The following is a 230,686-nucleotide window of genomic DNA, read 5'->3' as shown; positions in this document are numbered from 1 at the left end:
CGCCGTGGGGCCAAGCCGTGGCGCTCGCGCCGCCGTGGAGACCAGGCCGCCGGAGCCCGGCTCCGAGGGGCCGGCCCCTGCGGCTCATCCGGTCGTCGTGCGCCACTTCTCGTCGAGAACGACGGTCTTCATCTGCTCGATGGTCAGGACCGGCTCGGCGCGGCTGGCGTCCTGGCCCTGCCCCGGCGCGTTGAAGGCCATCATCACGACCCGGAAGCCGTCGGGCCGCAGGGTGTCGACCGTCCAGCCCACCGTGCCCGCGCCGCCCTTCTGGTCGGGGTCGTTCTCCTTCTTCACCATGACCTTGGTGCCGTCCGGCAGGGTCGTGACATCGCCGGTGAAGACCGCTGCGAGGTCCTGCATGCCGGACTGCGCGTTGACCTGGATGAAGCCGGCGCCCTTGCCGTCGTCGGCGACGACGAATCCGTAACCGGGGTCGCCCTGCTTGTCGAGGACCTTCAGCCCTTTGGGCAGCAGCGAGGTGAGGATCTTGTCCACCGAGGTTCCGGCGGCGCCGGGCAGCGGTGTCTCCTCGTCGGGCTCGCCCAGTTGCGCGCCGATCGACTGCCACACGTCGTCCGTGACGAGCGTCTTCAGCTGCGGGCCCGTCAGGGGCGGGGCCGGCCGGCTGACCGGCGCGCCCTTCTCGGCGGGCGCGTTCCATTCGCCGGCATCGACCTGCACGCCCTTGGGCGTGATCAGGACGGCCCGCCACAGTCGGGTGTCCACACGCCGGTCGGGATACTCGTAGCCCTGGAACAGCATGTAGCGGGAGCCGTCGGGCAGCGTCTCGGCCTTGCATGTGTCGTGCTGCACCAGTGCCTTGGACGGGCACGTGACGGACTGGTCGGCGCGCTGTCCGGCCGGATCGACGGTGCTCACGCCGAGGCTGATCGCCGCCGCTCCCTGTCCGTCGTCGAATACGACTGAGGCGTACGGGCCGGTCTTCCCGCCCTTGACGTCCTCGGTGATACCCCGACCGGCCTCGCGGGTGATCTTCCCTTCGGGCAGGAGGGCCTTGAAGGCCTCGATCATCTTCTCCTTGGTGACCCCGCCCGCCGGGGGCGAGCTCGGAGCACCGGGCGTGGCCTGCCCCGCGACGGCGGTGGGCGTGGCCGGTGCCGCGGCCGAGGCCTGGCCGTCGCCGGAGCCGAGTGCGCCGGTCGTATAGCCGCCGGCGACGCCGACCACGGCGAGCGCCAGGACACTGCCGGTCACGGCGGCGGCTCTGCGACGGGCCAGCCGGCGGCGGCCGCGGGTCAGGCCGGCGTCCACCAGACCCGGCCGGTCCGAGGGCCGGAACGTGTCACCGGTACGGCGGATCGCATCACCGAGTTCGTCCTCGAAAGGCATGGGGAACCACACTCCCTGGTCGCGTCACATGAATGAAGTGGTGGGGCCCCGCGGGGCTGCCCGCGGAGAGAGCCCGTCGTCGCGGTGCCGCGCCTCAGCGGGCGGCGAACTCCACGAGACTGCCGCCGAGTTGCTCACGGAGCTTGGCCAGCGCCCGCACCGTTCTGCTGCGCACGGCGGCGGAGCTGACGTTCATCGCGTCGGCGGTCTCCTCGATGCTGCGGTCCTCCCAGTACCGCAGCACCACCACCGCCCGGTCCTTCGGTGAGAGCCGGCCGAGCGCACCGAGAAGTGCGAGGCGCAGCTCGGGGTCGTCACCGCAGAGCAGGGCGGAGTCGGGCAGTTCGCCGACAGGGCGTTCCGAAGCGGAGCGCCGGCGCCTGTGAGTGAGGAACGAGCGGACGAGAACCGTCTGTGCGTATCCCGCCGGATTCTCGATCCGGGAGACGCGCCCCCACAGCACGTACATCCGGCCGAGCGTCTCCTGCACCAGATCCTCTGCGAGGTGCGTGTCCCCGCTGGTCAGGAGGCAGGCGGAGCGGTAGAGGTGCGCGGCGCGATTCGCCGCGAACTCTCTGTACTCCTCCGTGCGGGACGCTCTCATCCCCTGCTCACACTCCCCCCGTCGTGCGCCGGCGACCCCTTCACCTCATTGACGCGGCGGCGTCCCCGTAATGTTTCAACCTTTTTCCAGGACCCGTGCCGGTGCGCGGGTCAGGCCCCGACGTACTCCCGCAGATGGTGCGCGGTGAGGGTGTCCCCGTGGGCGACCAGGTCCTTGGGCGTCCCCTCGAAGACGATGCGGCCGCCGTCGTGTCCGGCGCCGGGGCCGAGATCGATGAGCCAGTCTGCATGTGCCATGACCGCCTGGTGGTGCTCGATGACGATCACGGTGTTGCCGGCGTCCACCAGCCGGTCGAGCAGCGCCAGCAGCTGGTCCACGTCGGCCATGTGCAGACCGGTGGTCGGCTCGTCCAGTACGTACGTCGCCGCCTTCTCCGCCATGTGGATGGCCAGCTTGAGGCGCTGCCGCTCCCCGCCGGAGAGGGTGTTGAGCGGCTGTCCGAGCCGGAGGTAGCCGAGCCCGACGTCCCGCAGCCGCCCGAGGATGGTGTGGGCCTGACCCGAGGTGAAGAAGTCGTGGGCCTCGGCCACCGACATCCCGAGCACCTCGCTGATGTTCTTGCCGCGCAGGGTGTACGTGAGCACCTCTGGCGTGAACCTCTTGCCCTCGCACTCCTCGCACACCGAGGCCACGCCGGCCATCATGGCGAGGTCGGTGTAGACGAGCCCCAGACCGTTGCACTTGGGGCAGGCACCCTCCGAATTGGCGCTGAACAGCGCTGCCTTGACTCCGTTGGCCTTGGCGAAGGCGGTACGGATCGGGTTCAGCAGACCGGTGTACGTCGCCGGGTTCGAGCGGCGGGAACCGCGGATGGGCGACTGGTCGGCGACCACCACTTGGTCACGGGCGGGCAGGCTGCCGTGGATGAGCGAGCTCTTGCCGGATCCGGCGACGCCGGTGACCACGGTCAGGACCCCGAGCGGTATGTCGACGCTCACGTCCCGCAGGTTGTGCAGGTCGGCGCCCTTGATGGCCAGCTGCCCGCGCGGCTCGCGCACCTTCTCCCGCAGCCCGGCCCGGTGCTCCAGGTGCCGCCCCGTCAGCGTCCCGGAGGCCCGCAGTCCGGGCACATCGCCGCTGAAGCAGATCTGTCCGCCTTCCGTGCCGGCCCCGGGACCGAGGTCGACGACATGATCGGCGATCGCGATCACCTCGGGCTTGTGCTCGACGACGAGCACCGTGTTCCCCTTGTCGCGCAGCCGCAGCAGCAGGTCGTTCATCCGCCGGATGTCGTGCGGGTGGAGACCGACGGTCGGCTCGTCGAAGACGTAGGTCACGTCGGTGAGGCTGGAACCGAGGTGCCGCACCATCTTCACGCGCTGCGCCTCACCGCCGGACAGAGTGCCGGCGGGACGGTCCAGGCTGAGATAGCCGAGGCCGATCTCCACCAGCGAGTCGAGCAGGTCCCGCAGCCCGGCGAGCAGGGGAGCCACACCCGGATCGTCGATCCGGCGCACGAACTTCGCGAGATCGCTGATCTGCATCGCGGAGCACTCCGCGATGTTCACCCCGTCGATCTTCGAGGAGAGGGCGGCGGCCGTCAGCCGTGTGCCCCCGCAGTCGGGACATTCGCGGAAGACCACGGCCCGGTCGACGAAGGCCCGGATGTGGGACTGCATCGCCTCGCGGTCCTTGGTCAGCATCGTCCGCTGCACCTTCAGCAGCAGGCCCTCGTACGTGAAGTTGTTGCTGCCGACCTTCACCTTGACCTGCGGTTTGTGGAGGAAGTCCGCCCACTCCTGCTCGGTGAAGTCCCTGAGCTTCTTGTCCGGGTCGTAGAAACCGGAGTTGGCCATGATCTGCCAGTACCACGAGTCCACCGCGAAGTTCGGCACGGTGATCGCACCCTCGTTCAGCGACTTGTCGCGGTCGACCAGCTGGTCGATGTCGATGTCCGACACCTGGCCGACGCCTTCGCAGCGCGGGCACATGCCTTCCGGCAGGTTGAAGCTGAAGGCTCCGGACGTGCCGATGTGCGGCGTGCCGAGACGGGAGAAGACGATCCGCAGCATGGTGTACGCGTCGGTCGCGGTGCCCACGGTGGAGCGGGAGTTGGCTCCCATCCGCTCCTGGTCGACCACGATGGCGGCGCTCAGGTTGTGCAGCGCGTCGACGTCGGGCCGGCCGAGGCTCGGCATGAACGACTGGATGAAGGCGGTGTACGTCTCGTTGATGAGGCGCTGGGACTCGGCGGCGATCGTCCCGAAGACGAGGGACGACTTCCCCGAGCCGGACACGCCGGTGAAGACGGTGAGGCGCCGCTTGGGGATGTCGAGCGAAATGTCGGCCAGGTTGTTCTCGCGCGCGCCGCGCACCTGGATCACATGGTGGTTGTCGGCCGGGATCGTCATTCGGCCGACGTTAGCCGACCCCACTGACAAGGGGGCCAGGTACGTGCGTCCCGCCCGTTGACAGCGGTGGGACAGCGTTGTTTCGTCGTCTGGCAAGCGCTTTCCGGCCGAACCTTGGAGCGTTCAGGTGGAGTTCTCGCGTCGTTCCGTGCTGTCCGTGATCCCGGCGGCAACGCTGCTTGCCGTGGCCCAGCCCCTGCGCGCCCGAGCCGCGCCCCGCGTCCGCCCCTCCGCCTCCGCCTCCGCCTCCGGGCAGGCAGCCGATCACGAGACCCTGCTCCGCAACACGGTGGCAGTCTTCGCCGGCACGGCGGAGGCCAACGCCCGGGCGGAGGTCGCCCCGAAACTCGCGGCCATCGCCTCCGCGGCGCGGTCGCGGCTCGCCGCGATGGACGACGCCGGACCGGGCGAGCTCTTCGCGGGGGTCCCGCTCGGGACCAGCGATCCCAACCTGAGCAGGACGTTCCAGTACCTGTACGAGATCGCCCTGGCCACCCGCACCCCGGGCGCCTCCCGTCTGTTCGACGGCACGGCGGTCCGGCGCAGGGTCGCCGACGGTCTGGTCCGTCTCCACGACGAGTACTACGGCGACCAGTCGAAGGGCTACTACGGCAATTGGTTCAACTGGGAGATCGGCATCCCCGGCCACGCGACCAAGACCCTCGTCCTCCTCGGGGACGAGCTCGCGGCGTACCGGTCGGACCTCCCCGCGACCTACGTCGCCTCCATGGACGCGTACCTGCGCAACGGCAAGGACGGCGACGTCGACCTCGACTCGCGCTTCCACACCGGAGCCAACCTCGCCGACATCACGACCAACCGGATCCTCCAGGGAGCGGTCCTCGGCGACGACGCCCGTGTCAGCAAGGCCGTCGCCGACCAGCTCACCGTCTTCGCCCGGATCGACCCGTACGACCTGCGGCACGGCGTGACCGACGGCTTCTACGCGGACGGCTCCTTCGTCCAGCACGCGTCCGTCGCCTACACCGGCTCCTACGGCAAGGGCCTGCTCACCCGGATCGTCCAGAGCGTCAAGATCCTCGACGGGACGGCCTACGTTCCTGCCGAGGACCTGGTCGGCGTCGTGCAGGGCTGGGTCGCGGAAGGCTTCGCCCCGGTGATCTTCGAAGGCTGGATGATGGAGATCGTCAAGGGCCGCGCCGTGTCACGCACCGGCACGGGCTACGCGGACGTCGCCGCCGTCGTGGAGGCCGTGGTCGACCTCTCCGGATACAGCGCCGGCGGCGACACCGAGGCGCTCGAGGGCTACGTCAAGTACGTCCGGCAGACGTCCAGGACGAACCTGGACCCGGCCTCCTTCGTCTCCCCCGTCAGCATCGCCCGCTACGCCGACATCCTGAAGTCCCCGGCCCCGGCGGAGGACCTGGTGCCCGCCGCCTCCCACACCGCGTTCAATGCCATGGACAGAACCGTCCACCGGCGCCCCGGCTACGCGTTCGCCCTGGCCCGCAGCTCGGACCGCATCAGCAAGTACGAGTACATGAGTGGCGAGAACCTGATGCCCTGGTTCCAGGGCGACGGGGCCCACTACCTCTATCTCTCCGGCCAGGACCAGCGGCAGGCGTTCGGGATCGACTACTTCACCACCGTCTCCCCTTACCGTCTGGCGGGGGTGACCGCCCCGGTGGAGGACCGCCGTAGCGTGCCGGAGCTGTACGGAACGCTCTGGTACGACAACCCCGAGCGGGGTTTCACCTCGTCCTCCGAGTCCCAGAACACGTACGTCTACTTCCCGCGCGGCAGCCACCCGCACTCCGGAGGCGCCCGCCTCGGCGTGTACGGCGCCACCGCGCTCGTCCTGTCCGACGACGTCGCGTACGCGGCGAAGGAGGCGGGCGAACTGCCCGACGACTTCGTCGCCTACCAGGGCGCCCGTGGCACCAGGTCCTGGTTCATGCTCGACGACGAGATCGTCGTCCTCGCGGCCGGTGTCACGGGCCACGCGGACCGCGCGGTGACCACGACCGTCGACACCCGCATGGCTTCCGCGACCGCCACGGTCACCCTGACCGGTGAACTCCACGACGGGACGCGGTGGCAGGGCACCGGTACCGCGCCGCTCGCCTGGCTGCGGTACGACGATCCCGGGCAGCGGACCGCCGTCGGATACGTCTTCCTGTCCGGACCCGACCCGGCCGTCGCGCTCGACACGGTCACCCGCAGCCTGCGCCGTGTCCGTCTGTCCAACCCGGACACCACCGTGACCAGGCAGGTCTTCACGGTCTCCTACGACCGGCCCGCCGGGGCCGCGCCCACCGCGACGGCACACGCGATCGTCCCGAACGCCTCCGAGCGTCAGTTGGCCTCCTACTCGGGCGGGCCGCTCTCCGTCCTCGCCAACACCGTCCGCGCCCAGGCGGTCAAGCACACCGGGCTGGGCATCCTGGCCGTCAACACCTTCACCCCGGGCACCCACCGCGTCGAGCGCCTCTCCGTCGACGGCCCCGCGTCGGTGATCCTGCGCCGGTCCGCCGACGGCACGTGCTCGATCGCCGTGTCCGACCCGACCACGGAACGCCGCACGGTCAGGGTCACCCTCCACGGTCGCGCCCTGCGCCCGGTCTCTGCCGACGACGAGGTCCGCACCACTCACGTCCCGGGCGGCACCCGCCTCGATGTCACAACGCACCACGCCTACGGCCGCAGCTTCACGGCGACGCTGCGGTAGGGGTGCTCGTCCCGACCGGCCGGCCGCCGGCGGGTCCGCTCGTACGGGCCGGCCGGGGCATCCTGGCGCGTCCCGTACGCCGGCCCCGGCGGCCGGACGCGCTCGCGCCACCGGGATCAGGGCCGGCGCGCGTACTCCTCGGAGAGGAACTTGATCGTCTGGTCGACGAACACCCGCATCTCGCGTGAGAGGGTCTTCCCGCGCCGCCAGGCGATCTGGGTGTGGACCTCGAACGGGACGGTCCAGGGCAGGGGTACGAGGGTGCCGCTCTCGAGGCTGTCGGCCACGGTGACGCTCGGCAGCAGGCTGATACCGAGTCCGGCGGCGACACCGCGCTTGATCGACTCTATGGTGCCGAACTCCAGGAAGGGCAGGGATTCGCCGGTGCCGTCGTTGAGTTCCGCCTCGAACAGCTCCCGGTAGGCGCAGCCCGCTTCCGCGGAGATGACCTGGGTGGCGCGCAGGTCGTCCGTCGTCACCTTCTCGGCGCGGGTGAGGGGATGGCCCGGGGCCGCGACGACCGTGAGCGGCTCGGAGCCGAGCACTTCCGTCTGCACTCCGGGGTGCTGGGTCTCCGCCTCCATCAGGAAGCCCATGTCGAACATGCCCTGGCGCAGGGCGTGGCAGGTCTCGGCGCACAGACTGGGGCGCAGCACGATCTGCAGTGCCGGGTGACGGTGGTGGAAGAACTCCAGCAGCGGCGGCATCCGATAGGAGGTGATGCTCTCCATGGAACCGACGGTGAGCACCCCTGCCGGCTCCTCGGAACCCAGCGCCGCACCGCGCGCTTCTCCGGCCAGGGCGAGCATCTGCTCGGCATAGGGGAGAAGTCGTCGCCCCGCCTCGGTGAGTTCGACCCGGCCGCCGAGACGGTCGAAGAGATTCACCTCGAGCGATTCCTCAAGGGCTTTGATGTGCGCGGTGACACTGGATTGCGCGTACTTCAGTTCCGCCGCCGCGCGGGTGAAACTGAGCAGCGTCGCCACCTTGTGAAATGTCGCCAACTGCCGAATGTCCATGTCCCCTCCGTGGTCCGGTTGTCGCCGAACTCGTGGCGCATGAACCAGGAAATCAGCCGGGGAATGGGGACACCAGAACAGCGGCCTGTCCGATCGGGGACAATGACCGTCAGGAATCTGCCACTTCGGCCCTGTCCTGATTGGCGGGCACAGCGCTCGCATCAGGGATCAAGCCCTGCTGAGCGAGGAGGAGTCCGGCCTGGAAGCGGCTGGTGGCGCCGACTTCCTCCATGATGGCGGAGATGTGGCGACGGCAGGTGCGGGTCGCCATACCGAGCCGGCGCGCGATGCCCTCGTCCTTGAGGCCCTTCGCCATGAGCCGGGTGATCGACACCCGCAGATCTTCGGTGATCTGCTGGTATTCGGCGGTCCGGCCCATTTCGAACGGCTGGCTCGCCTGCCAGATGGACTCGAAGGAACGGCAGAGATAGGCCACGACCGTGGGGTCGGTGACGAGCGCCGCGCCCGGCGGCTCCTTGCCGGTGCGTTCCTTGGGAATGAAAGCGAACTTGCGGTCGTAGATGATCAGCCGCTCCGACAGCTCTTCCGCTGTCCGGACCTCCGCGCCCTGTGCGCAGATCTGGCGTACATAGGTGCGCGTGGCGAGGCTCGCGCGGGCGGTGTTCTGATAGAGCGTGCGGATGCGGATACCGCGTTTTCTCATCTCGAGCGTCTGCAGCAGGTCCTGCTCCAGCAATTCCGCGCTGCGGCCGCCGCCGGGCTGGAGGCTGATGCGCTCCTCCGTGCAGCGCCGGCGGGCGAGGTCGATCTCGCGCCGGACGTCCTCGAAGTCGTCGAGCACCCGGATCGGCACATCGTCCGACGTGGACCGGGCCCGGGAGCGGTAGACCTCCGACAGGACCCGCAACTCCTGGTGTATACCGGCGATCTCGCGGCGGCGCTGGGCGATGGACAGCTCGAGCGGGGTGACCAGTTCGGCCTCGGCGATGTCCGGATCGAGCGCGGCCACGACACGGCCGTTCGCCGATACGGCGAGCAGCCGAAGCTCCTGCAGCACCTCGCGGGCCTCACTGATCATCCGGACATCGACGCCCAGGCGACCTGCGATCTCCTCGTCCTTGAACGTTCCGTTACGCAATGCGTATTCATAGACCTCGACTGCGACGCCGCCCAGCAGTTGATGCTCCCCCATAGGTCACCAACCCCAGCCAATTGCCCGATTTGTCGCTATCCACTTGCTGCCGCTCCATCATAGGACACTCCATGCCACTCGAACTCGATCTTCACTAGTGCCACCTTGTTCTTGCGGCCGGAGACGGCACGCATCGGATGAACAACGAGGGGGAAATACACGATGGCGAAGGCACACCGTTTCCTGGCTCATGGAATCTCGGTGACCGTGCTGGCGCTCGCGGTGATCCATTCCATGGCAGGGGTGACCACGTCCGTTCCCGAAGGCAACTCGTTATCCGGGGTGATTCTCGCGGACGACAAGTGGGACTCCCCGATGCCGGGCGAGGGATCCACCGCGGCCGAGCGTGATCAGTACTGACCCAGTGGTGCAGGCCAAAGGAGTATTGATGTCGGGGAATATGCCAATGGCCGGACGGCTCCGGGCGGTCGGAGCCGAATACGGCACTCTCCACTGGCCGCGGCACTGCCGTTAGCCTCGAGGCTCCGTGACGGCCCGTCGTTCGCGTCGACGGGCCGTCACGGCCGTCCGGTCCCGGTCCCGGGCCCGGGACCGGAGCCGGGGACGCCGGCGCCGGGCGGTCAGAAGTGGACGCGCCGGTTCTCCGGCGTCACGCGGTACCGGATGTCCCACAGGCTGCGCCGGACATAGGTGCGCTGCAGCCACCGGTCCCGACCGTCGTGGCGTGCGCCGAACCGCGACCTCGCGTGCACGCCCTTGCGGTTGTTGACCAGGAGCGCCTGCCCCGGCTCCAGCCGCACGGCGTGCGCCACCTCGCGGCACGTCTCCTGGAGTCCCTCGAAAGCGGCCGCCGCCTCCCCGCTCAGCGGGCGTACGCCGTTGGCCGACACGGCGATCTCCGGAAAGTCCTCGGCACCGCTGATGATCGGGGCCGGATCGGACAGCACCTCCGCCCCGCCCGCGGCACTGCGGGTGTAACTGCCCGGCGCGTTGAGCCGGAACAGCGGACTGCGCAGCAGGCGGAGCTGGTCGTCCGGCAGCCGGCCGCAGATGTCGCGGGCGTCGGCGTAATAGGTGACCGCGGCGCCGAAAGGGTCGCCACGCAGGCAGTTGAGCACCAGGAAGTCCGGATTGGCGACGTCGTACCGGCCCGTCCGGTCGTAGGTGATGTCGCTGTGGAAGTTCAGGAAGACCGCCGAACTCTGGTTGGTCTGGGTCCGCTCGCCGCCGGCCACCGGCACGATGTCGTGGATCAGCCGACCGTCCTTCTCGGTGAGCACCCCCAGGGGTTCACCGAGCAGTCCCGTCAGCCCCAGCAGCACCCCCTCGGAGACAAAGCCGCGTTTGGCCCGGCTCGGTCCGCCGTCGTCGGGTGTCGGCGGCAGCACGTCGTCGACCGGGAGGTTCCGCACCAGGGCGACACCGGCCGTGTCGATGTGCCGGCCGAAGTCCATGACCGCCTGGAGCAGTTCGGTGGGAAGGGCCGCGAAGACCTGGTGACATCGCGCGGTGGCCCGGTCGAAGTCCTCACTCGGATCGGGCAGCCGGGAGAGGCCACTGTGGAGCGTGTCCCGCACCGCGTCCGGGAGCACCAGGTCCAGACGGGTCGCGGCGCCGGGCCCCTTTGGCCCGCCGTACCGGCCGGGGGGCTCCCCGTGGACCGGGAATGCCGTCACCACGTCCTCACACCCCTGCCAGCGCGACCGTGTCCCTCGGCTGCGGGAAGTCCATCCCGTCGTGCAGCCGCTGCGCCAGGTGGAGCGCGTCCTCGCCGCTGTCCGCGAGGTGCATCGTGACCTTGCTGCCCCGCACCTCGGCGACGGGCACGCCCATCGGACGGCCCGGCTCGATCCCGGCACGGCGCTGGACGGCCTCCACGTCGACGTAGCCGCCGACCACCGCGACCCCGGGCCGTCCCGTGAGCCGCACCGTGTCGATGCCGGCGCCGTGGAAGGCGTTGTGTGCCGCGTCGGCATGGGCGTCGTCGGGATATCCGAGCACCACGGAACGCTGGTTGAAGACCACCGCGGACGTCTGGGTGCCCTCCGCGCTGATGGTCGTCCCGGCGGAGAACGGGGCGCGGTTGTAGCGGAGCACGATCTCGATACGGTGCCGCAGAGCGAGCTGCACGGCGCGGCGGTGCAGGACCTTGGCCCCGTACAGCGACATCAGTGCCGCCATGTTGTACGAGACCCGGGGCAGGACGCGGGCGCCGGCGATCAGATGCGGGTCGGAGGTGTAGATGCCGTCGACGTCCGAATGGATCTCGCAGGCGGTGCTGCCGACGGCCCGGGCGACCGCCAGGGCCGACAGGTCGGAACTGTTCTTGCCGAGCCAGGTCGGCCGTCCTTCCGCGTCGACGGCCTGTCCCCCGGGCACCACGACGACCTCGTGCTCCGACATCGCCCGGCGCAGCGGGGCGGGATCGGTCCTGACGACGCGCGCCCACAGGAAGGAGTTGTCGGTGGTCAGACCAAGCTGGTGGCCGGCGAGCACCGTGGCCGTGCGGCCCCTGCGGTGCAGCGCGGCGGCCAGCAGATGGGCGCTGACGAGATCGCCGGTCGCCAGCATCCCGGCGGAGGTGGCGTCCTCGGGCCGGGGGTTGACCTCGTGCAGCCGGCCCCGCAGCCCCTCGGTCTCGCCCTGCATCGCACTGACCACGACTGCCATCGGGCGTCCCCCGACGCAAAGGCGATCCTCGAGCCCGGCAGCGAGTTCGTCGTAGGCGGCGTGCGTACGGAAGGTGGAGCCGCCGAATTTCAGTACCACCGGGCCGTTCAACGGGTGCCTCCCGCCATGAATCCTTGCCGCAGGACGTACTCGGCCACCTGGATGGCGTTGAGCGCGGCGCCGACGCGGAGGTTGTCCGACACCAGCCAGAGCCAGAAGCCGCGCGGGTTGTCCGGGGTCACCCGGATCCTGCCGACGTGCACATGATCGGGGTGCCCGGCCCGCAGCGGGGTCGGGAAGGCCGCCGGATTCTCCGCGTCGTGCACGGTCACCTCCGGCAGCCCGGCGAGCAGGGCGACGAGCTCCGCCCGGTCGACCGGAGCACCCGCCTCCACCCAGACGGCTTCGGAGTGGGAGTTGACCACGGGCACGCGTACGCAGGTGGCGGTGAGGTCCAGATGGGGTTGGTCGAGGATCTTCCGCGACTCCTGCAGCATCTTCTGCTCCTCCAGGGTGAACCCGGTGTCCAGGAGCCGGTCGATGGAAGGGACCACGTTGAAGGCGAGCGGCGGCTTGAACCGCTCGGCGGGCAGCTCGGCATCCGGGTCGCGCAGCGCCAGCTCGGTGCCCTCCAGCAGTTCCTCGATGCCTTGATGGCCCTGGCCCGAGGCGGCCTGGTAGGTGCTGACCACCACCTGGCGGATGCCCCAGCGGCGTTCGACGGGCTGCAGCACGCGCACCAGCGGGATGGTGGAGCAGTTGGGGTTGGCGACGATGCCGCTGTCGGGGCGCCGCTCCAGCACGTGGGCATTGACCTGCGGGACCACCAAGGGGGTGTCCGGGTCCATGCGGAAGGCGTTGGTGTTGTCGATCACGAGTGTGCCCTTGGCCGCGGCGACGGGCACCCATTCGGTGCTGATCAAAGTGCCCGCGGAGAAGAAGGCGATATCGGCCCTGCCGAAGTCGAAGTCCTCCAGGTCCTGGACGGCGTACGGCCGGCCGTCCACCATGAGCTCCCGGCCGGCGCTGCGGGCCGAGGCCACCAGATGCATCTCGCGGTAGGGCAGCGACCTCTCCTCGATCAGCTCGATGAGGGTGTTGCCCACCACTCCGGTCGCACCGACGATGGCGATGCGCGGGGCTGCTGGGTCGGTGACGAGCGTCATCAGACTTCTCCGATCTGTACGGGTCCGGCTGCGGGTGCCAGAGCTGCTCGTACGGCTTCCAGGACGAAACCTGTGGGGCCGCACACCCGTGACGGCGGCGTCATCGACGCACCGCCTCGGCCTTCGGCGGGGCGGTGGGCGCGGGCTTCCCGGCCGTCCGGCGGCGCCCGCCGGGCAGCAGGGGCAGCCGGCCGAGGTTCACTGCGAGGGCCGCCGCGGCGATCAGCGCGACACCGAGGGCCTGGAGGGCATCGATGCGATGTCCGTAGACGGTGAGGTCCACGAGGATCGCCACCGCCGGGTACACGAAGGACAGCACCGCGATCCGGTCGGTGGCCAGCTTCTGGTACGAGGAGTACAGAAGGATGTACATCACACAGGTGTGGATCACTCCGAGGCCCACGAGCCAGCCCCAGCGGGCGTCGAGACCGGCGGTGTCACCGAGCCGGGTGAACGGCAGCAACAGCGGAATGCCGACCAGCACCTGCACGAGAGCGGTGACTTCGGGGCGCAGCGTGGTCAGCCGCTTGGCGATGACCGTGGCGAAGGCGTAGAAGAGCGCCGCCACGAGAGCCTCGCCGACGCCCAGCAGATAACCGTCGCTGCCGCCGAGGTCGGCGCCCGGCAGATCCGCCACCAGCACCACACCGGCGAAGGCGGCGAGGATCCAGCCGGCCCGGTACCTGTCGAGGCGCTCCTTGAAGAGGATCACCCCCAGCAGCACCACGTAGAAGGGCTGGGTGTGGTAGACGACGGTGGCCACGGATATCGACGTACGGCTGTACGCGTCGAACAGCAGCACCCAGTTGAAGACGATGAACACGCCGCCGAGGGCGGCGAGCGCGAGGGTGCCCCGGGTCAGCCGGGTGTTCCTCAGATAGCCGCGGAACAGGCAGTACGCGGCCAGGGCCAGGGCGCCGAAGACGCACCGGAAGAACACCACGTTGAAGGAGGAGGCGCCGGACTCCAGGACGAACACACCCAGGGTCCCCGACAGCCCCATGGCCGCGATGAGCTGGACGGCGCCTCTGCGCTGCCGGTCGGCCGGTACGGCCTCGTTGGTCATACGCCTCGACTCCCTCTCGGTGACGTTCGGATCGGTGCGGGCGGATCGGTACGTTCGGATCGGTGCGGGCGGATCGGTACGTTCGGATCGGTGCGGGCGGATCGGTACGTTCGGGGTCAGTGCAGCGGGACTGCGTAGTGCAGGCCGCCCGCGGTCCACAGCTCGTTCACCCCCCGGGGCACGTCGAGGCCCGACGCGGCGCCCAGGTTCCGTTCGTAGACGTCCGCGTAGGTACCGACCGCGGACAGGACCCTGTCGGCCCACTTCTCGTCCAGCCCCGCCGACGGCCCGTGTGGCCCTGCCATCCCGGCCGCGTCCTCGGGGCCCTCGTGCTCGGCGGCCACCAGCAACTGGAGCACCCACCGGACCAGCCGGAACCAGTGCGGATCGGCCTCGTGGACCGCCGCCGCCATGGGCTCGCGGGAGATCGACACCGGAAGGATCCGGTGGTCCTGCGGCCGTGGCAGGCACGCCCTGGCGCCGGCCAGCGCCGTGCGGTCCAGGACATAGGCGGCGCAGTCGCCGCTCGCGTAGGCGGCGAGCGCCTCGGCCGGGTCGTCGAAGCCGACGGGCTCGACGTCAAGGCCTCGTGGGCCGTACCACGACTCGAGATTGACCACGGTGGTGCAGCCGTTGTGGACGGCGAGACGCCGGCCGGCGAGGTCCGCAGGATCGCCTGCGCCGTCGGCCGCACGCACGAGGAACCCCTCGCCGTCGTAGCAGGTGATGCCGGCGAAGAGCACCGCGCCCGCCGCCTCACGGCCCATCGTCCAGGTCAGGTTGCACACCGTGAGATCCGCCCGGCCCGACTCCAGGGTGCGCAGCCGGTCGGTGGCGCGTACCGGGACCCAGTCGACCGCCTCCGCGTCCCCGAGGGCGGCCGCGGCCACGGCGCGGGCGATGTCGGTGTCGAGCCCCCTCCACAGCCCGGCCGGCGTCCGCAGCGACAGGCCGCGGACGCCCTGGGACACGGCGACGCGCACGGCCCCGCGGACCTTGGCGGCCCGGAGCGTGGCGGTGGTGGCCGGGCGGCTCATGACAGGCTCCCGAGCGGTTCGCGTTCCGGCCGGTCGAAGCGGCGCCGGTTGAAGGTGAGCAGTTCGGTGAGGCGCCTCGCGGTGAGCGGACCGCTCTCCCGGGCGGCCGTCACCGGCATGCCGCCCGCGTCGCTCCAACTGAGCACGGACCGTGCGTCGATGGTGGCCCGTGCGCGGTTGGCGTTGTCGGGGTGCAGGCAGAACGGCACGTCGAGGATGCCCCGGGCGAAGGCTACGACCAGGCACCGGCCGATGCTGCCGCCGAGTTCGAGGGTGGCGTCGACGAGGGCCCTCGCCTCTTCGTACAGGCCCGTGGACGTGGGTGCGGGGCCGCCGTTGACGTCGGTGGCGTCGGCCACGGAGCGGGCGAACGCGATCGCCGCCGCGTTCTCCTCGATCGTAGGAATGCGATGCGCCTCGGCCGGGGTCTTGACGATCAGCCGGTCGGCGCCGCCCTGCACGGCGAGCGGGACGCTCTCCGCGAGCAGCCGGCGGCTTCCGTCCCCGGTGCGGGGGAAGACGCCCATGAAGGTGTAGAGGACGATGTGGTGGTCATCGCCGGCCAGCCGCTCGTCGGCGAGACGCCGTAACGCGGCGAGGGCCTCCCGGTCCTGTCCCGGGTGGATCTGCTGGGCGTAGCTGAGCGACACGCCCGTCAGCCCGTGCTCCTGGAAGAACATCGCTTCCAGCACTCCGAGGGCGACCAGCAGCGACGGCGGGCACAACTGGCCCAGCATGCAGCCGCCGAACGTCTCCATGTGCATCGGTACGGGCTGCGCCGCGAGCAGTTCGCAGCCGGCGCTCCATTCGCGTACCGCCTGTCCGAGCGGCACCCGGCTGTAGGGCAGGCAGTACGAGACGGGCCCGCCCTCCGTGGCGTCGGCGCCGGCCCGGACCATGGCGTCGAGCACGCGTAACGGGCGGGGGGTGCCGTGCCGGACCTGGACCGGGAAGGCGGGTGAGGACGTCTCCTCCAGCAGGGCCCGCACCGCGGGCACACCGTGGGCGACGAGCGGGAAGCCGTTGAGGCTCCCGGGGTGCTCGCGCAGGGCGCGGCGCGCGGCGGTGAAGTCGTGGCAGCGGGTGTAGCTGTCGAGGGTGACGGTGCCGGCCGTGAAGGGGCCGGCGTCCCGCACGGCGCGCAGCCCGGCGCGCATGCGGTCGAGTTCACCGAAGCCCATGCGGGCCTGGATGACGAGATGTCCCGCGCGGCGGGCGTCGCGCACCATGCCGGTGAACCGGTCGGTCGCCATCACGCCGCTCCCGCCGGGACGGCGAGCCGCGGTGCCGGGAAGGCCGTGGCGGGGCCGGCCCCGGGACGGGTCACCGAGTGACCAGCGGCGGGGCCGGGACGGCGAAGGGCGGCGAGGGCGACAAGGAAGTCGTCGAAGCGCGCCAGGGCCGCGTCGGGGCCGCCTTCGTCCGCGTCGTCGAACACCGCGTCGTAACCGGCGGCGGTCAGCTGCGCGGTGGCCTCCGCGTGGTCGCGGTCGTCCACTCCGAGCTTCCCGCCGATGACGACGGGCAGGGCGGCGAGTTCGGACGTGGCACGCAGGGCGCGGACGAGGCGCAGCCCGTCCAGCCGGCCGTGCCCGTTGACGCTGCTGATGACGAGCAGGTCCGGCCGCAGACCGCGGCATGCGCCGATGATCGTCGCGTCGGGCGTCACATTGCCCAGGTTCGAGACGTCATGGCCGCGTTCCTCCAGCAGCAGCTGAAGGAAGACCAGGTTCCACTGATGGGCGTCGGAGGACAGACCGGAAACGACGACTCTCAGTCTCGGAGCAGAAGCTGTGCCGTTCATTCGTTCCCCCGGGGAGAAAGGAGTTACGTCATGGAAACTATCCATGGGCCGTGCCGCCCGGTCCAGCGGCATCGGACGGCATTCCTGATCGGACGGATCAGGAATTCCTATCCCTCGGCGTCCGGCTCCCGGCCGTCACCCGCAAGGCCAAGTCGGGCTGCTGCCATGCCCAGTTGGAACCGGGTCTCCACCTGGAGCTTTTCGCACATTCCGGCCAGGTACCGGCTCAGTGTGCGCGTCGAGATACCCAGCCTTCGCGACATGAACTCGTCGGATCTTCCCCGTTCCAGATGCCGGATGATTTCCAGTTCCACATCTTCGAAGACCGCGTCGTCGTGACTTCCGCCGCCGACCGGTCTGGCGTGTTCCCAGATGTGGTCGAAAATCAACGACAGAAAGCCGACCGCCACCGGATCGCGGAGCAGTGCGGCACCGCCCGAAGCTGTGGACACGAACGCGAAGGCGTCGTCGAGCAGAATCATCCTGCCGGGTATCACGGCGGCGGTGCGCACCTGTGCCCCCAGTTCGCCGAGGCGCCTGACATGTTGCAGCGCCTCGTACTGCCGGCGAGCGGTGTGCGGCACCACCGTCCGGTACCGCACACCGCGGTCGAGGAGCCCTCGGTCGAGATCCAGGGCGGCGCGCAGCGTCTGTGGACTGCCCAGTGTGGGGTGCGCCGTCAGCACGCTGTGCCGCACCTGGGCGGACAGATCGGTGAGGCGGTGCCGTACGGCGTCCCCGTCGGCGAACAGCTCGGTGGTGGTGCCGTCGAGCTCCTGCCGCCGGTGCGCCTCGTACGCCGAGCCCAGCGGCCCCAGTTCACGACGGGTGGTGTCGATCAGCCGCACCAGCTCGTGGACCCGCGTGTGGCAGGCGGCGGTCAGCGCGGCGGCGGCGACGGCCGGGGAGAGGGCCTCGTGACGGCCGGGGCCGCCGGGTCGGAGCAGCCGGCGGGCCGTCAGTCTCTTCACGGACTCGGCGACCTGCTCGCTGGAGAGCCCGAGCCGCCGGGCGGTCTCCTCCGCGTCGGGGGACGTCTCGAGCAACTGCCGGTAGACGCCGATGTCCTGGGCGGTGAGCTCGTCCGACGGCATGGCTGCTCCCCGTTCCGGCGTGTGCTTCCTTTCGTCCGGTGTGCCGCTCACAGCGCGAAGTGACGCCCGAGGAAGTCCGTCGCGATGTCTCCTCCGCGGAATTCGGGGTGGCGGAGGATCTCCTGGTGCATCGGCACGGTGGTGTGCACACCGGGTCCGCGGACGTCGAACTCCGACAGCGCGCGCAGGGCGCGGTGGATACAGGTGTCGCGGTCCGGCCCCCACACGATGAGCTTCCCGATCATGGAGTCGTAGTAGGGACTCACCCGCGATCCGGCCACGTAGTCGGTGTCGACGCGGACCCACGGGCCGCCCGGGACCCGGTACTCCTCCAGCAGACCCGGCGTCGGGACGAATCCCCGTGCGGGGTCCTCGGCGTTGATACGGCACTCGATGGCATGACCGCGGATCTCGATGTCCTCCTGCTTGAAGGACAGCGGGCTGCCGGACGCCACACGCAGCTGCTCGGACACCAGGTCGACGCCGGTGACGAGTTCGGTGACCGGGTGCTCGACCTGGATACGGGCGTTCATCTCCATGAACCAGAACGCCTCGTCCCCGGCCTCAAGCAGGAACTCCACGGTGCCGGCGCCCCGGTAGCCCACCGCACGGGCGCCCGCCACGGCCGCCTCGCCCAGCCGGTTCCGCAGCTCGGGAGAGACCATCGCGGAGGGTGACTCCTCGATGAGCTTCTGGTGTCTGCGCTGCACCGAGCAGTCGCGTTCGCCGAGGTGGACCGCGCCGCCGAAGTCGTCGCAGACCACCTGGACCTCGATGTGCCGGGTCTTTTGCAGGTAGCGCTCCATGTAGACGGCGCTGTTCTTGAAGACGGCCTGGGCGCTCGCCCGGGTGGCGGTGTAGGCGTCGCGCAGGTCCTTGGGGTCGTGCACGACGGTGATGCCGCGTCCTCCGCCGCCGGCCACCGCCTTGATGATGACCGGATAGCCGATCTCCGCCGCGACGGCCACGGCCGCGTCCACCGAGTCCACCGGCTCGACCGTGCCCGGCAGCAGCGGAAGGCCGGCCGAGGTCATCAGCCGTCGCGCGGTCGCCTTGTCGCCGACGTTCTCCATCACGTCCGGCGGCGGCCCGATGAACGTGATGCCGTCGTCGGCGCAGATCTCGGCGAAGTACGGGTCCTCGGAGAGGAACCCGTATCCGGGGTGGATGGCCTCCGCGCCGGTACGGACGGCCGCGCCGATGATGTTGGGGATGTTGAGGTAGCTGCGGGCGGGGGCGCCCGGGCCGATGTGGACGGCCTCGTCCGCGGCCTTGACGAACGGGGCGTCGGCATCGGGCGTGGAGTAGACCGCCACCGTACGCACGCCCAGATCGCGACAGGAGCGGATGATCCGCAGCGCGATCTCACCGCGGTTGGCGATGAGTACCTTGTCGAACACGTCTCGGTCCTCCCGTGTGTGTGGCGCCGGCGGGTCAGTCGACCGGGACGAGATCGATGAGCGGCTGCGCGTACTCGACCACCTCGCCGTCCTGGGCGTGGATGGCGTGCACCCGGCCGCGGACGTCGGCGGTGATGGAATTGAGCAGCTTCATCGCCTCGACGACGGCCAGCTGGGCTCCGGGCTCGACGATGTCGCCGACCTTGACGAACGGCTCCGCTCCGGGTGACGGCGCCTGGTAGTAGGTGCCGACCAGCGGCGCGGTGACCTGGACGAGGCCCGCGGGCGCCGTGTCCTCGGCGGGCGCGGCGGCGGTCGGCACGACAGCGGCCGGTGCGGCGGCCGCCGCGGGGGCGGGAAGCACGGCGACGGGGGCGGCAGCGGCCGGGGCCGTCTCCCACTCGACATCGACGCTGATCCCGCCGGCCCGCAGCGTGATCCGGCGCAGGGTGCCCGGCAGTTCACCGGCCAGCAGCCGGGTCTGTGCCCTGAGCTCTTCGACCGTCATGGTGGCGGCGGCGGTCGGCGCCTCGGACGCCTCAGTGGTCATCACGCTTCTCCCAGTCGACGATGGGCTGACGTTCGGGGTGCCCGAACCGGTCGAAACGCTCCCGGCGCAGCTCGACGAGCCGGTCCCCCGGTAGGTCGAGCAGCGGACCGAGGGTCCGCACCAGAGCGGTCTTCACATTGAGTGCCGTCGGATACGGCGCCGTGTGCGCCCCGTCCGGCGGTTCGGGCACGATCGCGTCGACCACGCCGAGGCGCAGCAGGTCCGGCGCGGTCAGCCGGAGCGCGTCGGCCGCCTGGCCCGCGCGATCCGCGGTGCCGAACAGGATCGTGGAGCAGCCCTCCGGGCTGATCACCGAGTAGTACGCGTTCTCCAGCATCAACACCGAGTTGGCGACGCCCAGCGCCAGTGCGCCGCCGCTGCCGCCCTCGCCGGTGACCACCGAGACCACCGGGACGCGCAGCCGGGAGAGCTCCAGGATGCATTCCGCGATGGCAAGGCTCTGCCCCCGTTCCTCCGCGCCGATGCCGGGGAAGGCGCCCGGGGTGTCGACGAACGCCACGACGGGCAGGCCGAAGCGGTCCGCCAGCCGCATCAGCCGCAGCGCCTTGCGATAGCCCTCGGGATTGGGCATACCGAAGTTGCTGCGGACCAGCGCCGCGGTGTCGTGGCCCTTCTGGTGGCCGAGCACGACGACGCTCCGGCCGCCGAGCCGGGCGACGCCGCCCGTCAGCGCCTGGTCGTCGCCGTGGACCCGATCGCCGTGCAGGCTCACGAAGTCGTCGAAGACGTAGCCGATGTACTCCTGCGTGGTGGGACGCCCGATGTCGCGGGCCAGCGCGACGGTGTCGCGCGTGCCACGGACGGCCGGGGGCGGTGCGGTGAGCGGCTCCGCGCCGTTCACCTCGGGCAGTTCGGGCACGGAGGGGCCGAGCAGGGTCAGCAGCCGGGCGAGGTGTTCGCGCTGGTTCTCCCGGGGGACCACCGCGTCGATCATGCCGTGTTCCAGCAGGAATTCGGCGCTCTGGAAGCCGGCGGGCAGTTCCTGGCGGATGGTGTTGCGGATGACCTGGGGGCCGGCGAAACCGATCAGGCTGCCCGGTTCGGCGAGGATGACGTCGCCGAGCATGGCGAAGGAGGCGCTGACGCCGCCGAAGGTCGGATCGGTGTTGAGGTTGATCACCGGCAGCCGGGCCTCGCGCAGCCGGGCGACCCACTGGGCCGTCTTGGCCATCTGCATCAGTGACAGGGCGCCCTCCTGCATCCGTGCGCCGCCCGAGGCGGCGATCAGCAGCAGGGGCAGCCTCCGGGACAGTGCGCGGCGGGCCGCGGCGGCGATGCCCTCGCCGACGACGGCGCCCATGCTGCCGCCCATGAAGCTGAAGTCGATGGCGGCCACGACCAGCGGGCGTCCCTCGATCGTCAGCTCACCGGCGACCAGGGCGTCATGGCGGCCGGTCCTGGCCTGAGCGTCGCGCAGCCGGTCGGGGTAGGGCTTGCTGTCCGTGAACTCCAGCAGGTCACGGGGACGGTAGTCGTCGGGGAACGGCCGGAAGCTGTCGGCGTCCGCGAGCTGCTCGATCCGGGTGTGCGGGGGGATGCGGAAGTGGAACTGGCACTCCGGACAGACCTTCCGATTGCGGTCCAGCCGTTTGACGTAGACGAAGGCGCCGCACGCTCCGCATCTGCGCCACTGCACCTCCTGGTCGGCCCTCACCGGGCCCTGTTGCGGGCTCACGGCCGATCACGCCCGCTCCGGGCCGGTGCTGCCCGGTACCGGCGGCCGGACGCGCTGCGGGACGGATTCGGTGGCGGCGGCGATCCCGAAGACGGGGATGTTCCGGTAGACGGTGTGCATCCGCGCCGGATCGACGATGTACGCCTCGTGGAAGATGCCCACGGCACCGTCGTTGCGCACCGCCCGGTTGAACCAGGCCCACATGGAGCGGTGCTTGCCCTCCGTGTTGTGCGAGTAACGCATCAGATCGTCCATGCTGCGCCAGTACTGGAGCATGATCACGGTCCGGTTGAACCAGGCCCTCGAGTAGAGGAAGCCGTGGTCCTTGTTCTTCTTCAGCTCGATCAGCATGGGGATCATCGAGGCGATGACGGGCAGCCAGCGGTGCACCATCCAGAACTTGTTGATGCGGGTGCCGATCAGCAGCACCACGGTGCCCTCGGGCGGCGCGGCTATGCGTGGCTCGGTGACGACCTTGAGGTCCATCGGGAGCTCCTCTCAGAACGGGTAGGCGCGGGCGGGGCTGCTGGTGGTGAGGGTGTGCCAGCGGGTGAACGCGTCGAGCGCGGCCCGGCCGCCGAATCCGGAGGCGTTGCCGGAGGCCCCGATGCCGCCGAACGGCAGCGCCGGGTCGTGGTTGACGGTCTGGTCGCCGACATGGACGACGCCGCAGCGCAGGCGGGGCGCGAGGGCCCGCCCCCGGTCGGCGTCGGACGTGTAAACGGCGGCGGTGAGCCCGTAGTCGGAGGTGTTGGCGAGCGCGACCGCCTCGTCGTCGTCGGCGAAGGCCGTGATCGTGGCGACCGGCCCGAAGACCTCTTTGTGGAAGACGGCCATTTTCGGCGTGACGTCGGCGAGCACCGTCGGCGGGAAGAACGGGCCCTGCATCCGTCCGCCGGTGACCAGTCGGGCCCCCTGGGCGACGGCTTCCTCGACGGCGGCCGCGATCCGGGTGAGCGCCCCGTGTTCGATGACCGGCCCGATCTGGGCGTCCGTGCGGTAGGGGTCGCCGATACGGAGCGCGGCGGCACGGCGGGCAAGGGTCTCGGTGTAGGCCTCCACCACGTCCTGGTGGACCAGATGTCGGCGGGCCGCCATACAGATCTGACCCTGGTGCAGGAACGATCCCCAGGAGCCGGCGGACGCCGCCTGCTCGATGTCGGCGTCCGGCAGGACGACGAAGGCGTTCTGCCCGCCGAGTTCCAGGACGACCCGCTTGAGCAGCCGGCCGGCCGTGGCGCCGATCTCGCGGCCCACCTCGGTGGAACCGGTGAACGACACCATCGCCACGTCGGGCGCCTGGACCAGGGCGGCTCCGGCGTCCGCGTCGCCGTGGACCACCTCCAGCACGCCCTCGGGCAGCCCGGCGTCGGCGAGCACCTCGGCGAAGAGGCGTCCGCCGGACAGCGGCGTGTGGGGATCCGGCTTCAGCAGCACCGTGTTGCCCAGGGCGAGCGCGGGGGCCACCGAGCGCATGCCGAGCAGCAGTGGGAAGTTCCACGGCACGATGACCCCGACGACGCCGAGCGGTACCCGGCTCACCTCGGTCTCCCGTCCGGGCTCGGAACCGGGGCCGTGCGGACTGTCGGGGCCGGTGGCGAGCGCGGCGGCGTGCCGCAGCTCGGCGGCCCCCGCGTGCACCTCGTAGAACGCCTTCCCGGTGATCGAGCCGCCCTCGCGGACCAGCAGGTCCATGGCCTCCTGGTCGCGCTCCAGCAGCAGATCGGCGGCCCGGGACAGGATCGCGGCGCGTTCGGCGGCGGGCCGCGCCGCCCAGGCAGGAGCCGCGGCGGCGGCACGGCGGGCGGCCGCGGCCACGGCGCCCGGGGTGGCGAGCGGGACGCTGCCCAGTTCCTCACCGGTGATGATCTCCCGGCTCGTCAGGAGCGCGGCTTCGGTGGCAGTGGTCACCTGCATACCTCTGTTTCTTCGTGGGAGGGACGTGCCGGACCGCCGCCGCGCGTCAGGACCGCGTGGGCGGTGACCCGGCCGGCGCCGGTGGTGACGGAGAGGGAGATGTCGCCGCGCAGAACCGTCTCTGCGAAGCGGGCGACCTCGCCCCGGAAGACCAGGGTGTAGGGGCCGTCGTCGGTGCCCAGCAGTTGGACGTCCCGCCATCGGCCGGCCACCCGCGGCGGGGCGGCCAGGGCCCGCAGCGTCGCCTGGCGCAGTGCCCACCGGACGGCGCAACCGCGCCCCGCGGGCAGCTTCACCGCCGTGACGCCGTGCCGGGCGATCAGCCTGTCGAGCGAGTCGACCGCGACGCCGTAGCTGCCGATCCGAAGAACGCTCTGCCCGTGCTCAGGCATGGGCGGCCTGCCCCTCGGCGAGCAGACCCTCGACCATGGAGATCAGGTTTCCGACCGTCATCCGGTCGAGCATCCGGTCGAGGGTGAGCCGCCCTTCCCATTCCGCCGGGTCGAGCTGCGGCATGACGGTGCGCAGTTGGGCGAGGCCGCGGGGGCTGATGATTCCACCGGCGTCGCAGAATTCCGCGTCGGCAACGTCGCCCTGCAGATATCGGCCGCAGCGCTCCACCGAGAGAACCACCGGCGCGCTGCATTCGATACGGAAGAAGATGTCCAGCAGATCCAGCGATTCCAGGCCGAGATCGGCGCTGAGAACGAGATCGGTGCGGTAGACGGCGGCGTCGATCCCGAGCGTGTCGATGACGATGGAACGAACGAGTTCCCTCACGTCGTATTGAGACATGCACATCACTCCTGTCCGGCCTGCCCGGCCTCGAAGACCCCTGCTTCGCGGCCTCTTCTCACCAGAGCCGCCGGACGGCGCGGACCGGACACGTCGGCGGGGTCCGGCGCGGCCGGGCAGCTGACGCAGCCGGCCGCCGCGGGGACGCGCTCCCCCGCCTCGACGGCGGCGAGCACCCGACGGAGACGGCGCAGGCAGCGCGTACGTATGGGGCCGACCGAGCCGACGGACATGGACAGGGCGGCGGAGATCTCCTCGTACGAGGCGGGCGGGTCGTCCAGGGCGAGGAGCAGCACACCCCGGCACTGCTCGGAGAGCGTGCCGATGGCCCGCAGCACCTCTTCCCCGCTCTGGGCCCGTAACGTGATCTGCTCCGGGCTTTCACCGTGCCCGGAAAGGCCGTCGAGTGTTTCGCTGTCGCCGACCATGACGAGACGTTTCCCCCGGGTGACGACTTTGAGGGATTCACGTCGCGCGACGGTGGCGAGCCAGTCGCCGACACGGTCGGGATCGCGAATCCGGTCCACGTTCTGCACGAGCCGGAACCAGGTGAGTTGGCGCACGTCCTCGGCGTCCACGTCGTTCATCCGGTGGCTGCGCACGACGGAGGACACGAGCCTGCCGTACCGCTCCACGATCTCGTCCCAGGACTCCTGTTCGCCGCGTGCGCATCCGGCCAGAAGTTCCGCATTCCCTTTACGGGTCATTGGAATTCCCTCGTAGCAAAACAACAGTGCCGACGGCGGGGGGTACCTCTCATGCAAGCCGCCGTCGGCCAAGGCGGGCAAGCACATCGGCTGGCAGCTAGCGGACCGGCCACAGGTGGACACCGGGGCGGCCCGTCCCGGCCCGGCCGGGTCACGGGCCGGCCTCGCGGGGAAGGAGTTCCGCCATGGCCGAGCGCAGCCTGACCGGCAGCGGACCCGTGTCCTCGCTCCCGGCACGGATGGCCACGCCGAGCGCGAACCTGTCCCACACCTGCAACACCTGCACCTGCCACAGTTCACGCTCCTGTTCGGGGATCTCGTCGTCCACGACGGCCAGGCCCCCGTCACGCAGCCGGTGCACGGAGAAGGCGTCGAACCCGCGGCACATGCCCATGCCGGTGGCCTTGGTGTACGCCTCCTTCGCCACCCAGGAGTCGGCGAAGGCGTGGCCGCGCTGGTCCTCCCGGTTGCGCCGGAGCACCTCGGTCTCCAGCGGGGTGAAGACCTTCGGCGCGAACTGCATCGCCTCTGACCGGGCGGGGGTGACCTCGGCGTCCACCCCGGCGGTCCGGCCCCGGACGACGATGGCCGCGATCAGTCCGTTGGTGTGGGTGATGTTGAAGTCCAGCCCCCAGGCCGTGCCCTCGACCTCCGGGCGGCCGTACTTACCGGTGCGGAACCGCCAGGAGCCGGGCGGAACGTCCGCGTAGCGTGACAGGACCTGGCGGGAGAGCAGCCTGGCGCCGAGGAACCGGCGCCGGGCGGCGGGGAACAGCAGCCGGTCGTGCCGGGCCCTTTCCTCGCCGGTGAGCAGCGCGGCACCACCGGTGGCCTCGGCGAACCGGTCGACGTCCTCCTCGGCGAGCAGCCAGACCTCGGCGGTGTCCGCGAGGGGGTCGTCGGGCCGGGCCTCCGGCGGATCGGCGACCGGGTCGGCGAGCCGTGCCCCGATGTCCATGTGTGTTCCTCCCTTCCTGAGTTCACCGGTTGACGGGAAAAGACCGGAAGGAGAAGAGCCGGCCTTCGCTGTACGCCGACGACAGTGCCGCGGCGACCTCGCCGATCTCCTGGGGTCCGGTGATCCGCCGGGTCGGGTGGAACCGCTTGAGCAGCCGTTCCAGACACACCAGGAGCACCGCCGGGGACCGCAGCGCCGGGTCCATGCAGTGGCCACCGTTGAGGTGGAGGTGCACGACGGAGGCCGCGGCGGACACGGTGGTGTACTGCTTGGCGAGGTCGTACAGCTCCGCCGAGGAGGCGGCGTCCTTGCCCAGGTCCGAGAGGAGTTTGCGGTGCTCCTCCGCGATCCGGTCCAGTTCGCCCGCGATGGCGCCGGCGGCGTCGGCGGCGGCGGCGAGCTGTGCGGCGTCGCGGCCGGTGGCGGCACCGGCGGACCAGCGCAGCTCGTCGACGGCGGAGCGCAGGGCGAGCACCGGGTCGTCGACGCCCCGGCTGAACAGCTGTTGCTCCGCGGGCCGGTAGGGCTCCATGGGGTAGGAGGGGTCGAACAGCGGACCGGTCCTCGCCACCGCGCCGGCCACTGCCCCGGGGTCCTGGGCGGTGGCGTTGGCGAGCAGCTTCTCGAGCTGGAGGGCGATGTTCTTGAGGTTCACGACGGTGTTGCCGTCGGCGAAGTTGGAGATGGCGAAGTCCCGCAGGACCTTCTGGAAGATCCCGTGCCGGGGATGGGAGCGCAGGTAGTAGCGCGCACCCAGCACGGTGCTCAGCCGTCCGAGCGTCTCCTCCAGGAAGGTGGGGACGAAGTACTTCACCACCGACGACCAGATGCTCGCCTGGTCCGGGCTCAGCTGAAGGCTGCGCACCGCTCCGGTGGTAAGCGCGTCTGTGATCAGCAGGTCCGCGAAGCACTCGACGAGTTGGCGCCGCGAGTAGGGGACCTCGAAGACCGGCCCGCCGAAGATGGTGCGCCGGACGGCGAAGTCGAGCGTGGTGCGCAGTGCGGTGTCCACACAGCTCATCGCGATGCTGGCGATGGCCACCCGGGCCAACTGGCTGCTCTTGAGCGCCGTTTCGAGGCCCTGGCCGGCCCGTCCGACGAGGGCTGAGTCCGGTACGAAGCAGTTCCGCAGCCGCACCCCGCTCATGTCCAGCCCGCGCAGGCCGTGCAACGGCTCGTCCGGCAGGTGTTCGAGCTGGTCGGCGGGTACGCCTGCCTTCTCGACGGCGAACACGGAGTATCCGCCCGGGCCGCCCCGATCCGAGGTACGGGCGAAGACCATGACGGCATCGGCGACGGTGGCGTTGCCGATCGTCCACTTCTCCCCGTCGAGCAGCCAGCCGCCCTCGGTCCTGCGGGCGGTGGTGTCGTTGGCGAGGATGTCGCTGCCGTGCCGGCGTTCCGACAGCCCCCACGCCAGCTTCCCGCCGCTCCTGATCACATCGGCGAAGTGCTGGCGCTGCCCGGGGGTCCCGGCGATCCACACCGGCATGTAACTGAGGCTGGTGAGGACCATGGCCGTGGCGGACGTGGGGTCCCGCCGCGCGACGAGCCGGTAGAGGTTGAAGCCGTCCTGGACGTCGACGGCCCTGCCGCCGTTCTCGGCGGGGACGATCCAGTCGTACAGCCCCCAGGAGGCGAGGTGGTCGACGAACTCGTGGGGATACTCCTCCCGTTCGTCCAGGGCGAGGATGCGGGAGAACGGCATGGGCCCGGCCGGGTCCTGCGGATCGCCCAGGTGACGCTCGAGGTCGGCCATCAGGGCCGGCAGATCGGTCATCGCTTCTCGTCCTCCACGTCGTCCGGGCCGGCCCGGTGTGCGGTGCCGTCACTGAGCCGTACCGGCAGAGCCGTGAACAGCCGGTGTGCGGCGTCGAGTTCGGTGATCAGTCGCGCGGCCGGGGCGGCGTCGTGGCCCGCCGAGCGGGGCTCGCGGCCGTCCACGAGCGTGGTCAGCAGACCAAGGACGGCGGTGAGCCACCCGGTGGCTCCGGGCGACGCCTCGCCGTAAAGTCCGGCGCGGTCGCGGTGGAACCACCACGTCAGGGCGGCCGTCGCCGCCGCGTAGAGCAGGCACAGCCGGTCGGCGAGGTCCAGCAGCTCCGGGGACGCCTTCAGCGAGCGGGTCCGGTCACGCTGGGCGGCCGCCGCCTCCCGTACGACGCCGCCGAGCGCCCGGCGGACACCCGTCACCAGGGCGGCGGCACGAGTGTCGCCCCTGCGGTCGAGTTCGGCGGCGATCGCGTCCGCGTGCCCGGCGAAACCGAGCAGGATGTCATCCTTCGGGCGTACGCCCAGGTCGAGCGCGGCCGGTTCGACGCCGGGGAGGACGTCGACGTCGCCGAGGGCGAAGACGGCGGTCAGCCGGCGCTCGCGGTCCGCCGCGGCAGTCCCGTCCGACCGCGCCGCCCCGCCCGGTTCCTGGTCGTAGGCGGCCGCGTACGCGGGCAGGTGCATCGCGATGGCCCGCAGGTTGCCGAGCACGCTGGTGTCGATGACAGCGACCATGGCGTTGTCGCGGACCGCCTTGTCCAGGACCGCGCCCCGCCCCTCACGGAGCACCCCGCGGGCACCCACCAGAGCACGGGACCGGGTGGCGCACGCGGCGGTGAGCCGGGTGGCCACGTGTTTGACGACCGAGGAGCAGAGGCCGAACGACGCCGGTGCGACATGGACGAGCCGCGCGGCGGCGAGCACGGTCACGTCGGTCGCGATCAGTTCGGCGGCGGCCAGGGCCAGTTCACGGGATCCGTACGGGGTGTCCGCGACGCGGTCGCCCCCTGTGCGGTGCCCACGGGCGAAGCGCAGCGCCGTACGCAGCGCCGTGTCGGCGGTGGCCAGGCAGCCCGCGGTGCTCATCAGCCGGACGATCTGCTGGGCCCGCAGCGCCCCGGCGAGGCCGCTGCCGGTGTCCCCGACGACGGCGCCGGGCGGCACGGGGAGGCCGTCGAACTCCAAGTCCGCGAAGTCGATGCCGCGCATCCCGGTGGTGGGCCGCGCCGGAAGCCGCCGTACGCGGTCGTCCGCCAGCTCCCCGGGTCCGAGCAGCAGGGCGGTGAACGCGGCGGGGCCGCGCTCGGCGGTACGGGCCACGACGACGGCCGCGTCCGCCGAAGCCCCCCGGCCGACCAGCCATTTGACCCCGGTCAGCCTGCCGTCGTCGGCCAGCCGGCAGGCGTTGGCGAGGACGTCGCTGCCTGCCTGCTCCTCGGACAGCCCGAAGGCGATGGTGCGGCCGTCCCGCAGCCATGCGGCGACCGTGCGGTGCTGCTCTGCCGTACCGGCGGCGAGGACGGTCGTGACGGCCGAGATGCTGAACATCGTGGCGGGCATGACGTTCACGTCGCGTCGGGCACAGACGCGAACCAGGACGTGGGTGTCCTCGAAGGAGCGCAGCGTGCCGCCCAGTGACTCGGGGAGATGGCAGAGGTGGAAGCCCTCCGCGCGCAGCCGCCTCTCGGCCGCCCCCGGGTACGTCCCCTCGGCGTCGCGGGCCGCACCGGCCGCGAAACCGTACGGGTTGTCCGGCAGCCACGGGTCCCCCAGCGCCGCGTCCAGCGCCTCGGCGCGGGCGAACGGCGCGGCGGCCGGTCCAGGGGCCGGGGCGGGCGCGGTCGCCGTGCGTGCGCCTGTCACCGCCCCACCCCCACGGTGGGATCGCAGGAGGCGGAGTCCTCCGGCGACGGACGGGTCGCGAAGCCCGCGGGGAAGGCGACGCCCGCGGCCCGCAGAACGGCCAGCCGCTGGTGGAACGCCGCCCCGGCCATGATCTGCCGGGCCACGTCGGCCACCCGGCGGTGCTCGGGCGCCGCCAGATAGGTGCCGCGCACCCAGGCGTTGAAGCTGCCCATCGCCGGCCCGCACCAGATCTGGAAGTCGACGGCGCGGTCGGCCTCCCCTGTCTTCGCCCACCGCGAGGCCATGCCGAGGTACCAGCGGAAGATGAGGGCCGCGCGCCGCTTGGGGTTCCCCTCGGCACGGGCGAGCTGGCCCGGGTCGCGGCGCCGGAAGTACTCGGCGGTCTCCTCCCACACGTCGTCCAGCGGCCGCCGGAAGATCTGCTCCTCGACCCGGGTGCGTACGTCCGCCGGAATCGCCTCGATGCCGTCGTACGCGCGGTACAGCTCGTACAGCTGCTTCGCTCGCATCGGGAAGAACGTGCCGCGCCGAAGCACCTGGAGCTCGACGCCCATCTCGAACATGTCGGCGGCGGGGGCCATGTCGCAGTCGGCGATGCCCGCCTGGCTGAGCATCTCCTTGACCCGTGCGGACGTCCCGGCCTCGAGGCAGGACTGGTTGACGGAACCGGTGACGATGTAGTCGGCCCCCATGGCGAAGGCGGCGGCCGCCGCCTCGGGGGTGCCGATCCCGCCCGCCGCGCCGATCCGGATACGCACGGGGCAGCCGGTCTCCTGCGCGACGGCGTCGCGCTGGCGCATGATGACGGGCAGCAGGGCGGGCAGCGGCCGGCGGTCGGTGTGTCCGCCGGAGTCGGCCTCGACGGTGATGTCGTCGGCGAGGGGGACCAGCGCGGCGAGACGGGCCTGCTCCTCGGTGACCAGTCCCTCCTCGACGAGCGCCCGCACCATCGCCTCGGGAGCGGGCCTCAGGAAGAGGTCCGCGATCTCCGGCCGGGACACCTTGGCGATGATCTTGTTGGTGGCGGTGACGCCGGACGGCCCGCCCGCGGTGAGCCCGGCCACCCGGTATCGGACCAGATGCGGGGTGAGCCGGAGGAAGGCCGACGCCTCGACGCGCCGGACCCCGTACTTGAGGAACAGGTCGACCGAGGTGCGTTCGAGCCGCTCCTCGCTGGGGCTGTGGATCAGATTGCAGGCGTACGCGAGCCCGGGGATCTCGTCGCGGAAGCGCACCAGCGCCTTCTCGACCGCCTCCGGCAGCAGGCCGGCCGCTCCGTAGGAGCCGAGGAAACCGGCCCGTGCCATGGCGATGACCATGTCGGCCGACGCGATGCCGTTGGCCATGGCGCCGCTCATGTACGCCTGACGCACTCCGTGGTCGGCGAGGAACGCGGCGCTGCCGAGCCGTTCGGGGCCGAGGGGCGGCGCGGCGGCGACGATCTCGTGGTCACCGTCGGCGGTCACCGTGCCGCCGCTCGCGGCCCCCAGGCCGTACGGCCCGCGCAGGATGTACACGGGCTCGTCGAGCCGGGTCAGGGCCTGGTGGATCCCGGTGTCGCCGACCGCGGGCTGCCCGGGGCCGCTCCAGCGCGGCCGGTACACGTCGGTGGTCATGCTGAGTCTCCTGTAGGTCTCACGCCGGATCAGGCCTGGTCGTGGTGGATCTCGATGCCGATGCCACCCAGCTGGTAGATCCGCAGGGCGGACTTCCAGACGTTCGCGTCACCGAGCAGCTGGATCCGGCCCGGTTCGCGGCGCACCTCCTTGATGTGCACGTCGAACTCCATGTCCGGGTCGGTGCGCAGGATCTGGCCGCGGTACGTCCAGCTCGTCTCGCTGCCGGACAGCAGCGCGAAACGCGGATTGACCAGCCCGTCCGTGAGTCCGGTCTCGACCGCGTAGACCTGAAGGCCCTGGAGCAGCGCCTCGACGCCGAGCGAGCCGGGCATCACCGGGTCGCGGTGGAAGTGGCAGGAGAAGTACCAGTCGTCCGGGCGGATCGTGCGGTGGCCGCGCAGATAGCCGCGGCCGTGATCGCCGCCGCCCGGCAGGACGTCGACCCACTCGACGAGATCGAGGTGGCCGCCCGCCAGTCGCGGGCCGCCGCGGGCCGGCTCCCCGGCGCGGTACGCCGGCAGCTCGATGCGGCGGACCCCCGCCGGACGGTCGGGCTGCCGGTCCAGCCAGGGCAGTACGTGCTTGCCCTTGTCGAGGCCGACCTGGTTCTCCAGGGCCTTGGCGTTGAAGTATCCGAAGAGGGACTCTCCGGTGTAGAAGACCTCGCCGTCGGCGGAGAGTTCATAGCGGTAGTTCTGCAGGACGGAACCGGGCATCCGATCGCTGGACAGCAGCGTGGAGCGGTGCTGGACGGTCTTGCCTCGCAGGTCGATGTCCTTCACCAGGGTGGCTCGGCCGTCGAGGTTGCGGATGCTGAACTGCTCGTCGGGTTCCGGGAGGGTTGCTCCCAGGTAGTAGCCGAGCAGGATGGCGGCCTGCAGACTCGACTCCATGTAGACGCAGTTGGGCATGTGAGGGTGCCCGTTGTGGCGGTAGTACCAGGCGTCGTCGGGCGAGTCGTACTCGGTGACCATGACGGCCCCCCGCTTGAGGACACCCCGGGTGCCCTCGAGCTCCATCACCCGGTCGACGAAGAGGAAGTCCCCGTTGGGGATGTACGGGGCCCTGCTGTCGGCGTAGATCTCGAACTCCGGCCCCATGGCGGTGGCCAGGTCGCCCTTCGCGGCGTGCGCCATGTGGAACTCGCTGAGCATCGCGGGCTTCCCCGTGGCGGGGCTGAGCCGGCCGAGGAAGTGCGGCACCTTGCCGCCTGCCTCCGGCCGGAACGGGGCGCCGGGCTTCTCCACCAGGCGGATACCGAGACCGCTGACGCTGATCGACGGCTTCCCGTCGCGCAGCACGACCACATCCGCCGTGATCGCGGGCCGCGGCAGCAGGGTGAGTCCGGTGATGTCGATGCGGTACTCGATGCGCTCGGTGTCCGGGGTGATCTGCCCCCGGACCTTGACCTCGGTCTGCAGACCGGGGACGGGCTGGAAACGGGCGTCGGGGAACGACAGGTGCAGGCCGAGGGAGAGGGCGTACACCTCCAGGAGCTGGACCGCGCCCTCCGCGACGAGCGAGCCGGCGAGCACCGGGTCGTCCGGGAAGTGGCTCGTGAAGTACCAGCCGTCCGGGACGAGCCGCTTCACCGCCTCGATGCGCCCGAGGCCCGCCGGGCCGCCCGAGCGGTCGAGGAGTGTCACCTCGTCGGCCATGCGGAGGCGTTCCGTGGGCAGCCTGAGCGAGGTGTTGCAGCCTGCGGGCTGGCGGTGCCCCGGCCCGAACACCTCGGCGATCCGGCCGTCGGCGAGCAGCGCCAGGTCCGCCGAGGTGAGCGAGGTGCGCTCGGTACGGGCCAGCGGCTTGAACGAGCTCGCCCCCGAGAACGTGCCGTCGCCCTTGGGCGGAACGGCCTTGCCCTGGATGATGCCGAGGGAGCTGTCGAGCTCCTCGTCGGTGAAGAACCCGGCGCAGGCGTTGTTGAGCTTCAGGATCAGCTCGCCGTCGGCGTAGCAGTCGTAGTGGAAGAAGAACAGCAGCGTGTCGCCCTGGCGCACGAACTGGTCGATCCAGATGTCGTAGCGGAGGGTCTGCCCGACGCGGGGCAGGTCACCGACGAAGCTGAGGCTGCTGTCCAGGAGGCGGTAGACGCGGTCCCCGCGGTTGGTGAAGTCGGCGCCCAGATAGCTGATCAGAAGCAGGTCGCACTGGCCCGCCTCGATGGTGACGGCCGGCGGGACCTGCCCGTCGACGGCGTACCAGGCGTCCATCGGGATGTCGTACTCGGTCCGGATGAACGAGGGCTTGAACTCGCCCGGTTCGGCGTCCAGTGCGGTGACGCGTGTGGCGAAGTGGTACGGCGGCGCGGGCAGCCGGACCCGGCGGCGGTAGCCGTCGATCTCCGCGAAGCGGGGGCCGAAGACGTTGCCGATCCTGCCGGTCGCGAACTCGAGGAGATCGTGCTCGTCCCACACGACGCCCTCGGGCTTCGGCGGCCGGGGCGCGGTGGGCGGTGCGGGCACGGCGGGCGGTGACGCCGGCGTCGTGGGCAGGGAGGAGAGCTCGGGTGCGGTGGGCACCGTGGACGTGGGCGGCGCGGGCGGTGACGCGGGGGTCGTGGGCAGCGCGGTGGGCGGTGCGGGCACGGCGGGCGTCGTGCGCGCCGCGGGCGGCGCGGCGGGGCCGCCGCCGGGCGAGAGCAGCGCGACGAGTTCGTCACGCAGCTCGTGCTGGGCCTTGAGCACCTCTCGGTGCGCCTCCAGCATGTCGCCGCGCAGGCCACGGACGAGGACGGCGGTGGTCTCGTCGGCCGTGACCAACCCGTTCCGCGCGGGCTGCGGGGACCCATCAGGCCGGTCAGGGCCGGCGGGCGGTACCGGCAAAGGCGCTCCGAAGATCGCCGGGCCGGGCGGCGGGTCCGCCTCCGCCCGCGCCTCGGCGGGTCCGGACGGCAACACGACGGCTCCCGCCGGGATCATCGTGATGGGCTCCCGTTCCAGCACCAGGGCCGGCGCCTTCGGCTGCGCGGAGGGGCGGTTCGGCATTGCGGTGTCCCATTCCGTCGGAGTGTCTGAGCCCCTGGCGTGCGCCGGGGCAGGGATGAGGGGGCCACCGGCCCCCGGTACGGGCGCCGGTGGCCGAGCTCCGTCGCCGGAGCACGGCGTCGCGGGAGCGTCGGCCGACTCGGTTCGTACGGCGGCCGTTTCGGCCGCCACGGTCGATGCGAGAGGCGTAGCGGCACTCGGCCCTGTCGGGCTGGTGAGCCCGGTGGGCCCCGCCGACGGGAAGGCACTCGGCCCCGTCGCCCCGAGCGGCGTGGCAACGCCCGAACCGGTCGGCACGCTCACCGCCGGCGCCCCGGCCGCACTCGCCACCGCCGCCACCGCCTGCGCAGGCCGCTCGACCGCACTCGCCACCGCCGCCACAGGCGACCCGGCCGCACGCGGGGCCACCGCCGCACGCGGCAGGTGCGGTACGAGTGGGGCCGTCGCCTGTGTCACCAGGCGTGGGACCGGGATGCCGCCCGTCGGGAAGCTGCGCACGCCCACCGCCCTGCGGGGCCTGCGGGCCGGGGCGAAGGCGCCGAGGTCCACGGGGATGCCGTGGCCCGCGAGGCGGGCGGCGAGCCGCGCGACATCGCTCGCCCCCCGCGCCCCGCGGCGGTCGACGGAGACCGCGAGATGCGAGGCGCCGGCCAGGGTCTCCTGGATCCAGCGCGCGCAGGTGCTGCTGGGTCCGACCTCGATGAAGCAGCGGTAACCGTCGTCGTACGCGCGCCGCACCAGCCGTGGGAAGTCCACCGTCTCGCGCAGCGTCACGGCGATGTTCCCCGCCACGGCGTCCGCGTCGAAGTCCGTCACGGGCGCGTAGTGGCGGCTGCTGTAGAGGACCAGGTCCCCCACGTCGCCCGTCGGATAGCGGTTCAGATCCGCCAGGTCGGTCAGGACACCGTCCACCACGGGGCAGTGCATCACATGGTTCGCGGGGGAACGGGCGCTGCGGCAGTCGAGTTCGGCGATGAGCTCCCGGCACTGACGGGGGTCGCCGGCGATCACCGACTCCTGTGGGGTGTTGACGTGCGTGAGGTACACCCGGTCGTGGCGGGCGACGGCCGCCCGTACCTCCTCGGCCGGCGCGAGCACCACATGCGTCGCCCAGACGTCCCCGTCCGCGACCTCGTCGCCGAGGCCCCACAGCGCGCGCACCGTGCGCTTGGGCCCGCGCAGCATGTCGTCGAAGAGCGGCGAGGCGCTGATCTTCTCGTCCCCGCGCGCGCTCTTGATCCAGCCGCCTGTCGCGAAGAGCATGCTGCTCTCGCCGAGGCTGTAGCCGAAGGCGCCGTGCACGTCGATGCCCAGCACTTCCCGCACGAGGTCCGTCGACAGCAGGGCGTAGCTGGTGCCGGCCGCCAGCATCAGCGGGATGTCCTCGACCAGTTCCCCCTCCCGGCGCATCAGCTCGCGGCGGTCCAGCGGGCCGCGCGCCCTCGGATAGAGGGCGGCGCTTCGCAGCAGTTCGGCGGGGAGTTCCGCCTGGTCCTCGAAGCGGGGCAGCAGGCCGGGGAACGCACGGAACAGCGACCGGCCCAGCCCCAGGTAGGAGTTGAAGGCGCCCGGGAAGACCAGGGCGACCTTCGCACCGGGGCCCACGGGCCGCGCGGTGAAGAAGCTGCCCGACGGCGACGACCACTCGCCGCGCGACCGCCACACGCCGGGAAGGTCCTTGAGCGCCTGGTCGATCTGCCGGACGAGGCCCGCCGCGTCGTCGGCGACCAGTACGGCCTTGAGCGCGGCCGGCCGGTCCTCGAACACCTCGGCGTCGGCGTCCCCGTCGAGCGCCGACCGTACCTCCGCGAGCCGCCGGAGCAGGCCCTCGAAGTCGTCGGCGCCGACCGGCACGACCAGTGCCCCGCCGGACCGCGCCCAGTCGGTCGCTGCGAGTTCACCGCGGACGGTGGCGCCCGTGAGCACCAGGTGGGCGTGGCTGCCGGCCGTTCCGGTGACACTGACGGAAGCGGCACGCCGCCCGTCGCGCCGTGTCCGCAGCCAGGGACGGGAGTCGCCGGCGAGGAAGAAGGCGGAGCCGTCGAGCCGTTCGGCGCCGATCCCGTCCGGAGCCACCGGGAAGTAGGCGTGGTGCAGGCAGAGTGCCGCGCGGATGACGCCGGCGAGCCCGGAGGCGCAGCCGGTGTCGCCGACGGCGCCCCGTACCCCGGTCAGGGCGGTGCGCAGCTCCCCGCCGGCCCGTGCGCCGGTCCACACCCGCGCCAGCCCTTCGACCTCTGCGGTGTCCGCGCGGCCGGCCTCGACCAGTTCGACGTCCCGCGGGGTCAGCCCGGCGGCTGCGAGAGCGTCCTCGGCGGCCCGTTCGACCAGCTCGGGGCGCACGGCGGGCGTGACGTCCGGCGCATGGTGCACGGAGAGGGACCGGACCGTGGCGTAGACGGTGCGGCCCTTGGCCACGGCGTCGGACCGGGTGACGACGACAGCCCCGGCGCCCTCGCCGAGGACACGGATCCCGTCGCGGACGGCGCCGGGTTCGAGCAGCTCGCGGGCGAGGGTGTTCTCCGGGCCCGCGGCGAGATCGACCGCGCCGACGAGGACGGCCTCGACGGTGGGGTCGAGCAGCAGCAGCCGGGCCACGTCGAGGGCTTCGACGCCGACCGCGCTGTCGGAGGAGAGCGTGAAGGAGGGGCCGGTGAAGTTCCACAGGGAGGCGACCCGGCCGGCCATGATGTTGCCGATGTAGCTGAGGACCTCGTTGGGTTCGATGGAGTCGTGGATGCCGTCGCGTGCGGCCCGGGTGAGTTCCGCCAGCTGCTGCGGCGAGGGCTCGACGCCCGCCGCCGCGCACCATTCGGTCAGCCGGCGGCCCAGCTCGTAGCGTGCGCCGTGTCCGTGCGCGCTGGGCTCCATCTCCATGCCGATGACGACACCCACGCGGCGGGGCCCGCTGGCGACGTCGCCGCCGGGACGGGGGCGTTCGTATCCGGCGTCCCGCAGGGCCTCTTCCGCGACGCGCATCATCAGCAGCTGCTGCTGGTTGAAGTGGTCGAGGTCCTTGGGTGGTATCCGGTACGACGTGGTGTCGACCTCGAAGTCCTCGATGTACGCGCCGCGCGGGGCCGACGGGCCCGCGAGCCCGGCCTGCTCCAGGGGGCCGCCCGGCACGGTCTCGAAGCCGCGCCAGCGCTGCTCCGGCAGGTCCCGTACGGCATCGTGCCCTTCGTAGCCGGCCCGTTCGAACTCGTCGAGCGTGCTGAAGGAGCCGAAGTGGGCCCCCATGCCGATCACGGCCAGCGACGGGGTCTCGGCACCGGGTCCGGCTTCGGCCTCGGCCGGTGTTCCGTCCGGCGCCGACAGCACCACATGCGCGTTGGTGCCGCCGAAACCGAACGCCGAGACACCGGCCCGCCGTGGTGAGCCGGGAGCCGGCTCCGGCCACGGGACCGCCTCGCGCACCACTCGGTCGGCGACCGTTCCGGGAAGGGGGCGGTCGACGCCGATGGTCGGCGGGATCACACCGTGCGACAGGGACAGGACGACCTTGAGGAGGCTGGACATGCCCGCGACGGTCAGCAGGTGGCCGACGTTGGCCTTGACTGAACCGAGGAGCGGGCCACGTCCGAAGAAGTCCTCGACGCCGCCGAGCTCGGTGCCGTCCCCGATCGGAGTGCCGGTGGCGTGGCATTCGACGTACTGGACGGCGGAAGGATCGACGCCGGCCTCCCCGTAGGCCAGTTCGTACGCCGCGAGCTGCCCGGTCACGTTCGGTACCAGCATGTGTTTGCCGGGCCCGTCGTTGGTGAGCGCGAGCGCGTCGATGACGGCGTGCACGCGGTCGCCGTCGCGCCTGGCGTCGGCCAGCCGCTTCACGGCGATCATCGCCGCGCCCTGGCCGGTGACGATGCCGCGCGAGCGCTCGTCGAAAGGCTGGCTGAAGCCGTCCGGCGGGTAGGCCCGCAGGTCGGAGAAGGACAGGTGGATCACGGTCGGGTCGGGTGCGCACACACCGCCGGCCAGCATGAGATCGGCACGCCCGGTCTCCAGATGGGCGCAGGCCAGCTTCAACGCGTACAGCGCGGACGAGCAGGCCGCGTCGAGGGTGAACCTCGGCCCCTCCAGGCCCAGGGCCGCGGCCACCACCTTGGCGGGCATACCGCCCGCCCAGAGGTTGTGCGCTGCGGCCGTGGGGTGGGAGCCGTGGCCGGGTCCGGCCACGGCGTGAGGCGGTACGCGCAGAGCGGCGTCCGCCAGCCCGTGGGCCACTGCGGAGTCCCACAGGTCACCGGTGAACCGGCCGGAGGCCGGGGTGGGGAACGGATAGTTCCCGAACACCACCCCGGTCCTCCGCCGGCTCGGACCGCCCGCGGTAGGGGGATGTCCCGCGTCGGCCAGTGCGTCCCCGGCCACCCGGAGCGCCCAGTGGAACGAGCGGTCCAGGCCGGCCAGGTAGTCGGACGGGAGAAGATATCCGTTCGGTTCGAAGGCCGTGCTCTCGTCGTACTCGCCGAGGAAGCCTCCCCGGGTGCAGTAGATGCGGTGCCTGTCCTCCGGGTCGGTCTCCCGGGCCTGTGGGGAGTGCCCGAAGATCCGGTCGTTCCCGTCGGTGCGTGAGTCCACGCCGCCGATCAGGTTGCGCCAGTAGTCGTCGGGTGTCCCCGCCCCCGGGAAAAGGCAGGCCAGGCCGACGATCGCGTACTTGCCCATGGTTGGGTCAGCCTCCGAGTTGTCCGAATGTCCGCTCGGGAAAGTGGTCGGCGATCGGGCGTCAGACCGTCACGGTCGCCGCGCCGGTCCGTTCGGCCGGCCCGAACTTCCCTTCGAGCTGCGGGTCCTCGACGACCGACACCCCCTCCATGACCTGGAGGACACCGCCCTCGCGGTCGAGCGCGGTGACCGAGCAGGTGATGCCGGCCGGTCCCGCCACGATGTTCTCCACGGCGATCAGGAACTCCTGGTCCGTGGGGAGCTCGGCGAAGTAGCGGGCGCGGGCGATCTCCATCGGCAGGCACGCCCGGTTGCGGAAGCGCCTGACCCAGACCAGCGCGGCCTGGAGCATCAGATCGGCGAGCACCGGGCTGTGGAACCGCCCGTGGTACGCACCGCGCGCCGGACGCGTGTCGCCGAGCCGTGCGCCGATCAGCAGCAGCCGCTCGTCGGCCGCGAGGATTCCGCGGATGCCCCGCAGCGTGGGCCCGTGGAAGAGGGTCCCGTCGCGGTACAGGTGGGCGGCGTCGGTCCGGTCCGCCTCACGGGCGGCGCGGGCGAGGTCCGGCCGGCCGGCAGGACGGCCGGCGGCCGGGTCCGTGACGAGGACGCCGCCGTACGCGGGCCTGCTGCGCCCGGCGTCGTCCACCGCGGAGGCCAGCACGTCGACCGAACCGGGGCGGGTGGCCTGGCCGGGCTCCATGAACAGCCGCAACCGGCCCGCGCCTTGGGCCTGCCCGCCGTTGTCGGCGAGGTGGCCGTTGCTGTCGCCGTCGCCGTCCAGGACGACGCCCTTGAAGACCTTGAACCCGCTCACCTCGGTGACCGGCTTCCCTGTGGCCGTCTCGGCGGTGTTGACCAGCGCGCCCAGCGCGGCGGTGGCGGGCAGTACCCGCCTGCCGTCGATCGCGTGGTCGGCGAGGACCGTCTCCGTCGCGATGTCCGCCAGCGTGCGGTCCACGAGCAGGGACGCCCGGGGTGCCGCGTCGTCGGCCGGCGCCGCGGACAACGGCTTCAGCGGTCCGGCGACGATGACGGTGTCATGACCGCGGGCCGCGGTGAACTGCTCGGCGAAGATCCCCGCGCCTGTCTCCACCGGAACGAGCTCCACACCGCGCGAGGCGAACATCCGGCGCAGATCGTCGGTGACCATGCCGCCGTCCCACGCACCCCAGTTGACGGAGGTGACGCGCGCGGAGGGCAGTTCGTGCTTGAGCCGCACGGCGAGCCGGTTGAGCGCTTCGTTGGCGACGGCGTAGTCCGACTGGCCCCGGTTGCCGAAGAATCCGGCGACCGAGGAGAAGAAGACCAGGTGACGCAGTGCCGCCGTGCCGCGCAGCGCGTCCAGCACATTGCCCAGACCCACGATCTTCGTCCGGAGGACCCTGGCGACCTCCTCCTGCGTCTTGTCCGCGATCAGCCGGTCGGCGAGCACTCCCGCACCGTGCACGACCCCGGTGACGCGTGCGGCGTACGGCGCGAGCGCACGGCTCACGGCCTCGGCGTCGGTGATGTCGACGGTGACGTACTCGACGGTGGCGCCGGTCGCGCGCAGCCTGCCCAGGTTGGCCTGGATCTCCCGGCTGCCGGTCACCTCCCGGTAGACCGCCTCGACCCCGCGAGGTGTCGGCTTCTCCCCCGTGGCGGCGATCCGCTTCGCGATGGTGCCCTTGAGGGCCGCGCCCTCCAGACCCAGCGCCCACCCGGGATCGGCAGCCGCCGCACTGCGGCCGAGAAGCAGCAGACCGGCCGGACGTGCGGCGACCAGTGCGTGCAGGCAGTCGGCGGTGATACCTCTGGCACCGCCCGTCACGACGAGCAGGTCCCGCGTGCTGATCTCCGGTACGGCCGTCACATGCACGGCCGGCGCCTCGGCCGACGGCACGACGGTGCGCCGTCCGTCCGCGTCGTGCGCCACATCCGCGATACCGGTCGCCAGGTCCTGGATCTCGCCCAGGAAGCGGGCGGCGACCGTTCGGGTGTCCATGCCCGGCGCGAAGTCGACCGTACGGGCGAAGATCTCCGGCGTCTCGATCGCCAGCGTCTTCACCAGGCCGCTCACCCCGCCGAGCAGGGCCGACCCGATGCCGCCGCCGCGGTAGCCGCTCGCGCCGTCCAGCTGGGTCACCGCCACGAAGGCCGCTCTGCCGCCGGCCGCGGCAGCGGCCTTCAGCGCGGGCTGCGTCTGCTTCGCCACCAGGACGGCGTGTCCCAGTCGCCGGGCCGCGTCGGCCCATTCCTGACCGGCCGCCGCCGCCATCTGCACCACGAGGTCGAGACGCCCGGCCGTGACGACACGGGCCAGCTCCTCGGCCTCCCAGGTACCCAGCGAGCGCACGGAGTCCGCCTCGACGGAGGTCGCGATACCGTCCGGCAGCGCGACGACCTCGACCCGCCAGCCGTCGGCACGCAGCGCGGCCACGAGAGGCTGCGTCAGCGTGGACCCGTCGTCCATGACGAGCGCGGTCCGCTGCTCGGCGTAGGCCCCGACAACGGTTGAGGGAACGGGCAGTTCCCGTATGCCGGCGAAGGTCCGCCCGACCCCGTCCGCCGCCGGGTACGTCACGGCGAGCGGAGTGTCGGCGACGGGAGCGGCCTCGACCACAGACACCACCGGAGACGCGGACGCGGACGCGGACGACGCCAGGAAACCCGCCACATCACCCAACGTGCGCAACTCACCCAGACGCTCAGGATCCACATCACCCGACACCGGGAACCGATCCTGCAACGCACCCATGATCTGAACCCGCTTGATCGAATCGATCCCCAGATCCGCCTCAAGATCCATACCCGGCTCCAACATCTCCGCCGGATAACCCGTCTTCTCCGCCACCACCTCCACCAACGCACCCAACACCGCACCACCAACAACAGGCGCAGGCACAGCAACCGGACCAGACACGGCAGCCGCAACGGACCCGACAACAGCAGCGGCAACGGGAGCGGCCTCGACCACGGACACCACCGGAGACGCGGACGCGGACGACGCCAGGAAACCCGCCACATCACCCAACGTGCGCAACTCACCCAGACGCTCAGGATCCACATCACCCGACACCGGGAACCGATCCTGCAACGCACCCATGATCTGAACCCGCTTGATCGAATCGATCCCCAGATCCGCCTCAAGATCCATACCCGGCTCCAACATCTCCGCCGGATAACCCGTCTTCTCCGCCACCACCTCCACCAACGCACCCAACACCGCACCACCAACAACAGGCGCAGGCACAGCAACCGGACCAGACACGGCAGCCGCAACGGACCCGACAACAGCAGCGGCAACGGGAGCGGCCTCGACCACGGACACCACCGGAGACGCGGACGCGGACGACGCCAGGAAACCCGCCACATCACCCAACGTGCGCAACTCACCCAGACGCTCAGGATCCACATCACCCGACACCGGGAACCGATCCTGCAACGCACCCATGATCTGAACCCGCTTGATCGAATCGATCCCCAGATCCGCCTCAAGATCCATACCCGGCTCCAACATCTCCGCCGGATAACCCGTCTTCTCCGCCACCACCTCCACCAACGCACCCAACACCGCACCATCAACAACAGGCGCAGGCACAGCAACCGGACCAGACACGGCAGCCGCAACGGACCCGACAACAGCAGCGGCAACGGGAGCGGCCTCGACCACGGACACCACCGGAGACGCGGACGCGGACGACGCCAGGAAACCCGCCACATCACCCAACGTGCGCAACTCACCCAGACGCTCAGGATCCACATCACCCGACACCGGGAACCGATCCTGCAACGCACCCATGATCTGAACCCGCTTGATCGAATCGATCCCCAGATCCGCCTCAAGATCCATACCCGGCTCCAACATCTCCGCCGGATAACCCGTCTTCTCCGCCACCACCTCCACCAACGCACCCAACACCGCACCATCAACAACAGGCGCAGGCACAGCAACCGGACCAGACACGGCAGCCGCAACGGACCCGACAACGGGCAAAGCCGCCGGCACCGTCACCGGCAGGGCCGCCGGCTCCACCGCCGGCGTCGTCTCCGCCGTCGGCCTCCCCTCCCGCAGCGCCTCGATCAGCAGTCGCGTCGCCCGCTCGTGCCCTGCCGTGATCGAGGTGCTGTGCTGTTCGATCAGGCGCAGCGCTGCATCCGCGTCCGCGGCGGTGCCGGATCGGACGGAGTCCTCCAGCGAGCGGACCGTCCGGCGGACGGTCTCCAGGTGGGTGTCGAGGATCTCGGCCTGGAGGCCGAGCCCTTCGCGCACGACGTCGTCCAGGCCGGTCGGCGCCTCCGCGGCCGCCGGAACCCCTCCCGCGGGAACGCCTGCCACCGGCTCGGCCAGTGCCTCCGCGTAGGCGGAACGCCGGGCGTCGCTCACGTAGTTGACGCCGCGCAGGGGAATCGCCATGCCCTTGCGCGCCGGTTCGGCCGGCACCGGTGCCGTGCGGTCGTCGATGCCGGCGACCGGCAGGCCGAGGATCGTCAGCTCGAGCGCGGCACGCTTGGCGGCGATCTCGCCGTCCTTGGCGGGGCCGCCGTCGACGGCGACGGTCACGACGTCCTCGCGGCCTTCGAGGATGCGGTCGACGAGGTCCGACAGCACCCGCTTGGGGCCGAACTCGACGAAGACGCGGTAGCCGTCGGCGTACATCTCCTCGATGCGCGCGGCGAAGTCGACCGGCTGGAGCAGCTGTTCGACGAGGGTGCGGCGGTTGGCGGCGATGTCGTTCCCGTAGGACGCGCCCGGTGCGTCGGCGTACACGGGGATGCGGGGCGCGGCCATGTCGACGCGTTCGACGGCCTCGCGGAACGCGTCGGCGGCGTGGGCGACGAAGCGGGTGTGGAACGCCGCGGAGACCGGGAGCCGCTTCGCGGGGAGGGTGCCGCCGGCCTGATCGGCCACGAGCCGGTCGATCTCGGCGGTGGGGCCGCCCACGACGATCTGGCCCGGAGCGTTGATGTTGCAGACGGTCACGTCACGGTAGTGCGTGAGCGCGGCTGTCACCGCGTCGAGTTCGCCGCGGACCGCGGCCATCGCACCGGCGTCGTGGCCGGTGCCCGCGCGGTCCGCCGGCGGGGCCATGGCCAGTCCACGGGCGCGGGCGAGCTCCGAGAAGGCAGCGTCGTCCAGGGCCCCGGCCGCCCACAGGGCGGTCAGTTCGCCGAAGGAGTGGCCGATCGCGCCCTCGGGGCTGAAGCCGAGCTCGCGGAACCAGGCGAACTGGCCTGCCGACAGCGCTCCGATCGCGGGCTGCGCGAACTGTGTCCGCCGCAGTGCCGCGTCCTGGGCCGTGCGGGTCGCGTCGTCGAAGGCGGGCGGGGGGAACACGACCCGGCCGAGGGTCTCCGTACCGTCGCTGAGCCGGTTGGCCCTGTCGTACGCGGTGAGCACGGGCGGCAGTGCTAGCGCCGCGCGACGGCCCATGCCGACGTACTGGCTGCCCTGGCCTGCGAACACGGCCGCGGTCTTCGTTCCCGCGGGCAGCGCGGAGCGGCGGTAGGTGATCCCCTTGGGGTGCTGCCACGAGGAGGCGTCCGGCTTGGCGCGGAGCAACTGCGCCGCGGTGGCGCGCAGTTCCTCGAACTCGGCGTCCGAGCGGGCCACGATTCCGAGCCGGGCGTCGCCCGACGGCATCCAGCCGGCGGGGTCCGGGGCGGCGCCCTCCTCCAGACGGCGGGCGAGCGAGACGGGGTCGGCGGCGTGCCATATGCCGGTACGGGCGACGGGTCCGAGGACGGCGGACACGTCGGTCCCGTGCTCCTCGAGGACCATGTGGAAGTTGGTGCCGCCGAAGCCGAAGGAAGAGACCGCGGCGCGGCGCTTGTCCCGGCCGGGGTCGGCGACCCAGGGGCGGGCCTCGCCGCTGACGTAGAAGGGGGTGCTCGCCGGGTCGACGGCCTCGCTGGGCTCCTCGACGTTGATGGTGGGCGGCAGGACCTTCTGGTGCAGGGCGAGCGACAGCTTGATGAGGCCGGCCGCGCCGGCGGCGGCCTTGGTGTGCCCGATCTGGGACTTGACGCTGCCGATGGCGGCATAGCCGCGCTCGTCCTGCCCCTCCATGACGAAGGAGCCGAGTGCGGACAGTTCGGTGTGGTCGCCGACGGCGGTGCCGGTGCCGTGCGCCTCGAAGAGCTCCACGGAGCCGGGCGTGACGGCGGCGTCCTCGTAGGCCCGGCGCAGAGCGAGTTGCTGGCCCTCGGCACGCGGGGCGTAGATGCTCTTGAAGCGGCCGTCGCTGGAGGTGCCGATGCCGCGGAGCACGGAGTAGATGCGGTCCCCGTCGCGTTCGGCGTCGGCCAGCCGCTTGAGGGCCAGCATGCCGATGCCCTCGCCGATCAGCGTCCCGTCGGCGGAGCGGTCGAAGGGCCGGATGACCTGGCTCTTGGAGAACGCCGGGGTCTTGCTGAAGCACATGTACATGAGGATCGTATTCTCGGCGTCGCAGCCGCCGGTGATCATCATGTCGGCGCGGCCCTCGATCAGCTCGCTGACGGCCAACTTGACCGCGGCGAGGGAGCTGGCGCAGGCGGCGTCCACGGTGCAGTTGGTGCCGCCGAGATCGAAGCGGTTGGCTATGCGCCCGGCGACGACGTTCCCCAGCATGCCGGGGAAGGAGTTCTCCTCCCAGGGGATGTACGCCTTCTTGAAGCGGGCGGCGACCTCATCGGCCTGGGCCTCGCTGAGCCCGACGCTGCGCACGACCTCTTTGAGGACCGGGGTCTGCAGGCGCGCGGAGAGCGGCTGGGTGAGCGAGTTGGCTCCGGTGACGCCGAGGATGACTCCGGTGCGCGTGGGGTCGTACCAGGTGGAGCCCTCGGTGCCGGCGTCGCGCAGCACGTCGCGGGCGACGGTCAGCGACAGCAGCTGCAGGATGTCGGTGACCTCGAGGGTGTTCGGCGGGAGGCCGAACTCCATGGGGTTGAAGGCGATCTCCGGGAGGAACCCGCCGCGCCGGGCGTAGGTCCTGTCCTCGGCGGCGGGGTCGGGATCGTAGTAGTCGTCGGTGTTCCAGTGGCTCGACGGGACGTCCTCTATGCAGTCCTTGGCGTCCACGATGTTGCGCCAGAATTCGCGCAGGTCGCGCGACTGGGGGAACAGGCCGGCCAACCCGACGATGGCGATGGGTGTGTCGGCCAGACGTGAGTGATGCACGACGGTCCTCTCGGTCTTGTGCGCCGGGTGTGCAGGGCACGGATCACGGTGTGTTCAAGCGACGGCCGAGCCGGCCAGGAGGCCGGAGAGCACGCCGACGGCCTCGGGGTCCCGAAGCATCGTGTAGTGGTCGCCGGGGACGTCCACCTGTCGTACGGGCCGCGCGCCGAGCCCGCTCCAGCCGAGGTCGCCACTGGTGGGCAGCAGGGATCCGGCCGGTTTGACGAGGGTCAGGGCCCGGTCGAGGGGCGCCGGTTCGTAGGGGGCGGTGCTCCGGTTGTTGCGGGAGAGGCCGCCCTGGTAGGCGGCGTACAGCTTGCGCAGTCCGGCGAGCTCGGTGCCGGCCGGCAGAACCCCCTGGGCGACGGCCGACTCGAGCACCTGGGGCAGACCCTCCTCGGGTGCGGCGAGGAGCCGGCGCTCGTCCGCGGTGAGGCCGAGGGTGAGGGGGCGGCCGCGTTTGGCGGCGAGGTACATCGCGAACCAGTCGAGCAGCATCGCCGGTTCCATGAGCTCGTCGGTGCGCTTGAAGGCGGGGACGGGGGCGATGCTGTCGAGCAGGACGAGGTCCCGCACGACCCCGCCGTTCCCGGCTGCGTCCAGTCGGGCCGCCATCTCGAAGGCGACGACGCCGCCGAACGACCAGCCGACCAGGGTGAACGGCTCCGCGACAGCGCCCGCCGCGGCGAGTTCGTCCAGGCAGCGTGCCGCCAGCTCGGTGACCGGGACGACCGGTGCCCGGGCGTCGAGGGCCGCGGCGAGGAACTCGGGCACATTGCCGAGGTCCAGGAGGTCGAAGGCGGTGTCCTCGGGGAGCCGACCGGCGACGGCCGCCCACTCCCCGGACGCGAGCGCGCCCGGATGCACGGCGCAGACCCGGTGGGCCGCCGGGCCGTCCGGTGCGCGCAACGTGCGCAGGACCGGACGCGGCGCGCCCGGGTCAGGCCGCGGTGGCATGGCGGGCGTTCTCCTCCGCGATGTGCTCCGACAGCGCGGCGATCGTCGGGTGGTACCAGAGCGCGGTCGCCTCGAGTTCGAAGCCGAGCCACTTCTCGAGCTCGCCGGCGAGGATCAGGGCCTCGGTGGAATCGAGGTCGAACTCGTCGAAGTAGCGGTCGACGTCGATCTCGGACGGTTCGACCTCGAGCCGGATCGCGAGCTTCTCGACCAGCCAGGACTGTGCCTCTTCAGCGGTGACACGCTGCATGGGAGTACCTCTTCTCACTTCTTGATGTCGCGGGCGATGGACTCGGCGGCCTTGAGCCCGGAGACGTATCCGGCCTCGTGGGAGCCGATCAGGTCGTGGCCGATCTTCGGGGAGTGGAAGTACGAGCCGGCGAGCTTGACCCGGCCGCCGTCGTTGACGGCGTAGATCCCGCGCTGCATGGCCCGTACGTCCAGGTCGATGACGGGGTGGGTGAAGGGCAGCTCGCGGATGACGAGTTCGTCGCGCGGGACGATCGGGGAGTCGAGCGTGACGAAGTAGTCGTTGCGCGCGGTGAAGCCCTGGAGGGAGTTCATGTAGTACGCCACCCAGGTACGGGTGCGGCCGTCGACCGTCTTGAGCCCGTAGTTCCAGCTCTGCCAGCGGGAGCGGTCCGGCGGCATGCTGGAGGGGTCGGTGTGCAGTACGGCGCTGGTGGAGCTGTACCGGACCTTGCCCAGGATGTCGGCCTGGAGGGCGGACGGGGCTTCGAGCACGGACAGCGTCTGGTCAGCGTGCGAGGCGAGCACGGCGTAGTCGTAGCGTTCCTCGCCGTCGGCGGTCCCGATGACGACCGCGTCCGCCTCCTCACGGACGCGGGTGACCGGACTGGAGGTGCGCACCTTGCCGTTGACGGCGGTCACGAGACGGCGTACGTACTCGATGCTGCCGCCGGCGACGGTCTTCCAGGCGACGGAACGCCCGCCGAGGCCGCCCGGGTCGTGCGACATGAAGAAAGCGATGACCGTGGTGGCGGGCATCTCCCAGATGAGCTCGGCCGGAACCGACCAGACCGCCGTGGCCAGGAGCACCACGTAGCCGTATTTGAAGGCGTCGGAGTACCCGCCGCGCTCCAGGTACTCGCCCAGCGCCATGTCGGTGCGCTTTCGCAGGAAGTCGCGGGGCGCCTCCCGGTGGAAACGCTCGGCGTCCCGCCACAGCGTCAGGAAGTCGGCCGGGTAGGACCGGGCTATCTCCTCCTCCGTGAGTTCGAACTCGGCGGTTCCGTAGTCGAGGCCCCGGTCGAGGTCGAAGAAGTCGAAGCCGCCCGTGTGGTCGAGGGCGGTGACGCCCAGCTCCTGGAAGAAGGCGGTCAGCTGGGGATACGTGCGGCTGTTGAAGACGACGAAGGCGGTGTCGATGCCCAGCGTGCGGCCGTCCTCGTCGACTTCGACGGTCAGCGCGTGGCCGCCGGGCCGGTCCTCCTTCTCGTACACGGTGACTTCGACGTCGTCGGGCAGGTGGTATGCGGCGGAGAGTCCGGAGATGCCGGCACCGACGACAGCGACTCGGGTGGTCATGGCGGGAAGCCCTTCGGCTCGAGCGGTACGCGAAGAACCGGTCGCGTTGCGCGACAGCGGCTGGAACGCAGAGGGCTGGCACCTCTGAAGGCGTGAATTCGCTCACCGACCCGTGCGAACGGCGGTGTCGGGTCGGGCGTGGAAGGACCGTAGGGCGGTGGTCGGAGGAGGGTCAATCACCGCATCACGGATGCTCCTCTCCCCATCGGGATGGCCGATGGGGCCGGTGACCGGTGTCCGGATCCGTACGGTCGGGGGCTCGCAGGCACGATCAGGCCAACCCTTCCCGTTCCCGGAAGTTCACGCGCGCAGGTTGTCCGGAAGAACTCTCCGGGGGACTCATGTGGATGAGACGGGCTCCGTCTGCCGTCCCCGCCTGTTCCATGTCGAAGAGGAGAAGCCTCCATGCCCACCATTCCCTGGATGCCCGGGGCCGCCGCCGACAGGCCCGCAGACTCGGGCGAGGCAGTGGTTATGGCGTCCAAGCTCCAAGTGAAGTCCCTGCTCAGCGTCCCCCGCTTCTTCCTGCTGTCGCTGGTGGTGTGGAAGCAGGTGCGGTCGGCGCCGGGTGTGGTCGGCGCCTCGCTGCGCGCCGAGCCGCTGAAGAAGACCTTCTGGACGCTCTCGGCGTGGGACAGCCAGGAGTCGCTGGACACCTTCTCCCGTTCCGACCCGCACGCCCGGATCGTCGCCGGGCTGCGCAAGGTGATGGACCACTCGGTGTTCGTCTTCTACCCGGCCGGCCGGAACAGCCTGCCCGCGGACTGGGACGACGCCGTCGCCCGGCTGACCCGCAAGGAGGCCGCCAAATGAGCACGCCGACGGACGCGTTGTCGTCCGCCGCGCCACCGAAGCCGGTCATCGAGCACGGCAGGCTCGTGCTGGCGGCCGCCTGCCTCGGCCTGTTCATGTCGTTCATCGAGGTGACGGCGGCGATCTCGACCCTGCGCGCCCTGCAGGTGGACATGCAGGTCGCCCCGGCCGACCTGAGCTGGGTGTCCAGCATGTACACCCTGGTCGTGGCGGCCTGCGTGCTGTCCGGCGGTGCGCTCGGTGAGCGTTTCGGCAGGCGTCGCGTGTTCGTCATCGGTGTGGTGGCCCTGGCGGCCGGTTCCCTGGTGGTGGCGAGCGCGAGCGGCTACCCGCAGGTCCTCGTCGGGCGCGCGATCAGCGGCGTCGGCGGCGCCCTGGTGCTGCCGACGTCGCTGGCCATCATCACCACGACGTTCTTCGTCGACCTGCCGCGCATGTTGCGCTACATCACGATCTGGGTGTCGGTGTCCGGGATCGGGCTGGCCGTCGGCCCGCTGCTGGGCGGGGCGCTGCTGAACGTCTTCGACTGGCCCGCGGTCTACCTGGTGAACACGCCGGTCGCCGTGGTCACCGTGGCCGTCACGCTGTACGCGGTGAAGGAGACCTCCGTGCCGAACCGGCCGCTGGACCTCCGGGGCCAGTGCCTGTCCGTGGTGGGCCTCGGCACCCTCGTGTACGGGATCGCGGTCGGCGGCCGGACGGGGTACGACGACCCGTTGGTGGTGGCCGCCCTGGTGGTCGCCGTGGCGTCGCTGACCGCGCTGGTACTGGTGGAACGGCGCGCGGCCATGCCCATGCTGGACGTGCGGATGATGGGCTCCCTGCGAGTGTCGGCGACGCTGGTGGTGGCGGCGAGCGCGCTGTTCACCTTCGTCGGCGTCGTCTTCCTCGAAGTGCTGTTCCTCCAGCGGGTCCAAGGGTCCGAGCCGCTGGAAACCGGTGTGCAGCTGCTGCCCGCCATGGTCTCGTTCGTCCTGGCCACACTGGTGGCGCAGCGCATCGCCGCGAAGGTCGGCCCGGGACGGCTGCTGGCCGCCGGTTCGCTGGTGGCCGGTGTGGCCGCGGTCGTCCTCGTCGCACAGCAGCCCGACAGCACGTACGGGGTCACGGCTCTCGGCCTGACGCTGCTGGGCCTCGGCAGCGGACTGGTGGTGGCGCCCTCGACGGCCGCCGCGTTCGCCGTCGTCGAGCCGGCGCAGATGGGCTCGGCGTCCAACGCCGTGACCGCGTTCCGGCAGGTCGGCTCGGTCCTGGCGACGTCCGTGCTCGGCGCCGTACTGGCCGTGCGCTTCGTCGGTACTCTCCCGGACGAGCTGGCGGCGGCCCAGGTGCCGCCCGGGACGGCCGCCGCGGTCGTCGAGGTCGCGCGCAGCGGCGGCAACGGCGACGGCCGGTCCACGGCCGAGGTGACCGAGGCCGTCAACGCGTCGTTCACCGTGGGCATCCATACAGGGCTTTGGGTCGTCGCAGGAGTGTCGTTCGTGGCCCTGCTGCTGTCCCTCGCCTTCCTCACCCGTACGACTCAGGGAAACAAGTAACGCTTCTTCAGGCAGGACGGCCTGCCGTCAGGAAGGGGCCGTTCACCAGCAGCCGCGCCCGGTGCCCATCGCACCGGGCGCGCTGCTGGTTCGGGGTGCTGCCTCGAGCCGTGCCGGTTCGGGACGCCTTGAGGGCTCAGGCGGCGAGCAGTTCCCGCAGACGGCGGCGGGCGAACTCGACGAACGGGACGCTCGGCAGCAGCCGGCACTCGGCCGCACCGATCGTCCGCCTCCGCACCCCGTCGCCGGGCCGCCCTTCGTGCAGGTCCTCGTACGCGGCGCCGACGGCCGGGAAGAAGCGGCCGTTGTCGTCCCCGACGTCCTCGGTCTGCACCCACACCCGCTCCCCGTCCACGAGGTACGGGAAACGGCGTCGCTTGCGGCGGTGCCCGGGGACCAGGCCCTCGGCGTGGTGGAGGAAGGAGTTGCGGTTGTGCCCCACTCCCAGCAGCAGGATCCGGGCATCGAGCGCCAGGAGCGCCGCGAACGGGGACGACCCGCCCACCGCGTGGCCCAGCGTCTGCACTGCCGTGATGCGCTCCGCGTCCGGTCCGATCGCGGCGACGGACACCTGCGGGTGCGCGCTGCGCTGTCGCCCCGGAAGTGCCAGCACGGCGTTCGGGATCGCCCCCATCTCCGTCGGCATGCCGGGACGGAACAGCGGAACCCGTTCACGGGCCGCTGCCGCCTCGGCGTCGAGGTCCGCGGCGTCGGGGCACGGGTCGGCGACGGACGGCGTGAACGCCGGTACGGCGAGCGTCCCTTCGGGGCCGAGCGCCGATCTCAGCGCCGCGACCACGGTCGGCGCCCCGCCCTCGACATGCCCGAGCCGGGACAGCGACGCATGGACGACGACCACCATGCCGCGCCGCATGCCGAGTGCCCGGAACTCGTCCACGAGCAGGCGTTCATCGAGGTTCCGCATCGCGCGGGCTCCTTCACTGAGCAGTGGCCACCGGGTCCGCGTCCTGCCGCGCGGACATACCGGCGCCCGGTGCCGGGACCTCCGGTGAGCCTTCGGCCGCCGGGGCGGCCGACGCCGTGCGGCGCGTTCCCGGCCTGGGCAGCACGAACCCGGCCATCCCGGTGGTCACGACGGCCATGCAGACCATCATCGTGAACATCCGGGTGTCGAGTATGCCCATGCTGAGCCCGGCGTTGAGGATGATCAGCTCGGTCAGCCCACGGGTGTTCATGAGGAACCCGAGGACCGTGCTGTCCCGCCAGCCCAGTCCCCGGGCACGCGCCACCGCCATCGTGCCGGCGAGTTTGCCGGCGCACGCCACCGCCAGGATGGCCAGGAACTCCGTCAGCCCCGTCCCGCCCAGTCCCGCGACGTCGACGGTCAGCCCCGTGGCGATGAAGAAGACGGGCAGCAGCAGACCGCTGACGTGCTGGAACGGCACCTCGAGCGCTTCCTTCACCGCGGGGCGCACGGTGCGCGGCACGGCCAGTCCGAACGCGAAGGCTCCGAAGATCGTCTCGAGCCCGATCCACTGCGCCGTCCAGGCGGCGGCGAACACTCCGGCGGCGACCACGGGAAGCCCCACCGTGATCAGCCTTCCCGTCCGCGCCGCCCGTTCCAGCACGTGCCGCAGGACCGGCCTGACGACCAGGGCCAGGACAAGGACGGCGACGGCGGACCACCCCGCGACGGACAGCAGATGCGAGTAGCCGCCGGAGACCGCCATGACGGACACGGCGACGAGCATGCACCAGGCGAGGATGTCGCCGACCGCCGCCGCGGCCACGGCGAGGAATCCGACCGTCGTCCCGCCGAGCCGGTTGTCGGCGACGATCCGGGCCAGCACGGGAAAGGCGGTGATCGCCATGGCCGTGCCGACGAAGAGGACGAACGTGGTCCGGTCCACGGGCTGCCCGCCCGCGGAGGAATGGGACCCGTGGAGCCAGAGCGCGAGCAGTCCTCCGGTGGCGAAGGGGACCGCGATGCTCGCCACCGACAGGGCCGCGACGGTCCCTCCGCTGCGCCGTAACCTGCCGAGATCGATGTCCCAGCCGATCAGGAACATGAACAGCAGGATCCCGACCTGAGCGATGGCCGTGAGGGCCGCTCGCGTCTCGTCGGGAAAGAGAAGGCTCGGCAGATCACCCGGGAGGAGCCCCAGCAGACTGGGGCCCAGCGCGATGCCGACCAGGATCTCGGCCGTGACCGCGGGTTGGCGCAGTCGCTGCATGAAGGGCCGCAGCAGCGCCCCGAGCACCAGGATGATCGACAGGGCCGCGATGGTCTGGGCCATCGCAGGCGTGGAGTGGGTCATGGTCTTCTCTCCCGGACGGTGAGACGGGCGGCCGCCGGCCTAAGGCTCCGAGGCGGCAGGAGGATCCGGCCGTGCGAGGGTGGCGTCCGTGTAGTCCGGAAGCCCGTTCCATCTGAAGCGCGCGTCGACGCCGGCACCGAGCCCGGCGGCGTTGACGCAGTCCCAGAGCGGGATCACCGGCAGGTCCGCGAAGAGCACGGCCTGCGCCCGTGCCGCCCACCGGTGTGCCTCCGCGTCGTGGGCCGCGCGCCGGGCCGCGGCCAGGGCGTCCTCGAACTCCCGGCTGCGGTAACCCGTCTCGTTGGCCGCTGATCCGCCGGCGAACTGGGCCTGGAGGAAGGACAGCAGCGACGGGTAGTCGCCTCGCCAGCCGGTGCGGAACGCGGTACGCAGGTTTCCGGACGACACGGCGTCCCGGACGTCCTTGAAGGTCGGCAGCGTGATCAGCTCGGTCTCGATGCCGAGGGTCGTACGCCACTGTTCCGACACCTCGCGCAGCCAGTCCTCATGACCACCGTCCGCGTTGCAGGTGATCCGGAAGGGGTCCTCCCAAGGCGCCACCGCGTCGGCCCGCGCCCAGAGTTCCCGCGCCGCGGCCGGATCATGGACCAGCGCCTCCGAGCCGGGAAGGCCGGCCCGGAAGCCCGGGAGGGTGTGGGCGGTGAAGTCGGCGGCCGCGCGTTTCGTGCCCCGGAAGACCCGCCGGACGACCCGGTCCCGGTCGAGGGCACGGGACAGTGCCGCCCGGCGCAGAGCGCCTTCGGCACCGCTGAACCGCGGCAGCGAGTACGGGACGGCCAGCGCCTTGTTCAGGGCGACGGGGCGGTCGACGGCACGGTCGCCGAACTCCGCCCGGTAATCGGCGATCCGGCTGTCGGGGATGCTGTCGAGGATGTCGAGGCGGCCGGCGAGCAGGTCCTCGTAGGCGCGTTCCAGATCGTCGTAGTAGACGAACGACAGGCCCGCGTTGCGTGCCCGGCGGGGGCCTGGATGTCCCTCGCGGGGGACGAGGTCGTAGTGGCCTCCGTCCGGTCCGCCGCCCGGCGCCGGACGGTACGGCCCGTTGCCCACCGGACTGCGCCCGAACGCCTCGGGCCCCCGCTCGAAGAAGACCGGAGGCAGCGGGGCGAACGGGGTGAAGCCGAGGGAGAGCAGGAAGTCCCGGTCGGGTTCGCGGAGCCGGACGGTGAAGGTCAGATCGTCCAGCACGGTGAGGCCGCGCAGCCTGGGGCAGGAGCCGGCACCGTCCGGGGCGTAGCCGTCGATGGGCGCGAAGACGCACCGCTGGGCCTGCCGGTTGGCCGGGTCGGCACCGTAGTTCCAGGTCCGGACGTAGTCGTGGGCGGTCACCGCGCTGCCGTCGGAGAAGGTCCAGCCCGGCCGCAGGGCGACGGTCCATGTGCGCTCGTCGTGGCAGGTGAGGGACTCCAGCATCGCGGGCACCGGGACGCCGTCCGCCGTGTAGACGTACAGGCCGGTGAACAGCAGGTCCAGGATGCGGTTTCCGTACCCTTCGATGGTGTCCGTCGGCACCAGCGGCCGCTGGGGGCGTCCCCCGTTGACCCTGATCAGGCGGGGGCTCATCGCGTCGTCGCCTTCTGCGTGTGCGGCTCGGCCTCACCGGCGGGGCGCTCCGCCCGCAGGCGGGGCGCCAGGCCGGCCACCAGGCTGGCGAGACCGGCCAGCACGAACCCGAGGTGCACCCCTTCCACCGGGACCAGGCCGGCCAGGCCCAGTCCCAGCGCGGACACCGCGATCTTCACCCCCGCCATCGTCACGAAGACGGAGGCCCGCAGGTGTTCGGGAGACGCGTCCCTGCGGACCGCGAACGAGACGGTGTTGAGGACGGACTGGCACGCGCCGACGGCCAGGAACGCCACCGCCGCGCCCCACACCCCGACGAAGGGCACGGCGGCGATGAACACGCCGCTGACGACGGCGCAGAAGCGCGCGGTGCGCATCACGTCCCAGGCGAGCGGGCGGACGACGAAGTACAGCGCGGTCAGCAGCGCTCCCACCCCCGTCGCCGCGATCAGGAGGGGCCCCACCGATCCCGGGAGGCCCTCGCTGCGGGCGAACGTGGTCACGAGGACGAGCAGACTCCCCAGCCCGAACGCGTTGCCGTAGGTGATGATCGTGATGTCGCGCAGGTCCTTGGTGCGCGCGATGGTCCCGAGGACGTTGGAGATCGAGGTGCCGGCGCGATCCGCGGCGGGCACGGGTTCCAGGGGGAGCCGGAGGACCAGCAGGGCCGCCGCGGCGGCCAGGGCGCAGAGCACCCCGACCGTGGCCTGCGCCGACACGGCGGTGGCCACGGCCCCGACGACGGAGTTGCCCACGCTGCTGCTGATCGCGTAGGTGAGCGAGTCCCCCGACTGGGCCCGCCGCTGCGCCGCCCGCGTCTCCGGTACGAGGCTGCCGAGCCAACTGCTCAGCCCGCCAGTGAAGATGGGCCCCAGGAAGCCGGCGACAGCCAGGGCACAGGCCGCCAGGACGACATCGCCCCGCTGGATGAGCAGGCCCGCGACACCGAACAGCACGGCGAAGAGGGCGAAGGAACCCGCGAGTGCCACGCGCGGCGACCTCACCAGCGACATCACCCGGGCGGACAACGGCCCGAACATGTGGGGCACGGTGATGCACGCCGCCAGCAGCGCCGACGCCGCCACTCCGTCGGACTTCTGGGCGAGCAGGACGACGGCCGCGGCCGAACCGGCGTCCGCCGTACGGATCGCGAGGGCGGAGCTGTAGTAGGCGGCGACCGCCCCGCGGGGTGACGGTGCGCGCGGGGTGTCCGCGGCCTGGGTCATGGCAGAGCCTTTCTGCGCCGGTACGGGCGGTCGTGGCGGACATCGCGGGCAGAGCCGGGCGTGGAACGTCAGGCGGCGGTGACGGGGACGAGCAGCCGGTGCTGGGCGCACCAGCGGGACAGCTCGTCGAAGGTCTTGCGCTCGTCCTCGTCGCCCTGGAAACCGACGACGAACTGCTGGATCGCGTCGATGCTCGACGTGGCGCCGCCGTGCGGCTGCCCCATCCGGCCCGTGACGTCGTACTCCAGGACGCCGGGCAGGTCGCACCGGTCCGGGAGCCCGAGGAGCCGGCCCTCGGGCGAGGACTCCAGGTACCAGCCGTACCGGCCCGCGGGCCGCGCCGGGAGTCTCGGCAGGACCTCGTCGGCGAGACCGCACTGCATCAAAGCGTGGGCACGGAACATGTCGGCCCCGTAGGCGAGCTTCCAGCAGGGGCCGACACCGGCGCCGCCGCCGCGAGCGGCGATCTCGCAGAACCGGACCCGCCCGCTCTCCTCGAGGAAGAACTCCGCGTGGAACGGGCTGCCCCCGGTGTCCGGGAGCGTGGCCAGCACAGTGCGGACAGCCTCGGTGAGCCGTGCGTGGGACGGGGCGGACAGGGGCACCATCGCCGAGGTCAGCGGGCGTGCCTCCTGATAGCCGAGGGTGCTGCCGCCGTACCGGGAGACGGTGATGCCGTACGCCTCGTTCCCGATCGTCAGACCGTCCACGTGGTACATGTCGCCGGCCGCGAACTCCTGGACCAGCACCGGGGCGCCCAGCGTCACAGGGTGTGTATCGAGCCAGTCGTCCAGCGCCGTGTCGTCCCGGAGCACCACGGTGTCCTTCGAGCCCGCCCCGTCGACGGGCTTCACCACCACCGGTGTGCCCAGCGAGCGCGCGGCTTCCCGAACCTCGAAGCCGTCGGCCGCGACGGCGAAGGACGGCACGTCCACGGCACCTTGGAGCAGTTCGTACATCCGATGCTTCAGCCGGAACGCCTCAGCGGAGCAGAGGTCCTGACCGCTCGTCACACCGAGCAGCCCGCGCAGCCGGGCCGCGACGATCAGGCCGCGCTCGTCCAGACACACGATGTGCCGCACGCCGTAACGAGCGTGCCATTTCTCCGCCTGGCGCACCGTGGTCCAGTCGCCGAACAGGTCGTCGACCCAGATCCACTCCTCCGCGAGAGCGGCGCTCTCGACGAAGGCCTTGTAGTGCTTCTGGTTCGTGGCGTTGCGCGAGGCGATCAGGACCACGCGGAACCGGTCCGCGAGCCAGCGCACCACGGGCAGGGCCTGAAGATCGAAGCCCGTCAGGACGAGAACGGTGTCGCGGCTCACTGGGCCACCTCCATGGCGATTCGGGACACGGCCTGGCTCAGGAGCAGCTCCAGCTCGTCCGCGGTACCGCCGCGGACGACGAGGAAGCCGTCGAGGTCGACCGAGGAGATCTGACGGGTGCCGGCGGACCGGCGGTGCACCCGCTCGAGCGCCCGGTGCGGTTCGGGGACACAGGAACGGACCAGCGCCGGATCGAAGGACTTGGGGATGCCGACCCAGCCCGTCACGCCGCTGCCCTGGGGGGCCGGGCCCTTCGGCGCCCTGCCGAACGTCGCGTCCAGGAGCAGATCGAACGTGCTGACGCCGAAGTAGGCGTCCACCTGGTCGACGATGCCGAGGCCGCCCGGCCGGGCGGCGACCTCGCAGAGCACCGGTCCCCGCGAGGTCACGAACACCTCGCAGTGGAAGTAGGAGTGCGCGCCGCCGACCAGCAGGCCGAGCACGTCGAGCACCCGCCGGGTGAAGCCGCGGAGCTCCACCGCACGCGGGGAGTCGGGATCGATCATCGCCGTGGACAGCGGCGCGCCGAACTCCAGGATGTCGCTGCGGTAGCGGCTGACCGTCTGGAGAAAGACCCTGCCGTCCAGGACCAGGCCGTCCACATGGCACAGCTCCCCGTCGACGAACTCCTCCGCCTCCATGTGCGCCGGGGTGTAGAAGGCGGGCTGCAGCCCGGTGGCCAGCAACGCGCGCAGCGCGGCCTCGTCCCGCACCACGCGCGTGCCCACCGAGCCTCCGCCGAGACGCGGTTTGACCACGAAGGGGAAGCCGAAGTCCCGCGCGGCGGACAGCAGGTCGAGACCCGTCTCCACCGTGCGGTACCGGGGCACGCTCACCCCGGCGTCCGCCAGGCGGTCCTTCATCGCGGCCTTGTCGCGGAACAGCCGGGCGGCCGCCGGCCGCAGGCCGGCGATGCCGTAGCGCTCCCGGAGCAACGCGGCACGCATGATGTCCACTTCGGACAGGGCGATCACTCCGGCGCAGCCGCCCTGCTCCTCGACGATGCGTGCCGCGTCGTACTCCACCAGGCTGTTGACGTCGTAGTCCTCGTACACGGTCACCCGCTCCGGGGCGACGCCTCCCGTGGTGACGGAGGCGAGGCTCTTCTCCGGGTGGCACAACAGCCTCATGTCCACCCGGCCGGCGAGCCGCTCGTACCCGAACTGTGTGAGCGGGTGCCGGCAGAGCGCGATCCCGGTCGTCATCAGCCCCCCAACTGCAGCGCGTAGGCGTAGTCGGAGACGAAGTCGTCGAGCGACTTGGCGTACCGGTCACCGCTGGTGAGGACCTTGGCGATGCGCCGGCTGTACTCCAGGGCCGTGTCGTGCATCGAGTAGTACATGTCCCAGCCCCACAGGCCCGCGAAGAAGCGGCCCTGCTCCTCGAAGTGGATGTCCGGCAGGAAGGTCGTCCACACGAAGGACTCCACCGGCGAACGCAGTGCCGGAGAGCCGCCGATGAGGTCGATGACGACGGCTCCGACGGGGACGTCCCGCTCGGCGTTCCGCCGGGTGATGATGTATTGGCTCTCGCCGGGCGTCTCCGCGCCGTTGACGATCAGCTGCGCCGAGGCGAGCCGACCGGGCAGCTCGTCGGGCGTCGTCTGGGGCCTGCCGAGCACGGTGAACTCGACGCGCCGGTCGCGCAGATGCTCGAAGGCGCCCATGGAGCAGTTGCCGTATCCCAGGACGAGGACCTCGGGGGTCCGCCCGGAGTTCCGGGAACGGTACAGGTCCAGGCCGTACTTGGTGCCCCCGATGCCGACCTCCCTGATCTGGCCGATGGCGCGCACGGGCTTGCCCCGCTCCTCGGCCAGCAGACCGTCGCGGCCGGCGGGAAGATCCCCTTCGCCAAGTCGGTACGGGCGGCCCACCGCCGGCACGAGGTCGGTGACCCCGTCGCCGACGGTCAGCACGGCAGAACCGGAGAGCGCCGCCCGGGACTGCTCCGCGCCTGCCGTGTCCGTGCAGCGGACCCGGAGCGGTTTGCGCCCGTAGCGCATCAGCGCCCTCAGCAGGCCGTTGACGTACTCCTGCGGCGCCGACGGGTCGAGCATGACCTCCGGTTCCGGCCCCAGGGCGCGCGTGTCCACGCCGGACCCCGCGGCGATGCCGGCCAGGTACCCGTCCGACGGCTCCTGCGGGTCGGTCACCGTCTCCATGCCGACGAGCCGGACTCCTTTGTCCCGCAGCAGCCGCTCCCGCTCGGGGAAGCAGTACAGGTGCCCCATGGAGAACAGCGTGGTCCCGTAGGAAAGCTGCGCCACCTCGGCAGCCGACGGCCCCTTGAGCTTGACCACGAGGTCCTTGCCGCCGTAGCAGGAGGGGTAGGGCTCGACCCGTGCCCCCTCCAGCTCGTACTGGCGGTCCAGGTAGCCGATGCCCTCACCCAGGCCCTGCTGGACGACGACGTCGAACCCGCGGTCGACGTAACGGCGTACGTCCTGGGGAACCAGGGTGGCGCGCAGGTCGTGCCCGCCCGGGTTCTCCTCGCAGTCGCTCTCCTTGGCGAAGAGGATCGTTGTCATGCCCGACCCCCTCCTCAGTCCGTGTAGACGGCGTTGGTCGTCTCGTAGGACTTCTCCTCCAGCCAGTCCTTGAGGCTGGCGAGGGTCAGGTTGACGATGATCCGCTCCACGCCCTCCGTCTGGATCGGAACGGTGCGGTGCAGGGTGGTGTCCGTCTTGAAGACGTACGACTCGCCGGCCCCGTGGTGGTAGGTGCGGATGGTGCCGCCCGCCAGGTTCTCGTGCACGGCCGGGTTCTTCTTGTCCCAGACGGTGTGCGGCACGGCCTGCAGCATGCCGCCGTGCTCGATGGAGGGCGCCTCGGCGATGAAGATGAAGGCGAACTCGTGGTCGCCCCAGTGCCAGCCGTGCGTGTCCCCCACGCGGTTCTGGTGCGTGCCGGTGATCTTCTCGTCCTCGAAGGAAGCGTCGAGGACCGGCGTCCCGACCACCGTGGAGAGCACGGAGCGGAACTCCACGGAGTTGTACAGGGCGGTGAACAGCTTGCTCTGCTCCTGGAACAGCGAGTTGGGCAGACTGCCCAGCCTGCGGGGAGTGTCACCGGTCACGGGGACGGTGATGTCGATCCGCCGGGTGTTGAGGTCCGCGAGCCGGCGCGCCTCGGCCCGCAGCTCGGAGATCAGCTCGGCAGGCAGCAGCGCCGTGGTGCGGGCGTAGTGCTCGGCGGAGTACTGCCGCTTGGCGGCCGTCAGCTTCTCGTCGAGGGTGAGCCGGTGCCGGGCGATCATCCGGTCGATACGGGCGACCTCGTCCATGTCGACGTGCGGACCGGGGACGTTCCCATGGGCGAGCAGCGCGGCAGCGGCGTCGCGCATGGTCATGGCGGGGGATACGGCTTCGATCGTCATGAGCATTCTCCTTGTGCCAGATGTGATGTCGGTGCAGGGAAGAATTGCTGAAATGAGAAACCGGTACGCGGGCGTTCGCAGCGAATGCTGCTCAAAGCCCTCGCATCGCTGGATCTTCGGCGCCCCGGGCGCCATGGCCCGAATACGCGTGGTCGGGATCGTGCGCGTAAATCCTCGGCAGGTCGATCTCGTACTGCTCGAGTGCGGACGACCCTGCCGGGCCCGGATCAGGAGGGGTAATGCGCTCGTCGCTCACACCATTTCCTTCGGGGCTCGGCCGGCCCATCGGGCCAGCACTTCCTGGACGTCACCCTGGCTGAGCTCGCTGCTGAGCCGGCTGACCTCGGCAGGCCTGCGCACGGACAGAACGGGACGGCATCCCCACGTCACGAGGACCGTGCCGTCCTGACGCTCCTGGATTCCATAGAACGAAGGACCGCTCATGGCACCTCCCGTGCCATCGGTTTTCGTCACTCGACGGGTCTCGCCACCTGTGGGTCAAGCCCTCGAATTCGGGACTTTCCGGAATCATTTCCGGACCCACCGGACGCACGGCGCCGGCATCCCACGCCAATGGTTCCACAACTACCGCCCGGCGCCCGTTCTTTCCTTTTCCGCTCACCCCCCTCGCTCTGGCGCGACGGGTAAATCATGCGGGCCGGCGAGCATCGGCAGAAGGGGGATCCGGGGGCCACAATCGGCCAGGCATCAACAGGACAGCACCCGGTTCCGGTGAAACGTACGTGAAATCGGTCGCAGCGGATTTCTTCCCACCCGGGCCCGGCCCGCCCCGGGCGCCCGCGCCGCCGGGACCCGGCCGGTGAGCCGGTGCGGCGGTTTCGGCCGGGACCCGGCCGGTGAGCCGGTGCGGCGGTTTCGGCCGGGACCGCCGCGGGATCGGCCCGGACCGCCCAGGGGGCGCGGATCCTCCGCCGGGAATCGCGCGGCGTCGCCGTGAGCGCCGTGCCATCGTGGTGCCATGACCATCGAAGTTCGCCCGGCTTCGGTCTTCGAGGACGTCCGGACCCTGCTCGGCCCGAAGTCGCCCGGCGCAAACGTCTGCTGGTGCCTGAGCTACCGGATCCCGTCCAAGCTCAACAACGAGCTTCGGGGGCCTGCCCGCGGTGAGTACGTCGCCGAGCTGTGCCGTACCGGTCCCCCTCCGGGTGTGCTCGCCTACGACGGCGACGAACCGGTCGGCTGGGCCGCCGTGGCGCCGCGCTCGGACACGTCCTTCGCGCGCAACCGCAAGATCCCGCACGTCGACGACCTGCCGGTCTGGTCGCTGTGGTGCATCCGGGTGCGCCCGGGTCACCGCAAGCAGGGGATCTCGCACGCCCTCATCGCCGGCGCCGTCGAGTTCGCCCGCGCCCACGGCGCCCCTGCGATCGAGGCGTACCCCCTCGACAACGGCGGGGCCAAGGTCGACCTGACGATGGCCTACGCCGGGATCCGCGCGAACTTCGAGCGCGCCGGCTTCACCAAGGCCGCCGACACCACCTCCGTGCTGGCCGGCCACCCCCGGATCCTGATGCGCCTCGACCTGCGCTGAACATGCCGCACCCGCCACGGGACCGACCGTGCCCCTGCCCACGCGCGGCGGGCGCAGTGCGGGGCCCGGTCACACGGCAAGGAACTTCCTCGCCGCGGCCGCGCCCGCGGCAGGGTCCCGGCCGCCCTTGCCGATGACGGCGGTCACGTGCGCCTCGGTGACGTAGCCGTCGGCGGCGACCAGCGCGTCGATGGCGTCCCGGCGGGCGCTCTCACCGCCGAGCCCCGGGGCGTCGCGGGTGAACGGTGACCCAGAACGCCCGTCACCCCGACGTCCTCGCCGGAGTAGCCGCTTGGCCGCCCCAGGCCTGAACGTCACAGGCGGGGCTTGAAGTGGATGCCGTGCTGCAGATGCATGTTGGTGGTGTCTTCGTCAGCCTTCATGTAGACGCCCTTGTGGATGGCGTAGAGCATCTTCTTCTCGAAGCGGTACAGGACGGCGTCCTCCATCGTCCGGGCCTCCTGGACGCACTTGCGGTCCGTGAGGATCCGGACGTCGGAAACCAAGAAGTACTCCTCCGTGATTTCCGCTCGCGCGGTGAAGTCGTTGCAGCCGGCGTTGCCGTACGCCGAGCCGTCCCTGCTGAACACCACGTACGCCCGGTCTTTCCAGCCGAGGTCGTCCTGGCTGTCGTAGACGGTCACGGAGTCCACTGACCAGTGCGTGTCGTAGATCGTCGACCCGTCCCCCGTCGGCCTCGGGCGAGCATGCCCCTCCGGTTCGGCGGCGCATGCTGTCAGGAGCGTCACGCACACCGCGACGACGCGGGGCATCCAGGGTCTGGGCATGCTCCGTACGACGCTCGCACGGCGACAGCAGTTCCCCGGCCCGGTGCTGGAGGAGCTGACGTCCTGATCACCCGACCAGGCAGACCTTCCCGGTCACAGCGCTGGGCGGAGCAGCAGGCGTCTACCGAGTCCAAGCGCAAGGTCAGGGATTGGAGCGCCTGCGCGACCAGGGACGCGCCCCGGCCGCGAGCTCTTCGTAGCGGCTCCCCGGCCCCCGATCCGGGCCCTACTGAGACCAGAACTGAGACCGCCCGACACGCGCGAGGCCCGCTCCCGCCGCCATGGCCGCATCCGCTGAACAAGGAAACCCCAGGTCGGAGTAATTCCGACCTGGGGTTTCAGGATGAGCCGCCTTCGGGATTCGAACCCGAGACCTACGCATTACGAGTGCGTTGCTCTGGCCAACTGAGCTAAGGCGGCAAGCTGCCGGGAGATACACGTCCTCGCCGAGGACACGCTCTCATCAGCAGCGGCGCCAAGTCTACAGGGTTCTTCGGGGTGCCCCGAACCACCTCCCGCGCGCCCCTGACGAGGGCCTCAGCAGCGCTCGCCGTCCTGCGGGGCCTTGCCCTCCAGGAGGTAGGTGTTGATCGCCGTGTCGATGCAGTCGCTGCCCCGGCCGTACGCGGTGTGGCCGTCGCCGTCGTACGTCAGGAGCCGGCCGGACGACAGCTGGCCCGCGAGGCCCTGGGCCCACTTGTACGGGGTCGCCGGGTCGCGGGTGGTGCCGACGACCACGATCGGGGCCGCGCCCTCCGCCTCGATGGGGTGCGCCTTGCCGGTCGCGGGGACGGGCCAGTGGCCGCAGTTCAGGGCGGCCCAGGCGAAGCCGCGGCCGAAGACCGGGGAGGCCTTTTCGAACTCGGGGACGGCGGCACGGACCGCGTCCGGGGTCTTGAAGGCGGCCGGCAGGTCGAGGCAGTTCACGGCCGCGTTGGCGAACATCAGGTTCGCGTAGGACCCGTCCGCCTCGCGCTCGTAGTAACTGTCGGCCATCGCCAGCAGCGGGGCGCCGTCGCCGTTCTGCGCGGCGGCGAGCGCGGAACGCAGCTGGGGCCACGCGCCGTCGTCGTACATGGCGGCGATCACGCCGGTGGTGGCCAGGGACTCGCTGAGCTCGCGGTCCTCCCCGGTGGGCACGGGAGAGGCGTCGAGCTTCGCGAAGAAGTCCTTGAGGCGGGCGGTCGCGTCGGCGACGGACTTATTACCGAGGGGGCATTCCGCCTGCTCGACGCAGTCGGCGGCGAACGATTTGAACGCCGTCTCGAAGCCGGCCGTCTGGTCGCGGTTCAGCTGGCGGGCGGGCAGGGCCGGGTCCATCGCCCCGTCGAGGACCAGCCGGCCGGTCCGGTCGGGGAACAGCTCGGCGTAGGTCGCGCCGAGGAAGGTGCCGTACGACGCTCCGACGTAGTTCAGCTTCTCGTCGCCCAGCACCGCACGCAGGACGTCCATGTCGCGGGCCGCCTCCGTGGTGGAGACATGGGGCAGGACCTTCCCGGAGCGCTTCTCGCAGCCCGCGGCGAATTTCTTGTACGCCTGCTCCAGCTTGTCCGCCTCGGCGGCGTCGTCGGGCGTCTGGTCGACCTGGGTGTACGTGTCCATCTCGGGGCCCGTGAGACATTCGACGGGCTCGCTGCGGGCCACGCCGCGCGGGTCGACGGCCACCATGTCGTAGCGGGCGCGGACCGGGGCCGGGTAGCCGATGCCCGCGTACGCCTGGAGGTAGCCGACGGCAGAGCCGCCGGGGCCGCCCGGGTTCACCAGCAGCGAGCCGAGCCGCTCGCCGGGCCCGGTGGCCTTGATGCGGGAGACGGCGAGCTTGATCGCCTCGCCCTCGGGCTTCGCGTAGTCCAGCGGCGCCTTCATCGTGGCGCACTCGAACTTCGGCACGCCGCATTCGCGCCAGTCGAGCTTCTGCCCGTAGTAGGGCGCGAGGGAGGCGGAGGGCGCCGACCCGCCGGCCGCCCCCGGGGCCTTCGGCCCGCTCACGGTCGGGCCGCCGGTGGTGCAGGCGGAGGCGAGCAGGCCGACCGTGGCCAGCGGGAGGGCGAACGTGCGGAGCAGGCGCCTGGTGTCCATTCAACGGAGCGTAGTAGCAGGAGGCATCCGTTGCCCGTCCCGGCTCGCACCGGTGAGCCGGTCGACCGGACGATGTTCTCTGTGCCGATGCCGTCGGCGGACGCCGTCAGCCCGCCCGCAGCGTCACAGTCATCGCCTCGACCGCCAGCAGCGGCGCGACGTTGCGGTCCAGCGCCTCACGGCAGGCGACGATCGCCTCTATCCGGCGCAGGGTGCCCTCCGGTGTGGAACCGCGGGCGATGCGGTCGAGGGAGTCCCGCACATCGTCGTTGGCGAGGGCGACCCGTGAACCCAGCTGCAGCGCGAGCACGTCCCGGTAGAAGCCGGTGAGGTCCGTCAGTGCCAGGTCGAGGCTGTCGCGCTGGGTGCGGGTCTTGCGGCGCTTCTGGAGGTCCTCGAGCTCCTTCATCAGGCCGGCCGTCCCGCGCGGCATCCGGCCGCCCTCCGACGCGCCCAGCGCCGCCCTGAGCTCCTCGGTCTCCTTGACGTCGGTCTCCTCCGCGACCTGCTTGGCGTCGTCGGCGGCCGCGTCGACCAGTTCCTGGGCGGCCCGCAGGCAACCGCCGATGTCCTCCACGCGCAGCGGCAGCTTGAGAACGGCCATCCGGCGGGCCCGGGCCCGTTCGTCCGTGGCCAGGCGACGGGCGCGGCCGATGTGCCCCTGCGTGGCGCGGGCCGCCGTCGCCGCGAGATCCGGTTCGACGCCGTCCCTTCTGATCAGCACGTCGGCGACAGCGGCCACCGGCGGGGTACGGAGGGTCAGGTGACGGCATCGGGAGCGGATGGTGGGCAGCACGTCCTCTACGGAAGGCGCGCACATCAGCCACACGGTGCGGGGGGCCGGCTCCTCGACGGCCTTCAGTACGGCGTTGGCCGACTTCTCGTTCAGCCGCTCGGCGTCCTCGACGAGGATCACCTGCCAGCGGCCGTTCGCCGGCGCGGTGAACGACTTGCGGACCGTGTCCCGCATGTCGCTGACGAGGATCTGCGTGCCCGTGGCGGCGATCCAGCTCACATCCGCATGCGTGCCGATCAAGGCTGTGTGGCAGCCGTCGCAGAAGCCGCACCCCGGCGTGCCGCCCAGAGCCCGGTCCGGGCTGGTGCACTGCAGGGCCGCCGCGAAGGCGCGCGCCGCGGTGACGCGCCCGGAACCAGGGGGTCCGGTGAACAGCCAGGCGTGCGTCATCTTCGACGCGGGCGGCACCGGCTCCCCCGCGGCGTGGGCGGTGACGTGTGCGTCGGCGTCGCGCGCGGCGGCGGAGAGCTGCTCCTGGACGCGCTCCTGGCCGACCAAGTCGTCCCATACGGCCATGTGCCGTCACCGCCCTTTCCTGCTGCGGTCTCCCATTGTGGCGGAGGGCGCCGACAGTGCCGTCCACCGGCTTCCCGCCGCCCTGCCCCCGAGACCGCGAGTCCGCTGGTCCCGCACGTCCCGCAACCGCAAGAGGACCGGGCACCGGGCCCGGTCCTCTTCAGCGCGCACAGGTGCGGCCGTCAGCCGCGGCGGCCCCGGCGTCCGCGTCCACCGTCGTTCTCGTCGTCCTCGTGCGGGCCGAGGAGTTCGTCCGCGAGCGTCGGAAGGTCGTCCAGCGGTGTCTCCTCCGCCCAGTCGGACCGGCGGCGCGGGCGCTCCGCAGAGGGATCCACCTGGGGGAGTTCCGTGGTGCGTTCGTTGCCCCCGCCGACCCCCCGCTCCTCGTGCTCGTCGCGGAAGATGCCCGGCGGCACACGGTCGGCCGGGCCGGCGTCGCGCACCGGAGGCAGTACCGCCGTCTCGTCCGCCGCACGCGCGTCTCGCACCGGCCGCAGCATGGTGGTGTCCTCGTTGTCGGGGACCTTGGGCAGCATGGCCGTCTCGGCTTCGTCCGGGACCTTCGGCAGCACGCTCGTGGCGTCGTGCGAGCCGCCCGGCATCGGAACCTCCTGCGTGACCTCGTCCGGCTTCACGACCGGAGTGGGCACCGTGGTCTCCACGGCCGACGCGGCGGCGGCCGCGGCAGCGGCGGCCTCCGCCGCCCGGCGTGCCTCCTCCGCCTTCAGCAACGCCTCCTCGGCCTTGCGCTGCTTCTCGAGGCGGCGTTCCTCCGCCTCCTTGCGCAGCCGGGCCTCTTCCTCCGCCTGCTTGCGCAGCCGTTCCTGCTCCGCCTGGCGTGCCCGCTCCTCGGCCTCGCGGCGCTGCCGCTCCTCCTCGGCCCGGCGCCGTGCCTCCTCGGCGCGCTGCCTGGCCTCCTCGGCCTGGCGCTCCGCCTCGCGCTGCCGCGCCTCCTCCAGCTCGCGGCGCTTGCGCTCCTCCTCCTCGGCCCGGAGCTTGGCGAGCTGTTCCTGCCGCTCCCGTTCGAGGCGCTCCTCCTCGGCCTTCCGCGCGGCCTCTTCCTCGGCCTTGCGGCGGGCCGCCTCCTCGGCCGCCTTGCGGGCGTCCTCCTGGGCCTTGATCTCCGCCTGCGACAGCGGCAGCAGCTGGTCGAGCCGGTGCCTCACGACCGTGGTGACCGACCCGGGCTCCTGTCCGGCGTCGACGACCAGGTAGCGGCCGGGGTCGGCCGCGGCCAGGGTCAGGAAGCCGGAGCGGACCCGCTGGTGGAACTCCGCCGGCTCGGACTCGAGCCGGTCGGGTGCCTCGGTGAAGCGTTCCCTGGCGGCCTCGGGCGAGACGTCGAGGAGCACGGTCAGGTTGGGCACGAGACCGTCCGTCGCCCAGCGCGAGATCCGGGCGATCTCGGTCGGGGACAGGTCACGGCCGGCGCCCTGGTAGGCCACGGACGAGTCGATGTACCGGTCGGAGATGACGATCGCGCCCCGGTCGAGCGCCGGGCGGATCACCGAGTCGACGTGCTCCGCGCGGTCGGCCGCGTACAGCAGTGCCTCCGCGCGGTTGGACAGTCCGGCGCTCGAGACGTCCAGCAGGATGGAACGCAGCCGCTTTCCGACCGGGGTGGCACCGGGCTCGCGGGTGACGACCACCTCGTGGCCCTTGGCACGGATCCATTCGGCGAGGGCCTCGACCTGGGTCGACTTGCCGGCTCCGTCGCCCCCTTCGATGGCGATGAAGAATCCGCTCGTCGCGGGGGCCTGCCCCGGGTCGGCCCCGCCGCGCAGCGCGTCGCGGAGGTCGCGGCGAAGCGGCACGCCTGAGCGGTCGTCCGTCTTGGCGAGGACGAGCGCGGCGACCGGCAGCAGCAGTGCTCCGACGAGCATGAGCGTGAACGCGGCCCCGCCGTGTGCGAAGACGAAGTCGCCGCCGGCCAGCCTGTGCGGTCCGATCGCGGCGGCGAGCAGCGGGGCGGCGACCGCGGCCAGCCCGATGACGAAGCGGACGACGGCCTGGAGGTGCGCGGCGAACCGGGGCCGCCGGAAGTCCTCGGTCTCCTGGTCGACAAGTGCGTGTCCGGTGTTCGCGGCGATGCCCGCGCAGACGCCGGCGACCGCGGCGAGGAACAATCCGGTCGCCGTGTCCGGAACGAGGCCCAGCGCGAGCAGGGCGACGCCGGTCACGGCGAGGGCGAGGGAGAGCAGCCTGCGGCGGGACAGCGAAGGCAGTACGGCGCCCGCCCCGCGGATGCCGACACCGGTGCCGCCGACCAGCGCGAGGATCAGCAGCGAGAAGGTCACGGGGCCGCCGCCCAGGTCCACGGCGTGCAGCACGGCGACCGCCGCGGCGGAGGCGATGGCCGCCGTGACGGCGGCGCAGGCCAGGACGAACAGCGGTATGGCGCCTGTGCGGCCCTTGTCCGGCCCGTCGCCCTTGGAAGGCCGCCGCAGACCCTCCAGCGGCGAACGCGGCCGGGGCGTCTGCGAGCCGGGCAGCTCCACGAAGTACAGGGTCGACACGGACGCGGCGAACAGTCCGGCCGCGAGGTAGGAGCCCAGGGCCGCCTGGTGCTGGGAGAACCATTCGACGCCCGTGCCCAGCAGGTTGCCGATCAGCGTGGCGAGCAGGAGCGCCACGGCCGCGGCGGGTACGACGGCGAAGGCGGTGCGCAGCCACAGCGTGCGCAGCGACTCGAGGTGGTCGGGCAGGGGCCGTACGGCCGCGCCCTCCGGCGGCGGCGCGGGCAGCAGCGCGGGTGCGGCGCCTTCGCGGGCGACGGTCCAGAAGCGCTCGGCGACGCCGGTCAGGAAGACCGTGACGAGCAGGATCGCCAGTGCGTTGTCCGGTGTCCAGTCGATCCACAGCGGTGCGACGACGAGCAGCGCCAGGCGCAGCCCGTCGGACCCGATCATGGTCCAGCGCCGGTCGAACGGTCCGCTCGGCGCCGTGAGCGAGGTCATCGGGCCGAGGAGTACGGCTCCGAAGAGCAGCGTCGACAGGACCCGCGCGCCGAACACGGCGGCGACGGCGAAGGCGGCCCCGCGGTATCCGCTTCCGAACGAACCGGACTCCACCGCTGCCTGGAGCGACAGCAGGAGGAGCACAAGCACGGCGAGTGCGTCCCCGGTACCGCCGGCCACCTGGGCGTTCCACAACCGCCTCAGCGGTGGGTGGCGCAACAGGGAGCGCACGGCCCTTTCACGTGAGTCCGTGGCAAGTGCATCGGAACCCGATGCGTCGGAGGCAGTCTGTGAAGCGGTGCTCATGACCGCCTGCTGCTCGGCTGGCTGCTCGGCTCGCGTCATTCGGCCAGCCTATCCGGAGCCTGGTGCTCCCCGGAGGGGTGTCCGAACATACGGGCGCTCTTGTGGCAAGGGTGTGAAGTTCGCCGGTCGCGGAGCGCTCGGTCACAGTATGCGGCGGGGCGGTCTCCTCGTGAGGAGACCGCCCCGCCGTCCCGGCTACTCGTCCGCCGAAGCGGCCGTCTTCTTGGCCGCCGTCTTGGCCGTCGTCTTCTTGGCCGTCGTCTTCGCGGCGGTCGTCTTCTTGGCGGCGGTCTTCTTCGCCGCCGTCTTCTTGGCGGCCGTCTTCTTCGCCGGAGCCTTCTTCGCCGTCTTCTTGGCAGGCCCCTTCGCCCGCTTCTCGGCGAGCAGCTCGTATCCGCGTTCCGGAGTGATGTCCTCGACGCTGTCGCCGGTCCGCAGGGTGGCGTTCGTCTCGCCGTCCGTCACGTACGGGCCGAACCTGCCGTCCTTGACGACCACCGGACGCTCGCTGACCGGGTCGGTGCCCAGTTCCTTCAGCGGCGGCTTGGCGGCGGCCCGGCCACGCTGCTTGGGCTGCGCGTAGATCGCCAGCGCCTCTTCCAGCGTGATGGAGAAGAGCTGCTCCTCGTTCTCGAGGGAGCGCGAGTCGGTGCCCTTCTTCAAATACGGGCCGTAGCGGCCGTTCTGCGCGGTGATCTCTACACCCTCGGCGTCGGTGCCCACCACTCGCGGCAGGGACATCAACTTGAGGGCGTCCTCGAGGGTCACCGTGTCCAGGGACATGCTCTTGAAGAGCGAGGCGGTCCGCGGCTTGACCGCGTTCTTGCCCGTCTTCGGCGTGCCCTCGGGCAGGACCTCGGTCACGTACGGGCCATAGCGCCCGTCCCTGGCGATGATCTGGTGGCCGGTGGCCGGGTCGGTGCCCAGTTCGAAGTCACCGCTCGGCTTGGCGAGCAGTTCCTCCGCGTACTCGACGGTGAGCTCGTCGGGTGCGAGGTCCTCGGGGACGTCGGCGCGCTGGTGGCCCTCCGCCTCCTTCTCGCCACGCTCGACGTACGGCCCGTACCGGCCGACGCGCAGCTTGATGTCGTTGCCGACGGGGAAGCTGGAGATCTCCCGGGCGTCGATCGCGCCGAGGTCCGTGACCAGTTCCTTGAGGCCGCCGAGGTGGTCACCGTCGCCGTTGCCCGCCTCGGAGGCGGCGCCGGCGGCGTCGCCCGCGCCGAAGTAGAAGCGCCTCAGCCACGGCACGGCCTGGGCCTCGCCGCGCGCGATGCGGTCGAGGTCGTCTTCCATCCTCGCGGTGAAGTCGTAGTCGACGAGCCGGCCGAAGTGCTTCTCCAGCAGGTTGACCACGGCGAAGGAGAGGAACGAGGGGACGAGGGCCGTCCCCTTCTTGAAGACGTAGCCGCGGTCGAGGATGGTGCCGATGATCGAGGCGTAGGTCGACGGGCGGCCGATCTCGCGCTCTTCCAGCTCCTTGACGAGGGACGCCTCGGTGTAGCGGGCCGGCGGCTTGGTGGCGTGACCGTCGACCGAGATCTCCTCTGACGACAGGGCGTCGCCCTCCGCGACCTGCGGCAGGCGCCGCTCGCGGTCGTCGAGCTCCGCGTTCGGGTCGTCGGCGCCCTCGACGTAGGCCTTCATGAAGCCGTGGAACGTGATCGTCTTGCCGGACGCGCTGAACTCTGCGTCACGGCCGTCCGAACCCCCGCCACCGATCTTCACGGTGACGGAGTTACCGACCGCGTCCTTCATCTGAGAGGCGACGGTCCGCTTCCAGATCAGCTCGTAGAGCTTGAACTGGTCACCGGTCAGGCCGGTCTCCGCGGGGGTACGGAAACGATCACCCGACGGGCGGATCGCCTCGTGCGCCTCCTGCGCGTTCTTGACCTTGCCGGCGTAAACGCGCGGCTTCTCCGGCAGGTAGTCGGCGCCGTACAGCTGCGTCACCTGTGCGCGGGCCGCGGCGACGGCCGTCTCGGACAGCGTCGTGGAGTCCGTACGCATATAGGTGATGAAGCCGTTCTCGTACAGCTTCTGCGCGACCTGCATGGTCGCCTTCGCCCCGAAGCCCAGCTTCCGGGACGCCTCCTGCTGGAGCGTCGTCGTACGGAACGGTGCGTACGGCGAGCGGCGGTACGGCTTGGACTCGACGGAGCGCACCGCGAACGACGCGCCTTCGAGGGCAGCCGCGAGGGAGCGGGCGTTCGCCTCGTCCAGGTGCAGCACCTGGGCGGACTTGAGCCGGCCGTCGGAACCGAAGTCGCGGCCCTGCGCGACACGCTGCCCGTCGACGGTGTTCAGGCGGGCGGTGAGCGTGGACGGGTCGGACGGGTCACCGGCCCGGCCGGTGGAGAACGTGCCGGTCAGGTCCCAGTACTCGGCGGAACGGAAGGCGATCCGCTCGCGCTCCCGCTCGACGACGAGCCGGGTCGCGACCGACTGGACGCGCCCGGCGGAGAGCCTGGGCATGACCTTCTTCCACAGGACCGGCGAGACCTCGTAGCCGTAGAGGCGGTCGAGGATGCGGCGGGTCTCCTGGGCGTCGACCATGCGCTTGTTCAGCTCGCGCGGGTTGGCGACGGCGTCCCGGATCGCTTCCTTGGTGATCTCGTGGAAGACCATCCGGTGGACCGGGACCTTGGGCTTGAGCACCTCGAGAAGGTGCCACGCGATGGCCTCGCCCTCGCGGTCCTCATCGGTGGCGAGGAAGAGCTCGTCGGATTCGGCCAGCTGCTCCTTGAGCTTCCTGACCTGGGCCTTCTTGTCGGCATTGACGACATAGATGGGCTGGAAGTCATGTTCGACGTCGACGCCGAGCCGCCGCACCTCGCCGGTGTACTTCTCCGGCACCTCTGCGGCACCGTTCGGCAGGTCGCGGATGTGCCCGACGCTCGCCTCGACGACATAGCCAGGGCCGAGGTAGCCCTTGATCGTCTTCGCCTTGGCAGGCGACTCGACGATCACAAGTCGGCGGCCGCCGTGTGCGGTCTCGCTGGTCGGGGACAACTTCGCTCTTCTCTCCGGTCGACGCTCGATGGGCGCTCACGGCGGGTGCGGCACGTGGTCCTGTGCCTGGTCGCACTGCTGTGACGCTGTTGTCGCTGCGGAGTGTGACGGTACAACCCGCCCCCGTGTCAAACGGCAAAAGCCCGCAACGGCCACTCGAACGGTAACCCGAGTCCAACTGTTCATGCCGCCCGGACCCGGCACGTCGTCCTCCAGGAGCCGGGTCAGAGACGGCCGAAGCACCACACGGCGAGAGTGAGGAACACCGCACCGAACAGCATCCCGAAGGTCACGCCCGTGGCCGTGGTCACTCCGTGTGCGACGGGCCGGCGGTGCAGCGCGCGCATCCCCGTCCACAGCAGCAGTGCGGCCCCGAACAGCGCGAATGCCGTTCCGGCGAAGATCGCTGGCCCGCTCTCCATGCCCGTACCCGGTCCTTTCCTGACGCCGAGGTCCCTGTGCAGGGCGAGGCTGGCACCCCAGGGCGTCGCAGGCACGAACTCCGGGTGAACGCCACGTGGGGTTCACCCGCCCGGTCGCGGTCGAAGTCACACGGCGGGCGGGCCGAAGTCACAGGAAATGGGATCGCAAACCGAACCTTGGCCGGATTTCCCTGTCGATTTCCGCCACCACGAGCCGCGGCGGCCTGGACCGGATACGGGGACCAGGTACCGGCAGCGGCCTGGACCGGATACGGGGACCAGGAACCGGCAGCGGCCGGGGAGCGGGACGGGGCAGCGAGGCCCGGGACCCGGGACGGTACCGGGACGGGCCGGTCCCGCCGCACGGTGCGGCGTCACCTCGGGACGGGCTCCAGGAAGCCTTCCTCGATCAGCAGTCGCAGTGCCTGCGGAGTGCGGTCGCGCAGCAGGACCGGATCCTCGCCGAGCAGCTGGGCGATGGCGTCGAGGATCTGCCCGGCACTCAGGCTGCCGTCGCACGCGCCCGCGAAACCGGCGCCGACCGTGTCGACCTTGGTGGCACGGCGCATGCCCCGGTTCTGGCGCAGCACCACGTGTTCCGGATCCTCCGCGCCCGGCATCCCGACCTGCTCCTGCATGATCTCTTCGGCCAGCACGAAGTGATCGGCGAGCAGCGCGGCATCGTCATGCGCACGCAGATAGTCCTGCCGGGCGAAGTGCGCGCGCACCGTGTCGCCGAGCGGCTGCTCGACGGGGTGCGGCCACTCCTCCGTGACGATCGAGGGGCGTTCGGCGCCGGACTTCCGCAAGGTGATCCAGCCGAAGCCGACCGACTTCGTGCGGCGCGCCTCGAACTCGTCCAGCCACGCGTCGTAGCGCGCGGCATACCGGGCCGGGTCGGTGCGGTGGTCCCCGCTGTCGCGCAGCCAGAGCTCCACGTACTGCGTCACGTCCTGCACCTCGCGCTGCACGATCCACGCGTCGCAGCCTGGCGGCACCCAGGAGCGCAGCCGGTCCTGCCAGTCCTCCCCTTCCACGTGCTGCCAGTTGGCGAGGAACTGGGCGTGGCCGCCGTCGTTGAGCCTGTCCCCCGCCTGCTGAACGAGAGAGCGACACAGATCGTCCCCGCCCATCCCGCCGTCCCGGTAGGTCAGCCGGGCACCGGGAGAGATGACGAACGGAGGGTTCGACACGATCAGGTCGTACGTGTCGGAGCCGACCGGCTCGAACAGCGACCCCTCCCGCAGGTCTGCCTCCCGCGCGCCGGACAGGGCGAGTGTGAGCCGGGTGAAGTGCAGGGCCCGGGGGTTGAGATCGGTGGCCGTCACCCGCGTCGCGTGCTGGGCGGCGTGCAGCGCCTGGATGCCGGAACCGGTTCCCAGGTCGAGCGCGGCCGCGACGGGCGTGCGGATCGTGATGCCGGCGAGCGTGGTGGACGCGCCGCCGACGCCGAGGACCACTCCCTCGCCCTGGCCGCTCGCCCCGCCCGCCCCGCCGACCGCGCAGCCGAGGTCGGAGACGATGAACCAGTCCTGCGCCTCCGGCCCGCCGTACGGACGGACGTCCACTGTGGCCCGTACCTCGTCACCGTCGCGAGACACCCAGCCGTCCGCGAGGCACTCGTCGAGAGGGAGCGCCTTGCGGGCCTGCTCGTGGGGCACGGCGCATTGGAGCAGGAACAGCCGGACGAGCGTCTCCAGGACACCCGCCCCGCGCGTGGCGCGCAGGGCGGGCACGGTCTCGCTGCGGGCGAGCGCCGCGTAGGCGGGCGCGCCGAGCAGGTCGAGCAGCCCGTCGGCCGTGAAGGCGGCGGAGAGGAGCGCTTCACGCAGCCGGGGCGCGTGGTCGGGCACGGGGAGGCTTGTCGTACTCACCCGCCCATTGTGGCCGCCGCGAAGGACGACCGCCGCGCGGCCCGGCATCCCATTCGGACCGCTGCCCTCCGCCGAACCCCCGGCTCCCGTCGCACACCGTCGGATCAACCGGCCCCCGCCGCGCCGAAGGGGCGGGCGCGTTGCGTCACGGCGCCGGGGCGGCCCCCTACCTGTCCGACGGCCCGCCGGACGGGCGGGCGCCGTTCCGCCACGGCGCCAGGACGGCCTACGCCTTGCCCGACGACGCCGACGCGCCGCCCGCGGGGCTCGACGTGTCGGCCCGCTGGCAGCCGGGCTGCTTCGCCATGGCTGTGCCGAGCTCGCCGGACTGCAGCTTCGCCAGCGCCGCTTGGTCCATGCGCTCGATCTTCTTCAGCCCGTCCGCGACGGTTTGCAGGCCGTCCGCGAACTTCTGCTGGTTCTTCGGGTCGAGTTCGTCGACCTTCTTCTTCAGGTCGAGGTAGGCGGCGGCGGTGGCGTCGAGCTCCTTCACCGCGTCCTGCTGGAGCTTCTCTCCGTTCTCGACCGGGGGGACGCCGGCGTCCTTGACCGCCTTGGCGAGCGCCTTGTCCGCAGCCGCGATGTCCGCGAACGCCTTGGAGTCGGCAGCCTGGATGTCCGCGGGCTTCCCGTCCGCAGCCGTCGAGATGATGGCCTGCTGTGCGTCGGCCCTCTTCTTGATCTGCGGCTGCGCCTGGTCGCAAACATCCTTCGCCCAGGCGTTCACCTTTTCTTCGCTGTCGTCGCCGCAGCCGGACAGCGCCAGTACCAGTACCGCGCCGCCGGACAGGGCGGCCGCAAGCTTCTTGTTCACCGGATTGGTCCCTTCCAAGGCCTCTCGGCCCCGGAACATACACGCCAACTGGGCGACAACCGCGTGTCGTGCGCCCGCTTTATTACCCATTGAAGCCATTTGCACCAAGAGAGACAAGGCTCACGCTGAGCGGTGATTCCACACACGGACGGGCGGGCGGCACGTCAAACCGTGCCGCCCGCCCGTCCACTGAATCAGTGTCAGGAAACCACCGCCGGATCGGTCGGCTTCGCGCTGCGCTCGGCAGTGCCCGACTCGTCGCCGACGGCGATGCCACGCCGCTTCGAGAGGTACACAGCTCCGACGATGATCAGGATCGCCAGGACCGCGACCACCGCACGCACCCCAGCGCTGGCGTCGTCCCCGTAGCTGAACTGGATCACGGCGGGCGCGATCAGCAGCGCAACCAGGTTCATGACCTTCAGCAGCGGGTTGATCGCCGGGCCCGCGGTGTCCTTGAACGGGTCGCCGACCGTGTCGCCGATGACGGTCGCGGCGTGCGCCTCACTGCCCTTGCCGCCGTGGTGTCCGTCCTCGACGAGCTTCTTGGCGTTGTCCCACGCGCCACCGGAGTTGGCGAGGAAGACGGCCATCAGCGTGCCCGTGCCGATCGCGCCCGCAAGGAACGATCCGAGGGCGCCGACGCCGAGCGAGAAGCCGACCGCGATCGGGGTCAGCACGGCGAGCAGACCGGGCGTCGTCAGCTCGCGCAGCGCGTCCTTGGTACAGATGTCGACGACGCGCCCGTACTCAGGCTTCTCCGTGTAGTCCATGATCCCGGGGTGCTCACGGAACTGCCGCCGCACCTCGTAGACCACGGCGCCGGCCGAGCGGGACACGGCGTTGATGGCCAGCCCGGAGAAGAGGAAGACGACCGCGGCGCCGAGAACGAGACCAACCAGGTTGTTGGGCTGCGAGATGTCCATCACCAGGTTCATCGGGGCGCCGTCCCCCAGCTTCTCGCCGACCTCCGAGGCCGCCGTCGCGATGGCGTCGCGGTACGAGCCGAAGAGCGCCGAGGCCGCCAGCACGGCCGTGGCGATCGCGATGCCCTTGGTGATGGCCTTGGTGGTGTTGCCCACGGCGTCCAGGTCGGTCAGCACCTGGGCGCCCGCGCCGGTGACGTCACCGGACATCTCGGCGATGCCCTGTGCGTTGTCCGAGACCGGGCCGAAGGTGTCCATGGCCACGATCACGCCGACGGTGGTGAGCAGGCCCGTGCCGGCCAGCGCCACCGCGAACAGCGCCAGCATGATCGACGTGCCGCCGAGCAGGAAGGCCCCGTAGACGCCGAGGCCGATCAACAGGGCGGTGTAGACGGCCGATTCGAGGCCGATGGACATGCCTGCCAGGACGACGGTCGCCGGGCCGGTGAGCGACGACTTGCCGATGTCGCGCACGGGGCGCCGGTTGGTCTCCGTGAAGTAGCCGGTCAGCTGCTGGATCAGTGCCGCCAGGACGATGCCGATGGCGACGGCGACGAGCGCCAGGACCCGCGGGTCCCCGTCGTGCGTTTGGACCGCCACGTCGCCGACCCCGTCCAGCTCGGCGTACGAGCCGGGCAGGTAGACGTAGGCGGCCACGGCGACCAGCACGAGCGAGATCAGCGCGGAGATGAAGAAGCCGCGGTTGATCGCCGTCATCCCGCTGCGGTCGGCGCGCCGCGGGGCGACCGCGAAGATGCCGATCATCGCGGTGACCACGCCGATCGCCGGGACGATGAGGGGGAAGGCGAGCCCGGCGTCGCCGAACGCGGCCATACCGAGGATGAGAGCCGCGACGAGCGTGACGGCGTACGACTCGAAGAGGTCGGCCGCCATGCCCGCGCAGTCGCCGACGTTGTCGCCCACGTTGTCGGCGATCGTGGCGGCGTTGCGCGGGTCGTCCTCGGGGATGCCCTGCTCGACCTTGCCGACGAGGTCGGCGCCGACGTCGGCCGCCTTGGTGAAGATGCCGCCACCGACACGCATGAACATGGCGATGAGCGCCGCGCCGAGGCCGAAGCCCTCGAGCACCTTCGGCGCGTCCGCCGCGTAGACGAGCACGACGCAGGACGCGCCCAGCAGACCGAGGCCCACCGTGAACATGCCGACCACGCCGCCCGTACGAAAAGCGATCTTCATGGCCTTGTGCGAGACGGCCGTGAGATCCTTTTCCGCCTCACCTTCCGCCGGCGTGGCTTCACGCGCGGCGGCGGCTACGCGCACATTGGCCCGCACGGCAAGGCGCATGCCGATGTATCCGGTGGCCGCCGAGAAAAGCGCACCCACCAGGAAGAACACCGAGCGCCCGGCGCGCTGCGCCCAGTCGTCGGCCGGGAGAAGCATCAGCAGGAAGAACACCACGACGGCGAAGACGCCGAGAGTGCGCAGCTGCCGTGCCAGATACGCATTCGCGCCTTCCTGTACCGCGGCCGCGATCTTCTTCATGGAATCGGTGCCCTCGCCCGCAGCCAGCACCTGGCGTACCAGGAGCTGGGCGACCACGAGTGCTGCCAGGGCGACAGCCGCGATCACAATAACGATCAGTCGGTTGTCATCCGTGAGTACCGCGACTGCGAGAGAAGTGGGGTGATCGATCAGGTGTGGGTTGAAGAGCCCCGCCATTCGTCCTCCTTGACGTCAGAGCTCAAGATGTGGACGGATTGTAGGGAGCGGAACCTGATCAAAACAGGGCGCGGTAAATGTAATTGACCTTGACTTGCTACTCAGCAAATGATTGGGCCCGGAAATGATCCCCGAAAGCGGTAACGGTGCAAAAGCATTGACGCCCGAACGATGATCTAGAAAATAGGAAAGAGGCCCTGCTCAGCAGGGCCTCTTTACGTCGGAACGATCCGGAAATGATCAGCGGGCATTGAGACCGAATCCCGGGCGGCGCCGATCTGCCCCTCCGCCACACCGGCCCCAGGACTGTCCGGTCCTGCACGGTCGGATCAGGGCGTGAGGGCTCAGAAGACGACGATCAGTGCGACACGGCTCCGCGGTCGAGGTCTCTTCGACAGCGGGCCCTGGACCGCTTCAGGACCGAGCGGCCCGGGACCGACCCTCTGGGGCCCGAGGGCCCGCGGACCGACACTCGGGTCGAACAGCCATAGGACCGCCGGCTCGGAGGCCGAAGCTGTCCGACCGACGGCTCATGGTTCGAAGGGCTGACGGACCGACCCCGGCCCCGGGAGCACAGGGCCCACGGCTACGGGGCCGACAGCCATCGAACCGCCGGCTCGGGAACCGATGGGCTCCAGGACGACTCGGAAAGAGACGACGTCAGGGCGCGACGGCGAACGATGTCGCCGGCCAGCTCATACGGATGACACCGCCGTCCTCGGTGGAGGAGACCTCCATGTCGTCGACGAGACCGCTGATGACGGCGAGGCCCATCTCGTCCTCGCCCTCCGCGTCGAGGTCCTCGGTGCCCTCGCCGCGTCCGCCGGACACGGCTGCGGAGCCGGCGCCCACGCTCGGGACCTCGTCACCGACCTCGATGGAGAAGATCTTCTCCTCATCGGCCAGAATCACCCGTACGGGTGCGGTGATGCCATGGCTGCGGTGCAGCCCGACAGCGCGACTGCAGGCCTCTCCGACGGCGAGCCGGACCTCGTCCAGCACCGCCTCCTCGACCCCGGCACGACGAGCCACGGCAGCGGCAACCAGTCTCGCCGTCCTGACATGTTCGGGCTGGGCGCTGAAGCGGAGCTCAACGGTGGCCATGCAGTCCCCCTCGGACGTACGGGCGTGCCTCTCGACGTACGGGCGTGCCTCTCAGAGGCCCGGGCTGGATGCCCGGGGCCCCTCTTGCTTCCGGCAGTCTCCGGCCGACCGTCAGTCGGTCGCCGCGACAGCTTCGTCGACCGTGGTGTGAATGGGGAACACCTTGGTCAGACCCGTGATCCGGAAGATCTTGAGAATGCGCTCCTGGTTGCACACCAGGCGCAGGGAGCCCTCGTGGGCACGCACACGCTTGAGCCCGCCCACGAGCACGCCGAGGCCGGTGGAGTCGAGGAAGTCCACGCCCTCCATGTCGACAACCAGGTGGTAGCTGCCGTCGTTCACCAACTCGACCAACTGCTCGCGCAGCTTGGGCGCGGTATACACATCAATCTCGCCACCGACCTCGACGACCGTACGGTCGCCACCAGGTCCGGACACATTGCGAGTCGACAGGGACAGGTCCACGGATCCTCCAGCACCTTGCTATCGAGCGGCCGCCCTTCAAGTCTCCCCGACGGAGCCGGAGGACGGTCGCCAGCCGCGATGGCATTCAATCACTTACCAGCAGCCATGCACGACGCCTTGGGACCATTGTCCGTCACGCCAGTGACACACTCGGTGCCGATGGCCATGAATCACCGTCCCAGTCGACCGCCCGGGAGCGTGGAAAACCGCCCCTCCCCCAGCACGGTCCTCGACCGGCTCACCGCTGGTGCGAGCCGGGCTGCGCGCATCACTCATACGGAGCACCTGCCCCCTCGACCGGGAAGGCATGCAGTCTGGCCGGACCGCATCCGGACAGAAGTGATCAGCGCTGTCCAGCATGCCGGGATCGAGGACCCCTGGGCCCATCAGGCAGCCGCTGCCGAGCATGCCCTGAACGGCGAATCCGTGGTCATCGCGACCGGCACGGCGTCCGGCAAGTCCCTCGCCTATCTGGCCCCCGTACTGAGCACGCTGCTCGACGGCGCGGAGGCTCCGAACGGCCGGGGCACCACCGCGCTCTACCTGGCGCCCACCAAGGCGCTCGCCGCCGACCAGCGACGCGCGGTGAAGGAGCTGGCGGCCCCGCTCGGCAACCGGATCCGACCCGCCGTCTACGACGGCGACACGCCGGTCGAAGAACGCGAATGGGTGCGCCAGTACGCCAATTACGTCCTCACCAACCCGGACATGCTGCACCGCGGGATACTCCCCGCCCACCCACGCTGGTCCTCCTTCCTGCGCTCACTGCGGTACGTCGTGATCGACGAGTGCCACACCTACCGCGGCGTATTCGGCTCCCATGTGGCCCAGGTGCTGCGCCGCCTTCGCCGGCTGTGCGCGCGCTACGGCGCGAATCCGGTCTTCCTGCTCGCCTCCGCCACGTCGGCGGAACCGGCCGTCGCGGCGGGCCGGCTCACCGGTCTGCCCGTCCACGAGGTCGCGGACGACGCCTCCCCGCGCGGAGAGCTGGTCTTCGCGCTGTGGGAGCCGCCGCTGACCGAGCTCCAGGGCGAGAAGGGCGCGCCCGTACGCCGCACCGCGACCGCGGAGACCGCCGACCTCCTGACCGACCTGACGGTGCAGGGCGTCCGCAGCGTGGCCTTCGTGCGCTCCCGCCGCGGCGCCGAGCTGATCTCCGTGATCGCCAAGGAGCGCCTCGCCGAGGTGGACCGCTCCCTGCCCCGGCGTGTCGCCGCCTACCGGGGCGGCTATCTCCCCGAGGAGCGCCGGGCACTGGAGCGTGCCCTGCACTCCGGTGAACTCCTCGGTCTGGCGGCCACCACCGCCCTCGAGCTCGGTGTGGACGTCGCCGGCCTGGACGCCGTCGTGATCGCCGGATACCCGGGCACACGGGCCTCGCTGTGGCAGCAGGCGGGCAGGGCAGGCCGCTCGGGTCAGGGAGCCCTCGCCGTACTCGTGGCCCGGGACGACCCACTGGACACGTTTCTCGTCCACCATCCCGAGGCCCTGTTCGACCGTCCGGTGGAATCCACCGTCCTCGACCCGGACAACCCCTACGTGCTGGCCCCTCATCTGTGCGCGGCAGCCGCCGAGCTTCCGCTCACGGAGACCGACCTGGAACTCTTCGGTCCGGGTGCGGCGGACCTCATGCCCCAACTGGAGGCCGCGAGGCTGCTGCGGCGGCGGGCCTCCGGCTGGCACTGGACCCGTCGCGAGCGGGCCGCCGACCTGACCGACATCCGGGGCGGCGGCGGTCGGCCCGTCCAGATCGTCGAGTCCGCCACGGGCCGGCTGCTCGGCACGGTCGACGAGGGGGCCGCCCACACAGCGGTCCACGACGGCGCCGTCCATCTGCACCAGGGCCGTACGTACCTGGTCGACAAGCTCGACCTGGAAGACTCCGTCGCCCTCGTCACGGAGGCCGGCCCGCCCTACTCGACCACCGCACGCGACACCACCTCCATCTCCGTACTCGAAACCGACATCGAGATCCCGTGGGGAGACGGACGCCTGAGCTACGGCTCCGTCCAAGTCACCAACCAGGTCGTCTCCTTCCTGCGGCGCAGACTCATCACCGGCGAAGTCCTCGGCGAGTCCAAGCTCGACCTGCCTCCCCGGACCCTGCGCACCCGTGCCGTGTGGTGGACGGTCACCGAGGACCAGCTGGACGCCGCCCGGATCAACCCGGAACAGCTGGGCGGGGCCCTGCACGCCGCCGAGCACGCCTCCATCGGGATGCTGCCCCTGTTCGCCACATGCGACCGGTGGGACATCGGAGGCGTCTCCGTGCCGCTCCATCCCGACACGCTGCTGCCGACCGTCTTCGTGTACGACGGGCACCCGGGCGGGGCGGGCTTCGCCGAGCGGGCCTTCCACACGGCCCGCGAGTGGCTCACCGCCACCCGGGAGGCGATCGCCTCGTGCGAATGCGAGGCGGGCTGCCCGTCGTGCATCCAGTCGCCCAAATGCGGCAACGGCAACGATCCGCTGCACAAGCGGGGCGCGGTCCGGCTGCTCACGGAGCTGCTCCGGACGGCGCCGACGGCCCAGGAGACCCCGGCGGGCCCGCCCGCGCCCTGACCGCCGGGGCGTACGGGCCGAAGCGGGCCGTCGCACTCACGTCGGCGATCTCGCCCGTCACGGAGCACCGGACCAGCTGCGCTCCCTGTGCGCCGGCCACCCGGCCCGCTACCGCACAGGCCTCGGCCGTGCCCCGCAGAGCGTTGTCGGCCGCGGCGAGGGCCGCGAGGTCGGCCGCGGCTCCCGCCCGGTGCCGGGCGACCACGGCCTGGCCCATCGCCAGGATGATCGCGAACACCGCGCACAGCACAGTCGTCGCCATCGCCGCCCACACGGTCGCCGAGCCACGGTCCTCCCTCACGGCGCCACCTCCTCGATCGCCGCTGTGGCAGTGCCGGGCCGTTCAGCGCGTTCAGCCCTCGGTACGCCGACGGTGCGGGCAGGCCCTGTGTCGCTTCCGCGGCCCCCTCTGTCCGCACGCATCAGCACAAGGCCCTCTCCCCGCTTCTGAACGCCGACCCGGTGTCTGCGGACCGGGGAGGCCGGGGCGGGGCCTGAGAGGGCCGCCAGGGCCGATGCCGGGGTCTCGGCGGCGTCAGGCGGGGCGTCCTCGGGAGTCAGGTCCTGTGCCGCTTCCCACCTGGCGGTCCGCGGACCGGTGTCCCGCACGACGACCCCCGGCACGACCGCGTTCGGCGCCTGACCCACGGAGTCCTCGGCGAACGCGACGGCCTCCGCTCTCAGCGTCAGGGCGAGCGCGCCGGGCCCGGGCGTGTCCGCCTCGACGCGCACCCGCCACAGGTCACCGTTCCGAATGAGGGTGACCGCGGAGCCGCTCGGTGCCGCCGAACGGGCGGCGGCGACCGCTGCGGCCCGTGGCTCCGACCGGGCCGCCGCGCGAGCACCGGCGCGCGCGGCGTCCACGCACTGGATCTGCGCCGAAGCCGCCATCAGGGCCCAGACCAGCCCCATGGTGAACATCACCAGCGCCGGCACCGCGACAGCGGCCTCCGCCGTCACGGCCCCCATGTCCCCGAATTCCTTGCCACCGTCCTCGCCGTGGGCCTCACCTCGGCCGGGGTCGCCCTCTGGGCCTCGCCCTGGCCGTGCGCCTACGCCTGGACCTGACCGTGCCCCGGCCCGTGCGCCCGCGGACGGTGCCTCAGAACTGCGCATCGAGCGCCTTCCCGATCACGGCTTCCAGCGCTCCCGAGACGGTGCCGCTCGTGACGATCTTGTAGAGGACCGCCGCGAAGGCGCACGCGGCGATCGTTCCCATCGCGTACTCGGATGTGGTCATACCGTCGTCGGTGCGCATGCCGCGCCTCAGCGCGTTCAGCCGAACCCGCATCGCTTGCCACATGGTGAACCCCCTGATGTCGAAATTGCCGTCTGTGTCGTCGCGTTGTCTGTCGTCAGTTGCCGTGCAGGAGTCCGCCCGCCAGGCCGATCACCACGGGCGCCACACCGACCGCGAGGAACGCGGGCAGGAAGCACAGCCCCACCGGTGCCGTGATCAGTACCTGCGCCCTGCGTCCCCGTCCCGCCGCGGCGCGGGCACGCTCCGCACGGAATCGCTCAGCGAGCCGGGACACCAGCTCCGCGGCGGGAGCTCCGGTGGAGTCGGCCCGCTCCAAGCAGCGGGCCAGCGGCTCCGCGCCCGGTATCTCGCCGAAGCAACCCCACGCGGGCGCCGGTTCCGCACCGAGCCGCAGCTGCGCGGCAGTCCGTGCGAGGCGGCCACCGACCAGGCCGCCCAGGGATTCGCCGACCGCCTCCGCCGCCTCCCGCGGGCCCGCTCCGGCGGAGATGCACGCGGCCATCAGGTCGGCTGCCAAAGGCAGTTGACGCGCCACTTCCTTAGCGACGTCCGCCTCGGGCGTTCCGGCGCCTGCCCGCTGCCGGCGGTCCCGCTGCCATCGGTGCACGCCCATGGCGGCGACAAGTCCCACCGCGCCGCCCGCGGGTCCGCCGATCAGGAACCAGCTGACGGCAACCACTCCCAGCGGAGCCGCCCACGGCTTGGCCCGCCGCCCGAAGTCGATACGCCTGCCGCGGACTTCGGGCCCTGACCGCAGCAAGGCCATGCCCCTCGTGCGCGCCTTTCCCTCTCGCCGCTTCGCCGCCACCAGGGAGACGAGGCAGGCCACGGTGGCGAGAACCGCCACCGCCGTCCCCAGCCTGTGGACGGCATCGCCGCTCATGCTTCCCCTCCCGCACGTACGATGCGTCCGGCCCAGCACACCCCTGCCGTCTCCAGCAGCCCTCCGATCACCAGACAGGCGATGCCGGCGGGGCTGTGGAACAGCACATGCAGCGGTTCGGCTCCGAGGGCCCAGCCCATGGCCAGACCCGCGACCGGCAGCAGCGCAAGCAGCACGATGGTCGACCGGGCGCCTGCCAATTGCGCTTTCAGTTCCTCTCGTTGATCCATCTCGGCGCGCAGGGCCGCTTCCAGACGGTCCAGCCCGGCCGCCAGGCCGGCGCCGCTGTCCACGGCGACCCGCCAGCACGCCGCCACACCGGCCAGTCCTTCCGCGCCCGGCTGTCGCGCCGCCGTGCGCAATGCCTCGGGCACGTCTCCGCCAAATCTCGCCGCCGCCAGCACCTCGGCCTCCGCATCCCCGAGGACGTCCGTCGCTCCCGCGGCGAAGAGCAGTGCCTGTGCCGGCTGCAGTCCCGCCCTCAGCTCCGCGGCCGTCGCCCCGCACAGGCCGATGACGCCCAGGGCCCGCCGGTCCTCGTCGCTCCTGCGCTCCCGGGCCCGCAACCACCGCCGCACCAAAGGCACGGCGACGGCTCCCACCGCAAGCGGCAGTGGAGATTCCCCGACGACAGCCACCGCGGCTCCCGCAGGCAAGCACCACCACTCCTTACGGAGCCTGATAACGGGCAGGAGCCGTTCGCGCGACCACCGCGGCGGCAGCACCACTGCCCCCGGGCCCGCGAACATCAGCCGCGCCCTTCGCAGTTCCTGCTCCTGCCCGCCGGTCAGCAGCCAGGCAGCCGCGATCAGACACACCGCCGCCGCGCACATCGACTGGACGGCTGTCACAGCGCATCACCGATCAGGGTCCGCAGCCGCTCCCAGCCTGCCTCGGCCGCGAACGCCCCCTTGGCCCATCTCAGGGCGGGCACCGTCACCACCAGTCCCGCCGCGTCCCGCTCCAGCACATGGATCTCTGCCAGCCGCCGCCTGCCTGCTCCGTCCCGCACGAGGTGGATCACCACCGCGAGAGCAGCGGCCAACTGGCTGTGCAGCGCGGCCCGATCGAGCCCGGCCGCGGTGCCCAGCGCCTCCAGCCGAGCCGGCACGTCCGCCGCCGCGTTCGCGTGGACCGTGCCGCAGCCGCCTTCGTGGCCTGTATTGAGGGCCGCCAGGAGTTCGGTCACCTCCGCGCCCCGGACCTCTCCGACCACCAGCCGGTCGGGGCGCATGCGCAGGGCCTGCCTCACCAGGTCCCTCAAGGTCACGCGTCCCGCACCCTCCTGGTTCGCCGTGCGCGACTCCAGGCGCACCACATGCGGATGCTCGGGTCTCAGTTCGGCCGAATCCTCGGCCAGGACGATGCGCTCCCGCTCCCCGACCATCCCCAGCAGGGTGCTGAGCAGCGTCGTCTTACCCGAACCGGTCCCGCCGCTGATCAGGAACGAGAGCCGGGCCTCGATCAGGGCCCGCAGCAGCCTGTCCCCGCCGGGTGGCACCGTGCCGGCGGTGACCAACTCTCCGACCGAGAACGCACGGGGCCGCACGACGCGCAGCGAAAGACACGTCGAGCCGACGGCCACGGGAGGGATCACGGCATGCATGCGTGTCCCGTCGGGCAGCCGGGCGTCCACCCATGGACGGGCGTCGTCCAGCCGCCGCTCTGCCACTGCCGCGAGCCGCTGGGCCAGTCTGCGCACCGACGCCGCGTCCGCGAACGTCACCTCGGTGAGCTCCAGGCCCCTGCCCCGGTCCACCCATACCCGGTCGGGCGCGGAAACCAGCACGTCCGTGACCGACGGGTCTGCCAAGAGCGGCTCCAGCGGCCCCGTACCCACCAGCTCACAGCGCAACCGCTCCGTGCCGCCCAGCACTTCGGCGTCGCCCAGCAGCCGGCCCTGTGCCCGCAGGGCCGCGGCCACGCGGGCCGGCGTGGGCTCCGCGCCGCTCTCCGCCAGTCGCTGCCGTACTGCCTCCAGCAGTCCGGAGCTCATGCGATGCCCTCCCCCACCAGCGCACGCTCCCAGAACGCGCTGCAGAACCTGGCAAGCGGTCCCCGGCCGCTGCCCCCCGGTGGCGCTCCGGCGGTCTGCGCGGCCGCCAGTCCGGGCTCTGTCGGAAGTTCACCGGCGAGCGGCAGTCCTAGGGCGGCCGCCACCCACTGATCGTCCAGCCCGGGCGCGTAAGGACCTCGGCACACCACGCGCAGGTCCGCCAGGACCATGCCCACGGCGGAGGCGACCCTGTTCGCCGCGGCGACCGCTCGCAGCTCGCCCGGTACGACGAGCAGCCCGAGATCGAGCTGGGCCAGGGCCTCCGCCACGCCCTCGTCGACCCGCCGGGGCAGATCGACGACCACCACTCCGCCTCGCCGACGGGCGGCCGCCAGGACGGACCTCATGGCCTCCGGTGGGATGACGACGGAATCGCCGCGGTCCCAGCTGAGCACGCGCAGCGCGTGCAGTTCAGGCAGCGACTCCTCCAGCGCACCGCCGGCGACACGGCCCTTCGAAGCGGCGAAATCCGGCCATCGCAAGCCTTCCGTGTGCTCGCCTCCGAGCAGTACGTCCAGTCCTCCGCCGAGCGGATCGCCGTCGACCAGCATCGTGCGACTTCCGCCGCGTGCGGCGGTCACCGCGAGAGCGGCGGCCAGGGTCGAAGCCCCTGCGCCGCCTCGGCCGCCGATCACCCCCACGGTCAGTGCCTGACGCCCGACGCCTTCGGCCACATCCGCGATCCGGTCCACCAGCCAGCTCTCCGCGTCGGGCAGCCGCAACACGCAGTCGGCCCCGATCTCCACGGCTCGCCGCCATACGTCGGGGTTGTCCTGGTCCTTGCCCACCAGGAACACCCCGCGCCTGCGCGAGGCGCCGTGGCAGCGGGCGGCGGCATCGTCGCCGACGAGGACGAGCGGCGCGTCCTCCCAGCCGCCCTTCCGCTCCGGTGGCGAATGGTGGACCTCCGGCTCTGCGCCCGCTGCGGCGCACAGCCGAAGCAGATCGTCCAGCAGCTCCATGTCCTCGGTGACGATCAAGGGTCCGCCAGGCCGCTCCTCCGCGGCGCGCGAGCGGTCTGATGTGATGGATCCGGCCACGATCTCCACCCCTTCCCTCTGCGATCTCGCATCGCATCGAGATCCGTGATTCCTTCGGCCCGCGACTTACGCGGCTGGAATCACGGTGCGGTCCAGTGAAAAATCGTGTGGATCTTGCTGAAAAACTGTGGACAACTCGCCACTTGTGAATATCCCGGTAGCTCATACCGGTGAGCGCTTGATGACTCATGGACAGAGCCTTGAGCCACACTGCACACTGTTCGGAAGACTCTCGGAGAGCAGCCCGACGACTACATGCAGTGACCGATCCGGGGGTGAGCCGTCCGGTGCCGTCCTGATCCGATCGAATGGCGAACACCGGCGACGGAAGCGCGGGAGAGCCGGAAAACGCGCCCGGACATGCGACGACCCCCGCCGGGGGGGAGAGCGGGGGTCGTCTCTCCGGCCGACTCGGGGGGGGAGGAGCCGGACCGGGTTAGCACGGTCGCGAACGATCCGTGACTTCCATGGTGTACCCGACAGCCTTCTCAGGCAAACCCACACGCCCGAGCGTACGCCGAATGGCGGGCACATATGCTCTGCCTCGTGGAAAACCACTCCTTGCCGCGCACAGCCGCCTTCTTTGACCTGGACAAGACGGTCATTGCGAAGTCATCGACTCTGACCTTCAGCAAGTCCTTCTACCAGGGCGGGCTGATCAACCGGCGCGCCGTACTGCGTACCGCCTATGCCCAGTTCGTTTTTCTCGCAGGCGGTGCGGACCACGACCAGATGGAGCGGATGCGCGAGTACCTCTCCATGCTCTGCAAAGGCTGGAACGTCCAGCAGGTCAAGGAGATCGTCGCCGAGACTCTCCACGACCTCATCGACCCGATCATCTACGACGAGGCCGCCTCGCTCATCGAGGAGCATCACGCCGCCGGCCGCGACGTGGTGATCGTCTCCACCTCCGGCGCCGAGGTCGTGGAGCCGATCGGCGAGCTGCTCGGCGCCGACCGCGTGGTGGCCACCCGCATGGTGGTCGGCGACGACGGCTGCTTCACCGGCGAGGTGGGCTACTACGCCTACGGGCCCACCAAGGCCGAGGCGATTCGAGAACTCGCCGAGTCCGAGGGGTACGACCTGGCGCGCAGTTACGCGTACAGCGACTCGGTCACCGACGTCCCCATGCTCGCGGCCGTGGGACATCCTTACGCGGTGAACCCGGGGCGAGGGCTGCGCCGTGAGGCGGTCCTGCGCGACTGGCCGATTCTCGACTTCCACCGTCCGGTGCGCTTGAAGCAGCGACTGCCCGGCTTCTCGATGGCGCCGCGGCCCGCCCTGATCGCCATGGCCGCCGTCGGAGCGGCAGCGGCCACGGCCGGGCTCGTCTGGTACGCCAGCCGCCGGCGGACCGCCGCCGCACAGACTGCCGTCGGCTGATTCGCGCCGTCTCCCGGAGTGCGGACCCCCGGGAGACTGGTCGGCACTCGCCGATCAAGTCAGCTTCGGTTCGCCCGTATTTGAACCTAAAAGTAAAGAACTGCAGGCAGGCCTTTCCCATCCGTGGCCGCAGTAGTACAAAGGAGTCACGGCCCGCGAGACCGAGTACATCCGAAAGGATCATCTGTAACGCAAAAGGCCCCACGGACCGAAGCATGAAAACTGAGCACCCACGCGACGTCGACCCGTCGATTACGGGCCAGCCGCACCAGGTGACGGGCAAAGTACCCGACCTGATGGGCAACATTTCGAGGACGCATGGTAACTCGGGGCTCATGCCAGCGGCGGTACCGGAAGCGGTACCGCCGCAACCCGTTCCCAGGACTTTCCGCAGCTCAGGGAGCAGCCTCAGGCAGCGCCGCGCTGAAGCGCCTCGCACACCGCCGTCGACTCCCTGACGCCGAGTTCCACCGCGCGGCCGCAGTGGGCGATCCACGCGGCGAGCCCCTCCGGCGTACCGGTCAGATACGCCTCGAAGGCGGCGACATAAGCGGCTCTGCCCTGCTCGGCATGGCCCACCTCGGCCGGGCAGATCGATTTCGGGTCGAGTCCGCTGCCGACGAGCACGATCCGCTCGGCCGCCCTGGCGACCAGCCCGTTGCAGGAACCGAACGGCCGCAGGGCCAGGAGCTCGCCGTGCACCACCGCGGCCGTCACCAGGGCAGGCGCTTCGGTGCCTGCGATGATCAACTCTGCCAGACCGTCCAGTCGGCCCGTCACCTCGGCGACGTCCGGCAGCGGCGCGTTGATCAGCGGCTCGTCCACGGTCTCGCCGGGCAGCCGCGGGCGACCCACGGTGTCGTCGTCGCCCGCGCGGCCGGCCGCGACAAGGTGCAGCCGAGCCAGGACGCGCAGCGGCGACTGCCGCCAGATGGAGAGCAGTTGCCCTGCTTCGGCCGTGAGCCGCAGGGCGGCGCCGACGGTGCGCGCCTCCGGCTCGCTGCCGAAGTCGGTACGCCTGCGCACCTCCTCCAGGGCCCAGTCCGCCCCGGACAGTGCGGCGGAACCACGCGCTCCGCGCAGGGCGGCCTCGGAGGTGATCTCGTTGCCGCGGCGGCGCATGACCCGGTGCCCGTAGACCCTGTCGACGGCCTTCCGCACGGAATCAACGGAGTCGGCAACACCCGGCAGGGCACCGAGGGCGGCGAGGGGATCGGCCGACGAGGCGTTCGTACTCATAAGTAGCGAGGTTACGCGCGCGAGCGGGTCCCGCCCACATTGGAGTGGTCTTCCTCACCCTTCACGGCGACCCCAAGCAATCACTCCGCTACTCTAGGTGAACATGAAGATCGCTTTCGTAGGGAAGGGCGGCAGCGGCAAGACGACCCTGTCCTCCCTCTTCATTCGTCACCTGGCCGCCAACGAGGCGCACGTCATCGCGGTGGACGCCGACATCAACCAGCACCTGGGGGCCGCGCTCGGTCTCGACGAGGCAGAAGCGGCGTCGCTGCCCGCGATGGGCGCGCATCTGCCGCTGATCAAGGATTATCTGCGCGGCTCCAACCCACGCATCACCTCGGCCGACACGATGATCAAGACCACACCTCCCGGGGAGGGATCGCGGCTGCTGCGCGTGGTCGAGGACAACCCGGTGTACGACGCGTGCGCCCGGACGGTCCGGCTCGACGACGGCGACATCCGCTTGATGGCCACCGGCCCCTTCACCGAGTCGGATCTCGGTGTTTCCTGCTACCACTCCAAGGTCGGAGCGGTCGAGCTCTGTCTGAACCACCTCGTGGACGGCCCGGACGAGTACGTGGTGGTCGACATGACCGCCGGCTCCGACTCGTTCGCCTCCGGGATGTTCACCCGCTTCGACATGACGTTCCTGGTGGCAGAGCCCACCCTCAAGGGCGTTTCCGTGTACCGCCAGTACAAGGAGTACGCCCGCGACTTCGGTGTGGCCCTGAAGGTCGTGGGCAACAAGGTGCAGTGTGAGGACGACATCGCGTTCCTCAGGGCGGAGGTCGGCGACGACCTGCTCGTCACCGTGGGGCACTCCAACTGGGTACGCGCCATGGAGAAAGGGCGTCCGCCCCGTTTCGAGCTGTTGGAGGCGGACAACCGCATGGCCCTGCAGAGCCTGCAGAACGCGGCGGAGGACTCGTACGCGGCGCGGGACTGGGAGCGCTACACACGGCAGATGGTGCACTTCCACCTGAAGAACGCCGAGAGCTGGGGAAACGCCAGGACGGGAGCCGACCTGGCGGCGCAGATCGATCCCACGTTCATGCTCGGTGAGCACGCCCCTGTCGCGCAGCCCGGCTGACGCCGCCGGCCGGTCCCGTCCCCGGCGTCGGGGACGGGACCGGCCGCTGTCATGCGCGCTCGGCGCAGGCCACGTCAGTTCATCGCTTCTCGACCGGCTCCTCGACCCGGTTCTTGGCAGCCTTGTCGGCCGGCGGAGCCGCCGGAGCCACCGGCTTGGCCAGGAACTGCGTCCAGCCGCCCTGCGGCGCCTCGCCGACATCGAGACCCCGCATCTTCTCGATCACCTTCGGGTCCTGTGCGTCCAGCCAGTCCACGAGTTGACGGAACGACACGCACTTCACGTCGCTCTTCACGCACACCGTCGCGATCGTCTGCTCAATGGCACGCATGTAAGTGCCGCCGTTCCAGGACTCGAAGTGGTTGCCGATGATCAGCGGCGCACGGTTGCCCTCGTAGGCGCGGTCGAAGGCCTGGATCAGGCCGTCGCGCATCTGGTTGCCCCAGTAGACGTGCTTCGACGGGTCCCCCTTGGTGGTGCCGGACTGGTTGACCATGAAGTTGTAGTCCATCGCCAGCGTCTCGAAGGCGCGGCCGGGCACCGGAACCATCTGGAGCGAGAGGTCCCACAGGCCGAGTTCCTTCTTCGGCCACACCTGGTTGTTGACGCCGCTGGTGTCGTAGCGGAAGCCGAGTTCGCTCGCGGCGCGGATGAAGTTGTCGCGGCCCTCGAGGCACGGCGTACGGGCGCCGATGAGTTCTCTGTCGTAGTCGAACGGAAGCGGGTCCATGGAGGCCAGGCCCGCGTTCGTCTTCCAGTTCTTGACGAATGACTTGGCCTGACTGATCTCGCTCTTCCACTCCTCGACGGACCAGGTGCCCACCCCGCCGTCCTTGCCGCAGAAGTGGCCGTTGAAGTGGGTCCCCACCTCGTTGCCGTCCAGCCAGGCAGCACGCAGCTCACGGACGGTGTCCTTGATCCCGTCGACGTCGTTGAAGCCGATGTCGGAGCGGCCGGCCGAGTGCTGCGGCGGGTTGTACATCGTGCGCTTCTCCTCAGGGAGGAGATAGACGCCGCTGAGGAAGTACGTCATCGTCGCGTCGTACTTCTTGCCGACTTCGCGGAAGCGCGAGAACAGCTTCTGGCTGTCCTCACCGGCACCGTCCCAGGAGAAGACCACGAACTGGGGGGGCTTCTGGCCGGGCTTGAGGCGTTCGGGCCGAAGGAGCCCCGGCTGGGCGCCGGTGAAGGCCGTTGAACCATCGCCGATGAGGCGTACGGCGCTCTTCGGTGCGGCGACACCTTCCTTCCCGCCGGAAGCGCCCTGTTCACCGGCCGAGCCGCCCGGCGCCCTCGATTCGGAACACCCTGCGAGACCTGCGATCAGCGCCGTGGCGACCGTGCCGACGGCGACGACCCTCTTCGTGGCGGCCAACATCCGCCCACCTCATTCCTGTGCCTATACGACTGTCTGACGGCGGTGCATACGGAGCCGTCAAAGTCGCATCGAGGTGAACGGAGAGGGCGAGCGACGAGCCGTTATGAAATTACTAATCACCACATCGGGTGAAGTTCTGCCCTATTTGCACGGAAAATAATGCCCGAGTCTTTACTCTGCATTACGATCCATTTACCGAACGTTTGAAGTATCCCGCCGCTGCACGCCGTGACCCACGGCCGCGTCCCCCCATTCCGCGACCGCGCCGCCCCGGAGGAGACGGGAACCATGTCCTACGCCCCTACGCGTACCGACGACGCTTCTCACCAGCCCGACGACCCCCACGAGAACGACCCCGCCCGCACGAACCTGCTGGCCCCCGAATCACACTTCCAGCGCCCGCACGGTCCGCCGTCCGGCAACGACCGCCGCTTCCGCATCCACGGCGCCGATGTCTCCGCGTCCGTCGCCGTCTTTCTGATCGCACTCCCGCTGTCTCTCGGCATCGCACTCGCGACCGGCGCGCCGCTCCAGGCCGGTCTCGTCGCCGCGGCGGTCGGAGGCATCGTCGTCGGCCGGCTCGGCGGAGCACCGCTCCAGGTCAGCGGCCCCGCCGCAGGACTGACCGTCGTGACGGCCGAGTTGATCCAGCAGTACGGCTGGCGCACCACATGCGCCATCACCGTCCTCGCCGGCCTCTGCCAACTCGCCCTGTCCGCCCTGCGGGTGGCCCGGTCGGCCCTCGCCGTGAGCCCCGCGATCGTGCACGGCATGCTCGCGGGCATCGGCGCCACGATCGCCCTCGCCCAGCTCCACATCGTCCTCGGCGGCACACCCCAGAGCTCGGCAGTGAGCAACGTGCTCGGCCTGCCCGCCCAGTTGGCCGAACTCCACCCGGCCGCGCTGTCCGTCAGCATCCTGACGGTCGCCGTGCTGCTGATCTGGCCGCGGGTGCCCGGGCGCACCGGCAGGATCGTCCGGAAGATCCCCGCCGCCCTAGCGGCAGTGGCCGCCGCCACGGCGCTCGCGGTCTTCGCCGGACTGCACCAGCCGCGGGTCGACCTGCCCTCCTGGCGTTCGCACGCGCTGCCCGAACTTCCGGAGGGTCCGGTGCTCGGCCTGCTCGCCGCGGTCCTCACCATCACGCTCGTCGGGAGCGTGGAGTCCCTCCTGTCGGCCGTCGCCATCGACAAACTGGTCGCCGCCCGCAAGAAGCCGACCGTACGCATCCCCCGCGCCGATCTGGACCGTGAGCTCGCGGGGCAGGGCGCGGCGAACATGGTGTCCGGGGCTCTCGGAGGGCTGCCCGTCACCGGCGTCGCGGTGCGCAGCTCCGCGAACGTCTCGGCCGGCGCCGTGAGCCGCAACTCCACCATGCTGCACGGCCTATGGGTCGTGGTGGCGGCTCTGCTGCTGGTGCCGGTCCTCGATCTGATCCCGCTGGCCGCGCTGGCGGCGCTGGTCATGGTCGTGGGTGTCCAGATGGTCAACATCACGCACCTGCGCAGCGTGAAGAAGAACCGCGAGATGCTGGTCTACGCGGCCACGCTGACGGCTGTCGTCCTCACCGGCGTGCTGGAAGGCGTCGTCATCGGCATCGCTGTGGCGGTGGCAGTCGCGCTGCACCGGCTCACCCGCACGCGGATCACCGTCGAGGAACGGGACGGTGTCCATCGGGTGCGCGCCCGAGGGCAGCTGACGTTCCTCGCCGTGCCCAGGCTGAGCCGGATGCTGAGCCAGGTGCCCCACGGAGCCCCCTGCGTGGTCGAGTTGGACGGCTCCTTCATGGACCACGCCGCCTATGAGGCCCTGCACGACTGGCAAACCTCCCACTCCTCCCAGGGGGGCACCGTCGAGGTGACCGGGCGGGCCGGCGGCCGGATCAGCGAGCCGGCCGACGAGACCCACGGCTGCTGCCGGCCCTGGACCCCATGGCGCAACCACCATTGCGACGGCCGTCCCCGCGACACGGACACCCATCACCTGGCCAACGGGTTGAGCTCCTTCCAACGCAACACCGCCCCATTGGTACGCGACGAGCTGGCCCGGCTGGCACGCGAGGGGCAGCGGCCGTCCCAGCTGTTCATCACCTGCGCGGACTCCCGGCTGGTGACCAGCATGATCACGGCGAGCGGACCGGGTGATCTGTTCACGGTGCGCAATGTGGGCAATCTCGTGCCGCTGCCCGGCGAGAAGGGGGCGGACGACTCCGTCGCAGCAGCAATCGAGTACGCCGTCGACGTCCTCGAGGTGGATTCGATCACCGTCTGCGGGCATTCGGGCTGCGGCGCGATGCAGGCCCTGCTGAACAGCCCGCCCGACGGCACCGCCACACCGCTCGCCCGCTGGCTGCGGCACGGACGTCCCAGCCTCCAGCGGATGAAGAACCGCCACCGCTCCTGGGCCAGGATCTCCGGACGCATGCCCACCGACGCGGTGGAGCAGCTCTGCCTGACCAACGTCGTCCAGCAACTGGAGCATCTGAGGGCCCACGAGTCGGTCGCCCGACGACTCGCCGAGGGCTCGCTCCAACTGCACGGCATGTACTTCCACGTCGGCGAGGCACAGGCGTACCTCCTCACGAGTGCGGCGGAGCAGGAGATCGACGAGGTCTTCGACAGAGTGGCACCGGCACCGTCCGCGCTCGAAAAGTCGCACAGCTGAGGCGTGTGGCGGACCTGCTCCACGGCACGCCTGGACGGCACGGATGAACCCTGAGCGGTCCCCGTCCGTGAGAACGTGTGGCCCCTCGTCCCCACCGCCCGGGGACGAGGGGTGCCCACAGGTCTAAACCAATATCCGGAAGGCCCTTGTCACCCGGCCCTCCGGCTGATGAGCTATGGCCTGGGACACATACGCACAGAAGACGCCCTGGGAAAGGGAGATGTCGTGAGCAACGAGAGCCTGGCCAACCTTCTTAAAGAAGAGCGGCGGTTCCCCCCGCCGGCCGAGCTGGCAGCGAACGCCAACGTGACGGCGGAGGCGTACGAACAGGCCGCGGCGGACAGGCTTGGCTTCTGGGCCGAGCAGGCGCGTCGGCTCAGCTGGGCCACCGAGCCGACCGAGACCCTCGACTGGACCAACCCGCCCTTCGCCAAGTGGTTCGCCGACGGCAAGCTGAACGTGGCGTACAACTGCGTGGACCGCCACGTCGAGGCGGGCCACGGCGACCGTGTCGCCATCCACTTCGAGGGCGAGCCCGGCGACGGACGCGCCATCACCTATGCCGAGCTCAAGGACGAGGTCTCCAAGGCCGCCAACGCCCTGCTCGAGCTGGGAGTCCGCAAGGGCGACCGGGTAGCCGTCTACCTGCCGATGATTCCCGAGGCGGCCGTCGCGATGCTGGCATGCGCCCGCATCGGCGCCGCACACTCGGTTGTCTTCGGCGGCTTCTCCGCGGATGCGGTCGCCTCACGCATCCAGGACGCCGACGCCAAGCTCGTCATCACCTCCGACGGCGGCTACCGCCGCGGCAAGCCGAGCGCCCTCAAGCCCGCGATCGACGAGGCGGTGAGCCGCTGCCCGCAGGTCGAGCACGTACTCGTCGTGCGGCGCACCGGTCAGGAGACCGCCTTCACCGAGGGCCGCGACGTGTGGTGGCACGACATCGTCGGCCGGCAGTCCTCCGAGCACACCCCCGAGGCCTTCGACGCGGAGCACCCGCTCTTCATCCTCTACACCTCGGGCACGACGGGTAAGCCGAAGGGCATCCTGCACACTTCTGGCGGCTACCTCACCCAGACGGCGTACACGCACCATGCCGTGTTCGATCTCAAGCCCGAGACGGACGTCTACTGGTGCACCGCCGACATCGGCTGGGTGACCGGCCACTCGTACATCGTGTACGGCCCGCTCGCCAACGGTGCGACGCAGGTGATGTATGAGGGCACCCCCGACACCCCGCACCAGGGCCGCTTCTGGGAAATCGTCCAGAAGTACGGCGTCACGATCCTCTACACGGCGCCCACTGCGATCCGTACGTTCATGAAGTGGGGCGACGATATCCCCGCCAAGTTCGACCTGAGCAGCCTGCGTGTCCTCGGCTCCGTCGGCGAGCCGATCAACCCGGAGGCGTGGATCTGGTACCGGGAGAACATCGGCGCGGGCAAGACCCCGGTCGTGGACACCTGGTGGCAGACGGAGACGGGCGCGATGATGATCTCGCCGCTGCCCGGAGTCACCGCGGCGAAGCCCGGTTCGGCGCAGCGCCCGCTGCCCGGTATCTCGGCCACCGTCGTGGATGACGAGGCGAACGAGGTGCCCGACGGGGGCGGCGGCTACCTGGTCCTCACCGAGCCGTGGCCGTCGATGCTGCGCACCATCTGGGGCGACGACCAGCGGTTCCTCGACACCTACTGGTCGCGCTTCGAGGGCAAGTACTTCGCGGGCGACGGCGCCAAGAAGGACCAGGACGGCGACATCTGGCTGCTCGGCCGGGTCGACGACGTAATGCTGGTATCCGGGCACAACATCTCGACCACCGAGGTGGAGTCGGCCCTCGTCTCGCACCCGAAGGTGGCGGAGGCCGCGGTCGTGGGCGCCACGGACGAGACCACCGGTCAGGCCATCGTCGCCTTCGTGATCCTCCGCGGTTCGGCGACCGAGGACGACAGCCTGGTCGACGACCTGCGCAACCACGTCGGCACGACGCTCGGGCCGATCGCCAAGCCCAAGCGGATCCTCCCAGTGGCCGAGCTGCCGAAGACCCGCTCCGGCAAGATCATGCGGCGACTGCTGCGCGACGTCGCCGAGAACCGCCAGCTGGGAGACGTCACCACGCTGACGGACTCCTCCGTGATGGATCTCATCCAGTCGAAGCTCCCCAGCGCACCCAGCGAGGACTGACCCGGTATTCGGTGAACGGGCCCCTGACCCACCAGGGGCCCGTTCCTGCTCGCGGCTCCGTTCCCGAATGCCTGGGGGCGGCCTTCTGTAGAGTGAAGAACGCGTCAATGACGCGATGAGCATTCCAAGGTGCGCCGGGAAGTCTGGTCGGCAAGTGTTTTGTCCTGCCCACCAGCACGGAGGTTCCATCTCGTGGCCGCGCCCAGCCCCACTCCCCGCAAGGTCTTCGGACGCCTCTCCCTGCCGGAGCGGAACTACGTCGCGGACGCTCTGCGCACGGAGACGGTCGGCGGAGTGCTCCTGCTGCTCGCGGCGGTCGTCGCTCTTATCTGGGCAAACACGCCGCTGGGCGACAGCTACACCTCGGTGAGCGACTTCCACATCGGTCCCGCATCCTTGGGCCTCGACCTGTCCATCGAGCACTGGGCGGCCGACGGGCTGCTCGCGATCTTCTTCTTCGTCGCCGGCATAGAGCTCAAGCGCGAACTGGTCGCCGGCGAGCTGCGCGATCCGAAGGCCGCCGCCCTGCCCGTCATCGCCGCGCTGTGCGGCATGGCTATGCCCGCGATCGTCTACCTCGTCGTCACCACCACAGGTGGCGGTTCCGCCTCCGGATGGGCCGTCCCGACCGCTACCGACATCGCGTTCGCGCTGGCCGTCCTCGCCGTCATCGGCACCTCGCTGCCGTCGGCGCTGCGCGCCTTCCTGCTGACCCTCGCGGTCGTCGACGACCTGTTCGCGATTTTGATCATCGCGCTCTTCTTCACCAACGACCTGAATTTCGCGGCCCTCGGCGGGGCCGTCGTCGGCCTCGCTGTGTTCTGGCTGCTGCTGCGCAAGGGGGTCCGCGGCTGGTACGTGTACGTGCCGCTGGCCCTCGTCGTGTGGGGGCTGATGTACAACAGCGGCGTCCACGCCACGATCGCCGGTGTGGCAATGGGTCTGATGCTGCGCTGCAGCCGGCGCGAGGGCGAGGAACACTCGCCGGGCGAGCACATCGAGCATCTCGTGCGGCCGCTGTCCGCCGGCATCGCCGTGCCGCTGTTCGCGCTGTTCTCCGCGGGTGTGGCCGTCACCGGCGAGTCCCTCGCCGATGTCTTCACCCAGCCGGAGACCCTCGGTGTCGTCCTCGGTCTGGTGGTCGGAAAGGCGGTCGGCATCTTCGGCGGCACCTGGCTGGCCGCGCGCTTCACCAAGGCGGAACTCAACGAGGACCTCGCCTGGCCCGACGTGCTGGCGCTCGCCACGCTCGCAGGCATCGGCTTCACGGTCTCTCTCCTCATCGGCGAACTCGCCTTCGCCGGGGACGCGACGCTCACCGACCAGGTCAAGGCCTCGGTCCTGATGGGCTCGCTGATCGCCGCAATCCTCGCGGCTGTTCTGCTCAAGCGACGGGTACGCGTCTACCAGGCACTGGCGGCCGAGGAGGAGCGCGATGAGGACATGTCCGGCATCCCGGACATCTACGAGCAGGACGACCCGGCTTACCACCTGAGGATGGCCGCGATCTACGAGGAGAAGGCGGCTGAGCACCGCAGAAAGGCGGAAGCGGCCGGGGTGTCGAGCGACGGCGGCGACAGTCCGGCATGATCTGACATCGGACCGTACAACACCGGCCCCGTGGAAGAGGAGAGGGAGTCAGCGATGAGCGACCCCGGCAACACCACAGCGAACGCTGTCGGCGCCGACCGCAGTCTCGGCCAGCTGGTCGCCTCGGCGACCGCCGAGATGTCCGCGCTCGTGCACGACGAGATCGCGCTGGCCAAGGCACAGCTGCGGCAGGATGCGAAGAAGGCCGGGGTGGGAGGCGCCGCGTTCACCGCGGCCGGCGCGGTACTGATCTTCTCGTTGCCGATGCTGAGCTTCGCGCTCGCCTACTTCATCCACATGTGGAGCGGCGGCTGGCATCTGGCCTACTGCTTCCTGCTCTCGTTCGCGGCCAACATCATCGTGGCCGGTCTTCTCGCCCTGGTCGGCGTGATCTTCGTCAAGAAGGCGAAGAAGGGCAAGGGCCCGCAGAAGACGGTCGCCTCCGCCAAGGAGACCGCCGCGGTGCTGGGCAACGCCAAGCCGCATCCCCGCCGTGTGGAACTGACCAAGGCCTCCGGGAGCACGGCGTCGGACAAGGTTTCGGCGTGATCCCCGACAGGAGGGTCGCGAACGCGGTGTGCCGCGTTGTGGGACGCTCATCAGCATGACGGTCCCAGATTCCGGCCCCGGCAGTCCCGCCGCACTCGGTAGCCCCGTACGCCTCGACGGTCCCTGGACCCACCGCGACGTGGCCGCCAACGGTGCCCGCTTCCATATCGCCGAGATGGGCGACGGACCGCTGGTAATGCTGCTGCACGGCTTTCCGCAGTTCTGGTGGACATGGCGGCACCAGCTGACGGCGCTCGCCGACGCGGGATACCGGGCCGTGGCGATGGACCTGCGCGGCGTCGGGGGCAGCGACCGGACGCCCCGGGGCTACGACCCCGCCAACTTGGCGCTCGACATCACGGGTGTCGTGCGGTCGCTGGGTGAGCCGGACGCGGCGCTGGTGGGGCACGACCTCGGCGGCTATCTGGCGTGGACGGCCGCGGTGATGCGGCCGAAGCTGGTGCGCCGGCTCGCGGTCTCCTCGATGCCGCATCCCCGGCGCTGGCGCTCGGCGATGCTGTCCGACTTCGCGCAGAGCCGCGCGGGTTCCTACGTGTGGGGCTTCCAGCGTCCGTGGATCCCGGAGCGGCAACTGGTGGCGGACGACGCCGCCTTGGTCGGTGAGCTGCTCGAAAGCTGGACCGGCCCGAGGCCGCTCGAGGACGGGGCCGTCGACGTCTACCGCCGGGCCATGTGCATCCCGTCGACGGCGCACTGCTCGATCGAGCCCTACCGGTGGATGGTGCGGTCGCTGGCCCGGCCCGACGGGATCCAGTTCAACCGCAGGATGAAGCGTCCGGTACGGGTTCCCACCCTGCATCTGCACGGTTCCCTCGATCCGGCGATGCGGACGCGGAGTGCGGCCGGTTCCGGCGAGTACGTCGAAGCGCCGTACCGGTGGCGGCTGTTCGACGGCCTCGGCCACTTCCCGCACGAAGAGGATCCGGTGGCGTTCTCGAACGAGCTGATCAGCTGGCTCAAGGACCCGGAGCCCGACCGCTAGGCCCGCAGGGCGAAGTCGTACACCGCGAGAACGGTTGTGCTGCGAACAGCCACATGCCTGCCGCATAGGCCAATTGGCGGCCCACCGGACGGTTACCGACCATGGGGCACGGGCACACGTCCCGGTATGGGCTTGACGCACGACTACGGTGACGCAGCACGCAACCGCCGCTCGGCCGGCAGGCCGATCATCCACGAGACAGGTGGACTTCCCAGCGAGGACCACGCCCCTCCGGGCCAGGGGATGGGGATCCCCCTCATCCTGAAGCGCCGTGCACGCTGGGTGTCCGCGCGCCTGCGACACCATCCCCGGGACTGACCGCCACGCAGCTGGGCATGTCCGCGGGCATCCGCTCCCTTTCCTCTGCCCCCTACAGGGCGCAGCCCTGGCTGTCGACCTGTTGGTTGGCGGTGCGGCCGAGGCTGATGTCCTCGCGGATCTCGTCGGCCGTCAGGGCGTAACCGGTGTCGGCGTCATCGAGAGACCTGGCGAAGATGACGCCGTAGACCTTGCCGTCCGTCGTGAGCAGCGGGCCGCCGGAGTTGCCCTGACGCACGGTCGCGAACAGTGAGTACACGTCGCGGCGGACGGTGCCCCGGTGGTAGATGTCGGGGCCGTTGGCGTTGATGCGGCCGCGGACGCGGGCGGAGCGGACGTCGTACGAGCCGTTCTCCGGGAAGCCCGCGACGATCGCGCTGTCGCCGCTGCGGGCGTCGCCCTCCTCGAAGTCGGCGAACTCCAAGGGGCGGGCCTTGAGGTCGGGCACGTCCAGGACGGCGATGTCGCGCTCCCAGTCGTAGAGGACGACCTTGGCGTCGTAGAGGCGGCCCTCCCCCCCGATCTGCACGGTCGGTTCGTCGACACCTCCGACGACGTGGGCGTTGGTCATCACACGGCGTTCGTCGAAGACGAAGCCGGTGCCTTCGAGGACCTTGCCGCAGCCCGGGGCCGTGCCGACGACCTTGACGATGGACTGCTTCGCACGCGCTGCCACGGGGCTGCCTACGAGGGCCGGGTCGGGCGCCTGGACCTCGGTGATGGGCTCGTTGGCGAACGGGCTGAAGACCTGCGGGAAGCCGTTCTGGGCGAGCACGGACGAGAAGTCCGTGAACCACGTGTTCGCCTGATCGGGCATCACACGGGACACCCCGAGCAGCACCTTCGAATTGCGCACCTCCTTGCCCAGGGTGGGCAGTGAAGTGCCGGCGAGCGCCGAGCCGATCAGCCAGGCGACCAGGAGCATCGCCACGACGTTGACCAGGGCGCCGCCGGTGGCGTCCAGCGCGCGGGCGGGCGACCAGGTGATGAACCGGCGCAGTTTGTTGCCGAGGTGGGTGGTGAAGGCCTGGCCGACGGAGGCGCAGACGATCACGATGACGACGGCGACTATCGCGGCGGTGGTGGACACTTCGGAGTCATCGGTCAGTGCGCCCCAGATCACCGGGAGCAGATAGACCGCGACGAGTCCGCCGCCGAGAAAGCCGATCACCGAGAGGATGCCGACGACGAAGCCCTGGCGATAGCCGACGATCGCGAACCACACGGCGGCGACCAGCAACAGGATGTCCAGCACGTTCACCGTCATTTGCCTCGCAGTGTCGTCGCCGGTGCTCTGTCCGGCTGGGGTGTGGCCACGGCGCACTGCCGCTTCGGACGTGACGCCCCCGCCGGGAGCGCATCACTGGGTCAGCCTGTCATGCGTGCCAGTCGAGCGGGACCTCCTTGGTGCGGTCCCATGGTCGCTCCCAGCCTGCGAAGTGCAGGATCCGGTCGATGACTCCGGCCGTGAAACCCCAGACCAGAGCGCCTTCGACCGTGAAAGCGGGCCCTGCGTGACCGCGCGGGTGCACGGCCGTCGCACGGTTGGCCGGGTCCGTGAGATCTGCCACGGGCACGGTGAAGACCCGCGCGGTCTCGGCGGGATCGACCGCTCCGACCGGGCTCGGGGTGCGCCACCATCCCAGTACGGGCGTGACGACGAAACTGCTCACCGGAATGTAGAGCTTGGGCAGCACGCCGAAGGTCTGCACCCCTGTGGGGTCGAGCCCGGTCTCCTCCTCGGCCTCCCGCAGCGCGGCGCGCAGCGGGCCCGTGGTCGCCGGGTCGCCGTCCTCCGGGTCCAGCGCGCCGCCGGGGAAGGAGGGCTGCCCGGCGTGCGAGCGAAGGGTTCCCGCCCGCTCCATGAGCAGCAGCTCCGGGCCCCGGGCCCCCTCGCCGAAGAGCACGAGGACGGCGGACTGGCGGCCGTGGCCGCTCTCCGGCGGAAGGAACCGGCTGAGCTGGTGGGGCTCGACGGTTTCCGCCGCGCGGACGACGGGCCCGAGCCAGTCGGGCAGCCCTTCGGTGGTGACGACCACGTCACCGTCCACGACCACCTTGCCGTCGTCGTGCTGCTCGAACCGCTGGTACGTGTCTTCTCCTGTGCGTGTCATCGGCACCCCCTCACGGGCAACGTGCCGGAGGGCCTCGTTCGTTCCGTCGGCGGTGACGTCACTCGATCGGGCCCATGGCGGGTGCCGGCTCTCCGGGATAGTCAGGGGGCGGCTTGAGGCGCTGGCCGGGCCGGCCGCCCATCTCGTACTTCAGGAGTTTCCTTGCCTTCTCGGGGTCGGTCTCGCCCTCCCCATAGGCCGGGCAGAGGTGCGTGATGGGACAGGCGCCGCAGGCGGGCCGGCGTGAGTGGCAGACACGGCGGCCGTGGAAGATCACCCGGTGCGAGAGCATCGTCCACTCGCTCTTGGGGAAGATCGTGGCGATCTCGGCCTCGATCTTCACCGGATCGTCCTGATCGGTCCACTTCCAGCGCCGGGCGAGGCGCATGAAGTGGGTGTCCACGGTGATACCCGGGACGCCGAAGGCGTTGCCGAGGACCACGAACGCGGTCTTGCGGCCCACGCCGGGCAGGGCGACCAGGTCCTCAAGCCGGCCGGGGACCTCGCCGCCGAAGTTGTCCCGGACGGCGGCAGAGAGGCCCATGATCGATTTGGTCTTGGCGCGGAAGAAGCCCGTCGGGCGGATGAGCTCCTCGACCTCCTCCGGCTGCGCCGCCGCCAGATCCTCCGGCGTGGGGTACTTGGCGAAGAGCGCGGGGGTGGTCTGGTTGACCCGGAGGTCGGTGGTCTGTGCGGACAGGACCGTGGCGATCAGCAGCTGGAAGGCGTTCTCGAAGTCGAGCTCCGGATGGGCGTACGGATAGACCTCGGCGAGCTCGCGATTGATGCGGCGGGCACGCCGGACCATGGCCAGTCGCGTTTCCGGTTTGGGCGTTTTCTTCCTTTTGCCGGAGCTGGGCGACTGCTGTTCGCCCACGGCGGAATTCTGCTTACCGGACACGCTGCCAGCCCCCTCGGCCTGTGCTCTCACCGGCGAATTGGACACCCGGCCAGCCTAAAGGCCCCCACCGACATCCGCCCCGGTCCCCAGTAATCCGGCCCCGATCGGGCCCCTGCCGTAGGGAGAGACGCGCCGGTACGTCAAACTTGTTGTGATTGATCGCACGATTGTTTACTACCGGGGTCCGTTCCCCGGTGGTGCCCCACGGGGGCACAGTGTCCCCGGGCCGGCACAGCACAGTCCGGCATCATGGGACCAACGTCCCCTGAGCAGGTCGACAAGGAGAGAACTCGTGGACGACGTTCTGCGGCGCGCCCCGCTCTTCGCGGCGCTCGATGACGAGCAGGCCGCGGAGCTCCGCGCCTCGATGAGTGAAGCGACGCTCGCCCGCGGCGACGCGCTCTTCCACGAGGGCGAACCGGGCGACCGCCTCTACGTGGTCACCGAAGGCAAGGTCAAGCTGCATCGCACCTCCCCCGACGGCCGCGAGAACATGCTGGCGGTCCTCGGCCCCGGCGAGCTGATCGGCGAGCTGTCCCTCTTCGACCCCGGGCCGCGCACCGCGACCGCCACCGCCCTCACCGAGGTCAAGCTCCTCGGCCTCGGCCACGGCGACCTCCAGCCCTGGCTGAACGTCCGGCCCGAGGTGGCGACGGCACTGCTGCGCGCGGTCGCCCGTCGGCTCCGCAAGACCAACGACCAGATGTCCGACCTGGTCTTCTCGGACGTGCCGGGCCGTGTCGCCCGTGCGCTCCTCGACCTGTCACGCCGCTTCGGCGTGCAGTCGGAGGAGGGCATCCACGTCGTCCACGACCTCACCCAGGAGGAGCTGGCCCAGCTTGTCGGCGCCTCCCGCGAGACCGTGAACAAGGCGCTGGCCGACTTCGCACAGCGCGGCTGGCTGCGGCTGGAGGCCCGTGCGGTGATCCTGCTGGACGTCGAGCGGCTGGCCAAGCGCTCCCGCTGAGCCACGGACCGCCGGGCTCACCCGCGCCGACCGCGAACCGAGCACATGCACGAGGGGCCGCCCGCACCATGCGGGCGGCCCTCGTGCGCTGCTCAGCCCTTGCTGCTCACCTCTTGCTGCCGTCCACGATCAACGGATTCCCCGTGCCGGTGCCGCACGGAACCGCGTACACCGGGTTCTTCGCCGCCGCCTCCTTGAAGGCCTCGATGCACTGGTTGGCGAGCACCCTGTCACTGAGCGAGTCGTTGAGGATCTTGTTGGCCTTGGCGATGCCCTCGGCCTCGATCCGGCGGCGCTCGGCCTCCGCAGTGGCGGTCCGCGCCGCCTCCGTCGCCCGCTCGGTGGCCTGCTGCTGCTGGATCTTGCGGTCGATCTGCTCCTGCAACTGCTCGGACGGCCGCACATTGCGCAGGTTGACGGTGGTGACGGCGATCCCGCGGGGCGCCAGGCGCTCCTTGATCAGGTCGCCGATCTCCGCGTTGATCTTCTCGCGCGCGGAGGTGTAGCCCTCCTCGCTCGTGTGACGGGCGAAGACGTTACGGATGATCTCCCGGCTGTCGGGGAAGACCAGGCGCTGCTGGATGGCGTCCTCGCTGCCCGCGAGCCGGTACAGCTCGACCGCCTTCGCCGGGGTGACCGCCCACTTCACGGTGACCTCCACGTACATCACGCCACCTTGCGAGGAGCGCACCTCGACCACGTCCTTGTCGGAGAGGTTGAGGTCCACGGGGCGGGTGGAGAAGGTGGTGACGTTGGTGAACGGCGACGTGATGTTCATGCCCGAGTTCATGGGTGCGCCGACCTTGCCGAAGGTGACGGGCACACCGACCTCGTAGGCGCTGATGACGTGGACACAGCTGGCTATGCCCGAGAAGAGGCCGGCGATGAGCGCGCCCACGGCGCCGAGCTTGAGTCCCTTGTTGTCGCCGCCTCTGGCGACGAGGTACATCACCGCCGCGGCGATGACGAGGATGACGAAGAGTACGAACACGGTTTCCCCCCGGGAACGAATGCCGCAAGTAAGCGGAGCGTAAAGCATCGCTCGCACCACGACGCCGGAGGACGGCCGGCCGGTTCCGTCCGTGCCGAGGACCGCGCGAAGGGCCGGTACGGCCGCTCCGCAGAGCGGCACCCGCCCGGCTGTCAGGGGCCGATCAGCCCGTGTTCCCGCAGGTACTCCATCTGTGCGCGCACGGAGAGCTCCGCGGCGGGCCACAGCGACCTGTCCACGTCCGCGTACACCTGGGCGACCACCTCGGAGGCGGTGGTCCAGCCGTCCTCGACTGCCGTCTCCACCTGGGCGAGCCGGGTCGCGCGGTGCGCGAGGTAGTACTCGACCGCACCCTGGGCGTCGTCGAGAACCGGCCCGTGGCCCGGCAGCACGGTGTGGATGCCGTCGTCGACGGTGAGCGAGCGCAGCCGCCGCAGGGAGTCGAGGTAGTCGCCGAGCCGTCCCTCCGGGTGCGCGACGACCGTCGTGCCGCGGCCGAGGATCGTGTCACCGGTCAGTACGGCCCGGTCGGCGGGCAGGTGGAAGCAGAGGGAGTCCGCGGTGTGCCCCGGGGTGGGGACGACCCTCATCTCCAGGCCGCCCGTGGTGATCACGTCACCGGGGGCGAGCCCCTCGTCACCGAGCCGCAGCGCCGGGTCGAGGGCCCGGACGTTCGTACCGGTCAGTTCGGCGAAACGGGAGGCGCCCTCGGCGTGGTCGGGATGGCCGTGGGTGAGCAGGGTGAGGGCGATCCGCTTGCCCGCGCGTTCCGCCGTGGCGATGACGGCCCGCAGGTGCGTGTCGTGGAGCGGTCCGGGATCGACGACGACCGCGAGCTCGGAGTCCGGCTCGGAGACGATCCAGGTGTTGGTCCCGTCGAGGGTCATGGCGGACGCGTTCGGCGCGAGGACGTTGACGGCACGGGCGGTGGCCGGCCCGGACAGCACACCGCCGCGGGGCTGCCCCGGCAGAGTGGCTGCGTCGGTCATCGCGGACCTCCCGTGGAGACGTGCTTGGTGAACTCCTCGTGCCCCGGCCAGCTGAGGACGACCTCGCCGTTCTCGAGCCGGGCCTCGGCCAGCACCGGGGTCATGTCCTGGCTCGCCGCCGCCGCCAGCGCCTCGGCGGACGTACGGAACGCCTGGAGCGTCCGCAGCGTCGCGACCGTCGGCGGCATCATCAGCAGCTCACCCTTGTCGTACCCGTCCGTGGCGTCGGCTGGGCTGATCCAGACCGTCGACTCCGCCTCGGTCGACACATTGCGGGCGCGCTGGCCCTCGGGCAGGGCGGCCACGAAGAACCAGGTGTCGTAGCGGCGCGGCTCGAACTCCGGCGTGATCCAGCGAGCCCACGCGCCCAGCAGGTCGGACCGCAGCACGAGGCCCCGGCGGTCGATGAAGTCCGCGAAGGACAGGCCGCGGTTGACCAGTGCCTGCCGGTCCGCCTCCCAGTCGTCGCCCGTCGTGTCCCCGACGACGGTGTCGGGAGTGGGGCCGGCCAGCAGGATGCCCGCCTCCTCGAAGGTCTCCCGCACCGCGGCGCACACGATGGCCTGCGCGGACGCCGTGTCGTCGACTCCGAGGCGCTCCGCCCAGACGTCCAGGGAGGGGCCGGCCCAGCGCACCGGCCGGTCGTCCCTCGGGTCCACACCGCCGCCCGGGTACGCGTACGCGCCTCCGGCGAAGGCCATGGAGGCGCGTCGTCGCAGCATGTGGACAGCGGTACCGTCGGGGGTGTCCCGCAGCAGCATCACCGTGGCGGCCCGCTTGGGAACCACGGCGGTGAGCTCACCGGCGGCGAGTGCGCGGATACGGTCGGGCCATTCCGGCGGGTACCACTGACCATTGGACATGGGCGGATGCTATGCGCTTCCGCGCCGATGTTCGAGAGTCTCCTTCCCGCGGCCGGTCACGCGGGCGGCTCCTGTGCCCGAGTACACGATGTCGATCCGCAGGATCCTGTCGTTTCCGTTCACGCCGTCCTTGTCGGTCGACGTGGTGAGCCAGATGTCGCCCTGGTGGTCGACCTCGACGGTGCGCAGCCGGTCGTAGGTGCCCTGGAAGTAGATCTTCTGCTCCACCAGGTTGCTGCTCGTGTCGATGCGCATCCGGTAGACGCGTTCGCCCCTGGTCGTGGCGACGAAGACGTGGTCGTTGATGATCGTCAGGCCGCTGGGCGAGGCCTGAGCCGTCGGCCAGGTCTTCTTCGGCGCGAGGTAGCCGGAGCAGCTGCCGCTGGTGCCCTCGCAGGCTGGCCAGCCGTAGTTGCCGCCCTTGCGGATCAGATTGACCTCGTCCATGACGCTGTTGCCGAACTCGGCCTGCCAGAGGCGGCCCTGCGAGTCGAAGTCGAGGCCCTGCGGGTTGCGGTGTCCCAGGGACCAGACGGCGTTGCCGAAGGGGTTGTCCGCGGGAATCGAACCGTCGCGGTCGATCCGGAGGATCTTGCCGTTGAGGGAGTTCTGGTCCTGGGCCTTGCTGGAGCTCTGGGCGTCGCCCATGGCGGCGTACAGCTTCCCGTCGGGGCCGAAGCGCAGCCTGCCGCCGTTGTGGAAGCGGCTCTTCTCCATGCCTGCGAGCAGCACGGTGTAGCCGCTGAGGCTGTTGTTCTCGAGCTTCATGCGAGCGATGCGGTTGCCGTCGCCCGCGGTGTGCAGGAAGTACAGCAGGCGGTCGGTGGCGAAGTCCGGACTGACCTCGAGGCCCATCAGGCCTCCCTCACCGCCGGTGGTCTGCGACTCGGGGACCTTGCCGACGAACGTCTTCCGACCGGTCTTGGAGAGCGTGTAGACATTGAAGGTGTTCCGCTCGGTGAAGACGCCCGTGCCGTCCGGCAGGAAACCGAGCCCCCAGGCGACGTCCACGCCGCCGGCCAGGGTGGAGACCGTGCCAGGGTCGGGAGTGCCGCCGGGGATCGCGCCACCGGTCCTGACGGTGATCTCGGGGCTGAAGGCGGACCTGTTGCCCTTGCGGTCGAAGGCCCTGACCTTGAAGCGGTACGACGTGTCCGGGGTCAGACCGCCGACGGTCGCGGAGGTGGCGTCGGCGGTAGCGGCTGCGGCCCCGTCGCGGTGGATCTCGTATCCGGCGACGCCCGTGTCGTCCGTGGACGCGGTCCACACGAGGTCGACGCCGGTCGCGCCCGCGCTGGTGGAGCGCAGGCCACCGGGCACGCTGGGGGCCTGTGTGTCGGGCGGGGCAGGCAGGGTGGAGACGGTGACGGCGTTGCTGGCGGCGGAGACGTTGCCGGCGGCGTCACGGGCGAAGACCGTCCAGTCGTAGGCCGTTTCCGGGTCGAGCCCGTCGACGGTGGCCGCGAGGGTGGTCCCGCCGACCTGCTTCATCAACTGGCCGTGCTGGTAGACGTCGTAGCCGACGACGGCCGTGTCGTCGGAGGCGGCGTCCCAGGCGAGCGAGACGCTCGTCGCTGTGGGCTCCTTGTCCTTGCGCAGGTTGGCGGGGGCCGTCGGTTTCTGCGTGTCGGCGGGGCCGTTCGCCGTGACGGTGAGCTTGTCCAGATTGGGCCCGTCGGACGCCGCGGTGGTGACCCGGACCGTGTTGTCGCCCACTTTGAGGGCGGCATTCGCGGTGACGGTCCGCCAGGTGGTCCAGGCGCCGGTGGCGGGGAAGGCGCGGTCGTCGGCGACGAGCGTGCCGTTGACCCGGATGTCGAGGGGGCGGTTCGCGGACGTGCCGTTGGCGTACCGGAATTCGAGGGTCGCGTCGGTGGTCCGGTCGGATGCGACGGTGAACTCGACGTAGGCGCCCGTCACCGGCCGGAAGTTCACGTAGCCGGTGCCGGAGTGACCTGCGTGGTCGGAGTCGACCGCGCCTTGGGAGACCTTGGCCGCTTCGGCCTCGTACGCGACGGGGGCGGTTGCCGTGCCCGCGAGGGGTGGTGCCGCAACGGATAACGCCGCGGTCGCGGCGGCCACGAGAACGCCGAGGGCGGCCCGTGGGCGGGGGGTGGGTGCCACTGTTTCCTCCCACTTTCGTTCGGGGGGACGAGGGGATGGAGGAGGTGAGTGCGGACTGTTCGCCGGTTCCACGAGAGCGTTCACATCGATAGGAAGGGTTCCTAACCTTGGACGCCAAAGACAGGGCACACCCACCGACTCGTCCTCGTCAAGACCGGCGCGGGAGGATCGACGCACCGGCGGAACGGCAACGGCCCCGTGCCCGCCGGGAATCCGGGGGCACGGGGCCGTACATGTACTGGCTGGGGTGTCGGCCGGGCTCAGCCCTGGACGAGCTCCACCTGGATCTCGACCTCGACGGGAGCGTCCAGCGGCAGCACCGCGACACCCACCGCGCTGCGGGCGTGCACGCCCTTGTCGCCGAGCACCTCGCCCAGCAGCTCGCTCGCTCCGTTGAGAACGGCCGGCTGCCCGGTGAAGTCCGACGCCGAGGCGACGAAGCCGACGACCTTCACGACCCGCGCGATCCGGTCCAGGTCACCGATGACCGACTTCACGGCGGCCAGGGCGTTCAGCGCGCAGGTGCGCGCCAGTTCCTTGGCCTCCTCCGGGGTCACCTCCGCACCCACCTTGCCGGTGACCGGCAGCTTGCCCTCCACCATCGGGAGCTGCCCCGCGGTGTAGACGTACGCCCCGGACACGACGGCGGGCTGGTAGGCGGCGAGCGGCGGAACGACCTCGGGCAGCGTCAGCCCCAGTTCGGCGAGCCTGGCGTCGACCACGCCGCTCACGAGGACCTCTCCCGCTTCAGATAGGCCACGAGCTGCTCGGGGTTGTTCGGCCCGGGCACGACCTGGACCAGCTCCCAGCCGTCCTCGCCCCAGGTGTCCAAAATCTGCTTCGTCGCGTGCACGAGAAGCGGCACGGTCGCGTATTCCCACTTGGTCATGGAGCCGACTGTAGCCGCACCCTCCATCCGGTCCGTGACACAGGCCGCAGGCAGCCTCGTGCGTAGGGCGGGGTCCGACTGGTTAGGCTCGAATACGTGAGCAGGCTCCAGGTCGTCAGCGGCAAGGGCGGTACCGGTAAGACCACGGTGGCCGCTGCCCTCGCGCTCGCCCTCGCGACAGAGGGAAAGCGGACTCTTCTCGTCGAGGTCGAGGGCAGGCAGGGCATTGCCCAGCTGTTCGAGACGGAGGCCCTTCCTTACGAGGAGCGCAAGATCGCCGTCGCCTCCGGCGGCGGTGAGGTGTTCGCGCTCGCCATCGATGCCGAGCGTGCCCTCCTCGACTACCTCCAGATGTTCTACAAACTCGGCAGCGCGGGCCGCGCCCTGAAAAAGATCGGCGCGATCGACTTCGCGACGACCATCGCCCCGGGCGTCCGGGACGTGCTGCTGACGGGCAAGGCCTGCGAGGCCGTGCGCCGCCGGGACAGACAGGGGCGGTACGTCTACGACTACGTGGTCATGGACGCGCCGCCCACCGGCCGCATCACCCGCTTCCTGAACGTCAACGACGAGGTGGCGGGCCTGGCCCGGATCGGCCCGATACACAATCAGGCGCAGGCGGTGATGCGGGTCCTCAAGTCTCCCGAGACGGCCGTCCACCTGGTCACCCTGCTCGAGGAGATGCCGGTCCAGGAAACGGCCGACGGTGTCGCAGAGCTGCGCGCCGCCGACCTGCCGGTGGGCAACGCCATCGTGAACATGGTCCGGCCGCACCTCCTCGACGAGGATGCCGTGCACGACGCGGCGAACGGCCGGCGCGCCGCCATCACCGACGCGCTCAAGGCCGCGGGAGTGACCGGCGCCGCGGGGCTCGTCACCCCGCTGCTGGAACAGGCGGCCGAACACGCGCAGCGTGTGGAGCTGGAGCGCGAGCAGCGCAAGGCGCTCAACGCCCTGGAGCTGGGCGCCTACGAACTCCCCATGCTGAGCGAGGGAGTCGACCTGGCAGGGCTCTACCAACTGGCGAAGGAACTGCGCAAGCAAGGGGCCGGCTCATGACCCTGGACTCATCGGCCCGGCTGGAGGTCGACCCGCTCATCGACGACCCCGCCACCCGGATCATCGTGTGCTGCGGCGCCGGCGGCGTCGGTAAGACGACGACGGCCGCGGCGCTGGGGGTACGGGCCGCGGAGCGCGGCCGCAAGGTGGTCGTCCTCACCATCGACCCGGCCCGGCGGCTCGCGCAGTCCATGGGCATCGACTCGCTCGACAACACTCCGCGCCGGGTCGAGGGCATCGACGGCGGCGGGGAGTTGCACGCCATGATGCTCGACATGAAGCGGACCTTCGACGAGATCGTCGAGTCGCACGCAGATGCGGACCGGGCCCGCGCCATCCTGGAGAACCCCTTCTACCAGTCCCTGTCCGCCGGTTTCGCCGGCACGCAGGAGTACATGGCCATGGAGAAGTTGGGCCAGCTGCGGGCGCGGGACGAGTGGGACCTGATCATCGTGGACACCCCGCCCTCGCGCTCCGCGCTGGACTTCCTCGACGCGCCGAAGCGCCTGGGGTCGTTCCTCGACGGGAAATTCATCAAGCTGCTGATGGCTCCGGCGAAGATGGGCGGCCGGGCGGGGATGAAGTTCCTCAACGTCGGCATGTCGATGATGACGGGCACCCTCGGGAAGCTGCTCGGCGGCCAACTGCTACGGGACGTGCAGACGTTCGTGGCCGCGATGGACACGATGTTCGGCGGGTTCCGCACCCGCGCCGACGCGACGTACCGGCTGCTGCAGGCCCCGGGGACGGCGTTCATGGTGGTCGCGGCACCCGAGCGTGACGCGCTGCGGGAGGCGGCGTACTTCGTGGAACGGCTGGCGGAGGAGGACATGCCGCTCGCCGGCCTGGTCCTCAACCGGGTGCACGTCAGCGGCGCCGCGCGGCTGTCGGCGGAGCGGGCGCTCGCGGCCGCGGAAAATCTTGATGAGGGCGGCATTGTGGATCAGGGGCACGGGAAGACTGGTGTTCGTGACGCCGCGGCCCTCTCTCCCGAATCCCCGTCCGCGGGCCACTCCCCCGAAGCCCACCCGCAAGTCGCCGAAGAACCCGCAGAGTCGAAGAGTTCCCGGACGCAGACCACGCAGGAGATGACTGCCGGTCTGCTTCGTCTGCATGCCGAGCGCATGCAGGTGCTTGCTCGCGAGCAGCGCACACGTGACCGTTTTACCGCGCTCCACCCGGAGGTTCCGGTGGCCGAGGTCCCGGCCCTCCCGGGCGATGTGCACGATCTCGCCGGCCTGCGCGCCATCGGCGACCGCCTCGCCATGGGGGGTCGCGCCCCGGCCGGGGCGGCGTAGCCGCGCTGAGCGCACGGCTCGCGCATAGCTCGTGGGTGAGTCGACGCCGCAGCACGGGCGCGGGTTCTTCAGGACCCGGTTGGCCGTGTGGTCCGGCGTGGGGGCATAACCGGATGGCCCGGCGTCCCCGCACCTGCTGTTCGGCACGTCGGTACGCGTGGCGGAGGCGCATCGGCCCGGCGCGCGCCCTCAAGGCATGCCTCGGACGCCCGTGTCCGACACGGACACCACGACGGCCGCTCGCGGCCCGTACCACCAGGCGAAAGGCCGACCGCGGCCGAGACCGAGTCCGACAGCCGCCCGGTACGACCGGTGCTTTCCGGCGCGACCGCCGACAGCTAGCCGACCGCGGCGTACGCCTCGTAGGTCTCGTCGTCGTCGAGGGCGACGGGCAGAATCCCCGCGCTGCGCTCGTATTCCGTGCGTGCGGTCTCGAGCAGCCTGCGCCAGGAGGTGACGGTGGGGCGTCTGCGCAGCAATGCGCGTCGCTCCCGCTCCGTCATTCCGCCCCAGACGCCGAACTCGACGCGGTTGTCGAGCGCGTCGGCCAGGCATTCGGTCCGCACCGGGCATCCGGTGCACACCGCCTTGGCCCTGTTCTGCGCTGCCCCTTGTACGAACAGTTCATCCGGATCAGTAGTGCGGCAGGCTGCCTGCGCACTCCAGTCGGTTACCCAGCCCATGCCGGCGCCGTCCTCTCCCGAATCGAGGCTCCCCCACGGCGGCAGCGGCATATTCACCGCTACCAGTTGAGGACGTTACGGAAGGTGGGCACAGCGCAACACCCCCTTGGGGCCCAATCTTGAATGGTCCGAACGGACTATGCGTACGCGGCAGATCACCCAGGGGAGTGACCTGAGGGCATTCCAGACAAAGCCGACATAGTCGGGCAGTTCAGTTGTGTCACAAGGGGCACCGCGTAACACAAGTGCCGAATACGGACATGACTGACGGACACAACTCCGCCGGATTCGGGTACAGCGGAAATCATGTCAAGTGCTTGATGCAGAACCGCACTGCTGTGACAGTTGTGAGCAGCTTAGGCCAATGCCTTTACGCGTGTCCGGCGAATGAGAACGTAGGCTGGCCCCATGCCAAAGAAGCGCTCGGGCGGTGGTCTGACCGGGACCCAGCAGGCCGCCAAGTTCCTCGGTGTCAGCGTGCTCGCCGGAGCGGTGCTGGCGGGCATCGCCCTGCCCGCCGCCGGTGCACTGGGACTCGCGGCCAAGGGAACGGTCGAGGGATTCGACACCATCCCGGCCAACCTCAAGACTCCGCCGCTGAGTCAGCGCACCACGATCCTCGACTCCGAGGGCGGTCAGATCGCCACGGTCTACTCCCGTGACCGCACGGTCGTGCCGATCGAGGACATCTCCCCGTACATGCAGAAGGCGATCGTCGCGATCGAGGACGCCCGCTTCTACGACCACGGCGCGATCGACCTCAAGGGCGTGCTGCGCGCGCTGAACAAGAACGCGCAGTCGGGTGGCGTCTCCGAAGGCGCCTCGACCCTCACCCAGCAGTATGTGAAGAACGTCTTCGTGGAGGAGGCCGGTGACGACCCCGACAAGGTCGCCCAGGCCACCCAGCAGACCCTCGGCCGGAAGATCCGCGAACTGAAGTACGCGATCCAGGTCGAAGAGGAACTGGGCAAGAAGAAGATCCTCGAGAACTACCTCAACATCACGTTCTTCGGTCAGCAGGCGTACGGCGTCGAGGCCGCGTCCCAGCGGTACTTCTCCAAGAAGGCGAAGGACCTGAAGCTGGAGGAGGCCGCGCTGCTCGCCGGTATCGTCCAGTCGCCCAGCCGCTTCGACCCGGTCAACGACTCGGAAGAGGCGACCAAGCGCCGCAACATCGTGCTCCAGCGCATGGCGGACGTCCGGGACGTCTCCCAGGCCGAGGCGGACAAGGCCAAGGCCAGCCCGATCAAGCTGAACGTCAGCAAGCCCAAGAACGGCTGCATCACCGCCGTCAACGGCGCCGGCTTCTTCTGCGACTACGTACGCCAGGTGTTCCTGACCGACCCGGTCTTCGGCAAGACCAGGGAGGACCGGCTCAAGGTCTGGAACCAGGGCGGTCTGACGATCAGGACCACCCTGGACCCGCAGGCCCAGGCATCGGCGCAGAACTCGATAAAGGACCACGTCTACCAGACGGACAAGGTCGCCGCCGCGGTCACGCTCGTCCAGCCCGGGACGGGCAAGATCGTCGCCATGGGTCAGTCCAAGCCGTACGGCTTCGGCAAGAACGAGACCCAGATCAACTACTCGGTCAACCACGACATGGGCGGCTCGAACTTCGGCTTCCCGGTCGGCTCGACCTTCAAGCCGTTCCTGGCCGCCGCGGCCCTGGAACAGGGCAAGCCGCCGACGCAGGTCTACCCGTCGCCGTACAAGATGCCTTACCCGCAGTCGGTGTCGACGTGCAGCGGCAAGCCGTGGGTCAACACCGACAACACCATGCTGGAGAACGAGAACGAGACCGAGGTCGGGCCGTACCCGCTCAAGGAAGCGATGGCGCTGTCCGTCAACACCTACTTCGTGCAGATGATCGGCGAGATCGGCATGTGCCCGATCACGGAGCTGACCGGCAAGCTGGGCGTGGTGCAGGGCAACAACACGAAGCTGCCGGAAGTGCCCTCGGCGCTCACCCTCGGCTCCACCGGTATCGCGCCCCTCGTGATGGCCAACGCCTACGCGACCTTCGCCAACCGCGGGACCTACTGCACGCCGACGGCCATCGAGTCGATCAAGACGGCCGACGGCAAGAGCCTGAAGGTCCCGCAGACCGAGTGCAGCAAGGCGATGTCCGAGCGGACCGCCGACACGATCAACACCCTGCTGCGCGGAGTGGTCGACTCCGGCACCGGCCGACAGGCCGGTCTGCAGAGCCGCGACAACGCGGGCAAGACCGGTACGACCGACTTCAGGAAGAACGCCTGGTTCGTGGGCTACACCCCGAACATGTCAGGCGCCGTCTGGGTCGGCAGCGCCAGCCAGCAGGTGAAGATGGAGTACATCACCATCGGCGGCCAGTACCACGAGAAGGTCTTCGGTGGCGCGGTCCCGGGTCCGATCTGGAAGGACGCGATGACGGGGGCGCTGGCCGGCGAGCCCGCTCCGCCCTTCGTCGGCGTGCACATACCGGACGTCCCGAAGGACGACAAGGACAAGGAGAAGGACCGGGGCAAGCCGGACGACGGCAAGCCCGGTGACGAGGAGCCGTGGCCCGGCATCTCCATCCCGCCGGACCTGATCGGCGGCGGCAACAACCGCGGCCAGGGCAACGGCGGCACTGACGGCGGCAGCTGGCCGTAGGCGCCCGCGTGAAGTGTGAAGAAGGGGGACCCGGTGACCGGGTCCCCCTTCTTCCTGCCCTCATGGCGGGCGCCCACCGCCGTCGCGGGCGGTCACCCTGCTCTCGGCGGGTGCCCTGCCGTCACGGCGTGCGCCGCCGGCCCGGCTCTCAGCCGGCCAGCAGCCGCTTCACCGCGGCGGCGACCCGGCCGCCCTCGGCCCGGCCCGCCACCTTCGGGTTCACGATCTTCATGACGGCGCCCATGGCGCGCGGACCCTCGGCGCCCGCGGACCTGGCCTCCTCGACGGCCTGCGCCACGATCTGGTTCAGCTCGTCGTCCGTCAGCTGCTGCGGCAGATACGCGTCGAGGATCACGCCCTCCGCCTTCTCGCGCTCGGCCTGCTCGGGGCGACCGCCCTGGGCGAAGGCATCGGCGGCCTCGCGGCGCTTCTTCGCCTCCTTGGCGATCACCTTCTGCACCTCGTCGTCGGAGAGTTCACGGGCGGTCTTGCCCGAAACCTCCTCCTTGGTGATCGCGGAGAGGGTCAGCCGAAGCGTGGAGGAGCGCAGTTCGTCGCGCGCCCTGATCGCCTCGGTGAGGTCTTCCTGCAGCTTGGACTTGAGCGTGGTCATGCGGCCAAGTGTGTCAGGTGCGCGACGGAACTCGCCCGCGCATTTCGCGGCGGGGCGGGGGGCGCGTCGCGAGACCGGGAGGAGGCGGGGGCCTCAGCCGACACAGAGTCCGGCCTCATGGGGCCCTGCCGGAAGCGGGGTTCGAGAGACGGGGGACGGACGTGGCCCTCGGACGACCGGGCCGGAAGCCGGCATCGCACGGCCGGGACCGAGTCGGCCCGGCAGGGCTCGGACAGAAGCCGACGTGGCACGGCGGCGCCGAAGCCGGCCCCGCGAGGCCCGGACGCCGGTGTCACCCGGCCGGCGGAGGTCGCGCCAGTGTCGGCGGCTTCGGCGGCGAGCAGGGCCTGCGACACCGCCGCCGCATGCGCCTTCGACAACGCGGCGTCCCGTCAAGCGGCGGACACACGACCGACGCCCGCGCGCGGCCGTCGCGTCGCCTGCGGGACACCGGCCGTTGACAGCCTGCGCAAATGCCGTCCCTCCGTCTCGTCGTCGACCGGGTCCGCGACCGGGCCGTCGACTTCCGCCACTGTCAGCTGCTCGGGCTGACGGGTTCGACGGCGCTCGCGGCGGGCGGCGTGAGTTCAGGCGCCCTGCCGGTACGGCACATGCCCGCCCCCGGCTCCGGCCCGGCCGCACTCGGGCTCGTCTGCGCGTATTTCGGGCTCGTCGTCCTGATAGCGGCCTGGGCGCTGTTGGGGGCGGCGGTGCGCGGACCCCGGCCGCCCGGCCGCCGTGACCTGCTGCTGACGCTGGTTCTGTGGGCGGCGCCGCTGGTGGTGGCGCCGCCGTTGTTCAGCCGCGACGTGTACAGCTACCTCGCGCAGGGCGCGATGGTAGACGCGCAGCTCGATGTCCACAGCCTCGGACCGTCCCACCTCGGCGGCCCGCTCCCGGCGGAGGTCGCACCCCTGTGGCGGGACACGCCGGCCCCGTACGGCCCGGTCTTCCTCGCCCTCGCCGCGGTGGCGCACTCCCCCGGCCCTGCCGCGTTCCCCGCCGACCAGGTGTCCACCGGGGTGCTCGGGATGCGGCTCGTCGCACTCCTCGGTGTGACGGCCATGGCGTTGTGCCTGCCCCGGCTGGCCCGGTACTGCGGCACCGACCCTTCCGTGGCTCTCTGGCTCGGCGTACTCAACCCGTTGGTCCTGCTGCATCTGGTCGGCGGCGCGCACAACGACGCGGTCATGCTGGGCCTGCTGGGTGTCGGACTGGTCGCGGCGCTCGGCCGCAGGCCGGTGGCCGCGGTCGTACTCATCACCCTGGCGGCCCTGGTCAAGGCCCCGGCGGCGCTGGGGCTCGTCGCCGTGGTGATGCTGTGGGCCCGGCAGACGTCATGGGCGCGGGCTCCGCGGACGTCGGCCGCCGCTGCCGTCGTCTGCGTCTGCGCGGCGACCACAGCGGTGACCACGGCGGCCGTGGGTACGGGATACGGGTGGCTCGCGAGGCTGGACACCCCCGTCTCCCCCGGGAACTGGTCCCTCACTTCTACCCTCGGCCGGACGACCACCGCCCTCCTCGAACGGGCGGGCGACGGGCCCGCGGCCCTCGCGCGCTATGCCGGCCCGGCGTGGCATCTGCTGGGCCTCGCCGCAACCGCCGTCGCCGTACTGCTCGCCTGGCGCCGCCACCATCTGCTGCGCCCGGTCCACGCGCTCGGTCTCAGCCTGACGGCGGTTGCCGTCCTCGGCCCCGCGATCCGCCCGTGGTACCTGCTGTGGGGACTGTTCCTGATAGCGGCCGCCGGGCCCGGCAGATCTTTGCGCCGGACGGCCGCCGTGGCCAGTGCCATCCTCGCCCTCGTCGTTCTGCCGAGTGGATTCGCGCCGGATGCCGCCCAGTTGGGGCTGGCCGTCGGGGGCGGCCTGCTCGCGGTGACAGCTCTGTGGGGCGCAGACCGCGTCGCGCGCCGACCGATCGGGAGTACTGCATGACACAGCTGGGTACGACGGAGACCGCATGGCGGTGGCCGACCACCACTCGCGGACGACTCATCCTGGTCGCCTCGCTGGCCTCCACCGTCCTGCTGTTCCTCACGACGGTGCCGCTGCACCGCGGCTGGTTCGACCTGGGCATCTATTACGGGGCCGTGCACCACTGGGTGGACGGCGGCGCTCTCTACGACTACCAGATGCCCGGCAGCCGATACGGCTTCACGTACCCGCCGTTCGCCGCCCTGACCATGCTGCCGATGACGCTGATCCACTGGAACGGCGCAATCGCCCTCACCCTGCTGCTCAACGCCGCCGCGGCCGTCGTGATCCTGCGCCTGACCGCCGGGCCGGTCGTCAGGGCCCGGGGCTGGACCCCCTGGTACGCCCTGGCGCTCACCTGCTGCGCCTTCGCCCTTCTCGAGCCGGTCCGCGACACCGTCAGCTTCGGTCAGGTCAACCTGCTGCTGCTGGCGCTCGTCCTCGTCGACCTGTGCCTGCCGGCCGAGGGCCGCGCCTCCCGTTACGCCGGCATCGGCATCGGCCTCGCCGCCGCGATCAAGCTCACGCCCGCCGTGTTCATCGGCCACCTGCTCCTCACCGGCCGCCCCCGCGCCGCCGCGACAGCCATCGCCGTCGCGCTCGGCGCCACCGGGCTCGCGGCATGGATCGCGCCGGACACCTCCCGCGTCTACTGGACCCAGGCGCTCTGGGACACCGACCGGGTCGGCTCGCTCGCGTACGTCTCCAACCAGTCCTGGCAGGGAATGCTCGCCCGGCTCGTCGAACCGCACGAGCCGAGTCGCGGCATCTGGGGGGCAGGGGTTCTCATACTGCTCACTGTGTGGTTCGTACGGGTCCGCCGGGCGACCGCCGCCGGTGACCATGCCGCCGCGGTCGCACTGACCGGCATACTGGCCTGTCTGATCAGCCCGGTCACCTGGGTGCACCACCTGGTGTGGCTGGTACCCGCCCTCGCGGTCCTCGCCGGCGCCGCCCTGGGCACACCCGCGGGACCGGACCGCCGCAGGCTGCTGACCTCGTCCGTCACGCTGCCGGTCGTACTTTCGAGCAGCGTCGTGTGGCTGTGGAGCGAGGACTCGTCCGGAATCGATGGCTTCCTCGGCGGCAACACATACGTGTGGATCGCGCTGGGACTGCTCGTCGCCCTACCGGTCCGGGGCCCGTCCCGGGGGCACCTCCCTCCACTGCCCCGTACCTGACGGGTCTGCGACGATGGACACATGCGCGCACGCTACGGGCTCCCCCTGAAGATCACCGCAGGAATAACGGCGGCCGGAGCCGCCGGCCTCGTCTACGCCGCGGGCATAGAAGCCCGTTCGTACCGGCTGCGAAGGGTGACGGTGCCGGTGCTGCCGCGTGGGATGCGGCCGTTGCGGGTGCTGCAGGTCTCCGACATCCACATGGTGAGCGGCCAGCGCAAGAAGCGGGCGTGGCTCCAGTCCCTGGCCGGGCTGCGCCCGGACTTCGTCGTCAACACCGGCGACAACCTCTCCGACCCGGAGGGTGTGCCGGAGGTGCTGGACGCGCTGGGTCCGCTGATGGAGATCCCCGGCGTCTACGTCTTCGGCTCCAACGACTACTACGGCCCGAAGCTCCGCAACCCGGCCCGCTACCTCATGGAAAAGGCGCAGGGCCGCCACGGCCTCAACGGCAACGCCCCGGCCGTCGGCGCCGTCCACAACCCATGGGAGGGAATGCGTGACGCGTTCGACGCGGCGGGATGGGTGGACCTGACGAACACCCGCGGCCGGCTGAAGCTCGACGGCTACAAGATCGCCTTCACCGGCCTGGACGACCCGCACATCAAGAGGGACCGTTACGACAAGGTCCTCGGCGGCCCCGAGAAGGACGCCGACCTGTCGCTGGCCGTCGTCCACGCTCCTTACCTCCGCGCCCTCGACGCCTTCACCGCCGACGGCTACCCCCTGATCCTGGCGGGCCACACCCACGGCGGGCAGCTGTGCATCCCCTTCTACGGCGCCCTGGTCACGAACTGCGACCTGGACACCGACCGGGTCAAGGGCCTGTCCAGGCACCGGGCGGAGGGGAAGGTCTCCTACCTCCACGTCTCCGCGGGCTGCGGCACGAACCGCTACACCCCGGTCCGCTTCGCCTGCCCCCCGGAAGCGACCCTTCTGACGCTGACCGCCCAGGACTGATCCGACGGGCGGGTCGCAGGCGGCTGACCGCCCGTGGCTGGTCCCAGGCGGCCGACCGCACGCGGCTGAGGTCGCCGCCGGCCCCGCGCTGCCGGGCGCCTCGGCCCGCCGAAACCGGATTTCGCCTCCGGCCGCGGGTGGGCTAAAGTAATCGATGTCGCCGGGACACCGGTTGCATCGGGGTGTAGCGCAGCTTGGCAGCGCGCTTCGTTCGGGACGAAGAGGTCGTGGGTTCAAATCCCGCCACCCCGACAGAGAAGTACCAGGTCAGCGGACCTACTGATTTCAGTAGGTCCGCTGATTTGTTGGGTGAGTGTCTAACTGAGTGCCTATCGCTTCGGGTCAGCCTTGAAGATGCCGTCCATCGCGACCGCGCCCGTCTGGATCACCGGCCGGATCTGCTTGCGGTAGACCTCCTCAGTCACGGCCGTCCCCGAGTGCCCGACCAAGCGCGAGATCTCTTCGAGCGGGACCCCGCTGTCGGACAGCAGCGACACGAAGCTGTGCCGACAGCTCCCGCGGCGTCCACTCCTTCGGATCCAGTCCGTCTGCCTGGCTCAGAGCCTGTCGGAACGCTCTCCGCACGTTGGTGGCATCGAGCTCCTTGCCAACGGCGGATGCGAAGACGAGACCGTTCTCCTGCCAGTCGTCACCGGCCGCCACGCGGTCCCAGCCCTGGCCCTCGAACTGCTGCCAGAGCGCATCCACGCACCGGACCGGGAGGGCGAGCGTTCGGCGGGACTTCCGCGTCTTGGTGTCCCCGCCGGCACGCACCGATCGCCAGACCGCGATGTACGGCGGGATGGGCGGACTCGCTTCCGGTTCGCCTTTCAGGAAGACGTGGTCCCACGTGAGCGCCCGCAGCTCTTCGGTACGGGCTCCAGTGAGCAGCGCCAGCACGATGTACGCGTGCATGGATGTTCTTTCGGCGGCACGGAGTACTGCCTCAGCCTGGGCGAGCGTCAGTGCCTTTGAGGGCCGGCCGGGCTGCCCTTTGGGGATGGAGCAGAGCTCCACGACGTTGCGCTTGACCTTGTCCCGGGCCATGGCCCGTTTCACCGAACGGTTCAGGCACGAGTGGATGCCCTGCAAGGTGCGTGTGCTGAGCGTCTTGGCCTTGCTGCTGAGCCACCTGCCGGGGCGCCGACCGGCGCCAGCTCCTTCAGCTCCAGACTCAGTACTCGGATCGACCGAAAAGCAATGCAACAGTACAAGGCCAACCTTGGCGTGATCAACGGTCGGTACGGCGAGATCGAGCGGCGGGTTCTGGCCCTCTTCGCAGAGAATCCCAGCATCAAGTCGATCCCCATGCCGGCAGCGTCGGACGTCATGATGTTGCACCTCGTCAAAGACGGCATGTTCGTACGGGGCTTGGGGCCGAGCTTGGCTCTCCTGATCCCGAACGGGAGCAATGCCGAGATTGACTTCGCCGGGGGCACGCAGGAGTTCTACACAATCACTGAGAAGGGGCGTGATCTGGTCCAACGTCTCGCGAATGCTCGCGCTTTGGCCTGAGATGGTCGGCCCGTGACCGGCTGCCCTAAAGCATGACGTTGGGGCCATGATCTTGGGGGCTCGCGCTGCCTTAAAGCGGGTGTGAGACGGTGCTAGCGGTCGTCTTCCTGGTTTGGGCTCTCGTAGCTCATGAACCAGTGTCGGTCGAAGTAGCGAGCGGTCGAGTGAGGGTGCAGCGGGTCGGTGAGCATGCGATAGATGAACTCCGCGGTCGAGCCGTCGAACCGGTCCCAATCGGTGTAGTCCTCACCTGTGACGAGGATGGGCCACCGGTCAGGATCGACGCCCTTGGTGAGCCAAAAGAACGACGTCCGCTGTTCCGTGCTCGCCCACTGCAGCAAACCGCCCGGAGCCGGATACAGGCGGTACGGCTCCCACGGACCGCTGCCATCGGCCCTGGACGTTCGAGCCCAAAACTCGTTGACCTCGGCAATGTGTTGGCTGCCGGGCGGCCCGTCGGCGATCAGGAGGCCGAGATAGCCGTCGAAGTCGCCGTATCCGAACCGCTCCACCAGCTCCTTGTAGTCACTGGGCAGCGCCGTCCCGAGCCGAGCCTCGACCGTCGCCCAATCGACCACGTCGCCTCGCTCCCGTGCCCACCCTGTGACGGCGACGACACGTTCCACCCAGGAGGCTTCCTCCATCGGCCCGTCCGTCAGCCCGTTCGGCTGCGGTATGACCCGCTCGGCAACCAGCACCACTGGCCTCACATCGCTGCCAGCCCGGACCACGCCGCAGCCGATCCATCGGTCGGCGTGCGTCCATGCGCGCATCTCGACGACTTGCTCCCCGAAGGGGGCGAGGAGCGGGGCTCCGGTTCGTTCGGTTACCGTCGGATCGGCGTACCCGTCCATGGCCAGGTTGCGCAACCGCCCGTACCGACCGCTGAGTACCTTGCCGAAGGCAGGCAGGCCAACGCCATCGTCTGCCATCAGGCACACATGCCCCTCACCGTGACCGACCTGGCCGCACACCAGGTCCCGCCGGCCCAGCGCCACTAGAGAGTGAACGGCCGCGAGCAACTCCTGTTCGTCCATGACCAGGCAGTCAAGCACGGGCCAACGACACTCCCCCGGGCTGCCTCCCTACCAAGTCGTTCGGGACGAAGCGGCCGTGCCAGATCCGTGCCAGATCGAGCGGGCAACCGCGGGAAAGTTCGGCACCCGCTTGCGGTTCGCGCCAGCTGATCCGCAAGGTTCCTTGCCCGGTCTACGTCCCAGCCCACAGAGGAGCCGCGCGGGGCGCGGAATACTGCCTTCCGGTGGATGCACGGTGGTGAAGGCTGCATGGAGTCCGCGTCAGGCCACTGAGCCGCAGGTCAGAGCTGTGATCACAACGAACGGGATCACTCTCTTCTAACCGTGCGCGGACCTTGATCGAGTAGTGAAGATTCGACCACGCTCGGGCCAGAGCGCCTTGACGCGCTGCGGGCGGTGCCGGGCTGTCGGCGTGCTTCTGAAGCGAAATCAGTCGCAGGGTGGAGACATGTCTGAGCCGCTATGTGTGATCGTCTACCCGCCCTCGCCTACGGGTGGCCGGCGCGTGCGCGTGGACGGCGAGATCTTGGGGCTCGCGTACTCGGACCGAGACCTGATCGAGTTTCTGCGGCGAGCGGGCCTAGCCGACGCTGACGACCTGGTCCTCAGCGATTCGCTGCTGATCGACTGGCGGGGCGGGGGGCCGCACGAGTACAGCGCGGCGTAGTTGCCATGCCTCCGGACAGCCTTGGCAGAGTGTGTCCGGACTGTCCGGCTGTCCGGTTAAGGCTCTGACCAGCGGATATGGGCCGGACAGCTCTGACGGCCGGTGTCCGGGCTGTCCCGTCAAAGATGGCTGCAACACCGGGGGCGGTGTTGCAGCCCGTCGGCGTAGCCGACCCCATGGGGCGTGTCGCCGGAGGCGACTCCTCTTGTGCCTCTCTGACCCCGCCGTGGACGAGACATGGACGGCAGGTCCGCGCACCGAGTGCGCTACCAGCTCCGCCGCAGGTCAGAAGGGGTACCAGCGCGCGAACGGCAGGAGTCTGTAAATCCGTCGGCGAGGCCGACCCTGGTGACCGCGGGCACCGAAGGCGACTTCCGCCATGCCTCGTCGTCGTTGTTCATTAATGACGAGGGGTCATGAGGGGAAGCACCTCGACCAAGCCTCCGGGAGGGAACTGAATGAGCAAGGACCCCGAAGCCATCCAGCATGAGGACGGCATCGTCTGGACCGAGGACATTACGCCCCTCGACTACGTGCGCGAGACCCTAGAACCCAGCGCCGGCACCCGCCGACGCCCTGTGCCATGGCGCGGTCCTGGTCGACGCGTCGGCTACTCAGTCCTCAAGCCCAAGGCGCCCAGCGACCCACCCGGAATGTTCAGCCGGAGGGTCTTCTGGGTCAAGGAACACGACCGGTCTGAGAAGCCTCAAGGCGTCTACGAGACCGGAACCCCGACAGAGGGGGTCGATCCGAGGACGGTCGAGCCAGGCGTGTGGGGCAAGCTGACCGAGCGTGCCTGGGGAGGACCGCTCTCCACGAACGAGGCACCGACCGTGGAATGAGCAAGGTACGCGCGGATGGGGTGAAGGTGAGTGTCTAACTGCGCTACAACCACCGCGTACTGCGGCGAACAATCACGGACGCCCCGGGACTGTCACCCCAGGTCAGCGGGCCTCCTGCCGCAGGCAGCCCCGGTGATCGAATTGCTTCGGGACGAAGAGGTCGTGGGTTCAAATCCCGCCACCCCGACAGCTGAAACACCAGGTCAGGCCACCTTCGCAGTAGGTGGCCTGACCTCTTTCGTCTGAGTGTCTATCTGCGTGACTACGCTTTCCCCGCCCGCTTGAAGATGCCGTCCATGACCACGGCGGTCTGGATCCGGGGCCGGATCTGCCTCCGATAGACCTTTTCGGTGACGGCTGTGCCGGAGTGACCCACGAGGCGAGAGATCTCCTCCAATGCACGCCACGGCCGGAAAGCCGCTCCGCCGACCGCGTGAGCACCGACTCGGGTCCGTTCTCAGACGGATCGGCCCAGATCAGGACCGAACAGGCAGACCGCAGGGCGAACGCCAAGGTCTGCTAGGGCGGAGGGAGCGAGGGGCGTGGAGAGCATTGCGGAGGCTGTGGGCTCGCAGATTTTGAGTGCGGTGGTTGCTGCCGTACTCACCGGCATCGGCGAACTTGTACCTCTTATTGGGGCGCTGGGTGCCGGACAGCCCCGAAGAAGTCGCCGAGGTGTTCGCCGAGGCGACCTTCCCCTGGTGGATCGCCGGCGGATACGCGATCGAGCTCGCGGTCGGTCGTGAGCTGCGTCCGCACGCCGATCTCGACGTCCTGGTCCTCCGTCGCGACCAAGCCCTCGCCCGCGACCTCCTGGTCGAATGGGACCTGTACGTAGCAGACCCACCCGGCCAAGGGCAGCTACGACCGTGGCGTTCCGGGGAGGCGTTGCCCCCACCGCTTCACGACATCTGGTATCGGCGCACGCCGGTGGCGCCCTGGTCGGTGCAGCTCATGCAGCATGAGGCTGAGGGCGACCAATCGGTCTCACGGCGCGCCCCGCAGATCCGGCTTCCTATCGAGCGGGTGGGGCGGACGAGCCCGGCTGGGGCTCCCTACCTGGCGCCCGAAGTGCAGCTCTTCTACAAGGCATAAGGCCACCCGGAACAAGGACGAGACCGACTTCGAAGCGGTGCTGCCGCTGCTGGACGCGTCGCAACGCGTCTGGCTGGCGGATGCGATCAAGGTGATCGCGCCAGACCACCCCTGGCGCCTGTGGCTTCTGTCGGCCAGCCGGACATGAGAGGCGGAACATCGTAAAGGTCGGAACTCCGGGGGGCCGGGGACATGCCGTTCACGGTCGATCGGCACCCGCCCTCGGGCCGTGTCGCGGACGCGGAGAACACCCGCCGGAATCGGAACGTGAGCGCTTGGCTACGCCGAGAACAAGTCCCATTTACCGAAGCGTTTCCTTGATTCCCGAGAACGGGCATCGTTGATGTGACATTCGCCACCAGCGGCCCCGCTTCGCTGGTCCACGGGCCGGCGATTGAGAAGTAAGGGCCTACCGGCAGCCTTGGGCATTGCAGATACCCAAGAAGGGTTATAGATTGGATCACCGCTGTACGCGGGCGCACCGGACCGTGCGAGCCGTGCGCCTGTGAGGTTCCACAAGGTATTTATGGCACTGCATATGAAAAGGTGTTGCGGCCTGACCAGCCGCGAAACCTGACGGGGATTCGACTATTCTCGGGGAATTCTGTGGCCGCCACCCGGAAGCAAGTACGTTCCGGGCCGTGAGTCGCGGAGTGACCTGGAATGCACCCTCCCCTTCATGTGCCTGTGCAATGGGGGAAGTCATGTCAACTTGGCAAGAATGTCGAATTCGAGCGACGCGGCCGCGCAGGCGACTTCATGTCGCCACGACGCCGAGAACCGCAGAATTCTGTCGGGTGAGATCCCTCGGCTGGGCGTGCCACAGATGAAGCGCTACTGATTCGCGGACGTGGTCACGGCCGGAGACTGACCAATTCCCTGCGGTTCACCACTCGCGCTTCTGTCACAGCCATGGCCGGCGCAGGCCCCACGGGAAGCCCAGGCGGTCCCGGCTGCCCTCCGTGTCAGATTCCGTCGCGTCACATCCTCTCCCGGTCCCGGCGGTCACCCGGCCCGGTGGAACGGTGGCGATGTTCCGTCGACGCACGCCTCCAGTGGGCGGCACGCGCTCGCTGGAGGCACATCCGTCGCTGACCAACTTGTCGTCCCTGAAATTATGCAGCGTATGAGGGGAAATCCACACTATGCTGTTGCAACTTCCTTTAACCGTCGGCCTGATCACCACGACACTCCTGGGCTCCTACGATCCGATGCCCTCCGCAATGCCGCTGCGGCGGGGAATCTCGAGAGAAGCCGCGATCGCCGCAGAGAACACCGATGAACGCGCATTGACCGCTTCGGTGCGCACCGGGCTGCGCAGCCCGGTGCGCGCATTGCAAGGCCGCTCGACAAAACCACCGGTAACTTCCCCGACGCCGCGTGCCCCGCTACTGAGAAGCGATATGGCCCTACTTCCTCAAAGCATGGGCGAACTTTTCCAGAAGTATGCTCGGATGGCCGACCGGGAACTGCTGATGATGGTTCCGGACCTCCCCGGGACCATTCGTCCGGACGATCCGCGCTCCGGATTCCAGTTCCCTCAGAAGCACCCTGGTTTCCATGCGCGGCTGCTGTACGACAGTGGAGTTCTGAGCCGGGCGCCGAGCAGAAGACGGCCGGGGGCGGAGGTCGCCACGGTGGAACGTTCTGTGGAGGCGGAGGTGAGAGTGTCGGCCCGGGTTCCCGGGTGGCTTGTCATCCTCGACCGGCGCATCGCCCTGGTTCCTGCTGACCAGCAGAATCCGTGCGGCGGGACGATGCTGATCCGCAACCCTGTGGTGGTCAGCAATATGCGTTCCGTCTTCGGCTCCATGTGGCAGCCCGCCGTCCCGCTGAGCGCGACCGCGACTACCGTGCTGCACAACAAGCACCGGGAGGTTCTGCGCCTGATGAGCGGCGGTCTGACCGACAGCGCGGGAGCGCGGACGCTGAACATCTCGCTGCGCACCTACCGGCGTCATGTCGCGGACATCATGAGCAAGCTCGGCGTCGAGAGCCGGTTCCAGGCGGGCGCCGCAGCCCACCGCCTCGGCTGGCTGCGCTGAGCAGCACGGGCGACCGCGGAGCGGCCGCGGCCGGGAACCGCGTGCGGGCCTGCAGAGTCGGCCGGCCCGCACGCGCTTCCCGTGCCCTGTCGGGGAGGTGCCGGGCACGCCTGCCGAGGTACCGGGAGGGGCAGGGATGCGCGCGTCACTGCTCGGGGAAGAGCCACCGGTAGGCGCCGTCGGCACGGAACACGGGGGCGTGATGGGGCGACTGCCACTCAAACGGGATGTCGTCCCCTCCCTCCCGCCGTACCGTCCCGGTGATGTCGTAGTCGGGGTGCCGGAGATCGTCGCTGAGCTGCCGACGGAAGACCACGTCGAGGACGTCACCCTGCCGTACCTCGACGCCGCCGAGGAACAGCGGGACATAGAGCGGCAGCCAGCTGGTGTCCATGCGCAGCGCATCCAGAGCCACCCCGCCCTTCCTGGCCTGGAGCAGCGGCCACAGAACGAGCCCCGTCAGCAGTTCGTCCCGGTTGACCGTGAGGCTGATGCGGTCCTCGCCTTCGGTGGACAGGTCTCCGTTGAAAGCGAGTTCCTCCACTTCGGAGCTCTCGGTCACCAGGGTCTCCTGGACCGGCCCGTCCAGGCTCAGCCGGACGTCGAAGGGGTGCCCGACCGCGTCGAAGATGCGCCCGACTGTCTCCACGCCGTCCGGATCCAGCAGGATGCCGTCCGGGAAGTGGGCGACGAGCGAGGCCCCCGCGATGCCCGTGGTGCAGCGGTGCGGGATGGATATCCCGGTCTTCTCCATGAAGCGCTGCCGGGCGTCCTGGATGGACGCGGCGGCGCCCTCGGACCCGCCGATCGTGCCGATGATCTCGGACACGCACACATCGATGTTCTCCGGCAGCTCGATTTCCTTCGAGCTGCCGGTCACGACGGTGATCGTGTCGCCCAGTTGGGCCTCTTCGACCGTCTTCGCCGCAGCCTCCGCCCACTCCGGCAGCACCTCGACCGCGTACACCTTCTTCGCGCCCGCCTGGGCCGCCGCGACGGCCCAGTTGGCGTCCCTGCCGGTTCCGATGTCGAGCACCGTGCGACCCGGCACGTACCTCTCGATGGCCTCCATGTAGGCGGCGTCGCACCACATGTCGTCGTTCATCACGTCATAGGTGTCGTCGTTGTAGACCGGGTACTCGCCCTCGCTCGGGAAGATCCTTATCCCCTCCTCCCGGACGGAATACCCGGTCCGCAGGACCATGTCGTGTGTGCCGTTCCGCAGCTTCGTGAGTTCCTCGTCAGCCATCGCTGTCTTCTTCTCCTCGCTTCAGTCTTCTGAGCCGAGCGTCCGAACGCCCGGAACCCGGTCTCCGGGAGTCGCCGTGCCGTCGCCGGAGAGCACGCCGTTCTCCGTGCGTCCGTGGGGGTGGGGGACGACGCTGAGCACCGCGGCGTTCTCCGGAGCACCGCACTGGCGCATCTGTTCCGCCCCGTAGTAGTCGGCGCCGAAGACCGCGGCGTGCATGCTCTCCCGGCGCACCGCCGCCACCAGGGCGTCCTGTTCGGGGTGCGGCGCCGCGGTGAGGATCCAGCGGGTGTCCCGCGGGTCCCACAGGCCGATCGCGACGACGTCCTCGATCGCTGCCGGAGCCGGTGCGGCAAGCAGGATCCCGTCGGCCTTCTCCTCATCGCAGAGCACGACGGCCGGCTCGCTGTTCAGCCGCTCGCGCAACTCGGGCGACCCACCACGCAGATGCAGGGGCAGCGCTCCGTCCGCTCCCGAGACCCTGCGCAGCGTCTCGTGCAGGAGCAGCCGTTCCTCCGGTACCGGATGGCTCTCCGTCTGCCCGGGGAACGCCGGCGCCGGGTCGCCGGTCCGGGCGTTCACCCAGCGCGCCAGCACGTCGTCGTAGGTGGTGGGCCACCGGGGGGAGAACCAGGAGCGCCAGTGCTCGGCCGCGGCGAGCTGCCTGCTCTCCTCGATCCAGTTCCTGGTCTCCGTCGTGTCGAAGGCGGACAGTTCCCGCAGGTCATCGTCGGTGAACACCTGCTCGCTGGCGACCCGGTTGATCTCCTTCGAACGCGCCTGCCGCACGCTGCGGTACTTGAAATGCCGGATGAACAGGTCCGGGGGCGACGTCTCACAGGCCCCGGGCAGATCGATCCGGTGCTTCCCCCCGTACACCTTGGCGCCGGGGGTGTAGCGGCTGACCACCTTGCTGGGCTCGTCGCCGAAGCCGATGGAGCCCGTCGTGGCTCGGAGGAAGGAGTAGGTCCCCCCGTCCGACTCGAGTGTGTCCTGGAACATCTGCCGTTGCGGCAGTCTGATCAGGTTGAACCGGGGGTCGAGGCGCTCCAGCAGGTGCTTCGCGCCGTGCGGGAAGTACACGTACTCGTCGCAGTCCAGGAAGAACAGCCAGCGCGCGCCGGAGTGCTCTCCGGCCCAGTGGTAGTGCTCGGTGAGGTAGCGGTCGTAGCCCACTCGGTGGTCGGACCTCAGGTGGACCGGTAACCCTTCGTCCGCCAGGGCCAGAAGGATCTCGATCGTGCGGTCGGTGCTTTTGTTGTCGACGACGTAGACCGCGTCGAAGCCCATGTCCAGGTGAAACCGGACGAAGGCCTCGATGGCGTCCTCCTCGTCCTTGCAGACGGAGAGGACGACATCCGGTCCAGCCGCGGCCGCGGCAGTCATCGGACGCGCCCCTTGAGGTCGATGAAGGAATCGTCGATCACCAGAGCGTCCAGGCCGAGTTCGATGACGTCCTCGACGACCTGTCCGAGATCGTGGGCGATGGTACGGCCCGGTGCGTTCAGGCTGGTGTTCAGCAGCACAGGGTCCCCGCAGAGCCGGCCGAGTTCTTGGCAGACCCCGTACAGGAACGGGTCGCTGTCCGGGTCGACGCACTGCGGCCTGGCGACCCCGTCCGGACCGGTCACCGAGGTCAGCCGGCCCCGGAACTCCGGCCGGACGCGGTACGAGTCCAGCATGTACCGGGACGCCGGGGACGCCTCCTCCCCGAAGTAGCGCGGGAACTCCTCGCGCGGCAGCAGCGGGGCGAACGGCCGGTACCACTCGCGCTTCTTGACGTGATCGTTCAGCCGGTCGCGCATCGCGGGGTCGTTGGCCCTGGCCAGCAGCGACCTGTGGCCGAGCGCCCGGGGACCGGCCTCGGCCCCGCCCCTGGCCAGCGCCACCAGACCGCCGGAGGCGATGATCCCGGCGACGTCCGCCGGTGTGGCGGGGGTCGCCCCGTAGCCCGCCTCCACGGCGGCGGCCACGCTGACATGGTCCTCGGTGTGCTCCGGTACTCCGGACCAGCCGAGCCCCCCGGGCCACCGCATCCCCGACTTGAGGCCGGCCCACACCGCGCCGCCGACGAACTGCGACGCGTCGTGAGCGAAGGGCGGGATGAACACCGGCAGCCCGGCGACCTCGCGTACGTCCCGGTTGGACACTACGGACAGGGCACAGCCGCCGCCGTAGATCACTCCCACCGGCTCGTCGGTGATTCCGGCGGCCCGGATCGCCTTACGGGTCCGTGCGACGCCCTCCCTCACCTGCTCGATGAAGTGGTGGGTGAAGAGCTCCTGCGCCGACGCCGCCAGGTCGAGCGTCGCGGAGAGCTCGTGGTTGCGGGGCGAGCCGCCGAGGTACTCCGCGATGGCGGCCGGCGCCTCGTCGGCGGAGCCGAGGCAGTATCCGTTCCAGGTCTCCACGTCGGGGTCGAAGGACTTCTGGGCAACGTGCTCCAGCTGGCGCACGTGCTTCAGCTTCGCCGAGCCCCAGGCCGAGAGACCCATGAGCTTGCCGCAGTTGCTCAGATCTCCCGAGCCGTAGAAGATCCGGCCGAAGAGGTCGCCGAACACCGCCCCGTTGAACCACCGCTCCGACGACACCGGAGTCAGCTCCACGGGACGCGGCGTCTCCAGCGGCTTGCGCAGGTCGATCCAGCCGAAGCGGGGCTGCTCGGCGTCGAAGACGATCGAGAGGTAGATCCCGGGACCGGCCAGCGGCAACGTGGTCCCGGCGAGCACATGGAAGTAGCCGTGCAGGTCCGGCTGGGGGATGACGCGTACGGTGCGGCCGTCGAGAGTCATATGGGACGGGCCGCTGCGCACCGCGCCGTAGCGCTCCGTGAACAGCTCCTTCACCAGCTCGGGGCGGGGCGCGGTGACGGATTCGAGCTGCTCCAGCGGCAGCCGGTCGAAGCAGGCGCCGACCAGTTCCGGCAGCCAGCCCTCCTGGTTCTTGATGCGGGTGATGCGTTCGAACTCGGTGTATCCGACGACGCCCTGCTCATCCACGGCGGCGAAGCCGGCATTGTGGTCGTCGTACAGCCCTACATGGACTCCCATGGACGTGACTCCTCCGCGGTTCAGATGAGGTGTTGGCCGGTCAGCTCGCCGAACTCGGCAAGCAGGATTCCGGCGACGAGGCGCACCGTGCTGTCCGGGATCTCATTGGAGATCGGAACGCTGATCAGCCGGTCCGCTATCTGCTCGGTGACGGGCAGGTCCTCGGCGGGCAGATGCGCGTAGGCACGCATCCGGTGCAGCGGCCGGTAGTAGGGCCGGGTCTCCACGCGGTACGCCGCCAGCCTCGCGACGAGCTGCTCCGTCACCTCGACCGAGGGCGTCACCACGGAGATGTCCTTCCACGTGGGCTCGGAGCGGGCGTCGACGGGCCCCACCACGCGCAGTCCCTGCCCCGTGTCCAGCAGCTTCCGGTAGAGCGCCGCCGAGTCCCGGCGGCGGGTCAGCCAGGAGTCCAGGCAGCGCATTCCGGCCAACGCTGTGGCCGCCGCCAGCTCGGGCATGCGGCCGTTGACGCCTCCGGCGTCGACGCACTCGTAGTTCTCCCCGAGCCCGTACCGCCCCAGCCCCCTCAGCTGCTGGGCCAGTTCCTCGTTGCGGCAGGCGATGGCGCCGCCCTCTCCGCTGGTGAGCACCTTGGTGCCACTGAGGCTGAACACCTCCATGTCGCCGAAGGAGCCGATCCTGCGGCCGTCGATGGTCGCTCCGAGGGCCGCGGCCGCATCGCTGACGAGCATGACTCCGTGCCGCTCCGCCAGCTTCTCCAGCGCCGGCATGTCCGCGGGAATACCGTGCGAGTGCACCGGCACCATGGCTGCGGTCGCGGGGCCGATCCGCCGTTCGGCCAGCTCCGGCGTGAGGCCGAGCGACACCGGGTCGACGTCGCAGAAGACCGGTTCGAGACCGGCGCGCAGAATCGCGTTCACCGTGGAGGGGAAGGTGTAGCTGGGAACCACCACCTCGCGACGTCCCGGCATGGCGCGCCGTACCGCGGTGAAGGCCATACCCAGGGCGGTGTCCCCGCTGGCGGTGGCGATGACGTGGTCGACGCCCAGATACTCGGCGAGCACGCTCTCCAACTCACGGCTGTAGGGACCGAAGTTGGACACGTAACGGGATTCCGCGATCCGGTCGACAGCGGCGTGCAGCTCTTCGACGGGCGGCAGGCTCGGCAGGGAGACCTGGACGCGGCGCGCGTTCCTGCCACCGTGGTCGATGGCCTGTTCCGCGCCGATGCTCGTGAACCGCGCACCGGCGTCGCGCATGGCGACCCACTTCCCGTGGTCGGGGTCGGCGCCGGCACCGCCCGCGGGGACGCCGGTCTCCCGCCATACCGCCCGGTACGCCACCGAGCAGGCGGAAAAGACCGGTTCCTTGCCGAACTGCCCCCGCGTCTTCGAGGACTCCCAGTCGAGGTACTCCGTCGTCTCGCGCCCCAGATTCGGGTCGACCGTGCGCACCCTGCCGTACACGAGGTCGGCGTCGGTGCTCGTCAGTGCCGCTATGCAGTCGTCGAGGTGGTTCGGCAGGAATTCGCCGTCCTCGTCGAGCAGCGCCAGGACCTCGCCCCGGGCCACCTCCTCGGCCCGGCGCCTGCTCGTGGCGAGCGCGTCAGCGGCGTCCTGGCCGCCTTCCGCCGGAGCTGCCCCCTCCGGGAACGCCTCGTGACAGCGGATACGCGAATCACCGAAGGAGCCGACCACCCGCGCCGTCCGCCCGCCGTCGGGAACGGTGTTCACGACGATGAGCTCCCAGTGGGGGTAGCTCTGCGCGAGGACGGAGGGTATCGCCCTCTCGGCCAGCAGATGGGACCGTCCCGAGCTGCTGAGCAGCACGCTCACCAACGAGTCGAAATTTGTCATCCGGCCGTCTCCCTCATCGGTCGGTACTGCTTCTGGCATGGCGCCGCAGTTCGGCGTCCACGGCGCCCTCGTCCACCAGCGTCATGACGGCAGCGGCCCGGTTCTGGGGCGCGCCCAGCGCCTCGTCCAGGGACGTGAAGCGGCTGCCGATGTCCTTCACGGTCGCCGCGACGGCGGCTCCGAAGTCCTCGTCCAGGCGGATTCCCAGCGCACGCAGCTTGCCGTTGTCGACGATGTAGTCGCGCGCGTCGGTCATGACCGCCTCGCTGATCACCGGAACGTCGAGCAGGTCGGTCACGTGCGCGGCGATGTCCCTCATCTGCACGGCGCCCTGCTCGCCGGCCACGTTGAATATCTCGCCGGCGGCTTCTCGGAGCGTGACGAGAATGCCCTCGATGGCCGTCGCGATCTCCCTCACATGCACCATGGGGCGCCGCTGCAGCCCGTTGCCGTGCACCACTACCTCCCGGTCGAAGACTCCGCAGGTGGCCATGCGGTTGACCACCAGATCGGTGCGCATGCTGGGCGAGGGCCCGTACGCCGTGCCGAAACGCAGCACCACCGGCTGGAAACCAGCGCCGTGGTGGGCCAGAATGCGCCGCTCCGCGCCGAGCTTCGTCTGTGCGTAGCGGCTCAGCGGCGCCGGCTCGTCGTTCTCCGCGCGGGCCTCCTCGGCCCGCCCGTACACACTGCAGCTAGAAGCGAAGAGGAAACTGCGCACCCCCGCCTGCTTCGCGGTGGCGGCCAGCCGGCCCGCAGCCATCTCGTTGACGGAATGGGCCGCCTCCGGCTGAAGGTTGGCGCATGCGTCGTTGGACAGACCGGCCAGATGCACCACGCAGTCGAAGCCGATCAGATCGGTGACGGTGATGTCGCGGACGTCCTGGAACAGATGGCCCGCGGCGTGGTCGCCGTCAGCCATGCGGTCCTGGAACAGCCCGATGTCGAGCGATGTCACCTCGTGGCCCGCACGCTCCAGACTCGGCCCGACGACCTGGCCGATATAGCCGAGCGCACCCGTCAGCAGAATCCTCATGACCTCACCCGTTCGCTCATCACGCTCGCCGCCATCTCGGCCACGTCCCCGTCGCCGAAGGTGTGCGCCGGGCTCGCGCAGAGCTCTGCCGCGATGTCCGCGAGTTCCCGTGGATCCAGCTCCGACAGGCTGCTGTGTCCGGCCCGCAGGCTGTCCGCCATCACCTCGCGGTCGGGCCCGGGGAATCTGTCGAGGACGGTGTAGGCCAGCTCGTAGAGGAAGTGGCGCCGGTGCAGGGCGCCGGACCAGAACTGCTCGGTCCGCAGCGTCCGCTCCGCCTCCTCCACCCAGGTGACGGCGGGCAGTTCGTGCAGGCACCGGAGGAACCCCTCGGCCAGTACGTCGCCGACCTCCTCCGCGGCGGCCCGCAGGCCGCTGCCGCCGGCGCCCGTGCCGACCTCCACCTGACGTACGTCGCCGAGCCGCCCGATCTCATGGCGGCACAGCGCGGGCCACATGAAGAACCAGTCCTCGTTGTAGATGTCAGGGAACACGCCGTCGTACGTCGTCCGGGTGGCCAGACAGCTGCCCGAGATGAACGGGGCGACGAGGCCGGCGTGACCCATCACCTTGTAGAGCATCGAATGGTCGGCGACTCCGACGGACGGGCGGGCCACCACGGTGTACCGGCTGAGCGCGGCCACCATCGCCTCCAGGTCGTCCGCGGTCACCTCGACGTCGTCGTCGAGGAAAACGACCGCCTGGTAGCCGCCCGATCTCCCCATCGCCAGACCGACGTTGCGCTTGGCCGACAGGTCAGGATGAGGAGTGCCGAAGGATCGGCCCACGTTCGGGTACGGGCCTGTCCGCCGCATCAGTCCCGGGCGCTCGGAGAGGTCGGAGGGCAGGTCCTCCGGCGCGGTCGCGAGCACTGCCACGTCGTAGCCGGCGGGCAGTACCGCGACCTGGCGGCGCACGCGTTCCCGGCGGCCCTTCGTCGGTACGACGACCAGCACCCGCTGTGGCCCCGTGCCCCGGACGGCCGCCGCCGCGGTGGCGTCGCTCAGCAGCGCCCTATGGTCCGGGAGGGCGGCTGTGGTAGTCACGGCCATCACATCTCACCGTTGCTTCGCTTGATGATCGATTCCATAGCTCCTCCGTGGTGGGCGGCCCGGTGCGCGCGCCGCACCGGCGAAAGCGCGTCACATCAGCGCAATCCCGTAGGAGAACCGGTTGAGGTGCATGACCATGCAGGAAAGCAGCGCACCGCTCTTGAAGTACTCGTCGATGTTCACCAGAACGACTTCGAAGCCCTGCTGTCCTGCTATCCGTTCCAGCGTGTCCAGCTTCTGCTTCTCTTCCTGATAGGCGTCGGTTCCGGCCTTCAGGTCCGCCAGACAAGAGGAGTTGATGATGGTTTTTCCGGACCGCACCGAATTGCAGATCCCGGAGTAGGCCGCCGCTTCGGGGACGTCGATTACCTCCGTGTGCTTCTCCATCTCGGCGAGGTCCGACTTGCTGTATGCGGCGGTGTGCACGAGTGTGGAATGCTCGGTGATGGGGAAGATGCTGCAGTCCAGGTGGTACAGATGCGCGTCGGTCATCTCGACCTTCACCACGCGCATGCCGTACTCCCGCTCCATCCACTCGTAGGCTTCGCGCTGCGAGCGCTGCCCGTAGCCGCCTATGTAGACGTTGTCGTGCAGATGCTTGAGATCGGCCTCGCCCTCGAACTTGAACGGGGAGACAGTGGGCCGGTAGCCCATGGAGCGGAAGAAGTCCACACCCACCTGGGTTTCCCCGCGCCGCGGCTCCGAGGTGAAATTCGAGATGATCACGTCGCGTCCGCCCGGCAAATGGGTCGGCACGATTCCCAGGTTCGCCGTGTAGACCAGGTCCTGGAGACCCGTCGTGCGCGGTGTCGGCAGCACATACACCAGAGCGCCCGCGCTCAGTACCGAGAAGACCTCGAGGAACTGCACCATCGCCCGACTGCGGTTGATCTCACGGTCGCCCTCGGCGAGTTCCTCCATCCATACGTTGTTGGGCACCTCTGCCGAGAGTGAGAACGGCGCGTTGACCAGAAAGGCCGGATAATCGAGATGGCTCGGGTTGGCGATCTCCTGCGGGGCCGCCTCGACCGCCGTCGACGTGCCTGCTGTGTCCGTCACATGTCCTCCGTCATCACTTGAAGCCGTCCGTTCCTTTGTGGTGCACGCGGATCAGCGGGTCGAGCCCGGCCTTGACATGCCAGCCGTCGGGTTGCAGAACTTCCAGCTCGTACCGGTCGGACAGGGGCACGACCAGCTCCACCTGCGACCCGTATCTGATCTGCGAGAACCGCTCCCCCTGCCGGTACGGCGAGTTCTGCTTGAGCCGGTAGGGCAGAATGCAGTCCACGTCGTAATCGGCGATCTGGAGCATGTGATAGCTGCCGCCGAGCCGCGGCGAGTGAACCGTGGAGACCATCCGCTGGTTCTGCCGCAGATACGCCGTGGTGCTCAGATCGATGCGGAGATCGTCGAGTATCGAGTTCTCCATGGCGATCATCGGCAGGTTGTACGTGGCGATCGGGTCGAGCAGCCGGTACTTGAGACAACCGGAATAAGGGATCCGGTTGGTGTGCACGTCGAAGAAGGTCATGAAAATGCCGATGACCAGGCTCTCCTGCTGATAATCCGGATCCCGAAGCGCCTGCCGCAGCGTGTAGTCGACGCTCTTGAGGTCGATGACCTGCTCGTCCGGCTTCACCTTCCGCTGGTAGAGGATGATGCCGTCCGCCGGCGCATAGAAGAACCGCGGATCGACGTACCGCGGCCGTCGCGGGTCGCGGAAGAAGTGGTTCTCAGCCAGCCATTGGGGCGACTTGTCGCTCAGCTCTTTGACCTCGTCCGACACCCACTCTTCGATGCTCTGCGCCATATCGCCCTTTGCATGGTCGATTGCTGGAGAAGAAGTCCACGATCACCCCGGTGAACTCCGGGGTCCCGGCGAACGGTCCCGAATGGACCCCGGAGGTTCGTCCCGTGAATCCGCGCATCCGCCTGCCGCCCCATCACGTTCTCCGGGCGACGAACCCCATGTCAAAGACCTGGCAGCAAGGTGCCATCGGTGGTGACGGAGCACCTGGTGTCCAGGTAGAACCGGTTGACGTCGAGTACTCGCGAACACTGTGCGGTGAACTTCCCATTCCGCGCAGCCACCACTGTGAAGAGGCAGGAAGTTGGGACATGGCGCAGTCACTGGAAGAGTGGGTGGAGAACGAGGTTCTGCAGCTCGATGACCGGTCGCCCGCATGGCTGTCCGACGTTTACTTCTTCCGCGACCCGCGACGGCCTCGAACCGTTGATTCCTCGTACTTCTTCTCGCCCGCGGACGGCGTCATTCTCTACCAGCGGACCGTCAAGCCGGACGAGCCGATCCTCGATATCAAGGGCGAGTCGTACAGTCTCCGAGACGCGCTGCGCGAGCCGGAATACAACCGTGAGAGCCTGGTCATCGGGATCTTCATGACGTTCTTCGACGTACACGTCAACCGGGTCCCGTACCGCGGCACTCTGTCCTACCGGGAGCTGCCCCCGATCCACACGTACAACCGGCCGATGCTGGACGTGGAGAACCGGCTGCTCTACGACCTGCGGATCGACCTGTCCGAGGCCGGCTATCTGCGCCCCAACCAGCGGATGGTGAATCGGATCTACGCACCGGCCCTCGGGGAGACCTACCGGCTGCTTCAGATCGCCGACTACGACGTCAGCTGCATCACGCCCTTCCGGCTCCAGCAGAACATCCCGGTACAGCAGGGCGCCCGCTTCTCTCAGATCCGGTACGGCTCCCAGGTGGACCTGGTGATCCCGCTGTCCGATCGCTATCGACTGACTCCGGTGCACCGGGAGTCGGACCACGTGAAAGCCGGCCTCGACAGGCTGGTGCACGTCGCGCACCAGCCAGCGGGTTCCCACGCCGTACGGAAGGAGGAGAGGCCGGCATGAGCACGCCCGCCCTGCGGTTGCCCCCTCAGTACCGAGCCAGGTCGCTGACGGCTGACGACGCCGACGTCTGGCACGCGCTGATGGAGGAGTCGGAGCGGACCGACGGGGCGAGCGCCAATTTCTACCCGGAGGAATTCGTGGAGGCCGCACTGGACGGCCGGCTCGACCCGGTGAGCGACTCCGTCGGCGTCTTCACCGACGACGGCGTGCTGGCCGGTTTCGGCGTCGTCCACGCGAAGCTCAGCTGGGACGGCGCCCACCGCGTGGTCCTGGAAGGCGGAGTGGCCCCCGGCCACCGGCGCAAGGGGATCGGTACGCAACTGATGCAGTGGTCCTGCGGGCGCGCACGTGAACGCCAGGCGGCCCTCTCCAGCGGGCGGCAGTCGTCGGCCACCGTGTGGTCGCTGGAGGAGAACACGGATCTGCGGTCGCTCGCCAAGGCACAGGGGTTCCAGCCCACCCGCTGGTGGTACGAGGTGTCCTGTCAGCTGGACGAGGTGTCAGCGCTGGAGATTCCGGAGCTGCCCTCGGGCTTCACTCTGCGCACGGTGCGGCCCACGGACATGGCGGGGCTGCGCGAGGTGCACAACGCCAGTTTCAACGGTCAGTGGGAGGACGGTGCGGTATCTCCGGAGCGGTGGAAGCAGGATTTCGAGAATGACCCCATGTTCCGACCCGGACTCTCGTACCTCGTACTCGACCCGACCGGCGCGATCGTCTCGTACGTCCTCACCCAGGCGAACGAGTGGAAGAGCGACCGATCGACGCAGCGCGAACTGCGCATCAACTACCTGGGAACTCCGCCCGGGTGGCGGGGGCGGGGATTCTTCAGGCATCTGACCGCGGCTGTGGACCAGGCCGCCAGACGCGAGGGGTACGACCACCTGGGGTTCACAGTCGACTCCGGCAACCCCACGGGCGCACTCAAGGTCTTCGAACGGGCCGGCATGTTCGACTGGGACCGAGACTACTGGGAATGCTGGGTCTGCTACACGTCTGCTTTCCATGGAGCAGCGGGGTAACTCCGGCGAAAGGCCGGTCACCCGGCTGCTGCGGGGCAGTGGATCCGGTGGCTCTGAAAGGAACGTAGACGGTGAGTGTCACGGAACCAGAGGTTCCGGAGCCGAGCATACTGCGCCGCATCTATCGCCAGTACCGCCGCAAGGTGTGTCTGACGTATGCACTGGTCGTACTGGAGGAACTCTGCAATCTGCTCTACCCGTTCGCCATCGGTGTGGCCATCAACGGTCTGCTGCAAGGCGATGAGACGAGCATCATTCCGTTCGTGGCGATCTGGGCCCTGCACGCGGTGACGGGCATGGTGCGGCACCTGTACGACACCCGCGTCTTCACGGGCATGTACGCGCAGCTCGCCGGCGACGTGGTCGTCGAGCAGCGGAAGCGGAACCTGCCGGCCTCGGTCGTGGTGGCCAGGTCGACGCTGTCCCGGGAGTTCGTGGTCTTCGCCGAGACGCATGTCCCCGGTATGGTCTCCGGGCTCCTCGCCATCGTGGGCTCGCTGTTCATGCTGTTCACCTACAGCGTGCGCAGCGCGGTCTACTGCGTACTGCTGATCGTGCCGATCGTGGCGGTCAACTGGTGGTTCACCCGGCGCTCCTACCTGCTCAACCGGGAGCTGAACGGCCAGCAGGAGCGGGAGGTGCACATCCTCACCTCCCAGCCCGAGCCCGCGGTGCGTCGGCACTACAGCCTGCTGCGGAAGTGGGAGGTGAAGCTCTCCGACGCCGAGGCGAAGAACTGGGGAGTGCTGGAGATCTTCGTCATCGCGCTCTGCGTTCTGGTGTTCTTCCAGGCGACCGACTCGCCCGAGGCGCAGGCCGGAACCATCTTCGCGGTCATCTCCTACGTCCGCACCTACACCGAGAGCCTGGACCAGCTGCCGTCCATCATTCAGGACCTCACCCGTCTCGTGGACATCGCACGCAGAATCTCGCCGGGCGCCGAGGACACCCCAGATGTGGCCGAGGAGGAAGCCGTGCCCGATCAGAAGGGAGGAAGGAATCCCATATGACCACGTCGGAACCCTTGGTCAGCGTCCTCATGCCCTGTTACAACCGGCCTTATCTGATGACGCACCGGTCGATCCCCTCGGTTCTGGAGCAGACGTACCGGAACTGGGAGCTGATCGTCGTCAGCGACGGCCTGGACAACCACGCTGTTCGCGCTGCGGCGTGCGGAATCGGCGACAGCCGGATCAGATACGCGGAGATCCCCAGGCCCGACTATTCGGGGCTCGATCGCACCGGGCGCTGGTTCATCGCGGGCGCCGCCGCGCGGAACCGCGCCGAGGAACTGGCGGAAGGCGAGATCATCGCCCTGTTGGACGACGACGACGCCTTCCTTCCGAACCATCTGGCGGACTGCGTCCGCCTGCTGACCGAGACCGGCGCCGACCTGGCCTACGGCCTGGTGCGTCTCCACGACGTCAACTCCGGCGCGGAGTCGGACTATTACCACCCATGGGACGCCCCCGGCACGCTGGACGCCTTTCTCGCCGAGAACGTGCTCTACACGCCGACCGTCGCCTACCGCGCGAAGTGGAAGCAGCCGCCCTATCCCACCGACGGGAAGCGGGCCGCCGACCACGGCAAGTGGCTGGCGATGCACCGGGCCGGCGCGCGGTTCGTCGGCACGGCGTCCGCCCAGGCCGTCTACTACGGGGACAGTTTCGACGGAGTCCTGCGCATCTCCCCGCCCCCGAAGACCGTCGCCGCGAAGCCCGCCCCCGAAGGCGACGGCCACGCGACCACTCTGCGTGATCTCTCGCGCACGGCGGAGCTCGAATCCGCCCTCGCCCACTATCTCGGCGTCCCCGAGACGGTGGCCCTACCGGACGGCGACACCGGGCTCGACCTGGTGCTGCGCGTCCTGCGCGACCGCTGCCCCGACAGGACCGAGGTGGTGGTCCCCAGCTGTGCCCCGCACAGCGCGGCCGAGGCGGTGGTGCGCTCCGGCCTCACCCCCGTGTTCTGCGATGTGGACGCGGGGACGCTGACCGTCACCGCTGCGACCGCCGAGCCGGCGACGACCCGGGGGACGCTCGCCCTGCTCCCGGTCCACCTACACGGCATTCCCTGTGACATGAGCGAGCTGCGCGAACTCGCCGACGCACACGGGGCGTTCCTGGTCGCGGATGCGAGGACGGCGCTGGGCTCGACGACCGGCGGCGTGCGGACAGGCTCCCTCGGCGACGCGGAGGTGTTCGGCTTCGGCCCCGGCACGCCGCTGGGCTGTGGGCCGGGCGGCGTGATCGCCCTCCGGGACCCCGCGTGGGCCACCGCGCTCCGGCACCTTGTACGCCTCGGGCCGGACGGCGGACGCCCTGACCCAGGTTCCCCCGGGTGTCTGGCGGAGCCCGACGCCGCGCAGGTGCTGGCCGCGCTGCCGTTGCTGGACGCCGAGGTGAGCGCCCGGCAGCGGTCGGTCGAGCTGTACCGGAAGCTGCTCGCGGACGTGCCGGGGCTCCGACTTGTCGGGCCCCGTTCCGGTGAGTCGGCGCCGGCGTGGGCGGAGGTACCACTGATGGCTGCCTCCGCTTCCCAGGCGGAACGGCTCACCCGCCGGCTGGCCGACCACCGGATCGAGTCCGGCACGTATCACCGGCCGCTGCACCTCTCGGCCCCCTACGCCCGTTACGCCGCGCAGCCGCTGCCGGTCGCCGCGGCCGCCGCAGGGCGAATCGTCGACGTTCCGGTCAGCGGCGTCATCCCGGACACGTCGGTGGAACTCGTGGTAGGCGTGGCGCGCGAGACGCTCGCCGGGACCGGGAAAGGGGTACCGGGGTGACCACGGCACACAGGCTGGAGCGGCTCGTGGTGCTCGGCGCCGGAGGGCACGCCCGTGAACTCATCGACGCCGTCCACGCGGTCAACGCCGTGCGGCCCACCTGGGACCTGCTCGGCGTCCTGGACGACGGCGATCGCCCCACCGAGCCGGGGCCGAAGGTCAGAGCGCCCTTCCTCGGCCCGACCTCGGCGATCAGCATGCTGGACGCCTGGTACGTCATCGGGATCGGAGACGGCGCTGTCCGGGAGCGGCTGGACGAGATGGCCCGCCGGTCCTCGCGTACGCCCGCGACCGTGGTGCACCCGGCGGCCTCGGTGGGGCCGCGGGCGGTCCTCGGCCCCGGCTGCTACGTGGCCGCCAACGCCACGCTGACCACGGACTGCGTACTGGGCCGGCACACCCACGTCAACGTCGGCGCCTCGGTCAGCCACGACGACGTCATAGGCGCCTACTGCACCCTCGCCCCCGGCGCCCGGGTCGGTGGCAGGGCGGTGCTGGAGGACGGCGTCACGCTCGGGCTGAACTGCGCAGTGCTGCCGGGTGTCCGGCTCGGCGCGTGGAGCGTGGCCGGAGCGGGAGCCACCGTGCTCAAGGACGTGACGCCGGGATCCGTCGTGGCGGGCACTCCCGCCGTAGTCCTGCGCCGGGGCGTCTCACCCGCGCCGGCCCTGGTTCCGCATGATCCAGGTTCCACATGATCCCGCTCGGAAGGTATGCGGAAGGTATGACGTCAATGAGTGAAGAAACCGCCGACACCGCCGGCCCTGCACAGGACGAGAAGATCTACAGCAGTGAGTTCTACTCGGACATCGAGGAGGGAATTCTCCGCTCGGCACGAGTGATCGTGCCGATGGTCCACCGGATCGCCGCCCCGGAATCGGTGCTGGACCTCGGCTGCGGCACCGGCGCGTGGCTGGCGGAGTTCGCCCGGCACGGGGCCGGGCGGATCTCCGGATTCGACGGCCCATGGGTCGACGTGGAGCGCCTGCACATTCCGCGGGAGCGGTTCACCGCGCTGGACATCAGCGACCTGGGACAGCCCCCCGCATCACATGATCTCGCCGTCTGCCTGGAGGTCGCCGAGCACCTTCCGGACAGCAGTTCCGAGCAGCTCGTCGCCTATCTGACGGCCGCCGCCCCCACGATCCTCTTCTCCGCCGCCGTCCCCGGGCAGGGCGGTGTGGGGCATGTGAACGAGCAGTGGCTGGACTACTGGGCGGAGAAATTCACCAGGCGGGGATACCGGCTTCACGACGTCCTCCGCAGCCAGGTCTGGGACGACGAGGACGTAGAGCCCTGGTACGCCCAGAACATCGTGCTGTTCGCGGACGGCAGCGTGCCCGCTGGGCGCTTCGAGGAGTCCCCGGGAAGTGCGCTGCCGATGCGGGTCGTGCACCCCCGGGTGTTCCACAATTCCCTGGAGGCGTGGGCATGACATGCAAAGCGGGCGGGCCCGGTGCGCTGTCAGTCCTTTTCGAGCCCGGCCGTCCACTCCTGACGGCGCACCTCGTAGCAGCAGACGGCGACGGCGGTGGCCACATTGAGCGAGCCGACGCGGCCGAGCTGCGGAATGTAGGTCACCGTGTCACAGGCTTCCAGGCATTCGACCGACAGCCCGCGGTCCTCGTTTCCGACAGCGATGCACACGCTCCCGGAGAGGTCGACCTCGTGTGTCGGAAGGGCGTCGCTGGCGATTTCGAGTCCGACCAGCCGGTATCCGTCGGCCCGCACCTTCTCCACCGCCTCGTGGAGTTCGCTGAACGTCTGCACATCCAGATACCGGTCGGTCCCCATGGCCGTCTTCTGCGCCTTGGCATTGCGGGGTGAGGCGGAGGCGCCGACGAGATAGAGCTGTCCGACGCCCAGTGCGGCGGCGGTGCGCACGATCGCGCCGACATTGAAAGGGGACTGCACGGACTCGAGGAGCAGGGCCACCCGGGACGAGCTCCGTCGTCGCCAGGACCTGTGCAAACGCTTGAGATCTGTGCCTCTGAGCTGCTGCATTCACTTATCCGCTAGGAGAGGTTTGGTGATGGTGCACTTCAAGTACGCGGTATCCGCGCTCGGAGGCCAGCCGAGTCGTCGGAAAGCCCTGCGCGGTCAGCCACTTTGCCAACGAGTCCGAACCGAGGTGTTTCTGCACAACGAGATAGGCGGCGGCATCGGGCAACAGCCTGGGGAGCCAGTGCTTGAGCATGGAGTGCAGTTCCGCCTTGCCGACCCGGATCGGCGGATTGGAATAGATGGCGCCGAAACGCACGTCCTCCGGCACCTCATTCGGAAGGCACGCCCGTACATTGCCGAGCTTCGCGGCTTCCGCGTTCTCCCTGACCAGGCCGAGCGCCCGCTCGTTCACGTCCACGGCCCAGACGGGCAGTCGCTTGCGGCGGGACGCGAAGGTCAGCGCGATGGGGCCGTAGCCACAGCCGATGTCCAGAATGTCCCCGCGCACCTTGGGCGACGGCGCGTGGTCCAGCAGCACTTTCGTGCCGGCGTCGAGCTTGGAGTGGGAGAAGACGCCGCGGTCGGTGACGAGGTCCAGTTCGATATCGGGCAGCTTGACCTTCACCAGGCCGCGCTCCGACGTCACCCCGGGATCCGCCGAAAAGTAGTGCTGTCCCGGGCCGGCCATCCCGGTCACCCCTCTCCTGGTCCACGCAGCGATCGAGGTGAGCTGACCGCTGTCGACTGATTGTAACGCGCCGCATACCGCCCACAGACGTCGGCCTTCGCGCTCATAACCGATCGGAGTCCGGTTCGGCGCACCGGCCCCGGAATCCACCGCACCGAACGCAGAAGGCACCCAGATGACCCGCGCCATATGTACAGGAAACGAAGAATCACAAGGTCATGGAGGCACCGGTGACCGGTGACATCATCACGGGAGAAGGCCGCCGCCCCCTCTCCCGGGTTTCGACGGCGGCCCTGCGCACGGCAGGGGCGCTGCGCTCGCACGGCGTGCGACCGGGCGACCGGGTACTGCTCAGCACGGAGAACTCGGCCGCGCACGTCGTGGCACTGCTGGCGCTGATGCACCTGGACACCTCCATCGTCCTGGTGGACCGCCGTCGGACCGCGCCGCAGCAAGCCGCTATCGAGGACCACACCCGGGCGGGCTGGCTGCTGCACGATGCCGACGACACCCTGCGCTCCGCGTCTTCTAAGGGCCCTGTACCGTTTTGTATCGAGGAACTGTGCGACGCCTATCTGTGTGAGGGGGCACCGGCAGACGACATCGCGGGCGAATTGCAGCTGCTGGAATGGCGCAGCCGTCGTGACGCGATCATCTGCTGGTCCTCGGGCACGACGGGGGAGCCCAAGGGAATTGTGCGCACCGGGAATTCGGTGCTGCGCAATATCCAGAGCACCGCCCGCCGGATGGAATACCGCACGGACGACGTACTGCTGCCCCTGCTGCCGTTCTCCCACCAGTACGGGCTGTCCCTCGTGCTGTTGTGGTGGACGACGGGCTGTTCGCTGGTGATTCCACCGCACAGCCGCCTCGACCACGCCGTGCGGTTCGCCGTGGACGCCGGGGTCACGGTCGTCGACGCGGCCCCTTCCACGTACCACAGCCTGCTCAAGCTGACGGCGCGCAGGCCGGCGCTCGGCGCCGGACTGGAGAAGGTGCGGATGTTCTGCGTGGGTGGCGCCCCGCTCGGGGAGCGGCTGGCGCGGGAGTTCCGGGACCGCATGGGCCAGCCGCTGCTCGACGGCTACGGGAGCTCCGAGGCGGGCAACATCGCGCTCGCCACCGAGGCCGACCCGGTCGGCTGCGGAAAGCCACTGGACGGCGTGGACCTGCGGATACACACCGAGGACGACACGGAGGCGGAGCCCGGCGCGGCTGGCGAGATCTCCGTGCGCACGCCCGGCCTGATGAGCGGCTACCTCAGCGCGGAGGGCGCCCTGGTCCCCCTCGGCGACGACCGGTACCGCACCGGGGACCTGGGTTACCGCGACGTGGAGGGCAACGTCCATGTGATCGGGCGCAAGCGTGCCGTGCACCGGCTCGGCCATACCCTCTACCCCGAGGCGCTCGCCGCGGCCGCCGAGGCGTGCGGGCGCCCGGTGCGCGTCGTGCCCGTGGACGATGAACGCCTCGGCTGCCGGCTCGTGTTCGTCGTCGAGGACGAGGCCGGCGGGAACGCCCGGCACTGGCGGCGGTCGATGGCACCGCACCTGCCGTCCCACGGCCAGCCGAACGTCGTCCTTGTCGTTCCCGAACTCCCCTTGAACCGCAACGGGAAGACCGACGCCCGCCGCTTGAGACAGCTCGCCGAGAAGGCCGTCGACGGCCGCGGCGTCGGCGATGCCGCCGGTGCGCACTCCGCACCGGCGGATCAACCCGCACCGGTCTCCGCGGCACAGCAGGACCGGACAGGCCGGCAGGACCGCGAGGACCTCGGGGACCGCCACACGCAAGGCCGGGAGCACCGGCCGGGACTCTCATCCGCACGATCGCAGGGGCAACTCCGATGAATTCGACCGCCAGTTCCCGCACGACGCCCATCCCCATGCGGCTCGACGCCCTCGAGGCCGTGCGCAGACACGTCGCGAAGGACCCGGCGCCGCTGCTCAAGATTCTCACCGAGGTCTCCAACCACCAGGCCGCGGAGTCCGACGTCGCCTCCTTCCTCGCCACCCTCGAAGGGGCCGCGCGAGAGATCGAGACCTATCGGCCCGGCCGGGTCGGCAGGACCGCCGTCTTCATGCCGTCCAACGTCCTGCTCTACTCGTACGCGCTGTTCGTTCTGATACCCACGCTCTACTCCGAGGACGTCGTCTTCCGTCCGTCGAGCCAGGTCGCGGACCAGACCAGGCGTCTTCACGAGTACCTGGCGCCGGTGCACGGGCTTCCGGTCGCGCTGTCCGACCTGGGCCAGCGCGCATTCGTCGAAGGGCCCGCGAGCGACGCGGACGTCCTGGTCTTCACCGGCACCTACAAGAACGGTGAGAAGGTACGGGAGGGGCTGCGGCGCGACCAGCTGCTGGTGTTCTTCGGGCAGGGCATCAACCCGTTCATCGTCGCGCCGGGCGCCGATCCGCTGCTGGCCGCACAGGGCGCGGTCTCCATCCGGATGTACAACTCGGGGCAGGACTGCTACGGGCCGGATGTCTTCTTCGTACACGCCGACGAGCTGGAGGGATTCCTCAACAGCCTCAACGGCCGGCTCGACGCCCTGCGGTTCGGCGATAACACCGACCCGGCGGCCGAGTACGGGCCGATCTACTACGAGGCCGCGATGGAGATGGCCGTCGACCATCTGCGCCGGCATGCCAAATGGATCGTGCGCGGCGGCGAGGTGGACTTTCGGCGACGGCGTATCGCACCCACCGTGCTCGTGCGCCCGATGAGCGACAAGGGCTCGCTGCCCGAGATGTTCGCACCCATCTTCAACGTGATCCCGTACGACGACACCGAACAGCTGCACCGCCGCCTCTCCTCCCCGTTCTTCAACGAGCGCGCCATGGGCGCCATGGTCTACGGCGACGCGCCGGAGACCGTCGAACTCCTCTCCGAGCGGCACCACACCTGCGTGAACCGGACCCTGCTGGACGACGAGGACGGAAACCGGCCCTTCGGCGGCCGCGGCGTCATCGCGAACTACCTCGCCTACGGAAAGACGCGGATCGCCGAACCGCTGCTGGTCTCCCGTGTAGTGGCAGAGCACTTCCCGGCGGTACTCGCCCAGCGCGCGTCAGAGGAGGCCCGTTGACCGGGCGGCCACTTCTCCGAAGCCGTTGAAGGCATGACCCCATCACCCGCGGCCCTTCCGGGCCGGTTGAACACGTACGAAAGGACCCCATGAACGGGCCCAGGCAGCAGAGTTATCCGGGGTCGTGGCACGCGGTCGTCGACTTCCTCTCCGCATCCGGAGTCGACACCGTCTTCGGCCTTCCCGCAGACGACGTCCAACTGCTGCGGGCGCTGGACGCCTCCGGCTCCGACGTGAACATGGTGCTCTGCCGGGACCAACGCAACGCGCTCTTCATGGCAACGGGTCACGCTCTCGCCTCCGGACGGCCGGCGGTCTGCGTGGTCGGCAAGGGGCCCGCCGCCGCCAACGCCGTCACCGGCCTCCTGGAGGCGCAGTACTCGGCGGCCCCCGTGCTGCTGCTCGCCGCAGGGACACCGGCCGCACGCCGGGGCACCGCGGCGTTCCAGGAGGTCGACCAGATGGCACTGGTCGGTTCGCTGGTGCGGTGGGCCCACCGGGTGGACCACCCGGAGCGACTGGCGCCGGCCCTGGAGAAGGCGCTGGCCATAGCGACAGGCCCGGCCCCCGGCCCGGTCTATCTCGAACTCCCCGACGACCTCCTCGAAACCGAGATCATACGGCGGCGCCCCTGGGCCCGGCTCCCCCAGACGCTCCGCCATGTGGACCCCGCGCACGCGGGCGGCGACGCGCTCGAGGCGATCCGGCGGAGCCGCCGACCCATCCTGCTGGCGGGCGGCGGCATGCGGCACCGCAACACGGACCGGCTGGTGGAGCGCTTTGCCGAGCAGATCGGCGCCGCCGTCTTCTGTACCGCCTCGGGCCGTGGCGCCGTGGCCGAGGACCACCTGCTGTTCTGCGGCCTCTCCGGCCTCTACCGGCGTCCGGAGACCGCCGGGCTCTGGCGCGACACCGACCTGGTGATCGCCGTCGGGAGCAGGCTGGAGGAGACAGCCACCTACGGCTGGGACTCCCTGCCGCCTGACACACCGGTCGTCCAGGTCAACACGGCCGCGGCCGAGCTCTCCGCCGAGTTCGCGGGTCCGCGGGTGATCGGCGACGCCGCGGGCACGCTCGCCGCATGGTCCGGGCTGCTTCCCGGGGCCGGAGGGGACTGCGCCTGGCGCGGCGCGGTGTCGCAGGCGCGGCGGGAGACGACCGAGGCGGCGAACCGCGACCTGCGGCGCATGGCCGCATCGGACCGGCTGCACGTCGCGGAGGTGCTCTCCGCCCTCACCGCGGTGCTGCCGGCCGACCACGTGCTCGTGCAGGAGAACGGGCTCCAGGACATGTGGTCCTATTTCTTCCCTTACTACAGCACCGGCGCGCTCGGCGGTTCGGTCGTGCCCTCGGAGCAGACGAGCCTGGGCTTCGGCGCGGCGGCTGCCGCGGGCGTGAAACTCGCCGCCCCGCAACGGACGGTGGCCGCCTTCGTCGGCGACGGGGCGTTCGGGCTGTTCCGCAGCGACCTCGCCACGTCGGCGGACGCGGGCGCCGCGGTGCTCTACGTAGTCCTGCACAACGGCGGCTACGGCTGGCTCCAGTCCCAGCTCGACCACCTGGGGGGCGCCGCGCAGCGGTTCTCCTTCGTCCGTGACGAGCCGGGGGTTCCAGAGCCGGGCCACCTGCCCGGCGTGTATCAGCACGTGGTCTCCGGAAAAGGGGAGTTGGCATCCGCCCTTGCCACGGCGCTGAAGGAGTGCGCGGCCGGGAGGGTCTCCGTCGTGCACGTACCGGTGGGCCTCGACGACATCCCGCCCGGAATCAACGAGGTGTCGGACGCCCCCGTTCCGCAATGACGGCGACGCCGGGACCACCATGCAGACGACCGCGACGGAGAGGAAAGACGATGCTCCCTGAAGAGCTGAGGAAGGCGCGCCGCCGCGTCGTCATAACGGGCTGCGGCGCGATCACCCCGCTCGCCCTTACCGCGGAGGAGACCTGGGCGGCGCTTCTCGAAGGACGCAGCGGCATCCGTACGATCACGGGTTTCGACGCCTCCGACCTGCCCACCTCCATCGCGGGCGAGGTCCAGGGATTCGACCCCAGTGCCTATGTGCCGCGCCGGCTCAGCAGAAGGATGGACACGTACGCGCAGTACGCGGTCGGCGCCGCCGTACAGGCGCTGGAGTCGTCCGGACTGCGGCTGGACAACCGGACCTCGGAGCGTACGGGAGTCCTGGTCGGCAGCGGCTACGGTCCCGTGCACTCGAATCAGAGCATGGTGCACACCCTGCGGGACAAAGGACCGCGCTTCATCACTCCGTACTCCCAGGTGACCGGAGCAATGGACAGCGCATCAGGCGAGATCAGCATGCTCACCGGCGCCCGCGGCCCCTCCCGCGCACTGAGCACGGCCTGCGCATCCGGCACCGACGCCATCGGCGAAGCCGCCCAGTGGATCAGATACGGCCTCGTCGACGCGGCCATCACGGGCGGCGCCGAGGACTGCATCACCCGGGTCGACATCGCGGGGAGCGGAAACGCGGGGGCGCTGTCGGTACGGGTCGACGAGCCGCAGAGAGCGTCACGGCCGTTCGACACGGACCGGGACGGATTCGTGATGAGCGCGGGCGCGGGCATCGTCGTCCTCGAAGAGGCCGAGGCTGCGGTACGGCGCGGCGCCCCGATCCTCGCCGAACTCATCGGCTACGGCGCGAGCTCGGACGCGTACCACTGGACGGCGCCGCGGATGGGGGGCGAGGGAATGAAGCAGGCGATGCGCGCGGCAATCGACGACGCGGGCATCGAGCCGGAGGAGATCGGCTATGTCAACGCGCACGGCACGAGCACTCCGCTCAACGACGAAGTGGAGACGGCGGCGATCCGCGACGTCCTCGGGCCGCACGCCACCACGATTCCCGTCAGCTCCACCAAGTCGATGACGGGACACATGATCGGGGCAGCGGGGGCAGCGGAGCTCATCGCCTCCGTACAGGTCCTCGGTGCCGGCATGGTACCGCCCACGATCAACTGCGAGAACCCGCTGGACAAGACGATGAACTACGTCGCCCACGTCCCGCAGCGCAAGGACGTGGAAGTGGCGATGAGCAATTCATTCGGCTTCGGCGGCCATAACGCGGTGCTGCTGATCCGCCGCTGGCGGGGGTGAAGCGAAGGCGCGTGTGAGGGAGGCGAATGCCCAGGTCAGCAAGGACTGACCTGGGCTTTCCTCGAGCGGGCACGAGACGCTGTGGCCGCTCTTGAGGAAGCTGTGTCTCAGCCGATCACGGGACGTGCAGATCGAACGGGGTTCCTGGTCGGCTGGTCTTACGGGTGAGCGTGCATGCAGCAGGTCCAGCTCACCCCGTACTCCGCCGTCATCCTGGCGGAGATCATGGACGCGGCCGGAGTACCGGCGGGCGTGTTCAGCCTCGTCATCGGCCGCGGCTCGGTCTCCCTCGTCGACGAGGAGGGCGGCCCGCACCCGGTCGTGGGACCCGATCGGGAAAAGGGGGAACCGAAGCGTGGGGTCGGTCGTTGTCCGGTCGGGCAAAGGAATCGTCAAGTGGCGCGGCCCGCGCCGGATTGCGCAGGGGATTTCCATGGGTGTCAGCCTTTCCAAGGGCGGCAATGTCTCGCTCAGCAAGGAGGCCCCGGGCCTGACCGCGGTCGTCGTGGGCCTCGGCTGGGACGTACGCAGCACCACCGGGACCGACTTCGACCTGGACGCCAGCGCCCTGCTGGTGGACACGAACGGCAAGGTCCTGTCCGACCAGCACTTCGTGTTCTTCAACAACCTCAAGAGCCCCGACGCCTCCGTCGAGCACACCGGTGACAACCTCACCGGTGAGGGCGAGGGCGACGACGAGCAGATCAAGGTCAACCTGGCCGGCGTGGCCGCAGAGGTCGACAAGATCGTGTTCCCGGTCTCGATCCATGAGGGCGAGAGCCGCAGCCAGTCCTTCGGCCAGGTACGCAACGCGTTCATCCGCGTCGTCAACCAGGCCGACAACAACGAGCTCGCGCGTTACGACCTGAGCGAGGACGCCTCGACCGAGACCGCGATGGTCTTCGGCGAGCTGTACCGCAACGGCGCGGAGTGGAAGTTCCGCGCCGTCGGCCAGGGTTACGCCTCCGGCCTGCGCGGCATCGCGCAGGACTTCGGCGTCAACATCTGATCGGCCCCGGTCCGGCTTTCCGGTGTCCGGTCCGCGCATCGCGGACCGGACATCAGGGCCGGGATGTCAGGAATGCCTCGAGTCGGGGCCGTGCCCCCGGCATCACGACCGCCGCCTAGAGCTCCTTCGCCGGCCAGTCGAGCAGCCGCGCCCCTATCGCCGCTGTCTGCAGCGTGTAGCGGTGCTGAGGATCCGTGGGGTCGGAGCCGGTCAGCCGGTGGATCCGATCCAGCCGGTACGTCAGGGCGCGCACGCTCAGCCGCAGCGCCCGGGCCGCCTGCGCGGCGACACACCCCGCCTCGAAGTACGCGTGCAGTGTGTCCAGCAGCGGCTGCGCGCCGCCTCTCGCCTGCTGAAGCGGGCCGAGCGCACTGTGCACCAGGTCCGCCATGGCCTCCCTGTCGCGTGCCAGCACCGGGAAGACCAGCAGGTCCGCCGCGTGCAGGACCGGTTCGTCGAGGCCGATGCGGTCGGCGAGGTCGAGGGCGTTGAGGGCTTCCTCGTACGAGCGGACGACACCGCCCGCGCCCGGATGGGCGCGGCCTACGGCCGCGCGTCCGCCGTCCGTCGCAGCGTGTGCCTGCTTGGCGAAGTACCGAACGACCTCCTCCTGGTCGGCCGGAACCACGCAGATGAGCCGGCCGTCCTTGGTGGTCAGCAGGATCCGGCGGTCCCCGAAGCGGCTGAGCAGGGCCGCGTCCACGGAGCGCGTCACCGGATGCGTGTCGTCGTACGGTTCAGGGCCGGCGGCGACGGCGACGGCGTGCGCGTGGGCGAGCCGCAGCCCGAAGCGTTCGGCACGCTCAGCCAGTCGGCCCGGGTCGCTGCGTCCGTACAGCAGGTCGTCGATGAACTCCCGCCGTGCGGCTTCCTCCTTGCGCACCGCCAGCCGCTGCGCCCGCTCGTAGCCCCCCGCGAAGGCGTCGATGGCCTGCTCGACCGCTGCGAGCACGCGCTCCGGCGAATTGGTCCGCGGCCATGACGCCCTTGTGGCCGCCAAGTGCCGGATGACCAGGGCCCGTAGGCCGTGCCCGGACTCGGCGGCCTGCTCTCCGAGCGCCCGGCGGCCCTCCACCTCGTCGCGGGTCAGCCGGCGTCCTGTCCTGCCGACCTCGGCCAGGATCTCCGCGTACCCCGAGAGGTACTCCTCCGGAACCTCCTTGACTGTCATGCGCGTCCCCCCACCGATCCCCAAAACCATTCGGCACCGACTGCATCACGCGGCGGTCGTCCGGCACCAAGAACACGTAAAGACTGCCGGAATCCGGCAATGCCAGCAACTACTGAGCACTGCAACGATGGGGCTGCTCGGGAGCACGGGATGCTCCTGATGCTGTGACTCGGCAACGGGATACGGGGGTCGAACGGTGAACGAGTTCTTGTCGGCCGCCTTCTCGTTCCCCACCCTCCTGTTCAGCGCCGCGCTCGCCGTGGTCTTCGTCTTCTGGCTGCTCGTGCTTCTCGGCGTCGCGGAACACGGCACCTTCGACACCGACATCGAGCCGTCGGGCATTGGCGCCGCCGGCCTCGGCGGGGTGCCGGTCTCGGTTGCCGCGTCGCTGCTGATCACCTTCGCCTGGTTCACCAGCCTCACAGGATCGGTACTGCTGCGCGGGTCCTCCCTCGTCGGCGGCCCGTACGCCGCCCTCGCCTGCGCGGTGCTCGCCTGCGCGGTGCTCGTCGCCTGGTGGGTCACCCGACGCCTGGTGCGCATCCTGGTCAGGCTGTTCCCCGAGGAACGCGGGCCGTCCCGGCAGGACTTCGTCGGCATGACGTGCACCGTCCGCACCGGGCGGGTGGACGCGCGCTTCGGCCAGGCGGAGGTCGCGGCCCCGGACGGCTCCACCGCCGTCGTGCAGGTCAGAGCACTGGGCGCCGAGGATGAGGAGCCTCTCGCCGCCGGTTCCACGGGGCTGCTCTACGCGTACGACGAGACCGATGAGTTCTTCTGGGTCGCGCCCTTCCCTCAGTTCGGTGAACTGCCCGGCGCCGGCTCCTCGTCCGCTGCCTGACCTCTCGTCACCCGGCAGGTGGTGGCCGCGACCACGTTCGCGACCGCACCGCCTTCCCTGCTCGCCACTCGTACCTCACCTCTCATGCGAGGGATTCCTCATGGATGCCATCACTGTGGGCATCGGCGTGCTCATCGCCGTCGTACTGCTCATCGCCGTAGGTCTGCTGCTGATCGTCTCGAGACTGTTCCGCAAGGTCGAACAGGGCAAGGCCCTGATCGTCTCCAAGATGCGGAAGGTGGACGTCACCTTCACCGGGCAGGTCGTGCTGCCGGTCCTGCACAAGGCCGAGACCATGGACATCTCGGTGAAGGCCATCGACATCACGCGGACCGGCCGTGACGGCCTCATCTGCCGCGACAACATCCGCGCCGACATCCGGATCTCGTTCTTCGTCCGCGTCAACAAGACCGTAGAGGACGTCATCAAGGTCGCCCAGGCCATCGGGACCGCGCGGGCCAGTGACAAGGAGACGCTGCAGGACCTGTTCAACGCCAAGTTCTCCGAGGCGCTCAAGACCGTCGGCAAGCAGATGGACTTCACCGACCTCTACACCAAGCGCGACGAGCTCCGGGACCGGATCATCCAGCTCATCGGCACCGACCTCAACGGCTACAGCCTCGAGGACGCGGCGATCGACTACCTGGAGCAGACGCCGCTCTCCCAGCTCGACCCGTCCAACGTCCTCGACGCCCAAGGCATCCGGAAGATCACCGAGATGACGTCCGTCGAGCATGTGCGCACCAACGAGTTCCAGCGCACGGAGGAGAAGGAGATCACCCGGCAGAACGTCGACGCGCGAGAGGCGATTCTCGAGCTGGAGCGCCGGCAGGCCGACGCCGAGATCAAGCAGCGCCGCGAGATCGAGACGGTGCGCGCCCGTGAGGAGGCGGAGACCGCCCGGGTGATGGAGGAGGAGCGGCTGCGGGCCCAGAGCGCCTTCCTGCGGACGGAGGAGCAGCTCGGCGTGCAGCGTGAGAACCAGGCACGCGAGGTGGCCGTCGCGGAGAAGAACCGCGAGCGGGTGATCGCCATCGAGAACGAGCGCATCGAGAAGGACCGGCTGCTCGAGGTCATCGCGCGTGACCGTGAGACAGCGCTGACCAGGATCGCCGCCGACAAGGAGGTCGAGGCGGAGCGGCGGGAGATCGCCGAGGTCGTGCGTGAGCGGGTCGCGGTGGACCGTACGGTCGCCGAGCAGGAGGAGTCGATCAAGCGGCTGCGCGCGGTGGAGGAGGCCGAGCGCGAGCGGCAGGCGATCATCATCGCGGCCGAGGCCGAGGCCCAGGAGAAGCTGGTCAAGGACATCAAGGCGGCGGAGGCGGCCGAGCAGGCCGCGGTGCACCGGGCGGCGGAGGAGATCACGCTCGCGGAGGCCCGGGTCAAGTCCGCGGATCTCGACGCCCGGGCCAAGCTGCGGCTCGCCGAAGGCATTCAGGCGGAGGCCGCGGCGGCAGGTCTCGCGGCCGTCCAGGTCCGCGAGAAGGAGGCCGACGCGATCGAGAAGGCCGGCCGTGCCGAGGCCGGCGCCGAGCATGCCCGGCTGCTCGCGGAGGCGGAGGGCGTACGGGCGAAGGGCGCGGCGCACGCGGCGGCCATCGGCGACAAGCTGAAGGCGGAGGCGGCGGGCCTCACCGAGAAGGCCGCTGCGATGGCGGCCCTCGACGAGGCCTCGCGCGGACACGAGGAGTACAGGCTGCGCCTCGAAGCGGACAAGGACGTCCGGCTGGCGGGGCTGGAGGTCCAGCGGCAGGTCGCACAGGCCCAGGCGACAGTGCTGGCCACGGGGTTGGAGAACGCCGACATCAGCATCGTCGGCGGGGAGTCCGTCTTCTTCGACCGGCTCATGTCGTCGATCTCGCTCGGCAAGGGCGTGGACTCGTTCGTGCGGAACTCGGAGACGGCTCAGACGCTGGCGAAGCCGTGGCTGGACGGTACGTCGAGCTTCACCGACGATCTGACCTCGGTCCTGGGTTCGGTCTCCACCGGTGATGTGCAAAATCTGACGGTGTCGGCTCTGCTGATGCGGCTGATGAAGTCGGGCGGCGGCGCGCAGCTCCAGCCGCTGCTGGACATGGCCGACCGGCTCGGCCTCGCCGACACCCCGATCGGGGCGCTCCCGGACGGCCACGTACCGGCCGGCGCCACGACGCTCAACGGCTCGGCCCCGGCCGCCTGATACCGCCCGCACACGCACCGGTGCTGCCGGACGGGGGTCAGCAGCGCCGGGCGGGTGCGGGTCGGGTCCTGCCGTCCGGGGTGGCGTACGACGCCGCCGCGGACGGCCGGGACGCACACCTCTCGTGGCCGGACGGCATCCCCACCGGCTCCGGCCGGAGATCGCCCCAGTCGGGAAGGGGCCCGCCCAGAACGGCCCTCCGCTCCCGGCAGACGTACCTCGGGCCGCGTGCCCCGCGCAGGAAGCGAGCACAGCCACCATGACCACGCACACCGCCGAAGAGCCGCACGCCGGGAGCCCGGACTCCGGAACGTACGAGGTGCTGCGCGACCGGCTCGGCGCACAGGCCTCGGAGCTCGCCCGTCGGGCCGAGGAGCTCAACACCCGTCGTATCGAGACCTTCGGCTCGATGGAGCTGCGGCTCACCGGCACCGAGCACCTCCGTACGGAGAGCAACAGCGTGCCGCGTGACGTCGTCGCTGTCGGCGACCGTCTGCTGCTCGGCCACAACGTGTCTCCGGGGCTGCGGGCTCGCACGACGGTCGGGGACGTCTTCGCCGTCCATGACCGCGAGTTGAACCGGCTCGCGCTGGACGCCGTACCCGGCCTCCTCGACGACCCGGACTTCCGCGGCGAGTTCGAGGCGCTGCACCGCTACTACCAGGGCGCCCGTCTCCTCCGGCTGCGTCGCGTCGACGGCCGGCTGCTGGCCGTCTTCCGTACCGGCGACAAGGCCGACGACATCCGGGTGCTGCGCTGGGAGCTGACGCCGGACGGGGCCGCGCGTTTTCTCGACGCGCGGGGCGAGCGCGACCATGTGCTCCCGCCGTCCCACGACTTCGAGTGGACGGCCGCCACCCGCGACGACCATGTGCTCGGCCGCCATCCGCACGTGTCCGTCGGCGGTGACGTGTTCGTCTCGACCGTCGGGGGCTTGCTGACGGTGAAGACCGAGGACGACACGGAGACGGCCGAGGGCATCCACGCCGAGCCGGTCGTCGAACCGCTCCAGTCCCTCGGGGACGCCGAGATCGAGCACGCCCGCGTCGGTCCGCTCGTCCTGCTGCGCATCCGCCCGTACAAGGAGGAGGCGTACCGCCACCTCGTCCACAACACGGTCACGGGGACAGTGGTGCGGCTGGACGGCATAGGGCAGGCGTGCCGCAGGCTGCCCGAGGACCAGGGCATCGTCTTCCCCGGCGGCTACTACCTCACGGCGAGCGGCACCGCGCGAACCTTCGACATCGACGCCGGGCTGATCGGCGCGCTCGAGTTCGAGCGGACGGTACGGTCACCGAACGGCGAGGACGTGATGTTCGTCTTCCACGCCCGTGTGGAGGGCCGGAGCCTCCTGCTGCCGTACAACGTGATCCGCAAGTCCGTCGCCACCCCGCTGCTCTGCGAGGGCCACGCCCTCTTCGAGGACGGCACGCTGCTGGTGCTGCGCTCCGACGGGGAGGAGCCGGGCAGGGTCCACCCGGCGCAGCGCTGGCAGTCGCCGTTCCTCTCCGACACCTACGCCGCGGCCCGCCCCGCCGGGGAGGGTCCGCTGGCCGTCGTCGGCAACGCGGACCTGGTGCGCGGCATCTCCGACTGCCTGTCCCTGGCCGGGGCCGTCACAGAGACCCGGGACAGTCCCACCACCGGCGTCTACCAGGCGCTGTTCACCGCCTGCGCCCGTGCCATGGATGCGTACCACTGGCTGGCCGATCCCGAGCTTGGCGACCTCTGCAACCCGCTCGCAGGAATGCGGGCGACGGCCGAGCAGATCGTCGCCGAGTACGAGACCGTACGGGAACTGACGGCGCAGGCCGCCCGCGCGCTGGACGAGGCGGCCGCCCGGATCGCCGGACAGGTGCGCCGGCTGCGGGGCGGGACGCCGCGCGGCGCGGACGAATGGGTCGAAGGGCTGACCGGGCTGCGCCGCGCGCAGGGGGAGCTGATCACGCTCAAGGAGCTGCGGTACGCCGACACCGGCCGTATCGACGCTCTCGCCGCCGACACCGACGCCGACATCGCCTCCTTCGCGCAGCGGGCCGTGGCATTCCTCGGGCGCGAGGACGCCTTCTCGGGTCACCACCTCGAGATCGAGCGGCTGACGGCGGAGGCGGAGGCGATCCGGACCGTCGCGGAGGCCGCACCGGTCGGCGAGCGGCTCGACGCGCAGGCGGAAGGGCTGCGTACGGTCACCGAGGTGGTCGCCGGCCTTGACATCGGTGACGCGGTCGTCCGGACCTCGGTCCTGGAGCGGATCGCGGAGGTGCTCGGCGGTCTCAACCGGGCCCGGGCAACGCTCGACGGTCGCCGCAGGGACCTCCTCGCCCACGAGGGCAGGGCGGAGTTCACCGCGGAACTGGCCCTGCTGGGGCAGGCGGTGACCGGTGCGCTCGCCGTCGCCTCCGACCCGAAGGCATGCGACGAGCAGCTCGCCGCGCTGCTGCTGCGGCTGGAGAACCTGGAGTCGCGGTTCGCCGAGTCCGACGACTTCCTGGCGCAGCTGGGCGCGAAGCGGACCGAGGTGTACGAGGCGTTCGCGTCCCGGCGGCAGACCCTCCAGGACGCGCGTGCCCGCCGCGCCGAGCGGCTGGCCGGTTCGGCGGAACGGGTCCTTCAGACCGTCTCCCGGCGCCTCGCGTCCCTCGGCGACACCGACGGGATCAACACCTACTTCGCTTCCGACCCGATGGTCGCCAAACTCCGCCGTACCGCGGCCGAACTGCGTGAACTCGGCGACGGGGCGCGGGCGGAGGAACTCGAAGGGCAGTTGACGGCCGCGCGCCAGGAGGCGGCACGGTCCCTGCGCGACCGGACCGACCTGTACGCGGACGGCGGCTCCGCGATCCGGCTCGGCCGTCACCGGTTCGCGGTGAACACCCAGCCGTTCGAGCTGACGCTCGTGCCGCAGGGCGACGGTCTCGCGTTCGCACTCACCGGCACGGACTACCGCTCACCGGTCACCGACGCGGCAGCTCCCGGCTTCGCGGACACCCGCCCGTACTGGGAGCAGACGCTGCCCTCGGAGAACGCGTCGGTGTACCGCGCCGAGCACCTGGCCGCCCGGCTGCTCGACGAGCACGGCGCCGCGGCCCTGACCGGCGTCGAACTCGCGGGCCTCGTAAGGAAGGCGGCCGATGCCTCCTACGACGAGGGCTACGAGCGCGGTGTGCACGACCACGACGCGGCCCTGATCCTCGCCGCGCTCCTGCGGCTGCACGAGCGGGCCGGGCTGCTTCGCCACCCACCGGAAGCGCGGGCAACGGCGCAGCTGTTCTGGGCGCACGGAACCGACGAGGCCCGGCGCATCGCGTGGAAGCGGCGGGCGGTGTCGCTGGCGCGGGCCCGGGAGACGTTCGGTCTGGCGCCGGCGATCGGCGCGTTCAGGGAGGAGATGGCACAGGAGATGGGGGACACGCTCTCCGCGGAGTACCTCTTCGAGGAGCTGACGTGCGGCCCTGACGGGTTCGTGACGAGCACTTCCGCGCGCACGCTGCTGGAGAAGTTCCGCCGCACGGTGGGCACTTCCGCCTACGAGGAGGACCTCGCGGCCCTCGGCGACGACCTCCCGGCCCGGCGGCAGGTCGTCGAGAACTGGCTGGGCGCCTACACCGAAGCGACCGGCACCGGCACCACCGACCTCGCGGAGGCCGTCGCGGTAGAGCTCTGCCCCGGCCTCGCCCGGTACGAGTGCGCGGCGCAGCTGACCGAGCACGTCGAGGGACTGCTCGGCAGCCACCCGCGTGTCCAGCGCCGGTCGATGACCGTACGGATCGACGAACTGCTCCCTCGCGCACGGCATTTCCGCGAGCAGGTGACCTCCGGGTTCCGCGCGTACCAGCGGCGCAGGACCGCCCTGGCGGCCGCCGAGCGGGACATGCTGCGACTGGAGGAGCACCGGCCGCGGGTGATGCCGGCGTTCGTGCGCAACCGTCTCATCGACGATGTCTACCTGCCGCTGATCGGCGACAACCTCGCCAAGCAGCTCGGCACGGCCGACGAGTCCCGGCGCACAGACAGCAACGGACTGCTCCTGCTGGTCTCCCCGCCCGGCTACGGCAAGACGACACTCATGGAGTACGTCGCCGACCGGCTCGGTCTGCTCCTGGTCAAGGTCAACGGCCCCGCGCTGGGCCATGCGGTGACGTCGCTGGATCCCGAGGAGGCGCCGAACGCGACAGCCCGCCAGGAGGTCCAGAAGATCAATTTCGCCCTGGAGGCGGGCAGCAACGTTCTGCTGTACCTGGACGACATCCAGCACACCTCGCCCGAGCTGCTGCAGAAGTTCATCTCCCTGTGTGACGCGCAGCGCCGCATGGAGGGCGTGTGGCGGAGCGCGACCCGCACCTACGACCTGCGCGGGAAGCGCTTCGCGGTGTGCATGGCGGGCAATCCGTACACCGAGTCGGGGCAGCGGTTCCGGATCCCGGACATGCTCGCGAACCGTGCCGACGTGTGGAACCTGGGTGACGTGCTGACGGGCAAGGAGAACGTGTTCGCGCTGAGCTTCGTCGAGAACGCGCTCACCTCCCACCCGCTGCTGGCTCCCCTGGCGGGCCGCGACCGGACCGAACTGGAGCTGCTGGTGCGCCTCGCGTCCGAGGACGCGGCCGTGCGGGCCGACATGCTCGGCCACTCCTACGCACCGGCCGAGCTGGAACAGATCCTGGCGGTCCTGCGGCATCTGCTGACCGCCCGGCGCACGGTCCTCGCCGTGAACTCCGCGTACATCGCCTCCGCGGCAAGCAGTGACGAGACCCGCTCGGAACCGCCGTTCCGGCTCCAGGGCTCCTACCGCAACATGAACAAGATCGTGGAGCGGATCAGCCCGGTGATGAACGACGCGGAGGTGGCCGCCGTGATCGAGGACCACTACACGGGCGAGGCCCAGACGCTGACGTCGGGCGCGGAGGCGGCCCTGCTCAAGCTGGCGGAGCTGCGGGGGACGCTGACCAGGGAACAGGAGGCGCGCTGGGAGGAGATCAGGACGCGGTACGTGCGCGCGCAGGCCCTCGGCGGACCGGACGGCGACCCGCTGACACGGGCCGTCGCCGCTCTCGGGCTGCTCGCCGACCGGGTGGCGGCGGTCGAGTCCGCGATCACGCGGGCCGCTGACCCGCGCCACCTCCCGGCAGGGCCGCGGGGACGCCACGCGGCCTTCCCGACGGACCCGCCTGTGCCCTCGGGGCTTTCAGAGCCGACGGGGCCGCCGCCCTCCGACGGTGGCGGGTCGTCGGGGCCGCCGGGGCCACCGCCGTCCGGCGGGGGGCCTGTGGCAGTCCGGTGACCGGCTGCTGCGCCATGCGTCGCCGCGGCCTTGACGGGGACCTTGGCGGCGGGAGTCGGCCGCTGCCGAGGTCGCTCCGGCGGCCGGGAAGCAGGCTGCGGGCGAAGTTGTCCACAGGCTGCGGAGGACGCGGGCGAAATCCGCTTTCATTGAGGGCATGAGCGACGCACCCACCACGCCCGACATGCCCGTCAGCCCTCCCGTGCCCGACTGGGAGAAGCGGTTCCGGGCACCGCGCGTCTCGCTGCCCGCCTGGGCAGAGGACGCACCGGACCGTTCCCTCTTCGTCTCGAACGCGACGGGGACGTACGAGCTGTACGCCTGGGACCGGTCCACGGGCGAGCAGCGCCAGGTCACCGACCGTCCGAACGGTACGACGGACGGCATACTCACCCCGGACGGCGAGGCCGTGTGGTGGTTCTCCGACACCGACGGCGACGAGTTCGGCATTTGGATGCGGCAGCCTTTCCACGGCGGGGACGACGTGCCCGCCGCGCCCGGCCTGGAGCCCTCCTACCCGGCGGGTCTCGCCATCGGCCGGGACGGCACCACCGCCGTCGTCGGCCGCTCCACCGACGAGGACGGCACGACGATCCATGTCGTGCGGGAGGGGGCCACGCCCGTCGAGATCTACAAGCACCGTGAGTCGGCGGGGGTGGGCGACCTCTCGCACGACGGCTCGCTGCTCGCGATCGAGCACACCGAACACGGCGACGCCATGCACTCCGCATTGCGCGTGACCCGCCTCGACGGCAGCACGGTCGCCGAGCTGGACGACACCCGCGGCGGCACGGTGGAGCTGGGCCTCGAGGTCCTCGGCTTCGCGCCGGTCGACGGCGACACCAGGCTGCTCGTCGGGCACCAGCGGCGCGGCCGGTGGGAGCCCATGATCTGGGACATCGCCTCCGGCGAGGAGACAGAGCTCGGCATCGAGCTGCCGGGCGATGTGAACGCCGAGTGGTATCCGGACGGTTCCGCGCTGCTGATCGCGCACAGCTTCGAGGCCCGCGGCGAGCTGTGGCGCTACGACCTGGCGACCCGCGCGCTGACGCAGATCGAGACCCCGGCCGGATCGGTCTCGGGCGCGACGGCCAGGCCGGACCGCACGGTGGAGTATCTGTGGTCGTCGGCGGCCCAGCCGCCGAGTGTCCGCTCGGCCGGCGGCGGCGTTGTCCTCGACCCGCCCGGTATGAAGGCGCCCGCTTCGGTGCCGGTCGAGGACGTCTGGGTCGAGGGCCCCGGCGGCCGTATCCACGCCCTGGTGCAGAAGCCGGCCGGTACGGAGGGGCCGCTGCCCACGGTCTTCGAGATCCACGGCGGCCCGGCCTGGCACGACAGCGACGCCTTCGCGGCGGGCCCCGCCGCCTGGATCGACCACGGCTACGCGGTCGTCCGTGTGAACTACCGCGGCTCCACGGGCTACGGCCGCGAGTGGACGGACGCGCTGAAGCACCGCGTCGGACTGATCGAGCTCGAAGACATCACGGCGGTCCGTGAGTGGGCGGTCGGCTCGGGCCTCGCCGATCCGGCCAAGCTCGTCCTGGCGGGCGGCTCGTGGGGCGGCTATCTCACCCTGCTGGGCCTTGGTACCCAGCCGGAGGCGTGGGCGGTCGGCCTGGCGGCGGTCCCGGTGGCCGACTTCGTCACCTCGTACCACGACGAGATGGAGAACCTGAAGGCGCTGGACCGCACTCTGTTCGGCGGCAGCCCGGAAGAGGTGCCGGAGCGTTACAAGGCCTCGTCACCGCTGACGTATGTGGACGCGGTCCGGGCCCCGGTCTACATCTCGGCCGGTGTCAACGACCCGCGGTGCCCGATACGGCAGATCGACAACTACGTCGACAGGCTGGCGGCCCGCGGCGCGGTCCACGAGGTGTACCGGTACGACGCGGGGCACGGCTCGCTCGTGGTGGAGGAGCGGATCAAGCAGGTGCGGCTGGAGATCGACTTCGCGGAGAGGCATCTTGAGGGGGCGGCGACGCAGCGGTGACCTGACGCGACAGGCCGGCCCATCGGCGGCGCCGGCCCGTCGGACCGGCCTGTCGACGGCCCCGGCACCGGGAACGGCCGAGGTGTTCCGTACCGTGGAGGGGTGTACCGATTCCTGCTGACGCCCCGCTGGTGGGGGATCAACGTCTTCGTCCTGCTGGCGATCCCGTTCTGCATCTTCATGGGCTCGTGGCAGCTGGGCAGGTTCGAGGACCGCGTCGACTCTCACCGTGAGGCGGAGCGGAAGCCGGGCGCGGACCAGAAGGCAGCGCCGCTGGACGAGCTACTGCCCGTCGACAAGGAGACATCGGGCCGACTGGCCACGGCGTCGGGCCGGTACGGCGAGCAGTTCCTCGTCCCCGGGCGTGAACTCGACGGCAGGCGCGGCTCGTACGTGCTGACGCTGCTGGAGACGGACAACGGCAGGATGCTGCCCGTGGTCCGCGGCTGGATGCCCGAGGGCGGCCGGGCCCCGGCCGCTCCGGCGGGCGAGGTCACGGTCACGGGAGCGCTTCAGGCCTCCGAGTCGACGGGCAGCGACGGGGTGCACACGGCCGGCGGTCTGCCGGCCGGACAGCTGGGCATGATCAGCGCGGCGTCACTGGTGAACCTGGTGCCGGACGACGTGTACGACGCGTGGGTCACGCTGTCGAGGCCGGACAGCGGCCTGACGGCCGTGCCGGCGTCAGCGCCGGAGAACAGCGGCCTCGACCTCAAGGCCTTCCAGAACCTGGGCTACACGGGCGAGTGGTTCGTCTTCGCCGGCTTCGTGCTCTTCATGTGGTTCCGCCTGGTCCGCCGCGAGGCGGAGGCGGCGCGGGACCGGGCGCTCGGCCTGGAGCCCGAGACCGCCGCCTGACGATCCGGCCTGCCGCATGGTCCCGGCCGGGAGGCTCGGGCCCTGATCCCGGCGGGTGCCGGCAACCGGCGCTGCCCGGCCCGACGACGTACTGCTGCCGGCCCTGCCCACCGCCCGGCCCAACGGCCCTGCTCGCGACCCCCTGCCCGCGACCCCGGCAGAGCGGTTCCCGGCCACCGGCGCTGACCTGCGCCCCGGCGGACCTGCGCACCGACGCCCATGGGCCCGACTCACCGGCGCGGCCCCGCCCTGACCTGCCTGTCCGCCTGCCCGGCGGACACCGGCGGCCGCCACCCCGCCCTGCCCGGCGGACCTGGGAAGCGGCCATCTCCCCGGCGGGCCCTGGAGGCGCCGCCGACTGCCCGGCGACGCGGCCCGGCCGTCAGTCCCCGGGGGCCTGCGGCAAGGACGTCACTGGCCCGTCAGCACACCCGTGTGGTAGATCGTTCCGGCGCACGCGTTCGGGACGAGCGACTGTCCGTACACGCCGCCGCCCAGCGCCGAGTAGGTGACCGTCACGCTGCCCTCCTTGACGCCGTCCTCCGTCATGAGCTGCGGCTCAGCCGCGCTCCCGCCGGTATCGCCGGTGCCACCGCCCTGGCCCCCGCCGCCCCCTGAGGCGTCACCTTCGGTGGGCGAGGGGTCGGGCGAGGGTTCCGTGGTCGGGCAGGTGTCGGAGGGGACCCAGGCGAACTTCATCGCGAACGATGCGGACGCCATCGCGACCGCCACGTCCGTGTCCGAAGGCGACGGGTCGGGCAGACCGCCCGCCGCGTCGCCCGCGACGTGCCGCACCACGCTGATCCGCGCCTGGTCGGCCGCGCCGGACGTGTGGAAGCCGATCGTGGATCGACCGATGATGCAGTCGGTGGTCGAGACATTGGTGACACGGAAGGTGCCGTACACCTTGCCCTCGCCGTCCGGTGCGCCCGTCTCCGTGGAGACGCTCAGCTGCCCGGCCTCGCAGGTCTGCACCTCGCCCACGGCGGGCGGCTGGACCGCGCCGGAGCCGCCGTCCCCACCGCCGCTGGGCTGCGCGGCCGGCGGGTTCCCTCCGGTGCTGGGGCCCGGCGGCACCGCCGGCCCGGCGCCCTGCGTGGGCCCCTTGGTGCCGTTGTCGCCGCCGGTGACGCCCGGGGAGTTGCCCGTGCCGCCCTGGGCCTGTTCGCCGTGCCCGGCGTTGACCGGGTTCGCGCTGCCGCTGCCGTTCGAGTTCGCCACGTGCACGAACGCGGGGACGGCGGTGCCGATCAGCAGTGCCGCGGCGGCCGCTCCGACGAGTGCCTGCCTCTTGCGGGCCCGCCGCGCCGGTACCGCCCTGCGCAGGTGGTCCAGCGCGCCGGCGGAAGGCTGGATGTCCTCGACGACACCGTGCAGCAGCCGCCGCAGCGCGTCCTCGTCGGTCCCGATCTCCGTGCCGAGGTCATTGGTCGGCCCGTTGTTCACAATCTCGTTCCCAGTCCGGTCGTCAGACGGCCCGTCCGGCCCGTAATGCCCAGCGCTCTGATCGCGCTCGCGTTCCTGCTCGCGTTCTTGCTCGTGCTCGCGTTCTTGCCCGCTCATTTGGTGGCCTCCATGGCGACGCGCAGCGCCGCGATACCCCGTGAGCCGTACGCCTTCACCGAGCCGAGTGAGACTCCGAGGGTCTCGGCGACCTGTGCCTCGGTCATGTCGGCGAAGTACCGCAGCACCAGCACCTCGCGCTGACGCCGCTGAAGCCCGCGCATCGCCTTGATGAGCGCGTCCCGCTCCAGCCGGTCGTACGCGCCTTCCTCGGCGCTCGCCATGTCGGGCATGGGCTTCGAGAGCAGCTTGAGGCCGAGGATGCGCCTGCGGAGCGCGGAACGCGAAAGGTTGACCACGGTCTGCCGCAGGTAGGCGAGCGTCTTCTCCGGGTCACGCACGCGTTTGCGCGCCGAGTGGACCCGGATGAAGGCCTCCTGGACGACGTCCTCGCAGGAGGCCGTGTCGTCGAGGAGCAGCGCGGCGAGACCCAGCAGCGACCGGTAGTGGGCGCGGTAGGTCTCGGTGAGGTGGTCGACGGTGGTGCCTGTGGCCATGGCGTCGTCAGCGCCCTGCCGCTGGGACGGGACGCGTGACGTCCGCGAAGCGGGCATGGGAGCGATCACCGGCATGCCGCCGGCCGGGCGGGGCCGGCGGAGCGGACGCACTGCTGCGCCTCGTACCGGGACCCTTGCGATGTCGAGAACCTCTGCCACGCCAGTTGGACACGCTTCCCCCCGCCAGGGTTGTACGCGTACGCCACCGCTTTTGACGGTGGACCAAATGTCCGCATGCGCACCGCTCTTCCCCAATGCCCAATTTTATTGCAGCACCGTGCCGAGGTGCGCAAAGACGCTTCCCGCCCAACTACCGGTTGCAGCAAGGGAGAAGCGAACTATCAAACATGCCGATGCCCCAGTTCAAGTGGTACAGATTTCGACTTCCTCACAGGGCGTCCACAGATCCTACAAAGGACCCCCACGGAATCACGTCGGATTAACTGCTGGGACCACGAGATTACGAGATCGTCCCGGCGGTCCTGACGCCGCCCGCCCCTGCGCGGTACTCGGCGGCCACGGCCTCCGCGATCTGGGCCGAATTGAGGGCCGCGCCCTTGCGGAGGTTGTCGCCGCACACGAACATCTCGAGGGCGCAGGGGTCGTCCGGCGACCGTCGCACCCGCCCCACCCATGTCGGGTCCGTCCCGACCACGTCCGCGGGCGTGGGGAAGTCGCCCGCCTCCGGGTTGTCGTAGAGGACGACACCGGGTGAGGTCGCGAGGACCTCGTGCGCCCGCTCCACGGTGATCTCGTTCTCGAAGCGGGCGTGCACCGACAGCGAGTGGGTGGTGAGCACCGGCACGCGTACGCAGGTGGCCGCGACCTTCAGCCCCGGCAGATCGAGGATCTTGCGGGTCTCCGCGCGTAGCCCGAGCTCTTCGGAGGACCAGCCGTCGTCGGCGAGCGTCCCCGTCCAGGGGACCACGTTGAGGGCGAGCGGCGCGGGGAACGGCCCGAGATCGTCGCCCACCGCCCGCCGTACGTCTCCGGGTCCGGTGCCCAGTTCCGTACCGGCGACCATGGACAGTTGCTTGCGCAGGGCGGCCACGGCGTCACGTCCGGCGCCGCTGACGGCCTGGTAGGACGAGACGACCAGTTCGCGCAGCCCGAACTCGGCGTGCAGCGCGCCGACGGCCGGGATCATGGCGAGCGTGGTGTCGTGCGGGCCGGCGACGATGCCGCGCGGTCGCACCCGTACGGCGTGCGGGTTGACCTCGGGTACGACCAGCGGCACGTCGGGGTCGGCCCGGAAGGCCGGCGACGCGTCCACGACGACCGCGCCCTTGGCGACGGCGACGGGCGCCCAGCGCTCCGACACCGCGCCGGGCACCAGGAAGAGCGCGACGTCGATGCCGTCGAAGACGCTCTCTTCGAGCGCCAGGACCTCGCACCGCTCCCCGCGCACGGCCAGCTTGCGGCCGGCCGAGCGCGGGGAGGCGGCGAGTCGGATCTCGCCCCAGACGTCCGCGTGCTGGGACAGGATCTCGAGCATCACCGCGCCGGCTGCTCCGGTCGCACCGACGACCGCGAGCGCCGGCTTGCGGTTCATCGCCCGGTGCCGCCGTAGACGACCGCCTCGTCGGAGTCGGAGTCGAGCCCGAAGGCGCTGTGCACGGCCCGGACGGCCTCGTTGACGTCGTCGGCGCGGGTGACCACCGAGATGCGGATCTCGGAGGTCGAGATCAGCTCGATGTTCACGCCCGCGTCCGACAGCGCTTCGAAGAACGAGGCGGTGACGCCCGGGTTGGTCTTCATTCCGGCGCCGACCAGGGAGATCTTGCCGATCTGGTCGTCGTAGCGCAGCGAGTCGAAGCCGATCGAGCCCTTCGCCTTCTCCAGCGCGTCCATGGCCTTGCGGCCGTCCGTCTTGGGGAGGGTGAAGGAGATGTCCGTCAGCGCGGTGGTGGCCGCGGAGACGTTCTGGACGACCATGTCGATGTTGATCTCGGCGTCCGCGATGGTGCGGAAGATGGCCGCGGCCTCGCCCGGCTTGTCCGGCACCCCGACGACCGTGATCTTCGCCTCGGAGACGTCGTGGGCGACTCCGGAGATGATGGCGTGCTCCACCTTCTGATCCCCTTGCGGTTCGTTGCTGACCCAGGTGCCCCGCAGTCCCGAGAAGGACGAGCGGACGTGGATCGGGATGTTGTATCGGCGTGCGTACTCGACGCACCGGTGCAGGAGCACCTTGGAGCCGGAGGCAGCGAGCTCCAGCATGTCCTCGGAGGAGATCCAGTCGATCTTCCGGGCCTTCTTCACGACCCGCGGGTCGGCGGTGAAGACACCGTCGACGTCGGTGTAGATCTCGCAGACCTCGGCGTCCAGCGCGGCGGCGAGAGCGACGGCGGTCGTGTCCGACCCGCCCCGGCCGAGCGTGGTGATGTCCTTCTTGTCCTGGGACACACCCTGGAAGCCGGCGACGATGGCGATGTTGCCCTCGTCGAGCGCCGTGCGGATCCGGCCCGGCGTCACATCGATGATGCGCGCTTTGTTGTGGACCGAGTCGGTGATGACGCCGGCCTGGCTGCCGGTGAACGACTGGGCCTCGTGGCCCAGGTTCTTGATCGCCATGGCCAGCAGGGCCATGGAGATCCGCTCTCCCGCGGTCAGCAGCATGTCGAACTCACGCCCGGCAGGGATCGGGGATACCTGCTCGGCGAGATCGATCAGCTCGTCCGTCGTGTCACCCATCGCCGACACCACGACGACCACCTGGTGGCCGTTCTTCTTGGCATCGACGATTCGCTTGGCGACCCGCTTGATGCCTTCGGCATCGGCTACGGAGGAGCCTCCGTACTTCTGCACGACAAGGCCCACGTGCGCTCCTCGTTCCGTCTTGTGCAGTCACTACTGCGGTCGGCTCAGTCTATCGAGCGGCCGCGGATCGCCCCTGTGATGTCACATGGTGAGATGTCCCGCTCAACAGGTGATCATCCGGAAGTCCCGGAGGGGCGCCCGCGGCCGTTCGGACTGGCTACTGCCCAAGGGGCGGGGAGCTACGCGGAGGTGTGGGCCGGCTCACACGCACCGGACGCGGGATCCGGCCGTACGGGCTCACCGGGGGCCGGTCAGCGGCGGTCAGTGGGCCCGGCGCAGTTCCGGCGGGCCGAGGATCTCCTCGACCATGACGCGGCCCGCCTCCTCGGCGAGCGCCTCCTCCGTCAGGTCCTCGTCGGTGTCGAGACCGTCGAGCTCGGCGAGCGGCTGGTCGAGCCGGACGTGCGCGACCAGGGACTGGAGGGCCCGCAGCGTCGCGGAGGCGGTCGGCCCCCAGTTGGAGAAGTACGAGAACTGCCACCACCACAGGGCCTCCGAGGTGCGGCCCGCCCGGTAGTGGGCCAGCCCGTGGCGCAGGTCCATGACGATGTCGGCGAGGCTGTCGGAGATCCGCGAGGGAACCGGTGCCTTGCGCGGCTCGTAGGGGTCGAAGACCTCCGAGAAGACGTCCACCGGGTCGAGCATCACCGCGAAGCGCATGCGCAGGTCGTCGACGTCGGCGTCCGGGCCGGTGTCCGGCTCGTACCGCTCGTCCGGGACGATGTCCTCGTGGGCGCCGAGTCGGCCGCCGGTCAGCAGCAACTGGGAGACCTCGAGCAGCAGGAACGGTACCGCGCTGTCCGGTTCGTCACCCTTCGCCACCTCTGTCGTGGCGACGATGAAGGATTCGATCGAGTCGGCGATCTGAACCGCGAAGTCGTCCGGGTTCTGGTCAACGGCGTGCAGCATGGCGTCAGACATCGAGCAGTCGTCTCCCCTCGAAGGCACGCCCGAGCGTGACCTCGTCGGCGTATTCCAAGTCTCCCCCGACAGGGAGTCCGCTGGCCAGCCTCGTGACCTTCAAACCCATCGGTTTGATCATTCTGGCGAGGTACGTGGCCGTGGCCTCGCCCTCCAGATTGGGGTCCGTGGCCAGGATCAGCTCGGTGACCGTGCCGTCCGCGAGCCGGGCCAGCAGCTCGCGGATCCGCAGGTCGTCGGGGCCGACACCCTCGATGGGGCTGATGGCCCCGCCCAGGACGTGGTAGCGCCCTCGGAACTCACGCGTGCGCTCGATCGCGACGACGTCCTTCGGCTCCTCGACGACACAGATGACCGAGGGGTCGCGACGCGGGTCGCGGCAGATGTTGCACTGCTCCTGCTGGGCCACGTTCCCGCAGACGGCGCAGAAGCGGACCTTGTCCTTGACCTCGAGGAGGGCGTGCGCGAGCCGGCGCACGTCGGCCGGCTCCGTCTGGAGGATGTGGAAGGCGATCCGCTGCGCGCTCTTGGGACCGACGCCGGGCAGTCTGCCCAGTTCGTCGATGAGGTCCTGAACCACGCCTTCGTACAACGGAACGCCTCTCCTTGGAGTCTTGCTGCTTACGGTAGTTGGTGACCGAGAGGTAGGGGAGACGTATCTGCGGACGTCTCAGAAAGGCATGCCCGGCATGCCGCCCAGGCCCTGGGCGAGCGGTCCGAGCTTGTCCTGCTGGAGCTGCTGCGCGTTCTCGTTGGCGGCCTGGACGGCGGCGACGACGAGGTCGGCCAGGGTCTCGGTGTCCTCCGGGTCCACGGCCTTGGGGTCGATGACCAGACCGCGGAGCTCACCGGAGCCCGTGACGGTCGCCTTCACGAGCCCTCCGCCGGCCTGGCCCTCGACCTCGGTCTGCGCGAGCTCTTCCTGGGCCTTCGCCAGGTCCTGCTGCATCTTCTGGGCCTGCTGGAGCAGCTGCTGCATGTTGGGCTGGCCACCACCGGGGATCACGGTCACTCCTGGCTGCATCGACGACTGGAAATCCCGTACGTCCGGACGCTCCGTACGTTTCGGTACACCTGAGCCTACGTGCTCGCCCAGCAGGGCGCCCCACCCGCTTCCGGCAACTCTTTCGGGTGAGCGGCGGAGGCATTTCTGGAGCTCCTTTACCTGACCTGGGCCCCCATGTGGGCGTCAATCCGGGGATCGGGGGCACACAGCCCTCCATTCGGCGGTATGAAGGGGCTGCGCCGCATCGGGACGCATGCGCGCCACGTACGTCACGCGGTGTAGCGTCAGCACCTTTTCAGCACCTTTTCGGACCTGATAGTCAGTCCTGGTCGTCAGTCCTGGTCGTCAGCAGAGCGCAGAGGAGTGCACCGGTGAGCCAGCCGGAGATGCAGCCCGGGGGACCGACCCGCGGGGAGGGGGGCGAGGTGCCGCTGGGTGACCTGACGGGTAGGCCGTTCCCCCTCGGGGACTGGGGCGAGCCCGCGGCCCGCCTCGACGAGCTCTACCGCTGGGTCGAGGCGGACGCGCTGCGCACCGTGGACTGGTATCTGTCCGACCGGGTCCGCAAACGCCGGGCCGCGCGCCTGTTGCGTCTGGGCACGGCACTCGGCGCGGTCGCCGGAGCGGCTCTGCCCCTGCTCGACCTCGCCGGCGCGCTCGGCCGGGCGGCGCCCTGGGGCTACCTCTCGCTGCTCATCGCGGCGGCCTGCCTGGCCTGTGACCGGTACTTCGGCCTGACGTCCGGCTGGATGCGGAACGTGGCCACCGCGCAGGCGGTGCAGCGCCGGCTCCAGGCACTGCAGTACGACTGGGCGTCGGAGAGCGTGCGTGAGGTGCTGGGCCCGGCGGAGGGCACGGCGAGCGAGGCCGCGGAGCGCTGCCTCGGCGTGCTCCGCCGCTTCTCGGAGGAGGTCTCCGACCTGGTCCGCTCCGAGACCGCGGACTGGATGACGGACTTCCGGCCCGGTCCTGCCCCGTTGCGGCTGCATTCCGCGCCCCCGCGCACGGCGCCGGAGGCCCATCCGGCCCCCGGCGTCATCCAGGGCCGCTTCCCGATTCCCCCTGCTTCCCGCCCGAACATGCCGCGGCAGCGCCCTCCGGAGCCGCCGCGCTGACGGAGCCGCCGCGCTGACGCGCTAGCCCACCGGCGCGATCCTGGGGCGCGGGTGGTGGTCCGCGTCGTGCCGTCACCGCGCGGGACAGGTGCCCGACAGTCGTCGGGGACCTGTCCGGCGGCCTGACCGTCGGGGCGGCGGACAGTCACTCAGCTGAAGATGATCATCGATCCCTGCCCGAGACTCCGTGTGGCCGCCGCGTGGAGTCCCAGCCACACATGCCGTTCGCGGGCGAACGGGCTCTCGTCGTACGGGATCGGCCCCGCGGGCTCCTCCAGTGCCGTGGGGCGCTCGGGCGGCTCCGGCGCGGCCGGCGGGTTCGCCGGGTCGATGCCGATGGACGGGGCCACGTACTCCAGCTCGCGCAACAGTCCCTGGGTCGAGCCCAAGGGGCCGCCTCCCTCGAGGAGTTCGTCGTTGAAGAGCGGGTTGGCGAAGTCGACGGGGACGTAGGCGCCGGCGTGGTCGTAGTGCCACACCAGGTGCGACTGCTGAGCCGTCGTCTCGAACATCTCCAGCAACTGCTCGTAGTCGCCGCCCAGTTCGTCGACGGGGGTCACTGCGAGCCCGCACAGCTGCAGCAGATAGGCGCGTCGCAGGAAGTGCAGCGCGTCGTAGTCGAAGCCGGCGACCGGGGCGACATCGCCCGACAGGCCCGGCATGTAGGCGAAGACGGGCACCGTCGGCAGGCCCGCGCCGGTCAGCGCCTTGTCATAGGCGGCGATCTCTTCGGCGAAGGGGTTGTCGGGGCTGTGGCACAGCACGTCGACAAGGGGGACCAGCCACAGGTCACAGGCCAAGGGAGGGCTCGCTCTCAGCAGTTCGGGCACGAGTGGTGCGGTCGAGGGTCTTGGACGGGGGAGGACGCCGGGACGGCGGCATCAGGTGGAGAAAGCGTGAAGAAAGATGATGGTCGGGACAGCGTAGTGCCGCCGGCGCGGTGCGCGAAGGGTCCGTTCGACATGGTTCGGTACGTTCCGGTACCCCCTTGTCACTCCTCTCCCACGACCCATACCCACACCCCGGCCGCCCTCTCCCCCGGCCGGCCCGGCAGTTTCGGTGCGGCTTCGCGCAGCGGGACGCTCATCCCTCGCGCTGCGTCTGCCTCTCCCGTTGCTCCATGCGCTCCGCCCAGGCCAGCGCGTGGTCGTCATAGGCCCGGATCTCGGCGCGGACACCGGCCGCGTCGCCGCGGGTCACCGCGTCGACGATGTCCTGGTGGCCGCCCCAGAGCCGCTCGGGCAGCTCCCCGTCCATGCGCAGGAACGGTACGGAGAACACCCACGCCTGCACCCGCAGCCGGTGCAGGAAGTCGCAGAGGTAGCGGTTGGCGACGAGCGCGCCGAGCTCACGCCAGAAGCGCAGGTCGTAACCGATGAGGATGTCCAGGTCGCCGGAGCGGGCCGCCCGCGCGGCCTCCTCCGCCCGGCGCCGCACGGACAGCAGGGCCTGCGGCGTCGGCAGCGCGGGCCTGCTCCGCGTGACGTGGCCGAAGATCGCGTCCACGATCAGCGACCGGGTCTCGACCATGGTCCGGAAGTCGTCGAAGGTGAACCGGTGCACCTTGAAACCGCGGTGCTGGTCCGAGTCGAGGAGTCCCTGGGCGGACAGGTCGACGAGGGCCTCACGCACGGGGGTCGCCGAGACGCCGTACTGGTCGGCGATCTCCCTGACGGTGAACTCCTGGCCGGGCTGCATCCGCCCCGCGAGCACTTCGTCACGCAGCGCGTCGGCGATCTGTTGCCGCAGGGTGTTGCGGGTGACGGCATTCGGGTTGCCGTTCCCGCCACCGCTGCCGTAGCCGGGCATCGTGGGGCTTCTCCTTCGCCTTCGGTCCCCGACACGATAGGCCAGGGGTGATACGGCCGGTACGCGGGCGGCGTACGGTCCGGAGCGGGAGGGGAGGCGAGATCCGGGTGCGCGAGATGTTCGAGGCGGCCACCGGCGACGGCCCGCCGGTGTCAGGGCCCGGCAGGGCTGCTGAGGTGCGGACGGCGTTCGAGGCGCTGCTCCAGATCCGGCGGGTGACGAACACCACGGGCACAGAGGCCGTGCCCGCACAGTGGGAGCTGGTCCGGACGGTCCGCGCGGTGGCGCTGGCGCTGGAGGCCTCCGGCTTCCCGCCCTCCGCCGTCCACGAGGAGCGGCGCACGGCCACCGGCTACCGGGTACGCCCCGGCGAGCGCCCGCACACGGTGTACGTCGAGTGGCTCGGCCCGCCGGGCAGCGGGGCCGTCCATGAGGAGGAGGACCGGCTGGGGGCGTGCGCCGAGGTGCTGGCGGGGCTGGGCTGGGAGGGGCTGCTGTACCGGGGCCCGAAGAAGCGGCGGTTCCTCGAGGTCGAACCCGGGGCGTGAGGGCTGCTGACGGTCGAGGCCGGTCGTGACCGGCGGGGAGACGCGTCGCCGGTGCGAGGCCCGCGGGGCGCCGCCCGCGGATCGGCGGGGGCCGCGTCGGCGTCGGCGGTGGGTCGTCCGACCTCCGACGCGGCACCCGCCGGCCATGCCGACGCCACCCTCCGGCAGACCGTGGCCGGAGGGGGCGTAGGGCGCCTCAGGGGCGGCCCGCGTCACAGGGGCGTCGAGCGGGCCTCAGACCGTCCACTCGTCAGCTACCGACAGCGCCGCGTCCAGCACGGCCAGACCCTCCTTCGCCTCGGCCTCGCTCACGTTGCACGCGGGGACGGCGTGCGTGCGGTTCATGTTGATGAAGGGCCACAGGCCGTTCTTCTTGCAGGCCGCGCCGAACGCCGCCATCGCCGCGTTCGCCTCGCCGGACGCGTTGTAGGGCACCAGCGGCTCGCGGGTCCCGCGGTCGCGGACGAGTTCGAGCGCCCAGAAGACGCCCAGGCCGCGCACCTCCCCCACCGAGGGGTGGCGTTCGGCGAGCTCGCGCAGCCCCGGCCCGAGCACGGTCTCTCCGACGACCGCCGCGTTCTCGACGACCTTCTCGTCCGCCATGACCTGGATGGTGGCGACGGCCGCCGCACACGCCAGCGGGTGGCCGGAGTAGGTGAGCCCGCCGGGGTAGGGGCGCTTGTCGAAGGTCGCGGCGATCTCTGCGGAGATCGCCACACCGCCGAGCGGCACGTATCCCGAGTTGACGCCCTTGGCGAAGGTGATCAGGTCCGGCACCACATCGAAGTGGTCGGCGGCGAACCAGGCTCCCGTGCGTCCGAAGCCCGCCATGACCTCGTCGAGGACGAACACGATGCCGTACCGGTCACAGATCTCGCGGACGCCCGCGAGATAGCCGGGCGGCGGCGTCATGATGCCGGCCGTGCCCGGGATCGTCTCGAGGATGATCGCCGCGATCGTCTGCGGGCCCTCGAAGGCGATGGTGTCCTCCAGGTGCGTCAGGGCGCGTGCGCACTCCTCCGCCTCCGTCGAGGAGTAGAACGGGGACCGGTACAGGAACGGCGCCCAGAAGTGGACGACGCCCGCCGTGCCGTTGTCGCTGGCCCAGCGGCGCGGGTCGCCGGTGATGTTGACCGCCGTCGCGGTGCCGCCGTGGTACGAGCGGTAGGCGGAGAGCACCTTCGGACGGCCCGTGTGCAGACGGGCCATCCGGATCGCGTTCTCGACGGCCTCCGCGCCGCCGTTGGTGAAGAAGATCTTGTCCAGGTCACCGGGTGTGCGCTCGGCGATCAGCCGGGCCGCCTCGGAGCGCGCCTCCACGGCGAACGCGGGCGCGAAGGTGGCCAGCTTGCCGGCCTGTTCCTGGATCGCCGCGACCACCTTGGGGTGCTGGTAGCCGATATTGGTGTAGACGAGGCCGCTGGTGAAGTCGAGGTAGCGGTTGCCGTCGTAGTCCCAGAAGTAGGACCCCTCTGCGCCGGCGACGGCGAGCGGGTCGATCAGGCCCTGGGCGGACCAGGAGTGGAACACATGGGCGCGGTCGGCCGCCTTGACGGCAGCTCCGGTCTGCGGGTCGGCATGAGGGGTCATGCGGCTCAGCGTATGGAACCGCCGGTCGGAGCCGACATGGCCACCTTGTATGGACCCGGCCGCTTATCTGGGCAGGGTGTCGCCCCTCCGGCACCCGTTCACGATTGACAGCATGCTGTCGTCATGACAGGCTGCTGTCATACGGAGGAGCAGGACACGCGTCAAGGAGGGCACCATGACCACGGGGACCGTTCATCTGGCCGTTTACGACACCTACGCCGACTGGGAGACGGGCCACACCACCGCCCACCTCACCCAGAACGGCTTCACCGTGAAGACCGTCGGTCTCACCACGCACCCCGTCACCACCATGGGTGGCGTCCGTATCCAGCCCGATCTGGCGCTCGCGGACCTCGACCCGGCGGACAGCACGCTGCTGATCCTCACCGGAGCGACCCTGTGGGACACCGGCGACGTCCTCTCGCCCTTCGCCGCCAAGGCCCGCACGTTCCTCGACGCGGGCGTCCCGGTCGCGGCGATCTGCGGCGCGACCGCCGGTCTCGCACGCGAGGGCCTGCTCGACGACCGCGCCCACACCAGCGCCGTCTCGTTCTATCTGGCCGCCACGGGCTACAAGGGCGGCGACCACTACGTCGAGACGGACGCCGTCACCGACGGCGACCTGATCACCGCCGGCCCGACCGAGCCCGTCGCCTTCGCCCGCGAGGTCTTCGCCCGCCTCGGCGTGTACGAGGGGGAGAAGCTGGACGCCTGGTACCGGCTGTTCCACGACTCCGACCCGGCGGCCTTCGAGGTCCTGAACGCATGAGGCCGGACCACCACCCCCAGGAACTGCTGACCCGCACGGCCCTCGGTGTCTTCCGGCTGAACGGGCAGTTCATCACCGTCTCGGACCGCATCGCCACGGAGGCGGGGCTGACGGCCGCCCGATGGCAGGTCCTCGGCGCCGTGGTGCGCGAGCCGCAGTCCGTGGCCGGGATCGCCCGCACGATGGGCATCACCCGGCAGAGCGTGCAGCGCATCGCCGACGTGCTCGCCGGGCAGGGGCTGGCCGAGTACCGGCCCAACCCGGCCCACCGGCGCGCGAAGCTGCTGCACGCGACGGAGGAGGGCCGGGCCGCGATCAAGCAGATCGACCCCGGCCACGCACGGCTGGCGAACCGGCTGCTGGACGCCCTCGGACCGGAGGAGTTCGCGGAGACCGTGCTGGTGCTGGAGCAGCTGTCACGGGCGATGGACACCATCGATGCCGAGGACATGGCCGTCCTCCCGCCGGGGCGGGAAGCCTGATGCCGAGAGCTTGAGTCGGGAAACGGACACGGTCCCCGGGCCCGGAAGCCGCAGCCGGGAACCGACGCCAGGAGCCCGGCACGGGGCGCGCCGCCGGGGCCCCGGCGGCGTTTCCGCGCGGATCGCTGACCTGTGTGGCTCCGTGCGCGCCCACTATCCTCGGTCCATCGAGCATTTCGGTACGGGGGAAGGGCCGCGCGGCGATGGAGCAGCTGGCACCAGGGGATCCACATCACATCGGCGAGTACCGGATCCTGAGCCGGCTCGGTGCGGGCGGCATGGGCCAGGTGTATCTCGCCCGCTCCGACCGCGGACGCACCGTCGCGGTGAAGCTCGTGCGGCAGGAGCTCGCGGAGCAGGAGGAGTTCCGCAACCGCTTCCGGCTCGAGGTCCGGGCCGCCCTGCGCGTCGGCGGGAGGTGGACGGCCCCCGTACTCGACGCGGACACGGAGGCCCCGGTCCCGTGGGTCGCCACCGGTTACATCGCCGGGCCCGCGCTGCACACCGTCGTCTCCGGCGAGCACGGACCGCTGCCGGAGCGCAGCGTCCGCCTGCTGGCCTCCGGCCTGGCGCACGCGCTGAAGGACATCCATACGGCCGGCCTGATCCACCGCGACCTCAAGCCGTCGAACATCCTGCTCACCATCGACGGGCCGCGTGTCATCGACTTCGGCATCGCCCGGGCGCTGGAGACGGTCGCCGACGGCGGCCTCACCCGCACCGGCGCGCTCGTCGGCTCGCCCGGTTTCATGTCGCCCGAGCAGGTGCGCGGCGACCCAATCACCCCGGCGTGCGACATCTTCTGCCTGGGGTCCGTACTCGCCTACGCGGCGACAGGCCGGCTCCCGTTCGGATCCGCCGCGAGCGGCGGCCACGCGCAGATGTTCCGTATCGCGCAGGAGGAGCCGGACCTGGCCGGGGCCCCCGAGGCTCTGGTGGACCTGATCCGCGACTGTCTGCGCAAGGAGGCGGGGGCACGGCCCACCGTGGACGAGATCCTTCGCCGGACGGCCGCCGACGCGGACGGCGAGCCGTGGCTGCCGGGGGCGCTGATCGCGCAACTCGGCCGCCACGCGGTCCAGTTGCTGGACGCCGAACAGCCGCAGGCGCCGGTGCAGCCGCCGACGATGACGGCGCCTCCTCGCGCGGTCGCGACACCGCCTCCCGCTCCGGCGCCGATACCGGCCGCGGCGCCGCACACGCCGCCCGGACCCGTGTACGGCTATCCGCAGCCGTACCAGCCGGGCCCGTACCACCCTGCCCCGCACCCGCCAGGGCCCCATGCCCGGACTCCGCCTCCGGCGCCACGGCGCGGCTCCCGTGGCGGGACACTGGCCCTGATCGCCGTCGCGCTGGTCGTCGCCCTCGGCGCGGGCGGCTCGGTGTACGCGTTCATGTCCAAGGACAAGGGCAAGGGGACGACGGCGGACCCGAAGCCCACCTCCACGTCCTCGGCCCCCACCTCTCCCCCCGCTTCCTCCGGCACTCCCGCACCGACCGGCCCACCGCCGACGGCCGGGACGGCGGGCGATGTGCCGCAGGAGTACGTCGGCACCTGGCGGGCGTCGTTCGAGACGGCGGACGGCACGAACACACGGATCATGACGATCACGCAGGGCGCGACCGGCGAACAGGTCATGACGCTGAGCGGAACGGGTCCCAACTACGACTGCCGCTGGTCGGCCACGCTCCGCGCCCCGGGACCGCCGCTCGAACTCGCCCCCACGGCCGTCACGTTCGGCGACCGCGTCTCGTGCGCCCCGGGGCAGTGGAGCCGGCTGAACATGCCCGCAGACAACATCATCGTCCGCGAGCTCGTCGGCTCGACCGGCGAGCCGCTCACGTACACCAAGACGGGCTGAGAAGGGCCCACGCCGGCCGAGAGGGTCTGCTCGGCCGGGCCTTCGGCAGCCGGCCTCAGCCCCAGCTCGCGCTGTGGAAGTTGCGGTACTCCCTGCGCTCCTGGGCCGACACGAGCCACCGTGCGACCAGCAGTCCGGTCAGGCTGAGGCCGATCAGACCCGCACCCAGGGCCGGGTTGCCGAAGTCGACGATCGAGCTGACCGCCCGTGATCCGAGTCCCTCCCCGGGCCGCGGCGGCGGCGAGGGTACGGGCGGGGCGCCGCCCTCGGACTCTTCGGCCGTCCCGCCGGGGGCGGGCGGGCCGCCCGTCAGGTCCACGCCCAGCTTCTCCATGGCGGTGGTCACCGGCTGGAAGTAGGTGGTGCCGCCCGTGGTGCAGTCCCCGTCGCCGCCCGAGGTGACGCCGAGCGCCAGCCCTTCGGAGAACAGCGGCCCGCCGCTGTCCCCCGGCTCGGCGCAGACCGTGGTCTCGATCAGTCCGGTCACCGTGCCTTCGGGGTAGTTCACCGTCGCGTTGACGGCGGTCACCTCGCCGGAGCGGAACCCGGTAGTGCTGCCGCTGCGGAACACCCGCTGCCCGACGGCCGGTTCGCCGGCCCCGACGATCTGTACGCCCCTGCCGCCGCCGATGTCCACGACGTTGGTGCGGTCCAGGACGTCGACGTCCTCGTAGCGCACCAGGGAGTAGTCGTCGCCGGGGAAGCTGGCGGCCGTGGTGGTGCCGACGAGTTCGTCGCCCTGACGGTCCCGGAACCAGGTGGAGTCCTCGGGCCCGCAGTGCCCCGCCGTCAGGATGAAGATGTCCTGGCCGTTGGTGACGTTGAACCCGGCGGTGCACCGCCGCTGGTCCCCGAAGACCGCGGTGCCGCCGTTGACCCTGGTGGTGAAGGTCCCCGAGGTGCGTTCCATGCGGACGAAGCCGCCGATCTCCTCCGCGAGGCCGGACATGCGCGACCAGTCGCCGGCGGAGACGGTGCTGTCGGCGCGCACGGTGATGCTGTTGGCCGCGTAGTCGACCGCCCACGCGGTGCCGGGCACCCGGGGCGCGGAGCGCAGGGTCTCGGTGGCCGAGCGGAGCCGCTCCATGCTGTGGGGCACCACTTCGGCCTCCGCGCCGGCCCGCCGCACCTCCTCCGCGGCCTCCTGATCGGTGACGGCCACGACCGTCCTCCCGTCGGGGCCGGTCCAGCTGCCCGCGGTACGGGCCGGGCCGAGCCGCGACACCAGCCCGGCCACCGGGTCGTCGGCGGCCCGCGGATCACCCGCGGCGGGCGGTCCGGCGGCAGGCGGCTCGCCCGCCATGGCGCCGGAGACCATCAGCCCGCCGCTGAGCAGCCCGACCACGGCGGCCAGCCGCACGACCCGCTGGAGTGTCCGTCGTGCGCCCCTCCGTCGTGCGTGCATCATGCGCGGCCCCAAGGTCGTAACGAACGGCTTCGCCAGTGCCATGGGGCCCCGGACGGCGCGGCCCCCTCCTCAGTACGTGCCGCGGTACCGGACCGTTCAGCGGGCGCCGCTACAGGGTCATCGGGTACACGTAGCGGCTGCTCTCGTACTCCGGGCGAAGACGGCCGGCAGGTCACCGAGGGGCTGCTTGCGCCAGGTCCGGACCGTCCCGTAGCGACTCTGCCCCGGCACTCGTGGACAGCGGACAGCGGACCGCCTGGGTGGACCCAGGCGGCCCACGACCTCAAGTCCTTTTGCACATAGGGGACTTGACCATGACAGAGGCCCTGTGAGCCGCGTTGTGGGAAGATCCGGGCGTGGATGCCCTGCTGCCCGAAGACCCTACCCAGATCGGCCCGTTCCGGCTGCTCGGACGGCTAGGAGTCGGCGGGATGGGCCGGGTCTATCTCGCCCGCTCCGCCGGCGGCCGGACCGTGGCCGTCAAACTCGTACGGGCCGAGCTCGCCGCACAGGACGAGTTCCGGCGCCGGTTCGCGCGTGAGGTCGAGGCGCTGGAGCGGGTCGGAGGGGCCGGGACCACTCCCGTCATCGCCTCTGACACCGCGGCGAAGTCGCCCTGGGTGGCCATCGGATATGTGCCGGGGCCGTCGCTGAGGAGCGTCGTCGTCGACCAGTACGGGCCGCTGCCGCCGAACTCCGTACGCGCCTTGGCCGCCGGACTGGCCGACGCGCTCGGGCACATCCACGCCGCCGGGCTGCTGCACCGGGACCTGAAGCCCTCCAACATCCTGCTCACCGTCGACGGCCCCCGCATCATCGACTTCGGCATCGCACGCGCCGTGGACACCGTCACCGACGGCGGGCTGACGACGACCGGCGCGGTCGTCGGATCGCCCGGCTTCATGTCGCCCGAGCAGGTGCGCGGCGAGCGGCTCACGCCCGCGTCGGACGTGTTCTGTCTGGGCGCCGTGCTGGCGTACGCGGGCACCGGGCGCCCGCCGTTCGGGTCCGCGGACAGCGGGGTGCACGCCGTGCTGTTCCGTATCGCCCACGAGGAGCCGGACCTCGCCGGGCTCGCGCCCGAGCTGGAGTCGCTCGTGCGGGGCTGCCTTGACAAGGACCCGGCCGCCCGGCCGACGGCCGCGGAGCTGGCGAGCGTGTCCCTTCCGGACGAACCGTGGTTGCCCGCCGGTCTGCTGGCCGGGCTGGGGCGGCACGCGGCCCGGCTGCTCGACGCGGACGGGGACCCGACACCCCCGACGCCGGTGACCGTGCCGGCCGCGCCGCGCAGGCGGCGGCGTACCGCTCTGACCGCCGCGGCCGCGGTCACCGTTCTCGCCGTCGCCGGCACGTTCGCCGCCCTGCAGTGGAAGGACCGCGGGGGGACGGACGACGGGGCGGGCGGCGCGGGAGCGACCGGCACCCCGGTCGCGTCCAGCAGCGGCCCCGGCGACTTTGACGGCATCGTGCCCGACGACTTCCTCGGCGCGTGGGAGGGAGTCCTGCGGGGCAGTGCCGACGCGCCCTACGAGACCGGGCGCATCGAGATCACCCAGGGCCGGGCCGGCGAGAAGACCGGCGTGTACGTCCACGTCACCGGTGAGCGGCTGTGCATGGGGCGCTCCACGCTCGTCTCCGCCGACGCCGACCGGATCGTGTTCGGCGAGAGCGACGTGACCACCAGCGTGCCCGAGAAGCGCTGCACCCCCGCGGCTCACCAGACCCTGACCGTACGGTCGCCCGAGGTGCTGGAGTGGACGTCCGGGGACGTCACTGCCACATTCCACCGGTCGAAGAACGGCCCCAGGGCCGTGCCGTCCGCCTTCGTCGGTCACTGGCGGCAGAAGTTCGACGTGCTGGACGCCCCGCCGGACTACGAGGAGTCCCGTTCCTTCGAGATGACGGTCACCCAGGGTCCGGTCGGCGCCCCGCTCGTACGGTTCTCCGAGAACTACCCGCGCACCGACGAGGAGACCGGCGAGGAGACCGGCGACCTGGTGCACTGCGAGAGCACCGCCGTGCTCGGCGGCGTCGGCGACCTGGTCGTCCTCGGGCCGCCGCAGCTGGAACAGGGTTCCGACCCCGAGTGCACCCCGTCGGGTTCCGCGCAGAACCTGCGCGCCGACCGCGTCGAGGGCAGGGAACGCCTCCTCATGTACGGGATGAGCGCCGACGGCGAACCGGCGGAGTACGTCCGCAGGTGAGCCATGGGCGGGCTCACCCCTCGTACGGGTACACCCGGGTGACCTTGCCCTGGAGGTCGGCGTCCAGATACCCGCTCGCGCCGTATTCGTCGGACAGGTAGACGCCCAGACCGAGCGTTGTGCCGAGCGTTGTGCTGGGCTCCCGGGCCACCAGATAGCGGGTGGTCGGGTCCTTCACGTTCAAATCCTTGCGGGCCCGCTCGAGCAGGGCGGGAACCACGTCCCAGTCGAAGTCGTCCAGGCTGAACGGACGGTCCCCGCTGGAGAGGGTGCCGCTGATGATGCCCTTCTCCGCGCCCTCCCCGACCCGGTAGATCCAGCTGTCGTACCGCCTGTCGTCGCCGTCGACCATCACATTGGCCGACACGTGCTCCGGGTACACGGTGAGGCTTCCGACCCGGTCCGTACCGGTCTTGGACTTGATGTCCGCGACCGCCGTACGGATACCGTCAGGCGTCAGCAGGTCGACCTGCCGGGCGCCCTGTGTGGGATCAGGAGGGGTCGGTGTCGGGGTCCGTATCCCCGTGACGGCCGGCCCCGACGGCTTCGCCCCCGCTTCCCCGCCCTCTTCGCCGTCGGGCATCGCCGCCCACACCAGGACGCCCGCGAGCACCGTCGCAGTGATCGACGAGCCGATCGCGATCCGGCGGCCCAGCCGGGCCCGCCGCACCTCCTCACGGCGGGCGGTCTCCTCGCGTTCCACCGTCCCCAGCGCGTGCTGCCGCAGCGCCGACAGCGCGACCCCCCGCGGCGGGACGGCGTCGTGGGGCCCTGGGGTGGCAGGAGGGGACAGCCGGTACGAGGTGGGCACCGCGTCCGCGGGCCCCGCGACCTCCGGCCCTGCGGCTACGGGCACCGCGTGCACCCGCTCCGGCGGACGGCCCTCCACCACCTCGGCCAGCATCCGGTCCACCGCCTCCGGGCCGGGACGCGCGGCCGGGTCCTTGACCAGCAACGCGGCCAGCACCGCCGCCAGCGGGCCTGCCTGACGCGGCGGCGGAAGCTCGTCGTTGAGGACGGCCGCCAAGGTGGCGAGCGTCGTACCCCGGCGCAGCGGGTGGTGCCCCTCGACCGCGACGTACAGCATCATCGCCAGCGACCACAGGTCCGAGCCGGGCCCGCCCTCGTCCCCGGAGATGCGCTCGGGGGCCATGTAGTCGGGCGTGCCGATGATGGACCCGGTCGCCGTGAGGACGGTCGACTCCCGGATCGCCGCGATCCCGAAGTCGGTGAGCACGGGCCGCCCGTCGGGCCGCAGCAGTACGTTCGCGGGCTTCACGTCCCGGTGCTGGATGCCGACCTCGTGCGCGGCCCGCAGCGCCGCCAGTACCTCCCGCCCCAGCCGGGCGGCTTCGGCGGGCGCCATCGGCCCCTCCGCGAGCCGCTCCGCGAGCGACCCACCGGTGACCAGTTCCATGACGAGCCACGGATAGGTGTCCTCGCCGCCGTCCACGACGTGGTGGATCGTCACCACGTTCGGATGCTCGACCCTGGCCAGAGCGCGCGCCTCCCGCAGCACCCGCGCCCGCAGCATGCGGGCCGCCTCCGGGTCGTACTCCGCGAGCCCGGGATCGGGCGGCCGCACTTCCTTCAACGCCACGGCCCGGTCCAGCACGACGTCCCGCGCCCGCCAGACCGTCCCCATACCGCCGCCGCCGAGCCGCCCCTCCAGCTCGAACCGGCCGTCGACCACCCGCCTGCCGGCGCCCCCGTCGCTCATGGCGGGAGCATAAGGGACACCGGTGACGCCGGACGGCGTGGGCACCGCACCGGCCTCGTGCCCCGGCCGGTGCGGCGCGGCCGGGCACGGAAAAACCCCCGGACGCGGATCCACGGCGAAAGCGCTCGGCCCTCGCCGCGGATCTGCCCCTCGGGGGTTTTCAGTGTCCCGCGAATGCCCTACAGGAACGAGTTGATCTCGATGGTCTCGGTCCGGCCGGGGCCGACGCCGATCGCCGAGATCGGGGCGCCGGACATGTCCTCCAGCGCCTTCACGTACGCCTGCGCGTTCTTCGGCAGGTCGGCGAAGGTCTTCGCCTTGGTGATGTCCTCGGACCAGCCCGGCAGCATCTCGTACACCGGCTTCGCGTGGTGGAAGTCGGTCTGGCTGTACGGGAGCTCCTCGACGCGCTTGCCGTCGATCTCGTACGCCACGCAGACCGGAATCTGCTCCCAGCCGGTCAGGACGTCCAGCTTGGTGAGGAAGAAGTCGGTCAGACCGTTGACCCGGGTCGCGTAGCGCGCGATGACCGCGTCGAACCAGCCGCAGCGGCGGTCGCGGCCGGTGGTGACGCCCCGCTCGCCGCCGATGCGGCGCAGCGCCTCGCCGTCCTCGTCGAACAGCTCGGTGGGAAACGGCCCGGCGCCGACACGGGTCGTGTAGGCCTTGAGGATGCCGATGACCCGGCTGATCTTCGTCGGGCCCACACCGGCGCCGGTGCAGGCGCCGCCCGCGGTCGGGTTCGAGGAGGTGACGAAGGGGTACGTGCCGTGGTCGACGTCAAGCAGGGTGCCCTGCCCGCCCTCGAAGAGGACGACCTTGCCCTCGTCGATGGCGTTGTTCAGGATCAGCGTGGTGTCGGCGACGTACGGCCGGATCTGCTCCGCGTACTGGAGCATCTCCTCGACGATCTTCTCCGTCTCGATCGCGCGACGGTTGAAGACCTTGGTGAGGAGCTGGTTCTTGGTGTCGAGGGCCGCTTCGACCTTCTGCATCAGGATCGACTCGTCGTAGAGGTCCTGGACGCGGATGCCGACGCGGTTGATCTTGTCGGCGTACGTCGGACCGATACCGCGGCCCGTGGTGCCGATCTTGCGCTTGCCCAGGAACCGCTCGGTCACCTTGTCGACGGTGACGTTGTACGGGGTGATCAGATGGGCGTTTCCGCTGATCAGAAGCTTGGATGTGTCGACGCCGCGGTCGTTCAGCCCGCTCAGCTCGGAGAGCAGAACCGCCGGATCCACGACGACGCCGTTACCGATGACCGGAGTACATCCCGGCGAGAGGATTCCGGAAGGGAGGAGATGCAGCGCATACTTCTGGTCGCCGACGACAACCGTGTGGCCGGCGTTGTTGCCGCCCTGGTAGCGCACCACATAATCCACTGATCCACCGAGCAGGTCGGTGGCCTTTCCCTTGCCCTCGTCACCCCACTGAGCACCGAGCAGCACAAGTGCGGGCACAGGCGTACACCCCTTCCGGGCGGGGCAAGACCAAGGTCAGGGGGCCGGAGCCGTGCCTGAGTCCTGGGACAGGTTGCCCCGGAATAGACGAAGCCCCTGGCGCAATAGCGCAAGGGGCTCTTGCACAAAGATGCTACCCGAGGAAGGACCGAGGTGTCGGATCCCGACCAGCTGCTGGTGGTCATCGACCCGGTCGCCCGCCGAATGGACGGCGAGTCCGTGCGCATCGCGAAAGATGTGCTGTGCGGCGGGTCGGAGGCGAAAATCTGTCTTCCCCAGGGCCCGGAGGAATTCGCCCGGGCACTCGCCCGGAGGGGTTCACGCAGGCCGGTGGTGGTCGGCGACGACCGGGCACTGCTGAGGGCCGTGGCCCTGCTGCACCGCGACCGCTCCCTGGGCGACGGCGTGCTGGCGCTCGTCCCCGTGGGCTCCTCCGTACGACTGGCGCACTCCCTCGGCGTTCCCGCCGGGGCGGTCGCGGCGGCCAGGGCGGTCCTCGAGGGGACGCCGCGGCGGCTGGACCTCCTGGTGGACGAGAGCGACGGGGTGGTCCTGGGCGACCTGGCGATCCCGGCGGCCCGCCCGGTGACGCATGTGGAGGGCGCCTCGGTGTGGACGGCGGCCCGCTCCCTCGTCCGCACCCTGGTGCGCCCCGCTCCCTCGGCCGCGCCGGTCCGCACCCACCGGCTGCGTGTGGAGGCGGACGGGGTCCTGATGTGCGACCTGGACCGCCCTGTCGAGGACGTCACCGTCCGCGCCGGCCCCGGCGGCCGCGCGGAGGTCGTCGTACGCCACGGCTCGACCGCCGAGCCCCTGCGCGCGAGCGCCCTCTCCGTGACGGTCTCGGGCCCGGACTTCCGCTACCGGGCCGACGCGCACGTCACCGGCCCGGTCAGGACCCGCACATGGACGGTACGAGCGGGCGCATGGGGCCTGACACTGCCGCTGCCGGCCCCGGCGGGCTGACCGCGGCGAACGCCAGGCAGGCCTGACCTCGACGGGCAAACGTCGACGACCTGGCAGGGGCGGCCCGCCCTGCCGGGGTCAGGCCGCGCCGTAGAGCTGGTCGCGGTGTTGGCGCCAGCGTTCCATGAGGAGGGCGAGCTCCTTCTCCAGGAACTGGAAGAACTCCAGCGTCTCGGACATCCGCCGGCCCGCCCCCGTGTCGGGTCCGAGGCTCACCACGCCCTCCCGCAGGGTGTGCTCCCAGCGCTTGAGGATCTGGTCGCGGTTGGTGAGCGCCTCGTACCACTGGTTGCTGTGCACGCGGTAGCGCTCGCGGCGGGAGCCCGGCTCCCGCTCGCGGGAGACCATGTTGACCTGGGCGAGGTAGCGGATCGCGCCTGAGACCGCGGCGGGGCTGACCTGGAGCTGCTGCCCGAGTTCGGCCGAGGTCATCACACCGGAGTCGGAGGAGAGCAGGGCGGCGAAGACGCGGGCCGGCATGCGGGTCATGCCCGCTTCGACGAGCTGGGCGGCGAAACGCTCCACGAATGCGGACACCGCGTCCTCGTCGCGCGGCTGCTGCGCTGCCGTGGTCTGTTCGGTCACCACCGGATCATCTCCCCTTGTCACGGTCCTGAGCCGAGTTAATACAGTTCCTTAACTTCACAAAATTGTGAATTCAGCGTACGTTCTGAAGCATGACGAAGGCAATCACCGTCTCCGGACTCCACAAGTCGTTCGGGCGGACACGTGCGCTGGACGGTCTCGACCTCTCGGTCGAGACCGGTGAGGTCCACGGCTTCCTCGGGCCCAACGGCGCGGGAAAGTCGACCACCATCCGGGTCCTGCTCGGGCTGCTGCGCTCCGACTCGGGCGCGGCCCGGATGCTCGGCAAGGACCCCTGGCACGACGCCGTGGAACTGCACCGGCGCCTCGCCTACGTCCCCGGTGACGTCGAGCTGTGGCCGGGTCTCACCGGCGGCGAGGCCATCGACCTGCTCTCCCGGCTGCGCGGCGGCATCGACAAGCGGCGCCGCGAGGAACTCGTCGAGCGGTTCGACCTGGACCCGACCAAGAAGGGCAGGGCCTACTCAAAGGGCAACCGGCAGAAGGTGGCCATCGTCGCCGCGCTCGCGTCCGACGCCGAGCTGCTGCTGCTCGACGAGCCGACCGCCGGCCTCGACCCTCTGATGGAGGTCATCTTCCAGGACGTCATCCTCGAGGCGAAGGCCGCGGGCAAGACCGTGCTTCTCTCCAGCCACATCCTGGCCCAGGTGGAGAAGCTCGCCGACCGGGTCAGCATCATCCGGCAGGGGAAGACCGTGCAGTCCGGGACGCTGAGCGAGATGCGGCATCTGACGCGTACGACGGTCGAGGCGGAGACGGCCCGCCCGGTCAGCGGCCTGGCCGAACTGCCGGGCGTGCACAACCTGCGGACCGACAGCGGGCGGGTGCGGTTCGCCGTCGACGGCAGTCATCTGGACGGTGCGATCCGCAGGCTCTCCGAGTTCGGCGTCCGCAGCCTCGTCAGCCACCCGCCGACGCTCGAGGAGCTGATGCTGCGCCACTACGGCGACGAGCTGGGCGCGAACGGACACGGCACCGCCGCCGACGGCACGACCCGCTTCACCGACGACGGAGCAGCACGATGAGCACGGCGACCGCCACCGATGCGGCCACCGCCCCCAGCACCGCGAACGGCGGCAACGCGCTCGCCGGCACGCTCGGCCTGCTCCGCTTCGGCCTGCGCAGGGACCGCGTCCGGCTGACCGTGTGGATCCTCGCGCTGGTCGTCGGCACGGTGTCGACGGCGAGCAACTTCAAGGCGCTGTATGCCGATCCGGCGGACCGCGCCTCGGTCGCGGCGACCATGGACAGCCCCGCCGGGCTCGCCATGACCGGACCGCGCCACTACCTGGACGACTACGACTTCGGCGCGATGCTGGGCCACCAGATGCTCGGCTTCATGGCCGTGATGGTCGGCCTGATGAGCGTCCTCACCGTCACCAGGCACACCCGCAACGAGGAGGAGACGGGACGCGCCGAACTGGTGCGCTCCACCGTCGTCGGACGGCACGCGCACCTGGCCGCGGCGCTGTCGCTCGCCGTCCTCGCCAATGTGGCCCTCGCCCTGCTGCTCGCGCTCACCCTCGGCAGTACGGGTATCGACGGCATCGACACCGGTGGCTCGCTGCTCTACGGCTCCGCGCACGCCGCCGTGGGCATCGCCTTCGCCGCCGTCGCCGCCGTCACGGCGCAGATCACCGCGCACACACGAGGCGCCTCCGGCATGGCACTCGCCGTCGTCGGTGTCGCTTACGTCCTGCGCGCGGCGGGCGATGTGGGAGGAGACGGGGCGCTCGCCTGGCTGTCGCCGATCGGCTGGGCACAGCGCACCTACGTGTACGTCGACGACCGCTGGTGGCCGCTGCTGCTGTGCCTGGTGTTCGCCGTGCTGTGCGCCGCCGCGGGCTTCGTGCTGTCCACGCGGCGGGACGTGGGCGCCGGCCTGCGGGCGTCGCGGCTCGGCAGCGCGGCGGCGTCGGACGCGCTGAGCCGGCCGTTCGGCTTCGCCCTGCGGCTGCACCGCGGCATGCTGACCGGGTTCGGCGCGGGCCTGTTCCTCATGGGCGCGATGTACGGGTCGATCCTCGGCGACGCGGAGGACATGCTCAAGAACATCGACCAGCTCCAGGAGGCGCTCAAGGAGATCGGCGGCGCCTCGGTGGCGGAGTCGTTCGCCTCGATGGTCATGGTCGTGATCTCCGTCGTCGCGGCCGTGTACGTCGTGATGGCGGCGCTGCGGCCGCGCGCCGAGGAGACCGCCGGCCGCGCGGAGCCGCTGCTCGCGACCGGGCTGTCCCGTGCCCGCTGGGTGGGCAGCCACGTGGCCGTGGCCATGGCGGGCGGCACCGCGCTGCTGCTCCTGGCCGGGGTCGGCTTCGGGATCGCGGGGGCGGCGTCCGCGGACGACGCGGGGCTGTTCCTCGACCTGGTGGCCTCGGCGCTCGCCTACGCGCCGGCGCTGTGGGTCACGGTCGGCGTCGCCGTCGTGCTCTTCGGCTGGTTCCCGCGGGCGAGCGCGGCGGCCTGGATCGTGCCGGTGTACGCCTTCGTGGTCGGTTACCTGGGGCAGTTGCTTCAGTTCCCCGGCTGGATGAGCGACCTGTCCCCGTTCGGGCACATCCCCCAGTTGCCCGCCGCGCCGATGAACTGGACCCCGATGGTGGTCCTGACGCTGGTCGCGGCGGGGCTGGTCCGGGTGGGCCTCGAGGGCTTCCGCAAACGGGACTTGGAGACGAAGTAGCGGCGGCCGGACGTCACAGTTCGACCCGTAGTGCCTGAAGGCCCCTGATCACGAAACCGCCCTTCCACCGCGGCTCCTCCGCGAGCCGCATGTCCGGGCACTGGCGGAGCAGTTCTCCGAACGAAGCCGCCAGTTCGATGCGGGCGAGCGGTGCGCCCAGGCAGTAGTGGATGCCCGCGCCGAAGCTCACATGCGGGTTGTCCGCGCGTGCCAGATCCAGCGTGTCGGGGCGGTCGAAGCGGGTGCCGTCGCGGTTCGCGGAGCCGAACAGCAGGGCCAGTTCGGAGCCGCGCGGCACCACGACGCCGTCGATCTCGATGTCGTCCAGCACCCAGCGTTCGAAGAGCTGGAGCGGGGTGTCGTAACGCATCAGTTCTTCCACAGCTGTGGACAACAGCGAGTGGTCCGCCCGGAGGGCCGCGAGCTGGTCGGGGTGGCGGAAGAGCGTCCACCACCCGCCCGCCGTCGTGTTGACGGTCGCCTCGTGACCCGCGTTCAGCAGCAGCACACAGGTGGAGATCATCTCCTGCTCGGTGAGCCGGTCGCCCTCGTCGTGGGCGGCGATGAGCGCGGAGACCAGGTCGTCGCCCGGCCGCTCACGCCGCACGGCGATCAGTTCCCGCAGGTACGCGCTGAACCCGGTCGAGGCCCGCACCGCCCGCGCCGCCGTCTCTTCCGACGGGTTCAGCTCGTACATCCCGCAGATGTCGGCCGACCACGGCCGCAGCAGCGGCCGGTCGGATTCCGGGATGCCGAGCATCTCGGCGATCACGGCCACCGGCAGCGGCTCGGCGACCTCGGCCAGCAGATCGCCGCCGCCCGCCTTCTTGAAGTCGGCGACCAGGCCGGCCGCCAGCCGCTGTACGACCGGTTCCAGCGCCTGCACGGTCCGCGGGGTGAACGCCTTCGTCACAAGCCGCCGGATCCTCGTGTGATCCGGGGCCTCGAGGTCCAGCAGACCGTGGTCGTTGAGCGTATGGAACGGCTCGTGCGCGGCGGGCGGCGGAGTGCGGTCGAACTCCTCGTGGGTGAAGCGGTGCCGGTACGTCCGCCCCAGCCGCCGGTCCCGCAGCAGCGCGGACACGTCCGCGTGGTGCGGGACGAGCCACTGCCGTGTCGGCTCGAACCAGTGCACCCGGCCCCGCTCCCGCAGTTCGGCGAAGGCGGGGTAGGGGTCGGCCACGAACTGGGGGGACCAGGGTTCGAAGAGCGCGTCCATGCCCGGACGCTAACGCTCCCTACGAGGGTGTGACCAGCCTCGCCTCGTACGCGAAGACCGCCGCCTGGGTGCGGTCCCTGAGCCCCAGTTTGACGAGGACCCTGCTCACATGGGTCTTGATGGTCGACTCCGCGACGACCAGGTGCGAGGCGATCTCGGCGTTCGACAGGCCCTGCGCGATCAGGACCAGGACCTCGGTCTCGCGCTCGGTCAGGTCGGCGACCTGGGTCATCGCGGCGGGGCGCGGGGTCTCGGACAGCTTCGAGAACTCGGTGATCAGCCGGCGGGTGACGGTCGGCGCGAGCAGCGCCTCGCCGGCGGCCACCACGCGTACGCCGTCGGCGAGCTGCCGGGCGGAGGCGTCCTTCAGCAGGAACCCGGAGGCTCCCGCCCGCAGCGCCTGGTACACGTACTCGTCCAGGTCGAAGGTGGTGAGCACCAGCACCTTGGCGCCGCCGTCCGCCGCGACGATCTCGCGGGTGGCGTCGATGCCGTTCAGCTCCGGCATGCGGATGTCCATCAGCACCACGTCGGGCGCCAGTTCGGCGACCCTGGCGATGGCTTCACGGCCGTTGACGGCTTCGCCGACGACCTCGATGTCGGGCATGGCGTTCAGCAGGACCGAGAAGCCCTCGCGGACCATGATCTGGTCGTCGACGATGAGCACACGGATCGTCATGACGTCTCCTCGGCGGGGATGGCGGCGACGGGGATGAAGGCGGTGACCTCGTACCCGCCCTCTTCGGTGGGCGCCGCGGTCATCTCACCGTTCAGCATCGTCACACGCTCCCGCATGCCGGTGATGCCGTGACCGGCTCCCGGCGAGGGCTTCACAAGGCCGCGTGGCGGTGTGTTGACGATCCGCAGGCCCAGGCCGCCGAGCACGTAGGAGACCTCGATCTTCGCGGTCGAACCGGGTGCGTGCCGCAGCGCGTTGCTGAGCGCCTCCTGGATGATCCGGTAGGCCGAGAGCTCGACGCCCTGCGGCAGCTCGCGCACCGCTCCGGTGACCGTCTTCTCGGTCTCCAGCCCCGCCTCGCGGACGTTGGAGAGCAGGTTGTCGAGGTCGGCGAGGACGGGCTGGGGCGCGTCGGGGGCCTGGTAGTCCTCCGCCCTTACGACCCCGAGGATGCGGCGCAGTTCGGTGAGCGCGGCGACCGCGTTCTCGCGGATCGTGGCGAACGCCTTCTCCAGTTCCTCCGGCGGGTTCTCGACCCGGTAGGGGGCGGCCTCCGCCTGGATCGCGACGACCGACATGTGGTGGGCGACCACGTCGTGCAGCTCACGGGCGATGGTGGTGCGCTCCTCCAAGAGGGTGCGCCGGTCGCGCTCGGTGGCGGTGACCGTCTGCTGGGCGGCGACCTCCTCCTTCGCCTCACGGCGGACCAGGATCATGCTCACCATCAGCAGCAGGATCGCTGAGGTGAACAGCATGGGCGCCGCGCCGGGGCCGTAGCCGCGGCTGATCACCGTGTCGGCGAACATGCCGTACGCCGCGGTGATCAGCCACATCCAGCCGGCCGTCCGGGGGCGGGTCCGCAGGGCCACGACGACCAGCACGGTCAGGTGGGACAGGAATCCGGCGGGCGCCCAGGGCCAGTCGCTCCAGGAGCCCAGCACCGCCACGAACGGTGTGCTGATGATCGAAACCCACCAGGCGCCCACGGGCCTGACCAGGGTCATCGCGACCGCCGCGGCGGGGACGAACCCGCCGATGACGAAGGCGAGACCGCCCTCGTCGTCGGCGTAGGCGAGCAGCAGGGCGCACAGGGCGAGGAACAGCACCACGGCGTGCGGCAGCCACACCGCGCCCCTGCGTATCCGCTCACCCGGCAGCCGGCGGACCAGCGGTCCTTCTTCGCTCAGCGGCGGCAGCGGCCGGTAGGCGAACGCGTCGTGGAAGAGGTCCTGGCGGAGGCCGCTGAGCGCTCCCTGGGCCAGGTCGTATTCAGGGCTGCGGGTCTTCTGGGTCACGTGATGACGGTAAGCGGGCGCACGGGCCCCGGTCGTCAGCATCACTGCGGATCCTGGGGCGTCCGCCTTGAGTACTACCTGGTGGGGCCGGGGTCCGTAGCCGGTTCGGCAGGCGGGGGCCGGGTGCGGCGGGTACGGGCCGGGCCGCTCGGCGGCTCTGCCCGTACCCGTGCCGTGTCAGCTCCGGAAGGTGTCCGCGTGCTCGTCGGCCCATGCGGCGAACGTCCTGGCCGGCCGGCCGGTGACCTTGTCGACGGTGTCGACGACGGTACGGCCCACGGGAGGTGTGTTGCCGTACGCCTCCAGCAGGAAGGCGATGACGTCCTCCGGCTGCCCTGCCGCCTTCCACTGCTCGACCGCCTGCTGTTCGCTCAGTTCGACGAGCCGGATCTTCCTGCCCCGTGCGGCGGCGAGCGCGTCGACCTTGTCCTCCAGCGTCAGCACCTGGGGGCCGGTGATCACGTACTCCTGGCCCCCGTGGCCGTCCTCGGTGAGGGCGACCGCCGCGACGGCGCCGATGTCGGCCTCGTGGACCATGGCGCTGAGCCTGTCGGCGAACGGTTCACGCACCTCGCCGTCGGCGCGGATGCCGTCGGCCCACTCCAGGGCGTTCGCCATGAACTCCACCGGCATCAGCACGGTCCAGGCGAAGTCGCTCTCCCGTACCGCGTCCTCCAGCAGGCTCGGGCCGCCGCCGTGCAGCACGGTGATCCGCCGCACGCCGGCCTCCTTGGCCAGCCGAAGGATGCGCGGGCCGGTCTCCAGCGGCGCGAAGTACGGGCCGCCGAAGGTGATCAGGTGAAGGCCGGTGACGCCCTCCAGGGCGGGGGCCAGGGTGTCTGCATCGGTGAGGTCGCCCCGCACGACCTCGACGCCGTCGGGGAAGTCGGCCTTCGCCGGGTCGCGGGTCAGGGCGCGGACGGACTGTCCACGGCGGAGAAGCTCCGCGACCACCTGGCGGCCTACTGTTCCGGTTGCTCCGGTCACGAGATTCGTCATGGGAAGAACGTATGAACCCTTGCGGTCAGCTTCTTTCCGCAAGGGTTGGTCGAATCCGTTCCACAGGCTGTTTCCGCAGGCTCACCAGGCGAGTTGGGCGATCTCCTCCGCGACCACGGCGCACGCGTCGGCCGCCGGGTCGATCAGCGGGAAGTGCCCGACCTCTTCGAGGAGCGTCCATCCGACGGTCTCGCCCGCCTTCGCCGCCGCGTCCACGAACGCCTCCGCGACGGCCTGCGGCACGACGACGTCCGTACGGCCCTGCACCACGACCGTCGCGATGCCGGTCGGCAGCAGGGCGGCGGGATCGCCGTGCGGGACGCGCTCGTCGTACTGCGCCTCGCCGCCCAGCAGTTGCCGTACGGCGCCGCCGCACACACCCAGCTCCACGGCCGTGCCGAAATCGGCGATCGGGGCCAGTGCGACGACACCGCGCAGCGGCGGCGGCGCCGCCAGCCGCCACGGCGAGCCGGCCGGCAGGACGTGCCGGGCGGCGGCCCACAGCGCGAGGTGGCCTCCGGCGGAGTGCCCGGTCACGACGGTCCGCCGCGGGTCGGCCTGCGGCAGCGCCTGCCGCGCCAGGTCCGGCAGGGCATCCATCGCGGCGGCCACGTCGTCGAACGTCTCCGGCCACCGTCCGGCGACCGGCCCTTCTCCGCGCCGGCCCGGGATCTCCCGCCCGCGGCGGTACTCGACGTTGGCGACGGCGAGCCCGCGGCGCGCCAGGAAGCCGGCGAACGGCGTCACATGTCGCCGGTCGTACGGCGCCCGCCAGGCGCCGCCGTGCAGCACGACCACCAACGGCACGGCGGCGTGCCCGCTGCGCGGCGCGTAGAAGTCGACGACCTGGTCGGGATGCTCCCCGTACGAGACGGATACGTCCGGCGCGACGGCAGGATGCGACATCGCCGACGCTTCCTCGGCGGCGTCACGGGCGACGGGGTCCGGCATGTGCTGCTCCAACAGTCCCGTGGGGGTGGCCTGTTCCACCTGACCAGCGCGGACGCTACCAGCTTCGCCACGGCCGGCGGCGGCTCGGGCGACAGAGGTCCGCCCCGGGAACTCGGCGTCCCCTGGGGCGGACCGGGCTCAGCCGGCGAGGACCTCCGCCAGGACGCGTGCCGCGCGCTCCGTGTCGGCGAAGCCCACGTACAGCGGTGTGAAGCCGAAGCGCAGGACGTCCGGGCGGCGCAGGTCGCCGACGACGCCCCTGGCCGTCAGGGTCTCCATGACCCGCGGCGCGTCCTCGCACCGCAGCGCCACCTGGCTCCCGCGCGCGGCGTGCTCCGCGGGGGTCAGGGAGGTGACCTGTCCGGCCGGGACATAGGCGTCGACGCACTCCAGGAAGAAGTCCGTCAGCGCCAGGCTCTTCGCCCTGACCGTCTCGATCGCGATCCCGTCCCACACCTCGAGCGCCGCTTCGAGGGCCAGCATGGACAGGATGTCCGGCGTGCCCACCCGGCCGCGGGTCGACCCGTCGGCCGCCTCGTAGCCGGACGTCATCGCGAACGGGTCGGCGTGCGACGTCCAGCCGGGCAGCGGCGAGTCGAAGGACGCCTGGTGACGCTCGGCGAGGTACAGGTACGCGGGCGAACCGGGGCCGCCGTTGAGGTACTTGTAGGTGCAGCCGACGGCCAGGTCGACGCCGTGGGCGTCGAGTCCCACCGGCAGGGCGCCCGCGCTGTGGCACAGGTCCCAGACCGCGAGGGCCCCCGCGTCGTGGACGGCCGCCGTCAGACCGGGCAGGTCGTGCAGCCGACCGGAGCGGTAGTCGACGTGGTTGACGAGTGCCGCCGCCGTGGTGGGGCCGAGTGCCGAGGGCAGATCGGCCGGGTCGACCGGCACGATACGGCGGCCGGTCATCCTGGCCGCCGACGACGCTATGTACCCGTCCGTCGGGAACGTCGTCGCGTCGACGAGGATGTCCGTCCGTGCCGGGTCGTCGTTCAGCCGTACGGCGCCGACGACGGCCTTGAAGACGTTGACGCTCGTGGAGTCGCCGACCACGATCTGCCCGGGCGCCGCGCCGACCAGCGGCGCGATCCGGTCACCGATCCGCTCGGGCGCACTCCACCAGTCGCCTTCCGTCCAGGAACGGATGCGCAGCTTGCCCCACTGCCGGTTCACCACATCGGCGACGCGGTCGGGGACGTGCGCGGGCAGCGCGCCGAGCGAGTTGCCGTCGAGGTAGACCGCCTCGTCGAGGGCGAACAGCTTCCGGGCACCGGCCAGTTCGTCTGCGGCGTCGAGCGCCGCGGCCCGCTGGGCCAGGGACTCAGACATGGCTGCGCGCCGTCCACAGCTCGGGGAAGACGTTCTTGCGGGCACGCTTCTCGAGCCACGAGACACCGGCGGAGCCGCCCGTGCCGACCTTCGAGCCCATGGCCCGCCGGGTCGCCACCAGGTGGTCGTTGCGCCAACGCCACACCAGCTCGCCGACATCCGTCAACGCCTCACCGAGGCGCACCAGTTCGGTGTCCTGGTCATCGGCGCCGTAGACCGCGGCCCAGACCTGCTCGACCGCCTCCGACGGCTCGTACTTCTGCGCCAGGTCGCGCTCCAGCACCTCGGTGGGCACCGCGTACCCGCGGCGGGCGAGGAGCCGCAGCACCTCGTCGTAGAGGCTCGGCTCGTGCAGTGCCTTCTCCAGTTCCGCGTGGACGCGCGGGGCGCCCCGGTGCGGCACCAGCATGGAGGCGGACTTGTCCCCGAGCAGGAACTCCATCCGCCGGTACATCGCCGACTGGAAGCCGGAGCCCTCACCGAGGGCGTCGCGGTAGGCGTTGAACTGCGCGGGCGTCAGGTTGGCGATGGGCTTCCAGGAGGCGTTGAGCGCCTCCAGCTCCCGTACCGACCGCTTCAGCGCGTCCATCGCCACGGGGATCCGGTCCTCGCGCAGGGCGCGTGCGGCGGTCTCCCACTCGTGGACGACGACGGTGAACCACAGCTCCATGACCTGGGTGGTGACCAGGAAGACCATCTCGCCCGGGTCGTCCGACCGCGGATGCTGGAGGTGCGTGAGGACGTCCGCCTGGACGTAGTCCTCGTACGGCGTGGTGCCCGCGAAGTCCAGATTCGGGGCGGAGTCATGTGACATTGCTGTCTCCTCGACATCCGGGTAGCGGTCCGCCCCTTCCTGTCCGGTGTGGGCCCCGGTCCCCACTCGCATCATAAGCCGAGGATCACACCGGCGGTCCGGAGAGATATGTCCCGTCGTCGTCGTAGGGCCACGCATTGGAGACGCAGCCGTTCAAGCCCTTGATCTGCTGCATCATCACCGGGGCTGGTTTGCCGGGGCCGGGGCAGCCCATGTGCTGCCGGATGCCGATCTCGTGCCCGACCTCGTGGTTGATGATCAGATGCCGGTACTCGGCGGGCGTGCCCGCGAAGGTCGGGGAGCCCAGCATCCAGCGCCGCAGGTTCACCACGACGCCCTCGGTGGTCTCGCAGTTCAGCTCACCGCGGGTGTTCAGGCCCACGGCGAGGCAGAGCTTGTCCGCGGTGGCCGGTGTGGCGATCCTGATCACGAAGTCGGCGTTCGACGACACCAGCTGGAAGCGGCCGCGTCCGTTCGCGGCCCAGCCGCGCGGGTGGGCCAGGATCTGCTGTATCTCGGCTGCCGCCTGCTGGGCGGACACGTCCACGCCGTCCTCGACCTCCACCTTGTAGCGGCGCAGAGTGCCGGTGCCGGCCGCCGTCCCGGACGACCGGGCGACGGTGAACGTGCCCGGCCCCGACGCCGGCACGCTCGGCGGCTCGCTCTTGGCAGAGGGGGAAGGCGACGGCTTCGGCTTCGGCGAGCTGCTGGGGCTGCGCACCGGCGAGGGCGAGGTCGACGGCTCCGGTGCCGGGTCCTTCGACATCAGCGGCGCGACATCGGACCCGTCGGCCGCCTCGGCGGGGGGCGGCGCGCCCCTCCAGTGCGCGAGGGCGGCACCGGCGCCCACCGACATGAGGGCGAGGCACACGCCCAGCAGAAGTATCGGTCCGGTCGGACGGCGTCGGCCCGTGTTCCGGCGGCCCCGTCTGCGGCTGCGCCCGTTGCGGGCGGCGGCACGCTGGCCCAAGACAGATCTCTCCCCTGGTTCGGCCGGCGTTGGGGGAGAGGAAGTGGGGGCCTCTCACCGGCTGTGATCCGTGAATCGGCAGTGTGTGCGATCGTACCGGCCGCGGGCCGGCGACCCGGGTTCAGGTCGCCGGCCCGCGGAACCGTCACGGCGGAGGCCGGCTCCGCCGGGACGGTTCAGCTCAGCGTCTCCGCGGCGGTCTGGGAGGAGTCGCGCAGGAACGTGGTGCAGCGCTCGTGCTCGTCCTTCTCGCCGATCGCCCCGGCGGCACGGGCCAGCGCGTTCAGCGCGCGCAGGAAGCCGCGGTTGGGCTCGTGCTCCCACGGCACCGGGCCGTGGCCCTTCCAGCCGTTGCGGCGCAGCGCGTCGAGGCCGCGGTGGTAGCCGGTGCGCGCGTAGGCGTACGACTCGACGACACTGCCCCGCTCGAAGGCGTCGTCGGCCAGCTGCGCCCAGGCGAGCGAACTGGTCGGGTACTGGGCCGCGACCTCGGCGGCGGGTGTGCCGCCGGCCAGGAGCTCACGCGGTCCGGGCTCGTCGGGCAGATGGGTCGGGGGAGGCCCCCCGAGCAGGTTCTCGTGGATCGACATGGCCCCCAGTCTCACAGGTCGGGCCCCCTTCCGTGGCCAACGGCCGAAGGACGGCCGTTGTGCGGTCGTGGAGAGCGGGTCAGCGCTTCGGTTCCGCCTGCGGCTCGAGCGGCGGCGCGGCGATCCCGCAGCTGACCTTGCACTCCGGGTGGCAGACGTCCGCGTCCTTCGGCGGCACCCGCACAGTCCCCCATGCGATCAGGGCCCCGGCCACCAGGACCCCCGCGCACATCGGGATGGCGCGCCGGAACGCCTCGTCGAACGCCGTCGCCGAGCGGTACGCCTCAGGGCCCATGCCGGCGAGCAGCGGCAGGGCGGCCACCGCGATCAGGCCCGCGGCCCGGGCCGCCGCGTTGTTGATGCCGCTGGCGATGCCCGCCCGGCCGGTCTCCACGGACGCGAGGACGGTCGAGGTCAGCGGGGCGACCAGCGTGACCATGCCCAGCCCCATGACCAGCAGGGCGGGCAGCACGTCCACGAGGTACGACGCGTCCTCGCCGACCCTGAGCGTCAGCATCATGCCGACGCCGCAGAGCAGCGGGCCGGCGGTCAGCGGGATACGCGGGCCGATGCGGTCGCCCAGTTCCCCGGAGCGGGCGGACAGCAGCAGCATCAGCACGGTCGTCGGCAGCAGTGCCGCGCCCGCGCCGAGGGCCGTGTACCCGGCCACGACCTGGAGCTGGAGCGCGACGAGGAAGAAGAACCCGCCGAAGGCGGCGTACACGCAGAGCGTCACCAGGTTCACGGCGGTGAACTGGTGGATACGGAAGAGGGACAGCGGCAGCATCGGCTCCGCCGTACGCCGCTCGACCAGCACGAACACGGCTCCCACGCACGCGCCTGCGAGCCCTGCCCACACGGTCTCCTCGATGAGCGCGTAGGTCACGAGCCCGAGCGCCGCCGCGCACAGGGCCGCGCCCAGGACGTCGAACCGACCGGTCGCCCTCGGATCGCGGGACTCCGGTACATGGCGCAGCGCCACCGGTACGCACAGGGCGGCCAGCGGCACGTTGAGCAGGAAGACCCAGCGCCAGCCCGGCCCGTCGACCAGCCAGCCGCCGACGAAGGGCCCGATCGCCGCGCCGACGCCGCCGAGCCCCGACCACAGGCCCACGGCCCGCGACCGGTCGTCGGGGTGGAAGCTCGCCTGGATGAGGGCCAGCGATCCGGGGGTGAGCAGGGCGCCTCCGATGCCCTGGAGGGCGCGGGCGGCGACCAGCACACCGCCGTTGGGCGCGATCCCGCAGAGCAGGGAGCCCAGGGCGAACCAGACCACGCCGAGGACGAAGATCCGGCGGCGCCCGTACCGGTCGCCGAGTGCCCCGCCGAGCAGGATCAGCGCAGCCAGCGTCAGCATGTAGGAGTTGACGGTCCACTGGAGGACGCCCAGGTCTGCGTCGAGGTCCCTGCCGATGCGGGGCAGGGCGACGTTGACGACGGTGGAGTCGAGCAGTGCCATGCCGGACCCGAGGACGGTCGTCAGGACCACCCAGCGGCCCGTGGCGGATGTCAGCCTGATGTCCCCCGGACTCGTGCCCATACGGGGATCATCGCAGCCGCTTCACGACGTTACGACCCGAACGCCCGTGTCCCCGCCCGCGGCCCCTCGGGGTCCGGGCAGGGAGTCAGGTGACGCGGCGGAGCGCCCGGATCAGGGCGTCCGCACCGCGTTCCGCCTTGCTGCGCGGACAGCCGACGTTGAGACGGACGAAGCCCTCGCACCCGTACACCGCTCCCGGCATGATCGCGACCTTCTCCCGTTCCACGAGCTCACGCTGGAGCACCGTGTCCTCGGTCCGGGAGCCGATGCCGAGCGGACGAAGGTCGATCCACGCGAGGTAGCCGGCCTGCGGCGGCTCCCAGCCGAGCTGCGGGAACGCCGCGCCGAGCCGGTCGGCGAGCATCCGCAGGTTGCCGGCCACATAGGCGTTGAGGTCGTCCAGCCACGGTCCGCCACGGCGGTAGGCGGCGATGTGCGCGGTCAGCGACAGCACGGCGGGCGACGCGAGTCCCTCGCCGGTCTCCATCCGCCGCACGAACCCGGCATGGTCCGCGGGGTCGCCGATGATGCCGTACGAGCCGCTCAGGGCGGGGAAGTTGAACGCCTTGGTGCCGGAGGTGATCAGGGCCCAGCGGCCGGTGCCGTAGCGGGTCCAGGGCAGGTGCACTCCGTCGCGTACGAAGTCGGCGTGGATCTCGTCGCTGACGACCGCGACGCCGTGCCGTTCGGCGAGCTCGGCGGTCCGGGTGAGCTCGTCGTGCGTCCACACCCTTCCGGTGGGGTTGTGGGGCGAGCAGAGCACCAGGACCTTGCTGTCGGGCCGGGCGAGCTGCCGTTCCAGTGCCTCGTCGTCCCCGACGGGCACTGGGCGCAGCTCCCGGCCCAGACCGGTGATCACCTTGATGAAACCGTCGTACGTGGGGGTGTGGACGATCACGCCGTCGCCGGGTCCGGTCCACATCCGCAGCAGCTGCGAGAGCTGGTTGAGCACGGAGGGCGCGTACACGACGCGGTCGGTGTCGATGTCCGTGCCGTACCGGACGGCGAACCAGTGACGGACGGCGGAGAGGAAGTCCTCGTTCCGCCAGTCGGTGTAGCCGAAGACTCCGTGCGCGACCCGGTCACGGAGGGCGTCGAGGACCACGGGAGGGGAGGGGAAGTCCATGTCGGAGATGGTGAAGGGCAGCAGGCCGTCGGTTCCGAACCGGGCGGCGACACCGTCCCACTGCACGCTCCAGGTGCCCCGGCGGTCGACGACCGCGTCGAAGTCGAAGCTCATGATTCCCCTCCCCGTGGACACACCGCGGGCCCGGCGCCCGCGAGGGGGTGCCGGGCCCGTGGTGAGGCGGCTACTTACTTGATCTTGGTGCCGGTGGAGCGCAGGGCCGCACATGCCTCCGTGACACGGGTGGCCATGCCGGCCTCGGCGAGCTTGCCCCAGGTGCGCGGGTCGTAGGTCTTCTTGGAGCCGACCTCGCCGTCGACCTTCAGGACGCCGTCGTAGTTCTTGAACATGTGGTCCGCCACCGGACGCGTGAAGGCGTACTGCGTGTCGGTGTCGAGGTTCATCTTCACGACGCCGTTCTCCAGGGCCGTGGCGATCTCCTCCGCGGTCGAGCCCGAGCCGCCGTGGAAGACGAAGTCGAACGGGTCGGCCTTGCCGTACTGGGCGGAGACACCCGCCTGGAGGTCCTTCAGCAGCTCGGGGCGGAGCACGACGTTGCCCGGCTTGTAGACGCCGTGCACGTTGCCGAAGGACGCGGCAAGCAGGTAGCGGCCCTTCTCGCCCAGGCCCAGGGCCTCGGCGGTGCGCAGCGCGTCGTCGACGGTGGTGTACAGCTCGTCGTTGATCTCGTGCGAGACGCCGTCCTCCTCGCCGCCGGTCGGGGTGATCTCGACCTCGAGGATGATCTTCGCGGCGGCGGCCTGCGCCAGCAGCTCCTGGCCGATGGCCAGGTTGTCGGCGAGGGTCTCGGCCGACCCGTCCCACATGTGGGACTGGAACAGCGGGTTGCGTCCGGCCTTCACGCGCTCGGCGGAGATGTCGAGCAGCGGACGTACATAGCCGTCCAGCTTGTCCTTCGGGCAGTGGTCGGTGTGCAGCGCGACGGTGATGTCGTACTTGGCGGCGACGATGTGCGCGAACTCGGCCAGGGCGACGGCGCCGGTGACCATGTCCTTGCTGTACTGGCCACCCAGGAACTCGGCACCGCCGGTGGAAATCTGGATGATGCCGTCGCTCTCGGCCTCCGCGAAGCCACGCAGCGCGGCGTGCAGGGTCTGGGACGAGGTCACGTTGATGGCGGGGTAGGCAAACTTGCCTGCCTTCGCCCGGTCAAGCATCTCGTTGTAGACCTCGGGAGTCGCGATGGGCATATGTCCGCTCCTTGTGATGTGCGGGTATGTGGTACGGGGGGCCGGGGTGCGTCCCCGGTGAACCCAGTGCCCTGACCTTGGGCGACGTCATCGTCGCGGCCTATCTTTCCAGACTCCCGCCCCGGGTCCACCATGCCTGCCCCACCCGCATGGCGAAGGGGCGTGCTGTTTCACGTGAAACAGCACGCCCCCTCGAATCTCCGCAGCTCAAGCCATGATCAGGCGAGACCGAGCTCGTCGAGCGAATAGGCGTTGACGTACTTCAGACCCGCCTCCGCGATCTTGGGGGCCGCACCGCGCTCCACGATCACGGCCACCGCGACCACCTCGCCGCCGGCCTCCCTGACCGCCTCCACGGCGGTCAGCGGGGAGCCGCCGGTGGTCGACACGTCCTCCACGACCAGGCAGCGCCGGCCCTTCACGTCCGTGCCCTCGATCCGGCGCTGCATACCGTGCGCCTTGCCAGCCTTGCGGACGACGAACGCGTCGAGCCGCTTGCCGCGCGCAGCGGAGGCGTGCAGCATCGACGTCGCCACCGGGTCGGCGCCCAGCGTCAGACCGCCCACGCAGTCGTAGTCCAGGTCGGCGGTGGCGTCGAGCATCACCTGACCGACCATCGGCGCGGCCTCGCCGTCCAGCGTGATCCGGCGCAGATCGATGTACCAGTCGGCCTCGATGCCCGAGGAGAGGGTCACCTTGCCGTGTACCACGGCCTTGTCCTTGATCTGCTGGAGCAGCTCAGCACGCACGTCAGTCATGGGGCTCAGCTTAAGGGCGCCGGTCCCTCTGCTCAGAGCCGCCGCCAGCTCCAGGTCGTCGCGATCTCCAGCGGCTCGATCGGCGTGACGAGCTGCGGGCGGGTGTTGAGACCGTTCGGCGGGCCGGACTGCGGCTCGACACAGACCGCCTCGGCCTGCTCGTCGTAGATCACGACCCACTCCGCAGGGCTGCGGACGATCAGCTCCAGCCGGCCCGGCCAGGTCAGCGTGACGTCGACCCCGTCGGGCATGCCGAAGCAGTCGTCCCACGGTCCGGGGAGCGGTGTGATGCGCTTGCCGGTAGGCAGATGGTCCTCACCGCGCTCCTCCTGCCACTCGGGCGTGAAGTCGATCCGTACGTCCTCGCCCCCGTCTCCCAGGTCGCGCAGGAACCAGGGGTGCCAGCCCGCCTGCGCCGGGAACGACGTCCCGTACGTCTCCACGCCCATCCTGAGGGTGACGGAGTCGTCCGCCAGCTCGAACGTCTGGGTGACGCGCCCTGTGTACGGCCACGGGTCGGTGAGGTCATAGGTGAAGGCAGCTTCGCTTTCACCGGCCCGCGCGGTACGCCAGGCGGTGTCACGGCCGGTGCCGTGAATGGCGTGCGGCGGGGCATTGAGCGGCAGTTGATGCGGTACTCCGCCGTTGCTGAACTGTCCGTCCCGAGTACGCCCGCACCACGGCACCATCGGGAACGAGCCGTAGCGCTCGCCCTGTCGCAGCATTTCGGTGCCGCCGATGCGCAGGCTTCCGATGCGGCAGCCGTTCTTCGGATGCACGGTCAACTCGACGTCACCGGCGGCCAGCCGGATGCTCTGTTCGCTACTCACACCCCGACATTACGGCGTGTCACCTACGGCGGCGCAGCGCCCTGCCGACCACGACCGCCGATGCCAGTGCCAGGGCCGCGGCAGGGGCCAGCCACCGCAGGGTCGCCCCCGTGGAAGAGGCGTCGGGAGCCGGCGTGGGCGCGTAGCGGCCGCGCGGTGGGGCGTGGTCGACCTCCTCGGCGCTGCGGCCGATCATGGTGCGTCGTGCGTGGGCGGCCTCGGCGGGCACCGCGTCCGGCAGGCCGGACAGGTCGTCGAGGTCCTCGATGCCGTCGAGGTCGTCCACACCGTCCACGTCGTCCGCGCCGTCGACCTCGTCGAGGTCCTCGAACTCGTCCTCGGCGTCGGCGCCGAGCGACGGCGGAGGTACGGGTGCGTCGAAGACCGAGCCGCCGGGGTCGGGCGCGTCGTCCGAACCGGCAGCTGTCGCGTCCCGAGCGTCGTCGCCGGCGGCGGCCGAAGGCTCACCGGCCGCTTCCTGCGGTTCCGGGAGCAAGGCGGCACCGTCACCGTCGGCGCGCTCCTCCGGCTGCGTGGCCTCGAAGGCGGCCGCGGCCAGTGCTTCCGCGAAACGATCGAGCAGCCGGTGGGCCGCCGACACCTTCGCACCGTCCGCGAGGTCGGCCAGCCTGCCCTCGGCACGTACAAAACCGCTGAACGTCAGGGTCGTGCCGCCGTCGGTCTGCGCGGGGCGGACCGTCAGCGTGAGCTTCACCGAGCCGGCGCCGCGCGCCTCGGCGCCCTCGCCCTCGACGGCGAAGGCGCCGCCCCGCTCGTCGTCCTGCTCCGTGATGTGAAGGGCGCCGCGGTAGGTGATGGTGTGGCCGGCGACCCTGACCTTGAGCCGCCCCGACAAGGGGCCCGCCGACTCGTCTGCGTCCTGCTGGAGCCCAGGGACGCAGCGGGCGACCCTGGCGGGGTCCCGCAGCGCACGTCGGAGGGTCTCAGCCGGTACCGGAACGAACACCTCATGCTCCATGGAAGCCGAGCCTACTCAGCACGGCCCGCCGCGTCTGCCTTTCCGTCGTGCGCCCGCCACGTCCGCGTCCTGGCGGCCCCGTCGGCGGCCGCCCCGTACCGCCCCTCCGTGACCGCGGCCATGACGGTCAGCGGGTGTAGCGCGGATGGACCAGCGTCGAGGGCAGCAGGCCCGTCAGCCGGGTCCGCTCCGCCGCGAACCTGTCCTGCGTGAGTGTGTCCTCGACCTCCGAGCGCAGCCGCGGCGCGTCCGCGCCGATCGCGAGCCCGGGTGCGCCGCCCTCGGCCGCGATCAGCAGTCCCCAGTCGGTGGCCGCGTCCTCACCCGCCCTGAACCGCGCCGGGCCGCCCGCAGCACCGGTCCCCCTGCCGCTGACCCGGTAGGCCGTGGTGCCGAAGCCGGCGGCCCGCAGCGTCGTGTCGACCGTCCAGTACGTACGGGGCCGCGTGGTCGGCCCTGCGTGGACCACGAGCCGCCCGCCGTCCGCCAGGACCCGCCGGGCCAGCCCGTAGAACTCCAGCGAGTAGAGCTTGGTGCTCTCGGTGATACCCGGGTCGGGCAGGTCGGAGACGATCACGTCGTACGTGCCCTCGTGCTCACGCAGCCAGGAGAAGGCGTCCGCCGTGACGACCCGGGTCCGCGGGTCGTCGTACGCGTGGTCGTTCAGATCGGTGAGCGCCGGATCACTGCGGGCCAGTTCGACCACTCCGGGGTCCCGCTCGACGACGGTCAACGCCCGGACATCGGCGTACCGCAGTGCCTCGCGCGCTGCCAGCCCGTCGCCGCCGAGGATCAGCACCCTTTCGTGCGGACCTCGCATGGCGGGGTGGACGAGCGCTTCGTGGTAGCGGTGCTCCTCCTGCCCCCGCACCTTCAGCCGTCCGTCCAGGAAGAGGTCCGGGGGCCGGGAGGGCCCGCCGGTGACCACCACCTCCTGGACACCGGTGCGCACGGCGACCCGCACATCGGAGCCGTAGACCGCCCGGCGGGCCGCCCGCTCGAAGTCGTCGACCATCACGGTGGCGCCCGCCAGCACCGCCAGCACGAGGACGTTGACGGTGAGCAGCCTGGTCCGCCACCGCGGTGTGAGGTCGCGGCGGAACAGCCACAGCACCACCGCCCCGCCGGCCAGGGCGTTGACCGCACCCGTCACCAGCGCCCCGGTGAGTTCACCGAGCCACGGCAGCAGCAGGAAGGGGAACGCCAGCCCGCCGACGAGCGCCCCCACGTAGTCCGCGGCGAACAGATCGGCGACGGTGCCTTCCGCGTCCCGCCGGGAGATGCGCTGGATCAGCGACATCAGCAGCGGTATCTCCGCGCCGATCAGGACGCCGATGGTCAGGCTGAAGACCACCAGAGGCACCCCGGAGCCGCCGAACCAGGCGAAGGACGCGTAGAGCACCATGGCCGAACTGCCGCCGACCAGCGCCAGTGCCGCTTCCAGCAGGCCGAAGCCCACGGCGGCCCGGCAGCGCATCCGCTTGGCGAGGAGCGATCCGATGCCCATCGCGAACACCATCACGGAAAGGATCACGGACGCCTGGGTGACCGAGTCCCCGACCAGATACGTGGCGAGCGCGACGAGTTCCAGCTCGTAGACCAGGCCGCAGGCCGCGCAGACGAAGACCGCGGCGAGCACGAGATGGCGGCCGGACTCGGGGCGCACGGGCAGCAGCACCATGCCCTTGGGCGGCGAGGTCTGCGGCCGGTCGATCATCCTCGACACGCTACGTCACAGGCGCCGCACGGGCTGTCACCCACAGGTGTCGACTACAGCCCGAAGGGCTCGGGGTCGGGGTGGCTCATCCGCACGCTCTGCGACCCGCGGGCCGAGAAGCCGACGCGCGTACGCGTGACGACGAGCCGGCCCTCCTGCGGGTACGCGTGCCAGGTGCGCCACCGCGCCTGCCCCTCGCCGCTCTGCGCCACCATCGCGGTGAACGCGTGCGGGGAACCGGGAAATGTGCCGGCGAGACCGTGGGGGTGGTCCGCGACAAGGGCCAGCAACTCCTGGGCCCGGCCCGCGAACGAGCGCTGGGAGAGCGTCTCGACACGAGCCGCGAACTCGTACTCCCAGTCGCCGAGCCGCTTCGCCACCCCGAGGGGCAACGGTGTGCTGCTGCCGGGGATGCAGGCGACGGTCTCCGAACAAGTGCCCCGCTCCTCCTCGAGCAGCACCTGGTGGGAGGCACCCAGCAGCCTCAACTGCAGCTTGGCACCGGAAAGTTCGAGGTCGAGGACGGCCAGGGCGGGGAGCGGCTCCCGGCCGAGCGCCCAGGCGAGGTCGTCGGCACGGGTGTCGGTATAGGCGGTATCGATGGTCGTGAGCATGGGTCGGCTCCGCAAGCGCGCTTCGGCGGGTGGACGCGTGGACCTGGCACTCCGAAAGGGTGCGCAAGACGTGGGGGGTGGCCTGCTTCGGTCCACGTGAGGTCCGAGGGCTGAATGGATCCAACAGGTTCCGACAGTGAGAAAATCACGAAATGGACGTCGACCACAGCCTTTTTACCCAACTTGGCGCCGTTTCCATCCCCTCGGGGGCCCATAGGTTCAACTGTTCAACGGAGAGGGGTCGGGCGAAGTCAACATATCCGCCGGACTTTCTGCCAACAGGAAGGCGCCCGGCGGGAGTCGGCCTTCGCCACTCACCCGCCGGGCACCTTCACCGCCGCGGACCAGCTGCCCCGTGTCAGCTGCCTCCGCCGCATCCGCCCCCGCCCCCGCCGCACGACGACGAACTGCTGCTGCATGACGAGCTGCTGCTGCCGCACGACGAGCCGGAGTCTCCGCCGCCCCACCACGCTCCACCGCCGCTCGCGGCCTCGCTGCCGCGGCGACGGCGGCTCGTGCGGCTCGCGCCGGACGCCGCCGCCACAGCGAGAACAACCACCAGAACGAACAGTGCGATCCCGAGAAACATCATGGTTCTCCCCGTCCTTCTCGTTCCCCCGAAGCAGGACCCCCGCGACACTGCGTGACCGCTTCACCCGCATCCGCGGGACGCTTACCTGCGTGGCAAAGGGATGCCCTCGGCCACTCGGAGCCAAAGCAGACTTGAGCAACTCCAGAGGTTCCGCGCAGGATGACCGCCATGACGACGCACAGGACAGCAGGCGAAGAGGGCACCCGGCCGCTGCTCAACCGCAGGCTGGCGGAGTTCGGCACCACGATCTTCGCGGAGATGTCGGCGCTGGCCCTGCGCACCGGCTCGATCAATCTGGGCCAGGGCTTCCCCGACACCGACGGCCCCGAGGAGATCAGGGAGGCGGCGGTGCGGGCACTGCGCGACGGCCGCGGCAACCAGTACCCGCCCGGTCCGGGCGTCCCTGAACTCCGCACCGCGATCGCGGAGCACCAGCGGCGCTTCCACGGCCTGGCCTACGACCCCGACACGGAGGTCCTGGTCACGGCGGGCGCCACGGAGGCGATCGCCGCCGCCCTGCTCGCGCTGGTGGAACCGGGCGACGAGGTGATCGCGCTGGAGCCGTACTACGACTCGTACGCCGCCGGCATCGCCATGGCGGGCGGCGTACGGGTGCCCGTGACGTTGCGCCCGCACGAGCTCGCCTTCCGCCTCGACCTGGACGAGCTGTGTGACGCGGTCACCGAGCGCACCCGTCTGCTCCTGATCAACACGCCGCACAACCCCACCGGCACGGTCCTGACCCGCGCGGAGCTGGCGGCGATCGCCGAGCTCGCTGTCGAACGGGACCTGCTCGTGGTCACCGACGAGGTCTACGAGCATCTGGCCTTCGACGGCGAGCATGTTCCGCTGGCGTCGTTCCCGGGGATGCGCGAACGCACCGTCACGATCTCCAGCGCCGGCAAGACGTTCTCGTTCACCGGGTGGAAGGTCGGCTGGGTCACCGCCTCCCCCGAGCTGGTCACGGCGGTCCGCTCGGCGAAGCAGTTCCTGACGTACGTCTCGGCGGGCCCGTTCCAGTACGCGGTCGCCGAGGCGCTCCGCCTCCCGGACGCGTATTTCGACGGCCTCCGCGACGATCTGCGCGCCAAGCGCGACCTTCTGTGCGAGGGCCTGTCCGCGGCCGGGTTCGCGGTGCACCGCCCTGCCGGCACGTACTTCGTCACCACCGACATCCGGCCGCTCGGCGAGGCGGACGGCTTCGCGTTCTGCCGTGCGCTGCCGGAGCGCTGCGGGGTGGTGGCGATCCCGAACGCGGTCTTCTACGACCACCGTGACGAAGGCGCGCCGTTCGTTCGATTCGCGTTCTGCAAGCGGGGCGACGTCCTCGAGGAGGCCGTTGCCCGGCTGAAGTCCTTGGCGCGCTGAGAAAGAGGCAGGCCCGGCGGGCCTGCGATCACAGGGATCGCGGACCTGCCGGGCCTCGCGTGTGCGTGACGCGTCAGGCGTCGTCGGCGGGCTTCTCCTCCTCGGGGACGGCCAGACCGAACTGCTCCGCGAGCCACTTGTCGAACTCGATCGAGGCGCGCACCCAGCTGACCGTGGACGAGACGAAGTGCTCGAGACTCACGCCGGTGCCGATGAGCATCTGCGCCTCACCGATGAGGCGGATCGTCGGAAGCTCTGCGCCCTCCTCCTCGTGGAGGTGGGTGTAGACCTTCGGCCACAGGGTGCGGCGGTTCCAGTCGTCGATGGCGTCGAGGATCTTGGCCTTCTCGGTCACCGCGTGCGGGCGGTCGTAGAAGGTCCGCACCGAGAAGACCTGCTGCTCATCCTCACCGCGGAACATGAAGTACGTGCGGAAGTCCTCCCACGGCGCCGCGAGGTCGCCCTCGTCGTCGACGACGTACTTCAGCTCCATCTGGTCGAGGAGCTGCTTCACCAGGTCCTGGTCGGGAACGACGGGGCCCGCCGGTCCTGCGGCCTGAGGCTTGGGCTGGCCCCCGAAATTCGGAATCGAGGACGGGTCGATGGTCACCGTGTATTTCCCTTCGTACGGATGCCGCCATCCTCTCCCATCCCCGGCGGGGGCTGGCAAGCCCCGCCGCCCGCGATCCGCTGCGGGCTGACAAGATCTCCCGCTCGGGTGCCCCGCCCGCCGCTGTCCGGGTGAACGGGCGGCGGACACGAACGGGGCACGGGGGCGGGCCACCACACTCGTGCCCTGTCCTCGTGCCCCGCTCGCCGGGACGGCCGTGCCGCGCGGTGTCAGGCCGCCGCGCCCACGATCAGGCCGTCCTCGAAGCGGTCCACCCGTACGGTGTCGCCGTCGTTGACCTCACCCGCCAGGATCTCCTTCGCGAGCCGGTCGCCGATCGCCGTCTGGATCAGCCGCCGCAGCGGACGCGCGCCGTACGCCGGGTCGTTGCCCTCCTCCGCGAGCCATGCCAGCGCCTCGGGCGTGACCTCCAGCGTCAGACGGCGGTCCGCCATCCGCTTGGCGAGACGTCCGATCTGGAGCTCGGCGATGCGCTGCAGCTCCGCCTTGGACAGGGCCGAGAAGACCACCAGGTCGTCGAGGCGGTTGAGGAACTCCGGCTTGAAGGAGGCCCGCACGACCTCCAGCACCTGCTGCTTCTTCTGCTCCTCGCTGGTCGTGGGCTCCATCAGGTACTGCGACCCGAGGTTGGAGGTCAGGATCAGGATGGTGTTGCGGAAGTCCACCGTCCGGCCCTGGCCGTCGGTGAGCCGCCCGTCGTCGAGCACCTGGAGCAGGATGTCGAAGACCTCGGGGTGGGCCTTCTCCACCTCGTCCAGCAGCACCACGCTGTACGGGCGCCGGCGCACGGCCTCGGTGAGCTGACCGCCCTCCTCGTAACCGACGTAACCGGGAGGGGCGCCGACCAGGCGGGCCACGCTGTGCTTCTCGCCGTACTCGGACATGTCGATGCGGACCATCGCCCGCTCGTCGTCGAAGAGGAAGTCCGCGAGCGCCTTCGCCAGTTCCGTCTTGCCGACACCGGTCGGGCCGAGGAACAGGAAGGAGCCGGTGGGCCGGTCGGGGTCGGCGATGCCCGCCCGTGTCCGGCGCACCGCGTCGGAGACCGCCTGCACGGCCTCGGACTGGCCGATCAGCCGGCGGCCCAGCTCCTGCTCCATGCGCAGCAGCTTCTGCGTCTCGCCCTCGAGGAGCCGCCCGGCCGGGATACCGGTCCAGGAACCCACGACGTCGGCGATGTCGTCCGGGCCGACCTCCTCCTTGACCATCGTGTCCTTGGAGGCCTGCTCGGCCTCGGCCTGCGCCGCCTCCTCCAACTCGCGCTCCAGGCCGGGGATCTCCCCGTAGAGCAACTTGGAGGCGGTGTCGAAGTCGCCGTCGCGCTGGGCGCGTTCGGCCTGACCGCGCAGGTCGTCGAGGCGTTCCTTCAGCTCACCGACGCGGTTGAGGCCCTGCTTCTCCTTCTCCCAGCGGGCGGTGAGTCCGCGCAGCTCCTCCTCCCGGTCGGCCAGGTCCCTGCGCAGCTTCTCAAGGCGCTGCTTGGAGGCGGGGTCGGACTCGTTCCTGAGCGCCAGCTCCTCCATCCGCAGCCGGTCGACGGCGCGCTGGAGCTCGTCGATCTCGACGGGCGAGGAGTCGATCTCCATGCGCAGCCGCGACGCGGACTCGTCGACGAGGTCGATGGCCTTGTCCGGCAGGAACCGGGAGGTGATGTACCGGTCGGAGAGGGTGGCGGCGGCGACGAGCGCGCTGTCGTTGATCTGCACCTTGTGGTGGGCCTCGTAGCGGCCCTTGAGCCCGCGCAGGATCGCGATCGTGTCCTCGACCGACGGCTCGGCGACCAGCACCTGCTGGAAGCGGCGCTCGAGCGCCGGGTCCTTCTCGATCCGCTCGCGGTACTCGTCGAGCGTCGTCGCGCCGACCATCCGCAGCTCGCCGCGGGCCAGCATCGGCTTGAGCATGTTGCCCGCGTCCATGGCGGAGTCGCCGCCGGCGCCCGCGCCGACGACCGTGTGCAGCTCGTCGATGAAGGTGATGATCTGGCCGTCGCTCTCCTTGATCTCGGACAGCACGGTCTTCAGCCGCTCCTCGAACTCACCGCGGTACTTGGCGCCCGCCACCATCGCGCCGAGGTCGAGCGCGACCAGCCGCTTGTTGCGCAGCGACTCGGGCACGTCGCCCTTGACGATGCGCTGGGCGAGGCCCTCGACGACGGCCGTCTTGCCGACGCCGGGCTCGCCGATGAGCACGGGGTTGTTCTTCGTGCGCCGCGACAGGACCTGCACGACGCGGCGGATCTCCTGGTCCCGGCCGATGACCGGGTCGAGCTTGCCCTCACGGGCCGCCGCGGTGAAGTCCGTGCCGAACTTCTCCAGCGCCTTGTACTGACCCTCAGGGTCGGGTGTGGTCACCCGGCGCCCTCCCCTTGTCTTCTCGAAAGCGTCCACCAGTTGCTTGGCCCCGGCGCCCTGCCGGTCCAGCACCTCCCCGGCCGCGCCGCCCTTCGCCGCGATGCCGATGAGCAGGTGCTCGGTGGACAGGTACTCGTCACCGAGCTCCTTGGCTCGCTGCGAGGCGTCGGCGATGACGGCCAGCAGTTCGCGGTTGGGCTGGGGCGGGGCGACCGTGGAGCCGGTCACGCTCGGCAGCGACGCGAGGATGCGCTCCGCCCCGGAGCGTACGGCGGCCTGGTCCGCGTCGACGGCGGCCAGCAGATCGGTGATGTTCTCGTTGTCCGCGCCCTCCAGCAGCGCCAGAAGCAGATGCGCCGGGGTGAGGTCCGGGTGTCCGCCGGACACTGCCCTGCTGGTGGCGGCGTTGATCGCGTCCCGGCTCTTGTTGGTCAGCTCGGCGTCCACGTACGCATCTCCTCCTTGCCGATGGAGCGGTTGCCTCAATTATGACCCAAGCAACCTGTATAAAGTTGAGTCTATTCCACTCAGGGTACTGCCGGGCAGAGCCCGGAGGTAGGTTCCGCCCATGGCCATCGATCCTCGCAACCCCGGCGCGTCCTACCTCAGCTTCTGGCGTGATCACCACATGTGCACACTGACGACCCCTCGGCCTGACGGCACTCCGCACGTCGTCGCGGTGGGAGTCACCTACGACCCGGAGGGCGGTTTCGCCCGGGTGATCACCAACAAGCACAGCCGCAAGGTCGCGAACGTGCTGGCCGCCGGCCCGGAAGGGGCACGGGTCGCGGTCTGCCAGGTGGACAGAGGCCGCTGGGCGACACTGGAGGGCATCGCGACGATCCGCACGGAGGCGGCGGTCGTGGCGGACGCGGTGAGCCGTTACGCGGAGAGGTACGGACGCACCCCGGCCCCCAATCCGGACCGGGTGGTCATCGAGATCGCGCTCACCCGCGCGATGGGCCGGGCATGACCGGGCCGGGCGCCGGACAAGTTCCGGGCAGCACAACGGCGCCATCGTGTTTCAGGTCCACGATGGCGCCGCTGTGTGGGGGAAGCACCTGAGCGATTTGAAACGACGGGGGAATCGCTCAGGCACTGCGGGGGGTGGCGGTTGTGTCCGGCTCGGCCAGCTGGTGGTCACGCTGGTCGAGATTGACAAAAATCATGCCGTACCGGATGGCACAGCGGACGGGCTGAGGAGCCCCTCGGGGCCGGCGAAGACAGCGGTAGGCACGGACATCCTCGTCCTCCTCGCGCGCGACGACGATCGGCTCACCGAACAGGGTGACCATCAACGAGTCGCCACGGTGCGGAATCGCCGTGACGAGGTCGATGAAATGCCACCCGGACCTGTAAGCCGTCGCCATCTCCCGCCGGAACACGCGATCATCCGGCGGGATGGTCATGCGCCCGCGCCCGCGTCCACGGGAGCGATCTCCCACGTGAGTTCGTCGGCGCCCGCGATCACCGCACCCGCAGACTCCGACTCCCAGGTCGGCTCACCGGCAATCACCGTGTGCGCCGGCTCTGACTCCCACGTCGGCTCACCACTCGTCCCTAGAACACTGAACGCGGCTGCGGCAACAGCAAGTGCGCCAAGTATGCGAAGCGTCCTGTTCATGGAGGATCTCCACCCCATTCTGTCCAATACCCTCCCCCCGCGTCTAAGACGATGTCTCACACCGAATGCTTCCACCAGCGACCACAGGCATCATGTTCCTGTAATTCAGGACCCTGAGGGGGTGTCAAATGGCGTCGAACAAGGACAATGTCGGGCATAGCCACAGTGCAGGCGAACTATGCGAAGCAGGGAAGAATCTCTACGCAACGGCATTGCGTACCGGCCAGGTTTCCCGGTCAGAGGCCGGGAGCGCACCCTGCCTGCTGGATCTCGCCCTGCTGCGCCCCGATCCCGACGACGCCGGCTGGCTCCGCCCGGTCCCGCCGTCACTCGCACTCAACCAGCTGATTCACCCCATCGAAAGGGAGATCCAGGAGCGCCGGCAGCTCGCCCTGTCCATCGTCGGCACGTTCGAGCCGTTCATGACCCTGACCGCCCAGGACCTGTCGACCAGACACGCCATCACCGTGCTCGAGGGCCTGGGCCTCATCAACGCGGCCCTGGACCGGGTCACCGCCGAGTGCGCCGAGGAACTCCTCACCGTGCAGCCCGGCAGCGGACGGCGTCCGGACACCCTGGAGCACGGTCTGCGCCGGGCGGAGCCGCTGCTGAAGAACGGCGTGAAGATGCGCACGCTGTACCAGCACACGGCCCGCCACCACCCCTCGACACTGGCCTATGTCGAACGGGTCAGTCCCTACGGCGTGGAGGTCCGCACGCTCGAGGAGATCATCGACCGCCTGATCATCGTCGACCGCAAGGTGGCCTTCGTACCCGCCCGCAGCGACCGGCAGGTCGCACTGGAACTGCGCCACGAAGGGCTCGTGCGCTATCTCGTGGGCGTCTTCGAGCAGTTCTGGCTCCACGCCACACCGTGGGAGGAGCAACTGTCCTACGCGCCCGAGCTGGACGGCATCACCAGCGTGCAGCGCTCCATCGCCAAACTGCTCGTCGAAGGACACGTCGACGACTCCATCGCCCGCCGCCTCGGGATGAACGTGCGCACCTGCCGCGCCCACATCGCCAAACTGAACGCCACGCTCGGCAGCGGCAGCCGCGCCCAACTCGGCTACCTGATCGCCCAGTCGGGAATCCTGGACGAGAGCCGCTGAATCCGGCCGGACAGACGTGAAGGGCCGGGAGGCAGTGCCTCCCGGCCCTTCGGGCGTCCGGGGCGGCCCGGGCCGCCCCGACGCGGGGTCCCGCGACTACTCCGGCCGCTTGGGCCGCCAGACGACCAGCGCGCTCGCCTGCTGGACGTCCTGGTACGGCACGAGATCGCGCCGGTAGGAAGCGTGGACCTGCGCCTCGCGCTGCTGCATGGCCGCCGCCGCGCCGTCGAGGGCCGACGACAGCTCCGCGACCCGCTGCTGCAGAGCCGCGACCTGGTTCTCCAGTTCGATGATCCGCTTGATGCCGGCCAGGTTGATGCCCTCGTCCTGCGACAACTGCTGCACCGTACGCAACAGTTCGATGTCCCGGGCCGAGTAACGCCTGCCGCGGCCGGCCGTGCGGTCGGGCGAGACGAGACCCAGCCGGTCGTACTGCCGCAGGGTCTGCGGATGCAGGCCCGACAGCTGCGCGGCGACCGAGATGACGTACACCGGCGACTCGTCGGTCAGTTCGTACGGGTTGCGACTGCGCCCCGACCGGTCCATATCAAGCTCCCTTCGCGGCCTGGAACAACTCCGCCCGCGGATCCTCGTCCGCGGTGGCTTCGCGGTAGGCCTCCAGCGCTTCCCTGGCCTTGTCGCCGAGCTCGCCGGGCACGGCCACCTCGACGGTCACCAGCAGGTCGCCGCGGGTGCCGTCCTTGCGGACGGCGCCCTTGCCGCGGGCTCGCATGGTGCGCCCGGCGGGCGTGCCGGCGGGCAGCTTCAGCGTGACCGGCGGGCCGCCGAGCGTGGGGACCCTGATCTCGCCGCCGAGCGCAGCCTCCGTGAAGGAGACCGGCACCGTGACGGTGAGGTTGTCGCCCTTGCGGCCGAAGACCGGGTGCGCGTCGACGTGGACGACGACGTACAGGTCACCGGCCGGGCCGCCGCGCTCGCCGGGAGCGCCCTTGCCGCGCAGCCGGATCCGCTGCCCGTCAAAGACCCCCGCGGGGATGCGGACCTGCATGGTGCGCGAAGAGCGTGCCCGTCCGCTGCCCTTGCAGACGTCGCACGGGTCCTGGGCGATGAGCCCGCGGCCCTTGCAGTCCACGCACGGGTCCGTCAGCGAGAAGGAACCGCTGCCGCCGCGGGAGACCTGGCCGGTACCGACGCAGGTCGGGCACACCCGGGGCGTGCCGTTCTTGTCACCGGTGCCGGAGCATGCCTTGCACGCGGCCGAGCTGGACATCCGCAGGGGGACCGTGGCCCCGTCCACCGCCTCGGTGAAGCTGAGCGTCACCTCGGACTCGATGTCCTGTCCGCGGCGCGGCTGGGTGCGCGTGCCCGGGCCGGCGCCCCGGTTGAACAGGCCGCCGAACACGTCCCCCAGGCCGCCGCCGAAGCCGCCGGCCTGGCCGCCGCCCGGGGCGCCTCCGAAGAGGTCGCCCAGGTCGAAGTTGAAGGTGCCGCCGGGACCGCCGGCGCCCGGAGCGCGGAAGCCGCCGTTGCCGAACAGGGCGCGGGCGTCGTCGTACTCCTTGCGCCGTTTAGGGTCGCCGAGGATGTCGTTGGCCTCGGAGATCTCCTTGAAGCGCTCCTCGGCCTTCGCGTCACCCTTGTTGGCGTCCGGGTGGAACTCGCGGGCGAGCTTCCGGTACGCCTTCTTGATCTCGGCCTCTGTGGCGTCCTTGGGGACGCCGAGAACCTTGTAGTAGTCCTTCTCGACGAAGTCCTTCGTGCTCATCGACGTCCCTCCTTCCGGACGTTTCCTGCGTCAGCCCTCCTCGGGGCCACCGCTCTCCTCGTCGGCCGACTTCTCTTCCTTCTGCGCCGCGGGAGCCGCGCCCGGCTGGGGCTCGGCCACCGCGACCCGCGCCGGGCGGATCGTGCGCTCGCCGATGCGGTACCCCGGCTGGAGCACGGCGACGCACGTCGTCTCCGTGACATCCGGTGCGTACGAGTGCATCAGGGCCTCGTGGATGGTCGGGTCGAAGGGCTCGCCCTCCTTGCCGAACTGCTGCAGGCCCATCTTGGCGGCGGCCGTCTCGAGGGACTCGGCCACCGACTTGAACCCGCCCACCAACTCCCCGTGCTCCCGGGCGCGGCCGATGTCGTCGAGCACGGGCAGGAGCTCGGTCAGCAGCGTCGCCGTGGCGATCTCCTTGACCGTGACCCTGTCGCGCTCCACGCGCCGGCGGTAGTTCTGGTACTCGGCCTGGAGCCGCTGGAGGTCGGCGGTCCGCTCGTTGAGGGCGGTACGCGTCTGGTCCAGCTGCGCCGTCAGGCCGGCGATCTTTGCTGCGTCCCCTGCCGGGGCCGCCGGGCCCTCCTGCTCGGAGGAGGTCTCGGCGGACTCGGCGGCGTCGTCAGGTGTGGCGCCGGAGGGGACGTCGGGCTTCTCCTCGAAGCCCGGGGTCTCCTCGGTCACGCGGCACCGTCCTTCTTCGGCTTGTCCTCGTCGACGATCTCGGCGTCGACGACGTCGTCGTCGGCCTGGCCGGCACCGGCCTGGCCCTCGGCGCCGGCACCCGCGGCTGCGCCCTCGGGCGCGGCGTTGGCGTACATGGCCTGGCCGAGCTTCTGGCTGACCGCGGCGACCTTCTCCGTGGCGGTACGGATCTCGGCCGTGTCCTCGCCCTTGAGCTTCTCCTTCAGCTCGGTGAGAGCCGTCTCGACCTCGGTCTTCACCTCGCCGGGGACCTTGTCCTCGTTGTCCTTGAGGAACTTCTCGGTCTGGTAGACGAGCTGCTCACCCTGGTTACGGGTCTCGGCGGCCTCGCGGCGACGGTGGTCCTCGTCCGCGTACTGCTCGGCCTCCTGGCGCATCCGGTCGACCTCGTCCTTCGGCAGCGAGGAGCCGCCGGTGACGGTCATCTTCTGCTCCTTGCCCGTGCCGAGGTCCTTCGCGGTCACGTGCATGATGCCGTTGGCGTCGATGTCGAAGGAGACCTCGATCTGCGGCACCCCGCGCGGGGCCGGCGGCAGACCGGTCAGCTCGAACATCCCGAGCTTCTTGTTGTACGCCGCGATCTCGCGCTCGCCCTGGTAGACCTGGATCTGCACGGACGGCTGGTTGTCCTCGGCCGTCGTGAAGATCTCGGACCGCTTGGTCGGGATCGTGGTGTTGCGCTCGATGAGCTTGGTCATGATGCCGCCCTTGGTCTCGATACCGAGGGACAGCGGGGTCACGTCGAGGAGCAGGACGTCCTTGACCTCACCCTTGAGGACACCGGCCTGGAGGGAGGCGCCGATGGCGACGACCTCGTCCGGGTTCACGCCCTTGTTGGCGTCCTTGCCGCCGGTGAGCTCCTTGACGAGCTCGGCGACGGCGGGCATACGGGTCGAGCCGCCGACCAGGACCACGTGGTCGATCTCGGACAGCGCGATGCCGGCGTCCTTGATGACGTTGTGGAACGGGGTCTTGCAGCGCTCGAGCAGGTCGGACGTCAGCTGCTGGAACTGGGCGCGGGTGAGCTTCTCGTCCAGGTGCAGCGGGCCCTCGGCGGAGGCCGTGATGTAGGGCAGGTTGATCGACGTCTCGGTCGAGGACGACAGCTCGATCTTGGCCTTCTCCGCGGCTTCGCGGAGACGCTGGAGAGCCATCTTGTCCTTGGACAGGTCGACGCCGTGCCCGTTGGCGAACTGCTTCACCAGGTAGTCGACGACGCGCTGGTCCCAGTCGTCACCACCGAGGTGGTTGTCGCCGTTGGTGGCCTTCACCTCGACGACGCCGTCGCCGATCTCGAGCAGGGAGACGTCGAAGGTGCCGCCACCGAGGTCGAAGACGAGGATCGTCTGGTCGTCCTTGTCCAGGCCGTAGGCCAGGGCCGCCGCGGTGGGCTCGTTGACGATGCGCAGGACGTTGAGGCCCGCGATCTCACCGGCCTCCTTGGTCGCCTGGCGCTCGGAGTCGTTGAAGTACGCGGGGACGGTGATCACCGCGTCGGTGACCTTCTCGCCCAGGTAGGACTCCGCGTCCCGCTTCAGCTTCTGCAGGATGAACGCGCTCATCTGCTGCGGGTTGAAGTTCTTCCCGTCGAGCTCGATCTTCCAGTCCGTGCCCATGTGGCGCTTGACGGACCGAATGGTCCGATCGACGTTGGTGACCGCCTGACGCTTGGCCACCTCGCCGACCAGCACCTCACCGTTCTTCGCGAAGGCGACGACGGACGGCGTGGTCCTGGCACCCTCGGCGTTGGTGATGACGGTGGGCTCGCCGCCCTCCAGAACGCTGACGACGGAGTTAGTCGTGCCCAGGTCGATGCCGACCGCACGTGCCATTTCGATTCCTCCAACAACTGACTTGAGTGGAACTGGCTCAAGGATGCCTCACCCGTTGGACCGAGTCAACCAACCTGAGTCGAGGCGGCTCAAGTTTTATCCCGTCCTTACGTGCAGCTCTTGACCGCGCGCGTGGCGCGCCCTGCGGCGGACGTACATCTGGAAGAGTCATATCCGAAAAAAGCGGTCAAGAACTGTCAATGCGGCCAAGAGCCCCGTCAGGAAACGACCGCCGGCCACGGACGAGAAGGGTGCTCCCCATGTCGGCAAAGCGAGCCCTCGATCTGACGGGCGCCCTGCTCCTGCTGCTGGCGCTGTCCCCGGCACTGCTGGCCGCCTCGGCCGCCGTGGCGCTGACCACGACCGGCCCCGTACTGGAGCGCCACCACCGCGTGGGCCTCGGCGGCCGCACCTTCACCATGTTCACGTTCCGGACGAGGTGCGCGGGCCGCGTCACGACGGTGGGCCGGGCGCTGCGCCGCCACTTCACGGACCGGCTCCCCCAGCTGCTCAACGTGGTCCGCGGCGAGATGTCCCTGGTGGGGCCGCTCCCGCTGGCACCGGACGCCGCTCGCGACGGGCGCGGGCCCGAGCGCGTCCGGCTCGCCGTACGGCCCGGAATGACGGGCCTGTGGCAGGTCGGCGGGCGCTCGGAGCTGCCCTGGGAGGAAATGACCGTGCTGGACCTGCATTATGTGGAGCAGCACTGGCTGGGACTCGACCTGGTGATCCTGGCCCGCACAGTGCCCGTGGCGGTCGCCGGACGACGCGTCGCCCATGCCGCCCCGGTGACCCCGGTCAGGGTCGCCTGAGCGACACAGATCACCGCCTGCGTGGCTACAGTGCGGCGGAATAAGTGGGTAGTCTCAGCTCGGGCTGAATAAGTTACCGCTTAGTAGTACCTAGTCCTCCACCCTCGCAGGCCCGAGGAGCCTCCATGCAACTCGCCGCGATCATCGTGTCGCTGACCCTGACCGTGGTGGGCGTTGCGCTGCTCGCCCGCGCCATCGGCCAGTTCGTGCGCTACTTCAAGCTGGGGCAGCCGGTGCCCGCCGGCACCCGGACCGACAACCCCTACCAGCGCAGCGTGACCCTGGTCAGGGAGTTCCTCGGTCATACGCGGATGAACCGATGGGGCATCGTCGGCATCGCCCACTGGTTCGTCGCGATCGGCTTCCTGACGCTGCCGCCGACGATCATCACCGCCTACGGCCAGCTCTTCCAGGCCGACTGGACGCTGCCGGTGATCGGCGGCTTCCTGCCGTACGAGCTCTACATCGAGTTCATCGGGTCGATGACCGTCCTCGGCATCGCCACGCTGATGGTCATCCGCCTGCTGAACCTGCCCTCGGGCCCCGGCCGCAAGTCCCGGTTCGCGGGCTCGAAGATGGGACAGGCGTACTTCGTCGAGTACGTCATCCTCATCATCGGTCTGGCGATCTACGTGCTGCGGGGCCTGGAAGGCGCGATCCACCACGTGGAGGGCTACGAGGCCGCGTACTTCGCTTCGTACCCGCTGGTCCTGGCCTTCAAGGGCCTGAGCCTCGGCGTTCTCCAGAACCTGGTCTACCTGTTCGCGATGATCAAGCTGAGCACAACCATGATCTGGATGATCACGGTCTCGCTCAACACCAACATGGGTGTGGCCTGGCACCGCTTCCTCGCCTTCCCGAACATCTGGTTCAAGCGCAACGCGACCGGTGAGTCCGCCCTCGGCGAGCTGAAGCCGATGACGTCCGGCGGCAAGGAGATCGACTGGGAGGACCCGGGCGAGGACGACGTGTTCGGCGTCTCCCAGGTCGAGCAGTTCTCCTGGAAGGGCATCCTCGACTTCTCCACCTGCACCGAGTGCGGCCGCTGCCAGTCGCAGTGCCCCGCCTGGAACACCGGCAAGCCGCTGTCCCCGAAGCTCCTGATCATGTCGCTGCGCGACCACGCGCACGCCAAGGCCCCGTACCTGCTGGCCGGCGGCGGCAAGACCATGGAGGGCGAGGAGAAGGCCTCCGCCGAGCAGCTCAAGGACGTCCCCGCGGCCGCCCTGGCCGAGGCCGAGCGCCCCCTGATCGGGACGCTCGAGGAGAACGGCGTCATCGACCCGGACGTCCTGTGGTCCTGCACCACCTGCGGCGCCTGCGTCGAGCAGTGCCCGGTCGACATCGAGCACATCGACCACATCGTCGACATGCGCCGCTACCAGGTCATGATCGAGTCCTCGTTCCCGTCCGAGGCGGGCACGATGCTCAAGAACCTGGAGAAGAAGGGCAACCCCTGGGGGCTGGCCAAGAAGCAGCGTGTGGAGTGGACCAAGGAGGTCGACTTCGAGGTCCCGATCGTCGGCAAGGACGTCGAGGACCTCACCGAGGTCGACTACCTGTACTGGGTCGGCTGCGCCGGCGCCCTCGAGGACCGCGCCAAGAAGACCACCAAGGCCTTCGCGGAGCTGCTGCACATGGCGGGCGTCAAGTTCGCGATCATGGGCGGCGAGGAGAAGTGCACCGGTGACTCGCCGCGGCGCCTGGGCAACGAGCCGCTTTTCCAGCAGCTCGGCCAGGAGAACGTCGCGATGCTGAACATGGCGTTCGGCGAGGACGACGACGACCCGGAGACGAAGAAGCCGAAGTCGGCAAAGAAGATCGTCGCCACCTGCCCGCACTGCTTCAACACGATCGCGAACGAGTACCCGCAGCTCGGTGGCGAGTTCGAGGTCATCCACCACACGCAGCTGCTGCAGCACCTGATCGACGAGGGCAAGCTCGTCCCGGTCACGCCGGTCGACGGTCTGATCACCTACCACGACCCGTGCTACCTGGGCCGCCACAACAAGGTCTACACGCCCCCGCGCGAGATCATGTCGGCCGTCCCGGGCCTGCGCCAGCAGGAGATGCACCGCCACAAGGAGCGCGGCTTCTGCTGCGGCGCCGGCGGCGCGCGGATGTGGATGGAGGAGCGGATCGGCAAGCGCATCAACACCGAGCGCGTCGACGAGGCCCTGTCCCTCAACCCGGACATCGTCTCCACCGCCTGCCCGTTCTGCCTGGTCATGCTCACCGACTCGGTCAACGGCAAGAAGAACGACGGCAAGGCAAAGGAGTCCCTCCAGGTCGTCGACGTGGCCCAGCTGCTGCTCGACTCGGTCAAGACGCCGCCGTCCGACCCCGCGCCGGAGACGGAGCCCGAGGGCGCACCGGAACCGGAGCCCGTGAAGTAGGCGTCTCCCAGCAGGAGAACGACGAGCGGCCGGACCTGCCTCGGGGGCAGGACCGGCCGCTCGCGCGTTGCGGGAGCGGCCGGCGGACGGCCCGGATCGCTGCTCCCCCTGGAGCCTCATAACCTTTGCCCTTCGATCAAGCGCCGTCCATTGCCCTCACCGGCCCGCCCGCACGACCATCGTGGGGCGAGGGGACAGCGGATGACGCGGGTGACAGCGAAACGGGGGTGGGCCGTGCGGCGTGCACGAGCCGGCACGGCGACCGCACTGGGCGCGCTCTGCGTCTCCGCGGTGCTGATGGCAGCCCTCACCGGCTGCGACAGCGGCCCCGCACCCGCCGCCACGGAGCCCGCCGCCAAGAACGGCGACGCCGCGCCCCTCGCGGGCCGCCCCACCACGCCCTCCCGCCCCGTGCCGCGCGGCGACGGCAGCCGAGTCCCGTCCGACTTCAACGGCGACGGCCACCGCGACCTCGTCCTCGACGACCTGGTGAAGTCCGCGAAGGACAGCCACGGCGACGACGCGGGCATCGGCATCGTCTACGGCACCGGCGGCGGCGAACGCCTCGACCCGGCCGTACGGCAGCTCCTCACGCCCCGCACGCACGGAGCCGCGGTTCAGGGCGTGCTCCCTGCCGCGTTCGACGCCGAGACCTCCTGCGACCTCGACAAGGACGGCTACGCGGACCTGATCGTCACCACCGACCCCCCGTACGACGGCATCGGCCGCCCGCCCGTACCGCTCCAACTGCTCTTCGGATCCGCCACGGGCATCACCGGCAAGGCCGTCGTCCTGCGGATCCCCGACAAGGCCCGCTACGGCAACGACTGGCCCGGCCACCCCGTCTGCGGCGACTTCGACGGTGACGGGAGCGCCGACCTGGCCGTCACCGCCTCCGCCGGGCGCGTCAGCTTCCTGCGCGGCCCGTTCACCCGTACCGGTGCGCCCCGCGCGGGCGGCGCGCCCGTCACCGCCGGCGGACCCGCCATCGCGGCACCCGCCGGAAAGACCGACACCGACGGGGACGGCGCCGACGACCTGGTCGTCCTGCCCCGTACCCGTACGGCCGGCGCCCCCGGCAAGGGCACGCTGCTGCTCGGCGGACCCACCGGCCCCGGCCGTCCCGGCGGGAGACACGTCTTCGACGCGGTCCCGGTGCAGCCGGCGCCCGGGCTCCCGGCCGGAGAGACGAAACCGGTGACGGACCTGCTCGCGCACGCGGACTTCGACGGCGATGGGCGCCCCGACGTGGTGACACGGACGCACCACGGCGAACGGGCCGACGTCGTCGCGCTGTACCCGGCCGTGGCGGAGCAGTCCGGCGCCCGCCCTCTGATCACCTTCAGCACCTCGGTCTTCCTGCCCTGACCAGCAGTTGGGCGTCGACCGGCCGTCCTGGGGACGGCCCCCCGGGGTTCCCCTAGGGGATGTCACAGCTCGGCAGCAAAGGCCCTCTTGTCCCCGGTCCGCCGCCACCTCGCGCTCGCGGACCGGGTACGTTCGATTACGTGGCTGGATTCAGGATCGGACGCGGCCGGGACAACCGCACCCCTCAACGGCAGCAGGCACCGCAGGCGCCGCCCCCCTACCAGGGAGGTGGCCGGCCGGCCCCGCCGCCGTACGGGCAACAGCAGCAGTGGCCGCCCGCCGGCGGCGCGCCCCGGCATGGCGCGGCCCCCCAAGGGGGCGGCGGGTACGGCGAGCCGGAGTACTTCGGCGATCCGCACCCCCAGTACGCCCCGCCGCAGGACCCGTACGCGGCCAACAACCCCGGCCACACGCAGATGTTCAGCGTGAACGACGACCCCTACGGTGACGGCGGGGCCTACCGCGCCGGCGCCGCTCCGGCGGCCCCGGTGGGCCCGCGTCTGCACTGGAAGCAGCTCCTCAGCGGCATCGTGCTGCGGCCAGGGCCGACGTTCCTTCAGATGCGCGACTACGCCGTCTGGGGTCCGGCGCTCGTCGTCACCTTCCTCTACGGCATGCTCGCGATCTTCGGATTCGACGAGCCGCGCCAGGAGGTCATCAACGCGACGCTGTCCAACGCGATCCCGTACGTGCTGATCACCGGCGTCGCGTTCGTGATCAGCGGCCTGGTGCTCGGCGCGGTGACGCACACCCTGGCCCGCCAGCTCGGCGGCGACGGCGCCTGGCAGCCGACGGTCGGCCTCTCCATGCTGATCATGTCGATCACCGACGCGCCACGCCTCGTCTTCGCCATGTTCCTCGGCGGCGAGAACTCCCTGGTCCAGGTGCTCGGTTGGGTGACCTGGCTGGCGGCGGGCGCGCTGTTCACCTCGATGGTGAGCAAGTCGCACGACCTGCCGTGGCCGAAGGCGCTGGGCGCTTCGGCCATCCAGTTGATCGCGCTGCTGTCGATCATCAAGCTCGGCACGATCTGAGACCCGCACACATGAGGAAGGGCCCGCCGGCTACCGGCGGGCCCTTCCCAGTACGTGCCGTCCTGACCAGCTTGCCCGTATGACCACTTCGCCCGAGGGGCCTGCCGCGCGCACAGGCCACTCGTTCCCCTCGGGAAACAAACGGAACTCGTACAACCACCTCCCCTCGCAGTAAGTCTGATCGAGCGGTACGCACTGATGTGCGTACCGCTCGATCAGAAGGGACTTCCTTGGCTTCCGTACGCACCACCCGACGCCGTCTCGGCGCCTGTGTCGCCACCGTGCTCGCCGTGACGGTCGGTGCCGGCGTCATGGCCTCCCCCGGGGCGGTGGCCGCTACCGCTGCCGTGGCCGCCACCACCGCCGCCGACGCCACCGCCGAGGCGAATCTGCCCCTCGGCGCCGAGATCGTCAGCACTGGCGACACCGGCTACCTCACCTCCCGGAAGGACGGCTCCGGCGACACGGTCCTGGAGTGGCACAAGTACGCCGACGGCTCGGTTGTGCCGATCACCATGGGCACCACGGGCCACGACAGCGGGTCCGACATCGTCGTGACCAGTGACGGCGACAGCACGGTCTTCCTGCAGGACATGAGGGAAGGCGCCACCCTGTCCGCGTCCTTCGACCTCGCGGCCGAGTTCAAGCCCGGGGCGAAACTCGTCGGCGTGGTCGGCGAGAACCTCTTCGTGCGTGTTCCGACCACCGCGGACTACCACGAGTTGTGGCAGCTCACCCCCGTCGACGGGCTGGCGAGGAAGACGAAGCGTTCGTCCAACTCCTACGGCATGGACTTCAAGGTCATCGCCTCCACGAGCGACATCATGCTCGTTCTGAGCAGCAACCGGGTGTTCCCGAACTCGTCGACCTTCCGGACCGAGTACTGGCTGACGCGCACGACGGTCAACGGCGACCAGCCCATCGAATGGGGCAGCAGGGGGAACATCGCTCCGTGGAACCAGGCCTCGACGGGCGCCTACACGGCCGACTACGAGGCGTGGGTCCAGTACCGGAGCGGGATCACCGAGATCGCCGTGGACGGGACGTACGCCCACCCGAGATTCGCCATGGACAGCTCCATGAGCGGCGCCGTCGTCGCCGGCATCCTCCAGGACACGCTGCTCTACGGGGTGCCGGGCCAGGCGACGGACGAGACCTCGAGCCCGCTGTACGCCCGGAGCATCAAGGACTCCACCGCCGCGCCGTACAAGCTTCTGGAGGACTACTCCAGCGTGGCCCACGCGCCCGACGGCGGTCTGCTCGTGCGCGGCAGCACGGCCGACGCCGACGGGCTGTTCCGGATCTGGGTGGGGGACGACGGTCGGCCGAGCGCCACGCTCGTGGCCGACACCGGCCGGGTCATGGCGGTCCGGGTGACCGGGTCGAAGGTCCCCACCGCGGTGGACCTGGAGAAGCCGGGCACCGCGGTCCCGATGGAGTGGACGCTGTCCCGCGCGAACGCCACCGTGGACCTCACGCTCACCCACACGGCCACCGGCAAGAAGCTCATCCAGCACCTTTCCCAGCCGGTCTCCGACAGCCGCTTCGCCTTCGCCTGGGACGGTCTCCTGGAGGGCTTCAGCGCCCCGAACGGCGCCTACACCTGGCAGGTCACCGCGACCCCGAACGACGGCGCCGGCGCCCCGGCGACCGCCTCGGGAAGCTTCCAGGTCTCGCGCGAGGCCAACCCGCACGACTTCAACGACAACGGCTCGACGGACGCCCTCGCGCGGGACGCCTCCGGTGTGCTGTGGCGCGACGACCTCTTCGACTGGCCGTCGGGCGGTCAGGTCACCACCGCCAAGCGGACGAAGATCGGCGCCGGTTGGCAGATCTACAACCAGATCGAGGCCGCGGGGAACCTCGCCGGCGCCCCGGCGGGCGACCTCGTCGCCCGCGACACCTCGGGCGTCCTGTGGCTGTACCTGGGCAAGGGCGACGGCACGTTCGCGACCCGCGTCAAGGTCGGCTCCGGCTGGCAGATCTACAACAAGACCACCGCCGGCAGCGACCTCACCGGCGACGGACGCCCCGACCTCATCGCCACCGACACCTCCGGCGTCCTGTGGCTCTACAAGGGCACCGGCAGCTGGACCGCCCCCTTCGCGCCCCGCGTGAAGGCCGGCTGGGGCTGGGGCATCTACAACCAGATCACCGCGGTCGGCAACATCGCGGGCAGCGCGGCCGGCGATCTCGTCGCCCGCGACACCTCCGGCGTCCTCTGGCTCTACGAGGGCAACGGCACGGGCGGCTACGCCCCCCGCGTCAAGATCGGCGCCGGCTGGAACGCCTTCTCCCACCTTGTCGGAGCCGGCGACGTCACCGCCGACGGACGCCCCGATCTGATCGCCTACGGCGCGAACGGCACGTACGTCTACCGCTCGACGGGCTCGACGACAGCCCCGTTCACCCGGCAGACGACGACTCTGTACGCGGGTGAGGGCGCCAAGTTCAACAGCATCGCCTGACAGCGCTTCGTCAGGCCGTGTCGTAGGGCCGCCCGCGGTGGTGGGCGTCGGCAGACGCCGGCCCAGGTGGCCAGGCGGTGCGGGACCCGATGGGGCAGGCCCTGGCAGGGCTTTCGGGCCGTCCGTCGTCCGGTCAGGACAGGCGGGCGGCACCGAATCCTGAGGGGGACTTCCAGGACCGGACCACCCCGGATGCCGTTCAGGCCGGGGGTGGTCCGGTCTTCGGTCTTCTTGCGCTCGGACGTTCGCGAGTCGCGCTCCGGTCGATGCGGTCGGCTCGCCGTCTTCCCACGCAGACGGATGGCCGCCCCACAGGCAAAGGGATGAGCATCACGCCGGGGGCGTAGATGTCAGCGGCTGCGCCGTTTTCGACGGGCCGGCCTCGCACGATCATTGGCGCGCGCCCGCACAGTGGCTATGCCCCCGGAAGCTCCCGAAGCATGATCACACAAGGCCACTTTCGAGTGACAATCCACCCCTGATCAGCACATTACCCCCGGAAAAACGTTGGTCCAATCATGGATCCGCAGCAGTCCTGGAGTCGGCACAAAGCCCTGGCGGAAGAGTTCTGTTTGCATGACAAACGGGTCAGGTTGGTGGAAGAAGCGTTGCGAGAAGCGCAGATGCACCGCAGCCGCTTACTGGCAGCCCTCGCCGTCACAGTGGGACGGGACAGGTCGGCAGCCGACCTGTTGGGCCTGCCCGAACGCGAGGTGAGATCAGCGCGCCGCGAGGTCGGCAGGACCAATGCGCGGATCGTTGCCGACGACATGCTCGACGAGCCGACGGCGTCCGACGAGAACCGTCGGGCCGCCGAGTGGTCCGGAGAGCTGGACGCCGCCCTCAGCATCGGATGGAGCCAGGGGGTCGATCTCCATGTGCTCGCCGCCCAGATCGGCACCGACGTGGCAAGCGTCGTCGCGCGGCTGAAGGAGTTGTCCACGCAGGGAATCCTGCGCGGAAACGGTGGCGGCGCACCCAAGGGGCGCCACCGTAAGCGGAGCGAGAGGGCCGACTCCCACCCGGAGGAGGCTGCTTCTCACGAACAGCAACAGCAGCCCGCGGGACCGCAGCCGGCCAACCAGGACCTGGCAGGTAGTTGGGCGGCGTGGGAGACACAGCTCACACATGGACCGACCGACTCCACTGCGGGTGCGGCCAGTGGCGTCGTCCTGGAAGGCCAGGTCTGCTCGCCCTCTCGGTACGACCACTATTAGGCAGTGAGACAGATCGTCCTCGACACGGTGGCCTGAAGCCCGTGTCGAGGACATGACCGCACACGATCTACAGGGATGGCGATCGATCGGGGCAACCGGCT

182 protein-coding genes, 2 tRNA genes and 5 pseudogenes are annotated in these 230,686 nt (G+C 70.5%); 62 read left to right on the top strand and 127 right to left on the bottom strand.

The window, feature by feature from the left end; all coding sequences use genetic code 11:
• Positions 1-84: 84 nt before the first annotated feature.
• The 3 genes from MDN94_RS09580 to MDN94_RS09570 form a co-directional block, all read right to left on the bottom strand.
• On the bottom strand, positions 85-1,353 hold the full coding sequence (locus MDN94_RS09580) for a hypothetical protein (RefSeq protein WP_482725448.1): 1,269 nt from the start codon (positions 1,351-1,353) through the stop codon (positions 85-87).
• Between the two features lie 94 nt (positions 1,354-1,447).
• Positions 1,448-1,957, bottom strand: a complete 510-nt coding sequence (locus MDN94_RS09575; RefSeq protein ID WP_482725447.1) for a SigE family RNA polymerase sigma factor — start codon at positions 1,955-1,957, stop codon at positions 1,448-1,450.
• A gap of 110 nt (positions 1,958-2,067) precedes the next feature.
• On the bottom strand, positions 2,068-4,329 hold the full coding sequence (locus MDN94_RS09570) for an ATP-binding cassette domain-containing protein (RefSeq protein WP_482725446.1): 2,262 nt from the start codon (positions 4,327-4,329) through the stop codon (positions 2,068-2,070).
• Positions 4,330-4,456: 127 nt separating this feature from the next.
• Here MDN94_RS09570 and MDN94_RS09565 point away from each other — a divergent pair, with 127 nt between their 5' ends.
• A complete protein-coding gene (locus tag MDN94_RS09565; RefSeq protein WP_482725445.1) occupies positions 4,457-7,018 on the top strand; it encodes a polysaccharide lyase family 8 super-sandwich domain-containing protein in 2,562 nt (853 codons plus the stop codon).
• A 116-nt stretch (positions 7,019-7,134) separates the two neighbouring features.
• Here MDN94_RS09565 and MDN94_RS09560 read toward each other — a convergent pair whose 3' ends face one another.
• Together MDN94_RS09560 and MDN94_RS09555 are read right to left on the bottom strand one after the other, a co-directional pair.
• Positions 7,135-8,037, bottom strand: a complete 903-nt coding sequence (locus MDN94_RS09560; protein WP_441263621.1) for a LysR family transcriptional regulator — start codon at positions 8,035-8,037, stop codon at positions 7,135-7,137.
• A gap of 109 nt (positions 8,038-8,146) precedes the next feature.
• Positions 8,147-9,190, bottom strand: a complete 1,044-nt coding sequence (locus tag MDN94_RS09555; RefSeq protein WP_482725444.1) for a helix-turn-helix transcriptional regulator — start codon at positions 9,188-9,190, stop codon at positions 8,147-8,149.
• A 162-nt stretch (positions 9,191-9,352) separates the two neighbouring features.
• On the opposite strand from MDN94_RS09555, the gene MDN94_RS09550 reads away from it, so the two are divergent.
• Positions 9,353-9,550, top strand: coding sequence for a hypothetical protein (locus MDN94_RS09550; protein ID WP_441263619.1), 198 nt, complete (start codon positions 9,353-9,355; stop codon positions 9,548-9,550).
• Between the two features lie 221 nt (positions 9,551-9,771).
• On the opposite strand, the gene MDN94_RS09545 is transcribed toward MDN94_RS09550, so the two are convergent.
• From MDN94_RS09545 to MDN94_RS09425, 25 genes are all read right to left on the bottom strand, one after another.
• Positions 9,772-10,830 (bottom strand): TauD/TfdA family dioxygenase, encoded by a 1,059-nt coding sequence (locus MDN94_RS09545; RefSeq protein ID WP_482725443.1) that lies wholly within the window; start codon positions 10,828-10,830, stop codon positions 9,772-9,774.
• Between the two features lie 4 nt (positions 10,831-10,834).
• Positions 10,835-11,932 (bottom strand): amino acid kinase family protein, encoded by a 1,098-nt coding sequence (locus MDN94_RS09540; RefSeq protein ID WP_482725442.1) that lies wholly within the window; start codon positions 11,930-11,932, stop codon positions 10,835-10,837.
• Positions 11,929-12,987 carry an aspartate-semialdehyde dehydrogenase gene (locus tag MDN94_RS09535; protein ID WP_482725441.1) on the bottom strand — a complete coding sequence of 353 codons (1,059 nt, stop codon included), beginning with the start codon at positions 12,985-12,987 and terminating at the stop codon, positions 11,929-11,931. Before MDN94_RS09535 ends, MDN94_RS09540 begins: the two co-directional genes overlap by 4 nt.
• 100 nt (positions 12,988-13,087) lie before the next feature.
• The gene (locus tag MDN94_RS09530) at positions 13,088-14,053 is read right to left on the bottom strand and encodes a DMT family transporter (protein WP_482725440.1); all 966 of its coding nucleotides are present in this window, start codon (positions 14,051-14,053) and stop codon (positions 13,088-13,090) included.
• A 116-nt stretch (positions 14,054-14,169) separates the two neighbouring features.
• On the bottom strand, positions 14,170-15,090 hold the full coding sequence (locus MDN94_RS09525) for a transporter substrate-binding domain-containing protein (protein WP_482725439.1): 921 nt from the start codon (positions 15,088-15,090) through the stop codon (positions 14,170-14,172).
• The gene (locus MDN94_RS09520; protein ID WP_482725438.1) at positions 15,087-16,343 is read right to left on the bottom strand and encodes a methylaspartate mutase; all 1,257 of its coding nucleotides are present in this window, start codon (positions 16,341-16,343) and stop codon (positions 15,087-15,089) included. The genes MDN94_RS09525 and MDN94_RS09520 overlap by 4 nt, the downstream gene beginning before the upstream one ends.
• Positions 16,343-16,894 (bottom strand): cobalamin B12-binding domain-containing protein, encoded by a 552-nt coding sequence (locus tag MDN94_RS09515; protein WP_482725437.1) that lies wholly within the window; start codon positions 16,892-16,894, stop codon positions 16,343-16,345. The genes MDN94_RS09520 and MDN94_RS09515 overlap by 1 nt, the downstream gene beginning before the upstream one ends.
• A 107-nt stretch (positions 16,895-17,001) precedes the next feature.
• Positions 17,002-17,988 (bottom strand): hypothetical protein, encoded by a 987-nt coding sequence (locus MDN94_RS09510; protein WP_482725436.1) that lies wholly within the window; start codon positions 17,986-17,988, stop codon positions 17,002-17,004.
• A 47-nt stretch (positions 17,989-18,035) separates the two neighbouring features.
• A complete protein-coding gene (gene accC, locus MDN94_RS09505; protein ID WP_482725435.1) occupies positions 18,036-19,388 on the bottom strand; it encodes an acetyl-CoA carboxylase biotin carboxylase subunit in 1,353 nt (450 codons plus the stop codon).
• 34 nt (positions 19,389-19,422) lie between these two features.
• Positions 19,423-19,938: an acetyl-CoA carboxylase biotin carboxyl carrier protein gene (locus MDN94_RS09500; protein ID WP_482725434.1), complete on the bottom strand. Its 516-nt coding sequence runs from the start codon at positions 19,936-19,938 to the stop codon at positions 19,423-19,425.
• Positions 19,928-21,634 carry an acetyl-CoA carboxylase carboxyltransferase subunit alpha gene (locus MDN94_RS09495; RefSeq protein ID WP_482725433.1) on the bottom strand — a complete coding sequence of 569 codons (1,707 nt, stop codon included), beginning with the start codon at positions 21,632-21,634 and terminating at the stop codon, positions 19,928-19,930. The genes MDN94_RS09500 and MDN94_RS09495 overlap by 11 nt, the downstream gene beginning before the upstream one ends.
• Positions 21,635-21,640: 6 nt before the next feature.
• The gene (locus MDN94_RS09490) at positions 21,641-22,120 is read right to left on the bottom strand and encodes a DUF4188 domain-containing protein (RefSeq protein ID WP_189470511.1); all 480 of its coding nucleotides are present in this window, start codon (positions 22,118-22,120) and stop codon (positions 21,641-21,643) included.
• 12 nt (positions 22,121-22,132) lie between these two features.
• Positions 22,133-23,551, bottom strand: coding sequence for an aldehyde dehydrogenase family protein (locus MDN94_RS09485; RefSeq protein ID WP_482725432.1), 1,419 nt, complete (start codon positions 23,549-23,551; stop codon positions 22,133-22,135).
• Positions 23,542-23,943 carry a holo-ACP synthase gene (locus MDN94_RS09480; protein ID WP_482725431.1) on the bottom strand — a complete coding sequence of 134 codons (402 nt, stop codon included), beginning with the start codon at positions 23,941-23,943 and terminating at the stop codon, positions 23,542-23,544. Before MDN94_RS09480 ends, MDN94_RS09485 begins: the two co-directional genes overlap by 10 nt.
• Positions 23,936-24,346 (bottom strand): acyl carrier protein, encoded by a 411-nt coding sequence (locus MDN94_RS09475; RefSeq protein WP_482725430.1) that lies wholly within the window; start codon positions 24,344-24,346, stop codon positions 23,936-23,938. Before MDN94_RS09475 ends, MDN94_RS09480 begins: the two co-directional genes overlap by 8 nt.
• A 5-nt stretch (positions 24,347-24,351) precedes the next feature.
• Positions 24,352-25,053, bottom strand: a complete 702-nt coding sequence (locus tag MDN94_RS09470) for an RNA polymerase sigma factor (RefSeq protein WP_482725429.1) — start codon at positions 25,051-25,053, stop codon at positions 24,352-24,354.
• Between the two features lie 151 nt (positions 25,054-25,204).
• A complete protein-coding gene (locus MDN94_RS09465) occupies positions 25,205-26,011 on the bottom strand; it encodes a 4'-phosphopantetheinyl transferase family protein (protein ID WP_482725428.1) in 807 nt (268 codons plus the stop codon).
• A gap of 22 nt (positions 26,012-26,033) precedes the next feature.
• A complete protein-coding gene (locus MDN94_RS09460) occupies positions 26,034-27,791 on the bottom strand; it encodes an acyl-CoA dehydrogenase family protein (protein ID WP_482725427.1) in 1,758 nt (585 codons plus the stop codon).
• On the bottom strand, positions 27,788-29,647 hold the full coding sequence (locus tag MDN94_RS09455; protein ID WP_482725426.1) for an acyl-CoA dehydrogenase family protein: 1,860 nt from the start codon (positions 29,645-29,647) through the stop codon (positions 27,788-27,790). The genes MDN94_RS09460 and MDN94_RS09455 overlap by 4 nt, the downstream gene beginning before the upstream one ends.
• On the bottom strand, positions 29,644-31,266 hold the full coding sequence (locus MDN94_RS09450) for a PfaD family polyunsaturated fatty acid/polyketide biosynthesis protein (protein ID WP_482725425.1): 1,623 nt from the start codon (positions 31,264-31,266) through the stop codon (positions 29,644-29,646). Before MDN94_RS09450 ends, MDN94_RS09455 begins: the two co-directional genes overlap by 4 nt.
• Before the next feature lie 29 nt (positions 31,267-31,295).
• Positions 31,296-38,921: a beta-ketoacyl synthase N-terminal-like domain-containing protein gene (locus MDN94_RS09445; protein WP_482725424.1), complete on the bottom strand. Its 7,626-nt coding sequence runs from the start codon at positions 38,919-38,921 to the stop codon at positions 31,296-31,298.
• 61 nt (positions 38,922-38,982) lie between these two features.
• Positions 38,983-46,065: an SDR family NAD(P)-dependent oxidoreductase gene (locus MDN94_RS09440; RefSeq protein ID WP_482725423.1), complete on the bottom strand. Its 7,083-nt coding sequence runs from the start codon at positions 46,063-46,065 to the stop codon at positions 38,983-38,985.
• Positions 46,066-46,119: 54 nt separating this feature from the next.
• A complete protein-coding gene (locus tag MDN94_RS09435; RefSeq protein WP_482725422.1) occupies positions 46,120-47,022 on the bottom strand; it encodes a thioesterase domain-containing protein in 903 nt (300 codons plus the stop codon).
• A complete protein-coding gene (locus tag MDN94_RS09430; RefSeq protein WP_005314310.1) occupies positions 47,006-47,272 on the bottom strand; it encodes an acyl carrier protein in 267 nt (88 codons plus the stop codon). The genes MDN94_RS09435 and MDN94_RS09430 overlap by 17 nt, the downstream gene beginning before the upstream one ends.
• Before the next feature lie 14 nt (positions 47,273-47,286).
• A complete protein-coding gene (locus MDN94_RS09425; RefSeq protein ID WP_482725421.1) occupies positions 47,287-48,570 on the bottom strand; it encodes an NAD(P)/FAD-dependent oxidoreductase in 1,284 nt (427 codons plus the stop codon).
• A 405-nt stretch (positions 48,571-48,975) separates the two neighbouring features.
• On the opposite strand from MDN94_RS09425, the gene MDN94_RS09420 reads away from it, so the two are divergent.
• Together MDN94_RS09420 and MDN94_RS09415 are read left to right on the top strand one after the other, a co-directional pair.
• Positions 48,976-49,383 (top strand): DUF3291 domain-containing protein, encoded by a 408-nt coding sequence (locus MDN94_RS09420; RefSeq protein ID WP_482725420.1) that lies wholly within the window; start codon positions 48,976-48,978, stop codon positions 49,381-49,383.
• Positions 49,380-50,921, top strand: a complete 1,542-nt coding sequence (locus MDN94_RS09415) for an MFS transporter (RefSeq protein WP_482725419.1) — start codon at positions 49,380-49,382, stop codon at positions 50,919-50,921. The genes MDN94_RS09420 and MDN94_RS09415 overlap by 4 nt, the downstream gene beginning before the upstream one ends.
• Before the next feature lie 136 nt (positions 50,922-51,057).
• On the opposite strand, the gene MDN94_RS09410 is transcribed toward MDN94_RS09415, so the two are convergent.
• The 10 genes from MDN94_RS09410 to MDN94_RS09365 form a co-directional block, all read right to left on the bottom strand.
• Positions 51,058-51,846, bottom strand: a complete 789-nt coding sequence (locus MDN94_RS09410; RefSeq protein WP_482725418.1) for an AAC(3) family N-acetyltransferase — start codon at positions 51,844-51,846, stop codon at positions 51,058-51,060.
• 13 nt (positions 51,847-51,859) lie between these two features.
• A complete protein-coding gene (locus tag MDN94_RS09405) occupies positions 51,860-53,200 on the bottom strand; it encodes a cation:proton antiporter (protein WP_482725417.1) in 1,341 nt (446 codons plus the stop codon).
• 39 nt (positions 53,201-53,239) lie between these two features.
• Positions 53,240-54,784, bottom strand: coding sequence for a peptide ABC transporter substrate-binding protein (locus tag MDN94_RS09400; RefSeq protein WP_482725416.1), 1,545 nt, complete (start codon positions 54,782-54,784; stop codon positions 53,240-53,242).
• Positions 54,781-56,010 carry an MFS transporter gene (locus MDN94_RS09395; protein WP_482725415.1) on the bottom strand — a complete coding sequence of 410 codons (1,230 nt, stop codon included), beginning with the start codon at positions 56,008-56,010 and terminating at the stop codon, positions 54,781-54,783. Before MDN94_RS09395 ends, MDN94_RS09400 begins: the two co-directional genes overlap by 4 nt.
• Positions 56,011-56,078: 68 nt before the next feature.
• Positions 56,079-57,332, bottom strand: coding sequence for an ATP-grasp domain-containing protein (locus MDN94_RS09390; RefSeq protein ID WP_482725414.1), 1,254 nt, complete (start codon positions 57,330-57,332; stop codon positions 56,079-56,081).
• Positions 57,329-58,537: an ATP-grasp domain-containing protein gene (locus tag MDN94_RS09385; protein WP_482725413.1), complete on the bottom strand. Its 1,209-nt coding sequence runs from the start codon at positions 58,535-58,537 to the stop codon at positions 57,329-57,331. The genes MDN94_RS09390 and MDN94_RS09385 overlap by 4 nt, the downstream gene beginning before the upstream one ends.
• Positions 58,537-59,859: a hypothetical protein gene (locus MDN94_RS09380; RefSeq protein WP_482725412.1), complete on the bottom strand. Its 1,323-nt coding sequence runs from the start codon at positions 59,857-59,859 to the stop codon at positions 58,537-58,539. The genes MDN94_RS09385 and MDN94_RS09380 overlap by 1 nt, the downstream gene beginning before the upstream one ends.
• A gap of 14 nt (positions 59,860-59,873) precedes the next feature.
• Positions 59,874-60,707, bottom strand: a complete 834-nt coding sequence (locus MDN94_RS09375) for a HalD/BesD family halogenase (protein ID WP_482725411.1) — start codon at positions 60,705-60,707, stop codon at positions 59,874-59,876.
• Positions 60,708-60,798: 91 nt separating this feature from the next.
• On the bottom strand, positions 60,799-60,963 hold the full coding sequence (locus MDN94_RS09370; RefSeq protein WP_482725410.1) for a hypothetical protein: 165 nt from the start codon (positions 60,961-60,963) through the stop codon (positions 60,799-60,801).
• A complete protein-coding gene (locus tag MDN94_RS09365; protein WP_482725409.1) occupies positions 60,960-61,151 on the bottom strand; it encodes a hypothetical protein in 192 nt (63 codons plus the stop codon). The genes MDN94_RS09370 and MDN94_RS09365 overlap by 4 nt, the downstream gene beginning before the upstream one ends.
• A 535-nt stretch (positions 61,152-61,686) precedes the next feature.
• On the opposite strand from MDN94_RS09365, the gene MDN94_RS09360 reads away from it, so the two are divergent.
• Positions 61,687-62,259, top strand: coding sequence for a GNAT family N-acetyltransferase (locus MDN94_RS09360; protein WP_482725408.1), 573 nt, complete (start codon positions 61,687-61,689; stop codon positions 62,257-62,259).
• A gap of 69 nt (positions 62,260-62,328) precedes the next feature.
• Here the strand turns inward: MDN94_RS09360 and MDN94_RS09355 are convergent, their stop codons facing one another.
• From MDN94_RS09355 to MDN94_RS09295, 13 genes are all read right to left on the bottom strand, one after another.
• Entirely contained in the window at positions 62,329-62,577 is a 249-nt protein-coding gene (locus tag MDN94_RS09355) for a hypothetical protein (RefSeq protein ID WP_482725407.1), read from the bottom strand.
• Positions 62,574-63,047, bottom strand: a complete 474-nt coding sequence (locus tag MDN94_RS09350; protein ID WP_482725406.1) for an META domain-containing protein — start codon at positions 63,045-63,047, stop codon at positions 62,574-62,576. Before MDN94_RS09350 ends, MDN94_RS09355 begins: the two co-directional genes overlap by 4 nt.
• Before the next feature lie 346 nt (positions 63,048-63,393).
• Positions 63,394-63,467 (bottom strand) — tRNA-Thr (locus MDN94_RS09345).
• 117 nt (positions 63,468-63,584) lie between these two features.
• Complete coding sequence (locus MDN94_RS09340; protein ID WP_482725405.1) at positions 63,585-65,126, bottom strand: alpha/beta hydrolase; 1,542 nt, start codon at positions 65,124-65,126, stop codon at positions 63,585-63,587.
• A gap of 106 nt (positions 65,127-65,232) precedes the next feature.
• Complete coding sequence (locus MDN94_RS09335) at positions 65,233-66,438, bottom strand: DNA polymerase III subunit delta' (protein ID WP_482725404.1); 1,206 nt, start codon at positions 66,436-66,438, stop codon at positions 65,233-65,235.
• Between the two features lie 182 nt (positions 66,439-66,620).
• Positions 66,621-69,740, bottom strand: a complete 3,120-nt coding sequence (tmk, locus tag MDN94_RS09330; protein ID WP_482725403.1) for a dTMP kinase — start codon at positions 69,738-69,740, stop codon at positions 66,621-66,623.
• Between the two features lie 156 nt (positions 69,741-69,896).
• Entirely contained in the window at positions 69,897-72,713 is a 2,817-nt protein-coding gene (topA, locus tag MDN94_RS09325; protein ID WP_482725402.1) for a type I DNA topoisomerase, read from the bottom strand.
• Between the two features lie 224 nt (positions 72,714-72,937).
• The gene (locus MDN94_RS09320; protein ID WP_159689215.1) at positions 72,938-73,135 is read right to left on the bottom strand and encodes a hypothetical protein; all 198 of its coding nucleotides are present in this window, start codon (positions 73,133-73,135) and stop codon (positions 72,938-72,940) included.
• Positions 73,136-73,509: 374 nt separating this feature from the next.
• Positions 73,510-75,057, bottom strand: a complete 1,548-nt coding sequence (locus tag MDN94_RS09315) for a DUF7059 domain-containing protein (RefSeq protein WP_482725401.1) — start codon at positions 75,055-75,057, stop codon at positions 73,510-73,512.
• Between the two features lie 178 nt (positions 75,058-75,235).
• Positions 75,236-75,823, bottom strand: a complete 588-nt coding sequence (locus MDN94_RS09310) for a small secreted protein (protein ID WP_482725400.1) — start codon at positions 75,821-75,823, stop codon at positions 75,236-75,238.
• A 200-nt stretch (positions 75,824-76,023) separates the two neighbouring features.
• Complete coding sequence (locus tag MDN94_RS09305; protein ID WP_482725399.1) at positions 76,024-78,429, bottom strand: sodium-translocating pyrophosphatase; 2,406 nt, start codon at positions 78,427-78,429, stop codon at positions 76,024-76,026.
• A 660-nt stretch (positions 78,430-79,089) separates the two neighbouring features.
• Positions 79,090-79,533 carry an ATP-binding protein gene (locus MDN94_RS09300; RefSeq protein ID WP_482725398.1) on the bottom strand — a complete coding sequence of 148 codons (444 nt, stop codon included), beginning with the start codon at positions 79,531-79,533 and terminating at the stop codon, positions 79,090-79,092.
• Between the two features lie 111 nt (positions 79,534-79,644).
• A complete protein-coding gene (locus tag MDN94_RS09295; protein WP_003967428.1) occupies positions 79,645-79,998 on the bottom strand; it encodes an STAS domain-containing protein in 354 nt (117 codons plus the stop codon).
• A gap of 78 nt (positions 79,999-80,076) precedes the next feature.
• On the opposite strand from MDN94_RS09295, the gene MDN94_RS09290 reads away from it, so the two are divergent.
• Complete coding sequence (locus tag MDN94_RS09290) at positions 80,077-82,560, top strand: DEAD/DEAH box helicase (RefSeq protein ID WP_482725397.1); 2,484 nt, start codon at positions 80,077-80,079, stop codon at positions 82,558-82,560.
• Here the strand turns inward: MDN94_RS09290 and MDN94_RS09285 are convergent.
• From MDN94_RS09285 to ssd, 7 genes and pseudogenes are all read right to left on the bottom strand, one after another.
• Complete coding sequence (locus MDN94_RS09285) at positions 82,496-82,861, bottom strand: Rv3654c family TadE-like protein (RefSeq protein ID WP_482725396.1); 366 nt, start codon at positions 82,859-82,861, stop codon at positions 82,496-82,498. The genes MDN94_RS09290 and MDN94_RS09285 overlap by 65 nt on opposite strands.
• 341 nt (positions 82,862-83,202) lie before the next feature.
• Positions 83,203-83,529, bottom strand: a pseudogene (locus tag MDN94_RS09280) (TadE family type IV pilus minor pilin); the annotation flags it as partial.
• Positions 83,530-83,662: 133 nt separating this feature from the next.
• A complete protein-coding gene (locus MDN94_RS09275; RefSeq protein ID WP_482725395.1) occupies positions 83,663-83,863 on the bottom strand; it encodes a DUF4244 domain-containing protein in 201 nt (66 codons plus the stop codon).
• 52 nt (positions 83,864-83,915) lie between these two features.
• Positions 83,916-84,704, bottom strand: coding sequence for a type II secretion system F family protein (locus tag MDN94_RS09270; protein ID WP_482725394.1), 789 nt, complete (start codon positions 84,702-84,704; stop codon positions 83,916-83,918).
• Positions 84,701-85,537, bottom strand: coding sequence for a type II secretion system F family protein (locus tag MDN94_RS09265; RefSeq protein WP_482727041.1), 837 nt, complete (start codon positions 85,535-85,537; stop codon positions 84,701-84,703). Before MDN94_RS09265 ends, MDN94_RS09270 begins: the two co-directional genes overlap by 4 nt.
• Positions 85,538-85,551: 14 nt before the next feature.
• A complete protein-coding gene (locus tag MDN94_RS09260; RefSeq protein WP_482725393.1) occupies positions 85,552-86,700 on the bottom strand; it encodes a TadA family conjugal transfer-associated ATPase in 1,149 nt (382 codons plus the stop codon).
• Complete coding sequence (gene ssd / locus MDN94_RS09255; RefSeq protein ID WP_482725392.1) at positions 86,697-87,800, bottom strand: septum site-determining protein Ssd; 1,104 nt, start codon at positions 87,798-87,800, stop codon at positions 86,697-86,699. Before ssd ends, MDN94_RS09260 begins: the two co-directional genes overlap by 4 nt.
• Before the next feature lie 534 nt (positions 87,801-88,334).
• Between ssd and MDN94_RS09250 the strand changes: the two genes are divergently transcribed.
• Positions 88,335-89,183: an HAD family hydrolase gene (locus MDN94_RS09250; protein WP_441263563.1), complete on the top strand. Its 849-nt coding sequence runs from the start codon at positions 88,335-88,337 to the stop codon at positions 89,181-89,183.
• Positions 89,184-89,591: 408 nt separating this feature from the next.
• On the opposite strand, the gene MDN94_RS09245 is transcribed toward MDN94_RS09250, so the two are convergent.
• Positions 89,592-90,422 carry a Fic family protein gene (locus MDN94_RS09245; protein WP_482725391.1) on the bottom strand — a complete coding sequence of 277 codons (831 nt, stop codon included), beginning with the start codon at positions 90,420-90,422 and terminating at the stop codon, positions 89,592-89,594.
• A gap of 103 nt (positions 90,423-90,525) precedes the next feature.
• Between MDN94_RS09245 and MDN94_RS09240 the strand changes: the two genes are divergently transcribed.
• Positions 90,526-91,512: an ATP-binding protein gene (locus MDN94_RS09240; protein WP_482725390.1), complete on the top strand. Its 987-nt coding sequence runs from the start codon at positions 90,526-90,528 to the stop codon at positions 91,510-91,512.
• 79 nt (positions 91,513-91,591) lie between these two features.
• Here MDN94_RS09240 and MDN94_RS09235 read toward each other — a convergent pair whose 3' ends face one another.
• Positions 91,592-92,890, bottom strand: a complete 1,299-nt coding sequence (locus MDN94_RS09235; RefSeq protein ID WP_482725389.1) for a polysaccharide deacetylase family protein — start codon at positions 92,888-92,890, stop codon at positions 91,592-91,594.
• A gap of 288 nt (positions 92,891-93,178) precedes the next feature.
• On the opposite strand from MDN94_RS09235, the gene MDN94_RS09230 reads away from it, so the two are divergent.
• The 6 genes from MDN94_RS09230 (at position 93,179) to MDN94_RS09205 (ending at position 101,195) form a co-directional block, all read left to right on the top strand.
• The gene (locus MDN94_RS09230; protein ID WP_482725388.1) at positions 93,179-95,554 is read left to right on the top strand and encodes a SulP family inorganic anion transporter; all 2,376 of its coding nucleotides are present in this window, start codon (positions 93,179-93,181) and stop codon (positions 95,552-95,554) included.
• 225 nt (positions 95,555-95,779) lie between these two features.
• Entirely contained in the window at positions 95,780-97,735 is a 1,956-nt protein-coding gene (gene acs, locus MDN94_RS09225) for an acetate--CoA ligase (protein WP_482725387.1), read from the top strand.
• A 192-nt stretch (positions 97,736-97,927) separates the two neighbouring features.
• Positions 97,928-99,325 (top strand): Na+/H+ antiporter NhaA, encoded by a 1,398-nt coding sequence (nhaA, locus tag MDN94_RS09220; protein ID WP_482725386.1) that lies wholly within the window; start codon positions 97,928-97,930, stop codon positions 99,323-99,325.
• A 54-nt stretch (positions 99,326-99,379) separates the two neighbouring features.
• Positions 99,380-99,874, top strand: coding sequence for a phage holin family protein (locus MDN94_RS09215; protein ID WP_482725385.1), 495 nt, complete (start codon positions 99,380-99,382; stop codon positions 99,872-99,874).
• Between the two features lie 55 nt (positions 99,875-99,929).
• A complete protein-coding gene (locus tag MDN94_RS09210; RefSeq protein WP_482725384.1) occupies positions 99,930-100,877 on the top strand; it encodes an alpha/beta fold hydrolase in 948 nt (315 codons plus the stop codon).
• A 126-nt stretch (positions 100,878-101,003) separates the two neighbouring features.
• Positions 101,004-101,195 (top strand): hypothetical protein, encoded by a 192-nt coding sequence (locus MDN94_RS09205; protein WP_482725383.1) that lies wholly within the window; start codon positions 101,004-101,006, stop codon positions 101,193-101,195.
• Between the two features lie 52 nt (positions 101,196-101,247).
• On the opposite strand, the gene MDN94_RS09200 is transcribed toward MDN94_RS09205, so the two are convergent.
• From MDN94_RS09200 to nth, 3 genes are all read right to left on the bottom strand, one after another.
• Positions 101,248-102,456 (bottom strand): MarP family serine protease, encoded by a 1,209-nt coding sequence (locus MDN94_RS09200; RefSeq protein WP_482727040.1) that lies wholly within the window; start codon positions 102,454-102,456, stop codon positions 101,248-101,250.
• Between the two features lie 115 nt (positions 102,457-102,571).
• Positions 102,572-103,309, bottom strand: coding sequence for an NUDIX hydrolase (locus MDN94_RS09195; protein ID WP_482725382.1), 738 nt, complete (start codon positions 103,307-103,309; stop codon positions 102,572-102,574).
• A 58-nt stretch (positions 103,310-103,367) separates the two neighbouring features.
• On the bottom strand, positions 103,368-104,186 hold the full coding sequence (nth, locus tag MDN94_RS09190) for an endonuclease III (protein WP_482725381.1): 819 nt from the start codon (positions 104,184-104,186) through the stop codon (positions 103,368-103,370).
• Positions 104,187-104,502: 316 nt separating this feature from the next.
• Here nth and MDN94_RS09185 point away from each other — a divergent pair, with 316 nt between their 5' ends.
• The gene (locus MDN94_RS09185; protein WP_005314425.1) at positions 104,503-105,177 is read left to right on the top strand and encodes a Crp/Fnr family transcriptional regulator; all 675 of its coding nucleotides are present in this window, start codon (positions 104,503-104,505) and stop codon (positions 105,175-105,177) included.
• Between the two features lie 106 nt (positions 105,178-105,283).
• Here MDN94_RS09185 and MDN94_RS09180 read toward each other — a convergent pair whose 3' ends face one another.
• From MDN94_RS09180 to sp36, 6 genes are all read right to left on the bottom strand, one after another.
• The gene (locus tag MDN94_RS09180) at positions 105,284-106,168 is read right to left on the bottom strand and encodes a prohibitin family protein (protein ID WP_482725380.1); all 885 of its coding nucleotides are present in this window, start codon (positions 106,166-106,168) and stop codon (positions 105,284-105,286) included.
• Between the two features lie 152 nt (positions 106,169-106,320).
• The gene (locus MDN94_RS09175) at positions 106,321-107,157 is read right to left on the bottom strand and encodes an MBL fold metallo-hydrolase (RefSeq protein ID WP_482725379.1); all 837 of its coding nucleotides are present in this window, start codon (positions 107,155-107,157) and stop codon (positions 106,321-106,323) included.
• Positions 107,154-108,020 (bottom strand): NUDIX hydrolase, encoded by an 867-nt coding sequence (locus MDN94_RS09170; protein ID WP_482725378.1) that lies wholly within the window; start codon positions 108,018-108,020, stop codon positions 107,154-107,156. Before MDN94_RS09170 ends, MDN94_RS09175 begins: the two co-directional genes overlap by 4 nt.
• A 9-nt stretch (positions 108,021-108,029) precedes the next feature.
• A complete protein-coding gene (locus MDN94_RS09165; protein ID WP_482725377.1) occupies positions 108,030-110,144 on the bottom strand; it encodes a PQQ-dependent sugar dehydrogenase in 2,115 nt (704 codons plus the stop codon).
• A gap of 260 nt (positions 110,145-110,404) precedes the next feature.
• Positions 110,405-110,875 carry a RidA family protein gene (locus tag MDN94_RS09160; protein ID WP_482725376.1) on the bottom strand — a complete coding sequence of 157 codons (471 nt, stop codon included), beginning with the start codon at positions 110,873-110,875 and terminating at the stop codon, positions 110,405-110,407.
• Positions 110,872-111,033, bottom strand: a complete 162-nt coding sequence (gene sp36 / locus MDN94_RS09155; protein ID WP_386864757.1) for a Sp36 family protein — start codon at positions 111,031-111,033, stop codon at positions 110,872-110,874. Before sp36 ends, MDN94_RS09160 begins: the two co-directional genes overlap by 4 nt.
• Positions 111,034-111,129: 96 nt before the next feature.
• Between sp36 and bagA the strand changes: the two genes are divergently transcribed.
• Positions 111,130-112,092 carry an ATPase BagA gene (bagA, locus tag MDN94_RS09150; RefSeq protein WP_482725375.1) on the top strand — a complete coding sequence of 321 codons (963 nt, stop codon included), beginning with the start codon at positions 111,130-111,132 and terminating at the stop codon, positions 112,090-112,092.
• Positions 112,089-113,390: an ATPase BagB gene (bagB, locus tag MDN94_RS09145; protein ID WP_482725374.1), complete on the top strand. Its 1,302-nt coding sequence runs from the start codon at positions 112,089-112,091 to the stop codon at positions 113,388-113,390. Before bagA ends, bagB begins: the two co-directional genes overlap by 4 nt.
• A gap of 338 nt (positions 113,391-113,728) precedes the next feature.
• On the opposite strand, the gene MDN94_RS09140 is transcribed toward bagB, so the two are convergent.
• Entirely contained in the window at positions 113,729-114,073 is a 345-nt protein-coding gene (locus tag MDN94_RS09140; protein ID WP_050791514.1) for a WhiB family transcriptional regulator, read from the bottom strand.
• Positions 114,074-114,481: 408 nt separating this feature from the next.
• Here MDN94_RS09140 and MDN94_RS09135 point away from each other — a divergent pair, with 408 nt between their 5' ends.
• Positions 114,482-116,710 carry a transglycosylase domain-containing protein gene (locus MDN94_RS09135; protein WP_482725373.1) on the top strand — a complete coding sequence of 743 codons (2,229 nt, stop codon included), beginning with the start codon at positions 114,482-114,484 and terminating at the stop codon, positions 116,708-116,710.
• Between the two features lie 148 nt (positions 116,711-116,858).
• On the opposite strand, the gene MDN94_RS09130 is transcribed toward MDN94_RS09135, so the two are convergent.
• Complete coding sequence (locus tag MDN94_RS09130; RefSeq protein WP_482725372.1) at positions 116,859-117,323, bottom strand: GatB/YqeY domain-containing protein; 465 nt, start codon at positions 117,321-117,323, stop codon at positions 116,859-116,861.
• 473 nt (positions 117,324-117,796) lie between these two features.
• Between MDN94_RS09130 and mptB the strand changes: the two genes are divergently transcribed.
• The 4 genes from mptB (at position 117,797) to MDN94_RS09110 (ending at position 121,692) form a co-directional block, all read left to right on the top strand.
• Positions 117,797-119,260, top strand: coding sequence for a polyprenol phosphomannose-dependent alpha 1,6 mannosyltransferase MptB (gene mptB, locus MDN94_RS09125; RefSeq protein WP_482725371.1), 1,464 nt, complete (start codon positions 117,797-117,799; stop codon positions 119,258-119,260).
• Positions 119,257-120,480 carry a glycosyltransferase 87 family protein gene (locus MDN94_RS09120; RefSeq protein WP_482725370.1) on the top strand — a complete coding sequence of 408 codons (1,224 nt, stop codon included), beginning with the start codon at positions 119,257-119,259 and terminating at the stop codon, positions 120,478-120,480. Before mptB ends, MDN94_RS09120 begins: the two co-directional genes overlap by 4 nt.
• A 21-nt stretch (positions 120,481-120,501) precedes the next feature.
• Positions 120,502-121,440, top strand: a complete 939-nt coding sequence (locus MDN94_RS09115; RefSeq protein ID WP_482725369.1) for a metallophosphoesterase — start codon at positions 120,502-120,504, stop codon at positions 121,438-121,440.
• A 178-nt stretch (positions 121,441-121,618) separates the two neighbouring features.
• Positions 121,619-121,692: transfer RNA gene (locus tag MDN94_RS09110), tRNA-Pro, on the top strand.
• A gap of 77 nt (positions 121,693-121,769) precedes the next feature.
• Here MDN94_RS09110 and MDN94_RS09105 read toward each other — a convergent pair.
• Positions 121,770-122,574 (bottom strand): annotated as a pseudogene (locus MDN94_RS09105) (site-specific integrase); the annotation flags it as partial.
• A gap of 66 nt (positions 122,575-122,640) precedes the next feature.
• Between MDN94_RS09105 and MDN94_RS09100 the strand changes: the two are divergent.
• Positions 122,641-122,955: a hypothetical protein gene (locus MDN94_RS09100; protein ID WP_482727121.1), complete on the top strand. Its 315-nt coding sequence runs from the start codon at positions 122,641-122,643 to the stop codon at positions 122,953-122,955.
• Positions 122,956-123,047: 92 nt separating this feature from the next.
• Here MDN94_RS09100 and MDN94_RS09095 read toward each other — a convergent pair whose 3' ends face one another.
• A complete protein-coding gene (locus tag MDN94_RS09095; protein WP_482725368.1) occupies positions 123,048-123,992 on the bottom strand; it encodes an SMI1/KNR4 family protein in 945 nt (314 codons plus the stop codon).
• Positions 123,993-124,440: 448 nt separating this feature from the next.
• On the opposite strand from MDN94_RS09095, the gene MDN94_RS09090 reads away from it, so the two are divergent.
• Together MDN94_RS09090 and MDN94_RS09085 are read left to right on the top strand one after the other, a co-directional pair.
• Positions 124,441-124,659: a hypothetical protein gene (locus MDN94_RS09090; RefSeq protein ID WP_482725367.1), complete on the top strand. Its 219-nt coding sequence runs from the start codon at positions 124,441-124,443 to the stop codon at positions 124,657-124,659.
• Positions 124,660-125,117: 458 nt separating this feature from the next.
• Entirely contained in the window at positions 125,118-125,501 is a 384-nt protein-coding gene (locus MDN94_RS09085) for a DUF6009 family protein (protein ID WP_482725366.1), read from the top strand.
• Between the two features lie 262 nt (positions 125,502-125,763).
• Here MDN94_RS09085 and MDN94_RS09080 read toward each other — a convergent pair.
• A pseudogene (locus MDN94_RS09080) lies at positions 125,764-125,918 on the bottom strand (site-specific integrase); the annotation flags it as partial.
• Between the two features lie 258 nt (positions 125,919-126,176).
• Here MDN94_RS09080 and MDN94_RS09075 point away from each other — a divergent pair.
• Both MDN94_RS09075 and MDN94_RS09070 read left to right on the top strand, forming a co-directional pair.
• A pseudogene (locus MDN94_RS09075) lies at positions 126,177-126,744 on the top strand (nucleotidyltransferase domain-containing protein).
• A 997-nt stretch (positions 126,745-127,741) separates the two neighbouring features.
• Positions 127,742-128,641 carry a helix-turn-helix transcriptional regulator gene (locus MDN94_RS09070; protein WP_482725365.1) on the top strand — a complete coding sequence of 300 codons (900 nt, stop codon included), beginning with the start codon at positions 127,742-127,744 and terminating at the stop codon, positions 128,639-128,641.
• A gap of 145 nt (positions 128,642-128,786) precedes the next feature.
• On the opposite strand, the gene MDN94_RS09065 is transcribed toward MDN94_RS09070, so the two are convergent.
• The 8 genes from MDN94_RS09065 to MDN94_RS09030 all read right to left on the bottom strand — a co-directional run bounded on the left by MDN94_RS09065 (position 128,787) and on the right by MDN94_RS09030 (position 138,658).
• On the bottom strand, positions 128,787-129,890 hold the full coding sequence (locus MDN94_RS09065; RefSeq protein ID WP_482725364.1) for a 50S ribosomal protein L11 methyltransferase: 1,104 nt from the start codon (positions 129,888-129,890) through the stop codon (positions 128,787-128,789).
• A gap of 21 nt (positions 129,891-129,911) precedes the next feature.
• Complete coding sequence (locus MDN94_RS09060; RefSeq protein ID WP_482725363.1) at positions 129,912-131,276, bottom strand: glycosyltransferase family 2 protein; 1,365 nt, start codon at positions 131,274-131,276, stop codon at positions 129,912-129,914.
• Entirely contained in the window at positions 131,273-132,940 is a 1,668-nt protein-coding gene (locus tag MDN94_RS09055) for a carbamoyltransferase C-terminal domain-containing protein (RefSeq protein WP_482725362.1), read from the bottom strand. Before MDN94_RS09055 ends, MDN94_RS09060 begins: the two co-directional genes overlap by 4 nt.
• Before the next feature lie 20 nt (positions 132,941-132,960).
• Positions 132,961-134,760 (bottom strand): aminotransferase class I/II-fold pyridoxal phosphate-dependent enzyme, encoded by a 1,800-nt coding sequence (locus tag MDN94_RS09050; protein WP_482725361.1) that lies wholly within the window; start codon positions 134,758-134,760, stop codon positions 132,961-132,963.
• A gap of 13 nt (positions 134,761-134,773) precedes the next feature.
• On the bottom strand, positions 134,774-135,796 hold the full coding sequence (locus tag MDN94_RS09045) for an NAD-dependent epimerase/dehydratase family protein (protein ID WP_482725360.1): 1,023 nt from the start codon (positions 135,794-135,796) through the stop codon (positions 134,774-134,776).
• Positions 135,793-136,842, bottom strand: a complete 1,050-nt coding sequence (locus MDN94_RS09040; protein WP_482725359.1) for a hypothetical protein — start codon at positions 136,840-136,842, stop codon at positions 135,793-135,795. Before MDN94_RS09040 ends, MDN94_RS09045 begins: the two co-directional genes overlap by 4 nt.
• A 96-nt stretch (positions 136,843-136,938) precedes the next feature.
• The gene (locus MDN94_RS09035) at positions 136,939-137,907 is read right to left on the bottom strand and encodes a dimethylarginine dimethylaminohydrolase family protein (protein ID WP_482725358.1); all 969 of its coding nucleotides are present in this window, start codon (positions 137,905-137,907) and stop codon (positions 136,939-136,941) included.
• Positions 137,908-137,920: 13 nt separating this feature from the next.
• Positions 137,921-138,658 carry a phosphatidylserine decarboxylase gene (locus MDN94_RS09030; RefSeq protein WP_482725357.1) on the bottom strand — a complete coding sequence of 246 codons (738 nt, stop codon included), beginning with the start codon at positions 138,656-138,658 and terminating at the stop codon, positions 137,921-137,923.
• Positions 138,659-138,966: 308 nt separating this feature from the next.
• Between MDN94_RS09030 and MDN94_RS09025 the strand changes: the two genes are divergently transcribed.
• The 6 genes from MDN94_RS09025 to MDN94_RS09000 all read left to right on the top strand — a co-directional run bounded on the left by MDN94_RS09025 (position 138,967) and on the right by MDN94_RS09000 (position 144,970).
• A complete protein-coding gene (locus tag MDN94_RS09025; protein WP_482725356.1) occupies positions 138,967-139,728 on the top strand; it encodes a phosphatidylserine decarboxylase in 762 nt (253 codons plus the stop codon).
• Positions 139,725-140,750 carry a GNAT family N-acetyltransferase gene (locus tag MDN94_RS09020; RefSeq protein ID WP_482725355.1) on the top strand — a complete coding sequence of 342 codons (1,026 nt, stop codon included), beginning with the start codon at positions 139,725-139,727 and terminating at the stop codon, positions 140,748-140,750. Before MDN94_RS09025 ends, MDN94_RS09020 begins: the two co-directional genes overlap by 4 nt.
• 71 nt (positions 140,751-140,821) lie before the next feature.
• The gene (locus tag MDN94_RS09015; protein ID WP_482725354.1) at positions 140,822-141,760 is read left to right on the top strand and encodes an ABC transporter six-transmembrane domain-containing protein; all 939 of its coding nucleotides are present in this window, start codon (positions 140,822-140,824) and stop codon (positions 141,758-141,760) included.
• Complete coding sequence (locus tag MDN94_RS09010) at positions 141,757-143,535, top strand: DegT/DnrJ/EryC1/StrS family aminotransferase (RefSeq protein WP_482725353.1); 1,779 nt, start codon at positions 141,757-141,759, stop codon at positions 143,533-143,535. Before MDN94_RS09015 ends, MDN94_RS09010 begins: the two co-directional genes overlap by 4 nt.
• Positions 143,532-144,233, top strand: a complete 702-nt coding sequence (locus MDN94_RS09005; protein ID WP_482725352.1) for an acetyltransferase — start codon at positions 143,532-143,534, stop codon at positions 144,231-144,233. Before MDN94_RS09010 ends, MDN94_RS09005 begins: the two co-directional genes overlap by 4 nt.
• A 35-nt stretch (positions 144,234-144,268) precedes the next feature.
• Entirely contained in the window at positions 144,269-144,970 is a 702-nt protein-coding gene (locus tag MDN94_RS09000; RefSeq protein WP_482725351.1) for a class I SAM-dependent methyltransferase, read from the top strand.
• Between the two features lie 29 nt (positions 144,971-144,999).
• On the opposite strand, the gene MDN94_RS08995 is transcribed toward MDN94_RS09000, so the two are convergent.
• Positions 145,000-145,470 (bottom strand): TrmH family RNA methyltransferase, encoded by a 471-nt coding sequence (locus MDN94_RS08995; protein WP_482725350.1) that lies wholly within the window; start codon positions 145,468-145,470, stop codon positions 145,000-145,002.
• 73 nt (positions 145,471-145,543) lie between these two features.
• Complete coding sequence (locus tag MDN94_RS08990) at positions 145,544-146,356, bottom strand: class I SAM-dependent methyltransferase (RefSeq protein WP_482725349.1); 813 nt, start codon at positions 146,354-146,356, stop codon at positions 145,544-145,546.
• A gap of 41 nt (positions 146,357-146,397) precedes the next feature.
• On the opposite strand from MDN94_RS08990, the gene MDN94_RS08985 reads away from it, so the two are divergent.
• The 6 genes and pseudogenes from MDN94_RS08985 (at position 146,398) to MDN94_RS08960 (ending at position 153,376) form a co-directional block, all read left to right on the top strand.
• Entirely contained in the window at positions 146,398-148,017 is a 1,620-nt protein-coding gene (locus MDN94_RS08985) for a class I adenylate-forming enzyme family protein (protein WP_482725348.1), read from the top strand.
• Positions 148,014-149,255, top strand: a complete 1,242-nt coding sequence (locus tag MDN94_RS08980) for an aldehyde dehydrogenase family protein (RefSeq protein ID WP_482725347.1) — start codon at positions 148,014-148,016, stop codon at positions 149,253-149,255. The genes MDN94_RS08985 and MDN94_RS08980 overlap by 4 nt, the downstream gene beginning before the upstream one ends.
• A gap of 89 nt (positions 149,256-149,344) precedes the next feature.
• Positions 149,345-151,054 carry a thiamine pyrophosphate-binding protein gene (locus MDN94_RS08975; RefSeq protein WP_482725346.1) on the top strand — a complete coding sequence of 570 codons (1,710 nt, stop codon included), beginning with the start codon at positions 149,345-149,347 and terminating at the stop codon, positions 151,052-151,054.
• Positions 151,055-151,104: 50 nt separating this feature from the next.
• Complete coding sequence (gene fabF / locus MDN94_RS08970) at positions 151,105-152,367, top strand: beta-ketoacyl-ACP synthase II (RefSeq protein ID WP_482725345.1); 1,263 nt, start codon at positions 151,105-151,107, stop codon at positions 152,365-152,367.
• 174 nt (positions 152,368-152,541) lie between these two features.
• A pseudogene (locus MDN94_RS08965) lies at positions 152,542-152,637 on the top strand (hypothetical protein); the annotation flags it as partial.
• Positions 152,638-152,800: 163 nt separating this feature from the next.
• Positions 152,801-153,376, top strand: coding sequence for a TerD family protein (locus MDN94_RS08960; protein ID WP_441263535.1), 576 nt, complete (start codon positions 152,801-152,803; stop codon positions 153,374-153,376).
• Between the two features lie 115 nt (positions 153,377-153,491).
• On the opposite strand, the gene MDN94_RS08955 is transcribed toward MDN94_RS08960, so the two are convergent.
• Entirely contained in the window at positions 153,492-154,547 is a 1,056-nt protein-coding gene (locus MDN94_RS08955; RefSeq protein WP_482725344.1) for a PucR family transcriptional regulator, read from the bottom strand.
• A gap of 196 nt (positions 154,548-154,743) precedes the next feature.
• Here MDN94_RS08955 and MDN94_RS08950 point away from each other — a divergent pair, with 196 nt between their 5' ends.
• The 5 genes from MDN94_RS08950 to MDN94_RS08930 all read left to right on the top strand — a co-directional run bounded on the left by MDN94_RS08950 (position 154,744) and on the right by MDN94_RS08930 (position 165,696).
• Positions 154,744-155,388, top strand: coding sequence for a hypothetical protein (locus MDN94_RS08950; protein ID WP_482725343.1), 645 nt, complete (start codon positions 154,744-154,746; stop codon positions 155,386-155,388).
• Positions 155,389-155,488: 100 nt separating this feature from the next.
• Positions 155,489-157,567 carry a flotillin family protein gene (locus MDN94_RS08945; RefSeq protein ID WP_482725342.1) on the top strand — a complete coding sequence of 693 codons (2,079 nt, stop codon included), beginning with the start codon at positions 155,489-155,491 and terminating at the stop codon, positions 157,565-157,567.
• A 259-nt stretch (positions 157,568-157,826) separates the two neighbouring features.
• Positions 157,827-162,848: a DNA repair ATPase gene (locus MDN94_RS08940; RefSeq protein WP_482725341.1), complete on the top strand. Its 5,022-nt coding sequence runs from the start codon at positions 157,827-157,829 to the stop codon at positions 162,846-162,848.
• A gap of 157 nt (positions 162,849-163,005) precedes the next feature.
• Positions 163,006-164,838 carry a S9 family peptidase gene (locus tag MDN94_RS08935; RefSeq protein ID WP_482725340.1) on the top strand — a complete coding sequence of 611 codons (1,833 nt, stop codon included), beginning with the start codon at positions 163,006-163,008 and terminating at the stop codon, positions 164,836-164,838.
• 102 nt (positions 164,839-164,940) lie between these two features.
• The gene (locus MDN94_RS08930) at positions 164,941-165,696 is read left to right on the top strand and encodes an SURF1 family protein (protein ID WP_482725339.1); all 756 of its coding nucleotides are present in this window, start codon (positions 164,941-164,943) and stop codon (positions 165,694-165,696) included.
• A gap of 411 nt (positions 165,697-166,107) precedes the next feature.
• Here the strand turns inward: MDN94_RS08930 and MDN94_RS08925 are convergent, their stop codons facing one another.
• From MDN94_RS08925 to MDN94_RS08895, 7 genes are all read right to left on the bottom strand, one after another.
• On the bottom strand, positions 166,108-167,259 hold the full coding sequence (locus tag MDN94_RS08925) for a hypothetical protein (RefSeq protein ID WP_482725338.1): 1,152 nt from the start codon (positions 167,257-167,259) through the stop codon (positions 166,108-166,110).
• Complete coding sequence (locus MDN94_RS08920) at positions 167,256-167,915, bottom strand: SigE family RNA polymerase sigma factor (RefSeq protein WP_482725337.1); 660 nt, start codon at positions 167,913-167,915, stop codon at positions 167,256-167,258. Before MDN94_RS08920 ends, MDN94_RS08925 begins: the two co-directional genes overlap by 4 nt.
• A 301-nt stretch (positions 167,916-168,216) precedes the next feature.
• The gene (locus MDN94_RS08915) at positions 168,217-169,308 is read right to left on the bottom strand and encodes an aspartate-semialdehyde dehydrogenase (RefSeq protein WP_482725336.1); all 1,092 of its coding nucleotides are present in this window, start codon (positions 169,306-169,308) and stop codon (positions 168,217-168,219) included.
• Positions 169,305-170,576, bottom strand: a complete 1,272-nt coding sequence (locus MDN94_RS08910; protein ID WP_482725335.1) for an aspartate kinase — start codon at positions 170,574-170,576, stop codon at positions 169,305-169,307. The genes MDN94_RS08915 and MDN94_RS08910 overlap by 4 nt, the downstream gene beginning before the upstream one ends.
• 261 nt (positions 170,577-170,837) lie before the next feature.
• A complete protein-coding gene (locus MDN94_RS08905; RefSeq protein ID WP_482725334.1) occupies positions 170,838-171,497 on the bottom strand; it encodes a DUF5063 domain-containing protein in 660 nt (219 codons plus the stop codon).
• On the bottom strand, positions 171,490-172,089 hold the full coding sequence (gene recR / locus MDN94_RS08900) for a recombination mediator RecR (protein ID WP_005314484.1): 600 nt from the start codon (positions 172,087-172,089) through the stop codon (positions 171,490-171,492). Before recR ends, MDN94_RS08905 begins: the two co-directional genes overlap by 8 nt.
• Positions 172,090-172,167: 78 nt before the next feature.
• Positions 172,168-172,503: a YbaB/EbfC family nucleoid-associated protein gene (locus MDN94_RS08895; protein WP_078535290.1), complete on the bottom strand. Its 336-nt coding sequence runs from the start codon at positions 172,501-172,503 to the stop codon at positions 172,168-172,170.
• A gap of 371 nt (positions 172,504-172,874) precedes the next feature.
• Between MDN94_RS08895 and MDN94_RS08890 the strand changes: the two genes are divergently transcribed.
• On the top strand, positions 172,875-173,618 hold the full coding sequence (locus tag MDN94_RS08890) for an SLATT domain-containing protein (RefSeq protein WP_482725333.1): 744 nt from the start codon (positions 172,875-172,877) through the stop codon (positions 173,616-173,618).
• 149 nt (positions 173,619-173,767) lie between these two features.
• Here the strand turns inward: MDN94_RS08890 and MDN94_RS08885 are convergent, their stop codons facing one another.
• Both MDN94_RS08885 and MDN94_RS08880 read right to left on the bottom strand, forming a co-directional pair.
• The gene (locus tag MDN94_RS08885) at positions 173,768-174,418 is read right to left on the bottom strand and encodes a hypothetical protein (RefSeq protein ID WP_159695084.1); all 651 of its coding nucleotides are present in this window, start codon (positions 174,416-174,418) and stop codon (positions 173,768-173,770) included.
• A gap of 283 nt (positions 174,419-174,701) precedes the next feature.
• Positions 174,702-175,427, bottom strand: coding sequence for a GntR family transcriptional regulator (locus MDN94_RS08880; RefSeq protein ID WP_482725332.1), 726 nt, complete (start codon positions 175,425-175,427; stop codon positions 174,702-174,704).
• A gap of 116 nt (positions 175,428-175,543) precedes the next feature.
• Here MDN94_RS08880 and MDN94_RS08875 point away from each other — a divergent pair, with 116 nt between their 5' ends.
• Positions 175,544-175,975 carry a hypothetical protein gene (locus MDN94_RS08875; protein ID WP_482727039.1) on the top strand — a complete coding sequence of 144 codons (432 nt, stop codon included), beginning with the start codon at positions 175,544-175,546 and terminating at the stop codon, positions 175,973-175,975.
• Between the two features lie 234 nt (positions 175,976-176,209).
• Here MDN94_RS08875 and MDN94_RS08870 read toward each other — a convergent pair whose 3' ends face one another.
• On the bottom strand, positions 176,210-177,565 hold the full coding sequence (locus MDN94_RS08870) for an aminotransferase class III-fold pyridoxal phosphate-dependent enzyme (RefSeq protein ID WP_482725331.1): 1,356 nt from the start codon (positions 177,563-177,565) through the stop codon (positions 176,210-176,212).
• A gap of 175 nt (positions 177,566-177,740) precedes the next feature.
• Here MDN94_RS08870 and MDN94_RS08865 point away from each other — a divergent pair, with 175 nt between their 5' ends.
• The 3 genes from MDN94_RS08865 to MDN94_RS08855 all read left to right on the top strand — a co-directional run bounded on the left by MDN94_RS08865 (position 177,741) and on the right by MDN94_RS08855 (position 180,678).
• The gene (locus MDN94_RS08865; protein WP_482725330.1) at positions 177,741-178,334 is read left to right on the top strand and encodes a DJ-1/PfpI family protein; all 594 of its coding nucleotides are present in this window, start codon (positions 177,741-177,743) and stop codon (positions 178,332-178,334) included.
• The gene (locus MDN94_RS08860; protein ID WP_482725329.1) at positions 178,331-178,816 is read left to right on the top strand and encodes a MarR family winged helix-turn-helix transcriptional regulator; all 486 of its coding nucleotides are present in this window, start codon (positions 178,331-178,333) and stop codon (positions 178,814-178,816) included. The genes MDN94_RS08865 and MDN94_RS08860 overlap by 4 nt, the downstream gene beginning before the upstream one ends.
• Before the next feature lie 203 nt (positions 178,817-179,019).
• Positions 179,020-180,678 carry a protein kinase domain-containing protein gene (locus tag MDN94_RS08855; RefSeq protein ID WP_482725328.1) on the top strand — a complete coding sequence of 553 codons (1,659 nt, stop codon included), beginning with the start codon at positions 179,020-179,022 and terminating at the stop codon, positions 180,676-180,678.
• A gap of 55 nt (positions 180,679-180,733) precedes the next feature.
• Here the strand turns inward: MDN94_RS08855 and MDN94_RS08850 are convergent, their stop codons facing one another.
• Positions 180,734-182,086, bottom strand: a complete 1,353-nt coding sequence (locus MDN94_RS08850) for a S1 family peptidase (protein ID WP_482725327.1) — start codon at positions 182,084-182,086, stop codon at positions 180,734-180,736.
• Positions 182,087-182,442: 356 nt separating this feature from the next.
• Between MDN94_RS08850 and MDN94_RS08845 the strand changes: the two genes are divergently transcribed.
• Positions 182,443-184,290, top strand: a complete 1,848-nt coding sequence (locus MDN94_RS08845; protein WP_482725326.1) for a serine/threonine-protein kinase — start codon at positions 182,443-182,445, stop codon at positions 184,288-184,290.
• Positions 184,291-184,303: 13 nt separating this feature from the next.
• Here the strand turns inward: MDN94_RS08845 and MDN94_RS08840 are convergent, their stop codons facing one another.
• Positions 184,304-186,010, bottom strand: a complete 1,707-nt coding sequence (locus MDN94_RS08840) for a serine/threonine-protein kinase (RefSeq protein ID WP_482725325.1) — start codon at positions 186,008-186,010, stop codon at positions 184,304-184,306.
• A 179-nt stretch (positions 186,011-186,189) separates the two neighbouring features.
• The gene (locus MDN94_RS08835) at positions 186,190-187,473 is read right to left on the bottom strand and encodes an adenylosuccinate synthase (protein ID WP_441263517.1); all 1,284 of its coding nucleotides are present in this window, start codon (positions 187,471-187,473) and stop codon (positions 186,190-186,192) included.
• Positions 187,474-187,626: 153 nt separating this feature from the next.
• Here MDN94_RS08835 and MDN94_RS08830 point away from each other — a divergent pair, with 153 nt between their 5' ends.
• Positions 187,627-188,439, top strand: coding sequence for a diacylglycerol kinase (locus tag MDN94_RS08830; protein WP_482725324.1), 813 nt, complete (start codon positions 187,627-187,629; stop codon positions 188,437-188,439).
• Between the two features lie 78 nt (positions 188,440-188,517).
• Here MDN94_RS08830 and MDN94_RS08825 read toward each other — a convergent pair whose 3' ends face one another.
• Complete coding sequence (locus MDN94_RS08825) at positions 188,518-189,027, bottom strand: GbsR/MarR family transcriptional regulator (RefSeq protein ID WP_482725323.1); 510 nt, start codon at positions 189,025-189,027, stop codon at positions 188,518-188,520.
• Between the two features lie 89 nt (positions 189,028-189,116).
• Between MDN94_RS08825 and MDN94_RS08820 the strand changes: the two genes are divergently transcribed.
• Positions 189,117-190,070: an ABC transporter ATP-binding protein gene (locus tag MDN94_RS08820; protein WP_482725322.1), complete on the top strand. Its 954-nt coding sequence runs from the start codon at positions 189,117-189,119 to the stop codon at positions 190,068-190,070.
• Positions 190,067-191,725, top strand: coding sequence for an ABC transporter permease (locus MDN94_RS08815; RefSeq protein ID WP_482725321.1), 1,659 nt, complete (start codon positions 190,067-190,069; stop codon positions 191,723-191,725). Before MDN94_RS08820 ends, MDN94_RS08815 begins: the two co-directional genes overlap by 4 nt.
• A 13-nt stretch (positions 191,726-191,738) precedes the next feature.
• On the opposite strand, the gene MDN94_RS08810 is transcribed toward MDN94_RS08815, so the two are convergent.
• From MDN94_RS08810 to MDN94_RS08725, 18 genes are all read right to left on the bottom strand, one after another.
• Complete coding sequence (locus MDN94_RS08810) at positions 191,739-192,944, bottom strand: cytochrome P450 (RefSeq protein WP_482725320.1); 1,206 nt, start codon at positions 192,942-192,944, stop codon at positions 191,739-191,741.
• A gap of 19 nt (positions 192,945-192,963) precedes the next feature.
• Complete coding sequence (locus tag MDN94_RS08805) at positions 192,964-193,623, bottom strand: response regulator (RefSeq protein ID WP_482725319.1); 660 nt, start codon at positions 193,621-193,623, stop codon at positions 192,964-192,966.
• Positions 193,620-194,960, bottom strand: a complete 1,341-nt coding sequence (locus tag MDN94_RS08800) for a sensor histidine kinase (RefSeq protein ID WP_482725318.1) — start codon at positions 194,958-194,960, stop codon at positions 193,620-193,622. The genes MDN94_RS08805 and MDN94_RS08800 overlap by 4 nt, the downstream gene beginning before the upstream one ends.
• A 135-nt stretch (positions 194,961-195,095) precedes the next feature.
• Positions 195,096-195,917 carry an NAD(P)H-binding protein gene (locus tag MDN94_RS08795; protein ID WP_482725317.1) on the bottom strand — a complete coding sequence of 274 codons (822 nt, stop codon included), beginning with the start codon at positions 195,915-195,917 and terminating at the stop codon, positions 195,096-195,098.
• A gap of 81 nt (positions 195,918-195,998) precedes the next feature.
• On the bottom strand, positions 195,999-196,868 hold the full coding sequence (locus tag MDN94_RS08790; RefSeq protein ID WP_482727038.1) for an alpha/beta hydrolase: 870 nt from the start codon (positions 196,866-196,868) through the stop codon (positions 195,999-196,001).
• A 138-nt stretch (positions 196,869-197,006) separates the two neighbouring features.
• Entirely contained in the window at positions 197,007-198,200 is a 1,194-nt protein-coding gene (gene kynU / locus MDN94_RS08785; RefSeq protein ID WP_482725316.1) for a kynureninase, read from the bottom strand.
• Positions 198,193-199,014 carry a tryptophan 2,3-dioxygenase gene (kynA, locus tag MDN94_RS08780; RefSeq protein WP_482725315.1) on the bottom strand — a complete coding sequence of 274 codons (822 nt, stop codon included), beginning with the start codon at positions 199,012-199,014 and terminating at the stop codon, positions 198,193-198,195. Before kynA ends, kynU begins: the two co-directional genes overlap by 8 nt.
• A gap of 85 nt (positions 199,015-199,099) precedes the next feature.
• On the bottom strand, positions 199,100-199,885 hold the full coding sequence (locus tag MDN94_RS08775; protein WP_482725314.1) for a DUF3152 domain-containing protein: 786 nt from the start codon (positions 199,883-199,885) through the stop codon (positions 199,100-199,102).
• 275 nt (positions 199,886-200,160) lie between these two features.
• Complete coding sequence (locus MDN94_RS08770) at positions 200,161-200,574, bottom strand: DUF3151 domain-containing protein (RefSeq protein ID WP_453467000.1); 414 nt, start codon at positions 200,572-200,574, stop codon at positions 200,161-200,163.
• 79 nt (positions 200,575-200,653) lie between these two features.
• Positions 200,654-202,114 carry an MFS transporter gene (locus MDN94_RS08765; RefSeq protein WP_482725313.1) on the bottom strand — a complete coding sequence of 487 codons (1,461 nt, stop codon included), beginning with the start codon at positions 202,112-202,114 and terminating at the stop codon, positions 200,654-200,656.
• A gap of 85 nt (positions 202,115-202,199) precedes the next feature.
• Complete coding sequence (locus tag MDN94_RS08760) at positions 202,200-203,354, bottom strand: MalY/PatB family protein (RefSeq protein ID WP_482725312.1); 1,155 nt, start codon at positions 203,352-203,354, stop codon at positions 202,200-202,202.
• 74 nt (positions 203,355-203,428) lie between these two features.
• Positions 203,429-204,451: a class II fructose-bisphosphate aldolase gene (gene fbaA, locus MDN94_RS08755; RefSeq protein WP_159689423.1), complete on the bottom strand. Its 1,023-nt coding sequence runs from the start codon at positions 204,449-204,451 to the stop codon at positions 203,429-203,431.
• A gap of 218 nt (positions 204,452-204,669) precedes the next feature.
• Positions 204,670-205,209 carry an orotate phosphoribosyltransferase gene (gene pyrE, locus MDN94_RS08750; RefSeq protein ID WP_441263504.1) on the bottom strand — a complete coding sequence of 180 codons (540 nt, stop codon included), beginning with the start codon at positions 205,207-205,209 and terminating at the stop codon, positions 204,670-204,672.
• Between the two features lie 32 nt (positions 205,210-205,241).
• Positions 205,242-206,039, bottom strand: a complete 798-nt coding sequence (locus MDN94_RS08745; protein ID WP_482725311.1) for an aldose epimerase family protein — start codon at positions 206,037-206,039, stop codon at positions 205,242-205,244.
• A gap of 19 nt (positions 206,040-206,058) precedes the next feature.
• Complete coding sequence (locus tag MDN94_RS08740) at positions 206,059-207,018, bottom strand: SRPBCC domain-containing protein (protein WP_482725310.1); 960 nt, start codon at positions 207,016-207,018, stop codon at positions 206,059-206,061.
• Positions 207,019-207,145: 127 nt separating this feature from the next.
• On the bottom strand, positions 207,146-208,735 hold the full coding sequence (locus MDN94_RS08735) for a polyamine aminopropyltransferase (RefSeq protein WP_482725309.1): 1,590 nt from the start codon (positions 208,733-208,735) through the stop codon (positions 207,146-207,148).
• A gap of 53 nt (positions 208,736-208,788) precedes the next feature.
• On the bottom strand, positions 208,789-209,349 hold the full coding sequence (locus MDN94_RS08730) for a DUF2617 family protein (protein WP_482725308.1): 561 nt from the start codon (positions 209,347-209,349) through the stop codon (positions 208,789-208,791).
• 314 nt (positions 209,350-209,663) lie between these two features.
• Positions 209,664-209,789, bottom strand: a complete 126-nt coding sequence (locus MDN94_RS08725) for a hypothetical protein (protein WP_482725307.1) — start codon at positions 209,787-209,789, stop codon at positions 209,664-209,666.
• 320 nt (positions 209,790-210,109) lie between these two features.
• Between MDN94_RS08725 and MDN94_RS08720 the strand changes: the two genes are divergently transcribed.
• Positions 210,110-211,309: a pyridoxal phosphate-dependent aminotransferase gene (locus MDN94_RS08720; RefSeq protein WP_482725306.1), complete on the top strand. Its 1,200-nt coding sequence runs from the start codon at positions 210,110-210,112 to the stop codon at positions 211,307-211,309.
• Positions 211,310-211,382: 73 nt separating this feature from the next.
• Here the strand turns inward: MDN94_RS08720 and MDN94_RS08715 are convergent, their stop codons facing one another.
• Together MDN94_RS08715 and clpB are read right to left on the bottom strand one after the other, a co-directional pair.
• Positions 211,383-211,919, bottom strand: coding sequence for a type III secretion system chaperone family protein (locus MDN94_RS08715; RefSeq protein ID WP_005314553.1), 537 nt, complete (start codon positions 211,917-211,919; stop codon positions 211,383-211,385).
• A 230-nt stretch (positions 211,920-212,149) separates the two neighbouring features.
• Positions 212,150-214,738: an ATP-dependent chaperone ClpB gene (gene clpB, locus MDN94_RS08710; RefSeq protein ID WP_482725305.1), complete on the bottom strand. Its 2,589-nt coding sequence runs from the start codon at positions 214,736-214,738 to the stop codon at positions 212,150-212,152.
• Positions 214,739-214,859: 121 nt separating this feature from the next.
• Here clpB and MDN94_RS08705 point away from each other — a divergent pair, with 121 nt between their 5' ends.
• Positions 214,860-215,264: a pyridoxamine 5'-phosphate oxidase family protein gene (locus tag MDN94_RS08705; protein WP_482725304.1), complete on the top strand. Its 405-nt coding sequence runs from the start codon at positions 214,860-214,862 to the stop codon at positions 215,262-215,264.
• Between the two features lie 118 nt (positions 215,265-215,382).
• Here the strand turns inward: MDN94_RS08705 and MDN94_RS08700 are convergent, their stop codons facing one another.
• Both MDN94_RS08700 and MDN94_RS08695 read right to left on the bottom strand, forming a co-directional pair.
• Complete coding sequence (locus tag MDN94_RS08700) at positions 215,383-215,700, bottom strand: Rieske (2Fe-2S) protein (RefSeq protein ID WP_100108277.1); 318 nt, start codon at positions 215,698-215,700, stop codon at positions 215,383-215,385.
• Positions 215,697-215,915, bottom strand: a complete 219-nt coding sequence (locus MDN94_RS08695; protein ID WP_453459114.1) for a hypothetical protein — start codon at positions 215,913-215,915, stop codon at positions 215,697-215,699. The genes MDN94_RS08700 and MDN94_RS08695 overlap by 4 nt, the downstream gene beginning before the upstream one ends.
• 128 nt (positions 215,916-216,043) lie before the next feature.
• Here MDN94_RS08695 and MDN94_RS08690 point away from each other — a divergent pair, with 128 nt between their 5' ends.
• Complete coding sequence (locus tag MDN94_RS08690; RefSeq protein ID WP_441263495.1) at positions 216,044-217,027, top strand: helix-turn-helix transcriptional regulator; 984 nt, start codon at positions 216,044-216,046, stop codon at positions 217,025-217,027.
• A gap of 96 nt (positions 217,028-217,123) precedes the next feature.
• Here MDN94_RS08690 and MDN94_RS08685 read toward each other — a convergent pair whose 3' ends face one another.
• Genes MDN94_RS08685 through dnaK form a run of 4 tightly spaced genes read right to left on the bottom strand, consistent with a single transcriptional unit; the run spans position 217,124 to position 221,290 of the window.
• Positions 217,124-217,573 carry a heat shock protein transcriptional repressor HspR gene (locus MDN94_RS08685; RefSeq protein WP_005314561.1) on the bottom strand — a complete coding sequence of 150 codons (450 nt, stop codon included), beginning with the start codon at positions 217,571-217,573 and terminating at the stop codon, positions 217,124-217,126.
• A gap of 1 nt (position 217,574) precedes the next feature.
• Positions 217,575-218,753 carry a molecular chaperone DnaJ gene (gene dnaJ, locus MDN94_RS08680; RefSeq protein WP_482725303.1) on the bottom strand — a complete coding sequence of 393 codons (1,179 nt, stop codon included), beginning with the start codon at positions 218,751-218,753 and terminating at the stop codon, positions 217,575-217,577.
• Between the two features lie 30 nt (positions 218,754-218,783).
• Positions 218,784-219,437, bottom strand: a complete 654-nt coding sequence (gene grpE / locus MDN94_RS08675; RefSeq protein ID WP_189470828.1) for a nucleotide exchange factor GrpE — start codon at positions 219,435-219,437, stop codon at positions 218,784-218,786.
• Positions 219,434-221,290: a molecular chaperone DnaK gene (dnaK, locus tag MDN94_RS08670; RefSeq protein ID WP_005314563.1), complete on the bottom strand. Its 1,857-nt coding sequence runs from the start codon at positions 221,288-221,290 to the stop codon at positions 219,434-219,436. Before dnaK ends, grpE begins: the two co-directional genes overlap by 4 nt.
• A gap of 260 nt (positions 221,291-221,550) precedes the next feature.
• Here dnaK and MDN94_RS08665 point away from each other — a divergent pair, with 260 nt between their 5' ends.
• The 6 genes from MDN94_RS08665 (at position 221,551) to MDN94_RS08640 (ending at position 230,585) form a co-directional block, all read left to right on the top strand.
• Positions 221,551-222,102, top strand: coding sequence for a sugar transferase (locus MDN94_RS08665; RefSeq protein WP_482725302.1), 552 nt, complete (start codon positions 221,551-221,553; stop codon positions 222,100-222,102).
• A 125-nt stretch (positions 222,103-222,227) separates the two neighbouring features.
• Complete coding sequence (locus MDN94_RS08660) at positions 222,228-224,498, top strand: (Fe-S)-binding protein (protein ID WP_482725301.1); 2,271 nt, start codon at positions 222,228-222,230, stop codon at positions 224,496-224,498.
• 201 nt (positions 224,499-224,699) lie between these two features.
• Positions 224,700-225,866 carry an FG-GAP repeat domain-containing protein gene (locus tag MDN94_RS08655; RefSeq protein ID WP_482725300.1) on the top strand — a complete coding sequence of 389 codons (1,167 nt, stop codon included), beginning with the start codon at positions 224,700-224,702 and terminating at the stop codon, positions 225,864-225,866.
• Positions 225,867-226,006: 140 nt separating this feature from the next.
• Complete coding sequence (locus MDN94_RS08650; RefSeq protein ID WP_441263491.1) at positions 226,007-226,900, top strand: Yip1 family protein; 894 nt, start codon at positions 226,007-226,009, stop codon at positions 226,898-226,900.
• A 230-nt stretch (positions 226,901-227,130) separates the two neighbouring features.
• Positions 227,131-229,368, top strand: a complete 2,238-nt coding sequence (locus MDN94_RS08645) for an FG-GAP repeat domain-containing protein (RefSeq protein WP_482725299.1) — start codon at positions 227,131-227,133, stop codon at positions 229,366-229,368.
• 623 nt (positions 229,369-229,991) lie between these two features.
• Positions 229,992-230,585 (top strand): hypothetical protein, encoded by a 594-nt coding sequence (locus tag MDN94_RS08640; RefSeq protein WP_482725298.1) that lies wholly within the window; start codon positions 229,992-229,994, stop codon positions 230,583-230,585.
• The last annotated feature ends 101 nt before the right edge of the window (positions 230,586-230,686 follow it).

It is taken from the genome of Streptomyces sp. WAC00040 (assembly GCF_056835925.1).
Note: the sequence above shows the minus strand (reverse complement) of the source record. Positions and strands in the feature narration are given on the sequence as shown.

Coding starts and splice junctions, on each gene's coding strand:
- MDN94_RS08870 (WP_482725331.1), bottom strand. CDS start 177,565: ATGACCCCTCATGCCGACCCGCAGACCGGAGCTGCCGTCAAGGCGGCC.
- MDN94_RS09555 (WP_482725444.1), bottom strand. CDS start 9,190: ATGGGGGAGCATCAACTGCTGGGCGGCGTCGCAGTCGAGGTCTATGAA.
- MDN94_RS09235 (WP_482725389.1), bottom strand. CDS start 92,890: ATGTTGGCCGCCACGAAGAGGGTCGTCGCCGTCGGCACGGTCGCCACG.
- sp36 (WP_386864757.1), bottom strand. CDS start 111,033: ATGACCAAGTGGGAATACGCGACCGTGCCGCTTCTCGTGCACGCGACG.
- fabF (WP_482725345.1), top strand. CDS start 151,105: ATGCTCCCTGAAGAGCTGAGGAAGGCGCGCCGCCGCGTCGTCATAACG.
- MDN94_RS09095 (WP_482725368.1), bottom strand. CDS start 123,992: ATGGACGAACAGGAGTTGCTCGCGGCCGTTCACTCTCTAGTGGCGCTG.
- MDN94_RS08865 (WP_482725330.1), top strand. CDS start 177,741: ATGACCACGGGGACCGTTCATCTGGCCGTTTACGACACCTACGCCGAC.
- MDN94_RS09065 (WP_482725364.1), bottom strand. CDS start 129,890: ATGGCTGACGAGGAACTCACGAAGCTGCGGAACGGCACACACGACATG.
- MDN94_RS09520 (WP_482725438.1), bottom strand. CDS start 16,343: ATGGCGACCGACCGGTTCACCGGCATGGTGCGCGACGCCCGCCGCGCG.
- MDN94_RS09425 (WP_482725421.1), bottom strand. CDS start 48,570: ATGACCACCCGAGTCGCTGTCGTCGGTGCCGGCATCTCCGGACTCTCC.
- MDN94_RS09530 (WP_482725440.1), bottom strand. CDS start 14,053: ATGACCAACGAGGCCGTACCGGCCGACCGGCAGCGCAGAGGCGCCGTC.
- MDN94_RS09055 (WP_482725362.1), bottom strand. CDS start 132,940: ATGGGAGTCCATGTAGGGCTGTACGACGACCACAATGCCGGCTTCGCC.
- MDN94_RS09360 (WP_482725408.1), top strand. CDS start 61,687: ATGACCATCGAAGTTCGCCCGGCTTCGGTCTTCGAGGACGTCCGGACC.
- MDN94_RS08945 (WP_482725342.1), top strand. CDS start 155,489: ATGGATGCCATCACTGTGGGCATCGGCGTGCTCATCGCCGTCGTACTG.
- MDN94_RS09395 (WP_482725415.1), bottom strand. CDS start 56,010: ATGACCCAGGCCGCGGACACCCCGCGCGCACCGTCACCCCGCGGGGCG.
- MDN94_RS09215 (WP_482725385.1), top strand. CDS start 99,380: ATGAGCGACCCCGGCAACACCACAGCGAACGCTGTCGGCGCCGACCGC.
- MDN94_RS09485 (WP_482725432.1), bottom strand. CDS start 23,551: ATGCAGGTGACCACTGCCACCGAAGCCGCGCTCCTGACGAGCCGGGAG.
- MDN94_RS08820 (WP_482725322.1), top strand. CDS start 189,117: ATGACGAAGGCAATCACCGTCTCCGGACTCCACAAGTCGTTCGGGCGG.
- MDN94_RS09380 (WP_482725412.1), bottom strand. CDS start 59,859: ATGACAACGATCCTCTTCGCCAAGGAGAGCGACTGCGAGGAGAACCCG.
- MDN94_RS09430 (WP_005314310.1), bottom strand. CDS start 47,272: ATGCAGCGTGTCACCGCTGAAGAGGCACAGTCCTGGCTGGTCGAGAAG.
- MDN94_RS09575 (WP_482725447.1), bottom strand. CDS start 1,957: ATGAGAGCGTCCCGCACGGAGGAGTACAGAGAGTTCGCGGCGAATCGC.
- MDN94_RS08735 (WP_482725309.1), bottom strand. CDS start 208,735: ATGATCGACCGGCCGCAGACCTCGCCGCCCAAGGGCATGGTGCTGCTG.
- MDN94_RS09535 (WP_482725441.1), bottom strand. CDS start 12,987: ATGACGCTCGTCACCGACCCAGCAGCCCCGCGCATCGCCATCGTCGGT.
- MDN94_RS08915 (WP_482725336.1), bottom strand. CDS start 169,308: ATGAACCGCAAGCCGGCGCTCGCGGTCGTCGGTGCGACCGGAGCAGCC.
- MDN94_RS08690 (WP_441263495.1), top strand. CDS start 216,044: ATGGCGTCGAACAAGGACAATGTCGGGCATAGCCACAGTGCAGGCGAA.
- MDN94_RS09405 (WP_482725417.1), bottom strand. CDS start 53,200: ATGACCCACTCCACGCCTGCGATGGCCCAGACCATCGCGGCCCTGTCG.
- MDN94_RS08795 (WP_482725317.1), bottom strand. CDS start 195,917: ATGACGAATCTCGTGACCGGAGCAACCGGAACAGTAGGCCGCCAGGTG.
- MDN94_RS09265 (WP_482727041.1), bottom strand. CDS start 85,537: ATGTGCGCGGCGGCGGTGTGTCTGATCGCGGCTGCCTGGCTGCTGACC.
- MDN94_RS09320 (WP_159689215.1), bottom strand. CDS start 73,135: ATGGAGAGCGGGCCAGCGATCTTCGCCGGAACGGCATTCGCGCTGTTC.
- tmk (WP_482725403.1), bottom strand. CDS start 69,740: ATGACGCGAGCCGAGCAGCCAGCCGAGCAGCAGGCGGTCATGAGCACC.
- MDN94_RS09260 (WP_482725393.1), bottom strand. CDS start 86,700: ATGAGCTCCGGACTGCTGGAGGCAGTACGGCAGCGACTGGCGGAGAGC.
- MDN94_RS09000 (WP_482725351.1), top strand. CDS start 144,269: ATGAGTGAAGAAACCGCCGACACCGCCGGCCCTGCACAGGACGAGAAG.
- MDN94_RS09515 (WP_482725437.1), bottom strand. CDS start 16,894: ATGAACGGCACAGCTTCTGCTCCGAGACTGAGAGTCGTCGTTTCCGGT.
- MDN94_RS09510 (WP_482725436.1), bottom strand. CDS start 17,988: ATGCCGTCGGACGAGCTCACCGCCCAGGACATCGGCGTCTACCGGCAG.
- MDN94_RS09365 (WP_482725409.1), bottom strand. CDS start 61,151: ATGAGCGGTCCTTCGTTCTATGGAATCCAGGAGCGTCAGGACGGCACG.
- MDN94_RS08685 (WP_005314561.1), bottom strand. CDS start 217,573: ATGGACCGGTCGGGGCGCAGTCGCAACCCGTACGAACTGACCGACGAG.
- MDN94_RS09500 (WP_482725434.1), bottom strand. CDS start 19,938: ATGACCACTGAGGCGTCCGAGGCGCCGACCGCCGCCGCCACCATGACG.
- MDN94_RS08805 (WP_482725319.1), bottom strand. CDS start 193,623: ATGACGATCCGTGTGCTCATCGTCGACGACCAGATCATGGTCCGCGAG.
- MDN94_RS08875 (WP_482727039.1), top strand. CDS start 175,544: ATGTTCGAGGCGGCCACCGGCGACGGCCCGCCGGTGTCAGGGCCCGGC.
- MDN94_RS09480 (WP_482725431.1), bottom strand. CDS start 23,943: ATGCCTGAGCACGGGCAGAGCGTTCTTCGGATCGGCAGCTACGGCGTC.
- MDN94_RS08990 (WP_482725349.1), bottom strand. CDS start 146,356: ATGGCGCGGGTCATCTGGGTGCCTTCTGCGTTCGGTGCGGTGGATTCC.
- MDN94_RS09205 (WP_482725383.1), top strand. CDS start 101,004: ATGGGCTTGACGCACGACTACGGTGACGCAGCACGCAACCGCCGCTCG.
- MDN94_RS09070 (WP_482725365.1), top strand. CDS start 127,742: ATGCTGTTGCAACTTCCTTTAACCGTCGGCCTGATCACCACGACACTC.
- MDN94_RS08940 (WP_482725341.1), top strand. CDS start 157,827: ATGACCACGCACACCGCCGAAGAGCCGCACGCCGGGAGCCCGGACTCC.
- MDN94_RS08905 (WP_482725334.1), bottom strand. CDS start 171,497: ATGTCTGACGCCATGCTGCACGCCGTTGACCAGAACCCGGACGACTTC.
- MDN94_RS08720 (WP_482725306.1), top strand. CDS start 210,110: ATGACGACGCACAGGACAGCAGGCGAAGAGGGCACCCGGCCGCTGCTC.
- MDN94_RS09140 (WP_050791514.1), bottom strand. CDS start 114,073: ATGGGCTGGGTAACCGACTGGAGTGCGCAGGCAGCCTGCCGCACTACT.
- MDN94_RS09410 (WP_482725418.1), bottom strand. CDS start 51,846: ATGCGGAACCTCGATGAACGCCTGCTCGTGGACGAGTTCCGGGCACTC.
- MDN94_RS08925 (WP_482725338.1), bottom strand. CDS start 167,259: ATGAGCGGGCAAGAACGCGAGCACGAGCAAGAACGCGAGCAGGAACGC.
- MDN94_RS09270 (WP_482725394.1), bottom strand. CDS start 84,704: ATGAGCGGCGATGCCGTCCACAGGCTGGGGACGGCGGTGGCGGTTCTC.
- MDN94_RS09465 (WP_482725428.1), bottom strand. CDS start 26,011: ATGGACATCGGGGCACGGCTCGCCGACCCGGTCGCCGATCCGCCGGAG.
- MDN94_RS09385 (WP_482725413.1), bottom strand. CDS start 58,537: ATGACGACCGGGATCGCGCTCTGCCGGCACCCGCTCACACAGTTCGGG.
- MDN94_RS08860 (WP_482725329.1), top strand. CDS start 178,331: ATGAGGCCGGACCACCACCCCCAGGAACTGCTGACCCGCACGGCCCTC.
- MDN94_RS08640 (WP_482725298.1), top strand. CDS start 229,992: ATGCACCGCAGCCGCTTACTGGCAGCCCTCGCCGTCACAGTGGGACGG.
- dnaK (WP_005314563.1), bottom strand. CDS start 221,290: ATGGCACGTGCGGTCGGCATCGACCTGGGCACGACTAACTCCGTCGTC.
- MDN94_RS08790 (WP_482727038.1), bottom strand. CDS start 196,868: ATGCCGGACCCCGTCGCCCGTGACGCCGCCGAGGAAGCGTCGGCGATG.
- MDN94_RS09550 (WP_441263619.1), top strand. CDS start 9,353: ATGGCGAAGGCACACCGTTTCCTGGCTCATGGAATCTCGGTGACCGTG.
- MDN94_RS09420 (WP_482725420.1), top strand. CDS start 48,976: ATGCCCACCATTCCCTGGATGCCCGGGGCCGCCGCCGACAGGCCCGCA.
- MDN94_RS08655 (WP_482725300.1), top strand. CDS start 224,700: ATGACGCGGGTGACAGCGAAACGGGGGTGGGCCGTGCGGCGTGCACGA.
- MDN94_RS09175 (WP_482725379.1), bottom strand. CDS start 107,157: ATGACCGACGCAGCCACTCTGCCGGGGCAGCCCCGCGGCGGTGTGCTG.
- MDN94_RS08765 (WP_482725313.1), bottom strand. CDS start 202,114: ATGGGCACGAGTCCGGGGGACATCAGGCTGACATCCGCCACGGGCCGC.
- MDN94_RS08660 (WP_482725301.1), top strand. CDS start 222,228: ATGCAACTCGCCGCGATCATCGTGTCGCTGACCCTGACCGTGGTGGGC.
- MDN94_RS08935 (WP_482725340.1), top strand. CDS start 163,006: ATGAGCGACGCACCCACCACGCCCGACATGCCCGTCAGCCCTCCCGTG.
- MDN94_RS09120 (WP_482725370.1), top strand. CDS start 119,257: ATGACACAGCTGGGTACGACGGAGACCGCATGGCGGTGGCCGACCACC.
- MDN94_RS08740 (WP_482725310.1), bottom strand. CDS start 207,018: ATGGAGCATGAGGTGTTCGTTCCGGTACCGGCTGAGACCCTCCGACGT.
- MDN94_RS08880 (WP_482725332.1), bottom strand. CDS start 175,427: ATGCCCGGCTACGGCAGCGGTGGCGGGAACGGCAACCCGAATGCCGTC.
- MDN94_RS08955 (WP_482725344.1), bottom strand. CDS start 154,547: ATGACAGTCAAGGAGGTTCCGGAGGAGTACCTCTCGGGGTACGCGGAG.
- MDN94_RS09525 (WP_482725439.1), bottom strand. CDS start 15,090: ATGAGCCGCCCGGCCACCACCGCCACGCTCCGGGCCGCCAAGGTCCGC.
- MDN94_RS09090 (WP_482725367.1), top strand. CDS start 124,441: ATGTCTGAGCCGCTATGTGTGATCGTCTACCCGCCCTCGCCTACGGGT.
- MDN94_RS09450 (WP_482725425.1), bottom strand. CDS start 31,266: ATGACCACCGACGTGTACCGGCCGCGCTGGAGCGGCCCCGGGCAGCCC.
- MDN94_RS09290 (WP_482725397.1), top strand. CDS start 80,077: ATGGCATTCAATCACTTACCAGCAGCCATGCACGACGCCTTGGGACCA.
- MDN94_RS08975 (WP_482725346.1), top strand. CDS start 149,345: ATGAACGGGCCCAGGCAGCAGAGTTATCCGGGGTCGTGGCACGCGGTC.
- MDN94_RS08800 (WP_482725318.1), bottom strand. CDS start 194,960: ATGCTGACGACCGGGGCCCGTGCGCCCGCTTACCGTCATCACGTGACC.
- mptB (WP_482725371.1), top strand. CDS start 117,797: ATGCCGTCCCTCCGTCTCGTCGTCGACCGGGTCCGCGACCGGGCCGTC.
- MDN94_RS09275 (WP_482725395.1), bottom strand. CDS start 83,863: ATGTGGCAAGCGATGCGGGTTCGGCTGAACGCGCTGAGGCGCGGCATG.
- MDN94_RS09460 (WP_482725427.1), bottom strand. CDS start 27,791: ATGACCGATCTGCCGGCCCTGATGGCCGACCTCGAGCGTCACCTGGGC.
- MDN94_RS09445 (WP_482725424.1), bottom strand. CDS start 38,921: ATGGGCAAGTACGCGATCGTCGGCCTGGCCTGCCTTTTCCCGGGGGCG.
- MDN94_RS09100 (WP_482727121.1), top strand. CDS start 122,641: ATGCAACAGTACAAGGCCAACCTTGGCGTGATCAACGGTCGGTACGGC.
- MDN94_RS09135 (WP_482725373.1), top strand. CDS start 114,482: ATGCCAAAGAAGCGCTCGGGCGGTGGTCTGACCGGGACCCAGCAGGCC.
- MDN94_RS09115 (WP_482725369.1), top strand. CDS start 120,502: ATGCGCGCACGCTACGGGCTCCCCCTGAAGATCACCGCAGGAATAACG.
- MDN94_RS08665 (WP_482725302.1), top strand. CDS start 221,551: ATGTCGGCAAAGCGAGCCCTCGATCTGACGGGCGCCCTGCTCCTGCTG.
- MDN94_RS09375 (WP_482725411.1), bottom strand. CDS start 60,707: ATGACGATCGAAGCCGTATCCCCCGCCATGACCATGCGCGACGCCGCT.
- MDN94_RS09475 (WP_482725430.1), bottom strand. CDS start 24,346: ATGTCTCAATACGACGTGAGGGAACTCGTTCGTTCCATCGTCATCGAC.
- MDN94_RS08810 (WP_482725320.1), bottom strand. CDS start 192,944: ATGGACGCGCTCTTCGAACCCTGGTCCCCCCAGTTCGTGGCCGACCCC.
- dnaJ (WP_482725303.1), bottom strand. CDS start 218,753: ATGAGCACGAAGGACTTCGTCGAGAAGGACTACTACAAGGTTCTCGGC.
- MDN94_RS09470 (WP_482725429.1), bottom strand. CDS start 25,053: ATGACCCGTAAAGGGAATGCGGAACTTCTGGCCGGATGCGCACGCGGC.
- fbaA (WP_159689423.1), bottom strand. CDS start 204,451: ATGCCCATCGCGACTCCCGAGGTCTACAACGAGATGCTTGACCGGGCG.
- MDN94_RS09050 (WP_482725361.1), bottom strand. CDS start 134,760: ATGACAAATTTCGACTCGTTGGTGAGCGTGCTGCTCAGCAGCTCGGGA.
- kynA (WP_482725315.1), bottom strand. CDS start 199,014: ATGTCACATGACTCCGCCCCGAATCTGGACTTCGCGGGCACCACGCCG.
- kynU (WP_482725316.1), bottom strand. CDS start 198,200: ATGTCTGAGTCCCTGGCCCAGCGGGCCGCGGCGCTCGACGCCGCAGAC.
- pyrE (WP_441263504.1), bottom strand. CDS start 205,209: ATGACTGACGTGCGTGCTGAGCTGCTCCAGCAGATCAAGGACAAGGCC.
- MDN94_RS09560 (WP_441263621.1), bottom strand. CDS start 8,037: ATGGACATTCGGCAGTTGGCGACATTTCACAAGGTGGCGACGCTGCTC.
- MDN94_RS09305 (WP_482725399.1), bottom strand. CDS start 78,429: ATGGCGGGGCTCTTCAACCCACACCTGATCGATCACCCCACTTCTCTC.
- MDN94_RS09230 (WP_482725388.1), top strand. CDS start 93,179: ATGTCCTACGCCCCTACGCGTACCGACGACGCTTCTCACCAGCCCGAC.
- MDN94_RS08700 (WP_100108277.1), bottom strand. CDS start 215,700: ATGACCATCCCGCCGGATGATCGCGTGTTCCGGCGGGAGATGGCGACG.
- MDN94_RS09045 (WP_482725360.1), bottom strand. CDS start 135,796: ATGAGGATTCTGCTGACGGGTGCGCTCGGCTATATCGGCCAGGTCGTC.
- MDN94_RS09195 (WP_482725382.1), bottom strand. CDS start 103,309: ATGACACGCACAGGAGAAGACACGTACCAGCGGTTCGAGCAGCACGAC.
- MDN94_RS09020 (WP_482725355.1), top strand. CDS start 139,725: ATGAGCACGCCCGCCCTGCGGTTGCCCCCTCAGTACCGAGCCAGGTCG.
- MDN94_RS09335 (WP_482725404.1), bottom strand. CDS start 66,438: ATGGCCGTATGGGACGACTTGGTCGGCCAGGAGCGCGTCCAGGAGCAG.
- MDN94_RS08770 (WP_453467000.1), bottom strand. CDS start 200,574: ATGTCGATCCACGAGAACCTGCTCGGGGGGCCTCCCCCGACCCATCTG.
- MDN94_RS09210 (WP_482725384.1), top strand. CDS start 99,930: ATGACGGTCCCAGATTCCGGCCCCGGCAGTCCCGCCGCACTCGGTAGC.
- MDN94_RS08980 (WP_482725347.1), top strand. CDS start 148,014: ATGAATTCGACCGCCAGTTCCCGCACGACGCCCATCCCCATGCGGCTC.
- MDN94_RS09570 (WP_482725446.1), bottom strand. CDS start 4,329: ATGACGATCCCGGCCGACAACCACCATGTGATCCAGGTGCGCGGCGCG.
- MDN94_RS08960 (WP_441263535.1), top strand. CDS start 152,801: ATGGGTGTCAGCCTTTCCAAGGGCGGCAATGTCTCGCTCAGCAAGGAG.
- MDN94_RS08850 (WP_482725327.1), bottom strand. CDS start 182,086: ATGATGCACGCACGACGGAGGGGCGCACGACGGACACTCCAGCGGGTC.
- MDN94_RS08730 (WP_482725308.1), bottom strand. CDS start 209,349: ATGCTCACGACCATCGATACCGCCTATACCGACACCCGTGCCGACGAC.
- MDN94_RS08840 (WP_482725325.1), bottom strand. CDS start 186,010: ATGAGCGACGGGGGCGCCGGCAGGCGGGTGGTCGACGGCCGGTTCGAG.
- bagB (WP_482725374.1), top strand. CDS start 112,089: ATGACCCTGGACTCATCGGCCCGGCTGGAGGTCGACCCGCTCATCGAC.
- MDN94_RS09315 (WP_482725401.1), bottom strand. CDS start 75,057: ATGCCGGGCCGCGCGGCGGTCGTCCTTCGCGGCGGCCACAATGGGCGG.
- MDN94_RS09250 (WP_441263563.1), top strand. CDS start 88,335: ATGCTCTGCCTCGTGGAAAACCACTCCTTGCCGCGCACAGCCGCCTTC.
- MDN94_RS08760 (WP_482725312.1), bottom strand. CDS start 203,354: ATGAGCTTCGACTTCGACGCGGTCGTCGACCGCCGGGGCACCTGGAGC.
- MDN94_RS09415 (WP_482725419.1), top strand. CDS start 49,380: ATGAGCACGCCGACGGACGCGTTGTCGTCCGCCGCGCCACCGAAGCCG.
- MDN94_RS09025 (WP_482725356.1), top strand. CDS start 138,967: ATGGCGCAGTCACTGGAAGAGTGGGTGGAGAACGAGGTTCTGCAGCTC.
- MDN94_RS09400 (WP_482725416.1), bottom strand. CDS start 54,784: ATGAGCCCCCGCCTGATCAGGGTCAACGGGGGACGCCCCCAGCGGCCG.
- MDN94_RS08855 (WP_482725328.1), top strand. CDS start 179,020: ATGGAGCAGCTGGCACCAGGGGATCCACATCACATCGGCGAGTACCGG.
- MDN94_RS09435 (WP_482725422.1), bottom strand. CDS start 47,022: ATGCCACCGCGGCCTGACCCGGGCGCGCCGCGTCCGGTCCTGCGCACG.
- MDN94_RS09580 (WP_482725448.1), bottom strand. CDS start 1,353: ATGCCTTTCGAGGACGAACTCGGTGATGCGATCCGCCGTACCGGTGAC.
- MDN94_RS09350 (WP_482725406.1), bottom strand. CDS start 63,047: ATGCCCAGACCCTGGATGCCCCGCGTCGTCGCGGTGTGCGTGACGCTC.
- MDN94_RS09060 (WP_482725363.1), bottom strand. CDS start 131,276: ATGACTGCCGCGGCCGCGGCTGGACCGGATGTCGTCCTCTCCGTCTGC.
- MDN94_RS09340 (WP_482725405.1), bottom strand. CDS start 65,126: ATGGACACCAGGCGCCTGCTCCGCACGTTCGCCCTCCCGCTGGCCACG.
- MDN94_RS08815 (WP_482725321.1), top strand. CDS start 190,067: ATGAGCACGGCGACCGCCACCGATGCGGCCACCGCCCCCAGCACCGCG.
- MDN94_RS09245 (WP_482725391.1), bottom strand. CDS start 90,422: ATGAGTACGAACGCCTCGTCGGCCGATCCCCTCGCCGCCCTCGGTGCC.
- MDN94_RS09010 (WP_482725353.1), top strand. CDS start 141,757: ATGACCACGTCGGAACCCTTGGTCAGCGTCCTCATGCCCTGTTACAAC.
- MDN94_RS09240 (WP_482725390.1), top strand. CDS start 90,526: ATGAAGATCGCTTTCGTAGGGAAGGGCGGCAGCGGCAAGACGACCCTG.
- MDN94_RS09030 (WP_482725357.1), bottom strand. CDS start 138,658: ATGGCGCAGAGCATCGAAGAGTGGGTGTCGGACGAGGTCAAAGAGCTG.
- MDN94_RS08705 (WP_482725304.1), top strand. CDS start 214,860: ATGGCCATCGATCCTCGCAACCCCGGCGCGTCCTACCTCAGCTTCTGG.
- MDN94_RS08695 (WP_453459114.1), bottom strand. CDS start 215,915: ATGAACAGGACGCTTCGCATACTTGGCGCACTTGCTGTTGCCGCAGCC.
- MDN94_RS09490 (WP_189470511.1), bottom strand. CDS start 22,120: ATGGACCTCAAGGTCGTCACCGAGCCACGCATAGCCGCGCCGCCCGAG.
- MDN94_RS09130 (WP_482725372.1), bottom strand. CDS start 117,323: ATGACCACGCTCAAGTCCAAGCTGCAGGAAGACCTCACCGAGGCGATC.
- MDN94_RS09300 (WP_482725398.1), bottom strand. CDS start 79,533: ATGGCCACCGTTGAGCTCCGCTTCAGCGCCCAGCCCGAACATGTCAGG.
- MDN94_RS09170 (WP_482725378.1), bottom strand. CDS start 108,020: ATGTCCAATGGTCAGTGGTACCCGCCGGAATGGCCCGACCGTATCCGC.
- MDN94_RS09085 (WP_482725366.1), top strand. CDS start 125,118: ATGAGCAAGGACCCCGAAGCCATCCAGCATGAGGACGGCATCGTCTGG.